We start from the raw sequence: 230,686 nt of genomic DNA, 5'->3' as shown, positions 1-230,686 counted from the left end.
CCCTAACGCGTAGGCCGCATGCTTTTGCCCACTGGCGACGCCACGGATGCCGGAGCGGATCTCTTCGGCAATAAACGCGGTGGAATAAAGCGTCAGGCCGAAGAAGCCCGCCAGGAATTCAAACGAGGGCCAGTCGAACAGGCCTAACTGATGGGGGGTATTCAGCCATTGCATGGCGAAGGAGGGCAGGATTTGCCCGGCAGCAAAATACCAGAAGAACAGTTGCACCAGCAGAGGAGTATTGCGAAATAGTGCGCTGTAGGCCACCGCCAGCCAGCTTAACGGGCGCAGGCTGCTGTCCCGCATCGCCGCCAGGCCAAAACCCAGCAGCGTTGCCGCCAGCCCGGCACAGGCCGACAGCCATAAGGTCATCAAGAAGCCATTCCATAGCCAGCTCAGATACTGCGGCGCCAACAGCCAGTCTGAGAGTTGTTGCAGATTCATGCGAGGTACTTCCCCTCACCCCAACCCTCTCCGCCACGGTACAAAATCAGGGGGAGAGGGAAAAGGGAGATTAGGCTTTAGGTTGCTGATCCAATGGGCCGATCTTGAAATCGCCACGCGGTTGGGCGGTTTTGGTTTCCGGGCCGAACCAGCGATCGTAAATCTTCACCGCATCGCCGTCTTTTTCCAGTTTGATCAAGGTATCGTTAACGGTAGCCGTGAGGCGATCTTCGCCTTTCGGGATACCAACGCCCTGATATTCTTTGGTGATGCTGAACGGAGAGATTTCAAAGTCGGCTTTTTGCGCGGCAGGCAGGTTGCCTAGCAGGCCAACCAGTTTGGCATCGTCCTGGGTGATGGCCTGCACGTTGCCGTTACGTAGGGCAACAAACGCCAGTGGGGTATCGTCGTAAGAGATCACCTTGGCCGTTGGGTAGTGCTCACGCAGGGTAATTTCCTGCACGGTGCCTTTATCCGCGCCGATGCGCAGCTTCTTGATATCTTCAGGGGTTTTCAGCACGCCCTTATGGGCAATGAATTTCTGGCCGGTAGCAAAATACGGCACGCTGAAATTCACCTCTTTGGCACGCTCGTCGGTGATAGTGAAGTTGGCCGCGATCAGATCAACCTTTTTGGACACCAGCAAAGGAATGCGGTTAGCCGGGTTGGTGGCGCGCAGTTCAACCTTGACGCCCAGCGCCTTACCGATGGCTTCGGCCACGTCCACGTCATAACCCACCAGCTTTTTGCTCTGCGGATCGACATAACCAAACGGTGGGTTGCTATCGAATACCGCAATACGCACCACGCCAGCTTTTTGAATATCATCGAGTTTATCGGCATGTGCCACACCGGTGGCAAGGCTGGTCAGGCTGGCTAACAGAGATAAGGCTAAGACGCGCTGTTTCATGAAAGGCTCCCAAGTGATTGATGTCCCGCTGGCTGATAAGCTAGCAAGCCTCACTTAGGTCAGGAAATAATATTAAACGCTATAGTTATAACCTTTTTAACTTTGCGGTTTTTAAATGGCATAAAGGCGCCGTCTTCAGCGCCTTCTGGAGTAAATCACTGGTTGAATTACGCTTTTTTCTCGTCTTTACCGTCTGACAACAGTTTGTCCAGCGCATCGCCACCGATATGGCGGAAATCCTGGCCTTTGACGAAGTAGAAGATGAATTCGCAAATATTCTGGCAGCGATCGCCGATACGCTCGATAGAGCGGGCACAGAACAGCGCCGTCAGCACGCTCGGAATGGTGCGCGTATCTTCCATCATGTAGGTCATCAGCTGACGCACGATGCCTTCATATTCCTGATCGACCTTCTTGTCTTCGCGGTAAATCCGGATCGCTTCATCCAGATCCATACGCGCAAAGGCATCCAGCACGTCGTGCAGCATTTGCACGGTATGGCGACCCAGTGACTCTAGGCTGACCAGCAATGGCTGATGCTGGTGCGAGAATTTCTCCAGGGCGGTGCGGCAGATCTTGTCCGCTACGTCGCCGATACGTTCCAGCTCGGAAATGGTCTTGATGATCGCCATCACCAGGCGCAGGTCGCTGGCGGTCGGCTGGCGTTTGGCGATGATGCGCACGCAGGCCTCATCGATCGCCACTTCCATCATATTGACCTTGGCATCGCCCTCAATCACCCGCTTGGCCAGTTCACCGTCCTGGTTATGCATCGCGGTAATGGCATCGGTCAGCTGTTGCTCCACCAGCCCACCCATGGTCAGCACCTGGGTGCGGATGTGCTCGAGTTCAGCGTTGAACTGGCCGGAAATGTGTTTGTTTAAATTCAGGTTATCCATGATGCATCCTAATCAACCATAGCGGCCAGTAATGTAGTCTTCGGTCTGCTTTTTCTGTGGCGCGGTAAACAGAGTGTCAGTATCGCTGAACTCGATCAACTCACCCAGATACATAAATGCGGTGGAGTCGGAACAACGCGCCGCCTGCTGCATATTGTGGGTCACGATCACCACGGTGTAGTCAGACTTCAGCTCGCTGATCAGCTCTTCAATCTTGCCGGTGGAAATCGGATCCAGCGCTGAGCAAGGCTCATCCAACAACAGCACTTCCGGGCGAATGGCAATGCCACGCGCAATGCACAGGCGTTGTTGCTGGCCACCGGACAGGCTGTAACCGCTTTGGTGCAGCTTGTCCTTGGTCTCGTTCCACAGTGCTGCCTTGGTCAGCGCCCATTGGACACGCTCGTCCATATCCGCACGGGACAGCTTCTCGAACAGGCGCACGCCAAACGCGATGTTGTCGTAAATCGACATCGGGAACGGCGTTGGCTTTTGGAACACCATGCCCACCTTGGCACGCAGCAGCGCGATGTCCTGGTTATCGGTCAGGATGTTTTGCCCGTCCAGCAGGATATCGCCTTCAGCACGCTGCTCGGGATAGAGCTGGTACATCTTGTTGAAAGTCCGCAGCAGCGTCGATTTGCCGCAGCCAGAAGGGCCGATAAACGCGGTCACCTTGTTCTTGGCGATATCCAGCGTGATGTTTTTCAGCGCATGGAATTTGCCGTAGTAAAAGTTCAGATCGCGTACCTGAATTTTGCTGCTGGAAGTGGAGTCAACCATACTCATCAAGACTTCTCTCTTTTCACGGTGTCGCCTGAGCGGCACCTAAATTTTTATGAATGCTTTTTCTTGGCGAAAATCACACGCGCCAGGATATTCAGTAACAGTACGCACAGGGTGATCAACAGTACCCCGGCCCAGGCCAGCTGTTGCCATTCGGCAAACGGGCTCATGGCAAACTTGAAAATGGTGACCGGCAGGTTGGCGATCGGCTGCATCAGGTCGGTGCTCCAGAACTGATTCGACAGCGAGGTAAACAGCAACGGAGCGGTTTCCCCTGCTATACGCGCAATCGCCAGCAGCACGCCGGTGATAATGCCGGAAACAGATGCCTTCAGCGTAATGGCGGAAATCATGCGCCATTTCGGTGTGCCCAACGCATAGGCCGCTTCACGCAGCGTGTCTGGTACCAGCTTGAGCATGTTCTCGGTGGTGCGGATCACGATCGGGATCTGTAACAGAGCCAGCGCAATAATCCCGGCCCAACCGGAGAAGTGTTCCATCTTCGCCACCACCACGGTGTAAACGAACAGGCCCACGACGATCGACGGTGCGGATAACAGAATATCGTTGATAAAGCGGATCACTTCCGCCAGCCAGGATTTACGGCCGTATTCCGCCAGATAGATCCCCGCCATGATGCCCAGCGGAGTACCGAAAATGGTGGCCCACAGGATCAGCAAGCCACTACCGGCGATAGCGTTAGCCAGACCACCACCCGCCGTATTCGGCGGCGGCGTCATTTCGGTAAACAGCGCCAGCGACATGCCATCGATGCCCTTGGTAATGGTCGAAAACAGGATCCACACCAGCCAGAACAGGCCAAAGGCCATAGTCGCCATCGACAGGAACAGCGCCAGACGGTTTTTCTGCCGACGCCAGGCCTGCATTTTACGGCGGCTTTCCGCCAGTGCTACCGGGTTTTGCATATCCATCGTTGCCATGTTAGCGACCCTCACGCTTGGCCAGGCGCATCACCATCAACTTCGACAGCGCCAGGACGATAAAGGTGATCACAAACAGGATCAGCCCAAGCTGCATCAATGCAGAGGTATGTAGCCCGGATTCGGCTTCGGCGAATTCGTTGGCCAACGCCGAGGTGATGCTGTTGCCCGGCATATACAGCGAGAAACTGTCGAGCTGGTAGGTGTTACCGATAATAAAGGTCACCGCCATGGTTTCCCCCAGGGCGCGCCCCAGGCCAAGCATCACGCCACCGATCACGCCGTTTTTGGTGAACGGCAGCACAATGCGCCAGATCACTTCCCAGGTGGTGCAGCCGATGCCATAGGCCGACTCTTTCATCATCACCGGCGTTTGTTCGAACACATCGCGCATTACCGCCGCAATGTAAGGAATAATCATAATGGCTAGGATCACCCCGGCAGCCAGAATACCGATACCAAATGCCGGGCCGGAGAACAGCTCGCCAACGATCGGGATACCGGACAGCACTTCCCCCACCGGGGTTTGGAAATATTTGGCGAACAGTGGAGCAAACACGAACAGGCCCCACATGCCGTAAACGATACTCGGGATCGCCGCTAACAGTTCTATCGCGATCCCCAATGGGCGCTTGAGCCAGTTAGGGGCCAACTCGGTCAGGAACAGGGCAATACCAAAACTGACCGGCACGGCGATAATCAGCGCAATCACCGAGGTGACGACCGTGCCGTAGATCGGCACCAGCGCACCAAACTGCTCGGCTGGCGCATCCCACTCTTTGGTCCACAGGAAGGCAAAACCGAACTTCTGCATGCTTGGCCAGGAGGCGATAATCAGCGAAACGATGATGCCGCCCAGCAACAATAGGGTAATCAGCGCCGCCAGTCTGACCAGCGCGCTGAAGATGATGTCACCGTTTTTGCCCGGTGCTTTAATGGTCGGCTTGTACTCAGCCATAGATTACTCTTCTGTTTAAAGCTTGGAGGGCCCGGCACGCCAGGCCCCGACAGTCAGGTTGAGGCGCGGTCTTCCGCACCCCCTGCGTTGTTAGAACAAGGCCTTACCGGAGCTGTCTTTGATGTTGGTCTTCCAGGCAGCACGGATTTGCTCGACCACTTCGGCAGGCAAGGCGGCGTAATCCAGTTCGCTAGCCTGTTTGGCACCGGTCTTGTAAGCCCAGTCAAAGAACTTCAGCACTTCAGCGCCCTGCTCAGGCTTCTTCTGCTCTTTGTGCACCAGGATGAAGGTGGTGGAGGTGATTGGCCAGACGTTGTCGCCTTTCTGGTTGGTCAGGTCCTGCGCGAAGGTTTTGCTCCAATCCGCGCCTTTGGCTGCGGCGCTGAAGCTCTCTTCGGTTGGGCTGACCGCTTTGCCATCGGCAGACACTAATTTAGTGTAGGCCAGGTTGTTCTGCTTGGCGTAAGCGTATTCAACGTAGCCGATAGAGCCAGGCAGACGCTGAACGAACGCGGCGATGCCGTCATTGCCCTTGCCACCCAGGCCGGTTGGCCAGTTTACGGTTGAGCCTGCACCAATTTTCTCTTTCCACTGCGCGTTAGCCTTGGCCAGATAGCTGGTGAAGACGAAAGAAGTCCCGGAACCATCAGCACGACGCACCACGGCGATAGCCTGATCCGGCAGCTTGACGCCCGGGTTCAGCTTAACGATCGCCGGGTCATTCCATTTTTTGATGTTGCCCAGGTAGATATCACCCAGGGTTTGACCATCCAAAGTCAGCTCACCGGATTTGATGCCCGGAATATTCACCGCCAGTACCACACCACCGATCACGGTAGGGAACTGGAACAGGCCGTCCGCAGCCAGTTTTTCATCGGACAGCGGGGCATCAGAAGCACCAAAGTCAACGGTGTTGGCGATGATTTGCTTCACACCACCAGAGGAACCGATCCCCTGATAGTTAACCTTGTTGCCGGTTTCTTTCTGATAAGAATCTGCCCACTTGGCATACACCGGAGCGGGGAATGTCGCACCTGCACCGGTCAGGCTAGCAGCAGCGAAGGCGGACACAGAGGCCAAAGAGAAAGTCGCTGCCACAATACTGGCGACGGTGGTACGCATCAGTTTCATAATCCCTCCTAATGGGATATTTCAAAAATCGACTTTGAGTCGTTTTCATCAGAGTAAGTATTGCTGCAGAAGGGAAAATAGGACAGTTTAGTGACAGTAAAATGTACGAAATATGACAGTTATATTACAGTGGAGGATGGTTGATATTTATTTTATTAAAATCAGTGAGATGACGTCGTTTTTAGGCAAAAAACAATCTGCAAAAATCTGCCTATTGCTGCACTATCTCTCTGAATATGAGCAGTTTTCGCTCTTTTTTACACGCTTGTCATATTGCCAAAAGCGGCAAAAAAACCAGCATATCATCCTTTGATGTATACCCAACTTGGGGGTAGAATATCCCCAAGTAGCAGGGAGATATCTGGTTATGGATGCTATATTTGTTGAGTTAAGTATTTTTGAAGCGAAGCGTGCTGATTATCTTTCCGATGATGAATTCAAGACATTCCAGCAGATGCTGCTGATTAATCCATTCTGCGGTGATGTTATCCAGCACACTGGCGGGTTAAGGAAGGTCAGATTTGCGGATCACCGTCGTGGAAAAGGTAAACGAGGTGGCTTGCGGGTGATCTATTATTGGTGGCTTGAAAAGTCTCACTTTTTGCTTTTTGTCATTTACGACAAAGACAAAAAAGATGACCTTAGCCGCAACGAGCGCGAGATGCTGCGTAGGATGTTGGAAATTTTAAAACAAGGGGGCACCTTATGAGCGAACTCAGCCTTTTTGAAGAACTATCCCAGGGAATGAAAGACTGGAGTGATTACAATGAGGGTAAAATCACGCTTAAAACCCACGCCGTATCACTGAAAAAAAACATATCTATGTCACCAGACGAGTTAAAAGCAATACGTGAAAAACTGCGTCTTTCACAAGCCGTTTTTGCGGATTACTTGCATACCGGTGTCACTACTTATCAAAACTGGGAACAGGGCAGAGCCAAACCCAACAAACAGGCACTTCTTTTGATCCGTATGGTTGAAAAAGACCCCATGACGCTGGATACGTTAGCTGCCTTGTAATCAACATCAAGCAGAGGTTAATCATTACTCCGGTCCAGTCATAGTAAATCCGGTGTGCTTTTTGAACGGCACCCGGATTTTCCAAGCTTCATGCCCCTCATAACTGATAATGCCTCAGCAACGGCTGATAGACCTTGCGGGAAAGCCAGGAAATCAGCGCCCAAACGCTACGTTGATAAACGTTCAGGTGCCGGACGTAAACCATGCTGTATTCAATCTCCGGTTGGCAACCGCGAACCCTTTTGAAATCTGGCGCACCAGAACTCAAATTGAGAAACAGCTTACGATCCATGGCATAGCGTAACGCAAAGGCGATCAGCCGACGATATAGCGCCAATGATGCGGGTAATTCCGTCCGATAGCCGACGATCGGCACCGTTACCGTCTGTTCCAACTGAACCATTCCCAACACCCCCACCATCTGCTGCTGGTGGAACAAACCGTACAGTTGCAACGCACCCATTTGCGAGGCCTGAGATAAATAACCAGCGGTAAACTGCACATTCTGGCGGCTGTATTTATCCAGGTAGAGCTGGTTATAAAGGCGTTCGGCACACTGCATCAGCTCGGGAGCATCAGCAGACAGCCGTTTGAACTCCCATCCCATCTGATGCAGCAGTTTGTCATCCCGGCGCGCATTGATTTTTCCCCACCAGCGTAAAGGATCGTCCAGGCAATAAACCTGACGGCTGACGATAGGCAGCCAACCTTGCCGGGAGAGCCGCGCCAACAACTCGGGAGTCTGCTGCCAATTAAGCGAACGGATCATCAACGTATGCTGGGGATAGCGCTGCAATGCCTGTTGCCGCAACGCGTCAGTATCCAGGGATTGCCAGTGGCTGCTGGTTATATTGGTCGAAAGGCACTGATTATTCAGCACCTGGAGCCGATCGACGTGTGCCAGCAATAAGGGCCACTTAAGCAGCAGCGTCAACCCGTTGCTCAGCGCCCGCAACGCGCCGTTATCGATTTTGATAATTTCATCCCGCGCGTAATCGACGATCAGCGCCAGCGGGGAAACCACATAGCAATTACCGGGTACGTAATCATTAACCGTCGCCGGTATCCAGAAACCATCCTGTTGATACTCGGTCATCGACGTCTGGAGATTGGCGATCATGCCTGGTTGTTGTAGCAGAGCCACTTGCAGGCGCTGCCAATCATTAACCTGCTCCATGCTAACCGTCCCACTCGATATCGAAAGTGCTGGCATCGGTGAGGGGCCGCCGATAGCGTAAGCTGCGGTATCCCATCTCTAACAACGCACACCACTGCGCTCCGGCACTTATCGGCCAACGGCGATCGTTGAGCAGATTAGGCGCTTGGCGAAAGTCCCGCCATAGCGTCACCAACTGCTTATCGCGCCAAGCCTGCCAGGCAAAGAATAACAGTATGATCACGCCCACATGTCCTGCCTTGGGCTGCGCTGGCTGGTATTGCAATTGCCCATCGGCGGCGATGGACATCTGAGACCCCAACAAATGCAGGCCGCTGGTGGCCCTGGGGTTACACTCAATAACAAAAATCACCCCGTCCTGTTCGATAAAATCGAACGCCACCTGGCCATGAAAACCGGTTTTTTCCCCAAACTGACAGACAAAATCGTCTAGCCGCCGATCCTGATAGGGGACAAAGTAGCTGCCTGCGGCCTGATTGAAACAATATTTGGGTTGATATGCCTGATGAGCGATCAGCCTGCCATGTTCGAACACAGCATAGTTGCACAAGGCCACGCCGTTTAATTTCTGCTGCTGCACCCAGGGGATATGCTCGTTGAGCTGCCGATCGTTCAATACACCCGGTTTTGGCGTACGGATCACTTGGCGACCAAAGCGTGAATAAACCGGTTTCAAAATGGTCTGGGGATCGTCTGCAATTTGCGAGCAAGAGGTCAGTAATCGGGTCGCGGGAGTCCGCACCTCGCCCAATGCCGTTAACAGGCTCAGGCTTTGATATTTATGATGCAGTTCAAATAGCAACTGCCGCTCTGGCATTAGCCACTCGGTAGGCCCGATATACGCAGCAAACGCCTGGGAGAGGTAGAAGATCTCCTCACAAGTAGGGATCAGCAACCCAATAGCATGTTGGTCGAGATAGCCTTGCAGATGCTGTTGATACCCGGCAAGGTCCTGGCGCGGTGAGGGAAGCCGTAGATAACCTTCAATCCCTTGTAAAAAGCGGCCCAGCGGCCATTTAAGACTGTCCGCCAACCAGACGCGGTGCCCGCTGCGCAACGCAATACGTGCCCACTCTATTGCGACCGGAGCCCGTGCTCCAGTAATCAAAATATTCATTATCTACGTATACCCTTCCCTGTAGCATCACCCGCCAATCATAGCGTTAATGGTAAAACTGAGGCGAAAAAAATACCGTGTTGAGTCACCCAACACGGTATTCATAGCAGGAAGGTTAACGATTATTCCACGGTAACCGACTTCGCCAGGTTACGTGGCTGATCCACATCGGTACCTTTGATCAGGGCGACGTAATAGGACAAAAGCTGCAACGGCACGGTGTAGAAGATCGGTGCGACGATTTCTTCCACGTGCGGCAGTGGGATGATGGTCATCCCTTCGCTGCTGACGAAGCCAGCATCCTGGTCGGCAAACACATATAGCTGGCCACCACGGGCACGCACCTCTTCGATATTGGATTTAAGCTTCTCCAACAGCTCGTTGTTAGGCGCAACCACGATCACTGGCATGTCGGCATCGATTAATGCCAGCGGGCCGTGCTTAAGCTCACCGGCGGCGTACGCCTCGGCGTGGATATAGGAGATCTCTTTAAGCTTCAGCGCCCCTTCCATCGCGATCGGGTATTGATCGCCGCGGCCAAGGAACAAGGCATGATGCTTGTCAGAGAAACCTTCCGCCAGCGCTTCGATGCTCTTGTCCAATGACAGCATCTGCTCGATACGCGCAGGCAACGCTTGCAGACCGTGCACAATGTCATGCTCTACGCTTTCCGCCATGCCTTTCAGGCGGCCCAAACGCGCCACCAGCATCAGCAATACAGCAAGCTGGGTGGTAAAGGCTTTGGTGGAAGCAACGCCGATTTCGGTACCGGCCTTGGTCATCAGCGCCAGATCGGATTCACGCACCAGCGAAGAACCCGCCACGTTGCACACCGCCAGAGAACCCAAATAGCCCAGCTCTTTGGACAGGCGCAGCGCTGCCAGCGTATCAGCCGTCTCACCGGATTGAGACAGGGTGATGATCAGGCTGCCTGGGCGTACCGCTGACTTGCGATAACGGAATTCAGAGGCGATCTCGACGTCACAAGGCACACCGGCCAGCGCCTCGAACCAGTAACGAGCCACCATCCCCGAGTGGTAAGAAGTCCCACAGGCGATGATCTGCACGTGCTGCACTTTTGACAGCAGTTCGTCAGCGTGCGAGCCAAGCTCACTCAGGTCGATCTTGCCATGGCTGAAACGCCCCTCAAGGGTGTTTTTCAGCGCCATTGGCTGCTCAAAAATCTCTTTTTGCATGTAATGACGGTACGCGCCTTTGTCACCGGCGTCGTATTGCACCTGAGATTCGATCTCCGGGCGCTCAATCGCATTACCCTGCTTGTCAAAAATGCTGACGGTGCGGCGGGTCACTTCTACCACGTCGCCTTCTTCCAGGAAGATAAAGCGGCGGGTTACCGGCAGCAGGGCCAGTTGGTCGGAGGCAATGAAGTTTTCGCCTACGCCACGGCCAATCACCAGCGGGCTACCTGAACGGGCAGCCACCAATACGCTCGGATCACGGCTATCCATCACCACGGTGCCATAAGCGCCACGCAACTGCGGGATCACACGCTGAACCACTTCCAGCAGCGTACCGCCCTGCTTCTGTTCCCAATGCACCAGGTGAGCAATCACCTCGGTATCAGTTTCAGAACTGAAGTGATAGCCACGCTCAATCAGTTGTTCGCGCAGCGGTTCGTAGTTTTCGATGATGCCGTTATGCACCACCGCGATGTAATCTGAAACATGAGGATGCGCGTTCGCTTCTGAAGGTTCACCATGCGTCGCCCAACGGGTATGGGCAATCCCGGTACCACCATGCAGATCCTGTTGCTCTGCCGCTTCAGCCAGTTTTTGTACTTTACCGACACGACGTAGACGGCTGACGTTCCCCTCGCTATCCACCACGGCCAGACCCGCTGAGTCATAGCCCCGATATTCCAGGCGGCGTAAACCTTCCAGCAGGATCTCAGCGATATCACGTTGCGCTACTGCACCTACAATTCCACACATCTGTTGTATTCCTAATTAAACGCCTTGTGGGCGCTTTCGATGTCTCGACCTGATTTTTGCCGGTTTTACCGTGCTTCCCCGAGCCTGTAGAGAATGGGGATTATTATGTTTTGCTCTGTACTCTTTAGCGAAAGTACAGAGCAAAACCCTATCACCACCCCTCTCCCAAAGGAGAGGGAGGTAAAAATATTACTTTTTCTTGGTTGGACGCTGCCAGCCTTGAATATGCACCTGCTTGACCCGGCTCAACACCAGCTCATTATCCGCAATATCACGGGTCACCGTGGTACCTGCAGCGATCGTCACCCCTTTACCTACGGTGACCGGAGCCACCAGCTGAGTGTCCGAACCGACAAACACGCCATCGCCAATAATGGTTTTGTGCTTGTTGGCACCGTCGTAGTTGCAGGTAATGGTACCGGCACCGATATTCACATCGTCGCCAATTTCGGCGTCGCCCAGATAGCTCAGGTGGCCAGCCTTGGAGCCTTTGCCCAGGCGGGCCTTCTTGATTTCCACGAAGTTGCCAACGTGGGCACCTTCTGCCAGTTCGGCACCAGGGCGCAGACGGGCAAATGGGCCAACGGTACAGGCCGCTTCCAGCTGCGCATTTTCCAGCACGCTGTAAGGGCTGATCTCGCAGTCGTCGCCAATCACGCAGTCTCTCAGTACGCAGCCAGCACCGATCTTCACGCGGTTACCCAGCTTGACCATGCCTTCGATAATCACGTTAGCATCGATGGAGATATCACGGCCATGTTCCAGTACGCCACGCAGATCGAAGCGTGCCGGATCCAACAGCATCACGCCAGCCAGCAGCAGCTTCTCCGCCTGCTCGGCCTGATACACGCGTTCAAGCTGCGACAGTTGCAGACGGTTATTCACGCCTTCAACTTCGCTCAGGCGCGCCGGGTGTACCGCCTCAATCTTGTTACCCTCGGCATGCGCCAAGGCAATGATGTCGGTAATATAGAATTCACCCTGCGCGTTATTATTATTCAACTTGCCCAGCCAGCGCTTCAGATCGCGGCCATTGGCCACCAGAATGCCGGTGTTGATCTCATTAATCTGGCGCTGCTCATCGTTGGCATCTTTATGTTCGACAATACCCACCACGGTGCCGTTTTCGCGTACGATGCGGCCATAACCGCTCGGGTCTTGCAGCTTCACTGTCAGCAGGCCGATCCCCCCCTGAGGTTTGGCTGCCAGCAGACGCGTCAGCGTTTCGACGGCGATCAGTGGCACATCGCCATACAGCATCAGCACGTCTTCATCATCGGCAAAATGCGGTGCCGCCTGCTGCATAGCATGGCCAGTTCCCAACTGCTCAGCCTGCAACACCCAGTTTAGTGCATCATTGCGCAGGGTGCTTTTCAGCAGCTCGCCGCCGTGGCCGTAAACCAGATGGACGTTTTTGGCGCCCAGCTTCATGGCGGCATCAATGACGTGCTGCACCATTGGCTTACCCGCCAGCGGATGTAACACCTTGGGAAGGTCGGAATACATGCGTGTTCCCTTGCCCGCGGCGAGGATAACCACGCTCATTGCGCTGTTAGACATAAGCAACCTGATAACTCCATTTTGATGGACGAAAGTAAAACCGTTTGATGGCGGAATTACTACATATTTCTCTACACGAATCCGGCGCAGGCCGCATGGCTCCTAGCCTGCCGCCAATGGCTGTAATCCAACCGTACGGTGAAAAAACTGTCGGCGATCGGCGACGCTTAATTCAACTGAAAGCGCTAATACAGCACAATGCCTAGCCGGATGAAACGCTTATTTTAAAACAAAAAAAAAGCGACCCACAGGGGCCGCTTTCTTATTTCCACACGCTGCAGGCAACGCGGGAATTTACATCGCTTTTCTGGTGAGCTCGATAACGCGCAGTTTCGCGATCGCTTTCGCCAGTTCAGCAGATGCCTGAGCATAGTCGACATCGCCATGAGAGCTACGGATGTGCTCTTCAGCTTTACGCTTAGCTTCCAGCGCTCTCGCTTCGTCGAGGTCCGTTCCACGGATGGCAGTGTCCGCCAGCACGGTTACCACGCTCGGTTGTACCTCAAGGATACCGCCGGACAGGTAGATGAACTCTTCTTCACCGTGCTGTTTAACAATACGCACCATGCCAGGCTTGATGGCAGTCAGCAGCGGCGCATGGCCAGGGAAGATCCCCAGTTCGCCTTCGCTGCCTGTCACCTGGATCTTCTGCACCAGGCCGGAAAACATCTGTTTTTCCGCGCTGACGACATCCAGATGGTAAGTCATAGCCATATCACCCTCCTCTCAAGGCGTTACAGTTTCTTGGCTTTTTCCACTGCTTCTTCAATGGTGCCAACCATGTAGAACGCCTGCTCCGGCAGGTGGTCATAGTCGCCGTCCATAATGCCTTTGAAACCACGGATGGTGTCTTTCAGCGATACGAACTTGCCCGGAGAACCGGTAAAGACTTCTGCCACGAAGAACGGCTGAGACAGGAAACGTTGGATTTTACGCGCACGGGATACAACCAGCTTGTCGTCTTCTGACAGCTCGTCCATACCCAGGATGGCGATGATATCTTTCAGTTCCTGGTAGCGTTGCAGAATAGACTGCACGCCACGCGCTACGTCGTAGTGCTCCTGGCCAACTACCAGCGGATCCAGCTGACGGCTGGTGGAATCCAGCGGGTCAACGGCCGGGTAGATACCCAGAGAAGCGATGTTACGGCTCAGTACCACGGTTGCATCCAAGTGAGCAAAGGTGGTGGCTGGTGATGGGTCAGTCAAGTCATCCGCAGGAACGTAAACGGCCTGCACAGAGGTGATTGAACCGGTCTTGGTAGAGGTGATACGTTCTTGCAGAACACCCATCTCTTCCGCCAGCGTTGGCTGATAACCTACCGCCGATGGCATACGGCCCAGAAGTGCGGACACTTCGGTACCGGCCAGGGTATAACGGTAGATGTTATCGACGAACAGCAGTACGTCACGACCTTCGTCACGGAACTTCTCAGCCATGGTCAAACCGGTCAGCGCAACGCGCAGACGGTTACCTGGTGGCTCGTTCATCTGGCCGTAAACCAGGGAAACTTTGTCCAGTACGTTGGAGTCGGTCATTTCGTGGTAGAAGTCGTTACCCTCACGAGTACGTTCACCCACGCCCGCAAACACAGAATAACCGGAGTGCTCGATCGCGATGTTACGGATCAGCTCCATCATGTTTACGGTTTTACCTACACCAGCACCACCGAACAGGCCGACTTTACCACCCTTGGCGAACGGGCAGATCAGGTCCATTACCTTGATACCGGTTTCCAGCAGATCCTGGGAGTTGGACAGCTCTTCGTAGCTTGGCGCCGGGCGGTGAATAGCCCAACGTTCTTCTTCGCCGATGTCGCCCTTCATGTCGATTGGTTGACCCAATACGTTCATGATACGGCCCAGGGTAGCTTTACCTACCGGTACTTCAATTGGGTGCTGCAGGTCGGTTACGGCCAGACCACGACGCAGACCGTCTGAGGTCCCCATTGCGATACAGCGAACCACGCCGCCACCCAGCTGTTGCTGAACTTCCAGCACCAATTTCTCGGAGCCGTTTGCGACCTCAAGAGCGTCGTACACTTTTGGTACGGCATCCTGAGGGAACTCGACGTCCACCACGGCGCCGATTACCTGGATAATCTTTCCAGTAGCCATCTTGAATCCTCTACGTAATTCGTAAACCTAGCTTAAACCGCGGAGGCTCCCGAAACGATCTCGGTGAGTTCCTGAGTGATGCTGGCCTGACGCGCCTTGTTGTATACCAACTGCAGCTCTTTGATCAGGCTACCGCCGTTATCGGTTGCGGCTTTCATCGCGACCATTCGTGCGGCCTGCTCGCTGGCCAGGTTTTCCACGACGCCCTGATAAACTTGCGATTCCACATAACGGCGCAGCAAGGTATCAAGCAGCACTTTTGGATCGGGTTCATACAGGTAATCCCAGGATTTTTTCTTCAGTTCACTGTCATCAGAAGGTGGCAATGGCAGAAGTTGCAGTAACTGCGGTTCCTGGGACATCGTATTAACAAATTTGTTGCTGACAACGTACAGCTTGTCTAAACGACCTTCGTCGTAGGCTTGCAGCATCACTTTCACTGGACCGATCAGATCCGACAGGGAAGGGTTATCCCCCATGCCGGTCACCTGGGCAACCACGTTGCCGCCCACGGAACCAAAGAAAGAGGCCGCTTTTGAGCCAATCAGCGCTAAATCAGCTTCAACGCCTTTTTCAGACCAGCGTTTCATCTCTGCCAACAGCTTCTTGAACAGGTTGATGTTCAAGCCGCCACAGAGACCACGGTCAGTAGACACTACCAGATACCCGACGCGCTTAACGTCACGCTCATCCAGGTACGGGTGCTTATATTCCAGATTCCCTAAAGCCAGGTGACCAATCACCTCGCGCATGGTCTCTGCATAAGGACGGCTGGCCGCCATGCGTTCCTGCGATTTACGCATTTTGGAGGCGGCGACCATTTCCATCGCTTTAGTGATCTTCTGCGTGTTTTGCACGCTGGCGATCTTACTACGTATCTCTTTTGCGCCGGCCATCTCTGCTTCTCCTCATTGCCAGCGGCCTGCCGTCTTGCAACGTCAGGCCGCTATGCGTTACCAGGACTGGGTTGCCTTGAAGGTATCGAGGATGCCTTTCAGCTTGCCTTCGATCTCATCGTTATAAGCACCAGTTTGGTTGATGTGGTTCAGCAGTTCGGCATGCTCGCGGTCCGCAAAAGCAACCAGAGCGGCTTCGAAGCTGACAACTTTCGCCACTTCTACGTCGTTCAGGTAGCCACGCTCGGCGGCAAACAACACCAGAGACTGTTGTGCGACGGACATCGGCGCATACTGTTTCTGTTTCAGCAGCTCGGTCACTTTCTGACCGTGGCTCAGCTGTTTACGCGTTGCATCGTCCAGATCGGAAGCGAACTGAGAGAACGCAGCCAGTTCACGATACTGTGCCAGAGCGGTACGAATACCACCGGACAGTTTTTTCATGATCTTGGTCTGTGCTGCACCACCCACACGGGATACGGAAATACCCGGGTTAACCGCCGGACGAATACCGGAGTTAAACAGGTTGGATTCCAGGAAGATCTGACCATCGGTAATCGAGATTACGTTGGTCGGAACGAACGCGGAAACGTCACCCGCCTGGGTTTCAATGATCGGCAGAGCGGTCAGTGAACCGGTTTGGCCTTTGACTTCACCTTTGGTGAAGGCTTCAACGTAGTCGGCGTTAACACGCGCAGCACGCTCCAGCAAACGGGAGTGGAGGTAGAATACGTCGCCTGGGTAAGCTTCACGACCTGGTGGACGGCGAAGCAGCAGGGAGATCTGACGGTAAGCAACGGCCTGTTTGGACAGGTCATCGTATACGATCAGCGCATCTTCACCACGGTCACGGAAGTATTCACCCATTGCGCAACCGGCATATGGTGCCAGGTATTGCAGTGCAGCGGATTCTGACGCGGTAGCCACAACCACGATGGTGTTGGCCAGTGCGCCGTGCTCTTCCAGCTTGCGCACCACGTTAGCGATGGTGGACGCTTTCTGGCCGATAGCCACGTAAACGCATTTGATACCGGAATCGCGCTGGTTGATGATCGCATCGATCGCCAGGGCGGTTTTACCGGTTTGACGGTCGCCGATCACCAGCTCACGCTGGCCACGACCGATTGGGATCATGGCGTCGACCGATTTGTAGCCGGTCTGTACAGGCTGATCAACAGACTGACGTTCGATAACGCCAGGTGCGATAGTTTCAACCGGAGAGAAACCGTCGTTGTCAACCGGGCCTTTACCGTCGATAGGTGCGCCCAGGGTGTTGACTACGCGGCCCAGCAGGCCGCGGCCAACCGGAACTTCCAGAATACGGCCGGTACATTTTACCTTCATGCCTTCGGCCAGATCCGAATACGGACCCATTACCACGGCACCTACAGAGTCACGCTCCAGGTTCAATGCAATTGCGTAACGGTTGCCTGGCAGTGCGATCATTTCGCCCTGCATAACCTCGGCCAAACCGTGTACGCGGATGATCCCGTCGCTGACGGAAACGATGGTACCTTCATTGTGAGCTTCGCTCACTACATTGAACTGAGCAATGCGCTGCTTGATCAGTTCGCTGATTTCGGTGGAATTCAGTTGCATGCTCCAGTCCCCTTAAGACTGCAAGACGTCTGCCAGGCGCTCGAGACGGCCACGTACGCTGCCATCGATCACCAGATCACCAGCACGGATAATGACACCGGCCAGTACAGACTTGTCAATTTTGCAATTCAGCTTAACTTTGCGTGACAGACGTTTTTCCATCGCAGCGATAATCTTGGCTTGCTGTGTGTCGTTCAGTGCGCTCGATGAGAGCACCTCGACTTCGACGGTGGATTCCAACGCGGCGCGCAGTTCGATGAACTGTTGCAGCACCGCAGGAAGGACCAGTAAACGCCCATTTTCGGCCATTACACGGATAAAGTTCTGGCCATGTTCGTCGAGCTCATCGCCACAAACCGCAATAAACGTGTTGGACAAGGTTTCTGGTGCTACCGCACCGGAAAGCAGTTCCGCCATCTGTTCATTACGCGTGACAACAGCAGTAAACGCCAGCATTTGCTGCCAGCGTTCTACGCTTTGGTTCTCAACGGCAAAGTCAAAAGCTGCTTTGGCGTAGGGGCGAGCTACGGTGATAAATTCAGACATCAGCCCCTCCCTCCTTACAGTTCAGCGACCAGTTTATCAACGATGTCGCTGTTAGCAGCTTCATCCACGGAACGTTCGATGATCTTCTCGGCACCGGCAATTGCCAGCATCGCGACTTGCTTACGCAACTCTTCACGAGCGCGCTTACGTTCGGCTTCGATCTCAGCCTGAGCCTGCGCCACGATTTTGTTACGTTCCTGCTCGGCTTCTGCTTTCGCTTCGTCCACGATCTGAGCTTTGCGTTTGTTTGCTTGCTCAATAATCGCCTGGGCTTCCGCTTTGGCAGTTTTCAGCTGGTCGGTCGCATGGGCTTGCGCTAAGTCCAAATCTTTTTTGCCACGTTCTGCGGAAGCGAGGCCATCAGCAATTTCTTTCTGACGCTTCTCGATGGCAGCCATAATTGGCGGCCATACATACTTCATGCAGAACCAGACAAACAGGATGAACGCGATAGCCTGGCCGAGGATTGTTGCGTTAAGATTCACAGCACAATGCCTCTTTAAAAGTTAATAATGTGGTTTCTTTGTAGAGTGTGAACCCTACTTACGCGACAGCAAACATCACGTACAAACCCAGACCAACAGCGATCATCGGGATGGCGTCAACCAGGCCCATAACGATAAAGAACTGTGTACGCAACAGCGGGATCAGATCAGGTTGACGTGCAGCGCCTTCCAAGAATTTACCACCCAGGATGCCGATACCGATCGCAGCACCGATTGCCGCTAACCCCATCATAATAGCGGCAGCCATGTACAGCAGATCCATATTCAGGTTTTCCATGACAGTCTCCAGTTTGTTTCAGTTTAATAGTGCAAGTGTTTTAAGAAAATCAGTGCTCTTCAGACGCCATCGACAGATAGACAATCGTCAGAACCATGAAAATAAAGGCTTGAAGCGTAATGATCAGGATGTGGAAGATTGCCCAAGGCAAACTCAGCATCCACTGTGACCACCACGGCAACAGACCAGCAATCAGGATGAAGATCAACTCACCCGCATACATGTTGCCGAACAGTCGCAGACCCAGTGAAACAGGTTTGGACAGCAGGCTGACACCTTCAAGGATCAGGTTAATGGGAATAAATACCGGGTGGTTGAACGGCTGCATGGTTAACTCTTTGACGAACCCACCAATGCCTTTCATTTTAATGCTATAGAACAGGATCAGGACAAATACGGCCAACGCCATCGACAGCGTGATGTTCACGTCGGCGGTAGGGACGACACGCAGTGCCGGCAGACCAAGCTGGGTTCCGATATAAGGCAGGAAGTCAACCGGGATGAGGTCCATCAGGTTCATCAGGAACACCCAGACGAACACCGTCAGCGCCAACGGAGCAATCACCTTGCTCTTGCCGTGATACATATCCTTGACGCTGTTATCGACAAAGCCAACGATCAGCTCAACGGCGGTTTGCAGCTTGCCGGGAACGCCACTGGTGGCGTTTTTGGCTACCTTGCGGAAAATAGCCAGAAAAACCACCCCGAGGACGACGGAGAAAAACATCGAGTCGAGGTTAATCGACCAAAAACCAGTCCCGACCTGAAGCTGCGTCAGGTGGTGACCGATATACTCCTGTGGACTGTTGAATCCCTCTGCAGACATGATGCCTCTACCCTTATTTAGTTAATTTCGGTAACTGTTAATCACGGCGGGTGCCACTATCTGCACCACTAACACCGCTAAATAGGTCAGGCCAAGCGGTACAAACGCCACTTTGAACACCCCAAGCGCCACGATCAGCAAAACGATGGTGATCACGACCTTTAGCCCTTCACCAATGGCGAACGACCAGGCAACCCGTCCGGGTGCCGGCGTCTGTGCCTGGTGACGCAAGGCAAACAGCATAAACATGGCATTGGGTAACCAGGCAGCCAGGCCACCTGCCAGTGCCGAACCGCTCCACTCCAGACTTTTCAGGCCGAAGGCAGCGCTGATCAAAACAAAAGTCATTAACTGCAGCAACAGCAACTTGCGTGCAACTTTTCCGCTGTACAGGGACACAGACATGACGTTTGTTCTCTCCGTACCCCTGAGGGGGTATGCCGACGTATAAAACTGCCTTTGCGGTTCTGAGTCAAGCAGCAAAAAACGTGCAAATTATACGGGCCACTCCAACGAATTCAATCGATAAGTAGCGAAAAGGTGAACAATTATTTAAATTTCCCCTTTTCGGGCTCTTTTCACAAGAAAATGGCCGGAATAATCGCTCGCATTTATTTGTCTGACTATTCCACGGTTGCGGTAAGAAACGTGCAACCGATCACAATACTGACTATTAATGAGTTATAGCCCAGGTTCACGACCGAGGTCTTTAGCTTTTTGGGCGATCAAAAAATATTATAAATCAAATCATTACAACGTAACCGTTCAAAAACAATCCTTATACCCCGTAAAAACCTTTTATTGACATTCACAGGAATAATAAAGCAACACTCAATTAACACTGACAGCAAATCGGAATCTTTCACACATTGTTGCTAACGTGACTATCACCCACTGGAATGATGCATTTTTGACACAACAATGTTAATCAAAGGTAAATAAGCTAAGGGGAGAATCTATATGATTAGCCTGCTTGCTATTTATCTTCTATACCCTACACCAATCGCTGATTATTTGATGCTAAACAATTCTGATTTGGCTTTAGTGAGCTTTCAGGACGATCAAATGGCGCTCGCCCTCCAGCTCCGGCACCTGCAAACGCTCCACCGACTCCAAAGCAATCCCTTCTGGCAACTGAGCCAACTCGTCTTGCGGGCAAACCCCTTTCAGCGCATAAAAACGCCCCTGCCCTTTGGCTGGCAGATGGTGACACCAGGCCAACATGTCTTGCAGTGAAGCAAAAGCACGGCTGATCACGCCATCAAACGGCGGTTCTGCCACAAACTCTTCTACACGGCTCTGTACCGGCTCGATATTGTTCAACCCCAGCTCATGCTGAACCTGCCGCAGGAAGCGTACGCGCTTGCCCAGGCTGTCTAACAGGGTGAAATGCGCATCGGGCCGCACTATTGCCAACGGAATGCCAGGCAAACCAGGGCCGGTGCCAACGTCGATAAAGCGTGAACCTGTCAGATGGGCATTCACCACGATGCTGTCCATGATATGACGCACCAGCATTTGCTGCGGATCGCGAACGGAAGTGAGGTTGTAAGCCTTGTTCCACTTGTCGAGCATAGCGACATAGCCCAACAATTGCTGTTTTTGTTGATCGGGAAGCGAAATTCCAGCCGCCGAAAGCAACGAATCCAATTTTTTTTGCACAACAGAGTCCTCTGACAGGCGTGGAACAGCAGGCCAATCTGCAACTGCTCTCTTAGGCAGTCTATGATAATTCAGGCTTGAGGTGATGTCAGCGGCCGTTTGCTCAGCAGATAGGCAAACGGCCACCCGGTGAGCGTATTTATGCGCTGCGGCGCAGTAAGCCCTGCTTTTTCAGCCAGATCAGCAAAATGGAGATCGCTGCTGGGGTGATACCGGAAATGCGCGAAGCCTGGCCGATCGAGTTAGGTTTGTGATCGTTCAATTTGGCGATCACCTCATTGGACAATCCGGAGACCTGACGATAATCGAGATCAAGCGGCAGCACGGTGTTCTCGTTGCGCTGCTGCTTGTCGATCTCATCTTGCTGGCGAGCGATGTAGCCTTCGTATTTCACCTGAATTTCCACTTGCTCAGCGGCTTCGGTGTCTGCCAGTGCAGGAGCAAAAGCAGCTACTGCGGTCAGTTGGCCATAATCCATTTCCGGGCGGCGCAGCAATTCTTCGCCGTTGGCTTCGCGTGACAGAGGCGCTTTCAGCAGGACGTTAACCTGTTCGACGTTCTCTGAATGCGGGTGCACCCAGATATCACGCAGACGCTGGCGTTCCTGTTCGATGTGCTCAAGCTTTTCGCAGTAGCGCTGCCAGCGTTCATCGTCAACCAGCCCCAGCTCTCGGCCTTTTTCCGTCAGGCGCAGATCGGCGTTGTCTTCACGCAACATCAGACGGTATTCGGCACGTGAGGTAAACATGCGGTACGGCTCTTTGGTGCCCAGAGTACTGAGATCGTCTACCAGTACCCCCAGGTAAGCCTGATCGCGGCGTGGTGACCAGCCTTCGTCTTCAACGGCATAACGCCCGGCGTTCAACCCGGCCAACAGGCCTTGTGCAGCAGCTTCTTCGTAACCGGTGGTGCCGTTGATCTGGCCTGCGAAGAACAGCCCTTGAATAAATTTGCTTTCCAACGTCGGCTTCAGATCGCGTGGATCGAAGAAATCGTACTCGATGGCATAACCAGGGCGAACGATGCGGGCATTTTGCATCCCTTCCATCGAACGTACGATTTGCATCTGAACGTCAAACGGCAAACTGGTGGAAATCCCATTCGGGTAGATCTCGTTGCTGGTTAACCCTTCAGGTTCCAGGAAGATCTGGTGCGCATTACGATCGGCAAAGCGCATCACTTTGTCTTCGATCGATGGGCAGTAGCGTGGGCCGATCCCTTCGATGATCCCGGCATACATCGGGCTACGATCGAGGTTATTGCGGATCACGTCATGCGTTTTTTCATTGGTGTGCGTGATGTAGCACGGCACCTGTTGCGGATGCTGGCTGGCGTTGCCCAGGAAAGAAAACACTGGGATTGGCGTATCGCCATGCTGCTCAGCCAGAACGCTGAAGTCTATGGTGCGTGCATCGATACGGGGAGGTGTACCCGTTTTCAGGCGATTGACACGCAGAGGCAGTTCACGCAGACGCTGTGACAAAGAGATCGACGGAGGATCCCCGGCACGGCCACCGCTGTAGTTTTCCAGGCCGATGTGGATCTTGCCATCTAGGAAGGTGCCCACGGTCAGTACTACCGCTTTGGCACGGAATTTCAGCCCCATCTGGGTCACCGCACCCACCACGCGATCGTTCTCGACGATCAGATCCTCAACCGGTTGTTGGAAGATCATCAGGTTTGGCTGGTTCTCCAATGCGGTACGAACGGCTTGGCGATACAGGACGCGATCTGCCTGAGCTCGAGTGGCTCGCACTGCCGGGCCTTTGCTGGCGTTTAGTATCCTAAACTGAATGCCTGCGTGGTCGATCGCCTTGGCCATCAGCCCGCCGAGTGCATCGATTTCCTTGACCAGATGCCCTTTCCCGATACCACCGATCGCCGGATTACAGGACATTTGTCCCAGCGTGTCGATATTGTGGGTCAGTAATAAAGTCTGACGTCCCATACGTGCCGCAGCCATGGCGGCTTCGGTTCCGGCATGGCCACCACCGATGATAATGACGTCAAATTGCTCTGGATAAAACATGGAACAGCACCTCGGAGTACTTGCGAACGATCGTTGTTTGCCCTGGGGGGAGGATTCTACTCAAGTTTAGTCGATCGACCAAGCGGTCAGGATCTTAGGTAATTAAAAGAAGATCTTTTTTATTTAAAGATCTCTTTATTAGATCTCTTATTAGGATCGCGATCCTCTGTGGATAAGTGATTATTCCAGATAAAGATCAGCCGATTAAGCAGGATCGTTTGCTGTGAATGATCGGTGATCCTGGTCAGTATAAGCTGGGATCTAAATGGCATGTTATCCACAGGGCAGAAAGCGTACGACGGTTGTTATTGGGATAACTACCGGTTATACCCTGCTTTCAAGCCTAGTTATACACAATCGTTCGCGCGATCTTTAACCGAATTAGAGTAAAATAATCCAATTCTTCAGCCATTCTTCGGCAGGATCCTCGGGAATTTCATGTTGGGTCACGTCGATCTCGAGACGATCGCCGATCCTTTTCGCTCCACGAGCCTGGAAAAGATCGTCGATCTGTTTGATCGCACCACAGAAGGTATCGTACTCAGAACTGCCCAAACCGACGGCACCAAACTGCACCTGAGATAAATCAGGCTGCTGCTCTGCCAGTTGTTCCAGCAGCGGCTGCAAGTTATCTGGTAAATCACCGGCACCGTGAGTGGAGGAAACCACCAGCCAGCGGCCTGACAGCGTCAATTCATCCAATTCAGGGCCATGCAGCATTTCTGTTGAGAAACCTGCTTCTTCGAGTTTCTCGGCCAAATGTTCAGCCACGTATTCTGCGCTGCCAAGCGTGCTGCCACTGATCAGAGTGATGTCTGCCATGAATGAATGATCCCAACCTTAAACTCAAGAGGCCGTATTGTACTCTGTGAATCAGCTGGGATCTACCTGTGGATAATATGGGTATAACGATCGAGGGAATCTGGATCCACCCACAACATCTACGGTTCATCAGACACAATTATGGTGCTATTTTTTCATAATTGATTGATTTAACTAGCTAGAAATTCTGTTGGCGGGGGCTGAAGCCATCTTGCCAACCTTGCCGTGGTGGTTGCTATGTGAGGATAAGTTTTATTTTTCAGCTGGTGGATAAGACAGAGGGGGGCGCGAAAGCCCTGTGCATGAGCGCAGAAGCAGGCTGGCAGTATGATGACATGATCAGCCGCGGCTATGGTTAACCCTGTCACCCATTCCTTCATCAAACCCTAAGGTCTTCAAATCGCAGCTTTGCTCCCCTAGCTTCTCCCGGGCTAGGGGGCAAAAGATCGGTTATAGCGTGATGCGTCCCATCATTAGCAACCAGATGACGATGGCATCAAGCAGCAACAGGATAGCCAGATAAAAAATTTCTTTATTCTGGAACAGCGGCTGATTGTCACCCTTCTCTTTACGAGACCATATGAACACCGGTAGCCCGCAGGTAAGCAGAATGGGGACCAGTGCTACATATTGGATTTGGCTGGCATAAAGGATAAACAGGCAGAATATGACGCCAAGAATGCCGCTGACAAGGGCAAATTTACGCCCCTTTTTGGCATACTGATCATACTCTCGATTGAGGCAAATTTTCGCCATATACAAGGTCGTAGTGATATATGCAGGTACCACCATCAATGCACTAATGTTGTACATCGTGTTCCAGGCGTCATTAGAAAAATAGACTAATAACATCGCGGCCTGCATCACAAAACTGCTGACCCAAAGGGAAACATTGGCGGCCTGTTTACTATTGGTGCGCGCAAAAGCCCGTGGGAAAGCGCCTTTTTGCCCGGCAACCATGGGAATTTCGGCGCAGAGCATCGTCCAGGCTAGCCAGCCTGCCAGTACGGAAATAATCAATCCTACGTTCATTAACCAACCACCCCAGTGACCGACTACTTTCGCCAGGACGCCTGCGGTTGATGGATTACTGACTTGAGAAAGTTCAGCCTGGGGCATAACGCCAAACGGCAATATTGACATCAGTATGTAGATGATAAGCGCCAATAGAAAGCCCAGTAGCGTGGCCTTACCGACATCTTTCTTGTTTTTGGCGCGTCCTGAAAGAACGACGGCGCCCTCTACGCCAATAAATGCCCATAGTGTTACCGTCATTGGGGCCAGAATTTGCGACATCAATGATACGGGCTTAGCGTGGTTGCCGACCCCTTCAACGATTTGTGGTGCCGTTCCCCAAAAGTTGCTAAACAGCTGAGAATAGTTGATTAAGAAGCCCAGTATGACAACTAACAGCACCAGTGGTACAAGTTTGGCGATAGTACCGAGAGTGTTCACAAAACCTGCAACTTTTGTCCCGGACAAGACCAGGAAGTTGTAACCCCAAATCAAAACCGAACCGCAGATAATTGAATTGAGGTTATTCCCATCGGTGAATACACCGGGGAAAAACTGGTTTAACGCATCCATCAAGATTACGGCGAAGGCGACGTTGCCAAAGGCAGTCATCAGCCAGTATCCCCAGGCGACGTTGAAAGCAATAAATGAGCCGAAGCCCTCCTGGGCGTACATATAGACACCCGCCTGTAGGTCTGGGCGCAGGTCGGACAATAGGCGAAACGAGTTAGCGATAAAGTAGATACCAATACCTGCGATAAGCCACGCGATAATGATCGGCCCTACTGCCGAGGTAGCAGCTGTGTTTTGGGGCAGGCTAAATACCCCACCGCCCAGCATAGAACCTACAACAATGGCGATTAATGCAATTAGCCCGAGCTTGTGCTCGCCGTCCGTCTTTGCTGCGTCAGTAGCACTTGTTGCTGATGTTGAAGATTGATTTGACATAAATAAAACCCTTGCATCGGAATAGACATCACCCCGGCCCTGGCGGGTCGGAGTGATGAGATAACCAGCTGATTATTGACGACCTTTTTTAATTGTTGGAGACACCCGGCGTTTGAAACGGAGCTGTTCCGGCCGCTTTACGGCTTCGCGTTCATCTTCAATGATGGCTCTTACCCAAAAATCACCATATTCATCAACGTTGATACCCTGGATCTCATGTTCAAAACCTGGGAAGTGCTTATCAAAGTCCTGTAAAGCACGCAGATAGCCCATAATGCCTTTGCCGCCCACAGGCAGACGTTCACCTGGCATTAATACTGGAATACCTGGCGGATAAGGGACCAACATGCTGGCGGCAATACGACCAGAAAAGTCATCCAGGCGGATGTGTTCCGCCTTATAGCGCAACACTTTCTGATAGGCCGCAGACGGAGTCATCACCGGTTCAGGGTCGGTATTAACCGCCTCATTAATGTGGTTCATCAGATCCAGCTCGCGCATTTTTTCATGCATCTGCTGGCAGAGTTGTTTCAGGGTCAAGTTATCGTAATGCGGTGATAGACCTTTCAAAGATGTAATAGCATCAACGGCAAGCGCATCGGAGTCATAGAGTTTTTTAAAGGTCAGCAGGCTTTCAATTAACGTGCCCCATTTTCCTTTGGTGATACCTACAGAAAACAGAATGAGGATCGTGTAATCGCCGGTGCGGGCAATTTCAATCCTTTTGTCATCGAGGAATTTGGTAATCAAATAGCCAGGTATACCCTGTTCTTGATAACTACCGTCCAGATTAATGCCTGGGCAGGTAATGGTGACTTTTACCGGATCAAGCATGCTATTGGTATCAATCAGATCTTCATCGTGAAAGCCGTGCCAGCTATCGCCCGCACACAATTCCCAACATTCAGGACCCTGGTTGAGTAGCTCAAGCGGAGCCTCTTCAAAGCTGTACTGTTTACCCGTTGCCTTATCATTAACCTCCGCCGGCTGTAGAACGTCAAAAAACCAGGCTGATTCGCCCTCTTGTTCACGAATCTGGCGTTTAACGGAAACGACGGCTTTTCGGAACGCAATCGCTTCATCGATCGACTCCTGTACCAAGGAACGACCGGAGTCTCCCTGCATCATACTTACCGCTACATCAATTGAAGCAATGATTGGGTAAAAGGGAGATGTGGTGCCGTGCATCATGAAGGAATCGTTAAAATCATCAAAATCCAGCGGCGCGCGGTGGCTTTTTTTCACATGGATCATTGAGGCCATTGATAGAGAAGGCAGCATTTTATGGGTCGACTGCACGGCAAAAATGGTCGGACGATCGGGAGTGTCTTCAACGTCCATGGCGAAACGGTTCTTATACATCGGATGGAAACGGGCATATGCATACCAGGCTTCGTCAAAATGAATACGTGGTACGCTGGCTCCCAGATATTTCACCACGTCATTAACGTTGTAACAGAAACCATCATAGGTACAGTTAGTGACAACCGCATAAGTAGGCGAGGTGTCTACCGCATCTGAAGTCAGCGGGCTTTTGGCGATCAACTCATCAATACTTTCTTTTTTCAGGCGTTGAGTCGGTATTGGGCCAATCAGCCCATAGGCATTACGCGTGGGCTTAAGATAAACTGGACGTGCCTGGGAAAGGGTAAGACCATGATTTAGCGATTTATGGCAGTTACGGTCGACAATGGCAATTTCATCCGCAGCGACCGCCCCTTGAGCCACGATACGATTGGAGCCGGATGAGCCGGAAACGCCATAGAACGTCCAATCAGCGCCAAAAAGCTCTGCGGCGATGTCTTCTGATTTTTTGGACGGCCCAGCATGAATGAGGTAATCCCCCATTTCAGCGGTAGCGACCCCGATATCGGCCCGCATCATGTTTTCGCCGAAGAAGTTGATAAATTCGGTACCGACAGGATGCTTTAAATAGGCCATGCCGCCCATATGCCCTGGGCAGTCCCAGTAATAGTCGCCGTCTTCGGTAAAGTTTTTTAGCGTTTTAAAGTAAGGCGGCAGCAGGTTTTCAGCATATCGGTGAATAAGCGTATAAATACGGTTGGCAGTGAAGGTTGGGGTTTCAGAAAATAAATAAATATACTCATTTATCTCTTTGAGTATAGCAAGGGGTACCCCGTCAGTGACATTATCTTCAGATAATAAGAAAAGAGGCGCAGTGGCATTTCGCTTACGGAAAACATCAATGAACTCCTGACATTCAATACCTGTTTCAGGATTGCTTGAGTCCCAGTAAATCGCTACTGCACTGTACTTTTGGCTTTCATTAATAACCTTCACGGCATCGCTAATCTGATCCACAATGAAGGTGGTAAATCCTCTGGCTTTAACCGCCGCGTTGAGCTCTTCGAGAGCTTGTATCGCGGGATTATTTTGTTTTAATCCTCGAGAGGATACAAACAAAATATTGTGATTAAACTTCATGATTAATTACCTTTTTTGAATGAATAAATGAGTGGCCACCGATTAATAGGCGACAAAACATGACGTCTGAACAACAAAAATTGGGTTATAGCTTTATCGTACCATTCATAAAGAGAAATCCTGTAAATGCATCAAGAGCGATTAATGATAAGAAAATTTTCATTTCATTACCCTTAAATATTTTTTTTATTCCTCCATCATGGATACGTGCCCAAAAGAATAACGGTAATCCCAGAGTTAAAAGCATTGGTACCATGGCAAGATATTTCGGCTCGCTGGCGTAAAACATAAACAAGCAAAATAATAGCCCTATGACACCACTGATTAGTGCACTGATACGGCCATTACGAACATAATTATTATATTCACCATTGATACATAACTTGCATAAGTAAGCGGTGGACAGCAGATAGACGGGTAAAACTGTCAAGGCTGAAATCGAGAGCATGGCTATCCAGGCGTTACTTGAAAAGTAAACCATCAAAACCACAAGCTGCATTAAAGCGCTGCTGACCCATAGTGAAACCGATGCCGCTCCTTGATGGTTTCGTCTGGCAAATTTTTCTGGGAAAGCTGCATTTTGGGCCGCAACCATAGGGATTTCTGCACAAATCATGGTCCAGGCTAACCAACTGGTTAACACCGAGATCAGCACACCAATATTAATCAGTCTTTCGCCCCACTCGCCGACAACAATCTTCAGGATCCCTGCCGTTGATGGCGTGGCGATCACGCTCAGTTGTTTTTGAGTCAAGACCCCGAAAGGCAGGATAGAAATCAAGATACATATGATAAGTGAAATGATAAAACCAATTAAGGTTGCCCTGCCGACATCTTTTTTGTTTTTTACTCTTCCAGACAACGCAACGGCACCTTCAACACCAATAAAACACCATAGAGCAACATCAAGTGGCGACTTTATCTGGGAGAATACCGAGCCTAGATACTCCTTAGGAAATAAAGGATTGTTTGCCCAGATGTTACTGGTGAGTTCGTTAACGTTAAGGAAATAAACCAGAACGAATACAAATATCACTAGGGGTATTAATTTTGCTAACGTCCCTATAATATTTAGCGCACCAGCAAGTCTTGTGCCAGACAACACTAAAATATTGAATCCCCAGATGAGAATTGATATGCCAATAATTGAAGGGATATTATTCCCGCCGCTAAAACCTCCCGGGATAAAATAATTCAGCGTATCCATCACCATGATACCAAAGGCGACGTTGCTGAAAATAGTCATCAGCCAATAGCCCCATACGACAATAAATGCACAGAAGGTACCAAAGCCTTCCTGAGCGTACATGTAGATGCCAGCCTGTAGGTCTGGCCGAATATCCGAAAGAATAATAAATGTACGAGAAATGAAAAACATTCCGAAACCGCAGATTAGCCAGGCTATAGTCACAGAACCTACTGCTGAACTGGCGGACATATTCTGTGGTAGCCCATCAACGCCGCTGCCAATCATCGAACTGACGACGATAGCAACTAATGCCAAAAGACCTAATTTTTGATTGCTATCTTTTCCTGCTATGCCTGTAGGCATAATTTATCTTCCTCTTATAAAAATAACGGTATAGATTGTTATTTTTTTTAGCGTAAATCCTTTTTCCTTTTAAGGTGGAATTCCCGAAATTAATGCTGAGAGTACTAACTAATTTTGAAGGGTATTAGTGTGGAGTTGATTTTCATACAGATAAAGTCAGTTATCGTAGATAGCTGACTTTATCTGATAGACATTATTTAATGTCGTTAATCCACTGCTTAAATTCTTCCAGCTTGCTTTCAGGTTTTTGCTTGCAGGCTTTGATGACCAGTGGAACGTAGGTGGTTTCTACTTCATTCCAGTCAACATAATCACCTTGCTGAAAAACATTATCTTTATTGACCACCCAGAATGCTACGGGGGTCATTGCCTTAGGATTCAGATCGATAAATTCTTTGCAAGTCATATCCTGCGGGGTTGTTTTAACCGTGGTTTCTGCGTTGGCAACATTAATGCCAGCTACAACCAAAGCGGAAGCGATAAGGATATTTTTGGTAAATTTAGTCATGATAACTATCTCCTGTTAATAATGAAAATATTGAAAAATGTGTTGAAATTATGCGCCGGAGTAACTGTCCTTATGATGGTTTAAACCATAGTTAAGCATGAAGAAAAACCATGAAGTTAACACCATTTCAAGACCGATTAACATTACGGTTAATAGATATGATGTGTTTTCACCAGCACTCAGCCAGAGGAATGCAATAGCAAAATCCAGGATCCCGATAAAAATACACCAGTAACGCCCAATCATTTCACTATTGTTAAATGCTGTGGTCAGACGACTCAATCCTCCTAACAAAAATAGAATGCAAATGAGCATTGAAAGAATATTCATTCCTATCATGGGGCTTGATAAAAAACTCACTCCCAGAAAAACATAGATAATACCGAACAGAAGCAATGAAAAAAAACTCGAAGTGTTTTTTATGAAAGCGAATGCGCTGACGAAGGAGTATACCCCTGAAATAACAAATAAGCTTCCTATAAGGTAGCTCAAAGCAATGCCAGAATAGACAGGGATCAGTAAACATAAAGTGCCGCACAGTAAAAACAATACGGCTAAAAACAAAGCTGTTTTTTTATATTTGCTCAATATCCGGAGACTGAGTTTGTTAATGGTATCACTGTCAATATAAACCATGATCTCTCCCTTGCTTGCCACGCCTGTTATCAGCGCATGATCAAAGTGTAGTTCTATAAAGTGAGAGAATAATATTTTAAACGACTCATTAGGTATATAAGAGCATATAACGACAGATGTCGTATGATTCCTACATATGTAAGACTTACATTTATAATTATTAACAGATTACTGATATTTACGTGCATAACCAAATTAATCAACAATTGATCAACATGCTTCAGAAACACCCTATTGATGCAAACGTGCCCTCCGTAAACTCGATTTTCAATCTTTTTTTGATTTTACTCAAATCATGTTTGGGCTGTTTTACACAGCACCACGGGCCTATCATAGAGGCTTGTGGGCTGTGAAAAATCGCTTATTAAGGCGTAATGGTACGCATGATAGGATTCTGCAGGGAGATCAGCGTCTCCGTTGACTGAATCTCATCGATGGTCTGGATCTTGTTGATCAGAACCTGTTGCAACGCATCGATCGAACGGCACATCACCTTGATAAACACGCTGTAGTGGCCGGTGGTGTAATAGGCTTCCACTACTTCCTCCAGGCTTTCGAGCTTTTTCAGCGCCGAAGGGTAGTCCTTGGCACTCTTCAATATGATGCCGATAAAACAGCAGACGTCGTAACCCAGCTGCTTTGGGTTCACATCAACCCGCGTTCCGGTGATGATCCCGGCCTGTTTCATCTTCTCCACGCGCACATGAATGGTGCCGGGGCTGACGGCAAAATTCTTCGCCAGTTCGGCGTAAGGCATGCGGGCATTCTCCATTAACGCGTTGAGGATGCCGCGATCGAGATTATCGATCTGATAAATTTCTGCCATTAAATGCCCCTTTAATTGCCGTTTGTTGAATTATCACCGCTTAAAAATGACTGATTAAAAGCGAAAAGGCAATATTGATTGATGGATATTGAATTTAGATGCCATTCTGTTGCTTAATCATTGGCAACTAGACAGGTTATTCAAGAGATACGGCAATGAAAAAGCAGTTTATCCAAAAACAACAACAAATCAGCTTCGTGAAATCCTTCTTCTCCCGCCAGTTGGAACAGCAGCTTGGCCTTATTGAAGTGCAGGCTCCGATCCTCAGCCGACTGGGTGACGGTACTCAAGATAACCTTTCGGGCAGCGAAAAAGCCGTTCAGGTGAAGGTCAAAAGCCTACCGGACTCGACGTTTGAAGTGGTGCACTCGCTGGCTAAATGGAAGCGTAAAACCCTGGGCGAGCACGATTTCAGCGCGGGTGAAGGTGTGTATACCCATATGAAAGCGCTGCGCCCGGATGAAGATCGCCTGACGCCGATCCACTCGGTGTATGTCGATCAGTGGGATTGGGAACGTGTAATGGGAGATGGCGAACGTAACCCGGCTTACCTGCAAGATACCGTTAAGCGTATCTATGCCTCTATAAAAGAAACGGAAGCCGCGGTGAGCCGTGAATTTGGTCTGGCACCGTTCCTGCCAGAACAGATCCACTTTGTTCACAGCGAAACGCTGCTGCAACGCTACCCTGAACTGGATGCTAAAGGTCGTGAACGTGCGATCGCCAAAGAAATGGGGGCCGTATTCCTGATTGGTATTGGTGGCAAACTCTCACATGGCAAATCCCATGACGTACGTGCACCGGATTATGATGACTGGACCACGCCAGGTATCGAAGGGCTGAAAGGGTTGAACGGTGACATCGTGGTGTGGAACCCGGTGCTGCAGGATGCGTTTGAACTCTCTTCAATGGGCATCCGCGTTGATGCGGCGGCGCTGCAACATCAGCTGACGTTAACCGACGATCTGGATCGCCTGAAGCTGGAATGGCACCAGTCCCTGCTGCGTGGTGAAATGCCTCAGACGATTGGTGGCGGTATTGGCCAATCACGCCTGGTGATGCTGCTGCTGCAACTGTCGCATATTGGGCAGGTACAGTGTGGCGTGTGGGGACCAGAAGTACGCGAGAGCGTTGCTGGGCTGCTGTAACAGCTAGCGACTCCAGCGCCGCAGTAAACGGCTTTTTAACCCGGTATCAAAGCGCCAGATATGATCGAAGATGCGCATGATGCCGGGTTTGCCATAGGCTGACATGGCCACTGCATGAAAGCGTTGTTGGTGGCTGTGCTGCTGTGACTTCACCTTCTTGATCACCTCTTCCGGCAATCGCTGGGCAATAAAATCGGAAATAATCACCGCATCGGCGTCAAACCAGTCGCTTTCCGCCATTTTGCCGACGGTGGCATTCAGGCAGGCGGCCAAATCCGTCCCGCCACGAAAATGCTGGCCCAGGAACCGCACTGCCTGTTCGATACCGCTGGCGGCCGTCAGTTCATAGTGCACGATCTGGCTGGCAAACAGCATGATGTAGCAGCGGCGGTTATCTGCCAGTGCAATGCGCAGCAGTGCCAGGCAAAAGGCCTTGGCGCATTGTTCATTAAAGCCGCCCATTGAGCCGGAAGTATCTACGCAAACAATAAATGGCCCGCGTGGCTGCCGGTCCTGCTGCTGATGAGTGACCTGACGCATCATGATCTGTTCCTGCCAGGCATCCCCTTGCAGGCGATAGGTCAGCAACCGTTTTTCCAGCAGCCGCCGGTAAAACTCAAACTCCAACTCTTCAATGCCTAACGCCGCCAGTTCGGGTGGCAGTAGCCGCAGGATGTCGTCACTTTGGTGTATACCGCTGACCTCTTCCGGCTGAATGGCGGGTACCTGCACCATCACTCTGTACGGTTCCGGCTGCGCATCTTGTTGCTGCACCGCCTTGGCTTCATAGCTGCGGCCCAGCTGTTGTGCCAGCTTTTGTAGCTCTGGCTGCTGTTGCAGGAAGTCACCGTACTCCACCAGCCGTTGGTAGTCACCGCGTTGTAACTGGCCTTTGCTCATATCCCACAATCTGCCTGCGGCCGTGTCGTTCTCTGCCAGCACAGGTTCCAGTGCGCCGCTCAGTGCCAGCCGCTCTTGCAGCTCGGCCATCAGTTGTTCACGTTCCTGCTCCAGTAACTTATGGTGCAGCATCGTGGCCTGCAGCGTCAGGCTAATGCGCCAGCGTTGCAGAAACAGGGTCTGGAAGCTGCCATCGAGCGGATGAGCGGGGAGGTCGGCGGCGTCCACCATGCTCCGTGCCTGGGCGTAAAACGGCGATGCGCATTGGCGTAGCAGATCGAGCGTGTCGTCAAGGTTTTGCGAGAACTGGCCGTGGCTTTCCAACTGGCACTGCTGATAGCGGTAAAACTCTTGCGCCAGCACCGGTGGCACCACGGCTTGCTGAATGCGATCCTTCAGTTGCAGCTTCCATTGAGGCAGATCGCGGTTGATCGCCCGACGTATCGCCGGAAATTTATTGAAAAACACTGCCAACTGCGGCGCGGCCAACATGCCAATGATCAGCTCTTCGATCAGCTCGCCTTCGGAGATCGACAACAGCATATCGAGCGTTTCGAGGCTCAGCATGGTTACTGGCCGCGCATTTGCTGGGACAGCTGTTTGATCTGCTCGGCCACCTGCAACAGGCTGGCTTCAATTTTCGCCAACCCGGCGGCAGGGGTGAACAGGCAAGGCTGATGCTGGCTGAATAACCGCCGCTGCTCTGCCTGGCGCTGGCTTAGCGTTTCTATTTCGTCCAGGAATTCTGGCGGGGTTCCCCCGGTCGGTTTACCCGGCAGGGCCAGCAGGGAGGGCTGGCGGCTGACGTCCAGCACGGTCAGATGCAGTTGCTCATCGACTTCCAGATCGATCTGCTGGGCAAAACCAATGCCGTTGAGCTTGGCGCGCACGTCACCGCCTTTTTGCAGCCAGTTTTCCAGCATGCTGCTTTCGATACTTAGATGGTTAACCTGAATGTCGTGCAGTTGTAATGGCTTTTGCAGCAGCAGCGTCAAAGTGGTGCCAGTGAGCGGATGCTCCAGCACGTATTGTGGCTTGCGGCTGAACATGCCGCCTTTTTTCACCAGTTGGATGGCCTGACGATGGCTCTGCTGCTGTTGATGCTGCATCCAGCGGGTGTGGATCTGCTGTAGCTGGATCAACAAGGTTTGCTGCTGATAGGCCTGTTCGGTCAGCAACTGATCGATTTGTTGCTGTAACAACTTTAATGATGTCCGATCGTGCCACAGGCAATCCTTCAACAGCATTAAATCCAACGGCACAATGGTGTCGCGGCCGCTGAAAAAGGCGCAGGCTTGCAGTAAGCGCAGGGATTTCTTCCAACGCCGGTCGGAAACATAAGGCGCCTGTTCCAAGGCGTCTAACCGTTGGCGCAGCAGAAAGATCAGTTCAAAGCAGTTTTCCGGCAGTTTGACCTTATCGATCAGCGGTTGCCATTGGTGGAACTCTTCATCGCTGATGCTTAGTGCCTCGGGCACCGGGTTGTCGTTTTCATTCTGCCGGGCTACCAACAGCGAGCGAAAATTCTGCTTATCCTGCACCTTATCGAGCCACAGCCGGATCAGCATACGGTCATACAACGCTTCAAGGCTGCTATCGGCCTCGGGTAATTCATTGGAGGCGGTGACCAGCAGGCGCAGGGGAATGGGCTCTTCACTATTACCGTTACGGAAGCGGCGCTCGTTGATCGCGGTCAGCAGGGTATTGAGGATAGCCGGGCCAGCCTTCCAGATTTCATCAAGAAAGACAATCTCGGCTTCGGGCAGATAACCCGCAGTCAGACGCTGATAGCGGCCTTCATCTTTCAGAGCCTGGATCGACAGCGGGCCAAACACCTCTTCCGGCGTGGAAAAGCGCGTCATCAGGTATTCAAAGGAGCGAGCGCTGCGGAAGGCAAATTTCAGCCGGCGGGCGATCAGGCTCTTGGCGATCCCCGGCGGGCCCAGCAGGAACACGCTTTCGCCGCACAAGGCTGCCAGCAAGCAAAGCCTGATAGCCTCTTGCCGTTCATAAAGGCCGCTCTCCAGCGCACTGCTGAGGCGGGCGATCCGTTCTGCCAGAAGTGTTGATGACGCCATAAAATAGCTCGCGTTGTCCGGAGGTTAGAGCCTGCCACCCAGGCCGACAGCCAATCTTGCTAGAGAATCCGATGATAAACCATCATTATTTTTAGCCCTATAGCTGGTTGATTAGTAAAATTTTTCTATGCTCAACAAGGGGGGTGATTCACATTTTGTTTATTTTTGGGGTCAGATAGTAGAGTAGGCAAGTGCTATAAATGATGCATACTGTGCGCCTTTTACCGGGTGTGACGGATCTTGGAGCCCGTATCTTTAACCTGATGCTGATGCATCGGTTGACGGATGATCTAGCAAAAGAAGCAAACTATGAGCACAGAACATAAACAGTCTTTATCGGCGGTTACCCTGGCGGCTATTGGGGTCGTTTACGGTGATATCGGCACCAGCCCGCTCTATACCTTGCGAGAATGTTTTTCCGGTCATTACGGTTTTGATGTCCGTCCCGACGTGGTGTTTGGTTTTCTTTCCTTAATCTTCTGGATGTTGATCGTCATCGTTTCCTTGAAGTATCTCACCTACGTCATGCGTGCGGATAACGCCGGTGAAGGCGGGATACTGACGTTGATGTCTTTGGCTGGGCGCCATACCTCGGCACGTACGACCTCTTTGCTGGTGATCCTGGGCCTGATTGGTGGCAGCTTCTTCTATGGCGAGGTAGTGATCACTCCGGCGATCTCGGTGATGTCGGCGATCGAAGGGTTGGAGATTGCCGCCCCGTCGCTTGATCCCTACATCGTCCCGTTGTCTATTCTGGTACTGACCTTACTGTTCGCCATCCAAAAACATGGCACCGGTAGCGTGGGCAAACTGTTTGCCCCGGTGATGCTGCTGTGGTTTATCGTATTGGCGGTCCTGGGGGCGCGCAGCATTATCGCCAACCCGGAAGTGTTGCAGGCGCTGAACCCTAAATGGGCCCTCAACTTCTTTGTTGAATATAAGAAGGTGTCCTTCTTCGCGCTCGGTGCGGTGGTACTGTCGATTACCGGTGTGGAAGCGCTGTATGCCGATATGGGCCACTTTGGCAAATTCCCGATCCGCCTGGCCTGGTTCACCGTGGTACTGCCTTCGCTGGTGCTTAACTACTTCGGCCAAGGCGCATTGCTGCTGAAAAATCCGGAAGCGATCAAGAACCCGTTCTTCCTGTTGGCCCCCGATTGGGCGCTGATCCCGCTGTTGATATTGGCTACGCTGGCCACGGTTATTGCCTCGCAGGCGGTCATTTCCGGCGTTTTCTCGTTGACCCGCCAGGCCGTTCGTCTGGGCTATCTGTCACCGATGCGCATCATTCATACCTCGGAAATGGAGTCCGGCCAGATCTATATCCCGGTGATCAACTGGACCCTGTATATCGCCGTGGTGTTGGTGATTGTGGGCTTCGAACACTCCAGTAACCTGGCCGCGGCCTATGGTATTGCGGTGACCGGCACCATGGTATTGACCAGCATCCTGATCACCTCCGTCGCCATCAAGAATTGGCATTGGAATCGCTTCCTGGTGGGAGGCATTCTGGTGATGCTGCTGATTATTGATGTACCGATGTTCTCGGCGAACGCCTTGAAACTGTTCTCTGGCGGTTGGTTGCCACTGATGTTGGCCCTGGTGATGTTCCTGATCATGATCACCTGGAAGAGTGAACGTTTCCGCCTGCTGCGCCGGATGCATGAGCACGGTAACTCCCTTGAAGCACTGATTGCCTCACTGGAAAAATCGCCACCGGTTCGCGTGCCGGGCACTGCGGTGTTTATGTCGCGGGCGATTAACGTGATCCCGTTTGCCCTGTTGCATAACCTCAAGCACAACAAAGTGCTGCATGAGCGGGTAGTGCTGCTGACCTTGCGTACCGAAGATGCTCCTTATGTGCATAACGTCCGGCGTGTAACGATTGAGCAATTGTCACCGACCTTCTGGCGAGTGGTAGCCAGCTATGGCTGGCGTGAAACGCCGAACGTTGAGGAAGTCTTCCACCGCTGTGGGTTGGAAGGGCTGCCATGCCGGATGATGGAGACGTCGTTCTTTATGTCCCATGAATCGCTGATCCTCACCAAACGGCCGTGGTATCTGTTCCTGCGCGGCAAGCTGTTTATCGCCCTGAGCCGCAACGCATTGCGGGCTGCCGACCAGTTTGAGATCCCGCCCAACCGGGTCATCGAACTGGGAACCCAGGTCGAAATCTAAAAGAGAGGGCTCAGCATTTGCTGGGCCCTTCTTTTTTAGCTACGCTTTATCAAACGTGAGCGAAACGTTTCGATGGCGATCACATTTCCGCTATGACAGGGTTGTCTTCCTCTGCTGATTTTCTACACTGACTCAATAGCGAAACGTTTCGCTGCTGGAGTTTACTCATGAAAAAAGGCGTACTACTGAATTCTGACGTTTCTGCGGTGGTCTCTCGTCTCGGCCACACCGATCAGATCGCGATTTGCGATGCAGGCTTGCCGATCCCGGCCGTGACGCCGCGTATCGATCTGGCGCTGACCCAAGGGGTGCCGACATTCTTACAGGTTGTAGGCGTGGTGACGCAGGAAATGCAGGTAGAGAGCGCCATCCTGGCGGAAGAGATCGTCAAGCATAACCCGTCGCTCCACGAGGCATTACTGGCTCAACTGACTCAGCTTGGCCAACACCAGGGCAATACCATCAGCATCAGCTATATCAGCCACAGCGCGTTTAAAGCGCAAACCGAACATAGCCGGGCCGTGATCCGCAGCGGAGAATGTTCGCCCTACGCGAACGTGATCCTGTGCTCCGGCGTAACTTTCTGAGGCGCCTATGCAACCTTTACTGCAACTGAAGGGGATCGATAAGGCCTTTCCCGGCGTGAAGGCGCTTTCTGGGGCCGCCCTGAGCGTTTATCCCGGCAGGGTGATGGCGCTGGTGGGGGAAAACGGTGCCGGCAAGTCCACCATGATGAAAGTGCTGACCGGTATCTACAACAAAGATACGGGCAGCCAATATTTCCTTGGCAAGGAAGTGGCCTTCAACGGGCCGAAGGATTCGCAGGAAGCGGGTATCGGCATCATTCATCAGGAACTGAACCTGATCCCGCAGCTGACCATTGCCGAGAACATCTTTCTTGGCCGCGAGTTCGTTAACCGCTTTGGCCGCATCGACTGGAAACGCATGTATGCCGAAGCGGACAAACTGCTGGCGCGTTTGAACCTGCGCTACAGCAGCCACCGGCTGGTGGGGGAATTGTCGATTGGCGATCAGCAAATGGTGGAAATCGCCAAGGTGCTGAGCTTTGAATCCAAAGTGATCATCATGGATGAGCCGACCGATGCCCTGACCGATACCGAAACCGCCTCGCTGTTTAAAGTGATCAACGAGCTGAAAGCCGAAGGCCGCGGTATTGTTTATATCTCCCACCGCCTGAAAGAGATCTTCGAAATCTGCGACGATGTGACCGTATTCCGTGACGGGCAATTTATTGCCGAGCGGCCGGTTGCCGAACTGAATGAAGATTCGCTGATTGAAATGATGGTGGGTCGCAAGCTGGAAGAGCAGTATCCACGTCTGAACCTGCCGCGCGGTGAAAAACGCCTGCAGGTGAGCCACGTTTCCGGCCCTGGCGTGCATGACGTCAGCTTTACTTTATACCGCGGTGAGATTTTGGGTGTGGCTGGCCTGATGGGGGCTGGGCGTACCGAACTGATGAAGATCCTGTACGGAGCGGCGCCACGTAAAAGCGGCACCGTGAATCTGGACGGCCATGAGGTGGTGACTCGTACTCCTCAGGACGGCCTGGCTAACGGCATTGTCTATATCTCCGAAGACCGTAAGCGTGATGGTCTGGTGCTGGGGATGTCGGTGAAGGAAAACATGTCGCTGACCGCGCTGCGCTACTTCAGCCGCGCCGGTGGTGGCCTGAAACATGCCGACGAGCAGATCGCCGTCAGCGATTTTATCCGCCTGTTCAATATCAAAACGCCGTCGATGGAGCAGCCGATTGGCCTGCTTTCCGGCGGCAATCAGCAAAAAGTGGCGATTGCCCGTGGCTTGATGACCCGGCCAAAGGTGCTGATCCTCGATGAACCGACACGCGGCGTCGACGTCGGGGCCAAAAAAGAGATCTACCAGTTAATCAACCAGTTCAAGCAGGAAGGGCTGAGCATCATATTGGTGTCTTCGGAAATGCCGGAGGTGCTGGGCATGAGCGACCGCATCCTGGTGATGCATGAAGGCCACCTCAGCGGCGAATTCCCGATTGAACAGGCCACCCAGGAAGTGCTGATGGCAGCAGCCGTTGGCAAGCAATACGGCGTAAAGCAGGAGTAATCAGATATGAGTTCACAAAGTGTTGCAGCTAAGCGCTGGTTCAGTAAAGAGTGGCTGTTGGAGCAGAAATCGCTGATTGCCCTGCTGGTGCTGATTGCCGTGGTGTCTTCGATGAGCCCGAATTTCTTCACCGTTAATAACCTGTTCAATATCCTGCAGCAAACCTCGGTGAACGCCATTATGGCGGTCGGCATGACGTTGGTGATCCTGACTTCCGGCATCGACCTGTCGGTCGGATCGCTGTTGGCGCTGACCGGGGCGGTAGCCGCTTCGATTGTCGGATTTGAAGTCAATGCGGTGGTGGCTGTGGCAGCTGCGCTGGCATTGGGGGCAGCGGTAGGGGCCTGTACCGGGATTATCGTGGCCAAAGGCAAGGTTCAGGCATTTATTGCCACCCTGGTGATGATGCTGTTACTGCGCGGCATGACCATGGTGTACACCAACGGTAGCCCGATCAATACCGGCTTTACCGACGTTGCCGACGCCTTCGGCTGGTTCGGGATTGGCCGCCCGTTAGGCGTTCCTACCCCGATCTGGATCATGGCCATCGTGTTTGTCGCCGCCTGGTATATGCTGCATCATACCCGTCTTGGCCGCTATATCTATGCGCTGGGCGGCAACGAAGCGGCTACCCGCCTTTCCGGTATCAGCGTTGATAGGGTTAAAATCATCGTTTACTCCCTGTGCGGCCTGCTGGCGGCACTGGCTGGGGTCATTGAAGTGGCGCGCCTGTCCTCTGCGCAACCTACTGCGGGTACCGGCTATGAGCTGGATGCCATCGCTGCGGTGGTACTGGGTGGTACCAGCCTGGCTGGGGGTAAAGGGCGCATCGTCGGTACCCTGATCGGGGCGCTGATCCTTGGCTTCCTGAACAACGGTTTGAATTTACTGGGTGTTTCTTCCTACTACCAAATGATCGTGAAAGCAGCCGTTATTCTGCTGGCGGTTCTGGTAGACAACAAAAGTAACAAGTAACCTCTCCCCTACAGGAATCACGACCATGAAAATGAAAAAACTGGCAACCTTAGTTTCGGCCATCGCGTTAACCGCCACCCTGAGTGCTAACGCCCTGGCAAAAGACACCATCGCGCTGGTGGTTTCTACGCTCAACAACCCGTTCTTTGTTTCGATGAAAGAAGGGGCGCAGTTGGAAGCCAACAAACTGGGTTACAACCTGGTGGTGCTGGATTCCCAGAACAACCCGGCGAAAGAGTTGGCCAACGTGCAGGATCTGATGGTGCAGAACCCGAAACTGCTGCTGATTAACCCAACCGATTCTGACGCGGTAGGTAACGCCATCAAGATGGCCAACCAGGCCAAGATCCCGGTCATTACGCTCGACCGTATGGCAGCGAAAGGCGAAGTAGTCAGCCATATCGCTTCCGACAACCGCGTGGGCGGTAAAATGGCCGGTGACTTTATCGCCAACAAAGTAGGGGCCGATGCCAAGGTGATCCAGCTGGAAGGCATTGCCGGGACATCTGCTGCCCGTGAACGTGGCGAAGGCTTCCAACAGTCACTGGAGCAGAACAAATTTAAACTGCTGGCCAGCCAGCCAGCAGACTTCGATCGTACCAAGGGTCTGAACGTCATGCAGAACTTGCTGACCGCGCATCCAGACGTGCAGGCGGTGTTTGCACAGAACGATGAAATGGCACTGGGCGCGCTGCGTGCGTTGCAAACCGCTGGTAAAACGGATGTCATCGTCGTTGGTTTTGACGGCACCGCAGACGGCGTGAAAGCGGTTGAAGGCGGTAAACTGGCTGCCACCGTGGCACAGCGTCCGGATCAAATCGGCGTGATTGGCGTAGAAACGGCAGATAAGATCTTGAAAGGCGAGAAAGTACCGGCGACTATCCCGGTTGATTTGAAACTGGTTACCAAGTAAGTCATCTCCAGCGCCATCGGAACGGGGCGTGACGATGGCGCGCAATTTTAGGGAACCCTGTGATGGAAACAGCAAAGCTGGTGGTTTTGGGCAGCATCAATGCCGACCATATCCTCAATATCAACCAGTTTCCCCAGCCGGGCGAAACGGTGATCGGCCAGCAGTATAAGGTTGCCTTTGGTGGCAAAGGGGCTAACCAGGCGGTGGCTGCCGGGCGCAGCGGTGCGGACATTGCTTTTATTGCCTGCGTAGGTGCAGACGATATTGGTGAACGTATTCGCCAACAGCTGGCAACCGATCGCATTGATACCCAACCGATTGAAGCTATTGCCGACAGTACTACCGGCGTAGCGCTGATTTTCGTCAATGCCGAAGGCGAAAACGTGATTGGTATCGATGCCGGTGCCAACGCGGCGGTCACTCCCGAATATCTCAACCGCTATCGGCAACGGGTTATCGATGCCGATGCGCTATTGATGCAGCTTGAGTCACCGCTGGAGACGGTGATTGCCGCCGCCAAACTGGCCAAGCAGCACCAAACCCAGGTGATCCTCAACCCGGCTCCGGCCTGTGAGCTGCCTGACGAATTGTTAGCCATGGTTGACATGATCACCCCGAACGAAACCGAAGCCCAGCGGCTGACCGGTATCGCGGTGAATAATGACGCTGACGCCGAACGTGCCGCCAGCATCCTGCATGATAAAGGTATTGGCTGCGTGATTATCACCCTCGGTAGTCGTGGCGTATGGTTGAGCGAAAACGGTAAAGGCAAACTGGTTCCGGGCTTTAAGGTCAAAGCGGTGGATACCATCGCGGCCGGTGATACGTTCAACGGTGCTCTGGTTACTGCTTTGCTCGAAGGTAAAGTGATGAGCGATGCGGTGCGTTTCGCCCATGCGGCGGCGGCCATTGCCGTTACCCGGCCGGGTGCACAGCCTTCCGTGCCATGGCGTGAAGAGATTGACGCCTTTTTGCAGCAACAGGGATAACGCTTTGGCTACCATGAAAGATGTCGCCCGCCTGGCGGGTGTTTCAACCTCGACGGTCTCGCACGTGATCAATAACAATCGCTTTGTCAGCGACAGCGTGCGTGACAAAGTCATGGTGGCCGTGGAACAGCTAAACTATGCCCCTTCCGCACTGGCGCGTAGCCTGAAACTCAATACGACGCGCACCATTGGTATGCTGGTGACCTCCAGTAATAACCCGTTTTATGCCGAAGTGGTGCGCGGCGTGGAACGCAGCTGCTACGAGCGTGGCTACAGCCTGATCCTGTGCAACACAGAGGAAGATGTGGCGCGTATGAACAGCAGCATGGAAACGCTGTTGCAAAAGCGGGTGGATGGCCTGCTGGTGATGTGTACCGAAAACCATCGCCCCTCGCAGGATGCTCTAAGCCGCTACCCCTCTTTGCCGATCGTGATGATGGACTGGTCGCCGTTCGAAGGGGCCAACGATATCATTCAGGATAACTCGTTGCTGGGGGGCGAAATGGCTACCGATCATCTGATCGCTCGCGGTTATCGCCAAATCGCCTGTATCGCCGGGCCGCTGGATAAAACGACCGCGCGCCATCGTTTGGAAGGCTATCGCCGCGCCATGAAGCGTGCCGGCCTTGAAATCCTGCCGGGCTATGAGGTGTATTGCGACTTTGAGTTTGAAGGGGGCGTGCATGCCATGAAGCAGTTGCTGGCGTTAGCCGAACCTCCTCATGCGGTGTTTGCTGGCAACGATGCCGTCGCCGTCGGCGTTTATCAGGCGCTGTATCAGGCCGGGCTGGTGGTACCACAGGATATGGCCGTGATGGGGTACGACGATATCGAACTGGCCAAATATCTGGCTCCACCGCTCAGCACCATTCATCAGCCCAAAGATTCGCTAGGGGAACTGGCGATCGATGCGCTCATCAATCGCCTGCAAAACCCTGAACGGGATGCCCAGATCCTGGTGCTGACGCCAGAGCTGGTGGAGAGAGACTCCGTCGGTTACCGTTAACTGGTAGCCTTCGCTTCTTTGCGTGATTTCTCTTTGCCGGTGATCAGGTTATTGCCGTCTTTTCTTCTTAACAGCATAAAGACGAAGGCCGAAGCAACGGTCACTATCCCCATGGTAATAAAGGTGTAGTGGAACTGATCGATCATGGTGCCAATCCCCATTGAACCATAGAAGCGCAACACGGCGGCGCTGATCGCAACGCCAAAGCTGATAGACAGCTGTTGCGTCACTGCCAATACGCTATTGCCGGAACTGGCGTTGCCATCGTTCAGGTCTGCCAGGCTGATGGTATTCATGGCGGTAAACTGCGTCGACATCGCCATCCCTAGAACAAACAGCGGCAAAATCATCAGCCACAGCGGCATACCTGGGCTTTGCAGAGAGAACTGCGCAATCAATACGCCGATAATGATAGTGATACCTACTAACGTCTTACGATAGCCGAACCAGCGCAACACCTGGGTAACGGTAGACTTGGCCATCAGAGAACCCACCGCCGTCGGGGCCATCATGCAACCGGCGACAATCGCCGAATAGCCAAAGGCCACCTGCAGCATCAACGGCATCAGGAAGGGAACGCAGCCAGTCCCTAGCCGCGAGGCCACGTTACCGGCAATGCCGACGGAAAAGGTACGGGTCTTGAACAGATCCAGCCCAATCAGTGGCTGAGCGTGGCGGCGGGCGTGAATGATATAGCCAAACAGCATCACAAAGCCGCTCAGGAACACTCCCAGAGAAATGTAATTGGCCAGTACCTGCTCGCCGAACAGCTCCAGGCCGGTGGAGATAAGTACCAGGCTAAGGCCAAACAGTATAAAACCGATGAAATCAAACGGCCGTTTTGGCGTGGTGAAGTCCGGCATGTATTTGCGGGCGTAGATGATGCCGAGTAAGCCTATCGGGATGTTAATCAGGAAGATCCAATGCCAGGTAGCGTAGGTCACCAGCCAGCCGCCAAGCAGCGGGCCCATTATTGGCCCAACCAGGCCAGGCATGGTGACAAAGTTCAGTACCGGCAACAGCTCACTACGCGGATAGGCCCGCAACAGGGCAAGGCGTGCCACCGGCATCATCATCGCGCCGCCAATCCCCTGTAAAATACGTGAGGCGACCAGGAAACTCAGCGTCGGGGACAAGGCACACAACAGCGAGCCAAAGGTAAACAGGGATACGGCGATAATAAACACCCGCCGGGTGCCGAAGCGATCGGCCAGCCAGCCGCTCACCGGGATTAGCATCGCAACCGTCAGGGTGTAACTGATCACCGCCGACTGCATTGCCAAGGGGGAACGGTCGAGGCTGTGGGCTATCGCCGGTAAGGCGGTATTGAGAATAGTGGCATCCAACGCCTGCATAAAGAACGCCATCGCGGCGATCCAAGGCAACCCTGCCATGCTGCGTGCAGATTTTGTCATCGTGATCCCATTTTCCTTCTATATATAGCTGCGGAGTTTACGCATTGCCCTGCAACAATGTTTGGCATGCAGTGAGGGCTGCGGTGCTGTCACTGGCGACTATGGCATCCACAATGGCCTGATGGTGTTGCAGTTTGATCACTTCATTACCGGTGATCGCCCGGAAATAGCTTTGATACACCGAGCTGAACAGGTTGGCGAACGAGGTGAGAAACGGATTGGCGCTGGCTTCATAGATTAGCTGGTGGTACTGGGTATCGACCTCAATCCAGCGTTCGCGGTCAAAATCCACGTGTAGCGCCTGCATTTCTGTCATCAGCGTGACCAATCGCGTTTTTTGCTCCTGGGTGGCGTTGATGGCTGCCAATGAACAGGCCTGAGGTTCCAGCGACGTGCGTAGAATAAGGAAGTGCTGCATGACCTGGTCGAAGTTCTCTCTGGTCATCCACCAGGTCAGCAGATCCTGATCGAGGAAGTTCCATTGGCTTTGCGGCATGACCCTGGTGCCGATGCGGGGGCGCGGCAACAGCATGCCTTTGGCCGCCAGCATTTTTACTGCTTCACGTACTGCAGTGCGACTGACGCCAAAGTGTTCTGCCAAATCCATCTCGCCTGGCAGGATGCTGCCGGCTTGATATTCACCGGCCAGGATCTGTTGGCCGAGCTTTTCTGCCAGCAGATAAGAAAGATTACGCTGTGCCGCCTGTTGTTGAGCATCGAATTGCATGGCTGCGGTTCCTTTTAACTGCATTGTTATCTTTCATTTTACGCCAGGGAGCGCCAGCTTTTACGGCTGTTTTCGAGGAAAAGTGTCAAAAACGACGAACAAGACAGCGTTTTGCCGAAAAAAGCCGCGCTTGAAAAGTTTTTTGCATTTAGGGGTTGCGGCGTTCTGAGAACTCCCTATAATGCGCCTCCACTGACCGGGAACAACGACTCCTCTAACGAGAACCAGTCGCCCAGCCAGGAAGTGTCAAGCCGGTGAAAACACCGAAATAAAGGTTGACTCTTCAGAGGAATCGCGTAGTATACGCCTCCTCGAGTTAGCAAGCGAAAGCGCGTAACTCACTGCTCTTTAACAATTTATCAGACAATCTGTGTGGGCACTCACAAGACGATATCCAGCTACTTCGGTAGCAAAAAAATATCAAGTCTTGAAGAGTGACCAAGCAGTCATTCATGCGAATGAATGATTACGAAAGTTAATTTTCGAGCATCGCTTCACGAGTTGAAGCAAATCAAGCTTTTAATTGAAGAGTTTGATCATGGCTCAGATTGAACGCTGGCGGCAGGCCTAACACATGCAAGTCGAGCGGTAGCACAAGGAGCTTGCTCCTGGGTGACGAGCGGCGGACGGGTGAGTAATGTCTGGGAAACTGCCCGATGGAGGGGGATAACTACTGGAAACGGTAGCTAATACCGCATAACGTCTTCGGACCAAAGTGGGGGACCTTCGGGCCTCACACCATCGGATGTGCCCAGATGGGATTAGCTAGTAGGTGAGGTAATGGCTCACCTAGGCGACGATCCCTAGCTGGTCTGAGAGGATGACCAGCCACACTGGAACTGAGACACGGTCCAGACTCCTACGGGAGGCAGCAGTGGGGAATATTGCACAATGGGCGCAAGCCTGATGCAGCCATGCCGCGTGTGTGAAGAAGGCCTTCGGGTTGTAAAGCACTTTCAGCGAGGAGGAAGGGTTCAGTGTTAATAGCACCGTTCATTGACGTTACTCGCAGAAGAAGCACCGGCTAACTCCGTGCCAGCAGCCGCGGTAATACGGAGGGTGCAAGCGTTAATCGGAATTACTGGGCGTAAAGCGCACGCAGGCGGTTTGTTAAGTCAGATGTGAAATCCCCGAGCTTAACTTGGGAACTGCATTTGAAACTGGCAAGCTAGAGTCTTGTAGAGGGGGGTAGAATTCCAGGTGTAGCGGTGAAATGCGTAGAGATCTGGAGGAATACCGGTGGCGAAGGCGGCCCCCTGGACAAAGACTGACGCTCAGGTGCGAAAGCGTGGGGAGCAAACAGGATTAGATACCCTGGTAGTCCACGCTGTAAACGATGTCGACTTGGAGGTTGTGCCCTTGAGGCGTGGCTTCCGGAGCTAACGCGTTAAGTCGACCGCCTGGGGAGTACGGCCGCAAGGTTAAAACTCAAATGAATTGACGGGGGCCCGCACAAGCGGTGGAGCATGTGGTTTAATTCGATGCAACGCGAAGAACCTTACCTACTCTTGACATCCACAGAACTTTCCAGAGATGGATTGGTGCCTTCGGGAACTGTGAGACAGGTGCTGCATGGCTGTCGTCAGCTCGTGTTGTGAAATGTTGGGTTAAGTCCCGCAACGAGCGCAACCCTTATCCTTTGTTGCCAGCGCGTCATGGCGGGAACTCAAAGGAGACTGCCGGTGATAAACCGGAGGAAGGTGGGGATGACGTCAAGTCATCATGGCCCTTACGAGTAGGGCTACACACGTGCTACAATGGCATATACAAAGAGAAGCGAACTCGCGAGAGCAAGCGGACCTCATAAAGTATGTCGTAGTCCGGATCGGAGTCTGCAACTCGACTCCGTGAAGTCGGAATCGCTAGTAATCGTAGATCAGAATGCTACGGTGAATACGTTCCCGGGCCTTGTACACACCGCCCGTCACACCATGGGAGTGGGTTGCAAAAGAAGTAGGTAGCTTAACCTTCGGGAGGGCGCTTACCACTTTGTGATTCATGACTGGGGTGAAGTCGTAACAAGGTAACCGTAGGGGAACCTGCGGTTGGATCACCTCCTTACCTAAAGATATGCAGTTGCGTGCAGTGTCCACACAGATTGTCTGATGAAAAGTAATGAGCAAAGCGCTACCTGTTGATGTAATGAGTCTTCTGGACTCATGCTGATACGAGAAACGGTTAAACCCTGGGTTTAATCGGATTTTGTGTCCCCATCGTCTAGAGGCCTAGGACACTGCCCTTTCACGGCTGTAACAGGGGTTCGAATCCCCTTGGGGACGCCATCCGATAATGAGTGAAAGACATTATCACCGGTCATTCGTGACTGATTATCTTAAAGATGACTCTTGCGAGTCGTGTTTAAGATATTGCTCTTTAACAATCTGGAACAAGCTGAAAATTGAAACATGACAGCTGAAACTTATCCCTCCGTAGAACTATTGGGGTAAGGATTAACCTGTCATAGAGTCTCTCAAATAAACAGCACGACAGTGTCTCTGTTTACAGAAACACCTTCGGGTTGTGAGGTTAAGTGACTAAGCGTACACGGTGGATGCCTAGGCAGTCAGAGGCGATGAAGGGCGTGCTAATCTGCGAAAAGTGTCGGTAAGGTGATATGAACCGTTATAACCGGCAATACCCGAATGGGGAAACCCAGTGTGTTTCGACACACTATCGTATGGTGAATACATAGCCATACGAGGCGAACCGGGGGAACTGAAACATCTAAGTACCCCGAGGAAAAGAAATCAACCGAGATTCCCCTAGTAGCGGCGAGCGAACGGGGAACAGCCCAGAACCTGAATCAGTTCTTGTGTTAGTGGAAGCGTCTGGAAAGTCGCGCAGCAAAGGGTGATAGCCCCGTACACTAAAATGCATTAACTGTGAGTTCGATGAGTAGGGCGGGACACGTGACATCCTGTCTGAATATGGGGGGACCATCCTCCAAGGCTAAATACTCCTGACTGACCGATAGTGAACCAGTACCGTGAGGGAAAGGCGAAAAGAACCCCGGCGAGGGGAGTGAAATAGAACCTGAAACCGTGTACGTACAAGCAGTGGGAGCACCTTCGTGGTGTGACTGCGTACCTTTTGTATAATGGGTCAGCGACTTATATTTTGTAGCAAGGTTAACCGTATAGGGGAGCCGTAGGGAAACCGAGTCTTAACTGGGCGAATAGTTGCAAGGTATAGACCCGAAACCCGGTGATCTAGCCATGGGCAGGTTGAAGGTTGGGTAACACTAACTGGAGGACCGAACCGACTAATGTTGAAAAATTAGCGGATGACTTGTGGCTGGGGGTGAAAGGCCAATCAAACCGGGAGATAGCTGGTTCTCCCCGAAAGCTATTTAGGTAGCGCCTCGTGAACTCATCTTCGGGGGTAGAGCACTGTTTCGGCTAGGGGGCCATCCCGGCTTACCAAACCGATGCAAACTCCGAATACCGAAGAATGTTATCACGGGAGACACACGGCGGGTGCTAACGTCCGTCGTGAAGAGGGAAACAACCCAGACCGCCAGCTAAGGTCCCAAAGTCATGGTTAAGTGGGAAACGATGTGGGAAGGCATAGACAGCCAGGATGTTGGCTTAGAAGCAGCCATCATTTAAAGAAAGCGTAATAGCTCACTGGTCGAGTCGGCCTGCGCGGAAGATGTAACGGGGCTAAACCATGCACCGAAGCTGCGGCAGCGACGCTTAGGCGTTGTTGGGTAGGGGAGCGTTCTGTAAGCCGTTGAAGGTGAACTGTGAGGTTTGCTGGAGGTATCAGAAGTGCGAATGCTGACATAAGTAACGATAAAGCGGGTGAAAAACCCGCTCGCCGGAAGACCAAGGGTTCCTGTCCAACGTTAATCGGGGCAGGGTGAGTCGACCCCTAAGGCGAGGCCGAAAGGCGTAGTCGATGGGAAACAGGTTAATATTCCTGTACTCGGTGTTACTGCGAAGGGGGGACGGAGAAGGCTAGGCTAGCCGGGCGACGGTTGTCCCGGTTTAAGCGTGTAGGGGGAGTGACCTGGTAAATCCGGTTACTTACTAACCCTGAGGCGTGATGACGATGCACTACGGTGCAGAAGTAGTTGATGCCCTGCTTCCAGGAAAAGCCTCTAAGCATCAGGTAACATCAAATCGTACCCCAAACCGACACAGGTGGTCAGGTAGAGAATACCAAGGCGCTTGAGAGAACTCGGGTGAAGGAACTAGGCAAAATGGTGCCGTAACTTCGGGAGAAGGCACGCTGGCGCGTAGGTGAAGAGACTTGCTCTCGGAGCTGAAGCCAGTCGCAGATACCAGCTGGCTGCAACTGTTTAATAAAAACACAGCACTGTGCAAACACGAAAGTGGACGTATACGGTGTGACGCCTGCCCGGTGCTGGAAGGTTAATTGATGGGGTCAGCCGCAAGGCGAAGCTCTTGATCGAAGCCCCAGTAAACGGCGGCCGTAACTATAACGGTCCTAAGGTAGCGAAATTCCTTGTCGGGTAAGTTCCGACCTGCACGAATGGCGTAATGATGGCCAGGCTGTCTCCACCCGAGACTCAGTGAAATTGAACTCGCTGTGAAGATGCAGTGTACCCGCGGCAAGACGGAAAGACCCCGTGAACCTTTACTATAGCTTGACACTGAACATTGAGCCTTGATGTGTAGGATAGGTGGGAGGCTTTGAAGTGTGGACGCCAGTCTGCATGGAGCCAACCTTGAAATACCACCCTTTAATGTTTGATGTTCTAACTCGGCCCCGTAATCCGGGGTGAGGACAGTGTCTGGTGGGTAGTTTGACTGGGGCGGTCTCCTCCCAAAGAGTAACGGAGGAGCACGAAGGTTAGCTAATCACGGTCGGACATCGTGAGGTTAGTGCAAAGGCATAAGCTAGCTTGACTGCGAGAGTGACGGCTCGAGCAGGTACGAAAGTAGGTCTTAGTGATCCGGTGGTTCTGAATGGAAGGGCCATCGCTCAACGGATAAAAGGTACTCCGGGGATAACAGGCTGATACCGCCCAAGAGTTCATATCGACGGCGGTGTTTGGCACCTCGATGTCGGCTCATCACATCCTGGGGCTGAAGTAGGTCCCAAGGGTATGGCTGTTCGCCATTTAAAGTGGTACGCGAGCTGGGTTTAGAACGTCGTGAGACAGTTCGGTCCCTATCTGCCGTGGGCGTTGGAAGATTGAGAGGGGTTGCTCCTAGTACGAGAGGACCGGAGTGAACGCACCACTGGTGTTCGGGTTGTCATGCCAATGGCACTGCCCGGTAGCTAAGTGCGGAAAAGATAAGCGCTGAAAGCATCTAAGCGCGAAACTTGCCTCGAGATGAGTCTTCCCTGGGCCTTTAAGGTCCCTGAAGGAACGTTTAAGACTAAGACGTTGATAGGCTGGGTGTGTAAGTGCAGCGATGCATTGAGCTAACCAGTACTAATGATCCGTGAGGCTTAACCTTACAACACCGAAGGTGTTTTAGAGTAGACGACAATTTTCAGCGACGTTCCGAGATTGGTTTCAATGGCGACACGAGAGTGAAGCGGTTGGAATGAAACGAATTTGCCTGGCGGCAATAGCGCGGTGGTCCCACCTGACCCCATGCCGAACTCAGAAGTGAAACGCCGTAGCGCCGATGGTAGTGTGGGGTCTCCCCATGCGAGAGTAGGACACTGCCAGGCATCAATTAAGCCAAGAGGCCATCCGCAAGGATGGCCTTTTTGCTATGGGTCGGAAACAGAAATGCCCCTCACCCCCGCCCTCTCCCAGAGTACCAGCCGAGAACAACTGAACACCCGTGCGGAGGGAGAGGGAGCCGTCCGGCGTCGTGGATGAGCCCGTACTGCTTCGGAAAGTGGGGAGAGGTTGGGTTTGCCCGTACCGCTTCAGGACGTTGGAAGTAAGTAGAAAGATGAAGTATTACACAGAGAGATCCGCGAGCTCGATCGGTTCCCTCTCCCTGTGGGAGAGGGTTAGGGTGAGGGGACTATGCCTTTGTCTGCTTCAGCCACTGAACAATAAACCCAGCGATCGTTTCAGGCTGGTTGATATCAAGTAACGGCGCAACACCTTCTATCTTCCTATCGCTGGCGACGGCAATGACGTGCTGATCCAACATATCTGCAAGCGGTTTACCGACTTCCTCGCGATAGAGAACAATTTTGCTGATCTGTTCATGCTTGAACCCTTCCACCAGGATCAAATCCACCTTGCTGCGATCGAATCTGCCAGCCAGATACTGGAGATCTAAAGGCTGTTGTTCAGGTGTTTCGGTCATTAATGCCCAGCGCCGATCGCTGGCAACCAGCGTCTGGTCTGCACCGGCCTTGCGCAGTTCATAGCTGTCCTTACCAGGCGTATCAACATCCATATCATGGTGGGTATGCTTGATCAGGCCAACGCGCACCTGTTGCTGTTTTAATAGTGGGATCAATTGCTTAAGCAGCGTGGTTTTACCTGTGCCGCTATAGGCGGCGATAGCCAGCAAGGGTGGCAATAACTCCGTCATTGATCGCCCCCCTTTTCCTGCTGCCACTGTTGGCAATCTTCCGGGGTATTCAAATTACGGAAGGCGTCTTGCTGCCCACGGAACACCACCTGTTGTGCACCGACAGCCGCCATGAACAGCATCAATTTGCGTTCCCCCCGGGCTAGATAACGGGTGAGTTCCTCTGTCAGACTGGTATGCAATAAAGCGAAGGTTGGATGCTCACGCTCGCCATCGCAAGCATAGGCGGCCAGGGCATTGCCTTTATGCAGCCAAAGCTGTTCTACCAGGTTGAGAGGGAAATCGGGGACGTCGCAGGGGGCGCAGACAATCCATGGTGTGTTGGCATAAGTGAGGCCTGCCAATATGCCGGCTAAGGGGCCAGGGTAATCTGCCGTCAGATCGCCGACGACCTCTAAGCCGCTTTGCTGATAGCATTGCTGATTGCGATTGGCACTGATGATCACCTGGCTCACTTGTGGTGTTAATCGGCCCAGGACGTGCTGGTACAGCGTTTTATCCCCCACTTGCACCAATCCTTTATCTTTCCCTCCCATGCGGGTAGAGCGCCCACCGGCCAGAATAACGCCGGTTATATTTGCATGCATAGTCATCATCCAACCCCTCTCCAATGCCCTGATTGTAGCGCTAAACCTGTTCAGACATCATGATTTACCTTTATTGACACGCTGGTTCTTTCACTACGTAGTCAAGCCTGCTACTTTGTGGGTTTATCACTTCATTGGATGATATGTTGCTATGAAAACGCATCGCGTAAACGAACTGATTGAGCTTTTGCACCCGGCCTGGCAGCAGGATCCCGATCTCAACCTGATTCAGTTTCTGCAAAAGCTGGCACAGGAAGCGGGTTTTCAGGGTGAGTTAGGCGATCTGAGCGATGATATCTTGATCTATCATCTGAAAATGCGCGGCAGTGCGGGCACAGAACAGATCCCAGGCTTGAAGAAAGACTACGAAGAAGACTTTAAAACGGCGTTGCTGCGTGCCCGTGGCGTGATAAAAGATTAGCATTCATGCGGTGCGATCATCAGTGGCGGTGATTAGTGCTACTCTTTCTTATTCTTGGCACGCTGTTGTCATCTGGCGAACTGAACGGTTGTTATGAACAACTCTGCATTTAATTTTGAAACCCTTTCTCCCGATCTGATAATGGATGCGCTGGAAGGGATAGGTTTGCGTGTTGATTCAGGGCTGACGGCGCTCAACAGCTATGAAAACCGCGTATACCAGTTTATGGACGAAGATCGTCGGCGTTACGTGGTGAAATTTTATCGCCCAGAACGCTGGAGTGCAGAGCAAATCGGTGAAGAACACCGGTTCGCGCTGGATTTGTCGCACAACGAAATTCCGGCGGTCGCGCCGCTGGTATTACAGGGAAATACGCTGCACACCCATGCAGGCTTTTTCTTTACCGTATTTCCGAGCGTCGGTGGCCGACAGTACGAGATCGATAATCTGGAACAGCTGGAGTGGGTCGGGCGTTTTCTTGGCCGCATCCACCAGGTGGGTAGCGAAAGCCTGTTTACCGAGCGGCCGACCATTGGCATTGAAGAGTATCTCACAGAGCCCCGGCAGGTTCTGGCCAGCTGTGATTTAGTTCCCAAGGCCCAGCGCGAGACTTTCCTGCGGGCTACGGATACGTTGATTGACGCTATCAAACCGCACTGGCAACTGGATTGGCAACCGCTGCGTTTGCATGGCGATTGCCACCCAGGCAATATCTTGTGGCGTGATGGTCCGCTGTTCGTCGATCTTGACGATGCACGCAACGGGCCGGCAATACAGGATTTGTGGATGTTGTTACACGGCGAACGTCGCGATCGGCTGATGCAGCTGGATATCCTGCTGGAGGCCTATGGCGAATTTGCCGAATTTGATCAGCGCGAGTTGGCGTTGATCGAACCCTTGCGGGCCATGCGCATGGTGTATTACCTGGCATGGGTAGCGCGCCGTTGGCAGGATCCCGCGTTTCCAAAAAGTTTCCCGTGGATGGCGGAGTCTGATTTCTGGTTATCTCAGACTGCGGCATTTACTGAACAGGTTAAGCTGTTGCAGGAACCCCCTCTGCAGCTCATGCCAATGTATTGAAGCATTAACATAATGGAGAGTTTAGTGTTATGAAAAAAATTTGGTTGGCACTCGTTGGTATGGTGATGGCATTCAGTGCCTCCGCTGCGCAATTCAGTGACGGTACGCAATACATCACTTTGGATAAGCCGGTAACTGGCGAACCACAGGTGCTGGAGTTCTTCTCTTTCTACTGCCCGCACTGCTACCAGTTTGAAGAGACATACCATATTTCTGATGCGGTCAAAAAAGCGCTGCCTGAAGGCACCAAGATGACCAAATACCATGTGGAATTCCTGGGTCCATTGGGTAAGCAATTAACTCAGGCCTGGGCAGTTGCCATGGCTCTGGGTGTAGAAGACAAAATTACTCAGCCAATGTTTGAAGCGATTCAGAAAACTCAAACCGTGCAAACGCCTGACGATATCCGCAAGGTATTCGTCAATGCAGGCGTAGCAGGTGAAGACTATGACGCGGCTTTAAACAGCTTCGTGGTGAAATCTCTGGTGGCTCAGCAAGAGAAAGCGGCAGAAGATTTGCAACTGCGCGGCGTGCCAGCGGTATTTGTTAATGGCAAATACATGGTGAAAAACGATGGCCTGGATACCAGCAGCATGGACGTTTACGTCAAGCAATTTGCTGATGTCGTTAAGTTCCTGACCGAACAAAAGTAACCTGCAGCAAGAAATCAACGCCGGTTAATCCGGCGTTTTTTTTAACTTATTCACGCTTGAGCCTGTCTAGCAAACCATCTTTTTCCTGCCACAACGTATTCAGCCAAATCTGGAATTTACGTTTAAACAGTTTGTCATTGAAGTAATCCCCGTGCAGCGACTCATCAATCGGCAGGCATTCAATCCTGACGACAACCCGTTGCAAACGGCCACACAACATATCCATAAAGGGATGCTCACGGTTATCCGGATAGCACAAGGTGACATTCAGGATCTTATCAAATTGCTGGCCAAGCGCACTAAGCGTAAAGGCGATCCCGGCAGCTTTCGGGGCGAGCAAATTGCGGTAGGGTGAGCGGGTTTTAATTTTCTTGGCCTCGGTGAAACGAGACCCCTCAACGAAATTGACGATGGTGGTCGGGCGCAGGCGAAACTTGTCGCAGGAACGCCGCGTGGTTTCGATATCCTGCCCGCTTTTCTCTGGATGTCTGTGCAGATAGGCCCGCGAGTAGCGCTTCATAAAGGGCATATCCAACGCCCAGCAGGCCAGGCCGACGAAGGGGATCCAGGCCAGTTGCTGCTTTAGGAAGTACTTATTCATAGGTATATGGTGACGGAATAACACACACAGCACTACAATGTCCGACCAGCTTTTATGGTTGCTGATCAGCAAATACCAATTCTTTTTCTCCAGCCCGTGCAGCCCTTGAATATCCCACTGCAAGCGGGGATTAATTCGTAACAATACCGCTAGGCATTGGCACCAGCACCACATCGTCAGGTCAGCAAAGGCTGAAATGTATCGCCAAACGGCGGGCATGGGGATCAAAAGCTTAATGATACCGGCCAAAACAATGGGGATGGAGCACAGCATCGTTACGCCAATGGCAAGCAGCGCAGAAAAGATAAAAATAACAGGGGCTAGCAATTTTGGCATGGGTTTAGTGCTGACGGTTGAAGGAAACATCGTTAGATACGTCAGTACGTACCAACAAAAAAATATTTTAACAGAATCCTGGCCAAGAATACGCGGCTATAAGTAAGCGATTTTAACCTGGTAGAAATTGCCAGTTGTTAGCCGTTGGCGTGCAGATTTTCAATCTTGTGCTATGGTCATTGAGGTGCCTAAATTGATTAAACGTGCGATTAAACTCCGGCCCCAGTTATATCCACAAATTAACTGAAACACGATAAATAGCAAAACCGCCAACCCCCTCTTTCAACAGTGTGATTTGTCTAGGAATTTTATTCTCCATTATAACGATATTACCTTCGTTATAATTCAGTTGCTAAACTATGCACAAAGTTATCCACAGGCAGGATCTTGCGGATCGCTTCACAGGATCTCATCTAATTTGGACATATTGCACGCTAAGGTTCGTCACCAGCGGCTAGCTATGGCATCCTTACCCCAGTCCTTTTCACGAAAAAGAAACGTTATGGCCCAGATTGCAGAAAACCCATTAATCCTGGTGGATGGTTCCTCTTACCTTTACCGCGCCTACCACGCCTTCCCACCGCTGACAAACTCGGTCGGTGAGCCGACGGGAGCGATGTACGGTGTGCTGAACATGCTGCGCAGCCTGCTGTTGCAGTATACCCCCAGCCATGTGGCGGTGGTGTTTGATGCCAAAGGGAAGACCTTCCGTGACGAGCTGTTTGCCGAATATAAATCACATCGGCCACCGATGCCGGACGATTTGCGAGCGCAGATCGAACCGCTGCACCAGATGGTTAAAGCCATGGGGTTACCGTTGCTGGTTACACCTGGCGTAGAGGCCGATGACGTAATCGGCACTCTGGCGCTAGAGGCTGAGAAAGCGGGTCATGCCGTGTTGATCAGCACCGGCGACAAAGATATGGCTCAGTTGGTGACGCCGAATGTTACCCTGATCAATACCATGAACAACACCATCCTCGGCCCGCAGGAGGTCTGTGATAAATACGGTATTCCTCCTGAACTGATCATCGATTTCCTGGCGCTGATGGGGGATTCGTCAGATAACATCCCTGGCGTACCTGGGGTGGGTGAGAAAACGGCCCAGGCGCTGCTGCAAGGGTTAGGGGGCCTGGATCAGCTCTATGCCAATCTGGATAGCATTGCCACGCTGAGCTTCCGCGGTGCCAAGACCATGGCGGCCAAGCTGGAGCAGAACAAAGAGGTGGCCTATCTCTCTTACAAACTGGCGACAATCAAAACCGATGTTGAACTGGATCTGAAATGCAGTGAGCTGGAAGTGAGCCCACCGGATGTCGATCAACTGCAGGCGCTGTTTAAGCGCTACGAGTTCAAACGCTGGATGGCCGATGTTGAAGCCGGGACCTGGTTAGAAAACAAAGGGTCAGGTCGTAAGGCCAGCGCGGCAGCCAAGCCAGCCTCAACGGCAGAAGCACCAAGAGCCGCCGTAGAGCCTACCCTGTCGCAGGAAGGTTACGTCACCATTCTGGATGAGGAAACCTTCGCCGATTGGATGGAGCGCCTGAAACAGGCCGAAGTTTTTGCCTTCGATACCGAAACTGACGGCCTGGATACCCTGACGGCTAACCTGATCGGTCTGTCCTTCGCCATTGAGCCTGGCGTGGCGGCGTACCTGCCGGTTGCACACGATTATCTGGATGCTCCCCCACAGCTGGATCGCAACCACGTGCTGGCCATCCTGAAGCCGCTGCTGGAAGACGAAAAGGCGTTGAAGGTGGGGCAGAACCTGAAGTTCGATAAAAGCCTGCTAGCCCGCTATGACATCGATCTACGCGGTATCGCCTACGACACCATGCTGGAGTCCTACGTACTCGACAGCGTCAGTGGCCGTCACGATATGGATAGCCTGGCCGATCGCTACCTGGGCCATAAAACCATTACCTTCGAAGAGATCGCGGGCAAAGGCAAAAAACAGTTAACCTTTAACCAGATCGCCCTTGAAGAGGCGGGCCCTTATGCGGCAGAAGATGCCGACGTTACGCTACAGCTGCATTTGGCGATGTGGCCGCAGTTGAAAGAGAGTGAAGGCCTGCTGACGGTATTCAATGAGATTGAAATGCCGCTGTTGCCGGTGCTTTCCCATATCGAACGCACCGGGGTGCTGATCGATCCTAACATTCTGGCTGCTCACTCCATTGAGTTGACCAAGCGCCTCGGCGAGCTTGAAGTGCAGGCCCATGAATTGGCAGAAGAGCCGTTCAATCTGGCCTCGACCAAGCAGTTGCAGGCCATTTTGTATGAAAAGCAAAAGCTGCCGGTGCTGAAAAAGACCCCTGGCGGTGCTCCTTCAACCAATGAGGAAGTGCTGGCCGAGTTGGCGCTGGATTATCCGCTGCCTAAAGTGATCCTGGAATACCGTGGTCTGGCGAAGCTGAAAACCACCTATACCGACAAACTGCCGTTGATGATCAACCCGGTTAGCGGGCGGGTGCATACTTCCTATCACCAAGCCGTCACCGCCACCGGTCGCCTGTCATCCAGCGATCCAAACCTGCAAAACATTCCGGTACGTAACGATGAAGGGCGCCGTATCCGTCAGGCATTTATTGCGCCTGAGGGTTACCGTATTGTCGCGGCGGACTACTCGCAGATTGAACTGCGCATCATGGCCCATTTATCGCAGGACGAAGGCTTGCTCACAGCGTTTGCTGAAGGTAAGGACATACACCGGGCAACGGCGGCAGAAGTCTTTGGTCTGGCGTTGGAGAAGGTCACCAACGAACAGCGTCGCAGTGCCAAGGCGATTAACTTTGGTCTGATTTACGGCATGAGCGCATTTGGTTTGGCTCGCCAGTTGGGGATCCCGCGCGGCGAAGCGCAGCGCTATATGGATCTGTACTTCGAGCGCTACCCTGGCGTGCTGGAGTATATGGAGCGCACCCGTCAGCAGGCCGCCGAGCAGGGCTACGTCAGCACGCTGGATGGCCGCCGGTTGTATCTGCCGGACGTTCGCTCCAGTAACGGTATGCGTCGCAAGGCGGCCGAGAGAGCGGCGATTAACGCCCCTATGCAGGGCACTGCTGCGGATATCATCAAACGTGCGATGATTGAGGTGGATGCCTGGCTGCAAGGGCCTGAGAAGCCGCTGGTGCGCATGATCATGCAGGTACACGATGAACTGGTGTTTGAAATCCACGAGTCCGCCATCGAAGAGGCCAGCCTGCGCATTCATGAGTTAATGGAAAACAGTATGCAGCTGGCTGTTCCGCTGCGGGTGGACATCGGTGTAGGTAAAAACTGGGATGAGGCTCACTGATTACCCTGGGTGATACGTTATGGCCAGTTTTCGCTAACTGGCGAAAACCTAAGCACTTTTGGTAATTGAGCAACATCCTTCGGTGATTGTTTCGACTAAATTGGCGTTGTTAGTGCCCGGATCGTGTAAGTAAACTACAAAAAATTCTTTTGCAGCGTGAAAAAATGATGTAGAGTTACAGACGTAGGGTACAGAGGTAAGATGTTCTATCTTTCAGACCTTTTACTTCACGTAATCGGATTTGGCTGAATATTTAGCCGCCCCAGTCAGTATTGACTGGGGCGTTTTTTATTGTAAAAACAAAGCAAAAGCATCGATTTTCGTTATCCCCGCCTGCTCTTCTCCTGCCGTTCCTTTGGCTGATTTATCTGCATGTATCTCCTGACAGCGCACTATCTACCATAAGTTTTTATGATGGCTTTTAGTCAAAATTGTAATTAGATAACGAAATGCGGCCTCGTGTAGGGTGATAACGGGCGTAAAAAAGCCGATGTTTTAGCATCGGCTCTGCATGCGGCCCACTACGAAATACCCGCAGCGGTTATCATTCCCCGCCGATATCGTCTTCCGGCAGCACTTCCGGTGGGATCTCGTTAAACCAGGTATTCAACTTCTGGCTCAGTTTATCGACACCGATCTTTTTCGGTGACGAGAAGGCTTCCACCTGAATATCACCCATAAATGGCAGCACGGCCTCACGCACCATATTGAGTTGTGCCTTGCGGGCACCAGAGGCCAGCTTATCGGCCTTGGTCAGCAGGACCAGCACTGGCGTGCCAACGTCGACGGCCCACTGGATCATCTGTTGGTCCAGGTCTTTGAGCGGATGACGAATATCCATCAGCACCACCAGGCCTTTCAGGCAGTTACGCATTTGCAGGTATTCACCCAGCGCCCGCTGCCATTTCTTCTTCATCTCTTCCGGCACTTCGGCATAGCCATAGCCTGGCAGGTCGACCAGGCGAATGCCTTCTTCGACCTCGAACAGGTTAATCAGCTGGGTACGCCCCGGCGTTTTACTGGTACGTGCCAGGCCTTTCTGATTGGTCAGGGTATTCAGTGCGCTGGACTTACCGGCGTTGGAACGGCCGGCGAACGCAACTTCAATACCTTCATCCCCCGGTAGGTGGCGAATATCGGGTGCACTGGTGACGAAATGGGTCACATGGTAATTGTAGTTCTTGCTGGTCAAAATTTTCGTCTCCGTGAGGATGGCTATCTGGTGGGCGATTATAACTGCATCAGCGCTAAAAGGGTGTGTTTCTCGGTTATTAAGCGTTTTAACCACTGAGCCCTTGTGGCAAAAGGTCGACCGCCGTGTGAGACATTGACCATTCGAATTGGGGGTAATGTCGCTTTATTCGAAAGCTGTAAATATTTTATTTGTTATAAAACAGGGCATTGTAATTTCGTTAAGTAAAAGATCGTCGTAAGCCACCTGTAGGTATCTTGAGCACATCCCATAAAAGCGTAAAGTAGGTTGCAAGGCAGGAGGCCAAGGAAACAGGAACATCCAGGAAGGGTGAAAAATCTCAGGGAATACACAGGCAGTGTAATGAGTACCAGGATGATGTCAGATGGAATTGAAACTATTGGTGCCGGAGCGCACGAATAGTACACGGATGATGAAGTGACTGCAATTGGGACGCCCGCGGGAAGCGCACTCAGGAAGAGTGGAAGCGAACGGATCGCAGCACGGATGATTTTTTCTTTCAGGATGAAAGACGTAGTAGCAGGGAGCGCGGTTATCGCAGATGGAAAAACCGGGATGTTGAGTGTGCGCATGGAGCGCGGAGCAGGAATATCCTTCGAGTGAAGGTGCGAAATAGGCGGCAGGTTTTAACCTGCCGCCTTTTTTCTTTGTCTGCTTTCTGCTAGATTCCGCCGCAACCGTATAGCAATTCTATACTGGATCTACATACCTAAGAGTAAAAGCCATGAACCAGCCATCAAAAGCACCTCGCGGCCCACGCAGCAGCGCGGCGACGTCAAAAAGTAAAAAGAAAAGTCGTGTGGAGCTCGATCAGGAAGCGCGCGAGCGCAAGCGCCTGAAAAAGCGCCGTGGCCTGGCTTCCGGTTCACGTACCCAGGTTGAGTCTGCCAGCCAGAAAAATAAAACTGGCGCGCAACCCAAAGATCCTCGTCTCGGCAGTAAAGTGCCGGTTGCGCTGGTGGTCGACGCTAAAGTGAAGGCGACCAAGCCACAGCCAAAACCGAAGGCAGAAAAACCGCGCCTCACGCCAGAAGAAGAACTGACCAAGCTGGAAAACGATGAACGTCTGGATGCCTTGCTGGATCGCCTGGATGAAGGCGCCACGCTGAGCGCGGAAGATCAGGCGTACGTTGATCAAACCCTGGATCGTATTGATGCGCTGATGGAACAGCTGGGCATCGAACTGGGTGATGAAGACGACGAAGAGCAGGAAGAGAAGCAGGAAGATATTCTGAAACTGCTGAAAGGCGGTAACCCGAAAGACGTATTTTAAGCGGTTATGTGGCTGATCCCGGCAATAGCCCTACTGTTGACATGTTATCTACTGTGGTTATTCGGTAAACTGTGGCGGCTGTCGAAGCGCAAAACGCGTTTTCGCAGCGCTTCCGCGGCCAGACAGCGTAGACAACTGCCCATTTCCCGGCCCGGTAGGAAAAAATATCGGAAGGAGTGAGCAAGCATGTCAGAACAGACCATTGTCTGGGATTTGGCCCTGATCCAAAAATATAACTATTCAGGCCCGCGTTATACTTCATACCCCACGGCGCTGGAGTTTAACCAGGGCTATGACGAAGCTGCGTTCCAACGCGCGGCTACGCGCTACCCTGAGCGCCCGCTGTCGCTGTATGTCCATATTCCCTTCTGTCATAAGCTCTGCTATTTCTGCGGCTGCAATAAGCTGGTCACACGCCAGACTCACAAGGCCGATGAATACCTGGCCGTGTTGGAGCGGGAAATCATCGCTCGTGCCCCTCTGTTTGCCGGCCGCAAGGTCAGCCAACTGCATTGGGGCGGCGGTACGCCAACCTATCTGGATAAGCAGCAAATCAGTCGGCTGGTCGCCATGCTACGCCAGCACTTTGATTTCCAGCCAGCAATGGAGATGTCGATCGAAGTTGACCCGCGTGAAATCGAGCTGGACGTGCTGGACCACCTGCGTGCCGAAGGCTTCAACCGCCTCAGCATGGGAGTGCAGGACTTCAATAAAGAAGTGCAGCGTCTGGTTAACCGCGAGCAGGATGAAGAGTTCATTTTTGCCCTGATCTCCCGGGCTAAAGCGCTTGGCTTCAACTCGACCAATATCGATCTGATTTACGGCCTGCCGAAGCAGACGCCAGAGAGTTTTGCCTTCACCCTGCAACGGGTGGCGGAGCTGAACCCGGATCGCCTGAGCGTATTTAACTACGCCCATATGCCGAACCTGTTTGCTGCCCAACGTAAAATCAAGGACGCCGATCTACCTAGCGCCCAGCAGAAACTCGATATTCTGCAGCAAACCATCGCTTCGCTAACGGAGTCGGGCTATCAGTTTATCGGTATGGACCATTTTGCCCGGCCGAACGATGAGCTGGCCATTGCCCAGCGCGAAGGCAAACTGCACCGCAATTTCCAGGGTTATACCACCCAAGGGGACAGCGATCTGCTGGGCCTGGGGGTTTCTGCCATCAGCATGCTGGGTGACAGCTACGCGCAGAACCAGAAAGAGCTGAAGGTGTATTACGCTAACGTGGAAGAGCAGGGGAACGCCTTGTGGCGTGGCCTGGCGATGACGGAAGATGACTGCCTGCGTCGTGATGTGATCAAGACGCTAATCTGTAATTTCCAACTGGCCTATCAACCGATTGAGCAGCAATACGGCATTGCGTTTGCGGATTACTTTGCCGCCGATCTGGAATTACTGGCGCCGTTCGAACGTGACGGGCTGGTGGAGCGCGATGAGCATGGCATTCGCGTCACGCCTCGTGGGCGCTTGCTGATCCGTAATATTTGCATGTGCTTCGATATCTACCTGCGTAAACAGGCCCGCGCCCAACAGTTTTCCCGGGTTATCTGACGCCAACACCAAGGTGGATGTGTAGGGGCGCAGCGTGCTGCGCCCTGTTAACTGAAGAAATTGATCAGTGCGGCGCACAGCACCGTGGCAACGGCCGCCTGCGGTGAATGGCTGACGGCAGAGCCGACGTCTGCGCCTTGGGTAAGAAAGACGATGAGTGTATCCAGCATCAAAAGCCTCCTGAGTTTGCGTTTCGATCATACTGCTGTCGCATATCCGGTAAAAGCCTTAAATCGCTGGTTTTTTGTGCGCTGGATTGTATTTTTAATCATCTAGCGCCCCCTCTCTTACTCCATCCCTAATTCTTTCAGCTTACGCGTTAAGGTATTCCGGCCCCATCCCAACAGGCGGGCAGCTTCCTGCTTGTGCCCCTGGGTATGCCGTAGCGCGGTGGTGAGCAAAGTGCGCTCCATTTCCGGCTGAGCTTCGGACAACAGGTTTTGATGACCGGAACGTAACGCGCGGTCGGCCCACTGTGCCAACAACGTGGCCCAACTGTCCGGTAAGCCGTGGCTACTGGCTTGCGGCGCGGCGGTTTCAAACAGCTCTGAGGGCAGATCCTGGATCAGCACTTCTTGCCCGGCGGCCATCACGGTCAGCCAGCGGCAGGTGTTTTCCAACTGGCGTACGTTGCCTGGCCACGGCAGGCGAGTGAGGGCGGTTTCGGTTTCCGGATGCAGGTTCTTCGCCTCCACACCCAACTCTTTCGCAGCCACCTGAAGGAAATAGCGCGCCAGGCGCGGAATATCCTCACGGCGTTCACGCAGCGGCGGCAGATGTACGCGGATCACGTTCAGGCGGTGGAACAGATCTTCACGGAATTTGCCCTCCTGAACGCGCAACTCCAGGTTCTGGTGCGTGGCGGCAATGATACGCACGTCTACCTTTACCGGCGCATAGCCACCCACGCGATAGAACTGACCATCCGCCAATACGCGCAGCAAGCGGGTTTGCACATCCAGCGGCATATCCCCGATTTCATCCAGGAACAGCGTACCACCGTCGGCCTGTTCAAAACGGCCCTGACGGATCTGATTGGCGCCGGTAAACGCCCCTTTCTCATGGCCGAACAGTTCAGATTCGATCAGGTCTTTGGGGATCGCGGCCATGTTCAGGGCGATAAACGGAGATTTGACGCGTGGGCTGTGGCGATGCAACGCATGGGCGACCAGCTCTTTCCCAGTTCCCGACTCCCCGTTGATCAGCACGCTGATGGAGGAACGTGACAGGCGGCCGATAATGCGGAACACATCCTGCATTGCCGGGGCCTCACCAATAATATCGGCGACAGGATCGTTGGCAGGCTGGCTGCGAGCGGGTTGCTGCTGCTCTTGATAGTGGCTGATGGCACGTTCTACCAGAGCAACGGCCTCATCAATATCAAAGGGTTTTGGCAGGTAATCGAATGCCCCTTGTTGATAGGCGCTAACCGCCGCGTCCAGATCCGAATGTGCCGTCATTATGATGACCGGGAGCATCGGGTGACGCTGTTTGATCTGCTTGAGCAGCGCCAGGCCATCCATACCCGGCATGCGGATATCTGATAGCAGCACGTCGGGAGTTTGCGTGGCCAATGCTTCCAACACGGCATTGCCGCTGTCGAAGGTGACGCTGTTCACCCCGGCTCCGGTGAGCGCACGCTCTAGCACCCAGCGGATGGAGCTATCGTCATCGACGATCCAGACTATCCCTCGTTGCATAGCACAAACCTCACTGGCGAATAGGCAGGAAAACCGAGAATTCGGTGTGACCTGGCCAACTGTTAAATTCAATTTTTCCGCAATGCTGATCGATTAGATTACGGGCGATGGATAACCCCAGGCCGGTACCGCCTTCGCGGCCGCTGACCATTGGGTAGAACAGAGTGTCTTGCAACTGGGCCGGTACGCCCGGGCCGTCATCCTCAACATCGATCCGTGCCGCCAGCCGGTAGCGGGTGCCGTGCAGGGTGATCTGAAACGCGGTACGCGTGCGCAGCGTGATGGTGCCACCGGTTTCGCTCAGCGCCTGCAGCGCGTTGCGGGTGATATTGAGCAATACTTGCTCGATTTGATCGGGATCGTGCGCCAGTTCCGGCAGGCTAGGGTCGTAATCACGCACCAGCGTGACGTTATCGGGTTTCTCCAACGACACCAGTTGGAAGACCCGTTCCGCTACCTGATGGATACTCTGGGTAATATGTTGGCCGGGGCGCTGTGGCCCTAGCAGGCGATCTACCAGATTACGCAGCCGATCGGCCTGTTCGATGATCACCTTGGTGTATTCCGTCAGCGAAGGGTCTGGCAAAGCTTTGGCCAGCAACTGCGCGGCACCCCGCAAACCGCCGAGCGGATTTTTGATTTCATGCGCCAGGCCGCGCACCAGATCGCGAGCCGCAACCTGTTGGGCGTGCTGTAACTGCTCCTGGCTGAGGCGACGCTGATTGTCCATTGGGGCCAGCTCAAGCAGAATAAAGCCATCTGGCAGCGCCTGAGCGGTCAGGGAGAGGATATGGGCGCGGCTGTCGACCACCAGGGTCACTTCGTTATCGGTAAAGCCCTGGCCGGCATGCAGGCTTTCGCGCATCAGATCGATATTCAGCGAAAAATAGCCAAGTAAATCGGGCAGCGGTGTACCGAAAAGTTTACGAGAACTCTGTGCCAGCAGCTGTTGTGCCGCCGGGTTGGCGTAGTGGATCGCCAGTGTGTCATCCAACAGCAAAATGCTGTTGATGAGAGAATTGAGGATCTGCCCAGCATCGGGCAGCTTGCCGGTTGCCATACAGCAGTCTCCTGCACCTTTTTAGTGCATCCATCCTACTCCATCCGCAACCATCACGGTATGAAATAGTTTTGCAGAATATACGGTGGAGAAAAAAGCCCATCCGAAGATGGGCTAAAAGTTTCCACGGCAACAAAAAAACGGCTACTAATACTTAGGACGCCCCATCCGTAGACAGCGCGGGTATGACTTAAACGCTGTAATACAGTTCGAACTCAACTGGGTGTGGCGTCATGCGCACGCGATCCATCTCTTCTTTACGCAGTTCGATGTAGGCATCGATCGCGTCGTCGGTGAATACGCCACCGCGGGTCAGGAATTCACGGTCTTCGTTCAGTGCGGCCATTGCTTCATCCAGTGAGCCAGCCACTTTTGGAATTTCAGCTTCTTCTTCCGGCGGCAGGTCATACAGGTTTTTATCCATGGCATCGCCAGGGTGGATCTTGTTGATCACGCCGTCCAGGCCAGCCATCAGCAGTGCAGCGAAGCACAGGTATGGGTTAGCCGCTGGGTCCGGGAAACGAGCTTCGATACGGCGCGCTTTCGGGCTGGCAACCACTGGGATACGGATAGACGCAGAGCGGTTACGGGCAGAGTAAGCCAGCATAACCGGCGCTTCGTAACCTGGGACCAGACGCTTGTAGGAGTTGGTGGTCGGGTTGGCCAGGGCGTTGATCGCTTTAGCGTGTTTGATGATGCCGCCAATGTAGAACAGCGCCATTTCAGACAGGCCGCCGTACTTGTCGCCAGCGAACAGGTTGGTACCGTTCTTGGACAGTGACATGTGGCAGTGCATACCTGAGCCGTTATCGCCGAACATCGGTTTTGGCATGAAGGTCGCGGTTTTGCCAAATGCGTGAGCCACGTTGTGAACCACGTATTTGTAGATTTGGATTTCGTCGGCTTTCTTGGTCATGGTATTGAAGCGGGTAGCCACTTCGTTCTGACCTGCGGTTGCCACTTCGTGGTGGTGAGCTTCAACCACCAGGCCCATTTCTTCCATGGTCAGACACATGGTAGAACGGATGTCCTGTGAAGAGTCGACCGGTGGCACTGGGAAGTAACCGCCTTTGACCGCTGGACGGTGGCCTTTGTTGCCGCCTTCGAGTTTGGTGCTGGAGTTCCAGGCACCTTCGATATCATCAATAGCAACCATAGAACCACGGATGCTGCTACCGAAACGAATGTCGTCAAACAGGAAGAACTCTGGTTCTGGCCCGAACAGCACGGTATCGGCGATGCCGGAAGAGCGCAGGAAGTCTTCAGCACGCTTGGAGATTGAGCGTGGGTCACGATCGTAGCCCTGCATGGTGCCTGGCTCGAGGATGTCACAACGAATGATCAGGGTAGACTCTTCGAAGAACGGATCCAGAACCGCCGTGCTGGCGTCTGGCATCAGGACCATGTCAGATTCGTTGATGCCCTTCCAACCACCGATTGAGGAGCCGTCAAACATTTTACCTTCTTCGAAGAAGTCGGCATTTACCTGATGAGCAGGGATGGTGACGTGTTGTTCTTTACCCTTGGTGTCAGTGAAACGCAGGTCTACGAATTTCACTTCATGCTCATTCAGCATCGTCAAAACGTGTTCAGCGGACATACTTAACTCTCCCGGATTTATCGTTGTCATCGTCGTGGAACGAATCTGTGTAACTGGCCTGTTTTGCCTTGTGTAGACTAAAGCGAAAACTGTGCCAACTTTTAAAAAGCGAAAAAATCGCCGGTTTGTGCGGGTTTTGCTCATTGCCAGTATGCACCATTAGCGATGCAATGCACTATGGTGGTGCAAATAACCTGGGGTAGGGCACTAGAATGGTGCAAAACATCATCGATTGCTGCTTTTTGCACCGTGAAAGGGATCACAAACTAGCCTGTACACAGTTGTTTATAAGAGAGTGTTGTGATCTTGTTTAGTACCTCGCTTAATACGTGTACAATAGCGCGCTATTTCTAATGCCTGAGGCAAAGCTGTGATCGAAAATTTGCGTAACATCGCCATTATTGCCCACGTTGACCATGGTAAGACCACCCTGGTTGACAAGTTGCTGCAACAATCCGGTACTTTCGGAGAGCGTTCAGAAGCGACAGAACGCGTAATGGACTCCAACGATTTGGAGAAAGAGCGTGGGATTACCATCCTCGCAAAAAACACCGCCATTAATTGGAAAGACTACCGCATCAACATCGTAGACACCCCAGGACACGCCGACTTCGGCGGCGAGGTAGAGCGCGTGATGTCAATGGTCGACTCGGTGCTGCTGGTTGTGGATGCAATGGATGGCCCAATGCCGCAAACCCGTTTCGTGACCAAGAAAGCGTTTGCTAATGGTCTGAAACCGATCGTGGTAATCAACAAGGTTGACCGCCCTGGCGCGCGTCCTGACTGGGTTGTGGATCAGGTCTTCGACCTGTTCGTTAACCTGGACGCTACCGACGAACAGCTCGACTTCCCAATCATCTATGCATCCGCATTGATGGGTATCGCTGGTCTTGACCATAACGATATGGCCGAAGACATGACTCCGCTGTACCAGGCGATTGTCGATCACGTCTCTGCGCCGCAGGTTGAGCTGGAAGCACCTTTCCAGATGCAGATCTCGCAGCTGGACTACAACAACTACGTGGGCGTTATCGGCATCGGCCGTATCAAGCGTGGTAAAGTGAAGCCTAACCAGCAGATCACCCTGATCGACAGCGAAGGCAAAACCCGTAACGGTAAAATCGGTAAAGTGCTGACCCATATGGGTCTGGAACGTATCGAAGCCACCGTTGCCGAAGCGGGCGACATCGTTGCCATCACCGGCCTGGGCGAGCTGAACATCTCCGACACCATTTGTGATGTGAACGCGGTTGAAGCGTTGCCAGCACTGTCGGTTGATGAACCTACCGTAAGCATGTTCTTTAACGTCAATACCTCACCGTTCTGTGGTAAAGAAGGCAAGTTCGTGACTTCACGCCAAATCCTTGAGCGTCTGAACAAGGAACTGGTACACAACGTGGCGTTGCGCGTTGAAGAAACCGAAGATGCTGACGCATTCCGTGTTTCAGGCCGTGGTGAGCTTCACCTGTCGGTTCTGATCGAAAACATGCGTCGTGAAGGTTTTGAACTGGCGGTTTCCCGTCCGAAAGTTATCTTCCGCGAAATCGATGGCCGCAAGCAAGAGCCGTTCGAGAACGTGACGCTGGATATCGAAGAACAGCACCAGGGTTCTGTGATGCAGGCGATGGGTGAGCGTAAAGCTGACCTGAAAAACATGGATCCAGATGGCAAGGGCCGTGTGCGTCTTGACTACGTGATCCCAAGCCGTGGCCTGATCGGTTTCCGTAACGAATTCATGACCATGACTTCTGGTACCGGTCTGCTGTACTCCACCTTCAGCCACTACGACGATGTGCGTCCGGGCGAAGTGGGCCAGCGTCAGAACGGCGTGCTGATCTCTAACGGCCAGGGCAAAGCGGTAGCGTTCGCTCTGTACGGTCTGCAAGATCGCGGCAAGCTGTTCCTGGGCCACGGTGCTGAAGTGTATGAAGGCCAGATCATCGGTATCCACTCACGTTCTAACGACCTGACCGTGAACTGCCTGACCGGTAAGAAACTGACCAACATGCGCGCATCGGGTACCGATGAAGCGACTACCCTGGTTCCGGCCATCAAAATGTCTCTGGAGCAAGCTCTGGAATTCATCGATGATGACGAACTGGTAGAAGTGACGCCAATCTCGATCCGTATCCGTAAGCGTCACCTGACGGAAAACGATCGTAAGCGTGCCAACCGCGGTCCTAAAGAAGCTTAATTCGCCGATTTAATCCGCAATACTTAGGGCGTGTCACAGCGCCCTGAGTTTTTTCCTCTGTCTTTCCCCCTTTCTGCGGCGCGCCATGCGCTTTTCACACTGCTCCCTGTTCAGCCTTAACTTTTCCCGTTACAGTGAAATCTCACTGGCCCATGGGAGAGGACTATGCTGTATATCTTTGATTTAGGTAATGTGATTGTCGATATCGATTTCAAACGTGTACTGGGCGTGTGGAGCAACCTGAGCGGCACACCGCTGGCGACGTTGTCCGAACGTTTTAGCATGGGTGAGGTATTCCAACAGCACGAGCGCGGCGAGATTAGCGACGAAGACTTTGCGGCCAAACTCTGTGAAGAGATGGGGATAGCGCTCAGTTTCGAGCAGTTTGCCACCGGCTGGCAGGCGGTATTTGTCGCCCTGCGCCCTGAAGTGATCGAGATTATGCACCGTCTGCGCAACGAAGGGCATCGCGTGGTGGTGTTATCGAATACCAACCGTCTGCACTGCAATTATTGGCCTCAGCATTACCCTCAGGTCGCTGAAGCGGCCGACCACATGTATCTGTCGCAGGATCTAGGCATGCGCAAACCCGATGCCAACATCTATCAGCACGTACTGAAGGCGGAAAACACTCCGGCGGATCAGGCGGTATTCTTTGACGATGTGGCGGCGAACGTAGAAGCGGCCGCAGCGCTGGGGATTAAGGCGGTACACGTCATCGATCGCCAGGTTGTGCCGGCTTATTTTGCTCAATGATCAGCGTACGTTAAGCTTAAGGCGTCCAGACTGACATTTAGGATAAAGCTATGTCGTTTTTCCGCCGCAAAAAGCTGCCATCGTCGATCAAACCCGGAATAACCTTCGGGCGGTTGCTGATTAAACGTATTGATGAGGATGGCCTGACCATGTTGGCGGGCCATCTGGCCTATGTCTCGCTACTTTCCCTGGTGCCGCTGATCACCGTGGTGTTTGCGCTGTTTGCCGTTTTCCCGATGTTTGCGGATATCAGCGTGCAGCTAAAAAGCTTTATTTTCTCCAACTTTATGCCTGCCGCCGGTAACGTGCTGCAACGATATCTGGAGCAGTTTGTTGCCAACTCCAGCAAGATGACCGCCGTGGGGATCTGCGGCCTGATTGTCACCGCGCTGCTGCTGATCTATTCGGTGGATAGCGTGTTGAACACCATCTGGCGCAGTAAGAACCAGCGGCCAATCGTGGTTTCCTTTGCCGTTTACTGGATGGTGCTAACCCTCGGCCCGCTGTTGGTGGGGGCCAGTATGGCGATCAGCTCCTATCTGTTGTCGCTAAACTGGTTAGCGCAAAGCGGCGTTAACAGCCTGGTGGATGAGGTGCTGCGCATCTTCCCGCTGCTCCTGTCCTGGGTCTCTTTCTGGTTGTTATACAGCGTGGTGCCCACGGTACGCGTGCCTGCGAAAGATGCGTTGATCGGGGCGCTGGTGGCCGGGGTGTTGTTCGAGCTGGGTAAGAAAGCTTTTGCGCTGTATGTCACCATGTTCCCTTCCTACCAGCTGATCTACGGCGTGCTGGCGGTGATCCCGATTTTATTTTTATGGGTCTACTGGAGCTGGTGTATCGTGTTATTGGGCGCCGAAATCACCGTTACGCTGGGTGAGCACCGCCTTTACCAGCAGCAGAAAGCAGAACAACAGCAAAAAGAGGAGCAGGAAGGAACGTTATGATTGCGTTAATTCAACGGGTATTAAACGCCAGCGTTACGGTAGAAGGTCAGACAGTAGGCAAGATTGGCCCCGGTTTGTTAGTGTTATTGGGCGTTGAGCAGGACGATAACGAGCAAAAAGCCCAACGCCTGTGTGAGCGGGTGCTGGGGTATCGCATCTTCGGCGACGAGGATGACAAGATGAATCTTAACGTTCAGCAGGCTGGTGGTAGCCTGTTGGTGGTGTCGCAGTTCACCCTGGTAGCCGATACCCAGAAAGGCATGCGGCCAAGTTTTTCGCGCGGTGCGGTGCCGCAGGAGGCCGATCGGCTATACCGCTATTTTGTTGGGCAGTGCCAGGAACGGGGTATTGAAACCCAGACCGGTGAGTTTGCCGCCGATATGCAGGTGGCATTGGTGAACGATGGCCCGGTGACGTTCTGGCTGCAGGTTTAAAGATCACAAGAGAAGGCGTCTATGTATCACCTACGAGTACCCGTTACAGAACAAGAACTGAAAGACTATTACCAGTTTCGCTGGGAGATGCTGCGCAAGCCATTACACCAGCCGGTGGGTTCGGAAAAGGATGCCTACGACGCCATGGCGCACCATCAGATGGTGGTGGATGAGAACGGCCGGATAGTGGCGATTGGCCGTCTGTATATCAATGCCGATAACGAAGCCGCTATCCGCTTTATGGCGGTCGATCCAGCTGTGCAGGACAAAGGCCTGGGAACTCTGGTGGCAATGACCCTTGAGTCGGTAGCGCGCCAGGAAGGAGTGAAGCGGGTGGTGTGTAGCGCCCGTGAGGACGCGGTGGACTTCTTTGCCAAGCTGGGCTTTATCAACCAGGGCGAAATCACTGCGCCGCAAACTACGCCGATCCGCCATTACCTGATGATCAAACCCGTGGCCACGCTGGACGATATTCTGCATCGCCCCGACTGGTGCGGGCAGTTGCAACAAGCCTGGTATGAACATATCCCGCTCAGTGAAAAAATGGGCGTGCGCATCAGCCAATATACCGGCCAACGCTTTGTTACCACGATGCCGGAAGTGGGTAATCAGAATCCACACCATACGCTGTTTGCCGGTAGCCTGTTCTCCCTGGCAACGCTGACCGCCTGGGGGCTGATCTGGCTGCTGCTGCGTGAGCGTCACCTGGGCGGCACGATTATTCTGGCAGACGCCCACATCCGCTACAGCAAACCGATCACCGGCAGGCCGAGAGCCGTTGCCGATCTGAGCTCATTGAGTGGCGATCTGGCCCGTTTGGCGCGTGGCCGCCGGGCGCGCGTGCAGGCAGAGGTACATTTATTCGGTGACGATGACGAAGGTGCAGTATTTGAGGGCACCTATATGGTGCTGCCAGCCGAACCGGAAGAGCCGTTGGACAAGGGCGGTTCAGAGCCGATAGCGAGCTGAGCATCAAGCTCAGAATAGATTCTGTGACCAAACCTATCCTGGTGGGCGCGCATGCTGCGCCCACTTAACGGTAGGGCTTAATCGATGACTTAATCTGTCGTATAAATTGGGCTCGGCTGCCGATTATTTTTTTAATCAGAAAATTCCGCCTTTATTTAGCATAATTGACTGTTTAATTTGCATACATCAAATAAAGTGCAGGCATTAAAACAATTTCAGAATATTTACCCCGCCTCACTCTGAGATTTATGCCAATTCAGATGCCTCGAAGTCCCGCAGAGTCACGATCTCTTGCTTGTCTGATGCCGAATTATGTCGTTAGAATGCCGCAAAATCATTAAGGCGGTTTATCTGAATGGACTCAGTAGCTCAGCGGTTGGCAGTATCCTTATTGTTTCTTTCTCTCAGTTCGGCTGTTGGCGCCAATATGCTCAGCCCTGCGGATCGAGATACTATCCAACAGCAACAACGTGAATTGTTGCAGCAAAACCAACAGCAACGTCAGGAATTGCAACGCAGCCTGACGCCGGTGCTGCCACAAACGCCAGCAGCCACAGCCCCCGGCGGGCCGTGCTTCACCATTACGACCATTCGCCTTGAAGGTGCCAGCCATCTGCCCGCCCGTGCGCGGCAAGCCTTGACGCAACCCTATCTGCAACGCTGCCTGAATCTGGCCCAGATCAACACCCTGGTGCAGCAGGTTTCCGATTGGTATATCGAACGGGGCTATATCACCAGCCGCGCTTTTCTGACCGAGCAAGACCTGTCCCATGGGGAGTTGAAGCTGCTGGTGCTGGAAGGGCAGTTGGAAAAGATCTTGCTGGACCAACGGGATGACCGAATGTTGAAGATGGCGTTCCCTGGCCTGGTGGGCAACATCCTGAACCTGCGCGATATCGAACAGGGCATGGAGCAGATCAACCGCCTGCGCCAGCAACCGGTGCAGATTGAAATCCTGCCCGGCAGCCAACCGGGCTATTCGGTGGTCAATTTGACTGCCAAGCCCGAGTTCCCGGTGATGCTGGGGCTGGGTTTTGACAACAGCGGGCAGAAAAGTACCGGCACCGGACAGATCAACGGCTCATTGACCGGCAATAACCTGCTGGGGCTGGCGGATCAGTGGTTTGTGACCGGCGCGCGCAGCAGCGATTTCGCCAACGATCACGACGCCCGCAGCGTCCAGGCTGGTGTCAGCCTGCCTTATGGCTACTGGCTGATGGATTACAACTACTCCTACAGCGACTACCTCTCGACGATCGACAATCAGGGCTTTGACTGGCGATCCACCGGCGACAGCCAGACCCATCGCTTCAACGTTTCGCGCGTATTGTTCCGTAACAGTGACATGAAAACCGGCCTGGCGCTGGGCCTGACCCACCGTATCAACCGCAACTATCTGAATGACACCCGGCTGGACAGCAGCAGCCGTAAACTGACCAGCGTATCTCTGGGCGTGAGCCATAGCCAAAAACTGTGGGGCGGTTTTGCCACGCTCAACCCCTCCTACAGCCGTGGCGTACCTTGGTTAGGCGCGGAAGATGACAGCGGTAAAGCCAGCGAGGCTCCCAAGGCGGAGTTTAATAAATACACACTCTCCGGCAGCTATTACTTGCCGTTGGCGCAGAACTGGAACTACCTCACCAGCCTGTACGGCCAGTGGACGCCCGATCGCCTTTACGGCAGCGAGCGCCTGACCCTCGGCGGCGAAAGTTCGGTGCGTGGCTTCAAGGAACAGTATCTCTCCGGCGACAAAGGTGGCTACTGGCGTAACGAGGTCAACTGGTCGCCGTTCAGCCTGCCGTATCTGGGGGATATTTCCGTATTGGCTGCCGTAGATGGCGGTTATCTGCGCCACGACTCCGTGGACGCCTACGCTTCTGGCACGTTGTGGGGCGGCGCGGTGGGGCTGGGCAGCCGTAACCGCTATTTCAGCAGCCAATTTACCGTGGGCTGGCCGCTGGCGCACCCGAGTTGGTTAGAGCCGGATCGGGTGTCGATTTACTACCGTATTAACATCGTTCTTTAATTGACAGGGAAAGGTTTCAAGGATGACGCAAAAAGACGATCGGCCCATTCATGCCAGCCAGCGTTGGTTGAGCTATACCCTGTGCAGCCTGTTAGCTTGGCAGCCGTTGCTGCCCGCCTTGGCGAACGGTGTTAACGTCGCCGAAGGGAATACCCGGCTCGATCAGGCTGGTAATGGCGTGCCGGTGGTCAATATTGCTACGCCTAATCAGGCGGGCATTTCCCATAATAAATACAATGAATTCAACGTGGGCAAAGAGGGGCTGATCCTCAACAACGCCACCGGGCAGCTCAATCAGACCCAGCTTGGCGGCCTGATCCAGAACAACCCCAACCTGAAAGCCGGGCAGGAAGCCCAAGGCATCATTAACGAGGTTGTCGCCCCGAACCGCTCCCAACTGCAAGGTTATTTGGAGGTAGCGGGCAAGCAGGCCAACGTGATGGTTGCCAACCCTTACGGTATCACCTGCGACGGCTGCGGCTTCATCAACACCCCGAATGCGACGCTGACGACCGGTAAACCGGTGTTAGGGCCAGACGGCAAACTGCAAGCGCTGGAAGTCACGCAAGGGGCCATCAGCATTCAGGGCAAAGGGCTAGATGCCAGCCAGAGCGGGAAATTTGCCCTGATTGCCCGTGCCACTGAGATCAACGCACAGCTGTATGCCCAGGATGCCACCATTACGTTGGGTGCCAACCGTGTGGATGCGCAGGGTAATGCGACCCCGATCGCGGGCCAGGGCGAAACGCCAAAAGTGGCGGTCGATACCGGTGCGCTGGGGGGCATGTATGCCAACCGTATCCATCTGGTTTCCAGCGACAAAGGCGTCGGCGTCAACCTCGGTAACCTCAATGCCCGTGCCGGGGATATCACCCTGGATGCCAACGGTAAATTGACGCTCAATAATTCGCTGGCGCAAGGCGGTGCATTAACGGCGACAGGGCAAAGTATCAGCATGTCGGGCGACCACAAGGCCAGCCAGTCCATCACGTTAAACAGCCAGGGGGACCTCACTCAACAGGGAGGAACACTGGTTAGCGACCAGAATATCGCTCTCACCAGCGGCGGTACGTTGCAGATGAGCAGCGGCAAGCTGACCGCTGGCAACGATGTCACCCTGCGGGCTCGTGACGCGCGGGTGGACAGTTCCAGCCAGATTGATGCAGCCCGCCATGTCGACATGACATTGTTCAATAGCGGCATGACGCAGGGGCAAGTGACTGCCGGGCAAAACCTGACCCTCAGCGGTGCCAGCTTGGTCAACAGCGGCACGCTGGCGGCCAATGGGGCGATACAAAGCACCCTTTCCAACTTGGCGAATAGTGGAACAGTTCAGAGCCAGGGCAACCTGTCGTTGAGCGGTCAGTCTCTCACCAACAGTGGCAAGATACTGAGTGGAGGGGCGCTGGTCCTTACCAGCCAGACGTTGGATCAAGACGGCACCTTGAGTGCCAAAGGCAAAGCCGATCTTACCGTCAGCGATACGTTGCGAAATGGCCGCTACGGCGAGTTGCTGAGTGACGACAGCCTGACGCTGTGGGCTGGAACGCTGCAGCAGAACGGCCTGCTCTCTGGCGCGACGGGGTTAACCCTCAACAGCGATACGCTGAGCACGGCGGCAGATTCCCTCACCACCAGCCAAGGCAAGATCACGGTTAACGCGGGTAACGCCACGTTAGGCGGGGAATGGAATGCGGGTGGCGATCTGGCCTGGCATGGCACGACGTTGAACACGCAGCAGGGTGCCCAGATACAAAGCGGGGGCAATCTCACCCTCCAGGCCCAACAAGCCACGCTGGCGGGAACCCAAACGGCGAAAGGGGCATTAACGGTAGAGGCTGGCTCACTGCTGCACAGTGGTAAAAGCCATGCCGCAACCCTGGCCCTGAAGGCGGACACCCTGACCAACCAGGGTACGCTGGTCGCTCCTGTCTTGAAGATCAACAGCCAGACGCTGACCAACAGCGGCTTGCTACAAGGCAGCCAGACCCTGGATCTTATCGCCCGCCTGATGGACAACCAGAAGGGCGGCACCGTGTATACGGCCAATGCCCTGTCGCTGGCCATCCCGACGCTGAAAAACGCCGGACTGATCACCACCGATCGGGATTTGGTGCTCAGTGGCGATCAACTGCTCAACAGCGGCGAAATCAATGCCGTGAACCTGACGGCCAAAACCCAGCGGATCGATAACCAGCAGAGCGGTTTACTGCTGGCGAAAGATAAGCTGTCACTGAACGGTATGGCGTTGTCCAATGCCGGGCAACTGGCTGCCGATCAACTGACCCTGAACACCAACAGCATCGCCAATAGCGGCACGTTGCAGGGTGACAGCGCCCTGGCTATCAAGGCTACGGAAGTCACCAACCGTGGGCGTGTACTCACCGGCGGTTCGCTAAACCTGATTGCAGACACCTTGACCAATGCCGGGACGATACAGGCGGTCCTGATGGTCTTGTCACTGGCCAAACAGTTCAGCAACCAGCAAAACGGCACCGTCAACGCGAGCGGCTCCCTGGGGCTGACCACCCCTCAATTCAGTAATGATGGCCTGCTGGCCGCAACGACGCTGACCTTGGATACCACGGCCCTGTTCAATACGGGGACTCTGCAAGGCAGCCGTCAGCTCAATATCGGCACTTCCACGTTAGACAACCAGCTCGATGGTGTTTTACTCAGTGGCGGAGCACTGACAATACGGGCAGATTCGCTGACCAATAGCGGATTGCTTCAGGGCCAGACACTGGATCTGTCCACCCAAGAGTGGCTTAACAACGGCAATGCGCTGAGTGAACAAACGGCGAGCCTGACAGTCGCCAATACGTTGACCAACCAAGGGAAGATCCTCGGCCAGCAAGGGATGACTGTCTCTGCGGGCTCAGTGGACAACGCGGGATGGCTGGCGGCCACCGTGCTCTCCGTCGTGGGCGACGTTATCAACAAGGGGCTGGTGCAGGGTAGCCAGTCCCTGCAACTTTCCGGCACTCATCTCAATAACGCAGCCACCGGCCAGATGTTATCTAGCGGGGCGTTACGCCTTGAAGGCCAGCAGTTGCTCAATCAGGGCGCTCTGCAGGGGCAACAACTGGCGGTGAAAGCCCAGACCTGGCAGAACAGTGGCAGTGCCCAGGCGCAAGATCGCCTGACGGCAGACCTGACCGGTGACATGCTCAACAGTGGCCTGTTACTGAGCCAGGATCGGTTTGACCTCACGGCGGCCCATATTCTGAACCAGGGTACCCTGGCGGCAGACAAGGTGGTATTGACCGCGCCACAGCTAACCAACAGTGGTTTGCTACAGGGCAACAGCCATCTGCAACTGGCTATCCCCACTATCAGTAACCTTGCCAGCGGGAAGCTGGTCAGCGGCGGTGCGCTGGAGCTGGCACTCGATCAACTGGACAACGCTGGCCTATTGCAGGTGAACGATGATTTGTCTCTCACCGGCCAGCAATTCACCAACCAGGGCAGCATCCTGGCGAACAACCTGAACCTGAATGTGCAGGGTGCCTTGGTAAACCAACAAGGCGGCCAACTGGTGGCCCGTGAAAATGCCACCTTCCGCAGCCAATCGGTGAACAATGCCGGGGTGTTGGCGGGTAATACGCTGGCGGTAGACAGTGGCACCGTGACTCACAGCGGGATCATGCAGGGCAATGCCGGGCTGACTCTGAACAGTACCGAGCTGAACGTGCTGGCCGGTGCACAACTGCTGAGCGGGGGTGAGCTGGCAGTCAACGGTGGCGCAGTCACCAACGCTGGATCCTGGCAGGGGAATAGCCTGACCTTTGGCGTCGATAGCCTGGATAACAGAGGATCGATAAACGCGGTTGCGGGCCTGACTGGCACCGTGGCTAACACGCTCCAAAACAGTGGGCAGATGGGAAGCCTGGGAACTCTGAACCTGAGCGGTGACTATCTAACCAACAGCGGCAAGCTGGTGGCCAACCGGTTGACGCTGGATGCCGCCACGCTGAATAACACGGGATTATGGCAAGGTAGCGAGTGGCTGAATGCCCACGGTGATGCTCTGACGCTGGGTGCGTCAAGTCGTACGTTGGCTGGGGGCGCGTTGTCGCTGAATGCCGGGCAACTGACCTCAGATGGGCTGGTTCAGGGTGGACAAACCCACGTCACTGCCACTAGCTGGTTGAACCGTGGCAGCCTGCTGGGGAGCGATTCTCTGGCCGTCAACGTCACCGATGAACTGGTGAATGAAGGGTCACTGCTTAGCAAAGGTAACAGCGAAATACAGGCGCAGACGCTGACCAATGACGGTGCCGTCCTGAGCGACGGAAGTCTGTCTTTGGCGGGCGCTACGTTGAACAACCAAGGTGCCGTACAGGGTAACATCCTCAACCTGACGCAGAACTTGGTGAATAACGCCGGTACGCTGATCGGCCTGCAGTCGCTGACGTTAGGCATTCAGGCATTCTCCGTCCCGTTGTTGACGCTGGTGAACCGCAGCCAGGGCTCACTTCTGACGCAGGGAACGCTTTCTGTTAATGGCAGTACGGTGACCAATGACGGCCGCTGGCAGGGACAACAGATCCTGCTGAATGCTCAGACGTTGAATAACGGTGGCGCAATCCAGAGTGCGGATGCGCTGCAAATGGCTCTGTCTGGGGCACTGAATTCGACGGCTGGCAGCAAAATTACCGCCAATGGTGCAGCTGTATTACAGGCACAGTCGTTGACCAACGCTGGGCAGTGGCTGGCAAAAAATCTCATCCTGCGCGCTGACACCCTGAATAATCAGGGCGAAATCAGCGGCGTTGACGGCCTGACGGTCGCGCTGACCGGAGATTTCACCCAGCAGCAAGATAAAACCCTGCTGACGGCGGGTGACCTGAAACTGGATGCGGCCTCGGTCACTAACCTTGGGCGTATCCAGGGGAACGGCGTGTGGGTTAACAGCGGTACGCTAACCAACAGCGGTCGTGTGCAAGGTGAAACAGGTCTAACGCTGAACCTTACCGGTGGGTTGACCAATAACGCTACGGGTACCCTTCTCAGCCAGAACGCACTCACCATTACCTCGCCGTACTGGATCATCAGCGGCCTGATGCAAAGCGGTGCTGACACCCGGTTTGAGGGGACGATATCAGGGCGTAATGACGGTAGCCTGCTTGCTGGCTCCGATCTGTCACTCTATGGCTCGCAATTTACCAACACCGGTTGGTTGCAGGCAGGCTCCCTGTTACTGAATGCGGATGCGTTGGACAACAGCGGTACCTTGCTGGCAGAACTGCAGGGAACGTTGACCGCAGGTAGCCTGAACAATCAGGGCACGATCCAGGGAAGCAACCTGGCGTTGAATACCCAGCAACTGACTAACGGTGGCACGCTGCTTGGTACCTCCGGGCTTGGCATCAATGCCAGTCAGGTGGCGCTTCAAGAGACAGGGAAAATGTTCAGCGGGGGCGATTTACTGCTGAGCAGTGGCGATTTTGACCAACGTGGCCAGGTCGTGGCGTTGGGCAACCTGACGCTGCAACTGGTGAACGCCTTTACCAACCAGAACGTGATTGCCGCAGGCCAGAGCCTGAATATTAACAGCCAGGGGGCGTTGACCAACCAGGGCACTCTGCAGGGGCAGAGCGTCAACCTCACGGCGTACGGCATCTTGACCAACAACGGGCAAATCACCGGCGGAAGTGGGGCCAGCACCCTCAATGGCAGCTCCATTGCCATGAACGCGGCCGGAACCCTGCAATCAGGGGGCGACGTGACCCTGAACAGCCAGAGCGATATCACCGTGGACGGGTTTACCGGCACGCTGGGCTCAATGACGCTGAATGCGGCTGGCAGCCTGATTAACACCGCCTTGCTGTATGCCGGTAACAACCTGTACCTGTTGGCCAATAGCATCAAAAACCTGCGCGGTGACATCCTGGCGGGCAACAGCCTGTGGATGCAGCGTGATATGGCGGGCAATGCTAACGCCGAGGTGGTGAACAGCTCTGGCACCATTGAGACACAAAATGGTGATATCACCATTAACACCGCCCATTTGCTGAATCAGCGTGATGGGCTGAGTGTGGTTAGCTCTGAAAGTAGCGCACCGCAGTATTCCTGGGTGACAGATTTTGAGGCCAAAATCCCGTTAACCTTCTTCAACAAAGGCGACTACGGCTATGTCATCAAGTCTTGGGAATCCGGCGGCGGCAGCCCTGGCCACGGAGCGTCTCCGACAAGGTATTACAGTTCAACGCCAACGCCTTATCTTAATCAACGGATTAAGGAGTTTGCCTCTGGCGTTTCGATGGTCACCGTCACGGCAAACGGTGGCGCAGCCCGTATCGCGGCCGGGCGCGATCTCAGCCTTTATGCCGGCCAACTGGACAATCAGGCCAGCAATATTTTGGCCAACAACAATGCCTATCTTTCAGGGAGTAACCTGAATAACCAATCCTGGTTCTCGGGCAGTGAAACCCGCTATCAAACGTATCAGTATGGTTATGGCCTGAGCACAGTTCCGGTACCAGAAACCAGCGTTTCTAAAGGGGAGATTACATCCAACTACATCGTCTACACGGCGACGGGCGAGGTACGCTATGAACGTGGAGAAGGTGAAATCTACCGCGCCGTTATTCAGGCTGGCGGTAACGTCTCGGCAAACTTTGCTAATGACATCAGTAATACCAACACCTTGGCTAACGCGGGTGGAGTAAGCAACACCCTTGCTACGCCTACTCTCAGTACCCTGAGCCAACAGACTATCGACGGTGCCCTAGAGAAACAGGCGTTGTCAGCCGGTGATAAGACGGCGGTCAATTCGCCTGAATGGCAAGACAGCCTGCAAAATGCCTTGCAACAGATTAACGGGGGCAGCGGCCTGGATAACGTTACGCCTGAGCTCACCGGGTTAGGAAAATACAGCGAAGGTGACCAGGGTAACGCCAATCTGGGTGATGGAGCCAAGTTACAAAACACCACCACCGATGGGAAGGACCTGATCGGCACGGATGGTAAGGCCTTAAACCAGTATCAAGGCAAAACGGTTGATACCAGTGCATATCCTCTGCCTACGGGCGAGAACGGCTATTTTGTCGCATCCACCGATCCGGACAGCCCGTATCTGATCACCACCAACCCGAAACTTAACGGGCTGGGGCAACTCGATCCGAGCCTGTTTGGCGATCTCTACGCGCTGTTGGGGATCACCCCAGGCCAGAGCCCGCGTGAAACCAACGAACAGTTCACGGTAGAAGACAAATTTATCGGCTCTTCCTATTTCCTGGACCGCCTGAACCTCCACCCGGATTACGACTACCGTTTCCTGGGGGATGCGGCCTTTGATACCCGTTACGTCAGCAATGCCATGCTGAATCAGACGGGCAGCCGTTATCTGAACGGGATAGGTTCAGACCTGGAGCAGATGCAAACCCTGATGGACAACGCCGCCAGGGCACAACAGTCTCTGGGGCTGAAGTTTGGGGTTTCGTTGACGGCGCAGCAGATCGCCTCTTTGGATCACAGCATCTTGTGGTGGGAAGCGACCAGCATCAATGGCCAGACGGTGATGGTGCCGAAGCTCTACCTGTCACCAAAAGATGTGACTATCAATAACGGCAGCGTGATTGCCGGGAAAAACGTCTCGCTCACCGCCGGTAATATCACCAACAGCGGCAGCACGCTGACCGCACAGAACGCGCTGACGCTCGATAGCCAGAACAGCATCAGCAATCTCAATGCTGGCCTGCTCAATGCGGGTGGCAACCTGCAACTGAGCGCGATTGGCGATATCAACAATATCGGCTCAATCATCAGCGGCAAAACGGTACAGTTGGAAAGCCTTGATGGCAGCATCATCAACCAGACGCTGACGAATCAGTGGAATACCCAGGGTTCTCTGGGGGGCTGGATGCCACAAAGCCTGTCGCTGTCACGCACGGAAATCGGCGATATCGGCACCATCCAGGCCTTGGACAGCTTGAGCCTGAGCGCTGGCAACAACATCGATATCCTGGGAGCCAAATTGACTTCCGGTGGTGCGATGGACTTGCTGGCGGGAGGCGATATCAACGTCCTGGCCAACACCACCTACAGCGCCGATAAATATCAGAGCTGGCGGAACGTAAGAGAGAGCGAAACTCACAGCAGCCAGGGCAGCGAAATTAGCGCTGGTGGGCCGCTGACGGTCGATGCAGGCCGTGATGTCAACGTGAAGGCCAGCCAGGTTGGCAGCCAGACTGATACCACCGTGATGGCTGGGCGCGATATCAACCTGCAAACGCAGGAAGCGAGCACCCGGCAGAAAGATAACGGCACCGAACAGCGCAGTAACGATGCCACGCGCACCACCCTCACCAGCGGCGGCGATTTAACGCTGGATGCAGGCCGGGATGTGAACTCGCAGGCCGCAGCGATGGTGGCAGACAACAACGTCAACCTGAACGCCGGGCGTGACGTGAACCTCAACACCCAGCAAACCAGCGAATACCGCGAGAGCAAGGAAGGTAAACGCCAGCAGGTGGATGAGTCCATTCGCCAGCAAGGAACGGAGATTGCCAGTGGGGGCAATACCACCATTCGCGCCGATCGAGATGCCACCTTGAATGCGGCACAGGTGCAGGCTAGTGGTGATGTGGCGGTAAGCGCCGGACGCGATCTGACGCTCAACAGCGCCACCGAAAGCGACTACTCCTTCTTCGAAGAAACCAAGACCAAGAAAGGGTTCCTGTCGAAGACCACCACCCATACGGTGCGGGAAGATTACGCCACGCAGGAAAAAGGCACGCTGCTGAGCGGCGACAACGTGTCGCTGTCTGCGGGTAACGATCTGACGGTGAAGGGGTCTTCGGTTGTGGGTGACGGTAAAGTTAACCTGCAAGCAGGTAACAACGTCGAAATCGTGGCGGCGACGGAAGAGCAGTCCAGCTACCGGTTGGATGAGAAGAAAAAGAGCGGACTGATGGGCACCGGTGGTATCGGGGTGACGATTGGTAGCTCAAGCTCTCGCCATCAGGTGAACGAAGACGGTACCACGCAGAGCCAGAGTGTGAGCACTATCGGCTCGACCGGTGGCGATGTGAATATCGTTGCGGGCGGCAAGGCACACATTGGCGGTGCGGATCTGATTGCGAACAAGAACCTGTCGGTGACGGGGGACAGTGTGCAGATCGATCCGGGGCAGGATATTTACCGCCGGGATGAAATCTTCGAGCAGAAGCAAAGTGGTCTTACTGTGGCGTTGTCCGGCCCGGTCGGCAGTGCGGTCAACACTGCCGTCACCACGGCGCAGCAGGCACAAAAAGAGACCGATGGTCGCCTGGCCGCCTTGCAGGGAACTAAAGCGGCCTTGTCGGGTGCTCAGGCTGTGCAAGCGGGGCAGTTGGTGCAGGCACAAGGGGGCGATGCGAAGAGTATGGTGGGCATCAGTGCTTCACTCGGCTCACAAAAATCATCCTCACAGCAGCATCAGGAACAGAAAACCGTCAGCGGTTCGACGCTGAATGCGGGCAACAACCTGACGGTCAGTGCGACCGGCAAGGGGCATTCCGCCGACAGCGGCGATATCCTGATCGCAGGCAGCCAGTTAAAAGCAGGTGGCGATACCACGCTGGATGCGGCCCGTGATTTACACTTGCTTGGTGCGGCCAACACGCAAAAAACCGACGGCAGCAACAGCAGCAGCGGTGGCAGTATTGGCGTCAGCCTGGGTGTGAGTGGGCCGAGCAGTGGCTTGAGCGTGTTTGCCAATGGTAACAAGAGCCAGGGCAACGAGCACGGCGACGGCACGTTCTGGAGCGAAACCACCGTCGACAGTGGCGGTACACTCTCGATGCACAGTGGCCGGGATACCACATTGGCCGGTGCGCAGGCGAGCGGCGAAACGGTAAAAGTGGATGCAGGGCGTAACCTGACGCTGCAAAGCCAACAGGACAGCGATAACTACGACGCGAAGCAGACCAGTATCAGCGGTGGCGTCAGTGTTGCAGTTATCGGCAGTGGCGGTTCTGCTAATCTGAGCATGAGCCGTGACAAACTGCACAGTAATTACGACAGCGTGCAGGAGCAGACGGGCCTGTTTGCAGGCAAGGGCGGTTTCGATGTTAAGGTGGGTGAGCATACCCAGCTTGATGGCGCGGTGATTGCCAGTACGGCAGATGCTGATAAAAATCGACTGGATACCGGCACGCTGGGCTTTAGCGATATCCACAATCAGGCAGACTTCAAGGCCGAGCATCAAGGCGGGAGCCTGAGCAGCGGTGGCCCGGTAGGTTCAGACCTGTTGACCAATTTGGGCGGTATCGCGCTGTCTGGTCTGGGTAATAAAGGGCATGCAGAAGGCACCACCCAGGCGGCGGTGTCGGGCGGTAGCGTGGTGATTCGTGACCAGGCCAACCAGCAGCTGGATATCGCCGACCTGAGCCGGGATACGGACAATGCCAACGGCAGCATCGGGCCGATCTTCGATAAGGAGAAGGAGCAGAACCGACTTAAAGAAGCGCAGCTGATTGGTGAGATTGGTGGGCAGGTAGCGGATATTGCGCGTACGCAGGGGCAGATTGCTGCGACCAAGGCGGCGAACGAGAAGATGAAGGATGTTAAGCCTGAAGAGCTCGCCGCCGCAGAAGCCCAATGGAAGAAAGCCAACCCTGGCAAGGAACCGACTTCTGAAGATATCAGCAAGCAGGTTTACCAGACTGCTTATGATAAAGCGTTCAATGAATCGGGATTTGGTACGGGCGGTCAGGTACAACGTGCGATACAGGCGGCCACGGCAGCGGTTCAAGGTTTAGCTGGCGGAGATATGGCGGCCGCACTGGCTAACGGTGCCGCACCGTATATCACTAAACTGATCGCAGATTCGTTGCCGAATGATCCAACAGCCCGCACTCTGGCTCATGCCGCAGTTAATGCGGCTCTAGCGGCAGCACAGGAGAACAACGCGTTGGTTGGCGCGGGTGGTGCTGTGACCGGGGAACTGCTCGGCATGATCGCGGTGAATGCCTATGGCAAGCCAGTTAGTGAACTGAGTGAGTCGGAAAAACAGACCGTCTCAGCGTTGGCTACGTTGGCAGCAGGGCTGGCTGGTGGTCTGATAGGTGACAGCACGGCTGATGTTGTAGCTGGGGCTCAGACCGGTAAGACAGTAGTGGAGAATAACTATCTGAGCAATCAACAGCGCTCAGATCGAGACAAAGAGTTTGATGCCTGTAAAGGTAGTTTGTCCTGTCAATTGCAAGTAGGGGCTAAATGGGATGCCATTAGTCTGGGGCAAGATACTGCCTACAGTGCAGGCATGTTGGTGGGGGTTCCTCAAGGGCTTTACGACTCAGTCGAGAGTTTATCAAAATCCATCAGTGATCCTGCTGCGACCTATGATGCAATTAAGCAACTGATAGCGAGCGATGACATTTTTAGCACGATGTCGGATGCAGTTAAGCAAAGCTACATTGATCGCATCAACCTAATGGAGTCTGAGTATCAGAAAGCTGGCGCAAGTGGTGCGTATAACTCAGGTGTTGAAGCCGGTAAACTAGTGTCTGATCTGATTGGTGCTGTTGCGGGTGGAGTCGGTGTTGCGAAAGTGGGTACTGCGCTGACTGAGAAGATAGTGGCTAAGGCTGCGAGCCAAAGCTTAAAGGATGCGGCGCTTATTAGGAATGCAGATGGAATCCATGAAGTAAAAATTAGTTCGACCCCTCTGGAAGGTCACGATCGCTTAAATACACCTGACCTTGGTGGAAATGGTAAATTAAAACCGGCCGAAGCTGCTGCGGCTGCACAACTAGAGTCAGCAATTGGCACAATGGAACGTTATGCACCACCGCCTGGAGCAAAATCGGGAACATCGCCTGACTTTGTGATTACATCAGGGCCAAATAAAGGTAAAACTGTCGATGCGATGTACACGACTGATAAATTATCGCAAAAAGAAATCGATGGGTTAAATAAGTTTTATGAGAAGAATATGAACTCTGGTAGCGGTAAGGATGTTATTCAGGATCATTTAAAAAAGGCTGACTTTGTCCCTGTTGATTTTAGGGTTTTAACCCCTGTCAACCAAAAAATATTTATGAATTACATAAAGACATTACCAAAATCACAGCAAGAAAAAATTATTATTGTGAGGCAATGATATGGGTGCAAGTTTATTTATTGGTTGGAATGATAAAGGGCAAAGAGAAGCTGATTTTCAACGGACGGGTGGATTTGTTAATGGCAGCTATTGGGATGCATTTGGTGATCTGTTGGATGCTGTCTTTTTGCCAGAACACTCTAAATTGCATAAAGTGATCAAGTCTGAAGAAGGTGAATACCTAAAGTTTTATTCATTTGTAGAGTTAGATAATGAGGATTTTAACAAAGCAGTGAAGTTAATCAGGGATTATCTTGTGAAGCAACAAAACCCAACAGAATGGCAAAAGATGGCAGAAGTGGTGTGGGAAGAAATTGCAGAACCTTATATTATCCAGGATGAACGTTATCAGCCTGATTAATGAGTTAATAAAACCCCAGCCCTCAAAATCTGGGATTCTAGCCCTGTCACTCAACCGCAAGTACGGTAGTGTGGAGAGCACGCAGCTGTCGAGTCGGGTGTTGCAGGCGGTACATGCCTCAACCCATCCGGCGGACTCGTCGGGAGCCGAGCAAGTGCGGTACTCCCGCCGCCGCAACTGGATCACAATAGATGCAGTGGTGATTACCCGTCCTTCGCTGGATTCGGGTATAAATTCTATCAGAGGTAAGTGAGGGTGGTATGTCTATAGGATTAACATGTTTTACTAAGCTTACTTTTGCTGAGTTACAGCATAAGTTGAACGAATTTGCAAAGCGATATCCGGATGTGTTTCCCGCTCACTATTATTTATCTACTGCGGCTATACCACATCCAATCCAAAAAGAGGTATCTAATGAGTTCGGATTAGATCCGGTATCTTACTGTTATATATCAGTAAATAACAAGTCCCTTGAGATATCAACAGATGAAATGGCTGATATGGTTAGGGAAGCTCTAGGGGCGGACAATGTCATCGTGCTTTTAAATGGTGAAGATCTAATCTAAATCTCGTGATAAATCCCGGGCAGTTGGCCGGGATCTTTATTGTGTACGGGACACGACCGGTAAATTGAGGGAATATGTCAATAAATATAATATGTTACACCAAATTTTTAGTTTCTGAGCTACATCTTCAGTTGGATCGCTTCCTGTGATGGATCTCTGCTAACTGATCGGGACTCTTACTACTAAGGCCTAAATAGTTGTAATTCCCACCGTTGCAACCGGAGCAGGGGCTCCCACTTCGGTCGGGGTAGTGTATTAATTATATATTATCAAGGAGTTGATATGCTTTATAAGAAAACCAGAGTAAGTGTTATATTTTTTTCATTGATGGCTACCATGTCATTAGCCAGTTGTAGTCTGTTTCCTGACCCGCCTATGTACGTTCCACCGCCAAATGATGGTTCGGTTGCAAAAGTTCGACTTCTAGGAAACCCGCTGACCTATTCGATTAGTCAGAAAAAATCAAATGGTGAGTCTAGTGGTGGATATGTACAAAAGCATAGGCGTTTCCTAAATATTATTCCTGATAGTACGAAGTCAATAGGTATGCCTAAGTTACCACAAGGTGATTACAGTGACACTTATACTGAGGTTACGGTAACTCCAGGAATCAAAACAACAATTTCTCATAGAATTAGTAATCCAGATGGAGGGGGATGTAGTGTAAGTTTGGATTTTACTCCTAATGAAAAAGGGTTGTATGAGTTTAAATATAACTACTCAGACAAATCTGGATATTGTGTTTTATATGGGAATGAAATCAAGTACGACAGCATCAATGAAACTTATATTGAAGAGAAAATAAAATGAAAATGAGTAAGTGTCCAGTTATTTTTATGTTTTTTTTATTAGTGGGTTGTGCTTCTAATGTTGATAGAACAAAGGTTACAGCGCTTGACCAATATACAGAAAAAACAATCAAAGAATCTTTGATTGTTGGCTCAACAACAAAAAAAGATGTCATTAAACTCCTTGGTAGACCAAATTCTCCAGAAGATTATAACGGGCTTAATGTATGGTTTTATAATTCTAAAAAGACTGATAGAAGAGTAATTTTTTTAATTCCTGTTATCAATGATAGAAACCAAGTTTTGGAGCTAACATTTAATGATGCAAAGATCCTCAAGGATATGAAATATCAGGAACTAAAACAGTAAATAGCGTCTCACGGCATTATTCAGAGAAGAAAACAGGGTTCGGCACTGCCGAACCCTGTTTAGGTCACGGCACCTGCTGCTCCAGAGTCTGCCCATCCTTGCTGGTAGCCTGCAACTGGCCCTTCAAAGATGCCTTAAACGGCCCATCGCTATTGAGTAATCCCTTTAGCTGCAACTGCAAATTACCATCTCCCTCCAGCGGCACATGCTGCCAACCCCATTGCTGCAAGGTATTCACAGGCACCGAACGCCCGTTAAGGGACAGGGTGAACGGTTTACCGGGCAGTTGGCTGACGTTGGCCTTGGCATCCAACAGGCCATCGGGCATAAAGGCGCTCAGCTCGGTAACGTTGATCTGCTGTGCATCTGCATCCAACGCCAGCGATGGGCGACGCACGTCGATCTTGTTAAAGGTGGCACCACCGGCGTTGAGTTTCAGCGAGCCGGACCAAATCCCCCACTGATGGTCACTGGCCAACAGCAGATTGCTGCCGTTTCCATCCAGCGAGGTGAGCTGGAAGGGGAAATCCGGGTTGATATCGATGATCAGGTTACGGTTGGTGCTCATCTTGGCGACGTACACCTCCGCCAGCCAGCTTGGCAGCGGCTGTAACCAGAGTTCACGCCAGTTGCTGGGTAAGGTGTACTCCAGCGCAGAGACGGCCACCTCGTCGAGTTGCAGGCGCTTGTTGGCGCGCAGCCAGTTGCCGGTGGTCCGCAGCAATCCACCTTCCCAGCGGGTGCTGAACTGGCCAATGGCAATACCGGCTGGTGAGAGCTGCATATCCATAATCGGATCGATGAGATGGAAGTTGCCATTGATCAGGTCGTCGGCGGTGAAGTTGATCGCGCCATCCTGACTGCTCCAATCCCCCTGCTGGAAGGTGATATTTTGCATCGACAAATCGAGGTCGTTCGCCGCCCAGGCGTTACCTTCCAGGCGGGCGTTAATCAGATCAAAGCGTTTCAACGTTATGGGTGGCAATGCCGTGAAGCGGCTCCAGAACTGTTCTAGCGTCATGGGTACTTGTAGGCGGACGTTGCTCAGCCGCAGCCGTTCAACCAACCAACTGCCATCGGCAGCTCGGCTGGCTACCCCGGTGAGATCGCCCTGTGCCAGATCGGCACCAAAGTCGCTCAATATCAGCTGGTTTTGTTTGATTTCGCCCTGGATCAACACCTGCGAGGCCGGAATACCGTTGACCACCATCGAACCGGCGCTGAACTGGAACTGATTGTTATCCCCGAGCAAATGGCCTGTCGTTGGCTGCCACGGGGTGATCCCGGCATTGACCTTCTGTGCGTTAAGCTGCCAGCTCTCATCGTTAGATTGCAGTGCCATATTGCTCAGTTGCAGCACATCGGCCTGTATTGGCAGCGGTGCGCCCTGCAAAGGCTGAACGTTTAGGGTGCCGTCGCGCAGCGTGATGCTATCGAAATAGCGTGGCTCGGTAATTTGCCGCAGGCTGAAAGCCATATCGACCTGCTTGGCCGCCAAGAGTTGCGGTTGGTTGGCACGGGCGAGGGTTACGCCCTCCAGGCTTAGCTGTCCTGGCTTGCTCCACGAATGCGTTATTTTTTCTACCGACAGCTGGTAATCACCACGATCGCTGATCCAGTGACTCAACCAGCCTGCGGCCCAGCGGGTTTGCCCCACGACGTAGAGCAGCACAATGGCCAGCACTATCAGCAGCAGCAACGTGATCAATAGTTTTCCGATAAATTTCATCGTGTGGATCCGTAGCGGACAGAAAAGATACCCTGTTTATGCCGCAATTAGCCTTCCAGCTCAAGGGCAATGGCCTGAAAGACAATAAAAAAACGGCCAGTAGCGGTTTGCCAATGGCCGTTGGTTTGCTGCGGGGAGCGCTTATTTTTCTTCTGGTGGGAACAGCAGGTTCAGCACAATGGCGGTGATCCCACCGGCAGCGATGCCGGAAGAAAGCAGGGTTTTCAGCCAGTCCGGTGCAAACTGCAAGATCAGCGGCTGTTGGGAAACCCCCATACCGACGGCCAGCGACAGCGCCATAATCATGATGGCGCGGCGGTTTAGCTTCTCTCGGGAAACGATACGCACGCCGGAGGCCGCAATGGTACCGAACATCACGATGGTCGCGCCGCCCAGCACCGGTTCAGGAATATGCTGCACAAAACCGGCAACGGCCGGGAACAGCCCCAGCAGGATCAGCATCAGTGCTACCACAAAACCGACGTAGCGGCTGGCAACGCCGGTCAGCTGGATCACCCCGTTGTTCTGGCCAAAGCAGGAGTTCGGGAAGGTGTTGAATACCGCAGACAGCATTGAGTTCAGGCCGTTGGCCAGCACCCCGCCTTTCAGGCGCTTCATATATAGCGGGCCACTGACCGGCTGTTCAGAAACGTCGGAGGTGGCGGTGATATCGCCGATGGTTTCTAGCGAAGTGACCATAAAGATCAGCATCAGCGGCAATAACAGGTTCCAGTCAAAACCCAGGCCGTAATACAGCGGGGTAGGAACGGTGATCAAGGTCGTTTGGGTAGCCGGTTCGGTTTCCGGCAGCATACCCATCGCCCAAGCCAGCAGATAACCTATGGCCATGGCGATCACCAACGAAGCGACGCGCAGGTAAGGGTTACGTTGGCGGTTAAGTAGAATAATCACCACCAGCACCGCGCCTGCCAGCAGCAGATTCTTGGGCGCGCCGAAGGTGTGATCGCCCATCGCCGCATAGCCACCACCGATAGAGGTCAGCCCGACCTGGATCAGCGACAGGCCGATAATCATCACCACAATGCCGGAGACCAGCGGGGTAATGATGCGGCGTGCCAGGTGCAGCACGCGTGACAGTAGGATTTCGGTACAAGAAGCCACCATCAATGTGCCGAACAGTGCGGCCATCATGGTGGGCACGTCTGCACCGCCGTTTTTCAGCGCCAGCCCGCCCATAATCAGCGGTGAGACAAAGTTGAAGCTGGTGCCCTGAATGGACAGCAGGCCAGACCCCACCGGGCCCCAGGTTTTGATTTGCAGTATCGAGGCCAAACCGGAAGCGAACAGCGACATGCTGATGATGTGTTGCGTATCCTGCGCTGGCAGGCCAAGCGCCTGGCAGATCAACAGGGCCGGGGTGATCACGGCAACAAACATCGCCAGCAAGTGCTGACTGGCGGCAAACAGCGTTTGCGGCAGTGGAGGGCGGTCTTCCAGGCGGTAAATCAGTTCACTATTGTGTGAAACGGGGGCTGATGCTTTTTGCGCGGCATCAAGCTCGGCGGTTTGGCTGGACATGGTGTGGCTTTCCCAAAGGCGGCAAAGAAGGCATTTTAATGATCTGTCTCACAAAAGCAAACGGTTGCGCATTAATATTTTTTACGATGCTGAACCCATTAATGTCGCATTTTCGTTCATTTTTTCTTGTGTTATTAGCCGTTTTTACTTTTAATCCCCCCTTCATCAAGTTAAAAAACTGAGTAAATTTTATAACTTATTAATTTATTGGATTTAATCACTACACGGAGTAGCTAGATGTTTCATCTCGATACTTACGGCACGTTAGTTGCCGCTACGCTGGTCCTGCTGCTTGGGGGCAAATGCGTACGCTCCATTCCTCTGCTGAGAAAATATACTATTCCTGCTCCTGTTGCCGGTGGTTTACTGGTGGCGCTCCTGCTCTTGGTTTTGAAGAAAACGGTGAACTGGGAAGTCGGCTTTGATATGTCGCTGAAAGACCCATTAATGCTGGCCTTCTTTGCCACTATCGGCCTGAATGCCAACCTGGCGCGCCTGCGGGCGGGGGGCAAGGCACTGGTCGTGTTCCTGTTCGTGGTGCTGGGTCTGCTGTTGGTACAGAATGCCATCGGTATCGGCATGGCGAAAATGCTGGGCCTGGATCCATTAATGGGGTTGATTGCGGGCTCGATTACGCTTTCTGGTGGGCATGGCACCGGGGCGGCCTGGAGCAAGGTGTTCATCGAGCGCTATGGGTTTGAGAATGCCACCGAAGTGGCCATGGCCTGCGCCACCTTTGGTCTGGTGCTGGGTGGCCTGATTGGTGGCCCGGTAGCCCGCTATCTGGTGAAACACTCCTCAACGCCGGAAGGCACACCGGATGACAGCGTGCAGCCGAGCGGCTTTGAGAAGCCGGAAAGTGGCCGCCTGATCACCTCGCTGGTGATGATCGAAACCATCGCCATGATCGCCATCTGCCTGAGCCTCGGTAACTTTATTGCCGGGTTATTGAATGGCACGGCCTTCGAACTGCCGACCTTTGTCTGCGTGCTGTTTGTTGGTGTGATCCTCAGCAACACCCTGTCGGCAACGGGCTTCTACCAGGTGTTTGAGCGTGCGGTCTCCGTACTGGGTAACGTGAGCCTGTCGCTGTTCCTGGCGATGGCGTTGATGAGCCTGCGCCTGTGGGAGTTGGCTTCACTAGCCTTGCCAATGCTGGCGATCCTGGCGGTGCAGACGCTGGTCATGGCACTGTACGCCATCTTCGTGACCTACCGCGTGATGGGTAAAAACTACGATGCTGCCGTGCTGGCTGCGGGGCACTGTGGTTTTGGCATGGGGGCGACGCCAACGGCCATTGCCAACATGCAGGCGATCACCGATCGTTTCGGCCCTTCGCATCTGGCATTTTTGGTGGTGCCGATGGTGGGCGCGTTCTTTATCGATATCGCTAATGCCATCGTGATTAAGCTGTATCTGATGCTGCCGGTGTTCCCGGCGATCGGCTGAATCATCAAGTAGTGGCAGCCCCTCTTCAGGGGCTGTCTTTTATGCGTGCCTCGAACAGCTTTAGAAATTGAGCCTGTGTTCTGCCTACGATGTATACCTTCAATAGCGTTAACCCCATTGCTTATTTAGCCATTTCTCCGTTTGAAAATCCCTTCATTATTTTTGAATGACTCAAGCAAATTTACTTGGTAATTTTTTTGTATCGTCTGCTCTACTATATAAATTCAAAAGGAAGTTATCGTATATATAGAGTTAAATAATAAGGAAGATGGAAGGTACCTTTATGAAAAATGAACGTCATGTATTAAAAGCAAGCATTGCCTCTCTGTTTATATTAAGCCTTGCCGTGAGTGCAGCAGCAAATAAACCTGATGATTTCTCTTCAATGTCCGATTCCCATGCTGAACAACGCATCAATAAGAGTTTGGAGGAGTTTAAAGCAGAAAGGAAAACTGTCGAAAAAAATCTGCAAAACTTTGATGATCTAGACTTTAATGTCTACAGCCATCAAAAGTGGGATGAAATGCACAGAAGTCATGCAGAGGATATCATTGTTCATTATCCAGATGGCTCGGTGACCCACAATCTAAAAGAACACTTAGAGAAATCCAAGAAGATTTTCGCTTTTGCCCCTGACACCGAGAACCCTATACACCATATACGTATCGGCCAGGATAAGTACACGGCGGTCACCGGCGTATGGCGAGGAACGTTCACCAAACCAATGATACTGTCAGACGGTACGGTTATCCAACCCACAGGTAAACGTTTTGAGATAGAGATGGCAACCATAGGCCGTTGGAATGACAAAGGCACCATGGATGAAGAGTGGCTGTTCTATGACGATTACACCTTTATGAAGCAATTAGGGTTGTTGAAATAATATGTCGAGTCACCTTTAATTATTAATATTACAAAAGCTGGTGCTCCTGATGGGGCACTCTTTTGTATGTTAGTTAAGATTACAAGGGGTACAATTTCTGTATTGATCCAATAATAATATTATTGTTCGTTTTTTGAATATAATGGCTAGACATAACAATAAAGACAAGTTTGGCGTAGGGTAATTCTCCATTTTTCCAAGCGGGCTCCGGTATAGGCCCCCTCTTTCATTAGGGGGAAGATGCTTAAGCGTTTGAGTAGCGAGCCGTTTCTGGTAACCAGCGCTCAATTAAGGCATGTGCATGCTGCGGATACTGCTGGTGAATATGGCGTGCTACGCGCTGGACTTCGGGGATCATGGCCTGATCGCGTAACAAATCGGCCACTTTAAACTCTGCACTGCCGGTTTGGCGCGTTCCCAATAGCTCACCCGGCCCACGGATCTCCAAATCTTGCTGGGCAATCACAAAGCCATCGTTACTGTCGCGCAGCACCTGCAGGCGTTTTTGGGCGGTTTTGCTGAGCGGGGTTTTATACAGCAGCACGCAGTGAGAGGCTACCGCACCACGGCCAACCCGGCCACGCAGCTGATGCAACTGGGCCAAGCCAAGCCGCTCCGGGTTTTCAATGATCATCAGGCTGGCGTTTGGTACATCAACGCCCACTTCAATCACCGTGGTGGCTACCAGCAATTGCAGTTCGCCCTGTTTGAAGGCCTGCATTACCGCCTGTTTCTCCGCTGACTTCATGCGGCCATGCACCAGCGCCACCTTCAGTTCCGGCAGTGCAATCTTCAATTCTTCCCAGGTTGCTTCTGCGGCTTGGGCTTCCAGTAAATCAGACTCTTCGATCAGCGTGCAGACCCAATACGCCTGACGGCCTTCTTCGATACAGGCGCTTTTCACCCGCTGGATAATATCGGCCCGGCGCGTATCGGGGATCGCCACCGTTGTCACCGGCGTACGGCCCGGCGGCAATTCATCGATCACCGAGGTGTCCAGATCGGCGTAGGCGGTCATCGCCAGCGTGCGCGGGATTGGCGTGGCGGTCATGATCAACTGATGAGCATGGAACCCTTGTTCTTCGCCTTTCTCCCACAGCGCCAGCCGCTGATGCACACCAAAGCGGTGTTGTTCATCGATAATCACCAGGGCCAGGCCATTAAACTGCACCTGCTCCTGGAAAATGGCGTGCGTCCCGACCACCATCGACACCTGGCCGCTGGCAATAGCTTCCTGCTGGGCGAGGCGTGCCTTGCCTTTTTGCTTGCCGGCCAACCAACCCACCTCAATCCCCAAGGGTTCAAACCACTGGCGGAAGTTATTGGCATGTTGTTCGGCGAGCAATTCGGTGGGAGCCATCAGCGCCACTTGTTTGCCGTGAGCAATGACGCGTAGTGCGGCCAGGGCAGCAACCAGGGTTTTACCTGAGCCGACGTCGCCCTGCACCAGGCGCATCATCGGGAAACCTTTTTGCAGATCGGCTTCAATATCTGCCACAACCCGCGTCTGAGCACCGGTAGGTGAGAAGGGGAGCTGGGCCAGGAAACTGTTTTTCAGCCGATCGTCAGGCGTTAGCGATAATGCCCGATAGCTTTGTGCTCCGGCGCGGACGGCCAACATGCTGAGGTTATGCGCCAGCAGCTCTTCAAGGATTAGGCGTTTCTGTGCTGGGTGCTTACCCTGTTCCAAATCAGCCAGTTGGATATCCGGCGGCGGACGGTGCAGCATGTGCAGCGCCTGCGGCAGGCTCATCAAGCCACCGCTTAATTCCGGCGGCAGCAGCTCGGCAATCGCACAGGTATCCAGCAACTCCAGCGCCTGATCGGTCAACTTGCGCAGCGTGGCTTGGCGGATCCCTTCGGTGGTGGGATACACCGGCGTCAGGGCTTCTTGCAGCTCGACCTCGCTGTTTTCCCCTTGGACACGGTATTCCGGGTGGATAATTTCTGCGCCGTGGGTGCCGCGTTTGACTTCGCCATAGGCCGTTACGTGGCGGCCAGTAGCCAGGCTGTTCTTCATCGCCGCGTTGAAGTTGAAGAAGCGCATAGTCAGGATGCCGGTGCCGTCGCTGATCTGGCAGGTGAGCATGCGGCGGCGGCCAAAACTGATATCGCTGCGCAGCACTTCCCCTTCCACCGTGGCAAAAATGCCCGGCAGCAGATCGTTGATTGGGTAGAGGCGGGTGCGGTCTTCGTAACGTAACGGGAGGTGCAGCAGCAGATCCTGGATGGTATTCAGGCCAATTTTGGCCAGTTTCCCCGCTTGGCTGGCTCCAACCCCGGAAAGAGTAGTGAGTGGGACGGCATCCAGCAGGCGGCCTTTCATCGGCGTACCGTCGTTGCCTGCATGGCTGCCCACCATTCGGCGTCGGCAACCACTTGGCCTTGATCGTCAATCTGCGGGCGCGGCAGCTTTTTGCGCTTGGCCACGTTGGCTAACACCGGATAGCCGCCTTCAAACAGCAGGCGTTGCTGTTCCTGCTCATCTAACGCGCTGAGATCGCGGCGATACATACCGGCGTTTTGCCGCTGGCGTTGGGCCTCATACAGGATCAGAGCCGCAGCGACAGAGACGTTCAGCGACTGCACCATACCGATCATCGGAATGATAATGTCCTGATCGGCCAGGGCTAGTGCCTCTTCGGTGATGCCGGTTTTTTCCTGCCCCAGCAGTATGCAGGTGGGGCGGGTATAGTCTATTTCGCGAAAATCGACGGCGCGGGCAGAAAGGTGAGTTGCCAGGATCTGCATCCCTTGGCCTTTCAGATGCGTGACCGCATCGGCGATGGTGGGGTGGGTTTTGACGCTCACCCAGCTATTGCTGCCCGCAGCGGAGGAGACCAGGGTACGCATCCGAGGAGTAGGCCACACGGCATGCACCTGATGTACGCCGACGGCATCGGCGGTACGGATAATCGCGGAGACGTTATGCGGTTTGTGAACCTGTTCCAGGCAGACCGTTAGATCGGGCTGCCGGGTGGCCAGCATTTCACAAATCCGCGCATAGCGTTCGGGGCTCATAGGCGCTAGTTTCGGTTACGGTTAACTTTAATCACATCCGGCATGATACGGATCTTACGCATAATATTTGCCAGGTGGATGCGATCGCGGGTGGTCAGGCGGATAAAGGCGCTGTAGACCCGGCCATCTTTCTCTTCGGTATTCAGACTCTGAATATTCGATTCGGCCGCGTTGATCGCCGCCGTGAGGTTGGCCAACGCACCCTGATGGTTGAACATGTCCACTTTGATTTCTGCAATGAACTCCTGCTCGGTTTCCATATCCCACTCGACCGCCATGAATTTCTCTGGCTCTTTCTGGTAGCCGCGGATATTACGACAGGATTCATGGTGAACCACCAGGCCCTTGCCCGGGCTGACATGGGCAATAATCGGATCGCCTGGAATTGGGCGGCAGCACTTGGCAAAGGTGATCAGGACGCCATCGGCGCCTTTGATGGCCAGGTTGCGCACGCCGTTCGAGGAGCCCAGGCTGGACTGATCGCCCTGCAGGTTCTTCGCGACTACCACGCTCATGGCATTACCGAGGCCAATTTCTGCCAGCAGATCGTCCAGCGTGGCCAGCTTCATGCGGTCCAGCTCATGCTGGATATTCTCTGGCGGCACTTCCGAAAGTTTGCGGCTGCCCCCGAGCGCATGGTTGAGCAAACGGCGGCCGAGGCTGACGGAATCATCGCGCTTGAGGTTTTTCAACATCTGGCGGATTTTGGCGCGGGCTTTGGAGCTCACCACAAAATTCAACCAGGCGGCATTTGGCCGGGCACCCGGAGCGGTGATGATCTCTACCGTCTGGCCACTGGCTAAAGCTTGTGACAACGGATGCGGCTGGCGATCGACACGTGCGCCAACGCAGGCGTGGCCGATATCGGTATGCACGGCGTAGGCAAAGTCGACCGGTGTGGCACCGGCAGGCAGCTCGACAATGCGCCCTTCCGGGGTGAAAACGTAAATCTCATCGGGGAACAGATCGGATTTTACGCTTTCAATAAATTCAAACGAGCTACCGGCGCTTTGTTGCAGCTCCAGCAGGCTCTGCATCCAGCGCTGGGCGCGGATCTGTGCGGTAGTGCCGCCGGTTTCGCCCTGTTCCTTTTCTTTATAGGCCCAGTGCGCGGCGACCCCCATTTCGGCCATCTGATCCATATCTTCGGTACGGATCTGTACCTCAACCGGCACGCCGTGCGGGCCGATCAGTGAGGTATGCAGTGATTGATAGCCGTTAGCCTTGGGAATGGCGATATAGTCTTTTACCCGGCCCGGGCGCGGCTTATACAGGCTGTGTGCCTGGCCCAGCACCCGATAGCAGGTATCCACTTCTTTGACGATCACCCGGAACGCGTAAATATCCATGATGGAATGGAAGCGCTGTTCTTTCAGATGCATCTTGCAGTAGATGGAGTAGAGGTGCTTTTCCCGCCCGCTGACGCGGCAGGGGATACCCGCTTCGGTCAAACGACCTTCGATCTCGGAGAGGATTTTCTGGATCATCTCCTTACGGTTACCGCGCGCGGCTTTCACCACTTCTTTGATGACGCGGTAGCGGTTCGGGTAAAGCGCTTCAAAACCCAGCTCTTCCAGCTCGGTTTTCAGATGATGAATACCCAGGCGGTGGGCCAATGGGCTATAGATTTCCAGGGTTTCACGGGCGATACGCCGCCGTTTGTCCGGGCGCAGCGAGCCAAGCGTTCGCATATTGTGGGTGCGGTCCGCCAGCTTGATCAGCACGACGCGGATATCCTGCACCATCGCCATGATCATCTTGCGGAAGTTCTCCGCCTGCGCTTCTTTCTTATCCTGGAATTTTAATTTGTCTAGTTTGGATACGCCCTCAACCAGTTCGGCAACGCTTTTGCCAAACAGTTGTTCCATATCCTGATAGGTGGCCGGGGTGTCTTCGATGACGTCGTGCAGCAGTGCTGCCATCAGCGTCTCATGATCGAGACGCATTTCCGCCAGAATACAGGCCACAGCAACCGGGTGAGTAATGTAGGGCTCACCACTGGAGCGTGTCTGTCCCTCGTGAGCATCACGTGCGACGAGGTATGCCTGTTTGAGGCGCTTAATCTGCTCCTCAGGCAAGTAACGTTGAATCAGCAGATTCAGGCTTTCAAACAGGTACAAGGCAGACTCACAGTCTAATTAACGACGACCTTCAGCAATCGCGGTAACCGCCTGGATCTCTGCGGCTTCCTGCTCTTGCTGCTCCTGGCGCTCACGAACATCGAGGATCTGGCTGTTGATCAGGCCTTCTTCGATTTCGCGCAGAGCGATAACGGTGTACTTGTCATTCTCTTCAGGTACCAGTGCATCCTTACCACCGGTCTGGATTTGACGTGCCCGACGAGCAGCGACCAACACCAGGTCAAAACGGTTACCAATTTTCTCTACAGCGTCTTGAACAGTTACGCGTGCCATATTTGTGCTACTCCACAGGTGACGAAAAGACTGGGCATAATACTGAAACTGTCTTCAGTCTGCCAATAGTTTGCTGATTAAAGCATCATGCCGCAGCATTTGACGGCCCAAACGCAAGCGTTCGGCGCGAATAATGGTCTTCAGATCGGACAGGGCCAGATCGAAATCGTCATTCACGATTAAATAATCATACTCCGCGAAGTGCGTCATCTCCGCGACGGCCTGCGCCATGCGCTTGGCGATCACGTCATCCGCATCTTGCCCACGGCCACGCAGGCGGCGGCCAAGCTCTTCCTTCGACGGCGGCAGAATAAAGATGCTGCGCGCCTGGGGCATTTTGGCACGGATCTGCTGTGCGCCCTGCCAGTCGATATCCAGGAAGACGTCAACGCCGGTCGACAGTACCTGCTCGATGGCCGCGCGGGACGTGCCGTAATAGTTGCCGAACACTTCTGCGTGCTCAAGAAACGCATCCTGCTCAATCATCCGGCGGAATTCGTCTTTGGAGACGAAAAAGTAGTGCTCGCCGTGATTTTCACCCGGGCGGCTATCGCGCGTGGTGTGTGAAACCGAAACCTGCGTATCGTACAGCGGTTGCGTCTTTAACAAAGCCTGAATCAGACTTGATTTCCCTGCGCCACTTGGGGCAGAGACAATATAAAGCGTGCCTTGAGCCATGATGATGTTCGTTGCTAGCGGTTGATGAGTCAGTGACAGCGGATGTGTAAATTCTCCGCACAGTATACACGGCTAACGGGCGGTATGCAGCGTTAGCTCGCATTTTGGCCGTCGCTTTCTGCTAAAAACAGCGTGAAAAAGTCAATTTGCACGGCGGATCTGGAAATTTTTGCCGTTTTCAGCAAATACGCATTCCTTTTGGGAAGCGTTTCGCACCTCCGGTTTTTGACGTTAGCCAGCAAAGGCGATTGAGTATTTACTGCCGGGAAGCAAGGAGGTACTCAATGTGGAGAGGTATTTATCGGGCGCTGGTGTTGGTTGGAATGCTGTGTAGCTCGGCATGGGCTGGAGATTGTCCAGTGTGGTCGCCAGAGCGCTTACAGGTGGAAATTTCTGCGCTGGATGATCAGCTCGGGCGCTGGGATGAGGCTTATTATCGCCTGGGTAACAGCCCGATCGACGATGAGCTCTACGACAGCCTGCTGCAGCAACTGCAAGATTGGCGGCGTTGTGTCGGTGTAGCAGAAGACTGTACGCGGCCATTGCCAGCGGGCAAAGTACCGCATCCGGTGGCGCACACCGGATTGCGTAAACTGCGCAACTCGCGTGCCATAGAACAATGGATGCAGGGCCGCCACGATCTGTGGGTGCAACCCAAGGTTGATGGTGTGGCGGTCACTTTGGTCTACCGGCAAGGCGTATTGGTGAACGCCATTAGCCGGGGAGATGGGCAGAAGGGTGAAAACTGGCTGGAAAAGGTCAAGGCGATCCCCGCTATCCCCAACGTTTTACCGGAGGTTACGGCCAATTTGGTACTGCAAGGGGAGCTGTTCCTGATGGTGAACGATCATCACCAGCAAACCCAAGGGGGCATCAACGCCCGCTCCAAGGTTGCCGGGATGCTGATGCGTAATCCGCGCACTGCGCAACTTGAGCAGCTTGGCCTGTTCGTCTGGGCGTGGCCCGATGGCCCGCCAACCATGGCCGAACGCTTGCAACAGCTTGCCGCCATGGGTTTTACGCTGCCGCAGCAATATTCACAACCGGTCACCACGTTGGCGGAGGTGGAGCAGTGGCGGGCAGCTTGGTACAGCGACCCTTTGCCGTTTGTCACCGATGGCGTGGTGATCCACCAAGGGCAAGAACCTCGGGGGCGCTACTGGCAGGCCAAACCCAATGACTGTGCGGTTGCCTGGAAATATACCCCGGTCCAGCAAGTGGCCAGAGTCACGGATGTTGAGTTTGCCATTGGCCGCACCGGAAAAATTGCCGTGATGCTACGCCTGGATCCGGTGCGTATGGACGATAAATGGATCCGGCGGGTTAACGTGGGCTCGCTGGCCCTGTGGCAAAAATGGGACATCGTGCCAGGCGATCATATTGCGATTAGCCTGATGGGGCATGGCATCCCGCATTTGAAACAGGTGGTCTGGCGTGAGGTTGCCAGGGCAACACCCATTGCGCCAAAACCGGAGAATTATCATGCGCTGAGCTGCTTTACCTTGCAGCCCGGATGCCGCCAGCAGTTTCTGGCGCGGCTGGTTTGGTTGAGCAGTGCCAATGGGCTGAACATCATCGGGTTGAATAAAGCTGGCTGGCAGGTGCTGGTCGATCAGGGATTGGTGAATAACCTGCTGGATTGGATGGAATTAACCCCGGAACAGCTCAGCGCGGTGCCCAGCTTGGGGGCAAAGCGTGCACAGGCCCTTTATCGCCAATTTCGTCTGGCGCAGCGGCAACCTTTCGAGCGTTGGCCGATCGCCCTCGGCGTGCCAATTTCGTCATCACAGCTGGCAACGCTACAAAATTGGCCGCAGGTACAACAGATGACGTTGGCACAGTGGCAGGAACTTGCTGGCTTGGGTGCGCAAAAAGCCAGAAAAGTGCAGGAATTTGTGCAACACCCTGCCTTTCTGGCACTGGTTCAAATCTTGCAGCAGCACCATATCAGCGGCTTCGATGCGGTTCCCAATCGTGCCGAACCGCTTGGCGATGCGTTAGTGAATTAATGATCGGGATGCTGATAGTTAAACACCGGCAAGCCAAGGCGAAAGCGCAGTGCGATCAGACGAGCGCTGAGGCCAGCAACCAGGGTAATAATTATCACCATGTTATGCGGCAAGTTAAGGTATTGCAGGCCGATATACAGCCAGGCAGCGGCAAAAGCGATGCCTGCATAGATTTCCTTCTGGAAAACCAGCGGGATACGGTTGCAGAACATATCGCGCAGCACCCCGCCGAAAACGCCGGTGATCACGGCGGCAATGGCTGCGATCAGTGGGGCATGGCCCATATCCAAAGCCACCTGCGCGCCGATGATCGAAAATACGATCAGCCCAATGGCGTCCAACACCAGGAACAGATGGCGCAGGTGGCGCATCAGCGGAGCCATCCAGGTGGTGATAATTGCCGCTATGGCTATGATAACAATATACTCAGGGTGTTTAACCCAGCTCAGTGGGAAGTGTCCAAGCAGCATATCTCGCACCGAGCCCCCGCCAATGGCGGTAGCGGAGGCGATAAAAATCACGCCAAACAAATCCATTTGGCGGCGGCCTGCGGCTAACGCGCCGGTCATGGCTTCTGCGGTGATGCCGATGATATAAAGAATGCTCAGTAACATAGGGAATTCACAGGGTCGGAGGGCTAGAGTGTCAACGCCGGAGGGTAACGAGCCTGATGGCAACGCACCACTGAGTTTTTTTGTTGGTGTCGCTTTCGAATTACTTTACCTAATGCTAAATAGGTGATTTTTGCTTACTACTAGTCTCTAGTGCTACTTGTGATTTTTACAGCACATTAGAAATTTATCGTTAGTATCTGTTGATGATTATTTAAGGAATATGAAAGCGAGATGAAAAACACCCCGATATTGGCAGTCGCCGTCGCCATAACCTTGCTGTTGAGCGGCTGCGTAGCGCCAGTGCAACAGGCCTCACCGTTAAAACCAGAAGCAACGTGCAGCATCGGCGAGCCGATGACCCAAACCACGCTCTATTTTGGCTTGAATCGCCCGGCAGGGCCGGTAATTACGGCGGCGGAATGGCAGACCTTTGTCGATCAACAGGTAACCCCGCGTTTTAAAGATGGGCTATCGGTCTTTGATGCCAAAGGGCAATGGCTGGGGAACGATGGCAAGCTGGCACGGGAAAACAGCAAGGCGTTGATGTTGATCCATAGCCCTGATGCGGGCAGTGAGCAAAACATTGAGGCGCTGCGCACTCACTATAAACAACAGTTTGCCCAAGACTCGGTGATGCGTGTCGATGCGCCGGTGTGCGTCGCGTTTTAATGAATACCCGGCTTGCCGCAAAAGCTTCAAGCCGGGTAGCGATTTTACAGCACCAGCCCGGCAACCGCTGCCGAAAGCAGGCTGACCAGCGTGGAGCCGTAAACCAGCTTCAGGCCGAATCGGGAAACCACGTTGCCCTGGCGTTCGTTTAACCCCTTGATGGCCCCGGCAACAATGCCGATGGAAGCAAAGTTGGCAAAGGACACCAGGAACACCGAGAGGATCCCCAAACCACGTGGGGACAGCTCTGCCGCGATTTTTTTCAGTTCAATCATCGCCACAAACTCATTGGCGACCAGCTTGGTGGCCATGATGCTGCCAGCCCGCAGCGCATCAGGTGTTGGAATGCCGATTAGCCAGGCCAGCGGGTAGAACACGTAGCCCAGGATCTGCTGGAAACTGATGCCAAAAATGGCGGCGAAAATGGCGTTCACGGCGGCGATCAGGGCGATAAAGCCGATCAGCATGGCGGCAATGATCATCGCAATTTTGAAACCCGCGAGAATATATTCCCCCAACATTTCAAAGAAGCTCTGCTCTTCATGCAGTTTATTCAGCTTGAGTTCCGGCTCGTCGTCTACCTGATAAGGATTGATGATCGAGAGAATGATAAAGGTGCTGAACATATTGAGGATTAACGCGGCCACTACGTATTGTGCGTCGATCATCGCCATATAGGCACCCACGATCGACATCGAAACCGTCGACATCGCGGTGGCGGCCATGGTGTACATCCGGCGTGGGGAGATATCCGCAATGATGCCCTTATAGGCAATAAAGTTTTCCGACTGGCCCAGCACCAACGTGCTGACGGCGTTGAAGGACTCCAGCTTGCCCATGCCGTTCACTTTTGAAAGCAAAGTGCCCACAACGCGGATCACCAACGGCAAGATGCGGAAATGCTGCAAAATACCGATCAATGCAGAGATAAAGATAATCGGGCACAACACGCCGAGGAAGATAAAGGCCAGCCCCTGGTTGCTCATGCCACCGAAAACAAAGTCAGAGCCTTGTGCTGCAAAGGCCAGCAGGATGCCAAAGAAATCGGCCACATGCTTGATAACGCCCAGTCCGCTGGCTGAATGCAGGAAGAAATAGGCCAGTGCGGCTTCAATCACCAGCAACTGAATAATATAACGTGGGCGGATTTTCCTGCGGTCATTACTGACCAATAACGCGAGAACGACAATCACCACCAAGGCTAAAATAAATTGCAAAATTTGCGACATAAACAATCCGAACGGCATACAGGCTAGGAAAGCGCTATTTAGCCACAGCCCGTGGTGCCTTTCATTACCCCGCATGACGATTAGAACAAAATACTTTGGCCGAGAGTTATGCGTTCAGATTATTGCTGGCCATCGGCGGCCAGCAGCGTTTGATCGTGAAATTATCCCTATAACAATAGTGGGTTAAGCGTTATTTCGCCTGGGCCAGCACGTTACCTTCCCAGCCCTGTTGGGCATAGTCGTTAAGATGGGCGATCTTACGCACCGGCTGCCCTTGGCTGAAGTTGATGTCATTCAGCGGAACCCAAACCTGCGAGGCCGCAAAGGCGGACTTGAAGTGATACTCCGCATGGCTTAGATCCGAAATTGCCGTCCAGTAAGTCCCGATGCCTTTGTTCTGGTCCGGGCGCTTGCTGTATTTGGCATACATGTCGGTGACCTTTTGTTCGCTTGGCTCTGCCGGTGAGCCGATCGGATAAGCCACGTTATTAAGCACCGATAAGATGAAGCCCTGTGCCTGGTTTTTATTGTCCGGCTGCGGCAGATTTTTCAAATCATAGCTGGCGCGCACCAGGCGCTCATCCGCTTCCAAGCCACCAGGGATTTCGCTGCGCTTGGCATTCTGATACTTGGCCAGGTTCTGGAGTTGTTTATCGTAAGAAGGGGGATTGGTCATCACCCGATAATTTTTGTCGTGATAGATATTCACTTTGCCGTTATCGATCTCGATGATGGCCGAATCGCCGCTAACGTCTTCGATCGCGATGTGTTTGGTGTCTGAAGCGTAATCGATAGGCATATGGGCGGCGGCCAGGCGTACGTCGCTACGGATGGCTTTAACCGCTTCCTCAACGGTGGCGTAGTTATCCAGGATATAGCTCAACCAGGCGCGGCTTTCGATCACCGGCTTGTCCTGATTGTCCTGCTGCACCTGGCTGCCATTCATATAAAACAGCGTATGGCCCGCCAGCCCCTTTTCATTCATACCGTCCATTGGGAACACGCCATCGGCGTAAACCACGACGCTGCCGTAGTGGGTTTGCCACTGGGCGGCGTTCTTCGCATCCCCGCCGTTATGCGCAATACCGCGTGGTGTGATCACCAGTGAGGGATCTACCGGCCCGAAGAAATCCAGATTGCGTGCGCTGACCATATAGCCTGGGTACATATTCATAAAGGCGCGGGTGCAGGCTTGCGCCCCGGTTGCCAGGCTGGCGCTGAGTGCAGCACCTACCAGTAGGGCTGAGACGCTGTGTGTGAACTTTTTCATGGTTTTTTCCTTACCTGAATGAGGTGAACAAAATAATGGTAAGCCCGCGAACTCATATCGTAGAGTGGATGAACGGGGGGAAATCCCCCGCAATTTTGTGGAGGAGAGATGGGGAAGATAGGTTTTTCGTTGGCGCAGATTGAAGCTTTCGCCAGCGTTTGTGAGACCGGCAATCTCACCCAGGCCGCCAAGCGGCTGGGGAAGGATCGCACCACCGTCAGTGAACTGATCGAAAATCTGGAATTGGATCTGGGCTATTCCCTGTGCGATCGCCGTACCCGCCCATTGCAATTGACCGAGGCGGGCCAGCGCCTTTACCGGCAAGCTCGGCTGTTTTTGCATGAGGCAGAGGCCCTTAGCCTACTGGCTCAGCATATTCCGCAGCAGGTGCGGCAGAAACTGACGCTGTGCTATGACCCGTTTACTCCGCGCGCTTTTTTAACGGAACTGGCGATGTTTTTGGGCCAGCGTGGCATTCAGCTTGATTTGCTGATGATGGAGCGTGGTGAGGGTGAACAGGCGTTGGCAGACGATGTGGCGGATATTGGCGTTTATCAGGCGATCAACCGTTCGATTGGCGAAAAATTTAAGTGGCGAGCCTTGGGGGCCATTGAGTTGGCCGTCTATGCTCGCGAGGGTTTTTTCCCCGTGGGTAGCCCGGTCACCTTGCTGTCGCTGGCATCCAGCACCCAACTTATTCCCTTTTATGACCTGCCCGAGCCGATGGCGAAGCGCCTGCAAATCGCCGATCGCATCCAGGTCGTCAATGAACCGGCTTTGCTGCAAACGTTGTTAACCGCCGGGCTGGGATGGGCATTCCTGCCAACGCATCTGAAAATGCAACACTTGCCGCAGGTAGAGCGGCTAGATACGGAATTGGGGAAACAGGGGTTGATGCACCCGATGGTGGCACTGTGGAAGCCTGGGGCCAATAGCGAGTTGCTGAGCCTGATCGAAAGCATGCAGCAGATCTTTGATGGTTCAGTGGTCGCTTGAGGAGAGAGTCGCCCCTTCATGCGAAGGGGCGAATTTCAACGGGTTATTGCTCGTCTTTTTGCTCTTCAGCCTCGACCTTACGGTACCAGCGCGGGTGATGCTTCTTCGCCCAGCGGCGGCTGACCTTGCCTTCAATCATGCCTTTGATCGAGCCTTTCACCCAGAATGCCATATACATATGGATCAGAATGGCGTGGATCAGCACGATCGCCGATGCAGCGTGGATCAACAGCGCATAGCGGATCACCGGGATCGGGAAGTTGTGGGCGAAATAAGGGCGCCAAATGATAATACCGGTGATCAACAGCACGAAAATCATGCTCATGATGCTCCAGAACATCATCTTCTGGCCGGCATTATATTTGCCGACGTCAGCGACCTTATGCTCATTACCCTTCAGCACTTCCACGATGCCTTTGACCCACGGCAAGTCCTCTTTCTCGGGAATGTTATGCTTCACAAAACGGAAGAACATAAACATCAGCGCGATAAAGATCAGTACACCAAAGAAAGGATGCAGGATGCGGCCCATCTGCGGCGTACCAAAGGTCTCGGTCAGCCATTGCAGCGTGGGGAAGAACAGCGCAATGCCGGACAGCGACACCAGAAAGAAGCAGATGACCACCGTCCAGTGACAGGCCCGGTCGATAAACTTGGTGCGAACGATCATTTTACTTTTGCTCATGATGGTCCTCCTCGTCTTCATCATCCACTTCCTTGTTCGGGCCAATGCCGATGTAGTGGTAAATCAAACCGGCAAAGGTGGCGATGAAACCCGCCACGGATAAGGGTTTGAGTACGCTTTTCCACAACCCGATCGACAGATCGATATGCGGGTCTTTTGGCAGATTGTGGTACAGCTCGGGGTTATCGGCATGGTGCAGTACGTACATCACGTGGGTGCCGCCAACGCCTTGCGGGTTATACACGCCCGCATGCTCAAAGCCGCGTTTCTTCAGCTTTTCGACCCTCTCCTGTGCCACGTCCAGCATTTCTGCCTTGGTGCCAAAGTGGATTGCGCCCGTTGGGCAAGTCTTCACACAGGCCGGTTCCTGGCCCACGCTGACGCGGTCAACGCACAGGGTACATTTGTACGCCCGGTTGTCTTGCGGGTTCAGCCGTGGAATGTTGAACGGGCAGCCGCTGATGCAGTAACCACAACCGATGCAGTGCTCGGACTGAAAATCCACGATGCCGTTGGCATATTGGATAATCGCCCCGGCAGACGGGCAGGCCTTCAGGCAACCCGGATCTGCGCAGTGCATGCAGCCATCCTTGCGGATCAGCCATTCCAGCTTGCCGTTCTGCTCCACTTCCGAGAAACGCATCAGCGTCCAGGATTTGGCACTCAGATCGGCGGGGTTGTCATAAACCCCAACGCAGTGTCCTACTTCATCGCGAATATCGTTCCATTCGGAACAGGCCACCTGACAGGCCTTGCAACCGATGCACGTGGAAACGTCAATCAGCTTGGCGACCTCGGCCTTGTAATCACGCGCTTGCGGAGGCGGCGTCAGGGTGTTGGTGGCCGAACGTTTGATAATGTCTTGGGATTGCATGGACATAAATTCGGCTCCTTACACCTTTTCCACGTTAACCAGAAACGCCTTGTATTCCGGCGTTTGCGAGTTGGCATCGCCAACAAACGGCGTCAGGGTGTTGGCCAGATAACCTTTGCGGGCTGCCCCTTCAAAGCCCCAATGCAGTGGAATACCGATGGTGTCGACATCCTGCCCGTTAACCTTCAGGGTTTGCAGACGGCGGGTCACCACGGCTTTCGCCTTGATAAAGCCGCGTTTGCTACTGACCTTGACGGTATCGCCTTGCTCAATCCCTTTCTCCTTCGCCAGCCGTTCACTGATTTCCACGAACTGTTCCGGCTGCATGATCGCGTTAAGGCGCGCGTGCTTGGTCCAGGTGTGGAAATGCTCGGTCAGACGATAGGTGGTACCGACGTAAGGGAACTCGGATTTATCACCCATGCGCTTGGCATCGGACGGATAGAGACGGGCCGCCGGGTTAGAGATCACGTTTGGATGCAGTGGGTTGGTGCCCAATGGCGTTTCAAACGGCTCGTAATGTTCCGGGAACGGCCCTTCGGCCATTTTGTCGAGGGCAAACAGCCTGCCAAGCCCTTCCGGTTGCATGATGAACGGCCCAACGCCGCTGCCCGGTGCGGCGGTGTTGTAGTCTGGAATATCATTCCCGACCCACTTGCTACCGTTCCATTCAATCAGCATGCGTTGCGGATCCCAAGGTTTACCCATTGGGTCGGCGGAGGCGCGGTTGTAGATAATGCGGCGGTTCAGTGGCCATGCCCAGGCCCAGCCCAGCGTGTTGCCCAACCCTGACGGATCGCTGTTATCACGGTTGGCCATCTGGTTGCCCTTGCTGGTCCAACTGCCGGTATAGATCCAACAGGCTGAAGCCGTGCTGCCGTCATCGCGCAGCATTGCGAAGGAATCCAGCAACTGGCCTTTTTTCGCCAGCAGGTTGCCGTTGGCGTCATACAGATCTTCCAGCGCGTAGCCGTTGCTGTCTTTGGCCACTTCCTCGGATTCAGGGTGATCTGGCCGTTCATAGTGCCAGCCCATTTTCAGTAACGGTTCGACACCTTTACCGCCTTCGCTGCCGTACATCTGGCGCAGGCGATGGTACAGACCGGCCAGGATCTCGCCGTCGGTAATCGCTTCACCTGGGGCATCGCCACCTTTCCAGTGCCATTGCAGCCAGCGGCCGGAGTTGGCGATCGAGCCGTCTTCTTCGGCAAAGCAGGTGGATGGTAGCCGGAACACTTCGGTTTGGATCGACGCGGTATCGACATCGTTCATCTCACCGTGGTTCTGCCAGAAATTGGAAGTTTCCGTAACCAACGGGTCGATGATCACCAGATACTTCAGCTTGGCCAGTGAGGCGACCACCTGATTCTTATCCGGGAAGGAGGCGACCGGGTTAAAGCCCTGGCAGATATAGCCGTTGACCTTATTCTGATCCATCATCTGGAAGTACTTCATGACGTCGTAGGACTGATCCCACTTCGGCAACCAATCAAAGCCCCAGTTATTCTCTTTCTGGGCAGCGTCGCCGTAGAAGCTCTTCATCAGGCTGACGAAGAATTTCGGGTAATTGCTCCAGTAGTTAACCTGGCCAGGTAAGGTAGCTTTTGGCGTATTGGCGGTCAGATAGGTGGTCAGATCGGTCTGTTTATCCGAAGGCAACGTCAGGTACCCCGGCAGGCTGGTGGACAGCAGGCCAATATCGGTCAACCCCTGAATGTTGGAGTGACCGCGCAGGGCGTTGATGCCGCCGCCCGCCATGCCCATGTTGCCGAGCAGCAGCTGGATCATCGCCATGGTACGGATGTTCTGCGCGCCGACCGTGTGCTGGGTCCAACCCAGGGCATACAGGAAGGTGGTGGTACGGTCTGCTGCGCTGGTGGAGGCCAGGACTTCACACACCTTCAGGAAATCTTCCTTCGGGGTGCCGCAGATGTTTTCCACCACTTCAGGCGTGTAGCGGCTGACGTGTACTTTCAGCAGGTTCCAGACGCAACGCGGATGCTGGAGCGTATCATCACGCAAGGCATAGCCATCTTCACCAAACTGGTAGTTCCAGGTGGTTTTGTCGTACTGACGTTTGTTGTCGTCATAACCGCTGAACAAGCCATCTTCAAACGTAAAGTCATCCCGGACCAACAGGTTGGCGTTGGTGTAATGCTTCACGTATTCAGCGTTGATCTTGTTGTTGGAAATCAGGTACAGCAACACGCCCGACAGGAAGGTAATGTCGGTACCGGAGCGGATCGGCGCGTAGATATCGGCGACCGATGCGGTACGGGTAAAGCGGGGATCGACGACGATTAACGTGGCGTCGTTGTTGTTTTTGGCTTCCATCGCCCAGCGGAATCCCACCGGATGCGCTTCAGCGGCGTTGCCGCCCATCACCATCACAACGTTGGCGTTTTTGATATCAACCCAGTGGTTGGTCATCGCACCGCGACCAAATGTTGGAGCAAGACTTGCTACCGTTGGTCCGTGTCAGACACGCGCTTGGTTATCAACTGCCAGCATGCCCAGCGATCGGACAAACTTTTGTGTCAGCATGCCGGTTTCGTTACTGGCCGCAGAGGCGCATAACATCCCGGTGGAGAGCCAACGGTTTACCGTCACACCAGCGGCGTTGGTGGCTTCGAAGTTGGCATCCCGGTCATTTTTCATCAGCCTGGCAATGCGGTCAAAGGCATCATTCCAGCTGATGCGCTGCCATTTATCTGAGCCAGGCGCGCGATACTCAGGATAACGCAGGCGGCTATCACTGTGGATATAGTCCAACAGGCCCGCACCTTTCGGGCACAGCGCCCCGCGGTTTACCGGGTGATCCGCGTCGCCTTCGATATGGAAAATCGTCGATTTGGCGTTTTTTGCCCCATCGCCCAGGCTATACATCAATAAACCGCAGCCTACGGAACAGTAGGTACAGGTGTTGCGGGTTTCTTTGGCGCGCAATAATTTGTAGTTGCGCGTTTCCGCTAACGCAGCCTTGGGCGCGAAGCCTAATGCTGCCACCGTGGTCCCAGCCATCCCGCCAGCGCAGATTTTAAAAAACTGTCTGCGATTGACGTCCATTGCTTTCCCTAATGCTTATCAGTGGTTTTTTAGTCATGGCAAACTAACAGCAATAACCCAAGCGTTATTGAGGGAAATCAACATAAGGGAGAGTTAGCGGGAAAATACTCCTTAATAAGTAGCCAGCGGTGCGGTGAGTAATCCTTAATTTATCGCGTTCGGTATAAATTGGGTAAGTGGTTAATTTACCTTATTAATTTCAAGTGAAAACTATCTGTAAATATTGAAGATAAACCTGTTTCACCGATTGCCGGGAGAATTATCGACGGCATTGAGTTTCCCATTTCCGAATGGGTATTTTTTTAAGTGGTTATTTTCTTGCAAGAAATAGAGTTAATTTGGAATTTGCTTCGCAAAGTTAATACGCATTCCGATCGAATCGTTGAATAGTTCGTTTTATGAGCAACAATAGGCAGGGAACTAGCCGCGAGAATGACGGTTAGATTTTTAAGGACGGAAACCATGATGCAGACCTACCTGACGTTGCGTGCGTTGGCGAGGGGGATTAACCCAGAAACGGGGGAGTTTTTGAATCATACCTCGCTGGTTCATTCCCCAGAGACGATCCGGATGCTGTTTGCCTTGGCGGATGAGTTTTACGCCGAGCGAGAACGGGTGAAAAAGGCAAAGTTATCACCCGAGGAGCGGCGGCAGAAAAATATTGCCGAGGGTCGGCCTGCCAACTTCAATTTCCCCTGGTCGGAAGAAGACAGGAAGCTATTGGAGGAAGGCTACAGCGCTGGTAAAACGATAGAGGCGTTAAGCGTGGAGTTTGGGCGCTCACTGCGCGGCATTGCGGTTCAGCTTGAAAAAATGGAGCTGATCACCGAAGAGCAGGCCGCCGCTTATAACTGATCGGGTTAAGCCTCCCTTCAGGAGGCCACTTGTCAGCAAGCTTCAATCCACAGGCGAGGTGGGTAGGCGAACGATGTCCTGATTGTCGTTCCCCATCCAATAAACGCCTTCTTTTGCCCAGAATGGGCCTTCGACAAAGTCGAGCAGGTCGGAATACTCTTCGTAGAGCAGCTTGCCGTTGCGGTCATAAACCCGCATGTAGCCGGAGTAATGCCCGCCATCGCCAGGCATGGTGAAACGCGGAATAAACTCGAAGGTTTTATAATTGCGCACCACATACTGCTGGTTGGGGCTCCACTCTTCGTATCGCAGTGTCCCTTGTTTCCACCACAGGAAGCTGCCAACAATGGCCGCCACCAGGATCGCTAGCGCTACCCAGCGCTTACGCTCGCGTACCAGAGTTTCTTGGCTTTTTATTTTTGGCATTTGTACGCTTTCCTTAGGATTGTTGATGTCCCAAACCGTGTTCGTCTACCTTGTCGGGGCGGCTATTGTAGTGGTAATGATGGTCCTGAGAAATAGAACTTGCGATACCGGGGGGAACGTGAATAAAGTTGCAGCAATACAAAAGGTATTTGGGGAGTCCATGGGGGCCACATTGGTTGGTTACTCTACCGCAGAGATTTTTTTGGACCAATGGGAACCATGGAATGATTTACCTATCAGACTGGTGTTTGATAACGGGCAGATAATAGCCGTGGCTTGGTCCAAGTTCGATGATCTGTGGCTTTCAAATGATCTATCGTTACCTTTCGATATCTATGATAGTCAGGTTCGCTGGGTTGAAAACGCGATTGAAGATATAAACCAGTTGCTCGGTGGCGTTATCTTATCGGTTTCTCTTGGACAGGGTTACCTAGAAGTAGAAGAGAAAAAAATTCCCTTGGATACGCATCTCATCATTGAAACCGATCGAGGTGTGGTCGATATCTTCAATGCACTTGATGAAAATGGATATGCTTATCTCTCCACTCGCCCCCAAGATCTTACACAGTGTGTACCTTGAAGGTCTTCCGGCACCGCCGCTTTTACTGACCTATGTCACATACATCGGCCGTATCAATCTCTATCATGCTGCATAACGTCCGAGGTTCGGAGTTATTTGGAGTCACATCCCTCATGCAGCATCCTACCTTCCCGACGCCATTTCCCTCTTTTCCGTATCACCAAACCCACTGGGGTAAAGGATCTTATCGTGGAGACATCAACGCCGTCTTCGGCACGGTTTTATGCCTTGCGTCTGTTACCGCAACAAGACTTGCTGGCTGCACTTCGTGATTTTATCCGGCAGCAGGATTTGCGTGCCGCCTGGATCAGTGGTTGCGTCGGCAGCTTGAGCGACGTGGCGTTGCGTTTTGCTGGTTGCGAAGGCACCACGTTGTTGAGCGGAAAATTTGAAGTGGTCTCACTGATTGGCACGTTGGAGGCCGGAGGCGAACATCTGCATCTGGCCGTGGCCGATGAGCATGGCCATATGACCGGCGGCCATGTGATGGCAGGCTGCACCGTGCGCACCACGCTCGAATTGGTGATTGGGGAATTGAACGATGTCGTATTTAACCGACAACCTTGCGCGCTTTCGGGCTATGACGAATTAAACGTCGAGCAACGCTAATTTTCCTACTAGTTGAGTGAGGTTGTTATGGCACGTAATGGGTTATCGAGTCAGACGTTGGTGTTGATGGTGATTTCAATTGCTATCAACATGATTGGCGGGCAGTTGGTATCGATGCTGAAGCTGCCTATTTTCCTCGATTCTATCGGTACCTTGCTGAGTGCAATTCTCGCCGGGCCGATTATCGGCATGTTGACCGGTTTATTGACCAACCTGATCTGGGGCCTGCTCACCGGCCCGATTGCGGCCGCATTCGCGCCGGTGGCGATGGTGATTGGTTTGGTCGCTGGCTTATTGGCTAGCATCGGTTGGTTCCGGACGTTACCGAAAGTGATCCTGAGTGGCGTAGTGATCACCTTGGCCGTGACGATAGTTGCCGTACCGATCCGAACCTATCTGTTCGCCGGGGTCACTGGCAGTGGCGCAGACTTCTTTGTCGCCTATGTGCATTCAATGGGTAGCAATCTGATCGAATCCGTCGCAATGACTGTGTTGGGGATCAACTTGATAGATAAAGTGCTGGTTGCCATCATCGTCTGGCTATTGGTGCGTAATATGTCGCAGCGCACCTTGCGTAATTTCCCCGCAATGGCTGCCGTGCGTTAATGCACCCGTTCACCTCGCTGGCTCTTTGGCTGGTACTGGGTACCAGCAGCTTGCTGATGCCGTTTGGTTATCCGTTGCTAGCCTATAGCCTGGCGAGCTTTCTATTGCTGATCCTGATGAAAAGTACCCGGCATCGCTGGCGCTATATGGCGTGGATCATGTTACCCATGGCGGGCGGCTTATGGCTGGTGCATAGCGGTTGGCTGGCATGGTGGCTACGGGGGGAGGCGCGTGATGATAGCGAAATGCTCAACGCTGCCGCGCTCTGGCTACGCTTGTTGGCGTTGCTAAGTTTTGGGCAAATCTGGCTGCAATACGTGCCGCCGCAGCATGTTATTCGCGCTCTGTTTGCCAGCCGTTTGCCGCTCGGGCTGGCCTACCTGCTGGCAGGGCCGCTGTTGGTTGCTGAACAACTGCGGGCGCAACTGGCCGCGATTTACCAGGCGCAGCTGGCGCGAGGCGTGCCGCTAGACGGCTATTGGTATCAACGATTACGCTATATTCCGGCATTGGTTATCCCGTTAACCCACAGTGCGTTGAATGATTTAACCGCGCGAAGCACGGCGCTGGATATGCGCGCTTTTCGGCTGCATCCCAGACGCACAACGCTATGGGCACCTAGCGACAGCCCGCTGCAACGTAGCGTGCGCTATGGCTTGCTGTTGATGGCGGCATTGGAAATAGGAGCCTGGCTGTGGTTGTGGCACTGAATGCGCTGAGCTTTATTCCTCAAGGTAGTCGCTGGCAGTTGGAAAGCATCGAACTACATTGCGAGGTTCCAGGTTTATATGGCATTAGCGGCGGCAATGGCAGCGGAAAAACCACGCTTGCCCAACTGTTGGCAGGCTGTTTCCCCGACTTCTTACCCGGCACAATACAGGGTTCAGGAGTGGTCCTCGGTGAGGAAATAGGTTCGCGCCCGCTGGTTGAAATGGCGCAGCAGGTGCAGCTCATTCAACAAGCACCCCAGCTGCAACTCTCCGGCTGTACCTTCACGGTCGAAGAGGAGATCGCCTTCGGGCCGGAGAATCTGTGCCTGGATGAAGCTGAGATCATGGCGCGTATCGAACAGGCGCTGACGTTTACCGATTGCCACGCCTTACGCCATCGTCATCCAGCTACGCTCTCTGGCGGTGAGGCACAACGGGTGGTGATGGCCTGTGCGCTGGCGATGCGCCCACGGCTACTATTGTTGGATGAAGCCTTTAGCCGCCTGACACTTGAAGCTACCGCCAAGCTGTTACAACAGCTGGTTACTTACGCTAATCAGCAGCAGTGCGTGGTTTTGCTCTTTGAGCGGTCACTCACCAAGGTTGCCGCTTATTGCCTGCAAACCTGGGCGCTGGAGCAAGGCAGGCTTTCATTATGCTAACGATTGAATCGCTGGAATATCAGTGGCCAGGCGTGAGCGAACCCATCATTAACGGTTTGGATTTGACCATTGAGGCGGGGGAATGGGTGGCCCTGATCGGGGATAATGGCGCCGGGAAATCCACGTTATTACGCCTGATGGCCGGGTTGCTAAAACCGACCGGCGGCAAGGTTCTCTTGCAGGGCCAAAATATTGCCACCCTTAAAGCGGCACAGCGTGCGCCGTTGCTGGGAGTATTATTTCAGGAAGCGGAACGGCAGATATTTCGTAACCGAGTACGCGATGAGATCGCTTTTGGCTTACGCCATCAGGGTGTGCGCGGCGATAGCCTGGAGCAGCGTGTTGATCAAACGCTGGCGCTTTGTGAGCTAACGGATGTAGCGGATGCTCACCCATTGGATTTACATGCCGGGCAGCGGCGTATGGTAGCCGTTGCCAGCCTCGCTGCCGTTGCGCCACCTCTGCTGCTGTTGGACGAACCTAGCCGTGACTTTGATAGCTATTGGTTGGGGGTATTTACCCGCTGGTTAGCGGTTTGCCGTTCGCAAGGCACCACCGTGCTGGCCATCAGCCATGATTATGCTTTTGTTAAAACGCACTTTCCGCGTGTGATCCGTTTGGCTGATGGGGTTATTGCGGAGGATGGCGATGCGGGTCGGATAGTGGGCTAGCCTTAAGGCGAACCATTACGAGGATATCCTCGCAATGGCTTAGGCACAGGTTACTGATGATAAGCTTTGCCCTATTCGTGTCGTAGGGGCTAAGCAAAAATGCGCCCGTTAAGTGGTCTATTTCTTATCCAGGCGTTTCGCTGCTGATTCGAGTTGCTTGATGCTTTTTTCCGGCGTAGGGAGATTTTCCGGCATGGTTCCAACTAGTTCTTCAATAGTTTGTCGTACTTTCCTACCTACATCGAAATGGGTCTGATTTGCCTGTTGTTTTGATTTTACCTGGTCGCGGCGCAGTTTTTCTTCCGCTTGGGTTGCTCGGAACAGATTGGCAGCAAGCTCAGTAGAACCCATATGGTCGAGGATTTTTTGGCTCTGTTTTTGCGTGAGGACTTGCCTGGTCGTTTTATTATGACACTGATCTCATAGTCATTTTTCAGCATGTTAACGACAGCATCAAGGAACTCCGCTTTCTGGGTGACCAGCTCAAGCTGTTCTTCAAGTTTCCTGATCCTTTGCTCAGGAGTTAAAGGGGCAGGCGGTTGGCTCATGGGCAACTCCCGGCCGGAGAGATGGGGAAGACCTAGAGCCCAGTTAAGATGGCCATGCTTGCGCGACCAGGTCAGAACGGTGGAACGTCCCTGAATACCATAGTGCAGTTGAGCCTGTTTGTAGGTCATTTCGCCTTTTTCAACCTGCTCAACAACAGCAATTTTAAAAGACAAAGGATAGTCACGTTGTGTGCGTTTAAACTCGGCCATTATCACGTTCTCCGGATTTAAGTCGAAAACGTGTCAACGCTATTCAGGACGGGTCAATCACTACAAAAAGCCCGCTAATGTGCGGGCTCTAAGGTTTTTAGCTATCCAGTGGTAGCGACTGAATTTATTCATTGAGTATTGGCGTCTAAGCCTTGTGGATACTGGATTTCTTATAATGCGTTTTTTGATCGTGTACACCCATGTGTACACGGTAAAACGGAGTGCTATACCATTCCGACTGTTTTTTAACCTCAAGCTGTCGCCGCTGCCATTAGGGGGCAACCTGCCTTGCTTTGCTCAACCGATCCCGATACTGAAAATATTACCCAAAGGACATTTTTGTCCCCTGGTACATACGGGATTATCCCGCATCATGGATCTGTTGCCTTTGTGGCTCGATTACCTCTCATGGCTCTACCGGAATCTTTTTCCGGTATCCGCTAAGATAGTACCGATTTGGTGGATACCAAAGTGGATACCCCGCGCACGGATACCAGGTGCACACTCCAAAACAGCCTTTTCGGTGCGAACCAGAGCCGCGCAGATTGCGCGCATCGAGCATGAGCCGGGTAGGTATAGTGATTTCCTCTATACCTTCAAGAGCGGCCAGCACAAAGGCCTGATGCGAATGAAACTACAATTGAAACGTTCAACTCGCTAGAAGAAGCGCAAAAACATATGAACAGATAGCCAGTTAAATAGGAATTTAATATGTATTAACTTAAAGAATATCATCATTGTAAATAGTTGTTTTCATATTTATGTTTTTGCCTGGTACCGTGATAGGATAACATTGGATTTTTCAACGCATTCATTACAAGGAGTTTACCGTGAGCTTTAATATATTTTTAAGTTTATCCGGCCAGCAGCAAGGTTTAATCTCTGCCGGTTGTAACACAATGGATTCAATCGGTAATAGATGTCAAAAAAATCATCCAGACGAAATTCAAGTGCTATCGTTAAATCATGGTGTTACACGCGAACAACATTGCAACCACTTGCCTGTTGATGTCGTAAAGCCTATAGATAAATCATCACCATTAATCGCTCTTGCAGTATCCAATAATGAAAAACTCACCGCTATTTTTCAAGTCTATTGGCTCAACCAATCAGGTGTATTGGAAGTGTTCTACGAAGTAAAATTAACTAATGCGACCATTATAAGCTTAAATTCAACTTACCCGCATGTGGTTAATAGCGCTGGGGTAATGCCATATGAATCACTTTCATTAAAATACGAGTCGATTACATGGGCGCACAAAATAGCGGGAACTTCTGGCTATAGTATCTGGGATGATCGCGTTTATTGAATTGCAAGCTAAAATTAAATTGCTTGTGTGTAGGCAAGCAATTTAAAAAGTGTACATTGGCTACCTGATTTTATTTACTAACACTATGCTAATATAGAGTGAGAACAAAATACCAACAACTGAAAGTGCATAAAAAAGCTTATCAGGAAAGACACTCGCCAACGCTATGCATAATAATGAAAGAACAAGCGCCAACACATAACTTAAGATATCCAATGTAACAGAACGGATCGCTTTAAACATATGCATTACCTCTTGTAAAACACATCAGCCAAGGCAAACATCAGCGCATCTGCGTTTGTGCTGTCATTAGAAAGAGATACTTTTATTAATGGGTCTATTTTTTTTGCAATAATAAAATACAGCATCTCAACCTCTTGAGAGTACAACATATTATAAATAACTCTATTCTCCCGCCTTAGCGCCCTTGCTGCCACGGCTGCTTTATCAAAATAACTATATATTTGGAATGCTGTTAGCATTCTTGCCACGACTTGCCTAGAAGAGATAATTACATCCGGGGAGCTTGATATTCTTAATGTGATCAACTGAACTAAAACCTCTATCAAAGCAATCTTTGCAGCTGCTTTTATAGCTTGCTTCGCAATGGTGTCAGTTACTTTGTCTTCAATCTCTGATCGCCTTTCCGTTAGGTTTTTTTTTGTTCGTTCAGGCATTGTTGCAAATACAAAATTTACAATGGTCAATGTCATCTCATAGATGACATTAGGCTTTTTAACCAGAGAAAAGATAGAGCGAAGCATACGAGAATCTTCTTCACGAATCATATTGCTATGTGCTGAGATAAGATTCATGTACTGTGGGTTGGTGTACCCAATAGAAACCTGTGGCGATATAAGTGCAAGCGATCTAATCGCGCCTGTTTCAATATCTCTCACACCATCACGTAAAGCCCCACTCGCCTTTTCTATAAATGCATCAAAATATTTAGCTAACACTTCATTGGATGATTGATTGTAGTCCATCTATTCACACTCCTTATGATTTTTTAGCATGGTACCCACATCATAGCAAAAAATAACAAATGCTGGCCTATGCCATTTAAAACTTAAGCAGTTACACGTAGCATAATGTAACTATAGCCATGATAAGTCTATCCCTGATTTTAGCATCACTGACCAAGATAAGAAGCTATCGAGGTTCGAGCGTGAGCAAATCCAACTTAGTGGCGTTCCGGGTTCCGGCTGATTTACAGGATGCCTTTAATCAGGCCGTGGCGGCCTCAGGTGGCGATAAGTCGGCTTGGCTTGTCGATGCCATCAGAAGCAAGCTCAATCGCCCTGTGGCTGATTCTGATAAGCGTATGTTGGTGCTGGTGGAATGAATGGAAACGGCTGGGCATTAACGCCAGCCTGATTACTGCCGCCCTGGCGAGATAGCTACCGCCTCGGCGCTGGTGCGGAGATCCAGCAGGTCTTTGCCGTCCAGGGTAAGACCTTGCTGGCGGACTGCGCTGATTAGCGTCTGCTCTATGGCTTTATGGTCTAACATGGCGTTACCTGCAGGTGTGGCCCGTCCTTGCGGTGAGGGGGCTTGAACGTCGCAATTTGTCGCTATGACGAAAACCCTCCGAACCTTATCAAATATTATCATCCGGTGCCGGAACTGAAAGCGCCTGAACGTTATGATTTGTTACTATCTGGCGTGTTTTGTACTCCACACAAAGAGGGGCGCAAGGTAGCGGCCTTAGTTTGAGCAAGGTGTAACTTTCTTGCCTGCTCAAGATCTGCCGGGCGTGACAGCAAAAACTCCGTCTTCAGTATCCCGTTCACCCTTTCCGCCATTATCACGTTCTCCGGATTTAAGTCGAAAACGTATCAACGCTATTCAGGACGGGTCAATAACAACAAAAAAGCCCGCTGTTATGCGAGCCTCATGGTTTTATGCGGTTTTCTTGATAGTTCCTGAATACTTACTCAATGTTCTGAATTTGCTCGCGCATCTGCTCAATCAGCACCTTCAGCTCAATGGCTGAGGTAGTCACTTCGGCATTGATCGACTTGGACGCCAGCGTATTCGATTCGCGGTTGAATTCCTGCATCATAAAGTCGAGGCGACGGCCAACGGCTTCTTTCTTCTTCAGGATGTTGTGCGTCTCTTTGACGTGCGCTTCCAGGCGGTCCAGCTCTTCGGCGACGTCGATACGCTGTGCCATCAGCACCAGTTCCTGCTCCAGACGGGTGTTTTCCAGCTGTACCTGGGCTTCTTCCAGCTTGCTGACCAAACGTTCGCGCTGCCATTGCAGGATATTAGGCATCTGGGCGCGGACTTTGATCACTTCGGCGCTCACGCCGTCGAGGCGTTGCTCGATCAGGGCTTTCAGCGCGGTGCCTTCGCTTTCGCGTGCCACGATGAAATCATCCAGTGCGCCTTCCAGCGCCTGCATCAGCTCGTTGCTGATGAGGTCCAGATCCTGTTCCTGAGCGGACATCACGCCCGGCCAGCGCAGGACGTCGATCGGATCGATTTCTCCTTCGTCGCTCTGCATTTTGACCCAGTTAGCGGCTTCAACCAGCTGCTTGGCCAGTTTTTCGTTCAGGATCATCGAGCTTTGCGCGCTTGGGTCGAGCTCAAAGCGCAGGTTGCACTCCACTTTGCCACGCGTCAGGCGGCCACGGATACGCTCGCGGATCACTGGCTCGAGGCTACGGAACTGCTCAGGCAGACGGATGTAGGTTTCTAAGTAGCGTTGGTTAACGGAACGCAGCTCCCAAGCTGCGCTGCCCCATTCACCCTTGATTTCACGCCGGGCGTAGGCGGTCATGCTGCGGATCATTGTGCGTACCCGTAAATAGGAAAAGATGGAACGATTATAGCGTCGCACCTGCGGGCAGGATAGGCATAACGTCACGAAGCCCGTATAATGCGCAGCCAAACGTTAATAAGAAGCCGGAGAGAGCCCATGCGTCCTGCAGGCAGAGCACCACAACAAGTTCGCCCCCTGACACTGACCCGTCACTACACGAAACACGCTGAAGGTTCAGTGCTGGTTGAGTTTGGCGATACCAAAGTTTTGTGCACCGCCACGGTAGAAGAGGGCGTTCCGCGCTTCTTGAAAGGCCAAGGGCAAGGGTGGATCACCGCAGAATACGGCATGTTGCCGCGTTCTACCCACAGCCGTAATGCCCGCGAAGCGGCCAAAGGCAAGCAGGGGGGCCGTACGTTGGAGATCCAGCGTCTGATCGCTCGTTCACTGCGTGCCGCAGTGGATCTGAAAAAGCTCGGTGAGTTCACCATCACTCTGGACTGCGATGTGCTGCAAGCCGATGGCGGTACCCGTACCGCTTCCATCTCCGGAGCCTGTGTGGCGCTGGCCGATGCGCTGAATGCGCTGGTTGCCGCCGGTAAACTGAAAGCCAACCCGATGAAAGGGCTGGTGGCTGCGGTTTCAGTCGGTATCGTTGGCGGCGAAGCGCTGTGCGATCTGGAGTATGTGGAAGATTCCGCCGCAGAAACCGATATGAACGTGGTGATGATGGAAGATGGCCGCATGATCGAGGTGCAAGGCACCGCCGAGGGTGAGCCGTTCAGCCACGATGAGCTATTGGCGCTACTGGCGCTGGCCCGAGGGGGCATCGAAACCATCTTCCAGGCGCAGAAAGCGGCGCTGGCAGACTGATTTTTAAAGGCGACCAAGCAGTCGCCTTTTTTATGCCCGGAAAATAGAACCAAAGTTATCGACCCAATTAGGAGAAGCAGTAATGAAAGCCTACCAGCGCCAGTTTATCGAGTTTGCGCTCCGCAAGCAGGTATTGAAATTCGGCGAGTTCACCCTGAAATCCGGCCGTACCAGCCCCTATTTCTTCAATGCCGGCCTGTTTAATACCGGGCGTGATCTGGCGCTGTTAGGGCGTTTTTATGCCGAAGCGCTGGTGGATTCCGGCATCGAGTTCGATCTGCTGTTTGGCCCAGCCTACAAAGGTATCCCGATCGCGACCACCACCGCAGTGGCATTGGCAGAACATCACAATCTCGATGTGCCTTATTGCTTCAACCGTAAGGAAGCCAAGGAACATGGTGAAGGCGGTACGCTGGTAGGCAGCCCGTTGCAGGGGCGTGTGATGCTGGTAGATGACGTGATCACCGCCGGGACGGCCATCCGCGAATCGATGGAAATTATCAGTGCCCATAACGCCAGCCTGGCAGGTGTGCTGATTTCTCTCGATCGTCAGGAACGTGGCCGTGCCGACATTTCTGCAATCCAGGAAGTGGAGCGTGATTATCACTGCAAAGTGATCTCGATTATTACGCTCAAGGAGTTGATTGCTTACCTGGAAGAGCAGCCGGAAATGGCCGAAAGCCTAGTGGCCGTGAAGGCATATCGCGAGCAGTACGGGGTTTAAAATAATAGCGCCGGGTTGAACCCGGCGATACTTGTTACTGCAGTTGCGCCGCTAACAGCGGCCAGCGTGCATCAAAATCCTGCGTTGGGCGGTAGCGGAATTCAGAGCGAATATAGCGCGACAGCATCCCTTCACAAAAAGCCAGGATCTGGCTGGCCAGCAAGGTCTCATCGACGATAAAGCCCTTTCCTTCCCGTAGCTTACGTTCCTTCAACACCTGACGCAGTTGCGCTTCAATCCGCTCGAACAGCTGGTTGATCCTGCCCTGCAGGCGATCCTGCTCAAACATCAGCGCGTGGCCGGTCATGATCCTGGTCAGGCCTGGGTTGCGTTCTGCAAACCCCAGTACCAACAATACAATCAGGCGTAGGCGGTTGAACGTCTCTTTTTCATCCTGCAAGATCAGGTTGATGCGCGTTATCAGGCTATCTTCAATAAACTCGATCAGGCTATCAAACATCCGCGTCTTGCTGGGGAAATGCCGATAAAGGGCAGCCTCAGAGACACCAACGTTTGCGGCAAGCTTGGCTGTGGTAATGCGCTGGCTGCCGTCGCTGGATTCCAGCATCTGGGCTAACGCCTGCAATATCTCCTCACGCCGATTCCTTTTGGTATTTTCTTTTTCTGCCATGTTTGATTAGACCCTTGCTAAAACGGCTTATCCCCTCAATCTCTTCGGGTATAGATTTGCGAAAACCCGCGCACCGGCCGTTGCAGAGTAAACTCTGTGCGGCTTATAAGATCGCTGTTGTACGGTGTAATGGCTAACAGGTCTTTCAGACCCTTATTCTCCGTGCGTTACTCTCAATTGCCAGACCAACCGTGCCGCATTGCAAGCGGCGCGGTTGCAGGCGCCATCCCTGTAAATCATTCGGTTACGGGCAGGTTCTATTGGCGACCGGAGTGGCCAAAACCACCGGTACCCCGTTCGCTGCTATCGAACTCTTCCACCAGATTAAACTCGGCTTGCACTACCGGCACAAATACCATCTGTGCGATGCGTTCACCCGGCTCGATAGTGAAGGATTTCTGGCCACGGTTCCATACGGATACCATCAGTTGGCCCTGATAATCGGAATCGATCAGGCCAACCAGGTTACCCAGCACGACGCCGTGCTTATGGCCCAGACCGGAGCGCGGCAGGATCACTGCAGCAAGACCGGTATCGGCGATGTGGATTGCCAGGCCGGTAGGCAGTAGAGTGGTTTCGCCCGGAGCCAGCTCAACCGCGCTGTCCAGACAAGCTCGCAGATCAAGCCCGGCAGAGCCTGGGGTGGCATAGGTCGGCAGTGGGAAATCTTGACCGATACGTGGGTCAAGGATCTTAACGTCGATTTTTTTCATCATAACGGCTGACTATCTCGTCTAGTAAACGTTGGCCAAGGAGTGCCTTGTCGCTATGCGGCAGGCGCTTGTCTCCATCCTGCCAAAAAAGATGCAGGGCATTGGTATCACTGTTAAAACCGTGCTCTGCAAGCGATACATCGTTAGCGCAGATTAAATCCAGTTTTTTACGCAGTAGTTTTTGTCGCGCATATTCTTCCACATTCTGGGTTTCAGCCGCAAACCCGACGACAAAGGGACGATTTTTGCTCATCGCGGCAACGCCCGCGACAATATCTGGATTCTTGATCATCTTGAGGATGATTTCATCACCCTGCTTTTTGATTTTCTCATCGGCAATCTGTTCTGCCCGGTAATCCGCCACGGCAGCGCAGGAGATAAAGATGTTCTGCTGCGCGGCGTGCTGTTGTACCGCTTGCTGCATTTCCAGCGCGCTGACGACATCCACACGGGTTACCCAAGGCGGCGTAGGCAGGCTGACCGGCCCGGCGACCAACGTGACTTGCGCACCGCGAGCGGCGGCGGCCTTGGCGATAGCAAAACCCATCTTGCCGGAGCTGTGGTTGCTGACGAACCGCACCGGATCCAGTGCCTCACGGGTGGGGCCTGCGGTGATCATAATCTTTAAATGTTGCAGATCCTGCGGCGCAGAGAAATGAGCGTTAGCCAGTTCCACTATCGCCAACGGATCCAGCATGCGGCCAGGCCCGATATCACCACAGGCTTGGCTACCGCTGTCAGGCCCCCACAGCAGCACACCACGCCCTTGTAGGGTCTGTAGATTGGCCTGAGTGGCGGCTGCGCGATACATCTGTTGGTTCATGGCCGGTGCTGCCGCGATCGGAGCATCGGTAGCCAGGCAGACCGTGGTCAGCAGATCGTTGGCCATGCCGGCGGCAACGCGGGCCAGCAGATCGGCGGTGGCCGGAGCCAGGATCACCAGATCGGCCCATTTGCCCAATTCAATATGGCCCATGGCAGCTTCTGCTGCGGGATCCAGCAGATCGTCGAAAACCGGATAGCCGGAAACGGCCTGAAGCGTCAGTGGGGTAATGAAGGCTTTGGCAGCGCTGGTCATCACCACTCTTACCTCGGCGCCTCTGTCGCGCAGGCGGCGCACCAGCTCAGGGCATTTGTAAGCGGCGATACCGCCACTGATGCCAAGCACAATATGTTTGCCGGAAAGTCCCGTCATCATGATTGTCCGATTGAAATCCGAAAGAGGCGGACATTTTAGCATAACCGCTGCCAGGTGGAGCGATTCTGCTGTGTATGCAGCCAGTTACATGCGGGTTTTCGTAACACTTCGCAATATTATCAATCACCTGTCGCACGATGAAATTCCCCGTGACATGCTGCTGTAGCAGGCAGGGAGGTGGCAATGAGCAATCAGGATATGTCGTTATGGCCTGGGGCTTTGGCACCCAGGGAAAAATTGATGCGTGATGGTGCTGCGGCGCTCTCCGATAGGGAGCTGTTGGCAATTTTCTTGCGAACCGGGCTACCTGGGGTTCACGTCTCACAGCGGGCCGAACAGTTGCTGGCGCACTTTGGTTCGCTGTATCACCTGGTTTCGGCGGACTACGAACAGTTTCATAGTCAGAAAGGGTTGGGGATTGCCACCTATGCGCAGCTGCAGGCAATTTCCGAATTGGCCTTCCGGCTGTTTTCCGGCCCCCATTTGCTGGAAAACGCGCTGCTGAACCCGAAAATTACCCAGCATTATCTGCACAGTTTGCTGGCTCACCACGAGCGAGAGGTGTTTTTAGTGTTGTTTTTAGACAATCAGCACCGGGTTATTCGCCATCAGGAGATGTTTGCTGGTACCATCAACAGCGTCGTTGTCCACCCAAGAGAAATTGTGCGTGCGGCGTTGAAGGCTAATGCAGCAGCCCTCATTCTGGCGCATAATCACCCTTCGGGTAAGGCTGAACCCAGTCACGCCGACCGTTTGATAACCGAGCAAGTGGTTAATGCCTGCCGGTTATTGGAGATCCGAGTGCTCGATCATTTGGTGATAGGCCGGGGTGAATGCGTCTCTTTTGCCGAGCGCGGATGGCTATAAGCAACTTTTTCGCGATCCTTGAGGGATCTTTAGCTGTTCGGGACTTGAGCACTTACGCTTCAGAGCGTATACTACGCCACCTTTGAGAATCTTGGGTTTGGCGTTAAGAGCCTATCTCAGCAGGTTTCCAACCTGATGTGAGGTTTCTGACCTGATGACGAGAGTCTCCTCAGTATGAAGTTTGCTGAGATGGGCTCTAAAAGCCTGACGAGGCGGCCATACCCTATACGAAGCTCGAGCTGATTTGATTTTTGGAGAATAAGACATGTCACGAGTCTGCCAAGTTACTGGCAAGCGCCCGGTGAGCGGTAACAACCGTTCCCACGCAATGAACGCGACCAAACGCCGTTTTCTGCCTAACCTGCACTCACACCGTTTTTGGGTTGAGGCTGAGAAGCGCTTTGTAACTCTGCGTGTATCTGCTAAAGGTATGCGTGTTATCGATAAGAAGGGTATTGAGACGGTCTTGGCCGATCTGCGTGCCCGTGGTGAGAAGTATTAAGGAACTGCATCATGGCTAAAGGTGTTCGCGAGAAGATCAAGCTGGTTTCTTCTGCTGGTACTGGTCACTTCTATACCACCACGAAGAACAAGCGTACTAAGCCGGAAAAATTGGAACTGAAGAAATTCGATCCAGTTGTCCGTCAACACGTGATCTACAAAGAAGCTAAAATTAAATAATTTTAGTGGATTAATGAAAACCCGGCCTCGGCCGGGTTTTTTCATTTTATAGGGGTAGCAAACGGAGAGGGAGCCAGTCATGCCTGAATTACCAGAAGTCGAAACCAGCCGCCGTGGTATCGAGCCTTATCTTGTTGGCCACACCATCCAGTATGCGGTGGTGCGTAACGCTCGTTTGCGTTGGCCGGTCTCCGAGCAGATCCTGGCGCTGAGCGATCGGCCGGTGCGCAGCGTACAGCGCCGTGCCAAGTACCTGCTGATCGAGTTGGACCACGGCTGGATTATCGTGCATCTGGGGATGTCTGGCAGCTTGCGTATGCTGGCAGAGGAAATCGAGCCAGGTAAGCATGACCACGTCGATCTGGTGATGAGCAACGGTTTTATCCTGCGCTACACCGACCCGCGCCGCTTTGGTGCCTGGCTATGGTGTGACGATCTGGCCGCCAGCAACGTGTTGGCTCATCTTGGCCCGGAACCGCTGGGTGAAGAGTTCAATGGCGCCTACCTGTACGAGAAGTCCCGTAATAAGCGTACGCTGATCAAGCCTTGGTTGATGGATAACAAGCTGGTGGTTGGCGTGGGGAATATCTATGCCAGCGAATCGCTGTTTACCGCCGGGATCCTGCCAGATCGTCAGGCGGGATCCTTGACCAAGGCGCAGGCGGATCTGTTGGCCGAAACCATCAAGGCGGTGTTGCTGCGGTCAATTGAACAAGGGGGAACGACGCTGCGTGACTTCCTGCAGTCGGACGGCAAGCCGGGGTATTTCGCGCAGGAACTGCAGGTCTATGGCCGGGCAGGTGAACCTTGCCGCGCCTGTGGCACACCGATCGAGAGCGCCAAACACGGGCAGCGCAGCACCTTCTTCTGCCGCCGCTGCCAGCGATGATTACTGCGCGGCCAGCTTTTCCATCAGCGCTTTGGTGACGACATCCGGCAAGAACGGTGCGATGTCGCCGCCATGGCGTGCCACTTCCTTCACCAAGGAAGAAGAGATAAATGACCACTGCTCGGAAGGCATCAGAAACACGCTTTCCAACGTTGGCATCAGATGGCGGTTCATGTTCGCCAGCTGCAATTCATATTCAAAGTCGGATACCGCACGCAGGCCGCGTATCAGAATATTGGCGTTCTGATGGGCGGCGAAGTGCGCCATCAACTCGCTGAACCCCAGCACCTCGACGTTATCCAGATGAGAGGTCACCTGCGTGGCCAGGGCAACGCGTTCTTCCAGCGAAAACAGCGGTTTTTTGCTCGAACTGGCGGCAATGGCCAGGATCACGTGATCAAACATCAGTGAGGCGCGGGTGACCAGGTCCAAATGGCCGTTGGTCATTGGATCGAAGGTACCTGGGTAGATGGCTTTGCTGCTCATGGTTTACTTCTCTGAATAGTTGCGGCCCAATGCCCACAGTGCGGCATATTTATTGAAGGTATATTGCGCGTTGACCACGGCTAACAGCAAGCCCTGTTTGCCGTCGAGGAAACCGGCCCGCAGCAGCCAGGTTTTGCAGAACGCCCCCAGCGTGTGGGTGAGGATCGACAGATAACCGCAGCGCTTACCGGCCTGGTGGCGTTGGATTGCCCACTGCTCGGCGTAATGCAGTTGTTTGCGCTGGAAAGCAAAAAAGTCACGGCAGGTCAGGTGCAGCAGATCGCCTTGCAGCGGCACGACTTTTGCGCCGCCGGTGTTGAGGGATTCATGGACCAGATCGTCGTTATAGCGATAGCGCTGATTGGCATACAGCCGGTTGACCCGATCGGGATACCAGCCGCTGTGGCGCATAAAGCGGCCAAGAAACAGGTTACGGCGGCCCAGGCTGTAGACGACGCTATCGTCGGCGTTGGCTAATACCTGCTCGATGGAGTGGCGCAATTCTGGCGTGACGCGTTCGTCGGCGTCGATCATCAGCACGTAATCCTGAGTGGCGTAGCTTTGTGCCTTCTGCCGCTGCTTGCCGAAGCCTTGCCAGTCGGTATGGGTAAACACCTTGGCCCCCAGACTTTCCGCCAAAGCGACGGAACCGTCGGTACTGCCGGAATCTAGCACGATGATTTCATCAGCCCAGGCGACCGATTGCAGGCATTCGCTCAGCAACTCGACTTCGTTTTTGGCGATCATCACTACCGACAGGCTGTTACGGTGGCTCATTCAGTGGCTCCGTGGCGGCAGGTGTGGCTCCAACAGCTGCAGCAGGCGCTGCAACGCCCCCTGGTTCTGATACAGCACTTCAACCGCGTGGCGGCCGTAATAGCGGCGATAATCTTCATCGGTCAGCAGCGTTTCTATCTCTTTCACCAAGGAATCGACATCACTGATGGTGATCATCCCGCCCGCTTCGGAGAGTTTGGCGCAGATATCTTTGAAGTTGAACGTATGTGGGCCCATCAGCACCGGAATGGCATGGGCGGCTGCTTCCAGGGGGTTATGCCCCCCACGCTCAACCAGGCTGCCACCGACGAAGGCCAGATCGGCAATGCCGTACAGCAGCATCAGTTCGCCCATGGTATCGCCAATCACCACCTGTGTGCTGCTGGAAGGGATTTCGCCGCTGCTGCGGGTGGTGTAACTGAAGCCCGCTTTTTGCGTCAGCTCTTTGGCGGTTGGGAAGCGTTCTGGGTGGCGCGGTACCAGGATAAGTAATAGGTCGGGGTGTTTTTCCAGCAACCGGCGGTGGGCTTCCAGCAGAATGGTTTCTTCACCTTCGTGAGTGCTGGTAGCGATCCACACCGGGCGGCGTGGTGCCCATTGGCGGCGTAGCGTAACGGCTCTGGCCGCCAGCTCTGGCGTTACGGAGATATCGAACTTCAGGCTGCCGGTGACGGTCAGCTGTGAACGCTTCAGGCCCAGTTCGATAAAGCGCTCGCCGTCTTCCTGATTTTGCGCAGCGATCAGGGTAATGCGGCGCAGGATATCACGGATAAAACCGCCGATTTTCTTGTAGCCAGCCGCCGAACGGGCGGAAAGGCGCGCGTTGGCAATCACCAGCGGGATTTGGCGCTGATGCAGGGCGTTAATCAGGTTGGGCCACAGCTCGGTTTCCATGATGATCACCAGCTTGGGATCCACCTGGTCGAGGAAACGGCGCATCGAACCCGGCAGATCGTAAGGCAGGTAGACATGATGCACATCTTTACCGAAAGCGGATTGCACCCGTTCGGAACCCGTTGGCGTCATTGTGGTCACAGTAATCGGCAGGTAAGGGTAACGATGGCGCAGGGCGCGAACCAGAGGGATCGCCGCCAGGGTTTCGCCAACAGAAACGGAATGCAGCATAATGCCGCCCGATACTACTTTCCCGGCGCAGAAACCATAGCGTTCCGCCCAGCGTTTACGGTAGGCTGGTGCTTTGCGGCTGCGCAGCAGTAAGCGGAGCCAGATCAGGGGTTGGATAAGGTAGAGTAGTACCTGATATAAACGGAGCAGCATTCTATCAATTTCATTTATATGGGTTATCCAGAATAGTACCATAACCGGAAGGGAAAGGCGCTAACTTGGTGGCTCGGTGTCAGGTTGGGACAACAGGCGAGAGATGTCGCCGATAGGTTTGTAATGAAGAATATTTTAATTATCCGCCGCGACAATATTGGCGATCTTGTCTGTACTACCCCGCTGATTGAAGGGGTGAAAACCGCTTACCCTGACGCCAACCTCTATCTGCTTATCAATAAAGTCAGCCAGGATGTGGTGAAAAATAACCCGCATCTCACCAAGGTGTTTGTTTATAAGAAGGCTAAACACAAAGCCAAGAATGAGACCACCCTTGGGGTCTATTTTGAACGGCTGATGATATTTTTACAGCTGAGAAAAATAAAGTTTGATGCGGCTATTCTGGCTAACCCGGTGCCGTGCAAATATAGCCTGCGCCTAGCAAAAATGGCCGGGGTTAAAAATATTATCGGCGCAGATCTTGGCACCAGTGAAATTCATCACCCTTTCCGCGCGGCGGATTTTCACGGCAAGCATCAGGTGGAACACACCTTCAGCTACCTGTCTGCCATCACCGATTGCTCCATTGCCATTCCTCCGGTGAAGGTCTTCCTCACTGCGGAAGAACAGCACCAAGCGCAGCAACGTTTACACAGTCTGCTGCCCCCGGTTGAGCGGGTATTTGCCGTGCATATCAGCAGCCGCAGTCCGAAACGGCGCTGGCCTATTGAGCGCTACGCCGAAATCATCAACCGCCTGATTGCCGATCCTACCACTGGCGTGCTGATCTTCTGGTCACCACAGGGAACGCTGACGCCTGATGATATCGGCGATCAAAAGCGGGCGGAGCAGCTGTTGGCTGGCTGCCAGAACGAAAGGGTAGCGCTCTACCCAACAGCATCGGTACGCGAACTGTTGGCCGGTTTCGAGCTATGCGACCGGGTGCTGTGCAGCGACGGTGGCCAGATGCATTTGGCCGCGGCACTGAATAAAAGCATGGTGGTCTTCTTTGGCGATACGGATAAAGAGTCTTGGCATCCGTGGAGCGGACAATATCGGATCCTGCAAACCGAGTCGGGTGATTGCGTCGATGTTACCGTCGATGAGGTGTGGCAAGAAATACAGGCCTTGAATTAATTAACAACCAGGCAGGGTAAACCTGCCTGGAGTTATTTTTTTAACGCCAGATACTGTTGGCAAATAGGCTCCAGGCCATAGCTCAGCAGCTGCTGGTGATTAATGACCGGCGGATGAGCATAAATCTCTGCCATTTTCTCCGCCAGTGAGGCTTCATTTAATTCCGCTAGCGCACGGGTTAACCCCGCTTTTTCCAGAATTTCCTCAGGCCCGCCAGGGCAACGGGTGCTGACGACCGGCGTGTCGCACAGCAAGGCTTCAACCAGCACGTTACCGAACCCTTCACTGTCTGAACTGAGCACCAGCATCGCGGCGTGTTTGATCAGGGGATAGGGATTGGCCTGAAAACCGAGGAACAGCACGCGATCGCTAATGTTTAACTCTGCGGCAAGGCGTTTGGTCTCGTTGATTTGCGCTTCATTGCCAGCGCCCACCAGCGCCAAAGGGGCCTGGATACCAGACAGTGCGTAGGCTTTCAGCAAGCGGTCGTGGCGTTTATGTGGATGAAAACGGCCCACGTGCACCAGATAGTCTTTGCCTGCCAGTTCACAAGGCTCTGCCGCCTGCTGTTCGATGGCGGCGATATCGAACGGGTTGTTGATCACCGCCAGCCGGTTAGGAGCAATCCCCAGATTTTGCTGGAGATCGTTGCCCACCGCCTGCGAGACGGCAACGATATTCTGCCGCTGGTAGACGCCCGCGACCTTGCGGCGTTTCAGCCAGCGATCGAGGCCGGTACGGTGACCGAGGTAGGAGGTGGACAGAATGCCGTGAATGCAGAACCACAGCCGGGTGCTGTCCAGCACTTTGCTATGGCTGACGATACGATCGGTCTTGTGCAGGTTGGAGAACACCAGGTCGTAACGGCCGTGCTGCTGCTCGTTGGCGGCAACCGCGCGATCCAACATCGCGGCGCGGCGTGCCAGCTCGGTCAGCTTACGCCAAGGCGATCGGCAGTTGTCGCTGAGCACCTGATAATCAATGCCGGTGGGGATCGGGTAGTTGCAGACGTCCCGCAATGAGATCAGGCTGACATCATGCCCCAACTGCTGCATGCCCTGGCACAGGGTCAGTACCACCTTTTCTGCTCCGCCGCCCGGCAGGCCGTCGATAATCATCAGAATACGCATAAGTTAGTCCAGCAGTCGGTTATACAACGATATGAGCTGTTCTGAGAGGTGTGCTGGCGTGGCCGACATGATACGCAACCGCGCCGCCTCTCCCATGCTCGATCCCAAGGCTTGCCGTGGCAGTGCAACGATAGCATCGGTGAGGGCGCTGACGTCCAATGCATCACAGACAAAGCCGTTATGCCCAGGAGTGATGAACTCAGCGCCACCGCAGGTGGTGCTGGTGATCACCGGGAGCCCGCATGACATGGCTTCCAAAATCACGTTGGGGAACGGATCGTACAACGTTGGCAGCAACAGGGCATCGGCGGCCTGATAGAACGGCAGCGTCTGTTTCTGCACGCCCATGAAGCGCACCCGGTCACCACAACCCAGCTTTTGTGCCAGTGAGCGGTAACGTTTTTCTGCTTTATCTTTACCCACCACCAATAGGTAGCTGTCGGTGGCGGCTACGGCGCGAATTGCGGCTGCCAACCCTTTACGTTCGAAGCCTGAACCGACAAAGATCAGACAGTGCGCCTGTTGCGGGATCTGATACTGCGCCCGCAACTGCTGCCGCTGTTGCTCATTCGCCGGTAAAAATTTCTGATTGTCGATGGCATTGTAGATCACCGTGATTTTATCGGCCGGCACGCCGAAATCGGCGATGATTTCCCGTTTGATCATCTCGGCGTTGCAGATCACCGCTTTCAGCTCTGGCGCGGCATACATGGCGCGTTCGGCACACATCACATAGCGGTGATAGCGGTTGGAGAACAGCCATTTGCGCCGCCACTCCGGCAGCAGGCGTGCCCGTTGCAGCAGCCAGCGGCGATGGACGCCGTCACCGGCGCGATAGATATCACAGCCGGGAATGCGTTCATGGCTTTGCACCAGATCGAAGCTCTCTTTCTGCCACAGGGCTCGAGCCGCTTCGGCAAAACCGCGTTCGCGGCTGATGCGCCCGAACTTCATCGGGTTGCACAGGTGGATGTGCCAGTTCGGGTTAACGTCCCCCTGCCATTCGCGGGTGATGACGTTCAGATCCAGGTCTTGTTGTTCCAGCGCCTCCAGGGCACGGGAAACGAATCGTTCTGCCCCGCCATCCGGGCGGTATTTTTGGCGGACAATCGCCAGGCGAAATGCTTTCATGCAAGCGTGCTCCGCGCGGCTGCAATCACCACGTCTGTAGGAATAAGGTCCAGGTAGCGCTCATCGGTGCCGGTATTGATGGCATCCGGGTCCGGCAGGCTGCCGTAGTCCCCGGCCCAAATCACCTGGCCGATAACCTGCCAGGGGCGCCAAAATACCAGCTTGGATGGCCCGAACAGCGCCACGCAGGGCGTTTGTAATGCCGCCGCCATATGCATGGGGACTGAATCTACCCCGATAAACAGTTTGGCATGGTCGATCAACGCCGCCAGCTGACGCAGGGTCAACTGCCCGGCCAGAGAAACCACCCCTTGTTGTGGGCACTGTTTCAGTATTTGCGCCACCATGTCCTGCTCTTTGGCATCCGGCCCTGAGGTGATCACCAACTGGTGCCCTTCGGCCTGCAATGCGCTGATGGTGGCCGCCATTTTTTCTTCGCTCCAGCATTTAAAGAACCAGCGCGACGTGGGTTGTACCACGATATAGCTGCCGGTGACGCCATTTTGTTGCAAAAGCTGGTGGCTGGCCTGCCAATCTTGTGGGCTGTAGCTCATGGTGACCTGCTGGTTTTGCTCAGGTAAACCCAGCGGTTGCAGCAGCGAGAGATTTTGTTCAACGGTATGCAGATGCTCGTGCCCGGCTACCGGCACCAACTGAGTGTGGCAGTAACGCCACAGGAAGCCACGGCGTTTGGGAAAATCGAATCCCAGCCGAATGCGGGCACCGGTGAGGCGAGTAATCAACGCACTGCGCCACTGGTCGGCCAGGTTGACCACCAGATCGTAGCGTTGTGCCTGCAACTGACGGATCAGATGCAGTTCGTGACCCAAGTGTGCCTTGGTGCCCTGTTTTTTCCACTGGCGATCGATGACAAAGATTTGCGACAGCGCCGGGTTGCTCGCCAACATCTCCTGCGTTTCTTTGTACAGCAGGATGTCGATTTGAGCATCGGGATAGTTCTGCCTCAGCGTATTGATGACCGGAGTGGTCAGCAGCATATCGCCATGATGGCGCAGCTTGACGATCAGAATACGCTGTATGGGCGTGGCAGAAACAGGGGCTGGCGCGTCGTTCATAGTCAGTCGCTTTCAGGGAAACCAATCTTTGATTCTAAATGACCCGATTGCATGTGGCTACTGTTGCTCGGTTTTCTTGCCTGCACAGAAAAAAATAGTGGCATAGAGTGACAATTACGGCTCAATGTTGTCCAAACGAGGCGATAAAGTCGTTTGCCCTGAGGAATGGGGCTGCGTAACATAATGTAAATCTGTGACTATCAGGTTCCCAATGTATGACTAAACCGGCGTTTCTTATCACGATTGATACCGAAGGCGATAATCTGTGGCAAAACCACGATCGCATTTCGACCGAGAACACGCGTTTTTTGCCGCGCTTTCAGGCGCTGTGTGAAAAATATGCCTGCAAGCCGGTTTATCTGACCAACTATGAAATGGCGGTCGATACCCAGTATGTTGAATTTGCCCGCGACGTGATAGCACGCGGCACCGGCGAAGTGGGCATGCATCTGCACGCCTGGAACAGCCCACCGTTGACGCCGCTCACCGATGATGACTGGCGGCATAAACCCTATCTGATCGAATACCCGGCCGATCAAATTCGTGCCAAGGTCGATCATATGACCAAGCTGCTGGAAGATACCTTCCAGACCAAGATGCTCAGCCACCGTGCCGGGCGCTGGGCGTTTAATGAGTTTTATGCCTCATTGCTGCTGGAATATGGCTATCAGGTCGATTGTTCCGTCACTCCGCGCGTTAACTGGCAGTATTCGCCCGGCAATCCGCAGGGCAACGGCGGGACCGACTATCGCCATTTCCCCTCGCAGGCCTATTTTATCGATCCGGCCAATATCGCCAAACCCGGTAATTCCACGCTGTTGGAAGTGCCAATGAGCATTCAGTATAAACATTCGGCGCTGATGAATGCGGTGAAACAGGGCTATGACCGCCTGCGGGGTAAAAAGCGTTCGCCGTCGGTGCATTGGCTGCGTCCCTCCGGTAACAATCTGGACAAGATGAAGCTGGTGGTCGAACGCTCTCTGGCACAGGGGCACGATTACGTCGAATTTATGCTGCACTCCTCCGAGTTTATGCCGGGAGGCAGCCCGACGTTCAAGACCGAGCAGGATATTGACGCGTTATATCGCGATTTGGAGCAGCTGTTTGCCTGGTTGCAACAGCGCACGGTTGGCATGACCTTGGCTGAATACTATCAACTGAAAGTGAATTAACATGTCAAAAAAATGGAAAATCAAGGCCGCTGACTGGTTCTTGCGGCGCTATACGGCAAAGCACGGCCGTTTCCAGCCGCCAGCGACTTTCGACAGCCGTCTCCAGTTCGAGAATATCGTGATTTATTCCACGACGGCACTGGGGGATTTCATGTTCAATACCCCGGTGTTAAGAGCGATGCGCGAACGCTACCCGGCAGCGCATATCACGCTGGTGGTACATGAAAAGAATAGGGAACTGGTAGAAAACGGCCGCTATTACGATCGCGTAGTCTACTGGAATAGCAAAATAAAGACCCTGGGGCCGCTGTTGAAATCGTTGCGTGAGCATCAGCCTGATTTGGCGCTGATCATGCATTCACATCTGCCTTATGACATTATCAGCGCCATTATGGCCGGGGCCAAATATGTCATCCGGGATAACTACAGCTCGGGGATCTGTGGGCTGGAGCCTTGGTTGACCAACTACGTATTTCATTATTACGGCCACTTTATCCGCCGTAAGCTGGAGCTGGTTTCTATTCTGGGTTGCCGTAGCGACGATCCGACCATGGAAATACCGGCACCTTATACGCCAGGCAGTAAAAATCCTGATTTCTGCACCATTGGTTTCCAGCTAGGCGCTTCAACAGAATCACGCTGCTGGCCGGTGGGGCACTTTGCCAAACTGGCGGATATGCTGGTTGCTCGCTATGACAACATGCGCTTCGTGCTGATTGGTGCGCCGATGGAAGAAGGAAAAGCCCAGCAGTTCCAGCGGCTGATCAATGCCAATACCCAGGCTTGCGTTGACAACCAGATCGGCAAAACCGGGCTGCAAGGAGCGCTGACGCTGATCAGTAGCCTGGATGTGCTGGTGACCGGAGATACCGGGCCGCTTCATCTGGCGGTGGCCCTGAAAACCAAGACCATCAGCCTGTTTGTCACCGCTGACCCGCGCTCAACCGGGCCGATCCAGGATCACCAACTGCACCGTATCATTCATCAGTCACGCACGGGCTACACCATGCCATTGGAAGCGGAAGGCCCGGTGGGTGTCATACAACCGCAGCGGGTTTTTGATGAGATCGTGGCTCACGTACCACTGAACCCTTGAGAAAAAAACGCATCGGTTACCCGGTGCGTTTCTTCTTCAGCCAGCGACGGATTTTAGACAGGCAGCTATCCACGCGCGCGAAGCGCATCTGGCGGACTTTCTTGTGCGGAACGTCGCTGTTGCTACACAGGGCCGCCGTTTGGCGCAGGATCGCCAGGGTTTCCGGTGGGTAGCGATAATAGCCGTAGACCGCCTTCGACATGGCCTTTAACTCCGAGAAAGCGTTGGCGAGCATCAGGGCAGCCAGCTGCCGCAGTGGCTCATCACCGCGATGAGCGTCCACGAAGCGCAGCATCTTCTGCATGGCAAACAGCATATCTTCACTATCTTTCGCCCGGATGTTGCGGGTGATCCCACGGTCATTATCCCGATATAAGTAGAGCGGGTGGTCGAGATGCGCGATGTGGCGGGTTTTGAAATATTGGAACGGCGTGAAGATAACGTCTTCATAGCGGCGGCCGTTTTCGAACGTTTCCCCAGCCAGCAGCGTACGCCGGTAAATCCGGCTCCAGACGTGCCACATTGAGTGTTCAAACAGCGGCTTCAGACTGGCCAGGCCGTGCTGTTCGAAATCGTAGCTACGGTAGCGTATCTCGCTATTGGCGGGCACTGCTGGCGGGTTTCCAGAGAATTTCTGATAGTTGAAATCAATCAGATCATCTCTGCCCGTGAGTAACAGCGGGCGCAGGATCGCCAGATAGTCGCTGCTCAGCAGGTCATCGCCGTCCAGAAATGCGACGTAGCGTCCACTGACGTGTTGCAAACCGACGTTACGGGCGTGGGCAACGCCGCCGTTTGCCTGAGTAATGAATTTGCTATGCGGGTGCTGTCTTGCCGCCAGGAATTGGCTCACCAGGGCCGCAGACGCATCGCTTGAGCCATCATCGATAATCACCACTTCAATATCATCACCGATCTGATCGTATAACGAGCTCAGGCTGGCGATGACAAAGTCTTCATTGTTGTATACCGGCACAATAAAGCTGAGCAGCAGCGGTGACGAACTCATACCGACGGTTCCTGACGCTTTTTCACCGACAGCACGCTGGCGATGATGGCCAGGCAGAAGACTGCCGTGCCTTCGGTACTGAAGAAGATAACGTCGCTAAGCCCGTAGACAAACAGGCTGAAGGTCACCCCCAGCAACAGCGCATTGCGATACGGCTTAAATGAGGAGATGAATAGGCCGATGTACAGCGCCAGTAACAACAAACTTCCCCAAAGGCCTTTGAGCGAATAGGTTTCCAGCAGTTCGTTATGCAGATGCACGTTGATGTAAGGCGTTACCCCGTACAACCGCGGCTCCTGTGCAACGATGGCGCGGATCTCCTCCCCACGCTGTTCGGCAGATTGTCCCATTGGCGCAAGCGAGCCGGTGCGTATGGCAATGACCTGCATCGTCAGGCGGGAAATAATCGAGTTATCCACTTCGGGCTGGTCGATCATCTGCAGATTGGTTTTGAAATCGGCAACACGCTGTTCTATCTGTGACTTAAAGGCGAAACCGCAGGCCAATAGCAATAAAGGCACCGAGGCGACCAGTTGGATCTTATGCTTGCGGGTCACCAGGTCTTTGGTTGCCAACAGCGACAGGCAGATGGCAACGGGGTACACCAGTATGGCCGCCCGCGTCCCTGTTAGGATGAGAGTGGAGAAGGTGAGCAGGAAGCCAACCACGTACAGCGGGATGCGATACTTGGTCCGCAGCATCAGTATCGCCTTCATCATGACCAGGCTGATGGCGGTCATCAGGTAGGCAACGACGGTAGCCCGGTCGAAGTTAAGCTCCACGCGCGAGATATCTAACTGCAGGCCCTGATAAAGCGCATAGCCATTGACGGCCAAACCGCAGGCCAACGCCACGACAATAAAGGCACGTTGCATGCAAAGACGCTCGTTCAGTGCGATCAACAAAATAAACGCTGTGGCAATCTGCAGCTTACCGGTCGACATATACGAGCGGTAAATATTGATGTATTCGCCGGGCTGCTTGAAATGGTTCATCCAGAAAATCGTCCCCATGCCTACGCAGAAAAACAGCAGCGGCAGGATCAGGTTTCTTTTGTTTTTCAGGAAGTACCTTAAGTGCAGACAAACGGCAATAAAGGAAATATAGCTGGAGACATAAAACAGGTTACGCCCCGTGTCGAAGCCAAAAGGGATGGTACAAAAGGCAATGGCGCATCCCAGATAGATCAGGTAGCTGAAAATCGGGTGCGGGGCTGTTTCTTTAAACATGGAGTAAGGTTTCCGGCTCACATTACGGTTAAGCAATAAAGGATTGCAGCGTGTCGTCGAATTCTGTTTTGAACAGAGCATAGCTGAAATGTTGAGCGGGGTAGTGCCGGGCATTCTGGCTCATCTGGTGGTAGGTTTCTGCCACCAGCAGTTTCTCTACCGCATCCGCACAATCGATATGCGACAACAGCTTCGGTGTGACCAGGCTGTCGGAGAGGGGATCGTAAACCTCGTGTGGGAAATCGACCTTGATGCCGGTTAACCGCTGGTGCTCTTCAATGGATACCGTCGGCGTCAAGCCAATGCCGCAGTAGCCGTCTTTCACCGCTTCCGGCTGGCCGTCTACCATGGGGAAAATCACCGGTACGCCAAAATAGAGCGACTCCATGCAGGATAAGCCGAAGGGTTCGGTGATCGGCGTGCTCATATAGATTTGTGTGCGGTTGAAAAAATCTGCCACGTTATCCTGAAAGCCGCTGAAAACCACCCGCTCACCGAGCTGCAGCTTGGCTGCCAGGGCTTCAAACGCTGTCCGATCCGGGCCTTTGCCCGCAATTTCCAGATAAACGTCGTGCCCACGGCGCAGTAGCTCCTGCATCATCAGCAGAGAAACGCTGATGCCTTTCAGGCTCACCAGGCGCGAGGCAGTCCCAATCCTGATCGGCTGTGCCAATGATTTTGGCGTTTCATCGATCCCGGTAGGCGTTTTGATGCGGTTGATCACCACCGGATTCGGGCAAGGCAGATTAAAGCGCAGCTCCATCACCCGTTTTGAGGCATGGGAGGCAGAAATCACGCCGTCCAGCATGGCGAAGAAGCGCAAGGTCTTGTGGTTTTTGGCGTAGCGCCATGAGCAACCATGATCATAATAGACCAGTTTGCCACGCTTGGGCTTGGCCGCCAGCCCTGGGATCAGATCCCACACGATAATGACGTCGGCGTTTGCCCGCTCGATTTTTCTTTGCAGCAGGTATTTGCGCAGGAACTGTGGGCAACGCAGAGGGAGCGAATTGAACAGCCGGTTGGCAAAGGTGACCTGCTGGTTCGGCATCTGTTGGCGGATCTCTTCGCCAACTTCGCTGCTGACGCAAATCACCTGATTACTGCCGTCGTGGGTATCATTGATATACTGCAGGAACAGGCGCTCAACCCCGCCCATCTTGCCTAAATTGATAATATGCAGCTTTTTCATGCAATAACCTTTTGCAGTTCTGTCCAAACGGCGTCGGCGGTGAGGGTGGCCATGCTTTTTTCCGGCGAAATCAGTGAGTGCTGATTCTGCCCATAACCCCCAATCAGCCCCGGATCGGTCGGGCCGAACAGGGTGATATTCGGGCGATCCAGCGCGGCGGTCAGGTGGCTTAATCCGGTATCGACCGACACCACGGCTTTTGCCCCAGCCAGCACTTCGGCAACCTGTTGCAGACTGAGCTTGGGTAACACTTCAACGTGTTCAAACCCTTCTGCCAGCCGTAAAGCGCGTTGGCGTTCGTGCTCAGCCCCCCAAGGTAGCTTGATGTTTATGCCGCTCGGAGCGATCAGCGCGATCAGTTCGCGCCAGTTTTCCTCCGGCCAGTGTTTTTCATCCCGCGTAGTGGCATGCAGGAACACCAGATATTGCCCGGCATCGGCGGGTGGTTGGCTTAGAAAACGAGCGGCAATGGCGTAATCACCCGTGCTCTGCGGCTTTGCATACCCCAGGCTCTTGGCGAACAGCTCGCGAATGCGTTCCACCGCATGCTGCTGCTTGTCGATCTCATGGCGATGATTATAGAACCAGCTGGCAAAAGGCTCGCGGACGCTTTTGCAGTCCAGGCCGTGTTTGCTGCCGTGCGCGATGCGCGTCACCAACGCCGCGCTCTTGATCAGGCCCTGTGCATCGATCACGATGTCATAGTCGCGCTCCTGCACCTGGCGCTTGAAATCGCAGCGCTGTTGGCGTGTTTCACTGCCGAACCAATTTTTACGCCAGCGGCGGATGGCCACCGGGATCACGCGATCCACTGCCGGATGCCAGGTAGGGATCTGGCTGAACCCCTCTTCCACTACCCAATCGAAGCGGATACCGGGGATGGCGCGCATCGCGTCGGTCAAGGCCGGCAGCGTATGGAGCACATCCCCCATCGAAGAGGTCTTTACGATCAGCACCTGCATGATTATTCCTCGCTGGCGGCTAATAACGGCGTCAGCGCGTCTAACACCTGCTGTGGCTGGATGTCGATCAGGCTCTGGTGATAGCCCTGGTCGGCATCGCCTTTGCGTACCTTGTGATAACCACTGATCAGGCGGATCACCTTGGCCTGATGGGACAGCGGCGGGGTGAAGTCTGGGCTGCTTGGCCCGTACAAGGCTATCAGAGGTTTATTCAACGCTGCTGCAACGTGCATCAGGCCGGAATCGTTACTGACCACGGCCCGGCAGGAGGCCAACAGGATCACTGCCTGTTCGAGCTGGGTTTCCCCGGCCAGGTTGAAGCAGAAATCGCGAGACTTTTCTGCCAATGCGTCACGGATCTGCTCACCGGCCTCGTGGTCTTTGGCTGAGCCAAACAGGGCGATTTGATAGCCTGCGTCGATCAACATCTGTGCCAGCGTGGCGTAATGGTAATGCGGCCAGCGTTTGGCTGGGCCGAATTCGGCGCCTGGGCAAAAACCGATAATGGGCCGGTGATCGGTGAGATTAAACGCTGACGTGGTTTCGGCAATCTCTTCGTCACTGACCTGCAACTGCGGCCAGAGTATCGGCTGCGGCAGATCTTCGGCGCGCTGTATCCGCTGCTTGTCATAAGCCAGTGCGACATAGCGCTGCACCATCAATGGGAATGCTGCTTTATCCAGTACGCGGAGATCGTTGAGCAGGCCATAGCGCATCTCGCCGCGCCAGCCGGTACGCTGCGGCACGTTGGCAAAGAAGGGCACCAGGGCAGACTTGAATGAGTTGGGCAGCACATAGGCACGGTCATAACCATTGGCGCGTAGCGCATGGCCAAGACGGCGGCGTTCGCCCAATGCCAGGGCACCGTGGCCCAGCGGCATTGCCAATGCCTGGTTGACTTCGGGCATCCGCGCCAGCAGGGGACGGCACCAGGCAGGTGCCATCACATCGATTTCTGCCGACGGGTGCTCGGCCTTCAGGGTGCGGTAGAGACTTTGCGACATCATCATATCGCCAACCCACGAAGGGCCAATGACCAGTATTTTCATACCGTGAGTAACTTCCTTCAGCGCTTAAGCGGGACGATTCAACCAGGCCATGTATTCTTTCACGCCTTCGGCCACGGTTTTGAACGGTGCGTCATAACCGGCAGCGCGCAGCTTGGTTTGATCGGCCTGGGTGTAAGCCTGGTAGCGGCCTTTCAGCTTTTCCGGGAATTCAATGTATTCCACGGCACCGGACTGATGGTATTCCACTACCGCATCGGCCACCGCCTGGAAGGTTTCCGCACGGCCGGTACCGCAGTTGAAGATGCCGGATACGCCGTTCTTCCAGAACCACAGGTTGACCGCCGCCACGTCGCCGACGTAGATAAAGTCACGCTTGAAGTTTTCGCTGCCGGCGAACAGTTTTGGATTTTCGCCACGGTTGATCTGGTTGTTCAGGTGGAACGCGACGCTGGCCATGCTGCCTTTATGGCCTTCACGCGGGCCGTAAACGTTGAAGTAACGGAAGCCACACACCTGCGAATCCGCTTCTGGCAGGATCTCGCGCACGTATTGGTCGAACAGGAATTTGGAGTAACCGTAAACGTTCAGCGGCTGCTCAAACTGACGCTCTTCGATAAAGTTATCGGTGCGGCCGCCGTAGGTGGCAGCGGAAGAGGCATACAGGAACGGGATCTGACGATCCAGGCAGTAGTGCAGGATGTCTTTGGAATACTGATAGTTGTTATCCATCATGTACTTGCCATCCCACTCGGTGGTAGAGGAACAGGCACCCTCATGGAAAATGGCGTCAATGTCACCCAGATCGTCACCGGCCATGATGCTGGCGATAAAGTCTTCTTTATCAACATAGTCAGCGATATCAAGGTCGACCAGGTTAACGAATTTGGTGCCATCTTTCAGGTTATCCACCACCAGGATATCGCGATATCCGTTTTCATTCAGTGCCTTGATGATGTTGCTGCCAATCATGCCAGCGCCGCCAGTGACGATAATCATTGGGTTTACCCCTGTGTTCTTCCCGGTGGTGCACAATGCCCCACCCTATATGCTGCCTATAATAGCATTTCATGCCATTGGGAACATCGGTACGGCTCTTAATATCCCGTGCCGTTACACTATGCGCCGGTTTGCCGTGATATCTGCTGCAATTTTCAGATTCTCTGCGGCGGAATGTCGTCAGTTTGCCGGCAACGCAGTAAAATATGCCGAAAATGCCCCTATCCTGGAGATGACCGAATGTCTGCGTCTTTTTACCAGCAGCTGGAACAGCAGCTTGCTACCACTCGCGCCGAAGGGCTGTTTAAACAAGAGCGCATTATCACTTCTGCCCAACAGGCCGATATCTCGGTGGCTGATGGTCGCCAGGTGATCAACTTCTGCGCCAATAACTATCTCGGGCTGGCTAACCACCCGGCGCTGATCGCGGCGGCAAAGGCCGGGATGGATAGCCATGGCTTCGGCATGGCGTCAGTGCGTTTTATCTGTGGTACACAGGATAGCCATAAGCAACTGGAACAAAAGTTGGCCGATTTCCTGGGAATGGAAGATGCGATCCTCTACTCCTCTTGTTTTGACGCCAATGGTGGCCTGTTTGAAACCCTGCTGGGCCCGGAAGACGCCATTATTTCCGACGCGCTGAACCATGCCTCGATCATCGACGGCGTGCGCCTGTGCAAGGCCAAGCGCTATCGCTATGCCAATAACGACATGAGTGAACTGGCCGAGCAACTGAAGCAGGCCAAGGCGGACGGGGCGCGCCACATCATGATCGCCACCGACGGGGTGTTCTCCATGGACGGCGTGATCGCCAACCTGAAGGGCGTGTGCGATCTGGCGGACCAATACGATGCGCTGGTGATGGTCGATGATTCCCATGCGGTGGGGTTTGTCGGCGCCAACGGGCGTGGGACGCACGAATACTGCGAAGTGATGGACCGCGTCGATATCATCACCGGCACCTTGGGTAAGGCGCTGGGCGGCGCTTCCGGCGGCTATACCGCTGGCAAGAAAGAGGTGGTGGAGTGGCTGCGCCAGCGTTCACGCCCTTATCTGTTCTCCAACTCGCTGGCGCCGGCCATTGTGGCAGCGTCGATCAAGGTGTTGGAACTGCTCGAAGACGGGGACGCCCTGCGCGATCGCCTTTGGGCCAATGCCAGCCTGTTCCGCGAAAAAATGACCGCAGCGGGCTTTACGCTTGCCGGGGCCGATCACGCCATCATCCCGGTGATGTTGGGTGAAGCAAAACTGGCGCAGGATTTCGCCAACGCACTGCTTAAGGAAGGCATCTACGTTACTGGTTTCTTCTATCCGGTGGTGCCAAAAGGTCAGGCACGTATCCGCACCCAGATGTCAGCCGATCACTCACCGGAGCAGATTGAACGTGCTGTTGAGGCGTTTATCCGCATCGGTAAGACGCTTGGCGTTATTGCATAAGGTAATTCGATGAAAGCATTAGCAAAACTGAAAGCGGAAGAAGGTATTTGGATGACCGATGTGCCTCAGCCTGAGCTGGGCCACAACGATGTCATGATTAAGATCCGCAAAACCGCTATCTGCGGTACTGATGTGCATATCTATAACTGGGACGAATGGTCGCAGAAAACCATTCCGGTACCGATGGTCGTGGGCCACGAATATGTGGGTGAAGTGGTCGCCATCGGCCAGGAAGTCAAAGGTTTCAGCATCGGCGATCGCGTTTCTGGCGAAGGGCACATCACCTGTGGCCACTGCCGTAACTGCCGCGGTGGCCGTACGCATCTGTGCCGCAACACCACCGGCGTGGGCGTAAACCGCCCAGGTTCTTTTGCCGAATATCTGGTGATCCCGGCGTTTAACGCCTTCAAAATCCCGGACAATATCTCGGACGAGCTGGCCTCGATCTTCGACCCGTTTGGCAACGCCGTGCATACCGCGCTCTCCTTCGACCTGGTTGGGGAAGACGTGCTGGTATCTGGCGCAGGCCCAATCGGCATTATGGCCGCGGCGGTATGTAAACACGTTGGCGCACGCCACGTGGTGATCACCGACGTGAACGAATATCGCCTGGAGCTGGCGCGCAAGATGGGCGTGACCCGTGCGGTAAACGTCAGCAAAGAAAACCTGACGGACGTGATGGCCGAGTTGGGCATGACCGAAGGGTTTGACGTGGGCCTGGAGATGTCCGGCGCGCCACCGGCGTTCCGTTCGTTGCTCAATGCCATGAACCACGGCGGCCGTATTGCGATGCTGGGGATCCCACCTTCAGATATGTCGATTGACTGGACTCAGGTGATCTTCAAGGGGCTGTTTATCAAAGGGATCTACGGCCGCGAAATGTTCGAAACCTGGTACAAGATGGCGGCACTGATCCAATCCGGTCTGGATCTGACGCCGATCATCACTCACCGTTTCTCGATTGATGAGTTCCAGCAGGGCTTTGACGCCATGCGTTCCGGGCAATCGGGGAAAGTGGTACTGAGCTGGGATTGATGTGATTGGCTAAGTGGGCGCTGCATACGGCGTCCTGGCTACTTGGTCATTAAATGATAGGCGGAGCGTAAGCCCCGCCTTTTATCTTATGGCTTGGTTGGCTCCGAACCTACCCAGTGCTGCCAATGGCGTTTGATTATTACCACCACTGGCGACTGCGCCACGCTTTCTGCAATGATGCCCAGCGCATGGCTGGCATTCACGCCTTCCTGCGGCAATTTAACTTTGCACTGCTTGATGCCACCGGTGAACGGATTTTTCGGCTGCGGTTTGTGTGGCTTGGATGGCGGCACATAGCCGCTTCCGCTCTGCTGAGGTTCATTGAGCAGCGAGCTGGGTTTCACCAGCACGATGTCGGAGGGCAGCGTAGCCAGCATCTGTTGCAGCACTTTTACCGTTGCCGGGCGCGGGTGGCCGATAGCGATGGCCGATCCGTTGCGGCGTGCCAGCTCGACGGCACGATTAAACTGGCGGCGGATATCGTCCGGGTTGGCCGTATCGTCAAGGAACACCTTGCGTTTGATCACCTTCACGCCGGTGCCCGCCGCCGCATGCGTGGCCTGGCTGTTGCCGATGGTCATGCTGTCGAGAAAATAGAGATGGTAGCTTTCCAGCGCCTGCATGACCTTTTGCATGCCCGGCAGGCTGGAGGTCATGGCGCTGCCCATATGGTTGTTCATGCCCACCGCAAAAGGAACGTTATTCACCGCATTACGGATGATACGCTGCACTTCTTCACTGCTCATGGAGGGTTGTAAGGTATCGCGCTCCAGCGGCTGTTTGCTGAGGGGAGCCATGGGCATGTGGATCAGCACTTCACGGCCTTGGCTATGGGCTTTGGTGGCCATCAGATGGGCGTGAGGCGCATTGGGCAGCACGGCAACGGAGATCGCCGTCGGCATTTGCAGTACGGCATTTTCTTCATGTGGGCGATAGCCCACGTCATCGATCACGATAGAGAGCTTGCCTGCCTGCGCTGCGCTAACGCACAGCAGCGCACTCAACAACAGGGCAGTACGCGTTTTGCTATAGTACAAATCTATCTTCCCAACCACGGCTGTGGGTTAACGGCCTGACCCTGGCGACGGATTTCGAAATAGAGCGATGGCGTTCCCTGACCACCGCTGGTACCGACCAGGGCGATAGGCTGACCGGCACGCACCTGCGCCCCGACGCTAACCAAAGCGCTCTGGTTATAGCCATACAGGCTCATATCGCCCTTACCGTGTTCGACCACGACCACCAGGCCATAGCCTTGCAGCCAGTCAGCCAGCAGCACGCGGCCATCGGCAATGGCTTTGACTTCGCTGCCTTCGGCTGCGGAAATCACCATGCCTTTCCAGCGTAACTCACCTTGCAGTTGCTCGCCAAAGCGATGTTCGATGCGGCCACGCACTGGCCATACGGCTTGCCCCGCAGGCTTGCCCAAACCGCCGGTTCGCGCCATCAGTGAACGCTCACCTTCGCTCGGTTTATAGCTGGTGCCGGTTTTCTTTGCCTGCTGCTCTTTGACTTTGACCTGCTCACGCACCTTGGCCGCTTCACGCGCTTCGCGTTCGGCTCGGGCGCGGGCTTCACGTTCGGCACGGGCGATCTGATCGCGCAGACGGCTTTCGTTCTGGCGCAGTTCCACCAGCCGCTGTTGATCTTTTTCCAACGAGGCTTCTAACGCGGTCAGGGTTTTTTTACGGGCGATGCGCGCCTGTTCCAGCTTTTGCTGCTGGGTTTGTTGCTCGCCAAGCAAGGATTTCTGCTGACCCTGTTTGGCCACCAGCGAGCTCTTTTGCTCTGCCAATTGCTTGCGGGTCTGCTTGAGTTGTTCAATCGACTGTTGACGTGCTTCGTTCAGATAGCCGAAATAAGCCAGCATGCGCTCACTGCGCTGGGTTTCCTCGCCGCTGAGCACCAATTGCAAGGCGCTGTGTTGCCCCTGGCGGAAGGCGGCATCGAGCTGTTTGGCGAGGATTTCCTGCTGAGTGGACTGCTGTGTTTGTAGCTTGGCGATGGAGGTGTTCAGCCCGGCAATGTCTTTGCCCAGTATGTCGAGCGTACCTTGGGTATCACGCAGCGAACGGCTGGCTTGCGCGATGGTCTTTTCCTGGAGTTTGAGCTGATTTTGCAGCGAACTGCGCTGTTGTTGCTGCTGTTTAACCGCTTTTTCTTTTTCCGCGATGCTCTGCTGAATATCTTTGAGCTGGGATTTGTTATCTTCCGCGGCGTTGCTGGTGAATGGCAACAACAATGCGCCAGCGAAAAACACGCTGGCGCAGAGTGTGGTTAACTTCCGTGGCGCGGAGCGTTCAGGCAGCGGTTGGCTGCCTGAGTTTGCGCTTCGGGTTACCCTTGATAGTGCAAAATTCGCCTTCTCCCTCATGGGGAAGGATTATTCCACGATGAACAGCGGCTTACCAGTCATCTCTTGCGGGATTTCCATTCCCATCAGTGACAGCATGGTTGGAGCGATGTCGGACAGTTTGCCACCTTCCACCGCTTTGGCGGCTTTACCGATGTAGATCAACGGCACTGGCAGGCTGGTATGGGCAGTGTGCGCCTGGCCGGTGGCCGGATCGCGCATTTGCTCGGCGTTACCGTGATCGGCGGTGACCAGCAGTTGGCCGTCAACGGCTTTCACCGCTTCAACTACCTGCGCAATGCAGTTATCCAGGGTTTCTACCGCTTTGACGGCTGCATCATAGACACCGGTGTGGCCAACCATGTCGCCGTTCGGGTAGTTACAGATGATGGCGTCATATTTACCGCTGTGGATGGCTGCCAACAGCTTTTCGGTCAGCTCGGCGGAGCTCATCTCTGGCTGTAAATCGTAGGTGGCCACTTTTGGCGAGTTGATCAGAATACGGTCTTCACCTTTGAACGGTTCTTCGACGCCGCCGTTATAGAAGAAGGTGACGTGGGCGTATTTTTCGGTTTCCGAAATGCGCAGCTGGGTTTTGTCATGCTTCATCAGCCACTCACCGAAGGTGTTGGCCAGCGAGGCAGGTGGATAGGCACAGGCGGTTTTGATGTCGGCGGCGTATTCGGTCAGCATGACAAAATCACCAAACTTGACCACTTTGCTACGTGGGAAGCCGTCGAAATCGGCATTGACGAAGGCGCGGGTGATCTGGCGAGCACGGTCGGCACGGAAGTTCATGAAGATTAACGCGTCGCCGTCGTTCATCTCGGCGCTGGCTTCGCCCGCAGCCTGGATCACGGTTGGTTTAACGAATTCGTCGTTTTCGTCACGGGCATAGGCAGCCTGCAGCGCGGCCACGGCGTTGTCGGCGGTGAATTCGCCTTTGGCCTGGGTCATCAGATCGTAGGCCAGCTGTACGCGGTCCCAACGATTATCACGATCCATCGCATAGTAACGGCCGATCACCGTGGCGATACGCCCGGCACCCAGCGTGGCAAATTCGTCACTGAAACGTTTCAGTGTATTTTCAGCACTGCGCGGCGGAGTGTCGCGGCCATCCAGGAAGGCATGCAGGTAAACCGCTTTGGCACCGCGCTGTGCGGCCAGCTTGATCATCGCCAGGATATGATCTTCATGGCTGTGGACGCCACCAGGGGACATCAGGCCCATGATGTGTACCGCTTTGCCTGCCTTCACGGCCTTGTCGACGGCGCTGGTCAGCGTTGCGTTGGTGAAGAAATCACCGTCTTTAATCTCTTTATCCAGACGGGTCAGGTCCTGATACACGATGCGGCCAGCGCCGAGGTTCACGTGACCGACTTCCGAGTTACCCATCTGGCCATCAGGCAGGCCGACATCCAGACCGGAAGCGGCAATCAGGGTATGCGGCTGTTGTTGCCACAGACGGTCCATGACCGGCGTTTTGGCGTTCAGGATCGCGTTGTCCTGTTGCTCTTCCCGGTGGCCGTAACCGTCCAGGATCACCAGTACCATGGGCTTTTTCTTGCTCGACATTGCAGTAACCTCTTTATGATCGTTTTAAGTTGTGAATAGCCATCAGCCCGTGGGCACTGGAATGATGGCTATTCACCCTCTGGAACCCGATGATACTACATTGTGACCGACTAAAAAGAGCCCAAAGAGATCAAAGATGCGGTGAACAGCCTCGACTTTCTCAACGTCATGACGGTAATTTTCCAGTGTACTCCGCAGTTTCTGCATTCCCGTTTGCTTATTGGCTGTATTTGACGCATTCGGCAGGTATACTCTGAAACCTTGACTTATTTTTCCCTTAACTGACGGGAGTTGTTACACCCCATGCTGCAAGAAATTATGCAATTTGTTAGCCGGCACCCCATACTTAGTCTGGCCTGGGTCGGTCTGCTGGCTGCCGTGATCGTCATGACCTTCAAGAGCCGTTTCTCCAAGGTTAAAGAGATCGCCCGCGGTGAAGCTACTCGCTTGATTAATAAAGAAGATGCGGTAGTGGTCGATACCCGTACCCGTGATGATTTCCGCAGAGGCCATATCGCCAACGCGATCAACCTGACGGCGAGCGAGATCAAAACCGGCAGCTTCGGCGAACTGGATAAACACAAGGCCCAGCCGGTCATCGTGGTCTGTGCCAATGGCACCACCTCACGCGAACCCGCAGAAAACCTGAGCAAAGCCGGGTTTGAACAGGTCTATACCCTGAAAGACGGCATTGCCGGCTGGAGTGGGGAAAACCTGCCGTTGGCGCGTGGCAAGTAAATTTTAGTGTGATTGAAGGGGTTTCCATGGCTAACATTGAGATCTACACCAAGGCAACCTGCCCGTTCTGTCATCGCGCCAAGGCGCTGCTGAACAGCAAGGGAGCTGCGTTTAGCGAGATTGCCATCGATGGTGATAACGTCAAGCGCGAAGCAATGATCGCGCGCAGTGGGCGAACCACCGTGCCTCAGATTTTCATCGATGGCCAACATATTGGCGGCTGTGATGATTTACATGCACTTGATGCTCGCGGTGGGCTGGATCCGCTGCTGTAAACCAGCGGCGGTCCCACTGCCAAGATGTGGGTATTGCAACCACTGAGTGTCTCTAAGGATAGTTAACCAAGGGTATTACACACATGTCAGAACAAAACAGCACAGAGATGGCTTTCCAGATCCAACGCATTTACACCAAGGATATCTCATTCGAAGCGCCAAACGCTCCGCAGGTATTCCAGCAAGAATGGCAGCCAGAAGTTAAGCTCGATCTGGATACGGCTTCCAGCCACCTGGCAGACGACGTCTACGAAGTGGTACTGCGCGTTACCGTTACCGCCTCTCTGGGTGAAGAAACTGCATTCCTGTGTGAAGTTCAGCAGGCAGGTATCTTCTCCATCTCCGGTATCGAAGGCACGCAACTGGCACATTGCCTGGGTGCATACTGCCCGAACATCCTGTTCCCGTATGCGCGTGAGTGCATCACCAGCCTGGTTTCTCGCGGTACCTTCCCGCAGTTGAATCTGGCACCGGTAAACTTTGACGCGCTGTTCATGAGCTATTTGCAGCAGCAGGCGGAAGGCGAAAGCGCTGAACCTCATCAGGATGCCTGATGAATACCGTCAATGCTTCAATGACTGTAATCGGTGCCGGCTCGTACGGCACCGCTTTAGCCATTACGCTGGCGCGTAATGGCCACCCGGTAGTGCTGTGGGGGCATAACCCCGAGCAGATCCAGATTCTGCAGCGCGATCGCTGCAATCAGGCGTTCCTTCCCGGCGTTCCTTTCCCCGATACCCTGTTGCTCGAAACCGACCTTGCTCGTGCATTAGCGGCCAGCCGTGATGTGCTGGTGGTGGTGCCTAGCCACGTGTTTGGTGACGTATTGCGTCAGTTGAAACCTCACCTGCGCCCGGATGCCCGCATCGTATGGGCGACCAAAGGTCTGGAAGCGGAAACGGGGCGGCTGTTGCAAGACGTGGCTCGTGAGGCTCTGGGGGATACCATCCCACTGGCGGTCGTTTCTGGGCCAACGTTTGCCAAAGAGCTGGCGGCCGGATTGCCAACGGCGATCGCCCTCGCCGCCACCGACGAGCAGTTTGCCGAAGATTTACAGCAGCTGTTGCACTGTGGCAAAAGCTTCCGCGTTTACAGCAACCCGGATTTCATCGGGGTACAGCTGGGCGGCGCGGTGAAAAACGTGATTGCCATCGGTGCCGGTATGTCCGACGGTATCGGTTTTGGTGCCAACGCGCGTACCGCATTGATCACCCGTGGTCTGGCAGAAATGAGCCGTCTCGGTTCGGCATTGGGTGCCGATCCTTCCACCTTTATGGGCATGGCTGGGTTGGGCGATCTGGTGTTAACCTGCACGGATAATCAATCGCGCAACCGTCGTTTCGGTATTATGCTGGGGCAAGGCAAGGGCGTGCAGGAAGCGCAGGATAGCATCGGCCAGGTGGTTGAAGGCTATCGCAATACCAAAGAGGTATTGGCACTGGCGCAGCGCTTTGGCGTGGAAATGCCGATCACCGAACAGATCTATCAGGTGTTGTACTGTAATAAAAATGCCCGCGAGGCAGCGTTGACTCTACTTGGGCGCACCAAGAAAGACGAAAAGCACAGTGCCTGACCTTGGCTGCGGTGCAGCAATGTATCGCGTCACGACAATTTGATTAGGTTACCCTGCCGGGATCAGGCGGGGCAGCCTGTTTTGGCAGAGAGGAAGCGATGTCGTCAGAAGAGTTAGAACAGGTCTGGAGCAGCATTAAATCAGAGGCGAGAGCACTGGCAGATTGTGAACCGATGCTGGCTAGCTTTTTCCACGCGACCTTGCTCAAGCATGAAAATCTGGGCAGTGCGCTCAGCTACATTCTGGCGAACAAACTGGCTAATCCGATCATGCCGGCAATCGCCGTGCGTGAGGTGGTGGAAGACGCCTATCGTTCCGACGCTCAAATGATCGTCTCAGCGGCCCGCGATATTCTGGCGGTGCGGCTGCGCGACCCCGCAGTAGATAAATATTCAACGCCGTTGCTATACCTGAAAGGTTTCCATGCCTTGCAGGCATACCGTATCGGCCATTGGTTGTGGATGCAGGGCCGTCAGGCATTGGCGATCTACCTGCAAAATCAAATCTCGGTTGCCTTTGGGGTGGATATTCATCCGGCGGCCACCATCGGCTGCGGCATCATGCTCGACCACGCCACCGGCATTGTGATCGGTGAAACCGCCGTGGTGGAGAATAACGTCTCTATCCTGCAGTCGGTAACCCTGGGCGGGACAGGCAAAACCAGCGGCGATCGCCACCCTAAAATCCGCGAAGGCGTGATGATTGGTGCGGGGGCTAAAATCCTCGGCAATATCGAAGTGGGCAAAGGGGCCAAGATCGGTGCCGGTTCCGTGGTGCTACAGCCCGTGCCACCACATACTACCGCCGCAGGCGTGCCCGCACGTATTGTTGGCCGCCCGGAGAGCGATACGCCATCGATGGATATGGACCAGTACTTCAACGGTGCCAATCACGGGTTTGAGTACGGCGACGGTATCTGAATAGCTTTTCAGTCGTTATTGCTAATTATCTCTAATACCCACTAAACCCCTTGTAAACCGGCATGTGGAAACAAAATCACATACCGGTTTATCCCTGTGTGTCCCCCTGAAGAAAGACATGAAAATTGCACTACAATGCAAGTTGCATTATAGTGCAATAGTGGCAAAGACACAGGGATGGAAAGATGTTTACAGTAATCTATCACTACGAAGCGGAAAAGGAATTGAAGGCGTTGCCCCCGACCGTTGCGGCAAAACTGTCCCGGATTATCAGCAAGCTTGAAAGTGATCCCCGACAACTGAGAGAACCAGATACAAAGCCCCTAGGTAATGGACTCTATGAGATCCGTTCCATGGGCAAAGATATCGCACGTGGCATGTGGGTTTATCAGAAGGGTGAGAGGATCTTTATGCTCAGAATTTTTATTAAAAAGACGCCAAAAACACCAAGAAATGAGATAGATCTGGCCATGCAGCGACTGGAGGAAATGATCAATGACAAAGTATAAAACACATTCGCAAGTTCAGGCCGAGATGATGGAAAACAGCGAGTTTAAGGCTGCGATTGAGGATGAAATGCGCAAAGAGCGTTTGCAGGCAACCTTGGCAGAGTGGCGAAATATCGCAGGACTTACTAGTGCACAAGTCGCAAAGGCAATGGGTGTGAATGCTTCAACAGTCAGCAGAATGGAAAACAACGTAACGAAATCGAGCGTTGAAACCATTGCTCGCTATGCAAAAGCTTGCGGTATTGATCATGTGACGATTTCCTTCTGATTAACGACAGCGTTATTTTCTCTCTCCGTGGAGCTGCGCCTTGAACCGCCTGACCGAAAAGCAGCTCCAGACTCTCTTGCTGCAAAAAAACCTCGCCAAGCAAACAGTCCCCGAAGTTTCATTAACTACGGCGCTGGCTGCTGCTTTCAAGACGATGATCCAGCAGGGTGAGTTCATCACCGGCCAACGTTTACCGGCCAGCCGTGCGTTGGCAGCCTCACTGCAGTTATCTCGAGGGACCATTGAGAACTGTTATACGGCGCTGGAAACCGAGGGATACGTCTGCAGAGAGGTGGGGCGGGGAAGCTTTGTCGCCCAAAGACAGCAACCTTTGCTGGGCCTGACTAGCGAGCACTCAGTTACATCTTTCGGCGGCCAGGTTACATTGAGCCGGAGATCGTCACAGCATACCAGGCCTGAATCAGGCAACTTGCCCCAGCAGCGGGCATTTAGCCCCGGCATGCCTGAAACCCGCAATTTTCCGATCCATACCTGGCTCAGGCTATATCAGCAAACCGTCAAAGAAGAGGGGCTGTCTATCTCGGCGGGCAGCAACTTGCAGGGCAATATTCACCTGCGGGAGGCGATTTGCGATTTCCTGCTGGCCGAGCGGGGCGTGAAGGCGCAGGCCGATCGAATTCTGATTGTGAGCAGTACGCAGCAATCGCTGTCTTTATGTGCGCAGGTCCTGGCGGATGCTGGCGATAGCGTCTTTATCGAAAATCCGGGGTATACCGGTGCGATTAAGGCCTTGCGGGCGGCCCAGCTAAAGCCTATCCCGATTACCGTGGATGAGCAGGGGATCTGTACCGATGAAATCATTCGCTCTCAGGCTAACGGCAAATTTGTCTATGTCACCCCTTCTAACCAATATCCTACCGGGCGAGCACTTTCGCTGGCCAGGCGGTTGGCATTAATTGAGGCGGCTAAAACACGGGATATGTGGATCATCGAAGATGATTATGACAGCGAGTTTCACTACCAAGGCATTGCGACGGCCTGTTTGCAGGGGTTAGACCCCCATCAGCGCACCATTTATATGGGCACCTTCAGTAAAACCCTGTTCCCGGATCTGCATGTGGCTTATATGGTACTGCCAGAAGCGCTGGTAAAACCCATGACCACCGCGCGGGCGAATACGGACAGCCAGGTTTCGGGGATCGCTCAGCGTACGCTGGCAAAATTCATTATGCAGGGACATTATCGAGAACATGTCCTGACCATGAAGAAAATATATTCATCCCGTGCGGCGCTGTTTATTAACGAGATCAACAAGCACTGCGGCTTAAAGGTGAAGGTTATAGTGCCTAACTGCGGCTTGCAAATACTCTGCCTGGTGGAAAGTAAACAGCTGGAGCAAGCTGTTGCCCATCGCGCTTCTGAGTATAATTTAACGCTTAGAAGCGTTGCCGAGTTTTGTACTGCAGATATTCCCTTATCTGGCTGGCTGCTGGGTTTCGCGGCGCTGGACCCTATTGAGATAGCCTATAACGTCGAACAGTTTTCCCAGTTGCTAACGCGCTGTTTAAACGAGATCGATAATTAGCCGCTGAAATGGTCCGGTATCTATAGTGGATTGGTCCATTAACCCCGCCCTATGGCATCGCCTATACTTGCGCCACTTTGAACATGCAGGGGTAGGACTATGTTGATGACTAAAAATGGCGTTACCATCAGGGAAATAATCGCTTCAGATAGAGCGGGTTGGGAACATCTGTGGCAGCAGTATCTGCACTTTTATCGTGCCGATGTCAGCGCCGAAATCACCAAAAAAACCTTTATCCGCCTGTGCCAAAAACAGGATTTGGTCGGCCTGGTCGCCGTTAACGATCAGGGGCAGCTCCTCGGCTTTATGCATTTGGTTTATCACGCCTCGACGTGGAGCGATAAAAACTATTGTTATATTGAAGATCTGTTCGTTGATAAAAGCGCGCGGGGAAAAAACGTGGCGGAGAGCTTATTTAATGAAGCTTATCAACAGGCGGAAGTGAGAGAGTCAAGCCGCGTTTACTGGATGACCCAGGAGTTCAATTCTTCTGCCCGTTCGCTATACGATAAAATTGGCCAAAGAACCTCATTTATTATTTATAGTAAAAAATAGTACGGCGTTAAAAATAAGGCGACGGGGTTTAACCGTCGCCTGGCTGGCAGGCGATCGCCCAATAGAGATTACTCTTTAAGCAGTGCGCCCGCATAACCCAGTTGGCGCCAGGCTTCGTAAACCACCACCGAGACTGCATTGGACAGATTCATGCTGCGGCTTTGGGCCTGCATGGGAATACGGATCTTCTGCTGTGCGGGCAAGGCATCCAGAATGCTGGCGGGCAGGCCACGGGTTTCCGGGCCAAACAGCAGAAAATCCCCAGCCTGATAGCTGACTGCGCTATGCGCTGGTGTGCCTTTGGTGGTCAGGGCAAACAGCCGCTGTGGATTTTCGCTGGCGAGGAAGGCGGCATAGTCGGCATGGCGCTTGATGCAGGCAAATTCATGATAATCCAACCCGGCACGGCGCAGGCGTTTGTCGTCCCACGGGAAGCCCATAGGTTCGATCAGATGCAGTTGGAAACCGGTGTTGGCACACAGGCGAATGATGTTGCCGGTGTTCGGCGGAATTTCAGGTTCAAATAAAACGATATTCAGCATGTAAAAAGCCCCTCATGACGAGGGGCGCAGAATAGCAAAATCTTTGGGTGCTGGCGATTAACGCTGATGCAGCGGCAACCACAACACCAGACGCAGGCCACCTAGCGGGCTGTCTTCCGCTTTCACCCAGCCGCGATGCTGATTGACGGCGGATTCAACGATGGCCAAACCCAGCCCGGTGCCGCCGGATTGGCGATCGCGTGCTTCATCGGTGCGATAGAATGGCCGGAAAATCTGTTCACGATCTTCCGGGCTGACGCCAGGGCCATCATCGTCCACCACGATGGTGATCCCCTGATTATCGGCGCTGAATGCCACCGCGATGCGCGTATTGGAATAACGCAGGGCATTACGCACGATATTCTCCAGCGCACTGTCCAGGGCACCTGCGTTGCCGTAAATCGTCCATGGGCCTGGAGGGGAGGTGACCTCCAGCTGTTTGCCCATCTGTTCGGCTTCGAAACTGGCGTTGTCCAGTACGTCGGCCCACAGTTCGTTGGCCTTCAGCAGTTCGCGCACCAGCTCGCTCTTCTGTTGGCCACGGGATAGCAACAGCAGATCGTTAATCATCGAATCCAGGCGTTGGGCTTCGGTTTCGATACGCGCCAGCTCATGGCCTTCACCGTGGCGGCGGCGCATCAGGGCGGTTGCCAGCTGTAGACGCGTTAACGGGGTGCGCAATTCGTGGGAGATATCGGAGATCAGCCGTTGCTGGGCCGTCATCATCCTTTCGAGCGCGCTGATCATCTGGTTGAAACTGGCCCCGGTGGCAAGAAACTCCTGCGGCCCGGCTTCCAGCTCAGGGTGTTGCTTAAGGTTGCCACGGGCTACATCATCGGCGGCATTTTTCAACTTACGCGCCGGTTTGGCAAGACTCCAGGCCAGCCACAGCAACAGTGGGGCACTGATCAGCATGGTGACGATCAGCAGCAGCAGCGGCCGGTCGAACATCAGGTTGATAAAATCGGACTGCGAGCTGCTGGCCGGGCGGATCAGGTACAACTGGTAGTTGTCTTCACCATCGCGCACCGAGAACGGGCCAACCAGCTCGACGCGGCCATATTTTTTCTTTTGCGGTTGGTCGGAGTTGTCCGACTGGCCGATAAAGTTGCGCACGATCTGCATTTCGTTGCGCTGCGCGCCGATCACCCGCCCTTCGCTGGTCACCAACAACAGGCGCTGGCCCGGCGGTGCCCATTTTTCGATGGCGCGGAACAGGCGGCGCCACCACATCAGATCGTTGGCCGGATCGTTTTGCAGTTCGGCTTCGACATGCTGTTCCAGCATCAACCCCTGCCGCTGTTCACTTTCCAGTAGCGTGGTCATTTGGCGGGAGTCGAGTTTGGGCACCATCAACACCAACATCAGCACCAAGGCCAATGTGAACCAGAAAATGGCGAAGATGCGTGCCGTCAAGCTGTTGATCATGCTGCAGATACCATCAAGTAGCCCCGTCCGCGCAGGGTTTTGAACCAAGGATGCCCATCTTTGCGGTCCGGCAGTTTGCGCCGCAGGTTGGAGATATGCATATCAATGGCGCGATCGAACGGCGTCAGGCGTTTGCCCAGCACTTCCTGGCTGAGGAGTTCACGGGATACTACCTGGCCGAGATGCTGTGCCAGCAGATATAACAGGGTAAATTCGGTGCCCGTCAGATCCAGCACCTGCCCGTCGAAGCTGGCTTCCTGGCGGCCGGGGTTCAGCTGCAGGCCGTCAACGTCCAGCGTAGGTGCGCTGGTATCCACATTCTGTTGCTGTTCGCTCCAGTTGGAACGGCGCAGAATGGCCCGGATGCGCGCAACCAGTTCGCGATCGTTAAAGGGTTTTGCCAGATAGTCGTCCGCACCGAGTTCCAGGCCAAGTACCCGGTCCAATTCGCTGCCGCGAGCGGTGAGCATGATCACCGGAGTCTGGTGGTGCTGACGCAATTCTTTCAGCGTATCGATACCGTTTTTCTTCGGCATCATGATATCGAGCAACAGCAGATCGATGGAGCTGTCCAGTAACGACAACGCCTGTTCACCGTCGTGAGCCACGACGATGTTAAAGCCTTCCATTTCAAGCAGTTCTTTCAGTAGCGAGGTGAGCTCGCGGTCGTCGTCAACTAACAGAATTTTGTGCATATGTGATTTACCTCCTGACGCAAAATACGTCATCAACTGTTGCTATTCCATGACTTTACGTAGTTTTACATGCCCTGACGCATGTTTGCAGGTGCAGCGATACACTGCTCCTCGTTGATTCGCAAAGTGAGAAAGCTCGAGGAGTAAAAATGGTTAAGGTGACCGCAGTAGTTATGGCATCAATTTTGGCATTTGGTTCTACCGCTGCCTTTGCTGCTGATACTACACCGGAAACTGTCCAACCTCCTGCTAATGATGCACTGTTGAGAGCGCTTGGCCAGAATCACATGTTCGACGGCGTTCGCTTGACCGAACAGCAACGCCAGCAAATGCGCGATTTAATGCGCCAGGCCCGTTACGATCTGCCTGGTGTTAATGTAGATGAAGTGGAAACCATGCATAAGCTGGTCACCGCAGATAAATTTGATGAAGCCGCCGTGCAGGCCCAGGCGGAAAAGATGGCTCAGGAACAGGTTAAGCGCCAGGTCGAAATGGCCCGGGTACGCAACCAAATGTATAACCTGCTGACGCCAGAGCAAAAAAGTGTTTTAGACCAGAAGCATCAGCAGCGTGTGCAGCTGATGAAGCAACAGATTTCTGGTTTGCAGCAAACTTCTGCCCAGAAGTTGAGTATGACCGAGTAATCCCCTGTTTTTCCTTGCCATAGACACCATCCCTGTCTTCCCCCTCATGATGAGGGGGTTTTTTTTATTCCTATTAAATAAATTTACTTAAAAAACAATTTTTTAGCTATTTTCTGGAAGGCGCGGATTTTCAAAAACCGTTGAGTGTGGACAGTATGTGGACGCGCCTTCAAACCTGGATACCTTATGAATACTTATCTAGGGAGAGCGACATTACTGCACGTTTTGCCAGATTTTTTTGCTTAGCTGACACGCATCCCGTCATGATGGCGGGACTTTTTTTACCCGGCATTCCGTTATACTGAAGCCCATAAACGTTAGTTGGGGTTTTTTATGGAACAGCAATACGCGCGGCTGGTACAGTCCGCTGCTTTAGCCGCCACCGGAATGGCTTCCATTCTACTGTTGATCAAGATTGTTGCCTGGTATCTCACCGGGTCGGTCAGCCTGTTGGCGGCTTTAGTGGATTCGTTGATGGATATTGCCGCATCGTTAACCAACCTGCTGGTGGTACGCTACTCGTTGCAGCCGGCTGATGAAGAGCACACCTTTGGCCATGGCAAGGCCGAGTCGCTGGCGGCGCTGGCGCAAAGCATGTTTATCTCCGGTTCTGCCCTGTTCCTGTTCTTGACCGGCTTCCAGCATCTGTATTCCCCGCAGCCCCTGAATTCGCCGGGCATAGGGGTAGCTGTAACTATCATTGCGTTGATTAGCACTTTCATCCTGGTGACCTATCAACGTTGGGTAGTCAGAAAAACGCGCAGCCAGGCGGTACGGGCCGATATGCTGCATTATCAGTCAGATGTGATGATGAATGGTGCTATTTTGATAGCACTTGGGCTAAGCTGGTACGGATTTCACCGTGCGGACGCGCTGTTTGCCCTGGGCATTGGGGTTTATATTCTCTATAGCGCGCTGCGTATGGGGTACGAGGCGGTGCAGTCCCTGCTGGATCGCGCCTTGCCGGATGAAGAGCGTCAGGCAATTATCGATGTGGTATCGTCTTGGCCGGGTATCAAAGGTGCCCACGATCTGCGTACGCGGCAGTCTGGGCCAACGCGGTTTATCCAGTTGCATCTGGAAATGGAAGACACCCTGCCGTTGATGCAGGCGCATATTCTGGCAGAACAGGTGGAGCAGGCATTGTTGCATCGTTTCCCCGGAGCCGACGTGATTATTCACCAAGATCCCTGTTCTGTTGTTCCTCAGGGCCGACAGGGGCATTGGGAACTATAATCAACTGACATAGGTCAATGTTGGGTGGATTGAGAAAACACGGTGTTAGCACGCCGTGCCATGTGAAGTTTTTTCCTTGATGTTGCGTGACCTGAATCAATTCAGCTGGGTGTTTTTGTTATAATATCCAGCAATAAAAGCCGTAAAGCTGGTTTTGCGCCGTTGGAGAGATACCCGGTGAGTCGGCGAATACAGAATTCTTAAGAAATTGCATCTACAGTTCAGAGGTAGTCATGATCAAGAAAATCGGTGTACTGACGAGTGGCGGTGACGCCCCAGGTATGAACGCTGCCATTCGTGGCGTTGTGCGTGCCGCGCTCACAGAAGGTCTGGAAGTATTTGGTATTTACGATGGCTACCTTGGTTTGTACGAAGATCGTATGGAGAAATTAGACCGCTATAGCGTGTCTGATATGATCAACCGCGGCGGCACCTTCCTGGGTTCTGCGCGTTTTCCAGAGTTCAGGGATGACAGCGTGCGCGCCAAGGCGATTGAAAACCTGAAAAACCGCGGCATTGATGCGCTGGTGGTCATCGGTGGTGACGGCTCCTACATGGGGGCGAAGCGCCTGACCGAAGAGGGTTTCCCTTGCATCGGTTTGCCTGGCACCATCGATAACGACGTTGCAGGCACCGACTACACCATCGGTTACTTCACCGCGTTGGAAACCGTGGTAGAAGCCATTGACCGCCTGCGCGATACCTCTTCATCACACCAACGTATCTCTATCGTGGAAGTGATGGGGCGTTACTGTGGCGACCTGACCCTGGCGGCAGCCATTGCCGGTGGTTGTGAATTTATCGTTCTGCCGGAAATCGAATTCAGCCGTGACGATCTGGTTGACGAAATCAAAGCCGGTATCGCCAAAGGTAAAAAGCATGCCATCGTGGCGATCACCGAGCATATCTGTGATATCGACGAACTGGCACGCCATATCGAGCAGGAAACCAAGCGTGAAACCCGTGCTACCGTATTGGGCCACATCCAGCGTGGTGGTTCACCGGTTGCTTACGACCGTATTCTGGCTTCCCGCATGGGCGCGTACTCCATCGACCTGCTGCTGCAAGGTTACGGTGGCCGCTGCGTAGGGATCCAGAACGAGAAGATGGTGCACCACGACATCGTTGACGCGATCGAAAACATGAAGCGTCCGTTCAAGGGTGACTGGTTGGAAACGGCGAAAAAGCTGTACTAATCCAGCTTGAACGCCGCGAAATAGCCTCCTTTGTTGGGGGCTTTTTTTTATCGGTAGCCGCTATATTCCAGAATGGTCTAGTACAACATTTTTTATTCTTTAATTGTGAGGGAAGTTTCTGGCAGGCTTTGATGCTAAATCAACCGCTTGAGGTTGCGTCATTTTCTGGGGGAACGGCAATGCAAAAATGGGGTGTGGGTCTGACTTTACTGCTGTTGGCATCGGGTGCTATGGCGAAAGATATTCAACTGCTGAACGTCTCATACGATCCTACGCGTGAGTTCTACCAGGAATATAACACGGCGTTTGGTAAGTATTGGCAGCAGCAGACCGGCGATAAGGTTACCGTGCGTCAGTCACACGGCGGTTCCGGCAAGCAGGCGACCTCGGTGATTAACGGCATCGAAGCGGATGTGGTCACGCTAGCGTTGGCATACGACGTGGACGCGATTGCCGAGCGTGGTCGTATTGATAAAGCGTGGATCAAGCGCCTGCCAGACAACTCGGCACCTTACACCTCGACCATCGTTTTCCTGGTGCGTAAGGATAATCCAAAACAGATCCATGATTGGGCTGACCTGGTGAAGCCTGGCGTGTCGGTTATTACACCGAACCCGAAAACCTCTGGCGGTGCCCGTTGGAACTATCTGGCTGCCTGGGGTTATGCTCTGCACAAGAACGGTGGCGATAAAGCCAAGGCTCAGGAGTTCGTCAAACAGCTGTACCGAAATGTGGAAGTGTTGGATTCCGGTGCACGTGGCGCAACCAATACCTTCGTTGAGCGCGGCATCGGTGATGTGCTGATCGCCTGGGAAAACGAAGCTTTGCTGGCAGAGAAAGAGCTGGGTAAAGACAAGTTTGAAATCATCACCCCGAGCGAATCCATTCTGGCTGAACCGACGGTATCGGTGGTGGATAAGGTCGTTGATAAGCGCGGCACCCGTGATGTGGCTACGGCTTACCTGAAGTATCTGTATTCACCGGAAGGCCAGACCATTGCGGCCAACAACTACTACCGTCCACGTGATGCAGCCGTTGCAGCCAAATTCGCCGAGCAGTTTCCAAAACTGAAACTGTTCACCGTGGATGATACTTTTGGCGGCTGGACTGAAGCGCAGAAGGTGCACTTTGCCACCGGCGGGATTTTTGACGAAATCAGCAAGCGCTGATCGCCAATTTTGAGCCATAAAAAACCCCGGGAAACCGGGGTTTTGTCATTTCAGGCCGGATAAAATCAGGCTTTTTTCGCCAGGGCAGCGGCTTTGACGATCACGGCGAAAGCGTCAGCTTTCAGTGATGCGCCGCCAACCAGCGCGCCGTCGATGTCTGGCTGAGCAAACAGCTCTGCAGCGTTCTTATCGTTCACGGAACCGCCGTACTGGATGATCACTTCGGCAGCGACTGCAGCGTCTTGCTTGGCAATATGGTCACGGATAAATTTGTGTACTGCCTGAGCTTGCGCTGGGGTGGCAGATTTACCGGTACCGATAGCCCACACTGGCTCATAAGCGATGACGGTGCCTTTGAACGCTTCAGCGCCCTGGGTTTTCAGCACGGCGTCGATCTGGCGCGCACAAACTTCTTCGGTTTTACCCGCTTCGTTTTCTGCTTCGGTTTCACCGATGCACAGCACTGGGATCAGGCCAGCGGCTTTCAGCACGGCAAATTTCTCGGCGATCGCTGCGTCGGTTTCTTTGTGATAGGTACGGCGCTCTGAGTGGCCGATGATGATGTATTCAGCACCGACGTCTTTGAGCATGGTGGCAGAAACTTCACCGGTGAAGGCGCCAGACAGGTTGATGTCGACGTTCTGTGCGCCCAGAGCGATGCGGCTGCCACCCAGTGCGTGCTTGGCCAGATCCAGATACATGACTGGAGGTGCGATGGCAACGCCACAACCGTCAACGCTGCTCAGTTCTTTACGCAAGGCGGCGATCAGTTCGTTAACCATGTGAACGCTGCCGTTAAGCTTCCAGTTACCCATTACTAATGGATGACGCATGTGTTTTCCTCCAAAAAGGGGACGCGAGAGTCTAAATGACAACTGCCGGACAGGCAGTTTACCTGCCCAACAGTATAGAGATGAATCAGTGCAAAGGCTTTGCTTTTTGTCATTAATTGCTGGGGTATCAGGGTTCAGATAGCGTTAGCTTAATCGGTTCAACGGCGAAGGTTACCCCCTTATCGCCGTTATCTGCTACCACATAGCGTATTGCCCCGACCTGTTGTTGGTAGAAGTAGGAGCCTTTGCCTTTTTCCAGCAGGTTGTTCACCTTGATGATGCTTTCTTCCACGGTGAGTGTCGGTTCAAACTGGCGGCTCAGGGCTGCCATGTAGTTCACTGCGATGGCTTTGGCCGCTTTTTCTTCGCCATCCTGCAACAGCAAATGGGTAATTTGCAGGGTTTTAATCTTACCGGTGCCCTTTTCCAGCGCGGTAGAGGCGTACAGGTTTTCGTTAATCTTACTGGCCGCGCGGGTCAGCAAAGGAGAGTCATCCTCTCTTGAGGGGACTACGCGGAATTCACCAATCGGCAATGTTGGGTTGTCGCGGTTGTATTTTTCGCGAAATTGCACCACCGTCAGATCGAAGGTGGGCGCGCCAGCCAGCAAGTAGGGGGCGTTCGCCGGGGCTTCGGTAGGCGTATCCGGTGGATCGGCCCAAGCACTGCCGATGGGGGAGCACAGGCAGGCTATAACGATGATTTTTTTCAGCATGGTATACGGCATCGGTAACAAAGATGACTCCGATTAAAACGATAACCTGGGCGAATTGTCAAAAATTCCGCGTGATTGTCGTTTGCTGACGCAAGGCGGTGCGATGGTCTGCGTTTTTCCGGGGCTAGCTCAACCCGGTATGGCCTATGTTACACTGCGGCGCAGAATATGGGCAGGCCAAGAGTGCATGAATCGATGAGCTTACAGCAATGGTGTTTTTCCTTTAAGGGCCGTATCGGGCGGCGCGACTTCTGGATCTGGATGGTTGTCTGGGTAGTGCTGATGGCGGTGGCTTTCACGCTGGCCAACTACGATGTGGTAGCGATCCAGACCATCGCCTTTTGCATTGTGGCGCTGCTGTGGCCAACGGCGGCGGTGCTGGTCAAGCGCCTGCACGATCGCAATAAAAAGGGCTGGTGGGCGTTGCTGTTGATCCTGGCGTGGATATTGGCAGCCGGTAACTGGCAGATGTTGGCACCGGTCTGGCAGTGGGGCGTGGGGCGTTTTATTCCGACGCTGATTGTGGTGATGATGGCGATCGATCTGGGGGCTTTTCTGGGCACCCCAGGGGATAACCGATTCGGGCCAGAGGCCGAACCGGTAAAATTCCGCTGAACTACCAGTAATGCTCGCTGGTGATATGGCCCGGCTTGCGGCGCAGATGTTTGCGCATCTGGTACTTCTCTTTCAGCGTTTGCTGGGTATCTCGCACCATCTGCGGGTTGCCGCACAGCATCACATGGCTGGTTTCGGCATCCAGGGTCAAACCAACTGCCGCTTCCAGCCGCCCATCCTCCAGCAGAGCCGGAACGCGCCCGGTCAATGAGCCAGCCACCTCTTCGCGGCTGACCACGGTTTGAATGCGCAGTTTGCCGTTAAAACGCTGTTGCAGCTGCTGCATCAGCGGCAGGTAGCTGAGATCGCGGGCAAATCGTGCGGCGTGCACCAGTACCAGGTTGTTGAAGCGATCCAGATCTTTGCCTTCTTGCAGGATCGACAGATAAGGGCCGATGGCGGTGCCGGTCGCCAGCATCCATAAGGTGTCGCAGTCTGGCACTTCTTCGAGCACAAAGAATCCGGCGGCTTCTTTGGTGACCATCACTTCCGCTCCGGGCTGCAACTGATGGAGGCTTGGGCTGAGTTTTCCTTCCGGCACTGTGACCAGATAAAACTCCAGGTTGGGATCGCTGGGGGCATTAACGTAAGAATAGGCGCGCTGAACGCGCTCGCCGCCTATTTCTAGTGACAGCTTGGCAAACTGCCCGGCGGTGAAACTGTCGATCGGGGCATTGACGGTGATGCTGAACAAGCCATCGGTCCAATGTTGTACCCCTGTCACTTTGCCATTAACCCATTCAGCCATACTTTTAACGCTCCCGTGGTCGGATCAAATAAGCACAATGTCGTGAGCCGGAGATGGCATGCGCGGTACGTTCTATCCGGTAGCCTTTACCAAACAGGCGATGGAACAGCTGCAGTTCGGAGTTGCACAGGTTGCTGCAAGTATGGGCCGCCACGCCGATCGGACAGTGGTTTTCCACCAGCAACATGCCCTGCGGGCTTTCCAACAGTTCCGCCATATAGCCGTCACGCTGGCGCAGGTTAACCAGGCGGTTGAGCTTGCTGAGATGGTCTTCTTCCTCTGCCAGCTCATCGGCGTACCGGTGATAGAGTTTATCCTCGCGCGCCCGGATCAGCTTTTCTATACCTTCGGCACCGAACAGCTCATGTGCAGACTCCAGCAGGATCGCCGAAAGCCGATCGTGTCCGTCGGCAAACTGGGCATGGCCCTGTTGGGTCAAAGACCAGTAACGCGTCGGGCGGCCTACTTTGGCGCGCGTTTCCTCGTAGCAAACCAGCTCACGTTGTTCAAGGGATTGCAGATGCTGGCGGATCCCCATCGGCGTGATTTCCAGCCGCTCTGCCAGCATTTTGGCAGAATGAGGACCCAAGGTTTTTAACTGCAATAAAATCAGCTCTGGTGTTTTCATAAAACCCAAATCCCTGTGGCGGTATCTTATTTCAAGTTGATGGAAATAATTATCGATTAAGTGTTAAAGCTAATCTGATGCAAGTTTATCATTTTTAACTCTTTCCCGTTATGACAACAGATACGTACAGTTTGATTTACGAGACTGGTAGCGATAGGTGCCAGTGTGACGGCGATCTATATTTGCCCGAAACTCGCTAAAAAAATCAGATTTGTTAGCTTATGCGTCGCTGAGAAGCTGCTCTGTGGTTCCCCCTGGGATATTAGGCGGGGTTGAGTGTCGCAAGACTGAATAAGTTAATGAAGATAATGAGAAAAGTTGAGAACTTCCACCTGCTGGTGATGCTGATCCTGCTGGTTGCCGTCGGTCAGATGGCGCAAACCATTTATGTCCCCATCATCGCCGATATTGCCCGCGATCTCTCGGTGCCTTCCGGCTCCGTGCAGCGCGTTATGGCGGCTTATCTGCTGACCTACGGCTTCTCGCAGCTGATCTACGGACCGCTTTCCGATCGCATTGGCCGCCGCCCGGTGATCCTGGCTGGCATGATGATTTTCCTACTTGGTGCCTTGGGCGCTTTGCTGGCCAACAGCCTATCGATGTTGGTAGCCGCCAGCGCGGTTCAGGGTATGGGCACCGGCGTGGCGGGCGTGATGGCCAGAACCATGCCGCGCGATCTGTATGCAGGCACTTCCCTACGTTATGCCAATAGCCTGCTGAATATGGGCATTCTGGTCAGCCCGCTGTTGGCTCCTGTGATTGGCGGGGGATTGGCGATGATGTTTGGCTGGCGGGCTTGTTATGGCTTCCTGCTGGTGTTGTGCGCCGGTGTAGCGTTTGCCATGTTCCGCTGGTTGCCGGAAACCCGGCCGCAGCAAACGGAAAAACGCCGTATGCTTTCCAGCTTCCGCCAACTGCTGGCGGACGGCACCTTCAGCTGCTATCTGGTGATGTTGATCGGTGCTCTGGCCGGTATCGCCGTCTTTGAAGCCAGCTGTGGCGTGTTGATGGGCGGAGTGTTGGGCCTGAGCGGTTTGACCGTCAGTATCCTGTTTATCTTGCCGATCCCGGCGGCGTTCTTTGGTGCCTGGTATGCCGGGCGTGACGGCAAATCCTTCCACAGTCTGATGTGGCATTCGGTGATCAGTTGCCTGTTGGCCGGGCTGATGATGTGGATCCCTGGTTGGTTCGGGGTGATGAATATCTGGACGCTGATCGTGCCTGCGGCGTTGTTCTTCTTCGGTGCCGGGATGCTATTCCCCTTGGCGACCACCGGTGCGATGGAGCCGTTCCCTTATCTGGCCGGGGCGGCGGGTGCCCTGGTGGGCGGCATGCAGAATATGGGGTCTGGACTGGCGACATGGCTGTCGGCCATGCTGCCGCAAACCGGGCAGTTCAGCCTTGGCTTGCTGATGTTTGCCATGGCGTTGTTGATTTTGCTGTGCTGGTGGCCGCTATCGAGCCGAATGCAGCATCAGGGACATACCGCCTGATAGAGACGGGGCGCGCTCTGCGCCCCTAGGCGTTAAAGCAGGAATTCGTGCAGTGCTGCGTCTTTGCGATCCAGATAGTGGGTCGAACGGATGCGGCGAATCGTGCGCGATTTGCCCCGGATTAACAGGGTTTCGGTGGTGGCCATATTGCCTTTGCGGGTGATGCCTTCCAGCAGATCGCCCTTGGTGATGCCGGTTGCGGCAAAGATCACGTTATCGTTGCGCGCCATTTCATCCAGCACCAACACCTTACCGGCTTCGATGCCCATTTCTTTACAGCGGGCCAGCTCCTGCTCGCCGATACGGCGATTATCTTCGTTATCCCCTTTGACCTGATGGCGAGCTAGCAGGCGGGCTTGCATATCGCCATCCAACGCACGGATCACCGCAGCGGAGATCACGCCTTCCGGTGCGCCACCGATGCCGTACATCACATCCACTTCGCTTTCCGGCATACAGGTCAGGATCGAGGCGGCGACATCACCGTCGGGAATAGCGAAAACCTTCACCCCGAGCTGCTGCATTTCTGCGATCACCGCATCGTGGCGCGGTTTAGCCAACGTGATCACCGTCAGCTCCGTCAGTGGTTTACCCAGGCAGGCAGCGACGTTGTTCAGGTTGGTGGCTAGCGGCAAGTTGAGATCGATCACCCCACGCGCCTGTGGGCCGACGACCAGTTTTTCCATGTACATATCAGGAGCGTGCAGGAAGGTGCCGCGATCGCCTACCGCCAGGACAGCCAGCGCATTGGATTGCCCCATTGCGGTCATGCGCGTACCTTCGATGGGATCGACGGCGATATCCACCGCATCGCCCAGCCCGGTGCCGACGTTTTCGCCGATATACAGCATCGGGGCTTCATCAATCTCACCTTCACCGATCACGATCCGGCCATCGATATCCACTCTGTTGAGCATAATGCGCATGGCATTGACGGCGGCACCGTCGGCGGCGTTTTTGTCACCACGCCCCAACCATTTATAACCCGCAAGTGCGGCGGCTTCGGTAACGCGGGAAAATTCGATGGCTAATTCACGTTTCATGGCAAACCTGTCAGTGAGAAAAGGGAAGAAAATATCGGCAAAGTTTACCACAGGGGGGAGCTGGCAGGGCGAGGCAATAAAAACGCTGCCCGAAGGCAGCGCTGTTGCAGGGTAAAACGAATCAGTCGTGATCTTCCCAGGCTTGTGCACGAGCCACGGCCTTTTTCCAGCCGCTGTAACGGAAATTACGCTCGGTAGTTTCGATACCCGGACGGAATTCACGCTCGATGTTGGCTTTGCTCTTCACCTCATCCAGATCGCTCCAGTAGCCAATCGCCAGCCCGGCCAGATAGGCCGCGCCCAACGCCGTCACTTCACGCACTTCAGGACGTTCGACACGGGTGCCGAGGATATCGGACTGGAACTGCATCAGGAAGTTGTTGGCTACCGCACCACCGTCCACACGCAGCGATTGCAGACGGGTATTGGCATCGGCCTGCATAGCATCCAGCACGTCGCGGGTCTGGTAGGCGATAGACTCCAGCGTGGCGCGGATGATGTGGTTGCTGTTGACGCCGCGGGTCAGGCCGAAGATGGCGCCACGGGCATACGGGTCCCAGTAGGGGGCACCCAGGCCGGTAAAGGCGGGTACCACGTAGACGCCATTGCTGTCTTTGACCTTGGTGGCGAAGTATTCGGAGTCTGCGGCATCGCTGATCAGTTTCAGCTCGTCGCGCAGCCACTGGATAGAGGCCCCACCAATAAACACCGCACCTTCCAGCGCATAGTTCACTTCCCCGCGTGGGCCGCAGGCGATGGTAGTCAGCAGGCCGTGGCTGGAGCGTACTGCCTCTTTGCCGGTATTCATCAACAGGAAGCAGCCGGTGCCGTAGGTGTTTTTCGCCATACCCGGCTGGACGCAGAGTTGGCCATACAGCGCCGCCTGCTGGTCACCGGCGATCCCGGCGATAGGAATACGCGTCCCGCCTTTACCCCCGATGTTGGTCTGGCCATACACTTCGGAAGAAGGGCGGACTGCTGGCAGCATGGCGCGTGGGATATCCAGCGCCTCCAGCATACGATCGTCCCAGTCCAGCTCATGGATGTTGAACATCATGGTACGTGAGGCGTTGGTGTAGTCGGTCACGTGAACCCGCCCTTGGGTCATCTTCCACACCAGCCAGGTGTCGACGGTACCAAACAGCAGTTCACCGCGCTTGGCACGTTCGCGCGCGCCTTCGACGTGGTCGAGGATCCATTTGACCTTGGTGCCGGAGAAGTAAGGGTCAACCACCAGGCCGGTATTGTGGCGGATATACTCTTCCAGGCCATCACGCTTGAGTTTTTCACAGATGTCGGCGGTGCGACGACACTGCCAGACGATCGCGTTATAAATCGGCTTCCCGGTCTCTTTTTCCCAGACGATGGTGGTTTCACGCTGGTTGGTAATGCCGATCCCGGCGATTTGGTCCGAACTGATATCGGCCTTGGCCAGCACTTCGACCAAGGTGGAACTTTGTGAGGACCAGATTTCCATCGGGTCGTGCTCTACCCAGCCGGCCTTCGGGTAGATCTGCGTAAATTCACGCTGTGAAACCGCAACAATATTGGCATCGTGATCGAGCACTACGGCACGTGAACTGGTGGTTCCCTGGTCGAGGGCGACAATGTATTTTTTTTCGGTTGTCATAATTTTGAGTCCTACTGTGGTTAACCGTTTAAAGCCGTGCCAATCACGCTTTACGTTGTTCTGGTTTAGTGGCGGGTTGCTCTTCCTCGAAGCAAACGTCACAAGGCAGATGGCGACCGATCAGCGCGCGATAACCAAAGGCACCCAAACCTGCACCGACGATAGGGCCGAAGATAGGCACCAGGAAGTAAGGGATGTCGCGAGCGCCGGTGAAGGCCACGTTGCCCCAACCCGCTAGGTAGGCGAACACTTTCGGGCCAAAGTCACGCGCCGGGTTCAGTGCAAAGCCGGTTAATGGTCCCATAGAGGCACCGATGACGGCAATCAGAATACCGATCAACAGCGGTGCCAGCGGGCCGCGTGGAATGCCGTTGCCGTCGTCTGTCAGTGCCAGGATCAGGCACATCAGGATGGCGGTGATCACGGTTTCTACCAGGAAGGCCTGGCCAACGGAGATATGTGCATTGGGATACGTCGAGAAAATGCCGGCCAATTCGAGGCTTTCGTTGCTGCCACGCACCATCTGGTGGGCGGCTTCAAAATCAAAGAACAGACTGTAATACAGCCCGTAGACCAGTGCTGCTGCGCAAAAGGCACCCGCAATCTGCGCAACGATGTAAGGGAGTACTTTGCGTCCATCAAAGCAGGCGAACAGCCACAGCGCGAGCGTGACGGCCGGGTTCAGGTGAGCACCGGAAATGGCGGCGGTCAGATAGATGGCCATCGCCACCCCCAGGCCCCAAATGATGCTGATTTCCCATTGGCCGAAGCTGGCACCTGCCAGTTTCAGCGCTGCCACACAGCCTACGCCAAAGAATATCAACAGACCGGTGCCGAGGAATTCAGCGATGCACTGGCCTTTTAAGGTCGGACTGATGGTTTGGCTCATAATATTATTGTCCTGCAGACGACGGTTATAGGTTATCTAGGCTTGGCGCGTTGGCGTTGTGGCCTTGAGCTACAGAGTTTTTCTTCACGTCCTCTTATCGGTTGAGGATGTGATGTAAATTTATCGTTAACGAGCATAAACGAGAAATAGCGAAATCAAAATGTGTGTACTTCGTCATAAAATTGAGCGAATTCGCGTTGTTCGGTGTTCTTTCTGCACCATAAAACGGTGATCTGACCAGTTATTTTGTCTCTATTTGTTAACAACCCTGCCGTTTGGCAGCGGTGACTTTCAGCTTTGACCGATAGCCAGGGTAGGAAAATTGCAACAGAGTGCGCGTTGGGTCGGTATGTTGCTAGACACTGGGGGGCTGGCTACTTACAATCGTTTTTATTGCGGGAAAGGTTTTATCGAAACAGGCGTTGGGCCTGTTGGTTACGCGAGCATATTCGCAGTCGCTGCAGCTAAGGTTGCGGCGCTACTTATGGATGTACGCCTTGCTATCATGAGGGGACTGAAGAATGTCATTTGAAGTATTTGAAAAACTGGAAGCAAAAGTTCAGCAGGCGATCGATACCATCACGCTGTTGCAGATGGAAATTGAAGAGCTGAAAGAGAAAAACAATTCCCTGTCTCAGGAAGTCCAGAGTGCTGCGGGTAACCACGAGTCACTGGTGCGTGAAAACCAGCAGCTGAAAGAAGAGCAGCACGTGTGGCAAGATCGCCTGCGCGCATTGCTGGGTAAAATGGAAGAAGTCTGATCCATTAGCTCCAACGAAAAGGGCGCCTCAGGCGCCCTTTGTCATTTTCTGCGGTTACTCGATATCGAGCGGATCTTCAGAAAGGATGATGCCGGTGTTGTCGGCATACAGATGATCGCCAGAGAAGAAGGTCACACCGCCAAAATTAACGCGGATATCACTTTCGCCTATCGCTTCGCTGGTGGCTCCTACCGGGATTGCTGCCATCGCCTGAATGCCGATGTCCAGTTCTTCCAGATCGTCCACCTGGCGCACCGCACCGTAAACCACGATGCCTTCCCATTCGTTCTGAGTCGCCAGACGGGCCAGCTCCGCGTCGATCAGGGCACGGCGTACCGAGCCGCCGCCGTCGATCACTAACACGCGGCCACGGCCGTTTTCTTCGAGCAGTTCAAACAGCAGGCCGTTATCCTCGAAGCATTTCACCGTAGTGATTTGCCCGCCAAATGAAGTACGTCCGCCAAAGTTGGAGAACAGAGGCTCAACTACGTTGACCTCTTCCTGATAGATATCGCAAAGTTCGGAAGTATCGTATTTCATAGGATTTTACGTCTGTTTGCCGCTGGAATAACCAGTATATCCCTTTATTCGCCCCGTTGGCAAAATCATCAGTGCCAGAATGCGTTCTGCTACGCAAGTCTCAACTAACTGAGCACCACGCCAATCGCAAACAGCACGTTGGCGAGCAACGCGGCCTTGACCATATGTTCCAGCATTGGACGCATGCCGACGGCCGTAGGGTCACGTAAGACACGCATTCCGTGGCGATACAGAAACGGGATGGCCAGCACAAACAGCCAGCCCCATAGGCTGTGCAGGTTAAGCAGGGTAAACAGGGCAAAGCAGACCACGGCGGCAATCAGCAGCGTTGCGTGGTAATAGCGCGCATTCTGTGGGCCAAGGCGGACGGCCAGGGTATTTTTGCCGTTAGCGCGGTCACTTTCGATATCGCGCAGATTATTGATGTTCAACACCGCCGCTGCGAGCAGACCACAGGCGGTGGCTGGCAACATTACGACGCTATCGAAAGTGTGAGTCTGTAGATAGTAAGTGCCTGCCACGCTGAGCCAGCCGAAAAACACCAATACCGAAATATCGCCCAGCCCCAGATAACCGTAAGGTTTGGTGCCCACGGTGTAGGTAATGGCTGCGATAATCGCTAGCCCGCCCAGCACCAGGAAGCCCACCACATCGCTGGGTTTTTCACAGGCGACGGCGATTAGCCAGCAACCGGAAATGGCGATCAGCACTACCGTCAGCATCAAGGCCCGTTTCATCTGGCTTTGGGTGATCATGCCCTTTTGCATGCCGCGCAACGGACCGATACGGTCTTCTTTATCGCTGCCTTTTACCGCATCACCGTAATCGTTGGCCAGGTTGGAGAGGATCTGCAGCAGACCTGCGGTCAGCAGAGCCAACAGCGCCACGCCGGGCTTCAGGCTGCCCTGCCAGGCGGCGATCGCGGAACCGACAACGATGGAGGCAAAGGCCAATGGCAGGGTTCGTGGTCGTAAACTTTCCAGCCAGGCTCTGGCCGGGGTGGTGGTGGTTGATGAGCTCATATTTCGCTTCAGTAAGTCAAAAGACGGTGTCCGTTAAAAATAAATGTGGGAGGCAATGCCTCCCACAAAGATAACTGACAGGACAGTGATAGAGCGATTATAGGATATAACGACTCAGATCTTCATCCGCTACCAGTTCATCCAGATGATTGCGCACGTATTCGGCGTCAATTGTAATGGATTGGCCGCCAATTTCACTCGCATCGTACGAAATATCTTCCATCAGACGCTCCAGCACGGTGTGCAAACGACGTGCGCCGATGTTTTCGGTGCTTTCGTTAACCTGCCAGGCGGCTTCAGCGATGCGGCGGATACCGTCAGCGGTGAAATCGATGGTGACGCCTTCGGTAGCCATCAACGCTTTGTACTGCTCGGTAAGCGACGCGCTTGGCTCGGTCAGGATACGTTCAAAATCTTCCGTGGTCAGCGCTTGTAGCTCAACGCGGATTGGCAGACGGCCTTGCAGTTCCGGGATCAGGTCGGAAGGGCTGGCAGTCTGGAATGCACCGGAGGCGATAAACAGAATGTGATCGGTTTTCACCATGCCGTGCTTGGTCGATACCGTACAGCCTTCCACCAGCGGTAGCAGGTCGCGCTGGACGCCCTCGCGGGACACGTCTGGGCCGGAGCTCTGGCCACTGCGCTTACAGATTTTGTCGATCTCATCGATAAACACGATACCGTGCTGCTCAACGGCTTCCACCGCCTGCTCTTTCAGCTCTTCCGGGTTTACCAGCTTGGCTGCTTCTTCTTCGATCAGCAGCTTGAAGGCTTCCTTGATCTTCACTTTACGCGGTTTCTGCTTCTGCCCACCGAGGTTCTGGAACATCGATTGCAGTTGATTGGTCATTTCTTCCATGCCCGGAGGAGCCATGATTTCCACGCCCATCGGGGCCGCAGCCAGATCGATTTCGATTTCTTTATCGTCTAACTGACCTTCACGCAGTTTCTTGCGGAATGCCTGGCGAGCGGCAGAGGGTTCTTGCTGCTCTTCGGCCTGGCCCCAGTTGTTTTTGGCCGGCGGGATCAGCACGTCGAGAATGCGTTCTTCTGCCATCTCTTCCGCACGGGTGCGGTTTTTCTCGATCGATTGCAGACGCACCATTTTCACGGCGGCATCGGTCAGATCGCGGATGATAGAGTCCACTTCCTTACCCACATAGCCCACTTCGGTGAACTTGGTGGCTTCTACCTTGATGAAGGGAGCGTTTGCCAGTTTGGCCAGACGGCGGGCGATCTCGGTTTTACCGACGCCAGTTGGGCCGATCATCAGAATGTTTTTTGGGGTCACTTCGTGACGCAGCATCTCGTTGAGCTGCATCCGGCGCCAGCGGTTGCGCAGGGCAATGGCGACGGCACGTTTGGCTTTGTTTTGGCCAATGATGTAGCTGTCCAGTTCGCTGACGATCTCGCGCGGGGTCATTTCAGACATGGTATTCGATCCTTACGCTTTGGAAGGCAATTCTTCAATGGTGTGGAAATGGTTGGTGTAAATACAGATGTCACCGGCGATGTTGAGGGATTTATCCACGATCTCGCGGGCGCTTAATTCGGTATTTTCCAACAGCGCACGAGCGGCAGACTGGGCATAAGGGCCACCAGAACCGATCGCAATCAAATCATTTTCAGGCTGGATCACGTCACCGTTACCGGTGATGATCAGCGAGGCATTCTCATCGGCTACCGCCAGCAGGGCTTCCAGCTTGCGCAGCATGCGGTCGGTACGCCAGTCTTTGGCCAGCTCAACGGCCGCTTTTACCAGATGGCCCTGGTGCATTTCCAGCTTACGCTCGAACAGTTCGAACAGGGTGAAAGCATCAGCGGTACCCCCGGCGAAACCGGCAATCACTTTATCGTTATACAGGCGACGGACTTTTTTGACGTTGCCCTTCATTACCGTGTTGCCCAGTGTGGCCTGGCCATCGCCACCGATCACTACCTGGCCGTTGCGGCGTACGCTTACAATTGTTGTCACGAGCAGACCCTCGTTGCGGACGGAAAGAAGTCCCCGCAGCCTCTGCGTTGGCAGAGACTACGAGGCATATTGAGACTATAGATGGGGGGAGATTGACGCTTTTCAACCCCCGACGGAGAGGGGAATGCAACTTGACATGCCAATGCCTTTCAGGCGCGACAGGGTTTTGTCTGCGGCGGCGCGGCTGCTGTATGGGCCGAGCATCACACGATTCCAGCCACCGCCTGCGGTGACCCGGCTTTCAACCCCTTCAAACGCCAGCTGTGCCCGTACCGACTCGGCCTGATCGGCTGCGCGGAACGAACCACATTGCACCATCCACTTCTGCTTCGACTCCGGTTTGGTTTCCGGCTTGGCCGCTTCCGTTTTTACTTCTTGTTTCACTTCTGGCTGACGGGTCTGCACTTGCGGAGTCACGGCCTGTGGTTTTGGTTGCTGTACCTGCGGCTTCGGCTGCTGCACTTGCTGTTGGTGCTGCTGTACCGGTTGCTGCTGCACGGGTGCTGCGCCGTTGTTGAACGGGTTGCGAGGCTGAGTGGTCTGCTGTTGCTGTACCGGTGGCGCTATTTGCTGCTGTACCGGCTGTTGCCCACCGTTACGCAGCTGTGAAGGATCGTTGTAAGGCACCTCAGACAGTTGCGTTGGGCGCTGCTGCATATCGGCCTGCATCTGCTCCAGCAATTGGCGCTGTTCGTCGGTCAACTGCGTTTTGGAGTTGACCTCTCCCCCGGCGGTTGGCTCGGTAGGTGTCTTGACGCCGATCTGGCGGTTCTCCAGCTCTTTGATGTAACGCCAACGCTCTTCCGGCTTCGGTGGCAGACCGTTGCCCGGGCGTGTGCCATGCGTAGGCAACATCGGCGTTTCATCCGGTTTGTTGTGGGTAATGAAATAAAGACCACCGATAAAGACAACCAGAATGGCGACGGCAAGCGCCACCACGGTTTTGGATACCTTTGGAGAACTGCGTTTTTTACGGCTGGGGGTCTTGCGCCGCGCTGCTCCTGAGCGCCCGCGGCCTACATAGTCTCTCTGTGCCACTATAATTCCGCTGTGTCGTGATGAGGTTAAAACCTATCCTCTAGCTATTTTATCGGCCATTTTGCATCAGCTTACTGCCCTGTAGGTGTAGGCAGGCTCCGGGGAGCGGTTCTGGCAAAATGACCACAACAATGATCATTACGCCGGTTTGGCCGGCGCTGGGTCAGCCATGTTACTTAACCCAAAAATATTTGACTAGCGTTTAGGGGCCGCGGTGCTGCCTCTGATGATCAATTCACTGTCCAGTAACCGGGAACCGCTGTTCACGGTTTGCCCATGCAACTGTTCCAGCAGCAGCAACATCGCCTGCTGACCAATCTGGAAGCGGGGCTGTGCCACGGTGGTCAGTGGCGGATCGCAATACTGCGCCAGCTTGATATCGTCAAAGCCGACAATCGACAGATCCTGCGGTACACGCAAGCCCAGCTTTTTCGCCTGGGACAATACGCCGATCGCCATGACGTCGCTGTGACAAAAGACCGCCGTTGGCGGTTTCGGCAGCGCCATCAGTGAGGCTAACGCCTGCGCACCGGCTTCGTAGGTGAAGTCACCCCGGGTAATATAGCTGCTTTCGACGGTAATGCCATTACGGCGTAGCGCCTGAATGTAGCCTTGCAACCGATAATGGCTCAGCGGCATCTGTTCTGGCCCGGCGATACAGGCGATCTGTTTATGGCCAAGCTGATGCAGATAATGTACGGCTTCAAACGCGGCGGTCAGGTTGTCGATATGCACCGTTGGCAGTTCCAGCTCCGGTGCAAACTCGTTGGCCATTACCATTGGCGGCAGGTTGCGTTGCTCTTCCTTGCTGGCGTCGAAAGGCAGGTTGGAGCCGAGCAGCAGCATGCCATCGATTTGTTTGGTGATGATCAGGTTAACGAAGGTGCGTTCCTGTTGGTTCTGCTGCGCACAATCGCCGATCAGCACCAGGTAACCCTGCTGCGCTGCCGTTTGTTCGATCCCCTGGATCACGTCGGCAAAAAACGGATCGCAGATGTCCGGGACGATCACCAGGATAGTGCGGGATTCATTGCGTTTGATATTGCGTGTCAGGGCATGAGGGGAGTAACCCACGGCCAGCACGGCCTGTTCCACTTTCTGGCGCGTTGGCGTTGACACCTTTTCCGGATTCATCAGCGCACGCGACACGGTTGCCGTGGAAACGCCGGCCATTTCGGCAACGTCTTTCATGGTCGCCATGGGTAATTCTTGCTTGTGTTCCAACGCCTTTCTCCTTGCGTCAGCACCCGGCTAACGCGGTTACTTCAGTTTGCTCAAAAAGTCTGGCATGCAGTGGTGGTGGTGTTATTTTTAGCGTCATCCACATTCAAGCATTCCATTGCCTGGCTGAAAAAATGCCTTCACCGACATTCTAAACAGATTACGGGCCGCTTTTGTTACCTAATTTGCATGAAAAGTGTGACGCAGGAAGGTTTTTTCGTGTTCGCTCGCAAATTGTGGTGTAAACGTTTGCTTTTAACCATGGAATTGAGAGTTTTCTTAATCAACTATCAATGGGATCAACGTCTAACGTCCATTTGACTTTACGTGCCTGAGGCAGGGTGCCAATCAATGGCAACGTGCTTTTTATCAGGTGCTGTAACAGTTTTCTGGACGGGTGCTGCAACAACAGTTGCCAGCGGAAGCGACCCCCGCGTTTGGGTTGCAGTGCCGGAACCGGGCCCATTACCCACAGCGAATCATCCTTCAGCGGGCTGGCTTCCAACAGATTGCGTAGCTGCTGTAAGAACAGCGGTGCCTGCTGATTATCGTGATCTTCCGAACGCACGATGATGTGGCTGGTGTAGGGCGGCAGGAAGACGCTGCTACGCTCGGCCAGGGTTTGCTTGGCAAAGGCGTCGTAACCCTGTTGCAAAAGGATTTGCAGTAATGGGTGCTCTGGGTGATGGGTTTGCAGCAGCACTTCACCCTGCTTGCCCGCCCGCCCGGCACGGCCTGAAACCTGAGTATAAAGCTGGGCAAACCGCTCGGCAGAACGGAAATCGGCGGAGAATAGCGCGCCGTCCACGTCGAGCAACGCCACCAGGGTGACATCCGGGAAGTGGTGGCCTTTGGCCAGCATTTGCGTGCCGATCAGAATACGTGGGCCGCCACGGTGAATATCGGCCAGATGCTGTTCCAGCGATCCCTTGCGGCTGGTGGTATCGCGATCGATACGGGTAATGGCGGTTTCCGGGAACAGGGGAGCCAGTTCGTTCTCCAACTGTTCAGTACCGACGCCGACGGAAACCAGGTTGGTGGTACCGCACTGCGGGCACTGATGTGGCACCGGGCGCTGGCTGTCGCAGTGGTGGCAGCGCAGCTGGCGTTGATGCTGGTGGAACGTGTAGTAATGGTCGCAGCGCTGGCATTCGGCGATCCAACCGCACTCATGGCACAGCAGCGCGGGGGCATAGCCACGGCGGTTAAGGAACAGGATCACCTGATTGCCGTTCTTCAGGTGGTGCTGCATGCTTTTCAGCAGAGGCTGAGAGAGCCCGACCTTCAGCGGCAGGCCTTTCAAATCGATCAGATGCTGATTGGCCGGTTTGGCGTTGCCCGCCCGCTGGGTCAGTTTGAGCTGGCGGTATTTGCCTAACTGCACGTTGTGCAGCGTTTCCAGCGCCGGTGTTGCAGAGCCCATCACTAGTGGGATGTTTTCGGCGTGAGCGCGGAATACCGCCAGATCGCGAGCGTGATAGCGCCAGCCTTCCTGCTGTTTATAGGAGCTGTCGTGTTCTTCGTCGATGATGATCACCCCAAGGCGTGAGAAGGGGGTGAACAACGCCGAGCGGGTGCCGATCACAATGGCGGCTTCACCGCTGCGCGCGCGTAGCCAAACGGCCAGCCGTTCGCTGTCGTTCAGGCCGGAGTGCAGGACTTCTACCGGTGCGTTGAAGCGTTCACGAAAGCGAGCGATGGTCTGCGGGGTGAGGCCGATCTCCGGCACCAACACCAGCGCCTGCTTACCTTTCGCCAGGATATTTTCCAGCACGCTGAGGTAAACCTCTGTTTTGCCGGAGCCGGTGACCCCGGCCAGCAGCCAGGCGGCAAACTGCTCGTCTTCACTGCGGATAGCGCCCACGGCGGTGGCCTGCTCGGTATTGAGCCGCAATCGTTCGCCGAGCACGGCAAAGCCTGGCCGCCAATCCTGCGTTGCCACAGTTTGCGAACGCAGGTCGATCAAGCCTTTGGCCCGCAGCGCCTGGAGCGCGCTTTCCGTCAGCTCCAATTCGCTGACCTGATGGCGATACACCGGGCGTTGCAGCAGTGCCGCCAGTGCCTGTTGCTGCTTCGGCGCACGCTTCAGGCTTTCCGGCGGGGTTGCGCGCCCCTGTTCGGTAGCAAACCATTGCCACAGCGGGGCGGCTTCTGCGGGCTTACCCTGACGCAGCAGAATGGGCAGCGCATGGAACAACACTTCACCGATCGGGTAATGGTAGTATTCGCTGGCCCACAGCAGGATGCGCCACAGGCTGGTGGTGAACAGCGAGTCGTTATCCAGCAGGCCATCGATGGGCTTGAGCTTTTCCAGCGGCAGTTCACTGCTCTCGCTGCTGCCGGTGATGATGCCTATCGCCCGTTGCTTTCCCCAAGGCACACTGACGCGCGCGCCGATGACCGGCTGCAGGCCTGCGGGCAGCAGATAATCGAAGGTGCGGGCAAGGGGAACCGGTAGAGCAACGTGTACAACAGGCATGTGGCTGTCCAGGTAGAAAAAAGTGTTGGCTAGTTTACACGGTAGGCTGGCAAATGTACGGATCCGATTGCGCGCTACATTTTATTCTGTATAATTTGCCGCCTTTGGTATAATCCCATATCAAAACCTATTATCAACCACGTGTGGTGTCTGGCGGAACAGGGCTGGATAGCGACACGGCCTTAACTGAGGTTCTCCCATGAAAAAAGGTATTCACCCTAAATACGAAGAAGTTACTGCAAACTGCTCTTGCGGTAACGTGATCAAAATCCGCTCTACCGTGGGTCACGATCTGAACCTGGACGTTTGTGGCGAATGCCACCCGTTCTACACTGGCAAGCAGCGTGATGTTGCTACCGGTGGCCGCGTTGACCGCTTCAACAAGCGTTTCAGCGTGCCAGGCGTTAAGAAATAAGTTTTCTTATCGTCAGATGAAAAAGGCGCCTTCGGGCGCCTTTTTTCGTTTTTGCCTTCGGTGCAGGCAGGATCAATATTCCCAGGTATCAGGGTCGACACCCAATTCTCGCATCAGTACTTTCGCGGCTTCCGGGATTTCATCGCTGCGTTCTTTGCGCAGGTCTTCATCGTTCGGCAGCGGCTGGCCGGTAAAGGCGTGCAGGAATGCTTCACACAGCAGTTCGCTGTTGGTGGCGTGGCGCAGGTTGTTTACCTGGCGACGAGTCCGTTCATCCGTCAGGATTTTCAGCACCTTCAGCGGAATGGATACCGTGATTTTTTTGACTTGCTCGCTCTTTTTACCGTGTTCAGCGTAAGGGCTGACATACTCGCCGTTCCACTCAGCCATGGGACACCTTAAAATTGTCTGAAAAATACAAAATTCTAAAAACCGGCCAATTATGCCCGATCTTCACTGTGCTCACTAAATAAATGTCTTCTTTACGCGATAAGGGTCACTGAATCTGATGATTTAATAGGCTATGCCTATGCATTGTTGGGCTGACATCTTATCAATATTACAAACCGCCATAATTTTAGCGGGTATTGTCCCTTTGCTCAATCTATACGCAAAGAAGTTTAGATGTCCAGATGTATTGACGTCTATATCCGCTGCGGTTAATCTTTAAGCCTCATTCCCCCACTTTCCGAGAGCCGAGCCACCCTATGACGCGTAAACCAGCCACGATTGCCGTACGTAGCGGTCTGAATGATGACGAACAGTACGGCTGCGTCGTTCCGCCGATCCATCTTTCCAGCACCTATAACTTCACCGATTTCAACCAGCCCCGAGCTCATGATTACTCACGCCGTGGTAACCCTACGCGTGATGTCGTGCAGCGTGCGCTGGCAGAATTGGAAGGAGGTGCGGGGGCGGTGATGACCGGGAGCGGGATGTCGGCAATCCATCTGGTGACCACGGTATTTCTCAAACCGGGCGATCTGCTGGTGGCCCCTCATGATTGCTACGGCGGCAGCTACCGCCTGTTCGATAGCCTGAGCAAACGCGGGGCGTATCGGGTGCTGTTTGTCGATCAAGGAAATGAAGCCGCATTGCGCGATGCGTTGGCGCAAAAACCGAAGTTGGTGCTGATCGAAAGCCCAAGCAACCCGCTATTACGCGTGGTGGATATCGCGGCCATCTGTAAAGCTGCCCACGAAGCCGGTGCGCTGACCGTGGTAGACAACACCTTCCTCAGCCCGGCGCTGCAACAGCCGATCGAACTGGGTGCCGATCTGGTCGTCCACTCTTGTACCAAATACCTCAACGGCCACTCCGACGTGGTTGCGGGCGCGGTGATTGCTAAAGATAAAGATCTGGCGGTCGAGCTGGCCTGGTGGGCCAACAATATCGGCGTCACCGGCGCGGCATTCGATAGCTATTTGTTATTGCGGGGGATGCGTACCCTGTCGCCGCGTATCAAGGCTGCACAACATAATGCCGAGGCGATTGTCGGCTATTTACAGCAGCAACCCTTGGTCAAAAAGCTGTATCATCCTTCCTTGCCAGAAAACCCTGGCCATGAGATTGCGTGCCGTCAGCAACGTGGGTTCGGTGCCATGCTCAGCTTTGAACTGGATGGGGATGAAGCGCTGCTGCGCCGTTTCCTGTCCGCTCTGGAGCTGTTTACGCTGGCGGAATCCCTGGGTGGCGTAGAAAGCCTGATCTCACATGCGGCAACCATGACTCACGCCGGTATGGCGCCAGAAGCGCGTGCCGCAGCGGGGATTTCCGAAAGCCTGCTGCGTGTTTCCGTGGGGATTGAAGACAGCGAAGATTTGATTGCCGATCTGGAACAAGCCTTCCAGGCGGCGGCTACGAGGTAAGTCATGAATGCAATTGCGGTAGCAGGGCCGGTTAGCGGGCGTCAACTGCACAAATTTGGCGGCAGCAGCCTGGCAGATGTGAAGTGTTATCTGCGGGTGGCCGGGATCATGGCCGAATACAGCCAGCCGGGTGACATGATGGTGGTGTCGGCGGCGGGGAGCACCACCAACCAACTGATCAGCTGGCTGAAGCTCAGCCAGAGCGATCGCCTTTCCGCGCATCAGGTACAGCAAACGCTGCGCCGTTATCACAGTGAGCTGATCGGCGGGTTGTTGCCAGCGGAAACGGCGGAACCGCTGATTGCCGAATTTATCCACGATCTTGAGCGCCTGGCAATCCTGTTGGACGGCAAGGTTGATGATGCGGTGTATGCCGAAGTCGTGGGGCACGGTGAAATCTGGTCAGCCCGCCTGATGGCTGCGGTGCTGAACAAGCAGGACATGCAGGCGGCATGGCTGGACGCGCGTGATTTCCTGCGTGCCGAACGTGCGGCACAGCCGCAGGTCGACGAAGGTCGTTCCTATCCGTTATTGCAGCAACTGCTGGCTCAACATCCCGGCAAACGTCTGGTAGTAACCGGCTTTATTTCGCGTAATGACAGCGGTGAAACCGTGCTGCTGGGGCGCAACGGCAGTGACTATTCTGCCACGCAGGTTGGCGCGTTGGCCGGAGTGGAGCGAGTCACCATCTGGAGCGACGTGGCCGGGGTTTACAGCGCCGATCCGCGCAAAGTGAAAGATGCCTGCCTGCTGCCGCTGTTGCGTCTGGATGAGGCCAGCGAGCTGGCCCGCCTGGCGGCTCCGGTGCTACATACCCGAACCTTGCAGCCGGTGTCTGGCAGCGATATCGATCTGCAACTGCGTTGCAGCTATCAGCCGGAGCAGGGGTCGACCCGTATTGAGCGCGTGCTGGCTTCCGGCACCGGTGCCAAAATTGTCACCAGCCACGATGATGTCTGCCTGATCGAACTCAGCGTTGCGCCGCAGCATGACTTCAAGCTGGCGCAGAAAGAGTTGGATCTGGTGCTCAAGCGCGCGCAGATCAAACCGTTGGCCGTAGGGGTTCATCCTGACCGTAACCTGATCCAGCTGTGCTACACCTCTGAAGTGGTGGGCAGCGTGCTGCGCATTTTGCAGGAGGCTGGGCTACCGGGTGAACTGCAACTGCGTGAAGGGTTGGCGCTGGTAGCATTGGTGGGCGCGGGCGTGTGCAAGAATCCGCTGCATAGCCATCGTTTCTATCAGCAGTTGAAGGACCAGCCGGTGGAGTTCATCTGGCAGGCCGAGGATGGTATCAGCCTGGTGGCCGTGCTGCGTCAGGGGCCGACTGGTCTGCTGATCCAGGGCCTGCACCAAACGCTGTTCCGCGCGGAAAAGCGTATTGGCCTGGTGCTGTTTGGCAAAGGCAATATTGGTTCGCGTTGGCTGGAGCTGTTTGCTCGTGAACAGAAGAATATCTCTGCGCGCAGCGGCTTTGAGTTTAGCCTGGCAGGGGTGGTGGATAGCCGTCGCAGCCTGCTCGATTATGACGGATTGGATGCCAGCCGCGCGCTGGCGTTCTTTGAAGATGAAGCCCAGGAACTGGACGAAGAGTCGCTGTTCCTGTGGATGCGGGCGCACCCGTTCGACGATCTGGTGGTGCTCGACGTCACCGCCAGTGGGGAGTTGGCGGAGCAATATCTGGACTTTGCCAGCTATGGTTTCCATGTGATCAGCGCCAACAAGCTGGCGGGGGCCTCATGCAGCGCCAATTACCGCCAGATCCGCGATGCGTTTGCCAAAACGGGCCGCCACTGGCTGTATAACGCCACCGTGGGAGCCGGATTACCGGTGAACCATACCGTGCGCGATCTGCGCGACAGCGGGGATAGCATCCTTGCGATCAGCGGCATCTTCTCCGGCACGCTTTCCTGGCTGTTTCTGCAGTTTGACGGCACGGTGCCGTTCACCGATCTGGTGGATCAGGCCTGGCAGCAGGGGCTGACGGAACCGGATCCGCGTGTTGACCTGTCAGGACAAGACGTGATGCGTAAGCTGGTGATCCTGGCGCGTGAAGCGGGTTATGACATTGAACCTAACCAGGTGCGTGTGGAGTCACTGGTGCCTGCAGGTGCGGAGCAAGGGTCCATCGACCAGTTCTTCGAGAACGGCGACGCGCTGAATCAGCAAATGCTACAGCGTTTCGAAGCGGCCAACGAAATGGGCCTGGTGCTGCGCCACGTGGCGCGTTTCGATGCTAATGGCAAAGCGCGCGTTGGCGTTGAGGCCGTGCGGCCAGAACACCCGCTGGCTTCGCTGCTGCCCTGTGACAACGTGTTCGCCATCGAGAGCCGCTGGTACCGCGACAACCCGCTGGTGATCCGTGGGCCAGGGGCCGGTCGCGACGTGACGGCTGGAGCCATCCAGTCCGACCTTAACCGCTTGGCACAACTGCTTTAAATCCTCACTTTAAACTCGGGGGTGGCGCCGCGCTGCCCCCGTTCAATCCTTCAACATGAAATTCTCTCATCTTGCGTGAGGATTAATCATCGTATCTCCCTCACTTTCCTGTTGACTCTTCAGGCAACATCCGGCATTTTCTATCTAGACGTCTAAACGTATAGACGCTTATTATAACGAAGCAAAACAGTGATCGATAAGAGGCGGACAGGGTATGAGTTTTTATCACGCAAACCAGCGGGAAGCGCTGAATCAGAGTCTGGCAGAGTTAAACGGCCAGATTAACGTGTCGTTCGAGTTCTTCCCGCCGCGCACCAGCGAGATGGAAGATACCTTGTGGCAGTCGATCGATCGCCTGAGCAGCCTCAAACCCAAGTTTGTTTCTGTGACCTACGGTGCCAACTCGGGTGAGCGTGACCGTACCCACAGCATCATCAAGGGGATCAAAGAGCGCACTGGTCTGGAAGCAGCGCCTCACCTGACCTGTATTGATGCCAGCCCGGCGCAGCTGCGTGAGATCGCTACTGATTACTGGAACAGCGGTATCCGCCATATCGTTGCGCTGCGTGGCGATTTACCACCAGGCGGTGGCAAGCCGGAGATGTATGCGACCGATCTGGTCACGCTGCTCAAAGACGTCGGCGACTTTGATATTTCTGTCGCGGCCTACCCGGAAGTGCATCCGGAAGCGAAAAGCGCCCAGTCAGACCTGATCAACCTGAAACGTAAAATCGATGCCGGTGCCAACCGTGCCATCACCCAGTTCTTCTTCGATGTTGAAAGTTATCTGCGTTTTCGTGACCGCTGTGTGACTGCTGGCATCGACGTAGAAATCGTGCCTGGCATTCTGCCAGTGTCCAACTTCAAGCAGCTACAGCGCTTTGCCACCATGACCAACGTGCGGGTGCCAAGCTGGATGACCAGCATGTTTGCCGGGCTGGATGACGATGCGGAAACCCGCAAGATGGTCGGCGCCAATATCGCCATGGATATGGTGAAGATCCTGAGCCGCGAAGGAGTCAAAGATTTCCACTTCTATACGCTCAACCGGGCGGAAATGAGTTACGCTATCTGCCATACCCTGGGCGTGCGCCCCGCTGCAGTGGTGGGCTGATAGATAGCGGTTGCCGTTGCGGCAACCGCGACATCATCAAGGGACGGCCGGGTGCGTGAGCATCTCCACAAACCACTGCCGGAATCCTTCGACATCGATTTCTAGACAGACTTCGGCATTGGCTGGCAGTTTCAAACGGTTGGCCAGATCGACGCAGGTCGTTCCTCTGGTCAGCTCACCTTGCGTTTCTACCGCCACATGGCAGGCCTGAGTGGTAAATAGCTCGGGTTTTGCCAGATAGGCCAGAGCGCATAAATCATGCATTTTCAGCCCACGGCTCATACTCCCACCCCGATAGTGTTGGAACAGGCTATGCAGCATGGCCCCGGTGCGGTTCAGCGTCGGTAAGCTGGCTATCATCTCGGCGGTGAGCGTAGCCCGGTTGGTGACGTCCAGACCGCACATGACAATCGGGATACCGCTGGCAAACACCATGCTGGCGGCCTCGGGATCCACGTAGATATTGAACTCCGCGTTTGGCGTATGGTTGCCACGGCTGGCGGAGCCTCCCATCATGACGATCCGCGCGATGGATGGTTTACATTCCGGGTAGAGCGTGAGCAACAGGGCAATGTTGGTTAACGGGCCAATCGGCACCAAGACTATCGGTTCCTTGCTGGCCAGTAGCAGGTCACGCATCACTTCAACGGCATGACCGTCAACGATCTGCCGTGTCGGCTTTTCAAACTCGTATCCATCCAGGCCGGAGTTGCCGTGAATATGGCTGGCATCCTCCAGTTTACGTACCAGCGGAGCCGCTGCCCCGCGAGCTACGGGCGTTGATGCGCCCAGGAAATGCAGCAGGCGCAGCGCATTGTTGGTGGTTTTATCCACGCTAACGTTGCCAGCTACCGTACTTACCAGGCGCAGGTCGATTTTGGGATGAAACAGCGCGGCAACCAGCGCGACGGCGTCATCAATACCGGGATCGGTATCCAGGATTATGGCAATAGGTGCAGAGCTAGAGGACATAATATCTCCCATACAGAGTTAGTGCTGATGGTCAAAATAGCTGATAGTGCTCATTTGCATCTCCTCAGAACGAATAGCGGATCAGCGTGAAAATCAGGGTGGCGATAAACCCGATCAGCAACGGCACCGAGGTTCTTTTGACCACCTCAATCGGGCTGACTTTGACTACTGATGCCACGATGATCACCACCGCAGAGACTGGCGACATCGCACGGATAAGGTTTGAGGTCAGCTGCATCGGCAGGGCAATCATCACCGGATCGACGTGAGCCTGAGTGGCTATCGAAGGAATGAGCTCGATAAAGGAGTAGAACACCGCATTACCGCTACCGCTGATCAGCGTGATCAGCGCGGTCAGGCCAGAGAAGATAAACATCAGGCCGATCCCGGCGTTGTTGACCTCTTTAACCAGCGAGGCCACGGTGCCGATGGCCCCGATGACGGTCAACCCAGCCACCAGGGTGCTGGCAGCCACGATCAACACCACCACCTGCGAGAAGCCTTGCCCCATGCCGGTAAAGAACAGCGACGAGTTTTTCATTTGCTCGCGCAGGTCGCCCTTGCGGATCAGTTCCACAATAAAGGCCAGGGCAAACGAGAACAGGGTAATTTCCACCAGGCCGATTTTTATCTGGCGGAAGAACAGGCCAAATACCACGATCAGGAATAACGGGATCAGCGGGAATATGGCGTAGTAAGCCGGAGGGAGCAGGCTGTTGGTGGCCAATTTACTCTCATCGACGTCGGTAAACGCGGCGGCACCCTGGCGCTTATCCATGTACTTTTGCCAGAAATAGTGCGCGATGCCGATAATGACCAGCACCGGCAGTGAGATAACGGCATGGTGCATAGTGACGTAGTCCACCACGTGTTCGAAACCCAGGATTTTGGCTGCGACCACATTATCGCCACCCAGCGGTGTGGGTACGATGGTGGCAGTGGTGGCAATGACCCCGGCGGCGCTGAGTGAGGACATGTTTGCCACGCGCAGAATGGGGTAAAGCGTAGCCATTAAAATCACGGCGAGTGAGGCGGCGCTGGGAATAATCAACGACAGCAGTGACCCTATCCAGAACACGATCGGTACCAGAATATAGGGGGAGCGGATCTTCGCGATGGGTTTTGACATGATTTTAACAGCGACATCGTTTGCGCCAATGTGCGACATATAAGCGGAAAAGCCGAACAGCACCATGATGATGATGCCTGCCCGGCTAAACTGCTTGATGAAATCCAGCTCGATTTGTTTTAACGGATCCAACCAGACGGTGCCCGTCCCCGTTCCGGCGCTCAAAATCGGCAAGCCCAAGGTGGCTGCCGCCAACATGAGTACGATCCCTGAGCTAAACAACACCAGCTTGGTGTCGTAATTCTTGGCAATGGCGTAACCGGCCACGACGAGTACTGCCAAGCTGATTATTAGTGCTACATCCATTTACTTTCCCTGTCATTATCAATCTTCATGATAAATATCTTTCTGTGAAGGTATTTTCAAGAAGGTAAGGTCTTTGGCTATTACCAGTAACGAATAGTACCGGTAATTTTGATGTTAACTGCATTATTGGACCACAAGTTCAGCATAATCAATGCAAAAGGTGTGGTCAAACTGAGCATGGATTCAGAATGAGAGTCAGCAATAACAGTCTTGATAACCCGTAGCGAGTGACCGCTGGGGCAAAATATGCAGATTAGGAACGGGGGATAATCGAGGGAGAGAATAAGCACCGACGCCGATCGCATCGGTGCTTGCTGCAAAGATGAAGCAATATTAGCCGGTGTTGCGCATCCCGGCCGCCACGCCAGCAATAGTGACCATCAGCGCCTGTTCAACGCGGGCATCCGGATGCTCCTGCTGGCGCGAACGGTGCAGCAGCTCGGCCTGCAACACGTTCAGCGGGTCGGTGTAGACGTTGCGCAACGCGATAGATTCAGCGATCCACGGCAGGTCTTCCATCAGATGGTCGTCGTTGGCAATGGTCAGCACCGTCTTGATATCGCTGGCCAATTGATCACGCAACTGTTGGCCGAGCGGCCACAGGGACTTGTCTACCAGACGCTGATCGTAGTATTCGGCCAGCCACAGGTCGGCTTTGGCGTATACCATCTCCAGCATTGCGATACGGGTAGAGAAGAACGGCCAGTTGTGGCACATGGCTTCCAACTGGTCCTGTTTGCCAGCCTTCACCGCTTCCTGCAGGCCAGCACCGGCACCCAGCCAGGCTGGCAGCATCAGGCGGTTCTGCGTCCAGGCGAAGATCCACGGAATGGCACGCAGGCTTTCAACACCGCCGTTCGGGCGGCGTTTGGCCGGGCGTGAACCCAATGGCAGTTTCCCCAGTTCCTGCTCTGGCGTAGCGGCGCGGAAGTAAGGCACAAACTCAGGGTTTTCACGCACGTAACCGCGATACATGTTGCACGAGGTTTCGGACAGTTCATCCATCAGCGTGCGCCATTCTGGCTTAGGCTCCGGCGGTGGCAACAGGTTGGCTTCCAACACCGCACCGGCGTACAGCGCCAGGCTGCTGATGGTGACTTCTGGCAGACCGAATTTAAAGCGGATCATCTCGCCCTGTTCGGTCACGCGCAGGCCACCTTTCAGGCTGCCTGGTGGTTGGGACAGCAGAGCGGCGTGCGCAGGTGCGCCACCACGGCCAATGGAACCACCACGGCCATGGAACAGCGTCAGTGCTACTCCGGCCTTCTCACAGGTTTTGATCAGTGCGTCCTGTGCACGGTATTGCGCCCAGGAGGCCGCCATCACGCCAGCATCTTTTGCCGAGTCGGAATAGCCGATCATGACCATCTGTTTGCCCTGAATAAAACCGCGATACCAGTCGATGTTCAGCAACTGGGTCATCACGTCTTCGGCGTTGTTCAGATCGTCGAGGGTTTCGAAAAGCGGGGCCACCGGTAGCGCGAATGGGCAACCAGTCTCCTTTAACAACAGGTGCACAGCCAAGACGTCGGACGGGGTACGTGCCATGGAAATGACGTAGGCGGCGATCGAACCTTGTGGCGCTTCGGCGACTACCTTGCAGGTTTCCAGCACTTCCTGAGTGTCTGCACTCGGCTCCCACTTCAGTGGCACCAGCGGACGCTTGGAGTTCAGCTCACGGATCAGGAATGCCTGTTTGTCAGCTTCTGACCAGCTCTCATAATCCCCCAGGCCCAGATAGCGGGTCAGTTCGGCAATGGCTTCGGTATGGCGGGTGCTTTCCTGGCGCACGTCGATACGCACCAGCGGCACGCCAAAGCAGCGCACGCGGCGCAGCGTGTCCAGCAGTTGGCCGTTGGCGATAATGCTCATGCCACAGGCCACCAAAGATTGGTAGCAGGCATACAGCGGTTCCCACAGCTGTTCGTTATGTTCCAGCAGATCGTGCGGACGCAGCACGCGTTCACCCTTCAGGCGGCCTTCAAGGTAGGCCTGGGAGCTCATCAGCTGGCTGCGCAGTTGCTTCATCAATTCGCGATAAGGTTCTTGAACTTCGTCACCACCGGCCAATGCCCGCAGTTCCGGGGTACATTCGGTCATCGACAGTTCGGAAACCAGCACCTGAATATCACGGGTGAACAGATCGCAGGCCTTCCAGCGGCTCAGCAACAGCACGTGACGGGTGATTTCGGCGGTCACGTTCGGGTTGCCGTCGCGGTCGCCACCCATCCAGGAGGTGAAGCGGATAGGCACGGCTTCTACCGGCAGGCGGTAATCGATGGAGTTTTCCAACTGTTCGTTGAATTCGCGTAGGAAGGCCGGTACGCCTTCCCACAGGCTGTTTTCCACCACGGCAAAGCCCCATTTGGCTTCATCAACCGGGGATGGGCGATTCTTGCGGATCTCGTCGGTATGCCAGGATTGCGCGACCAACTGGCGCAGACGGCGCATGATTTTATTACGCTCGTAGTCGGCCAGATCGTTATGGTCCAGCTGGCTCAGGCAGGTGTTCACCTCAACCAGCTTGTGGATCAGGGTGCGGCGGGTAATTTCCGTTGGGTGAGCGGTCAGGACCAGCTCGATGGAAAGATCGTCCACCGCCTTTTGCAGCTGTTTGTTATCCAGCTTGTTGTCTTTCAGCTTGGTAAACAACTGCGCCAAGGCTTCCGGGTTGCTGGCCGCTTCGCCGTGCGGCGAGATGCTGTGGTATTGCTCGGCAACGTTGGTCAGGTTTAGGAATTGACTGAAGGCGCGGGCAACGGGCAGCAGCTCATCGTTAGACAGGTTCTGCAGCGTAGAGAGCAGCTCCTGACGATGCGCCTCGTTACCGGCACGTGAGGATTTGGAAAGCTTACGGATAGTTTCAACGCGATCGAGAATATGCTCGCCCAGCGCTTCTTTAATGGTATCGCCTAGCAGTTTGCCGAGCATACTGACATTACTTCGCATTGCCGAATATTGTTCGTTCATATAATCCCTGACCCAGTTCTTTGCATACTTATCATCCTCCGATTGCAGCGTTTTTCACCACTACCTGAACACGATGAGTACGTGATTTTTCATCTTGTAAGTAAATTTCACGTGCCGTCGCAGCCTGCCGGTTTTAGCCGATCACGTGCCTGTCCAATCATCAATTGACACTATTTTTAGCAAAAAAACATCAAATTCGGCGTATTTTCTGAAATTTAATTACGCGCTGCCGGTTATCAGTCTGGCTTATCGGCGTAAATTACTACGCCTTAAGAGGTAGGGAATGGTAACCCATTCCCCTGTTGTTATTAAGGTTTATTGCCGGCAGAAATGGTCGACCAACTGACCCAGCAGCTTACGCGTTGGCTCAATAAACGCGGTATCCAGATATTCATCCGGCTGATGCGCCTGGTTGATCGAACCTGGGCCGAGCACCAGCGTTGGGCATACTTCCTGGACGAACGGTGCTTCGGTGCAGTAATTGACCACTTCGGTGCGTGAACCCAGCAGTTTTTCAATCACCGCCACCATGTGATGGTCGGTTGGGCATTCGTAGCCAGGGATCGGCGGATGCAACTCATCGATCGTCAAGCGGCCAGGCCAACGTTGGCTTACCGGCGCCAGCGCTTCGTGCAGGAGTTCGTTGATGTTATCCAACGTCATCCCCGGCAATGGGCGAATATCCATATGCAGTTCACAGCAGGCACAGATACGGTTGGCCGCATCGCCGCCGCTGATATGGCCAAAGTTCATGGTTGGGTAAGGCACAGCAAACGCCGGGTTGTTGTAGCGCTCCTGTAGCGTTTTGCGCAATGCCATCAGATGCCCAATGGACTCATGCATCAGATCGATGGCATTGACGCCGCGCGCCGGATCGCTCGAATGGCCCGACTGACCCACGATGCGGATCGCACTGGAGATATGGCCTTTATGCGCGCGCACCGGTTGCAGCGAGGTTGGCTCGCCGATGATGGCAAAGTCCGGGCGGATTTTGCTGGAGGCAGCAAAGTAACGTGCACCAGCCATGGTCGTTTCTTCATCAGCGGTGGCTAAAATGTACAGCGGCTTGGTCAGCTTGCTGGCATCGATATCGCGTACCGCATCGAGGATAAAGGCGAAAAAACCCTTCATGTCGGCGGTACCCAGCCCGTACAGCTTGTTGTCGTGCTCGGTCAGGGTAAAGGGATCTCGCGTCCAGCGCCCCTGATCGTAAGGCACCGTGTCGGTATGGCCCGCCAGCAGCAGGCCGCCGCTGCCTTCGCCGAGGCTCGCCAGCAGGTTGAATTTGTTGCGGGTGTCCGGCACGGGCTGCACGTCGACGCGGAAGCCCAAATCGTTGAACCAGCCAGCCAGCAAGTTGATTAATGCTTCATTACTCTGATCGAGGGCGCCATCGGTGGCGCTGATCGACGGAGTGGCGATCAACGCCCGGTACAGCTCAATAAATGGAGGTAATTTCATCTTCACTGTTGACAGCCTTTGGTTAGGATAGTATCAATATTCATGCATTTATTTTGAATAAAAATACAGTAAGCTAGAGCGTAAGGGAACCTGTAACCCGGATGTTGATAAAAACATCACGCTCAACCACGTGGGTGAACCGCGCAACAACGCGACCAAGCCCTGCTACCGGGGTCGCCGTGACTCTTAGATTGCTAGCCAAGAAGGTGAAAGGCCACATGTTGAATACGCTGATTGTTGGTGCCAGCGGTTATGCCGGAGCAGAGCTCACGGCTTACCTGAATCGCCACCCACACATGAACATAACCGCTTTAGCGGTTTCAGCGCAAAGTGCAGATGCAGGAAAATTGCTTTCCGAGCTGCACCCTCAATTAAAAGGCATCGTCGATCTGCCATTACAACCGCTGGTTGACGTTGCCGCAGCGGCCAAAGGCATCGACGTTGTTTTCCTCGCGACCGCCCATGAGGTGAGCCACGACATCGCGCCAGCATTCCTGGCCGCCGGTTGCGTGGTGTTCGATCTCTCCGGCGCCTTCCGCGTACAGGATGCGGATTTTTATCAGCAATATTATGGCTTTACACACCAGCATGCCGACTGGCTGGCGCAGGCGGTTTACGGCCTGGCAGAGTGGCAGAGCGAAAAACTCAAGCAGGCGCAGCTGATTGCCGTGCCGGGCTGCTACCCAACGGCAGCGCAGCTGGCACTCAAACCGCTGCTCGACAAGCAATTGCTGAACCTGGCTCAATGGCCAGTGATCAACGCCGTCAGTGGCGTGAGCGGTGCAGGGCGTAAAGCCAGCGTCACGACCAGTTTCTGTGAAGTCAGCCTGCAACCTTACGGCCTGTTCAATCACCGTCATCAGCCAGAAATCTCTGCTCATCTCGGGGTGCCTGTCATCTTTACGCCACATCTGGGTAACTTCCCACGGGGTATTCTGGAAACCATCACCTGCCGCCTGAACAAGGGCGTCACCGCGCAGGACGTGGCGGCGGCTTACCATGCGGCTTACGATGATAAACCGCTGGTACGGCTGTACGACCAAGGGGTGCCAGCACTGAAATCCGTGGTGGGCCTGCCGTTCTGTGATATCGGTTTTGCCGTTCAGGGCGAGCATCTGATCGTCGTAGCTGCAGAAGATAACCTGTTGAAAGGTGCGGCGGCCCAGGCGGTGCAGTGTCTGAATATCCGTTTCGGCTTCCCGGAAACCCAATCCTTACTTTAAATCAGCGTGAGTAAACAGCAATGAATCCATTGATTATCAAACTAGGTGGCGTGCTACTGGACAGTGAAGAAGCGCTGGAGCGTTTGTTTACCGCGCTGGATGTCTATCGCCAGGAACATCAGCGCCCGCTGGTGATCGTTCACGGCGGCGGCTGCGTGGTAGATGAGCTGATGAAACAGCTCTCCCTGCCGGTAGTGAAGAAGAACGGCCTGCGTGTCACTCCAGCCGATCAGATCGATATCATCACCGGCGCGCTGGCAGGAACGGCCAATAAAACCCTGCTGGCCTGGGCGGTGAAGCACAAAATTAATGCCGTTGGTCTGAGCCTGGCAGACGGTGGCAGCGTTGCGGTTACGCAGCTGGATCCAGCGTTGGGCCACGTAGGCCATGCAGTTCCAGGAACACCTGCGCTGCTCAATACCTTGTTAGGCGCTGGCTACCTGCCGGTGGTCAGCTCCATCGGCATCACTGCCGAGGGGCAACTGATGAACGTGAACGCCGATCAGGCAGCGACGGCCCTGGCCGCCACGCTGGGGGCGGATTTAATCCTGCTGTCGGATGTCAGCGGTATTCTCGACGGCAAAGGGCAGCGCATCGCGGAAATGACAGCACAAAAAGCCGAGCAACTGATTGCTCAAGGCATCATTACCGATGGTATGGTGGTGAAGGTCAATGCAGCGCTGGATGCTGCACGTACCCTTGGCCGCCCGGTAGATATCGCCAGCTGGCGTAATGCCGAAAAGCTCCCTGCTCTGTTTAATGGTGTGTCGATTGGCACCCGGATCCTCGCTTAAATTTAGAATTAAAAAGGAATAACACAATGCAAAACAAAGGCATCAAGAAAATCGTTCTGGCGTACTCCGGCGGTCTGGATACTTCGGCCATCATTCCATGGCTGAAAGAGAACTACGGCGGCTGTGAAGTGGTAGCCTTCGTGGCGGACATCGGCCAGGAGCGCGGCGATCTGGAAGGCGTTGAGCAGAAAGCTCTGCAATCCGGTGCCTCTGAGTGTCATGTTGTCGATCTGCGTGAAGAGTTTATCCGTGACTACGTTTATCCGGTGCTGCAGACCGGCGCACTGTACGAAGGCAGCTACCTGCTGGGGACTTCAATGGCGCGTCCGATCATTGCCAAGGCTCAGGTTGAGCTGGCACTGAAAGTGGGTGCTGATGCGCTGTGTCACGGGGCTACCGGTAAAGGCAACGATCAGGTGCGTTTCGAAACCACCTATACCGCATTGGCTCCACACCTGAAGGTCGTCGCGCCTTGGCGTGAGTGGAACCTGCGTTCCCGTGAAGCACTGCTGGATTACCTGAAAGAGCGTAATATCCCAACCACCGCTTCGCTGGAGAAGATCTACAGCCGTGACGAAAACGCCTGGCACATCTCTACCGAAGGCGGCGTGCTGGAAAGCCCGTGGAATGCGCCAAACAAAGATTGCTGGGTCTGGACTGTCGATCCGTTGGAAGCACCGGACAAGCCAGAACAAGTGACCGTGACCGTTGAGAAAGGCTGTGTAGTGGCCGTTAACGGTGAAGCCATGAGCCCGTACAAGTGTCTGGAAGCCCTGAACGTGCTGGGTGCCAAACATGGCGTGGGCCGTATCGATATCGTGGAAAACCGCCTGGTAGGCATCAAATCCCGTGGTTGCTATGAAACCCCAGGAGGCACCATTATGGTTGCCGCGCTGCGCGGGATCGAGCAGTTGGTACTGGATCGTGATAGCTTTAAATGGCGTGAGCAGTTGGGCCTGGAAATGTCCTATGTGGTCTACGATGGCCGCTGGTTTGCTCCGCTACGTCGTTCCATTCAGGCTTCAGCACAAGCGCTGGCGGAAGAAGTTAACGGCGAAGTGGTATTGCAGCTGTATAAAGGCCAGGTGACGGCGATCCAGAAGAAATCGGCCAACAGCCTGTACTCAGAAGAATTTGCGACCTTTGGCGAAGACGAAGTTTACGATCACAGCCATGCGGGTGGCTTTATCCGTCTGTTCTCGCTCTCTTCCCGTATTCGCGCGTTGAACGAGAAGAAAAAGTAACGTCGTGGGTTTAGCGTCAATTTGAGGGGCGCAGCATGCTGCGCCCTTTCGCATACTTATTCAGGAGCAAGATTATGGCACTTTGGGGCGGACGGTTTAGTCAGGCAGCGGATCAGCGGTTCAAACAGTTAAATGATTCCCTGCGCTTTGACTATCGCCTGGCGGAACAGGATATTGTGGGCTCCGTCGCCTGGTCAAAAGCGCTGGTGACCGTCAACGTACTGACGTCAGCAGAGCAACAGCAGCTTGAGCAGGCACTGAACGTGCTGCTGGAAGAAGTGCAGGCCGATCCTCTGGCGATCGTTAACAGCGACGCAGAAGATATTCACAGCTGGGTCGAGCAGAAGCTGATCGAGAAAGTCGGCGATCTGGGCAAAAAGCTGCATACCGGCCGCAGCCGTAACGATCAGGTGGCCACCGATCTGAAACTGTGGTGCAAACATCAGGTTAGTGAACTGCTTCAGGCATTGATACAGCTGCAACAGGCGCTGGTGGAAACCGCCGAAGCCAATCAGGATGCGGTGATGCCGGGTTATACCCACCTGCAGCGCGCCCAGCCGGTGACTTTTGCCCACTGGTGCCTCGCTTACGTTGAGATGCTGGCGCGTGATGAAAGCCGCCTGCAGGATACGTTGAAACGCCTGGACGTCAGCCCGCTGGGTAGCGGTGCCTTGGCCGGAACCGCTTATCCTATCGACCGTGAACAACTGGCTGGCTGGTTGGGCTTTGCCTCTGCTACGCGCAACAGTCTGGACAGCGTCTCCGATCGTGACCACGTGCTGGAACTGCTGTCCAATGCGGCCATCAGCATGGTGCACCTGTCGCGCTTTGCCGAAGACCTGATCTTCTTCAACAGCGGCGAAGCGGCGTTTGTCGAGCTTTCGGATCGCGTGACCTCTGGCTCATCCCTGATGCCGCAGAAGAAAAACCCGGATGCGCTAGAGCTGATCCGTGGCAAGTCTGGCCGCGTGCAAGGGGCTTTGACCGGCATGATGATGACGTTGAAAGGCCTGCCGTTGGCCTACAACAAAGACATGCAGGAAGACAAAGAAGGGCTGTTCGACGCGCTCGACACCTGGATGGATTGCCTGCAAATGGCGGCGTTGGTGCTGGACGGCATTCAGGTGAAGCGCCCGCGTTGCCAGGAAGCGGCACAGCAAGGTTATGCTAACGCCACTGAGCTGGCCGACTATCTGGTTGCCAAAGGCGTGCCGTTCCGCGAAGCGCACCACATTGTGGGTGAAGCGGTAGTGGAAGCGATCCGCCAGGGTAAACCGTTGGAAGACCTGGCGCTGAGCGATTTGCAGAAATTCAACAGCGTGATTGGTGACGATGTTTATCCGATCCTGTCGCTGCAATCTTGCCTGGATAAGCGCGCGGCCAAGGGCGGCGTTTCTCCACAGCAGGTTGCCTATGCGATCGCCGAGGCGAAAAAACGTCTGTTCTAAGCTACGCCGAGGGCAGCGCAATGCTGCCCTTATCCTGCCAACCGGGCGCACAAATAGCGGTTCAGGCTAACGCCTTCATCCATAGCATTAATCGCCAGGCGGCGATGCTGTTCCGGGGTCATCCGCAGCACCAGTTTCCCACTGAAATTTTTCTCTGCCAGTGCCTCTGGCGGCGTTTCACCTTGGGAAAGCATATCGGCAATCACATCGCGGACCAGCTTTTCAATGCCGTCCAGCGCTGCGGTGCGGGTAGGTGCCAGCCATGACAGAGAAGGAAACTCCGTACAGAGGCCGACATACTCGCTATCCTCCGTTGACCAGGTGATGCGGTAAGTGTAGTGCTCATGTTTTTCCATTTTCTTCCTCCAGTTTGATCAGCGCGCTGATCACCTGTTTGACCTGATATACCTTTGCCATGCCGCTATCTGCACGTTGGATATTCACGCGTGGATCCCCCGGCCAAGGCATTTTGTAAACCTTGTGACTGCCACCGTTCAAGCGGGGTGGGCCAAACCAGTAGGTGCAGATCGTTACTAATGTGTTGAATTTGATATTGGCTTGCCGCTGTTGCAGATCGTCAATGGTTTCTCTGAGTCCTTTCATTTAGCTGCCCCATACTAGTATCAATATTAGTATCATTTCAAGGTGAGGGAGCATAAAAATGACGCTAAAACCAAAACTCGGCAAGCAAGGAGATTCAAGGTTGGAATGCCATACGCAAAAAAACCGGGCGCGAAGGCCCGGTGGATGGTGACTGATAGCAGAGATAAAGGCTTATTCGCCAGGGCAACGCTGGCAGCGTTCGGCCTCAGACTCACCCAGCTTCAGCTTGGCTTGCAGATCGCGTAGCGCGGTTCGCAACCCTTCTTCGATCACCGGATGATAGAACGGCATATCCAGCATTTGGTCGATGGTCATCTGCTGCTGATGTGCCCAGGCCAGCAGATGGGCGATATGCTCCACGTCTGGCCCCATCATCTCTGCCCCCAGGAAGCGGCCAGTCCCTTGCTCGCCATAGACGTGCAAGATGCCTTTATTGCGTAGCATCACCCGGGAACGGCCCTGGTTTTCGAAGGATACGGCACCCACTTCAAAACAGCCACAGGCGCTGAATTTCTGGTTCAGTTCACGGAAGGTTGAGCCGACCATGGCAATTTGCGGGTCTGAAAACACCACGGAAATCGCACTGCGACGTAACCCTGGCGTTACTTCTGGGAAGCTGCCCGCGTTGTGCCCGGCAATACGAGCCTGATCGCTGGCTTCGTGGAGCAGTGGCAATTGGTTGCTGGCATCGCCGGCGATGAAAATATGCGGCACGCTGGTTTGCATGGTTAAGCGATCGGCCTGTGGTACGCCTTTGGCATCCAGCACCAGGGTGGTATTTTCCAACCCCAGCTTGTCGACGTTCGGACGGCGGCCGGTGGCGGCCAGCACGTAATCCACCATCATTTCCTGCGGTTGACCGTGCAGATCCTGGTAGCGGATAAACACTTTGTCGCCTTCACGCTGCATGATGTCTACTTTGACATCTGGGTCGAGATAGAACTCTTCACCCAGCGTTTTAGCGGCATATTCCCGCACTACGCTGTCGGTCAGCGGGCCAACCGCGCCGCCAACGCCGAACACTTTGGTGGCAACGCCAAGGCGATGCAGCGCCTGGCCCAGTTCCAATCCGATCACCCCTGGGCCAAATACCGCGACGGACTGCGGCAAATCATCCCAGTTAAACACATCGTCATTGACGATCAGGCGGTCGCCAAGGTCGTTCCACGGCGCAGGCCAGCTAGGGCGGGAACCGGTGGCAATCACGATACGCTGCGCGACGATGCGCGTATGCTCGTCAACCTGCAGGGTGTTGTCGTCAATGAAGCGGGCATAGCCCTGAATTTTATCTGCGGCCGGGATGCTATCGACCCCTTCCAGTACAAAACCGACGAAGCGATCGCGCTCGCGTTTGACGCGATCCATCACTTCACGGCCATTAATGGTGGTTTTTCCCGCAGGATGGATGCCAAACCCTGGAGCACGTTCGATCTGATGCACCGCTTCTGCCGCAGCAATCAGCAATTTGGAAGGCATACAGCCAACGCGGGCACAGGTAGTGCCAAAAGGTCCGCCCTCAATCATCACCACGCTCGGGGTAGAAAGTTTTGCTGCGCGGTAAGCGCCTAGTCCGGCTGTGCCGCCGCCAATAACGGCGACGTCGACATTCAACAGTTTCATATCCGCTCCTGAAGGGAATAAAAAAAGGGCGGGTTAGCACCCGCCAAAGGTCACATTACTTCTATTCCGCTAGGTTTTTCAGGCGACAGATTGTTGAACCGTGCCTGAGACCCATCGGGTTTATTTTTATCATTCAGGCTGACAGGAAGTTTTCCAGATCGTCGCTACCACCGATGTGGCGACCACCGATAAACACCTGTGGCACGGTAGCGCGGCCGCTGACAGCGCGCAGGCTGACCGTGGTCGCGTCTTGGCCCAACACGATTTCTTCATATTGGATCCCGCGCTCTTGCAGCATTTGTTTGGCTTTGGCGCAGAACGGGCAGCCCGGCTTGGTAAACAGGGAGACCGATTCCTGCACTTGGAATTCCGGTGCCAGGTACTTCAGCATGGTATCGGCGTCAGAGACTTCAAACGGGTCGCCCGGCTTGTTTGGCTCGACGAACATTTTTTCTACCACGCCGTTACGCACCAGCATGGAGTAGCGCCATGAACGTGGGCCAAAGCCCAGATCGGCTTTCTCAACCAGCATGTTCATACCCTTGGTGAACTCACCGTTGCCGTCCGGCACGAAGGTAATATTTTCGGCGTGTTGATCGGCTTTCCAGGCGTTCATCACAAAGGTGTCGTTCACCGAGACGCACAGAATGCTGTCAACGCCGTGTTGCTTGAACACGCTGGACAGTTCGTTATAGCGCGGCAAATGGCTTGATGAGCAGGTTGGGGTGAACGCGCCCGGCAAGGAGAACACGATCACGGTTTTGTCTTTGAACAGGTCATCAGTGGTCACGTCAATCCATTGGTCGCCCTGGCGAGTATGGAAGGTAACCTGAGGGACTTTTTTGCCTTCTTGACTGGTAAACATGAATTAACCCCTTAATTAGAAAAATGAATTTTTTATGTTGGCGCCGTTGCGCTTCGTTGGGGGACATTATTCACTGCGGGGCTTGATAGTTCTAATCACTCGTTGCTATCTTATCTATCGCCATGAGCTATCATGGCCAGGAGGGAAACAACAATGAATATTCGTGATTTAGAGTATCTGGTCGCCTTGGCCGAGCACCGCCACTTCCGGCGCGCTGCCGACTCATGCCATGTCAGCCAACCAACATTGAGTGGGCAGATCCGTAAGCTGGAAGACGAGTTGGGCGTGATGCTGCTTGAGCGGACCAGCCGTAAGGTGCTTTTCACACAGGCAGGCTTACTGCTGGTGGAGCAGGCGCGCACCGTGCTACGCGAAGTCAAAGTCTTGAAGGAAATGGCCAGCCAGCAGGGGGAGGCGATGTCCGGGCCGTTGCATATCGGCCTGATCCCTACCGTGGGGCCTTATCTGCTGCCGCAGATTATCCCGACGCTGCATAAATCCTTTCCCAAGTTGGAAATGTACCTGCACGAAGCACAAACCCATCAACTGCTGGCACAGCTGGACAGCGGCAAGTTGGACTGCGCTATTCTTGCCCTGGTGAAAGAGACCGAAGCCTTCATCGAAGTGCCTTTGTTCGATGAGCCGATGCAATTGGCAGTCTATTCCGACCATCCGTGGGCGCAGCGTGAACGCGTGGCGATGGCCGATTTGGCGGGTGAAAAACTGCTGATGCTGGAAGATGGCCACTGTTTACGCGATCAGGCGCTGGGCTTTTGCTTCCAGGCCGGTGCGGATGAGGATACCCACTTCCGCGCGACCAGTCTGGAAACGCTGCGTAATATGGTTGCCGCGGGCAGTGGGATAACGCTGTTACCCGCCTTGGCAGTACCGCGTGAACGCGAGCGTGACGGCGTGTGCTATCTGGAGTGCTACAAACCGGAACCGAAGCGCACCATTGCTCTGGTGTATCGCCCCGGCTCCCCGCTGCGTAGCCGCTATGAGCAGTTGGCCGAGGCTATTCGCGAACACATGCAGAACTACCTGGACGCGAACTTAAAACAGGCGGTTTAAGCCGTTTAGCGCTGCTACACGGTAGGCTTCGGCCATGGTCGGATAGTTGAAGGTGGTATTGACGAAATACTCGATGGTATTACCTTCACCTTTCTGTTCCATGATCGCCTGACCGATGTGAATGATCTCTGCCGCACGTTCACCAAAGCAGTGGATCCCCAGGATCTGCAAGGTATCGCGGTGGAACAGGATCTTCAGGCTACCCACGTTCATGCCGGCAATCTGCGCCCGGGCCAAGTGTTTGAACTGGGCGCGGCCCACTTCGTAGGGCACTTTCATCGCCGTCAGTTCCTGCTCGGTTTTACCGACGGAGCTGATTTCTGGAATGGTATAAATGCCCGTTGGAATGTCTTCGATCAGATGCCCGCTGGCTTCCCCAGAGGAGATGGCCTGAGCGGCGATGCGGCCCTGGTCATAAGCGGCAGACGCCAGACTCGGATAACCGATCACGTCACCCACGGCATAAATGTGGGATACGGCGGTCTGATACATGCTGTTGACCTTCAGCAGGCCACGGCTGTCTGATTCCAGACCCACATTTTCCAGGCCTAGCGCATCGGTATTACCGGTACGGCCATTGGCGTACAGCAGGCAATCGGCCTTCACTTTCTTGCCGGATTTCAGATGCACAATCACGCCATCGTCGGTACCCTCGATCTTCTCGAACTCTTCATTGTGGCGGATCACCACGCCGTTATTCCAGAAGTGATAAGACAGAGAATCTGACATCTCCTGATCGAGGAAGGCCAGCAGCCGATCGCGGGTGTTGATCAAATCCACCTTCACGTTCAAACCGCGGAAGATAGAAGCATATTCGCAGCCAATCACCCCAGCGCCGTAGATAATTACGTGGCGTGGCTCGTGGTTCAGCTCCAGGATGGAGTCGCTGTCATAAATGCGCGAGTGGTTAAAATCAACGCCGTTCGGATGATAAGGGCGTGAACCACAGGCGATTACAATATGGTCGGCGCGGATGGTATCCTGCGTGCCATCCATATAGCTTACGCTGACGGTGTTGGCGTCGATAAACTTGGCGTTACCGGCGAACAGCTTGCACTGGTTACGTTCGTAGAACCCTTGGCGCATGCGCGTTTGCTGGTTAATCACGCTGTCGGCGTGGCGTAAAATGTCAGGGAAGGTGGCACTAAGGGTGCGGGAGTTATTGTAAAGCGGGTTCTGGTTGAATTCGATAATGCGGCTGACGGCGTGGCGGAGGGCTTTTGAGGGGATGGTTCCCCAGTGAGTACAGCCGCCGCCCACGTTATTGTACCGTTCGATCACGGCCACGCGGGCACCTTGTTTCACCAGACCCATGGCTGCGCCTTCACCACCAGGGCCGGAGCCGATGATAATGGCATCAAATTGATAGTGTTGTTGCATGTAGGAGAGACCTGTTCTTATACAAATTTACAACGGTATCTTAACATCATAGCGCTGCGTGCCCAATTACCATTAGCCTTTTTGTGGCAAAGCACAATCGGTGTGGCCTAGAACTGTGACAAAGCGCGTTTGTATAAATGCTGTTGCAATAAATTTGCTATATTGCCAGTTCTGCGGCGTTAGACTGAAGAAGGGAAGTCATCCGGATATGCAAATGGGCGTCAGAGCACAACAAAAAGAACGCACTCGTCGTTCCCTCATTGAGGCGGCTTTCAGCCAACTGAGTGCCGAGCGCAGTTTTGCCAGCCTGAGCCTGCGTGAAGTCTCACGAGAGGCGGGCATCGCGCCCACGTCTTTCTATCGTCATTTTCGCGATGTGGATGAGCTTGGGCTCACCATGGTTGACGAAAGCGGCCTGATGCTGCGCCAATTGATGCGCCAGGCACGCCAGCGTATTGCCAAAGGCGGCAGCGTGATCCGCACGTCGGTATCGACCTTTATGGAGTTTATCGGCAATAATCCCAACGCCTTTCGGCTGTTGCTGCGTGAACGTTCCGGCACCTCGGCCGCGTTTCGTGCGGCGGTAGCACGGGAAATCCAACATTTTATCGCCGAACTGGCAGATTACCTTGAGCTGGAAAACCATATGCCGCGTAGTTTTACCGAGGCGCAGGCGGAAGCTATGGTGACGATTGTGTTCAGTGCCGGTGCGGAAGCGCTGGATATTGATATTGAACAACGGCGGCAGCTCGAAGAAAGGTTAGTGTTGCAACTGCGGATGATTTCCAAAGGAGCCTATTACTGGTATCGCCGCGAACAAGAAAAAGCATCTGTATCCCACGTATAACAAGGTGAAAGTCATGGAAAAACTAAGCCGTGAGAATGGTACTTTACTGCTGGCGTTGATTGCCGGCCTGTCCGTAAACGGTTCCTTTGCCGCGCTGTTCAGTTCGGTGGTGTCGTTTTCAGCGTTCCCGTTGATTGCTTTGGTGTTGGCGGTATATTGCCTGCATCAGCGTTACCTGAACCAGCCAATGCCGGATGGTATGCCAAAACTGGCGGCTGGCTGTTTCCTGTTGGGCGTCCTGGGATATAGCGCGATCGTGCGTGCGGAATACCCGCAGATCGGCTCGAACTTCCTGCCCTCGATTGTCTGCGTGGTGCTGGTGCTCTGGATTGGTTTTCAATTAAAGAAACGCAATACCGTCACTGTTCAGCATTAAAAATGGTTTTATCGAGAAAAGGCACTCCGCGGAGTGCCTTTTTTGGTTTTTGCGCCTGTCTAGATCAGCGGCGTTCGAGCAATACGCCACATTCCATATGATGGGTGTATGGGAACTGATCGAATAGAGCCAGGCGAGTGATTTTGTGCGTGGTCTGCAGCGTATCCAGATTGGCGCACAGGGTCTCCGGGTTGCAGGAGATGTAAAGGATGCGTGGATAGGTCTGCACCATCTTCACCGTTTCCTCATCCAGCCCGCTGCGCGGCGGATCGACGAAAATCGTCTCACAGTTATAGCTGCTCAGATCGATCCCTTTTAACCGGTTGAACTCGCGAGCGCCGTTCATTGCCTGAGTGAAGTCTTCCGCCGCCATACGGATAATCTGCACGTTGTCGATATTATTGGCCGCGATGTTGTACTGCGCCGCCGCCACCGAAGGCTTGGCAATTTCAGTGGCTAATACCCGCTCGAAGTTGCGGGCCAGGGCCAGCGAGAAGTTGCCGTTACCGCAATACAGCTCCAGCAGATCCCCTTTTGAACCTTGGGTGACATCCAGCGCCCATTCCAGCATTTGCACGTTCATGGCTGCGTTTGGCTGGGTGAAGCTGTTTTCGACCTGGCGATAAATCATTGCGCGGCCAGCGACCGGCAGCACTTCGTCGACGTAGTCCTGATCCAGCATGATTTTCATCTTCGAGGCGCGGCCAATCAGTTGCACATCGAAGCCGTCTGCGCGTAACGCATCACGCAGCGCAGTGGCATCTTGCTGCCATTGTTCGTCCAGCTTGCGGTGATACAGCAGCGAGGCAATGATCTTACCGCTCTGCGTAGAAAGATAATCGATCTGGAACAGCTTGTGGCGCAGCACTGGATTGGGCTTGAGGGCCGCCATCAGGGCGCTCATCAGGCGGTTAATCAGCTCGCTGGCCGCCGGGAAGCTATCGACGCGAATACGCTGCTTGGTCTGCTGATCGAACATGATGTGGTACATATCGTCCTCATCATGCCAGATGCGGAATTCCGCACGCATCCGGTAGTGGCTGACTGGCGAGCGAAACACTTCCGGCTCGGGCGCCGTGAACGGTGACATCATGGTCTTCAGGCGGGCTGTTTTCTCCGCCAGTTGGTCGTCATAGCGTTCAATAGGCAAATTCTCGGGCGTCATGGTTTCTCTCGTCAGGCAAATTGGATCAGCGGGGATTGTAGGGAATCAGCCCGTGAAGTCCAGTTTTGTTGTGGTGCTATTTTGCAACACTGTTGGCAATCTAGACATCCATTTTCATTGATTGTAGCATTGCCGTCCGGTCTCAAGCAGCGAGTGAAAAGGGAATCCAGTGCAAATCTGGAGCTGACGCGCAGCGGTATGGGGAAGTCACGGCGATAGCGTTAAATGACGCAGACACTGTCCACTGCAGGATGGGAAGTCATCGCCCGGTGCGGGTTGCCACAGGCAACCGGCAAATCCCAAGCCCGAAAACCTACCGGTGTACGTCGCAATATCCATAGCCGTCGCGAACTACCGGCCGTGGCCCTGCGGCATCCCCAATGAAGTTTGGATGCTTTTTATAATGACAATGATAAAAAATACACTGCTGGCGGTGGTCTCCTCCGCGACGGCATTTTCTGGATGGGCGCAAGATAACACCACGGCTAAAAGTAGCGATGATCTGGTGGTGACCGCCAATCGCTTCCCTCAACCGGTCTCTTCCGTATTGGCGCCTGCCGATGTGGTAACCCGCGAAGATATCGATCGCTGGCAGGCCAAAAGCCTCAATGATGTAATGCGCCGTTTGCCCGGTGTCGATATTTCACAGTACGGCGGTATGGGGCAGGGGTCATCCCTCTCGGTACGCGGCACTGAAGCTCGTCATGTATTGGTTCTGATTGACGGCGTGCCAATGGCCCGTCTGGGGATCAGCAACGGCGTCGATTTTAACCAGGTTCCGTTGGCGCTGGTTCAGCGTGTGGAGTTTATCCGTGGGCCGCGCTCTGCCATTTACGGTTCTGGTGCCATCGGCGGGGTCATCAACATCATTACCCAGACGGATAAAGAGGGCGGAAAAGTCCAGGCGGGGATCGGTTCTAAAGGATACCAGCAGTACGATGGTGCCTTGCGCCAGCGTTTTGATAACACTGTTGCTACCGTTGCGGGCAGCTACCAGATGACCAACGGTTTCAATGTGCAGCCAGGCTCGCCTTATTCGGTCGACAGCGATCGTGATGGTTTCCGTAATAAAAGCTTCTGGGGCGGGTTGGAACAGCAGTTCAATCAGAATTTCTCAGGCTTCGTGCGGGGTTATGGTTATACCAATAACTCGGACTACGATGTCGGCAGTGTACCTTACAGCCCGAAGTACAGTAATGATGAAGACCGCCTGTATAGCCATACCTATGATATGGGGCTGCGTTTCCTGTCTGGGGCTTTCTCTTCTCAACTGACGGGCAGCTATCAGAAACAGAAAGATTACAACTACAGCAGCCAGAATGGCCGTTATGGCATCAGCACTACGCTGGATGATATGGATCAGCGTAACCTGCAATGGGGCAATACCTATGCTTTCGAGCACGGTAGCGTTACCGCCGGTGCCGATTTCCAGCAACAGCGCCTGACCTCTTCCGACAGTTCCTTTGCCGATACCTATAAAAGAGACAACACGGGGCTGTACCTGAGCGGTCAACAGCAGTTTGGCAGCGTGACGCTGGAAGCCTCTGGGCGTGAAGACAAGGCAGGTGACTTTGGTTGGCACGGCACTTGGCAGACCGCGGCAGGTTGGGAGTTTGTTGATGGCTATCGAGCTACCTTATCTTATGGTACGGGTTTCCTGACGCCGTCATTGGGTCAGCAATATGGCTCAAAACGCTTTGGCATTGATTCCAACAGCAACCTCAAGCCGGAAGAGTCCAAACAGTGGGAAATGGGTCTGGAAGGTTTGACCGGGCCATTGGATTGGCGTCTGTCTGCTTACCATTACAAAATCCAGAACCTGATCAACTATGATTCTGACCCTGTGACCTATCAGGGGCAGTATTACAATGTGGATCGGGCAACGATTAAAGGCGTTGAATGGACCGGTAGCTTTGATACCTGGATGTTCACCCACCGTTTGACGCTGCAATATATCGATCCGCGTAATGACCAGACCGATGAGGTGCTGGCGCGCCGTTCGAAACGTCAGGCCAAATATCAGTTGGATTGGACGATGTTCAACCTGGACATGGATATCTCGTATCAGTACTACGGCAAGCGTTACGACAATATCTCTTCTACTTATAACCCTGAGCAGCGCGTATTGCCGAGTTACAGCACGGTCGACGTGAGCGCCTCATATCCAATAACCTCTCAGCTGACAGTTCGTGGTAGAATTGCCAACCTGTTTGATAAAGATTATGAGACGGCTTATGGCTACGCTACCCCAGGAAGAGAGTACTACCTCACTGGCAGCTATACCTTCTAACGCCACTGCGGCTCCTCGCCCGACGGCGCTGGTTTTTGATTCCGGCGTCGGCGGGTTGTCAGTGTTTCAGGAGGTTCGGCAACTGCTGCCGGATCTCCACTATATCTATGCCTTCGATAACGTGGCATTCCCCTACGGCGAGAAATCCGAAGAGTTCATCGTTGAGCGCGTGCTGGAAATTGTCAGTGCGGTTCAGGAACGTCATCCTTTGGCAATCGTCATCATTGCCTGCAATACCGCCAGTACCGTTTCCTTACCTGCGCTGCGTGAGCGTTTTGCTTTCCCGGTGGTGGGAGTGGTGCCAGCGATCAAGCCTGCTGCCAAACTGACCGCCAACGGTATCGTCGGTTTACTGGCCACGCGCGGTACGGTTCAGCGTACTTATACTCATGAACTGATCGAGCGTTTCGCGACAGATTGCAAAATTGAGCTGTTAGGCTCTTCTGAGCTGGTGGAGCTGGCAGAAGCCAAGCTGCATGGTGAACCTGTGCCGCTGGCAACGCTGAAGAAAATATTGCAGCCGTGGCTGAGCATGCGCGAGCCTCCGGACACGGTCGTGTTGGGCTGTACTCACTTCCCTCTATTATCTGAAGAGCTGATGCAAGTCCTGCCTGAAGGAACGCGTCTGGTGGATTCCGGTGCGGCAATTGCCCGCAGAGCTGCCTGGCTTATCTCTAATCAGGAAAATCTGGTCTCAACTCAGGAAGAGAATCTGGCGTATTGCATGGCGCTGAATGAAGACACCGATGCTTTATTGCCCGTTTTGCAGGGTTATGGCTTTAAATCGTTGAAAAAACTGCCGCTTTAATGGGGTTTTGCTTAAACATTCGACGGTCAGCAAAAAAAATGAATTTAGGGGTTGCGGCGTTCTGAGAACTCCCTATAATGCGCCTCCACTGACCGGGAACAACGACGAACAAGTCGCCCAGCCAGGAAGAAGCAACCCGGTGAAAACACCGCGTCTCGCAAGAGAAAAAGGTTGACTCTTCAGCGGGAAAGCGTAATATGCACCTCCCGCGTTACCGAGAAACTTCACGGTAACGAACGCTCTTTAACAATTTATCAGACAATCTGTGTGGGCACTCACAAGACGATATCCAGCTACTTCGGTAGCAAAAAAATATCAAGTCTTGAAGAGTGACCAAGCAGTCATTCATGCGAATGAATGATTACGAAAGTTAATTTTCGAGCATCGCTGCACGAGTTGCAGCAAATCAAGCTTTTAATTGAAGAGTTTGATCATGGCTCAGATTGAACGCTGGCGGCAGGCCTAACACATGCAAGTCGAGCGGTAGCACAAGGAGCTTGCTCCTGGGTGACGAGCGGCGGACGGGTGAGTAATGTCTGGGAAACTGCCCGATGGAGGGGGATAACTACTGGAAACGGTAGCTAATACCGCATAACGTCTTCGGACCAAAGTGGGGGACCTTCGGGCCTCACACCATCGGATGTGCCCAGATGGGATTAGCTAGTAGGTGAGGTAATGGCTCACCTAGGCGACGATCCCTAGCTGGTCTGAGAGGATGACCAGCCACACTGGAACTGAGACACGGTCCAGACTCCTACGGGAGGCAGCAGTGGGGAATATTGCACAATGGGCGCAAGCCTGATGCAGCCATGCCGCGTGTGTGAAGAAGGCCTTCGGGTTGTAAAGCACTTTCAGCGAGGAGGAAGGGTTCGGTGTTAATAGCACTGTTCATTGACGTTACTCGCAGAAGAAGCACCGGCTAACTCCGTGCCAGCAGCCGCGGTAATACGGAGGGTGCAAGCGTTAATCGGAATTACTGGGCGTAAAGCGCACGCAGGCGGTTTGTTAAGTCAGATGTGAAATCCCCGAGCTTAACTTGGGAACTGCATTTGAAACTGGCAAGCTAGAGTCTTGTAGAGGGGGGTAGAATTCCAGGTGTAGCGGTGAAATGCGTAGAGATCTGGAGGAATACCGGTGGCGAAGGCGGCCCCCTGGACAAAGACTGACGCTCAGGTGCGAAAGCGTGGGGAGCAAACAGGATTAGATACCCTGGTAGTCCACGCTGTAAACGATGTCGACTTGGAGGTTGTGCCCTTGAGGCGTGGCTTCCGGAGCTAACGCGTTAAGTCGACCGCCTGGGGAGTACGGCCGCAAGGTTAAAACTCAAATGAATTGACGGGGGCCCGCACAAGCGGTGGAGCATGTGGTTTAATTCGATGCAACGCGAAGAACCTTACCTACTCTTGACATCCACAGAACTTTCCAGAGATGGATTGGTGCCTTCGGGAACTGTGAGACAGGTGCTGCATGGCTGTCGTCAGCTCGTGTTGTGAAATGTTGGGTTAAGTCCCGCAACGAGCGCAACCCTTATCCTTTGTTGCCAGCGCGTCATGGCGGGAACTCAAAGGAGACTGCCGGTGATAAACCGGAGGAAGGTGGGGATGACGTCAAGTCATCATGGCCCTTACGAGTAGGGCTACACACGTGCTACAATGGCATATACAAAGAGAAGCGAACTCGCGAGAGCAAGCGGACCTCATAAAGTATGTCGTAGTCCGGATCGGAGTCTGCAACTCGACTCCGTGAAGTCGGAATCGCTAGTAATCGTAGATCAGAATGCTACGGTGAATACGTTCCCGGGCCTTGTACACACCGCCCGTCACACCATGGGAGTGGGTTGCAAAAGAAGTAGGTAGCTTAACCTTCGGGAGGGCGCTTACCACTTTGTGATTCATGACTGGGGTGAAGTCGTAACAAGGTAACCGTAGGGGAACCTGCGGTTGGATCACCTCCTTACCTAAAGATATGCAGTTGCGTGCAGTGTCCACACAGATTGTCTGATGAAAAAGTAACGAGCAGAAATACCTTTATAGGCTTGTAGCTCAGGTGGTTAGAGCGCACCCCTGATAAGGGTGAGGTCGGTGGTTCAAGTCCACTCAGGCCTACCAAATTCGCACTTGTGCTGCGTTGCACGCGATACGTTTACACCGTAAACGTCCAGTGAGCATGCCTTGCCTGAGCGAGTGGTAAATAAAGGTTTCTGCAAGTGACTGTATGGGGCTATAGCTCAGCTGGGAGAGCGCCTGCCTTGCACGCAGGAGGTCAGCGGTTCGATCCCGCTTAGCTCCACCATATCCATATGGTCCTTGATAATACTTCAGAGTGTACTGGCAACAGTATGCTGCGAAGTATTTTGCTCTTTAACAATCTGGAACAAGCTGAAAATTGAAACATGACAGCTGAAACTTATCCCTCCGTAGAAGTATTGGGGTAAGGATTAACCTGTCATAGAGTCTCTCAAATAAACAGCACGACAGTGTTCTCTGTTTACAGAAACACCTTCGGGTTGTGAGGTTAAGTGACTAAGCGTACACGGTGGATGCCTAGGCAGTCAGAGGCGATGAAGGGCGTGCTAATCTGCGAAAAGTGTCGGTAAGGTGATATGAACCGTTATAACCGGCAATACCCGAATGGGGAAACCCAGTGTGTTTCGACACACTATCGTATGGTGAATACATAGCCATACGAGGCGAACCGGGGGAACTGAAACATCTAAGTACCCCGAGGAAAAGAAATCAACCGAGATTCCCCTAGTAGCGGCGAGCGAACGGGGAACAGCCCAGAACCTGAATCAGTTCTTGTGTTAGTGGAAGCGTCTGGAAAGTCGCGCAGCAAAGGGTGATAGCCCCGTACACTAAAATGCATTAACTGTGAGTTCGATGAGTAGGGCGGGACACGTGACATCCTGTCTGAATATGGGGGGACCATCCTCCAAGGCTAAATACTCCTGACTGACCGATAGTGAACCAGTACCGTGAGGGAAAGGCGAAAAGAACCCCGGCGAGGGGAGTGAAATAGAACCTGAAACCGTGTACGTACAAGCAGTGGGAGCACCTTCGTGGTGTGACTGCGTACCTTTTGTATAATGGGTCAGCGACTTATATTTTGTAGCAAGGTTAACCGTATAGGGGAGCCGTAGGGAAACCGAGTCTTAACTGGGCGAATAGTTGCAAGGTATAGACCCGAAACCCGGTGATCTAGCCATGGGCAGGTTGAAGGTTGGGTAACACTAACTGGAGGACCGAACCGACTAATGTTGAAAAATTAGCGGATGACTTGTGGCTGGGGGTGAAAGGCCAATCAAACCGGGAGATAGCTGGTTCTCCCCGAAAGCTATTTAGGTAGCGCCTCGTGAACTCATCTTCGGGGGTAGAGCACTGTTTCGGCTAGGGGGCCATCCCGGCTTACCAAACCGATGCAAACTCCGAATACCGAAGAATGTTATCACGGGAGACACACGGCGGGTGCTAACGTCCGTCGTGAAGAGGGAAACAACCCAGACCGCCAGCTAAGGTCCCAAAGTCATGGTTAAGTGGGAAACGATGTGGGAAGGCATAGACAGCCAGGATGTTGGCTTAGAAGCAGCCATCATTTAAAGAAAGCGTAATAGCTCACTGGTCGAGTCGGCCTGCGCGGAAGATGTAACGGGGCTAAACCATGCACCGAAGCTGCGGCAGCGACGCTTAGGCGTTGTTGGGTAGGGGAGCGTTCTGTAAGCCGTTGAAGGTGAACTGTGAGGTTTGCTGGAGGTATCAGAAGTGCGAATGCTGACATAAGTAACGATAAAGCGGGTGAAAAACCCGCTCGCCGGAAGACCAAGGGTTCCTGTCCAACGTTAATCGGGGCAGGGTGAGTCGACCCCTAAGGCGAGGCCGAAAGGCGTAGTCGATGGGAAACAGGTTAATATTCCTGTACTCGGTGTTACTGCGAAGGGGGGACGGAGAAGGCTAGGCTAGCCGGGCGACGGTTGTCCCGGTTTAAGCGTGTAGGGGGAGTGACCTGGTAAATCCGGTTACTTACTAACCCTGAGGCGTGATGACGATGCACTACGGTGCAGAAGTAGTTGATGCCCTGCTTCCAGGAAAAGCCTCTAAGCATCAGGTAACATCAAATCGTACCCCAAACCGACACAGGTGGTCAGGTAGAGAATACCAAGGCGCTTGAGAGAACTCGGGTGAAGGAACTAGGCAAAATGGTGCCGTAACTTCGGGAGAAGGCACGCTGGCGCGTAGGTGAAGAGACTTGCTCTCGGAGCTGAAGCCAGTCGCAGATACCAGCTGGCTGCAACTGTTTAATAAAAACACAGCACTGTGCAAACACGAAAGTGGACGTATACGGTGTGACGCCTGCCCGGTGCTGGAAGGTTAATTGATGGGGTCAGCCGCAAGGCGAAGCTCTTGATCGAAGCCCCAGTAAACGGCGGCCGTAACTATAACGGTCCTAAGGTAGCGAAATTCCTTGTCGGGTAAGTTCCGACCTGCACGAATGGCGTAATGATGGCCAGGCTGTCTCCACCCGAGACTCAGTGAAATTGAACTCGCTGTGAAGATGCAGTGTACCCGCGGCAAGACGGAAAGACCCCGTGAACCTTTACTATAGCTTGACACTGAACATTGAGCCTTGATGTGTAGGATAGGTGGGAGGCTTTGAAGTGTGGACGCCAGTCTGCATGGAGCCAACCTTGAAATACCACCCTTTAATGTTTGATGTTCTAACTCGGCCCCGTAATCCGGGGTGAGGACAGTGTCTGGTGGGTAGTTTGACTGGGGCGGTCTCCTCCCAAAGAGTAACGGAGGAGCACGAAGGTTAGCTAATCACGGTCGGACATCGTGAGGTTAGTGCAAAGGCATAAGCTAGCTTGACTGCGAGAGTGACGGCTCGAGCAGGTACGAAAGTAGGTCTTAGTGATCCGGTGGTTCTGAATGGAAGGGCCATCGCTCAACGGATAAAAGGTACTCCGGGGATAACAGGCTGATACCGCCCAAGAGTTCATATCGACGGCGGTGTTTGGCACCTCGATGTCGGCTCATCACATCCTGGGGCTGAAGTAGGTCCCAAGGGTATGGCTGTTCGCCATTTAAAGTGGTACGCGAGCTGGGTTTAGAACGTCGTGAGACAGTTCGGTCCCTATCTGCCGTGGGCGTTGGAAGATTGAGAGGGGTTGCTCCTAGTACGAGAGGACCGGAGTGAACGCACCACTGGTGTTCGGGTTGTCATGCCAATGGCACTGCCCGGTAGCTAAGTGCGGAAAAGATAAGCGCTGAAAGCATCTAAGCGCGAAACTTGCCTCGAGATGAGTCTTCCCTGGGCCTTTAAGGTCCCTGAAGGAACGTTTAAGACTAAGACGTTGATAGGCTGGGTGTGTAAGTGCAGCGATGCATTGAGCTAACCAGTACTAATGATCCGTGAGGCTTAACCTTACAACACCGAAGGTGTTTTAGAGTAGACGACAATTTTCAGCGAAGTTCCGAGATTGGTTCTGGTGGTTACGTGAGTAACGGCCAAGAATGAAACAGAATTTGCCTGGCGGCAATAGCGCGGTGGTCCCACCTGACCCCATGCCGAACTCAGAAGTGAAACGCCGTAGCGCCGATGGTAGTGTGGGGTCTCCCCATGCGAGAGTAGGACACTGCCAGGCATCAAATAAACGTTATCAGTATGACACCTGGTAATGCGCGAAATCACCCAGGTGGTTTTGCCAGCATCGAAAGATGCGACGTAAAAGAATCGGTGGAGCGGTAGTTCAGTTGGTTAGAATACCTGCCTGTCACGCAGGGGGTCGCGGGTTCGAGCCCCGTCCGTTCCGCCACTTATTTAAATTATGCCTGCTAACTTTAGCAGGCATAATGTTAAGCGTAATTTAGGGGCGTAGCTCAGTTGGTAGAGCACCGGTCTCCAAAACCGGGTGTCGCGAGTTCGAGTCTCTCCGCCCCTGCCATATTAGAAACCCTTTGCGAAAGCGAAGGGTTTTTTTTGCTTTCTACTCGCCTAAAATTGCCATTCCTGCCGCTAGCGCGTACAAAATTCCCGCCGAAATCGTTCCCAATTTAGACATTTCTAGCTGTATCTATGTACAAAATGGTTGTAATCCCGCGCTGTGATATCGCTCATCATTCCTGTCTGTATTTCAACTACACCTTATAAGCCCCACGAGTTTGTTGGGCACACTCGATGAAAGCGAATATACCCACAGCCATCTCTGTCTGATCGATTCAGGCAGAGCGAGGAGAAAAACATGGTTAAGCGTTTACTGTTAGCGGCCGCCGTAAGCGGCGTGTTGATGGGAGCGGCGCAGGCTGCCCCCTTGGTTGTCGGCTTTTCTCAGATTGGTTCTGAATCAGGATGGCGTTCGGCAGAAACCAAAGTGGCGAAACAGGAGGCGGAAAAACGGGGTATTACGCTGAAAATCGCCGATGCACAGCAAAAGCAGGAAAACCAGATCAAGGCGGTGAGATCCTTTATTGCTCAGGGCGTTGACGCCATCTTCATTGCGCCGGTGGTGGCCACCGGTTGGACTCCGGTATTGCAGGAAGCGAAAGAGGCCAAAATTCCGGTCTTCCTGCTGGATCGCATGATCGAAGTGAACGATCCCTCGCTGTATACCGCAGCCGTCGCCTCTGACAGCGTCCATGAAGGGAAAGTCGCAGGCGAATGGCTAGTGAAAGCCGTTGCGGGCAAGCCCTGTAACGTGGTGGAACTGCAAGGCACCGTTGGGGCCAGCGTGGCCATTAACCGCAAGAAAGGCTTTGCGGATGGTATTGCCTCTGCCGACAACGTCAAAATCATCCGTTCGCAGTCCGGTGACTTTACTCGCAGCAAGGGTAAAGAAGTGATGGAAAGCTTTATCAAGGCTGAACAGAACGGCAAAAACATCTGCGCCGTCTATGCACATAACGACGATATGGCCATTGGTGCCATCCAGGCGATCAAAGAAGCTGGCCTCAAACCGGGCTCACAGATCAAGGTTGTTTCCATCGACGGCGTGCCGGATATCTTTAAAGCAATGATGGAAGGGGAAGCCAACGCCACGGTTGAACTGACGCCAAATATGGCAGGACCTGCGTTTGATGCCTTGATTGCATTGAAAAAAGACGGCACACAGCCACAGAAATTTATCCAGACCGAGTCGAAACTGCTGCAGCCTGAAACGGCCAGACAGGAATACGATATGAAGAAAAGCATGGGATATTGATCGTTAACAGGCGGAGCAGATAATGGCCACACCTCAGGCAGCATTATTGGCAATAAGCGGGTTATCCGTGGAGTTTCCAGGTGTAAAAGCGCTGGAGCAGGTTGATTTCACACTACAACGCGGTGAGGTGGTGGCGCTTCTTGGGGAAAACGGCGCGGGTAAGTCCACGCTGATTAAGGCATTAACCGGTGTTTACCAACGCTCCGCCGGTGAGGTCTGGCTAGAAGGCACCGCGATTGCGCCACAGAATACGGCCCAGGCGCAATCGTTGGGGATTGGCACCGTCTATCAGGAAGTTAACCTGCTGCCTAATATCTCGGTGGCCGCTAATCTGTTTATCGGACGCGAACCCACCCGCTTTGGCCTAATCGATCAAAAAACCCTGTTGCGTAATGCCCGTAAGCTGCTGGAAGGGTATGGATTACCGCTGGATGTCAGCCAGCCGCTGGGTAACTACTCTATCGCCATTCAGCAAATTGTCGCGATTGCTCGCGCCGTCGATCTCTCCGCCAAGGTGCTTATCCTAGATGAACCCACCGCCAGCCTGGATGCCAAGGAAGTCACCATGCTGCTGGATATTCTTAGCCAGCTGCGATCTCAGGGAATGGGGATGATCTTCGTCACCCATTTTCTCGAACAGGTTTACCGCATCAGCGATCGTATTACTGTGTTGCGTAACGGCAAGCTGGTCGGGACCCGTGTCACCGCCGAGTTGCCACGGCTCGAGTTGGTACAGATGATGCTTGGCCACAGTTTTGATGAGACGTTGCTCAAACGCAGCGAACATCAGGCCGTGCAGGCTCCGCCGTTAGTGGAGTTTAGCGGTTATGGCCGACGCGGCATGGTTGAGCCCTTTGATCTGGCGATCCGGCCTGGAGAAATAGTTGGTCTGGCTGGTTTATTGGGATCGGGGCGTACTGAGACGGCACAACTGATCTTCGGCATTAAGGCTCGGGATAAAGGTACAGCGAAGGTTGAGGGCAAAACGGTGGCGATCCCTACCCCCCGTAAAGCGGCCAGCCTGGGATTTGGCTATTGCCCAGAAGATCGTAAGACCGACGGTATTGTCGGCGCGGCCACGGTAAGGGAAAACATCATTCTGGCATTGCAGGCGCAGCGTGGCTGGTTACGGCCTATCCCTTTGCGTGAGCAAACCCGAATTGCGGAGGATTTCATCAAACTGCTGGGGATCCGCACACCGGGGCCGGAGCAGCAAATCCAGTACCTTTCCGGCGGTAACCAGCAGAAGGTGCTGCTTTCCCGCTGGCTGGCGACTAAACCCCGTTTCCTGATCCTGGATGAGCCAACCCGTGGCATTGACGTAGGAGCCCATGCGGAAATTATCCGCCTGATTGAACGGCTCTGTGATGAAGGGTTGGCGCTGCTGGTGATCTCCTCCGAACTGGAGGAGCTGGCAGGCTATGCCGATCGCATCGTGGTATTACGCGATAGAAAACATGTGGCGCAGCTTGAGCATGATGCCATTACGGTTCCCGCCATTATGCAGGCCATTGCCGTGCAACAGGGGGCAGCATGAACCACAGGAGTTTTCCCATGACCGGTGGACCGCGCAAAGTAAGGTGGGTAATGCCCGCCGGAGCGACGCAGCTGGGGGCGCTGGCGGTGATTTTGCTTATCGATAGCCTGGTCGCCCCCCATTTCTTTTCAATTCATATCCAGGATGGCCGCCTGTTCGGCAGCGTGATTGATATTTTTAATCGCGGTGCCCCCGTTGCGCTGCTTGCCTTGGGTATGACGCTAGTGATCGCTACCGGTGGGATCGATCTCTCCGTCGGTGCGGTGATGGCGATTGCCGGGGCGACCGCTGCCACCATGACTAGCGCTGGCTACCCATTAGCTTACATCCTGGGGGCCGCATTAGCGGTTGGGGCACTGTGTGGCCTGTGGAACGGTTTCCTGGTGGCGGTGCTGCAAATCCAGCCGATCGTCGCCACCTTGATGCTGATGGTGGCCGGGCGCGGTATCGCGCAGTTGATTACCGAAGGGCAAATCGTCACCTTTGAAAGTGAAGGATTAGCCAAGCTCGGCAGTGGTTCACTGATGTATCTGCCGATGCCGGTGATCATTGCTGCCATGATGCTGCTGCTGATTTGGTTACTGACACGCAAAACCGCTTTGGGGCTGTTTATTGAGGCGGTCGGTATCAATTTGCGCTCGGCACGTAATGCTGGCGTCAGTACTCGCTGGGTGATTATTGCGGTGTATATCATTTGCGGCCTGTGCGCGGCGGTGGCAGGGGTTATCGTCACGGCGGATATCCGTGGTGCGGATGCCAACAATGCGGGCCTGTGGCTCGAACTGGATGCGATCCTGGCCGTGGTGATTGGTGGTGGGTCACTGCTGGGCGGGCGTTTTAATCTGTTGCTCTCGGTGGTGGGGGCGCTAATCATTCAGGGCATGAATACTGGAATTCTGCTTTCGGGCTATAAACCGGAGTTTAACCTGGTGTTGAAAGCGGTGGTGGTATTAGCCGTGTTGCTGGTGCAATCCCCCAGTGTGTCATTACAGCGGCTGTGGCGGAGACGGAAATCATGATGAAACGTAACCTTCCCCTATTGATCACTATCGCGGTTTTCCTGCTGGGCTATGCCTTTTGCCTTAGCCAATTCCCCAGCTTCGCTTCCACCCGCGTCTGGTGCGATCTGCTGACCGACAACGCCTTTCTCGGCATTGTGGCCGTGGGCATGACCTTTGTGATCCTTTCAGGGGGTATCGATCTTTCGGTGGGCTCAGTGATCGCCTTTACCGGCGTACTGCTGGCCAAGCTGATTGGCACTTATGGTATTGCTCCAGGTTATGCATTTGTCATTGCCTTGCTGATGGGGGCCTCGTTTGGTGCGCTGATGGGTTGGATCATTGACGTGCTGAAATTACCTGCATTTATCATAACGCTCGCGGGGATGTTCTTCGTGCGCGGCATGAGTTTTATCGTGTCAGAAGAGTCTTTGCCGATCGATCACCCGCTGTATGCCACGCTGGCAAACTATGCCTGGAAAGTCCCCGGTGGTGGCCGATTTACCTTATTGGCGCTGGTGATGCTGCTAGTTGTGGCGATTGGCATGATCCTGGCGCATCGCACCCGTTTTGGCCATAACGTCTATGCCATTGGCGGCAATCCGGTCTCCGCTGCCTTGATGGGGGTGCCGGTAAGGCGTACCACCATCCAGATTTACATGCTTTCCAGTACGCTGGCAGCCCTCTCTGGCATAATTTTCTCGCTATACACTTCCGCCGGTTACGCTCTAGCTGCCAGCGGTGTCGAACTGGATGCCATTGCGGCGGTCGTCATTGGGGGAACGTTGCTGACCGGTGGTGTCGGCACCATCTTGGGTACCCTGTTTGGCGTGCTGATCCAGGGCCTAATCCAGAGTTACATCACTTTCGATGGCTCGCTCAGCTCCTGGTGGACCAAAATCGTCATCGGCATCCTGCTGTTCTGCTTTATCGGCCTCCAGAAGGCGATGAGCGCCTTTTGGCAGACCAGACGGGCAAAACCCCGCCATCCACGCCTGAAGCCGTCATAGCGGCTCAGGTTGCGGTATTTAAAGGTATTTTCAGCAGTTGGCGGATTAACGGCTGCTGGTCGCTGTTTTGCAGCCAGACGGCATAAAGCGGGCGGATGATCGGCTGGGCGTCAGCAACGGCGATCAACTGAGGGTACTCTTTTTCCCACTGGCTGGGGAGAAATGCACAGCCACCGGTTGTTTCCAGCAATTGACGCGTCAGATGTGCCGAAGTGGTGGTCAACACGGGCATGCTGTCGCCCTCAAGCATGCGGGCTTCCTGTTGGTGAAAATCGGCACCCCATTCCAGTTTGATGTAAGGCATGGGGGCGGATTTATCGCGTAGCGATGAGGAAAACAGGCGTAGCGAGAAGTTACCCAACAGCTGGCTGGCCAGCTCATCCATCTTTGGCGGTTCGGTGGTGATTAGCAAATCGAGCTGTCTTTCATGTAGCTGTTTCACCAAAGAATGGCGCAGAGCCACCCTGGCTTCGAGCTGCAAGGCCTCCCGCTGCTGGTAGAGAGATTGCAGCCAGGGCGTGAGGTAAGCTTCCCATAGCGACGCGGTGGCGCCGATCGAAAGTTCGCTGTGCTGTAGCGATCGCACCACCTCTTTCTTTGCTAACTGCCAAGTGTTCATCAGGCTCTCGGCATAGGGCAACAGCCGCTCTCCTGCTGGTGTCAGGCGGATGTTGTTGCGGTGGCGGGTGAATAAATTCGCCCCTAATTGAGTTTCAAGCTGACGGATACGGAAACTCACCGCAGACTGCGTTAAGTACAGGGATTCCGCTGCGCGGCCAAAGTGTCGCGTTCTACTGACCTCCAAAAAGGTTTTCAGTAATTCGGTGTCCACACCAATCTCCAAAATTTTTTATCGTTAAGATTTAAATGTTTTGTTTTACACGATGTCAAGCCTATCTAATACTCCGCGCCATAAACAGCACGGCCATGAGAGAATTAGGAGCGTGTCAGATGGCGGATAGCTTCACCACCAACAGTCGTTTTTTTGATAATAAAAACTATCCTCGCGGGTTCTCCCGTCACGGCGATTTCACCATTAAAGAAGCGCAATTGCTAGAGCGTTTCGGGTATGCGTTCAACGAGTTGGATGCCGGCAAACGCCAGCCAGCCACTGAAGAAGAACAGTTGTTCGTTGCAGTGTGTCGCGGTGAGCGTGAACCGGTAACCGAGCAAGAAAAAGTATGGTCTAAATATCTGGCGCGCACCCGCCGCCCGAAAAAATTCCATACGTTGTCAGGTGGCAAGCCGCAGGCTGATGCGGTAGAAGACTACACTGAAAGCGACGATTGATCATCATGGGGCCATTCGGCCCCAATTTTTATTCCAGGCTGCGGTGTAACTGCAGCAGCAGGCGATCCATACTGCGATAGCTGAGCGCTTCGCTGAGATGGCGTTTATCAATCTGTTGTTCCCCCGTCAAATCGGCCAGTGTGCGTGCCACTTTCAGGATGCGATGCCAGGCTCGAACCGATAATCCCAGTTGGCTCAGCGTTCTTTCTAAAAACTCCGCTTCCGCTGCAGGTAAATGGCAATCCCGATCCACCTCGCGGTTACTCAACAGCGCATTCACTTTACCTGCACGTGCCAGCTGCCGCTCGCGCGCCACCAGCACCCGTTGACGTACCTGTTGGCTGCTTTCCCCCGCATGGTGCTGCTTGGCCAGTACGCCTGGTGGCAGCAGTGGCACCTCAATCGACAAATCAAATCGATCGAGGAAGGGGCCAGAGAGCCTGCCGAGGTAGCGCAAAATCTGCTGCGGTGGCGTGCGGTTGTGTATGCCCTGATAGTGTCCGGTTGGGCTGGGGTTCATCGCTGCAATCAGCTGCACCCTGGCTGGGAAGCGTACCTTGGCACTAGCGCGTGAGATGACGATTTCACCGGATTCCAGCGGCTCACGCAGCGCATCCAATACTCGCCGTTCAAATTCCGGTAACTCATCCAGAAATAGCACGCCGTTGTGCGCCATGGAGATTTCCCCTGGCCGTGGCAAGGAACCACCTCCAACCAGTGCAGCCATCGAAGCGCTGTGATGCGGGGCACGAAACGGCCGCTGTCGCCATGGCAGGGTTTCATCAGGGTGATGCAATAAGCTGGCAACGGCCACGCTTTCCAACGCCTCCCGATCGCTTAACGGCGGCAGCAAACCGTTGAGGCGGCTGGCCAGCATGGTTTTTCCGGTGCCCGGAGGGCCAAGCAGCAATAGGTTGTGGCCCCCGGCCGCGGCAATTTCCAACGCTCGTTTTGCCTGCTCCTGGCCAATGACTTCCTGCAGGTCGGCAGTTTCCGTTGACGTGGCGGCCGGAGGGGGCGCTACGGCGATCGGCAGCTCACCCTTACCTTGCAAAAAAGCGCAAACCTCAAGCAAATGTTCCGCAACTCGGGTCGTGCTGTTGGGAAGCAACCCTGCCTCTTTGCCGTTGGCCGCTGCGAGGATCAGCTCACGCTTGGCCTCGGCTGCCGCTATTGCCGCCGGAATGGCGCCGTGCACCGCCCTCAATGCGCCAGAAAGCGCCAATTCACCCAGGAACTCATAGTGCGCCAACTTATCTGCTGGCAACTGTTCTGAGGCCGCCAGAATGGCCAGCGCAATGGGTAAATCATAGCGCCCCCCTTCCTTAGGCAAATCGGCGGGTGCCAGATTGACGGTGATGCGTTTGGCCGGAAAGGTGAAGCCGTTGTTGATCAGTGCGCTGCGCACCCGGTCACGGGCTTCTTTCACCGTGGTTTCCGGTAGACCGACCAGCGTGAGGCCGGGTAATCCGTTGCTGATATGGACTTCAACCATGACCGAAGGTGCCTGCACGCCGATCGTGGCACGGGTATAGATTACCGCCAGTGACATATTGCTCTCCTCGCTGAAGGCAACATGATGCGGGAACGGACCGATAGCTGCGCTCTATTCATCGTCAACTTGCGTAGTGCTACAAAATTAAAAGTAATTTATTTCATCAGGTTAGTGGTGTTTTTCGAGCCGGCACGCATTTCGCTGTAATACCCCTTAACAATTACCACAAGGTTGCAACAAATTAGCAAGCTAACCAAGTTGCAACAGCAGGGTTAATGGGTGTATTTAACAATTGGTTAAAATAAAAAATCACTTCATTAACAAAGCCCCGACCGCTACCGCACCCGCTGCGGCCGCCGCTAAACCTGATAACTTCATACTCTACGGTAGGGATAACACTATGTTCGGTTGGACTCCGCTGCAGCGCAATGCGGCAATTGCCAGCTTTTCAAGCTGGACGCTCGACGCTTTCGATTTCTTTGTGCTGGTCTTCCTGCTCAGCGATATAGCTCAGGCTTTTCAGGTGGGGATGGAAGAAGTCACCCTGGCGATCCTGCTGACGTTGGCGGTGCGCCCGATTGGCGCCCTGATCTTTGGCCGTGCGGCGGAAAAGTACGGCCGTAAACCAATCCTGATGTTGAATATCGTGTTTTTCTCGGTATTTGAGCTGTTGTCGGCGGCTGCTCCTTCTTTGACCGTCTTCCTGTTGCTGCGTGTGCTTTACGGCGTGGCGATGGGGGGCATCTGGGGCGTGGCCTCTTCGCTGGCGATGGAAAGCATCCCAGATCGTTCGCGCGGCTTGATGTCCGGTATCTTCCAGGCGGGGTATCCGTTTGGCTATCTGTTGGCGGCGGTGGTCTACGGCCTGCTGTTTGAAGTGGTCGGCTGGCGTGGCATGTTCGTGATCGGGGCCGCGCCAATCCTGTTGCTGCCGTTTATCTACTTCTGCGTGGAAGAGTCGCCGGTGTGGCTGGCGGCACGGGCTCGTAAAGACAGCACCGCTTTGCTGCCAGTCCTGAAGAGTCATTGGAAGCTGTGTCTCTATCTGGTGCTGCTGATGGCGGCGTTTAATTTCTTCTCTCACGGCACCCAGGATATGTATCCGGCCTTCCTGAAAATTCAGCACGGTTTCGATCCTAAAACCGTCAGTATCATCGCCATTAGCTACAATATCGCGTCCATTATCGGCGGTATTTTCTTTGGTGCCCTGTCGGAAAAAATTGGCCGTAAGAAAGCCATTATTATTGCGGCCCTGCTGGCGTTACCGGTGATCCCGCTGTGGGCCTTCGCCAGCGGTTCGTTCATGCTGGGGCTGGGGGCGTTCATGATGCAATTCATGGTGCAGGGCGCGTGGGGTGTGATCCCAACCTACCTCAACGAACTGGTGCCAGCGAATACCCGCGCGGTGTTGCCGGGGTTTGTCTATCAGCTGGGTAATCTTATTGCCTCAGTGAACGCGACCTTGCAGGCCACGATTGCGGAACATCATGGGCAAAACTACGGCCTGGCGATGGCGATGATTGCCGGGACAGTGGCGATCGTGATCGCGGTGCTGGTGTATTTCGGCAAGGATACGCGCGGCAAAGCGATTGCGGTGGAAAGTAAAGCGCCTGGTGCTGGTGTTAGCGTTTGAATTTCATGCACTTTGTTGCAGCTTTGACCCGGCAGCGCCGAATAATAACGCAAAAAAAGTGTTGTCAGGTTACCGGCTGCTATGGTAACTCTGTAGGCATTAGTTCGAAACGAGCACAGTGAACAACCCAATTATGAAAGCCCTAGCCCAAGTGATTAGCCTAGTCGTGATTAGCGTGGTGGTGATTATTATCCCACCGTGCGGGGCTGCACTTGGACGAAGAAAGGCTTAGAAAACAAGCCGGAATCGCAAGATAACCCCCGCACCCAAAAGGTCCGGGGGTTTTTTTATGCCAAGAAAATATGAACAAGGAGCAGAGAATGACCAACAGAATAAAATCCTGCACTTCCCGCAACAAGGCGGGGAAATAACCATGAATGGTGCTCAGTGGGTAGTTCAAGCGTTGCGTGCGCAGGGGGTAGACAAGGTATTCGGCTATCCCGGTGGTGCGATCATGCCGGTCTACGATGCGTTGTATGACGGCGGAGTTGAACATCTGCTGTGTCGTCATGAGCAGGGTGCGGCGATTGCGGCCATTGGCTATGCTCGTTCCAGCGGCAAAGTTGGCGTCTGTATCGCCACCTCTGGCCCCGGCGCGACCAACCTGATCACCGGGTTGGCGGATGCGCTGCTGGACTCGGTGCCAGTGGTTGCGATCACCGGTCAGGTAGGCTCTGCGCTTATCGGTACCGATGCTTTTCAGGAGATCGATGTTCTTGGCCTGTCTCTGGCCTGTACCAAACACAGTTTCCTGGTGGAGTCGCTGGAAGCGCTGCCAGGGATCATGGCAGAGGCTTTTGCCATCGCCACCAGCGGCCGCCCAGGCCCGGTACTGATCGACATCCCGAAAGACATCCAACTGGCGCAGGGCGATTTGCCTCCTCATCTGATGCCGGTAGAAGACCAGTTTGAACATCCTACGGCGGAGCTGGCTATGGCCACGCAGTTGCTGGCACAGGCGCAGAAGCCAATGCTGTACGTGGGCGGTGGCGTAGGGATGGCGCAGGCAGTCTCGGCATTACGGGAATTTGTCGAGCTGACGCAAATCCCAACCGTGGCGACCTTGAAAGGCTTGGGCGCACCGGATGCCAACCATCCGTATTATCTCGGCATGTTGGGTATGCATGGCACCAAAGCTGCCAACTTCGCCGTGCAGGAGTGTGATTTATTGATAGCCGTAGGCGCGCGTTTTGACGATCGGGTGACCGGCAAGCTGAACGCCTTTGCGCCGCAGGCCAAGGTGATCCACATGGATATCGATCCGGCAGAAATGAGCAAGCTGCGTCAGGCACATGTGGCCCTGCAAGGGGATCTGAGAACCCTGCTGCCAGCGCTGCAACAGCCGATGCAGATCGCCCCTTGGCTGCAACGGGTGGCCGAACTGAAAGAAACTCACCCTTGGCGTTACGACCACCCAGGCCAACCGATCTATGCTCCGTTGCTGCTCAAGCAACTGTCTGAACGCAAACCGGCCAATACCGTGGTGACCACCGACGTGGGCCAGCACCAGATGTGGACCGCGCAGCACATGAGCTTTGAACGCCCAGAGAACTTCATCACCTCCAGCGGGTTGGGGACGATGGGCTTCGGTATCCCCGCAGCGGTAGGTGCGCAGATGGCACGCCCGGAGGATATGGTGATCTGCGTGTCCGGAGATGGTTCCTTCATGATGAACGTGCAGGAGCTGGGTACCATCAAACGCAAACAGTTACCGCTGAAAATCGTGTTACTGGATAACCAGCGTTTAGGGATGGTTCGTCAGTGGCAGCAACTGTTCTTTGATGGCCGTTACAGCGAAACCAACCTCTCCGATAACCCCGATTTCCTGATATTGGCCAGCGCCTTCGGCATCCCCGGCCAACGTATTACCCGCAAAGACCAGGTCGCAGACGCGCTCGATACCTTGCTTAACAGCGAAGGGCCTTATCTGCTGCAGGTTTCCATTGATGAACTCGAGAACGTCTGGCCGCTGGTGCCGCCGGGCGCAGGCAACGAAACCATGTTGGAGAAAGTATCATGATGCAGCATCAACTCTCGATCCAGGCCCGCTTCCGCCCTGAAATGTTAGAGCGCGTATTGCGCGTTGTTCGTCACCGTGGCTTCCAGGTCTGTGCTATGAATATGGCTTCGGGCAGCAATAGCGACGATATAAATATTGAATTGACCGTTGCCAGCCAGCGCCCTGTGGATTTACTGTCATCTCAGTTGAGCAAACTGATGGATGTCTCCAGCGTTGAGATCCAGCAACAATCATCACAACAAATACGCGCCTGATTGCGCAAAAGGAACAGAACAATGACGAAGAAAGCCGATTATATTTGGTTCAATGGTGAGATGGTTCCTTGGGCCGATGCCAAGGTTCACGTAATGTCGCATGCGCTGCACTACGGAACGTCGGTATTTGAAGGGGTTCGCTGCTACGACTCCCATAAAGGCCCGGTGGTATTCCGCCACCGTGAACATATGCAGCGTCTGCATGACTCGGCAAAAATTTACCGCATGCCGGTAACGCAAAGCGTCGATGAGCTGATGGAAGCCTGCCGTGCTACGCTGCGTAAAAACAATCTGGTCAGCGCGTATATTCGTCCTTTGGTGTTTGTTGGTGATGTTGGCATGGGCGTTAACCCACCGGCAGGCTATAAAACCGACGTGATTATCGCGGCGTTTCCTTGGGGCGCGTATCTGGGTGAAGAAGCGCTGGATCAAGGTATCGATGCGATGGTCTCTTCCTGGCACCGTGTAGCACCAAACACCATTCCTACCGCGGCGAAAGCCGGGGGCAACTACCTTTCCTCACTGCTGGTGGGCAGCGAAGCACGCCGCCACGGCTATCAGGAAGGTATCGCGCTGGACGTTCACGGCTATATCTCTGAAGGCGCAGGCGAGAACCTGTTTGAAGTGAAAGACGGCGTACTGTTTACTCCACCGTTCACCTCCTCCGCTCTGCCGGGTATCACGCGTGACGCGATCATCAAGCTGGCAAAAGACATGGGCTTCGAAGTGCGCGAGCAAGTGCTTTCCCGTGAGTCTCTGTATCTGGCGGACGAAGTGTTTATGTCCGGCACCGCGGCGGAAATCACGCCGGTGCGCAGCGTGGATGGCATTCAGGTAGGGATCGGCAAGTGCGGCCCAATTACCAAGCAGATCCAGCAGGCGTTCTTTGGCCTGTTCAGCGGCAAAACCGAAGACAAGTACGGCTGGTTGGATCCGGTAAACCAATAACGACAGACAACACTAAACGGATGGTTCGTTCGCCGTCCGTAAAATGACTATTTTTGGAGTGAAGAGCATGCCTAAGTACCGTTCCGCCACCACCACCCACGGCCGCAACATGGCGGGTGCCCGCGCATTATGGCGCGCGACCGGGATGACCGACGACGATTTCGGCAAACCGATTATTGCGGTGGTCAACTCCTTCACCCAGTTTGTGCCGGGCCATGTGCACCTGCGCGACCTGGGCAAGCTGGTTGCAGAACAGATCGAAGCCTCCGGCGGCGTTGCCAAAGAGTTCAACACCATTGCGGTGGATGATGGGATCGCCATGGGCCACGGCGGCATGCTCTATTCTCTGCCGTCGCGCGAGCTGATCGCCGACTCGGTGGAGTATATGGTGAATGCCCACTGCGCCGATGCGATGGTATGTATCTCCAACTGCGACAAGATCACCCCAGGGATGCTGATGGCGTCACTGCGCCTGAATATTCCGGTGATCTTCGTTTCCGGCGGCCCGATGGAAGCCGGTAAAACCAAGCTTTCCGACAAAATCATCAAGCTGGACCTGATCGATGCGATGATCCAGGGTGCCAACCCGAACGTCAGCGACGCCGACAGCGCGCAGATCGAGCGTTCCGCTTGCCCAACCTGCGGCTCGTGCTCCGGGATGTTTACCGCCAACTCCATGAACTGCCTGACCGAAGCGTTGGGCCTGTCTCAGCCGGGCAACGGTTCGCTGCTGGCGACCCACGCCGATCGTAAGGATCTGTTCCTGAACGCCGGTAAGCGCATCGTCGAACTGACCAAGCGTTACTACGAGCAGGACGATGAGAGTGCACTGCCACGCAGCATCGCCAACAAGGCCGCATTCGAAAATGCGATGACTCTGGACATCGCGATGGGGGGCTCCACCAATACCGTGTTGCACCTGTTGGCGGCAGCGCAGGAAGGCGAGATAGACTTCGCCATGGCGGATATCGATCGCCTGTCCCGCAAAGTGCCACATCTGTGCAAGGTCGCGCCAAGCACTCAGAAATACCACATGGAAGACGTACACCGTGCCGGTGGCGTACTTGCCATTCTTGGCGAGCTGGATCGCGCCGGGCTGATGAACCGCGATGTGGATAACATCCTGGGGATGAAGCTGCCAGAGACCCTGGAAAAGTACGACATCATGCTGACCCAGGATGAGGCCGTGAAGAAAATGTTCCGCGCAGGTCCGGCGGGCATCCGCACCACCCAGGCATTCTCACAGGACTGCCGTTGGGACACGCTGGACAACGATCGTGCCGATGGCTGTATCCGCTCTTTGGAAAACGCCTTCAGTCTGGAAGGGGGCTTGGCGGTGCTGTATGGCA

The 230,686-nt window shown here is 54.0% G+C and carries 199 protein-coding genes, 5 tRNA genes, 6 rRNA genes, 2 pseudogenes and 1 riboswitch (2 of these 213 only partly in view); of the genes and pseudogenes, 104 read left to right on the top strand and 108 right to left on the bottom strand.

The genetic code is table 11. The annotated features are described in order from the left end of the window. The 7 genes from KGP17_RS27245 to pstS all read right to left on the bottom strand — a co-directional run. Window positions 1-444: the 5' portion of an amino acid ABC transporter permease gene (locus KGP17_RS27245; protein ID WP_024527370.1), read on the bottom strand. The gene continues 282 nt to the left of window position 1, outside the view; 444 of the gene's 726 nt are visible here — the first part of the coding sequence; the start codon lies at window positions 442-444; the stop codon falls past the left edge of the window. A gap of 70 nt (window positions 445-514) precedes the next feature. Then, complete coding sequence (locus KGP17_RS27240) at window positions 515-1,354, bottom strand: ABC transporter substrate-binding protein (protein ID WP_024484697.1); 840 nt, start codon at window positions 1,352-1,354, stop codon at window positions 515-517. A 167-nt stretch (window positions 1,355-1,521) separates the two neighbouring features. Further along, window positions 1,522-2,253 (bottom strand): phosphate signaling complex protein PhoU, encoded by a 732-nt coding sequence (gene phoU / locus KGP17_RS27235; RefSeq protein WP_024484696.1) that lies wholly within the window; start codon window positions 2,251-2,253, stop codon window positions 1,522-1,524. A gap of 12 nt (window positions 2,254-2,265) precedes the next feature. Further along, on the bottom strand, window positions 2,266-3,036 hold the full coding sequence (gene pstB, locus KGP17_RS27230) for a phosphate ABC transporter ATP-binding protein PstB (RefSeq protein WP_370454353.1): 771 nt from the start codon (window positions 3,034-3,036) through the stop codon (window positions 2,266-2,268). Between the two features lie 53 nt (window positions 3,037-3,089). Then, window positions 3,090-3,980 carry a phosphate ABC transporter permease PstA gene (pstA, locus tag KGP17_RS27225; RefSeq protein WP_059199278.1) on the bottom strand — a complete coding sequence of 297 codons (891 nt, stop codon included), beginning with the start codon at window positions 3,978-3,980 and terminating at the stop codon, window positions 3,090-3,092. A 1-nt stretch (window position 3,981) separates the two neighbouring features. Then, window positions 3,982-4,938 (bottom strand): phosphate ABC transporter permease PstC, encoded by a 957-nt coding sequence (pstC, locus tag KGP17_RS27220; RefSeq protein ID WP_024527373.1) that lies wholly within the window; start codon window positions 4,936-4,938, stop codon window positions 3,982-3,984. Window positions 4,939-5,028: 90 nt separating this feature from the next. Beyond that, window positions 5,029-6,069, bottom strand: coding sequence for a phosphate ABC transporter substrate-binding protein PstS (gene pstS, locus KGP17_RS27215; RefSeq protein WP_021181417.1), 1,041 nt, complete (start codon window positions 6,067-6,069; stop codon window positions 5,029-5,031). Window positions 6,070-6,436: 367 nt separating this feature from the next. Between pstS and KGP17_RS27210 the strand changes: the two genes are divergently transcribed. Then, window positions 6,437-6,778, top strand: a complete 342-nt coding sequence (locus KGP17_RS27210; RefSeq protein WP_021181419.1) for a hypothetical protein — start codon at window positions 6,437-6,439, stop codon at window positions 6,776-6,778. Continuing rightward, window positions 6,775-7,089, top strand: coding sequence for a DNA-binding transcriptional regulator (locus tag KGP17_RS27205; protein WP_021181420.1), 315 nt, complete (start codon window positions 6,775-6,777; stop codon window positions 7,087-7,089). Before KGP17_RS27210 ends, KGP17_RS27205 begins: the two co-directional genes overlap by 4 nt. 97 nt (window positions 7,090-7,186) lie before the next feature. Here the strand turns inward: KGP17_RS27205 and KGP17_RS27200 are convergent, their stop codons facing one another. The 22 genes from KGP17_RS27200 to asnC all read right to left on the bottom strand — a co-directional run bounded on the left by KGP17_RS27200 (window position 7,187) and on the right by asnC (window position 32,104). Continuing rightward, window positions 7,187-8,266 carry a GNAT family N-acetyltransferase gene (locus tag KGP17_RS27200; protein ID WP_223498647.1) on the bottom strand — a complete coding sequence of 360 codons (1,080 nt, stop codon included), beginning with the start codon at window positions 8,264-8,266 and terminating at the stop codon, window positions 7,187-7,189. Between the two features lies 1 nt (window position 8,267). After that, on the bottom strand, window positions 8,268-9,383 hold the full coding sequence (locus KGP17_RS27195; protein ID WP_223498646.1) for a hypothetical protein: 1,116 nt from the start codon (window positions 9,381-9,383) through the stop codon (window positions 8,268-8,270). A gap of 122 nt (window positions 9,384-9,505) precedes the next feature. After that, window positions 9,506-11,335, bottom strand: a complete 1,830-nt coding sequence (gene glmS, locus KGP17_RS27190; protein WP_115160432.1) for a glutamine--fructose-6-phosphate transaminase (isomerizing) — start codon at window positions 11,333-11,335, stop codon at window positions 9,506-9,508. A gap of 189 nt (window positions 11,336-11,524) precedes the next feature. Further along, a complete protein-coding gene (glmU, locus tag KGP17_RS27185) occupies window positions 11,525-12,895 on the bottom strand; it encodes a bifunctional UDP-N-acetylglucosamine diphosphorylase/glucosamine-1-phosphate N-acetyltransferase GlmU (RefSeq protein WP_115160431.1) in 1,371 nt (456 codons plus the stop codon). A 294-nt stretch (window positions 12,896-13,189) separates the two neighbouring features. Further along, complete coding sequence (locus KGP17_RS27180; RefSeq protein WP_004933814.1) at window positions 13,190-13,609, bottom strand: F0F1 ATP synthase subunit epsilon; 420 nt, start codon at window positions 13,607-13,609, stop codon at window positions 13,190-13,192. A gap of 20 nt (window positions 13,610-13,629) precedes the next feature. Further along, window positions 13,630-15,012 (bottom strand): F0F1 ATP synthase subunit beta, encoded by a 1,383-nt coding sequence (atpD, locus tag KGP17_RS27175; RefSeq protein ID WP_021181425.1) that lies wholly within the window; start codon window positions 15,010-15,012, stop codon window positions 13,630-13,632. A 32-nt stretch (window positions 15,013-15,044) separates the two neighbouring features. Further along, complete coding sequence (gene atpG / locus KGP17_RS27170; RefSeq protein WP_059199283.1) at window positions 15,045-15,908, bottom strand: F0F1 ATP synthase subunit gamma; 864 nt, start codon at window positions 15,906-15,908, stop codon at window positions 15,045-15,047. Between the two features lie 57 nt (window positions 15,909-15,965). Continuing rightward, the gene (atpA, locus tag KGP17_RS27165; RefSeq protein ID WP_021181427.1) at window positions 15,966-17,507 is read right to left on the bottom strand and encodes a F0F1 ATP synthase subunit alpha; all 1,542 of its coding nucleotides are present in this window, start codon (window positions 17,505-17,507) and stop codon (window positions 15,966-15,968) included. A gap of 12 nt (window positions 17,508-17,519) precedes the next feature. Beyond that, window positions 17,520-18,053: a F0F1 ATP synthase subunit delta gene (atpH, locus tag KGP17_RS27160; protein ID WP_024527380.1), complete on the bottom strand. Its 534-nt coding sequence runs from the start codon at window positions 18,051-18,053 to the stop codon at window positions 17,520-17,522. A gap of 14 nt (window positions 18,054-18,067) precedes the next feature. After that, window positions 18,068-18,538 carry a F0F1 ATP synthase subunit B gene (atpF, locus tag KGP17_RS27155; RefSeq protein WP_021181429.1) on the bottom strand — a complete coding sequence of 157 codons (471 nt, stop codon included), beginning with the start codon at window positions 18,536-18,538 and terminating at the stop codon, window positions 18,068-18,070. Window positions 18,539-18,596: 58 nt separating this feature from the next. Beyond that, window positions 18,597-18,836 (bottom strand): F0F1 ATP synthase subunit C, encoded by a 240-nt coding sequence (atpE, locus tag KGP17_RS27150; protein ID WP_004393045.1) that lies wholly within the window; start codon window positions 18,834-18,836, stop codon window positions 18,597-18,599. Between the two features lie 49 nt (window positions 18,837-18,885). Then, on the bottom strand, window positions 18,886-19,662 hold the full coding sequence (gene atpB, locus KGP17_RS27145; protein WP_021181430.1) for a F0F1 ATP synthase subunit A: 777 nt from the start codon (window positions 19,660-19,662) through the stop codon (window positions 18,886-18,888). Window positions 19,663-19,683: 21 nt separating this feature from the next. Beyond that, window positions 19,684-20,067: a F0F1 ATP synthase subunit I gene (gene atpI, locus KGP17_RS27140; protein ID WP_021181431.1), complete on the bottom strand. Its 384-nt coding sequence runs from the start codon at window positions 20,065-20,067 to the stop codon at window positions 19,684-19,686. A 636-nt stretch (window positions 20,068-20,703) separates the two neighbouring features. Further along, window positions 20,704-21,324, bottom strand: a complete 621-nt coding sequence (gene rsmG, locus KGP17_RS27135; RefSeq protein WP_223498645.1) for a 16S rRNA (guanine(527)-N(7))-methyltransferase RsmG — start codon at window positions 21,322-21,324, stop codon at window positions 20,704-20,706. A 139-nt stretch (window positions 21,325-21,463) separates the two neighbouring features. Continuing rightward, the gene (mnmG, locus tag KGP17_RS27130; RefSeq protein WP_021181433.1) at window positions 21,464-23,353 is read right to left on the bottom strand and encodes a tRNA uridine-5-carboxymethylaminomethyl(34) synthesis enzyme MnmG; all 1,890 of its coding nucleotides are present in this window, start codon (window positions 23,351-23,353) and stop codon (window positions 21,464-21,466) included. Window positions 23,354-23,734: 381 nt separating this feature from the next. Then, on the bottom strand, window positions 23,735-24,175 hold the full coding sequence (gene mioC, locus KGP17_RS27125; protein WP_024484681.1) for an FMN-binding protein MioC: 441 nt from the start codon (window positions 24,173-24,175) through the stop codon (window positions 23,735-23,737). 450 nt (window positions 24,176-24,625) lie between these two features. Then, window positions 24,626-26,137, bottom strand: coding sequence for a basic amino acid/polyamine antiporter (locus KGP17_RS27120; protein WP_223498644.1), 1,512 nt, complete (start codon window positions 26,135-26,137; stop codon window positions 24,626-24,628). Between the two features lie 72 nt (window positions 26,138-26,209). Continuing rightward, window positions 26,210-28,582 (bottom strand): Orn/Lys/Arg decarboxylase N-terminal domain-containing protein, encoded by a 2,373-nt coding sequence (locus KGP17_RS27115; RefSeq protein ID WP_223498643.1) that lies wholly within the window; start codon window positions 28,580-28,582, stop codon window positions 26,210-26,212. An 85-nt stretch (window positions 28,583-28,667) separates the two neighbouring features. Then, window positions 28,668-30,134, bottom strand: a complete 1,467-nt coding sequence (locus KGP17_RS27110; RefSeq protein ID WP_223498642.1) for a basic amino acid/polyamine antiporter — start codon at window positions 30,132-30,134, stop codon at window positions 28,668-28,670. A gap of 193 nt (window positions 30,135-30,327) precedes the next feature. After that, a complete protein-coding gene (gene hdeB, locus KGP17_RS27105) occupies window positions 30,328-30,642 on the bottom strand; it encodes an acid-activated periplasmic chaperone HdeB (RefSeq protein WP_059199288.1) in 315 nt (104 codons plus the stop codon). A 48-nt stretch (window positions 30,643-30,690) separates the two neighbouring features. Then, on the bottom strand, window positions 30,691-31,278 hold the full coding sequence (locus KGP17_RS27100) for a DUF308 domain-containing protein (protein ID WP_071925988.1): 588 nt from the start codon (window positions 31,276-31,278) through the stop codon (window positions 30,691-30,693). 364 nt (window positions 31,279-31,642) lie between these two features. Further along, entirely contained in the window at window positions 31,643-32,104 is a 462-nt protein-coding gene (gene asnC, locus KGP17_RS27095; protein WP_021181440.1) for a transcriptional regulator AsnC, read from the bottom strand. Window positions 32,105-32,259: 155 nt separating this feature from the next. Between asnC and asnA the strand changes: the two genes are divergently transcribed. Continuing rightward, a complete protein-coding gene (asnA, locus tag KGP17_RS27090) occupies window positions 32,260-33,252 on the top strand; it encodes an aspartate--ammonia ligase (RefSeq protein WP_223498641.1) in 993 nt (330 codons plus the stop codon). Window positions 33,253-33,255: 3 nt separating this feature from the next. Here the strand turns inward: asnA and viaA are convergent, their stop codons facing one another. Together viaA and ravA are read right to left on the bottom strand one after the other, a co-directional pair. After that, complete coding sequence (gene viaA / locus KGP17_RS27085; protein WP_223498640.1) at window positions 33,256-34,719, bottom strand: ATPase RavA stimulator ViaA; 1,464 nt, start codon at window positions 34,717-34,719, stop codon at window positions 33,256-33,258. Window positions 34,720-34,721: 2 nt separating this feature from the next. Beyond that, window positions 34,722-36,230, bottom strand: a complete 1,509-nt coding sequence (gene ravA, locus KGP17_RS27080) for an ATPase RavA (RefSeq protein ID WP_223498639.1) — start codon at window positions 36,228-36,230, stop codon at window positions 34,722-34,724. A 309-nt stretch (window positions 36,231-36,539) separates the two neighbouring features. Between ravA and kup the strand changes: the two genes are divergently transcribed. From kup to rbsR, 7 genes are all read left to right on the top strand, one after another. Continuing rightward, on the top strand, window positions 36,540-38,408 hold the full coding sequence (kup, locus tag KGP17_RS27075; RefSeq protein WP_059199291.1) for a low affinity potassium transporter Kup: 1,869 nt from the start codon (window positions 36,540-36,542) through the stop codon (window positions 38,406-38,408). A gap of 167 nt (window positions 38,409-38,575) precedes the next feature. Then, on the top strand, window positions 38,576-38,995 hold the full coding sequence (gene rbsD, locus KGP17_RS27070) for a D-ribose pyranase (RefSeq protein ID WP_021181445.1): 420 nt from the start codon (window positions 38,576-38,578) through the stop codon (window positions 38,993-38,995). 7 nt (window positions 38,996-39,002) lie between these two features. Then, window positions 39,003-40,508, top strand: a complete 1,506-nt coding sequence (gene rbsA / locus KGP17_RS27065) for a ribose ABC transporter ATP-binding protein RbsA (protein ID WP_223498638.1) — start codon at window positions 39,003-39,005, stop codon at window positions 40,506-40,508. Between the two features lie 6 nt (window positions 40,509-40,514). Next, entirely contained in the window at window positions 40,515-41,483 is a 969-nt protein-coding gene (gene rbsC, locus KGP17_RS27060) for a ribose ABC transporter permease (protein WP_094982447.1), read from the top strand. 25 nt (window positions 41,484-41,508) lie between these two features. Next, window positions 41,509-42,396: a ribose ABC transporter substrate-binding protein RbsB gene (rbsB, locus tag KGP17_RS27055; RefSeq protein WP_021181448.1), complete on the top strand. Its 888-nt coding sequence runs from the start codon at window positions 41,509-41,511 to the stop codon at window positions 42,394-42,396. Between the two features lie 62 nt (window positions 42,397-42,458). Further along, a complete protein-coding gene (gene rbsK, locus KGP17_RS27050; RefSeq protein WP_059199294.1) occupies window positions 42,459-43,385 on the top strand; it encodes a ribokinase in 927 nt (308 codons plus the stop codon). A 4-nt stretch (window positions 43,386-43,389) separates the two neighbouring features. Beyond that, window positions 43,390-44,391, top strand: a complete 1,002-nt coding sequence (rbsR, locus tag KGP17_RS27045) for a ribose operon transcriptional repressor RbsR (protein ID WP_021181450.1) — start codon at window positions 43,390-43,392, stop codon at window positions 44,389-44,391. On the opposite strand, the gene mdtD is transcribed toward rbsR, so the two are convergent. Together mdtD and KGP17_RS27035 are read right to left on the bottom strand one after the other, a co-directional pair. Next, entirely contained in the window at window positions 44,388-45,806 is a 1,419-nt protein-coding gene (gene mdtD / locus KGP17_RS27040) for a multidrug transporter subunit MdtD (protein WP_223498637.1), read from the bottom strand. The two genes, rbsR and mdtD, sit on opposite strands and share 4 nt — an antisense overlap. Window positions 45,807-45,843: 37 nt before the next feature. Further along, the gene (locus tag KGP17_RS27035; protein ID WP_115160461.1) at window positions 45,844-46,533 is read right to left on the bottom strand and encodes a FadR/GntR family transcriptional regulator; all 690 of its coding nucleotides are present in this window, start codon (window positions 46,531-46,533) and stop codon (window positions 45,844-45,846) included. A gap of 520 nt (window positions 46,534-47,053) precedes the next feature. Between KGP17_RS27035 and KGP17_RS27030 the strand changes: the two genes are divergently transcribed. The 4 genes from KGP17_RS27030 (at window position 47,054) to rrf (KGP17_RS27015) (ending at window position 52,185) form a co-directional block, all read left to right on the top strand. Further along, a 16S ribosomal RNA gene (locus KGP17_RS27030) occupies window positions 47,054-48,594 on the top strand. A gap of 145 nt (window positions 48,595-48,739) precedes the next feature. Next, window positions 48,740-48,815, top strand: a tRNA-Glu gene (locus tag KGP17_RS27025). A gap of 242 nt (window positions 48,816-49,057) precedes the next feature. Continuing rightward, window positions 49,058-51,965, top strand: a 23S ribosomal RNA gene (locus tag KGP17_RS27020). A 104-nt stretch (window positions 51,966-52,069) separates the two neighbouring features. Next, window positions 52,070-52,185, top strand: a 5S ribosomal RNA gene (rrf, locus tag KGP17_RS27015). The 16S, 23S and 5S rRNA genes sit together here with 1 tRNA gene alongside, the layout of an rRNA operon. A gap of 305 nt (window positions 52,186-52,490) precedes the next feature. Here the strand turns inward: rrf (KGP17_RS27015) and mobB are convergent. Further along, window positions 52,491-53,012, bottom strand: coding sequence for a molybdopterin-guanine dinucleotide biosynthesis protein MobB (gene mobB, locus KGP17_RS27010; RefSeq protein ID WP_094983259.1), 522 nt, complete (start codon window positions 53,010-53,012; stop codon window positions 52,491-52,493). Then, on the bottom strand, window positions 53,009-53,599 hold the full coding sequence (mobA, locus tag KGP17_RS27005) for a molybdenum cofactor guanylyltransferase MobA (RefSeq protein ID WP_094983260.1): 591 nt from the start codon (window positions 53,597-53,599) through the stop codon (window positions 53,009-53,011). The genes mobB and mobA overlap by 4 nt, the downstream gene beginning before the upstream one ends. Before the next feature lie 151 nt (window positions 53,600-53,750). On the opposite strand from mobA, the gene KGP17_RS27000 reads away from it, so the two are divergent. The 3 genes from KGP17_RS27000 to dsbA all read left to right on the top strand — a co-directional run bounded on the left by KGP17_RS27000 (window position 53,751) and on the right by dsbA (window position 55,753). Then, window positions 53,751-54,020 carry a YihD family protein gene (locus tag KGP17_RS27000; protein WP_059199298.1) on the top strand — a complete coding sequence of 90 codons (270 nt, stop codon included), beginning with the start codon at window positions 53,751-53,753 and terminating at the stop codon, window positions 54,018-54,020. 93 nt (window positions 54,021-54,113) lie between these two features. Beyond that, window positions 54,114-55,100 (top strand): serine/threonine protein kinase, encoded by a 987-nt coding sequence (locus KGP17_RS26995; protein ID WP_071683787.1) that lies wholly within the window; start codon window positions 54,114-54,116, stop codon window positions 55,098-55,100. A gap of 29 nt (window positions 55,101-55,129) precedes the next feature. Next, on the top strand, window positions 55,130-55,753 hold the full coding sequence (dsbA, locus tag KGP17_RS26990) for a thiol:disulfide interchange protein DsbA (protein ID WP_024482970.1): 624 nt from the start codon (window positions 55,130-55,132) through the stop codon (window positions 55,751-55,753). A gap of 46 nt (window positions 55,754-55,799) precedes the next feature. On the opposite strand, the gene KGP17_RS26985 is transcribed toward dsbA, so the two are convergent. After that, window positions 55,800-56,639, bottom strand: a complete 840-nt coding sequence (locus KGP17_RS26985) for an acyltransferase (RefSeq protein ID WP_245398330.1) — start codon at window positions 56,637-56,639, stop codon at window positions 55,800-55,802. Between KGP17_RS26985 and KGP17_RS26980 the strand changes: the two genes are divergently transcribed. Beyond that, on the top strand, window positions 56,551-56,796 hold the full coding sequence (locus KGP17_RS26980) for a hypothetical protein (protein ID WP_223499741.1): 246 nt from the start codon (window positions 56,551-56,553) through the stop codon (window positions 56,794-56,796). The genes KGP17_RS26985 and KGP17_RS26980 overlap by 89 nt on opposite strands. 396 nt (window positions 56,797-57,192) lie before the next feature. Next, on the top strand, window positions 57,193-59,988 hold the full coding sequence (gene polA, locus KGP17_RS26975) for a DNA polymerase I (RefSeq protein ID WP_209523660.1): 2,796 nt from the start codon (window positions 57,193-57,195) through the stop codon (window positions 59,986-59,988). Window positions 59,989-60,532: 544 nt separating this feature from the next. Here polA and yihA read toward each other — a convergent pair. Next, window positions 60,533-61,180 (bottom strand): ribosome biogenesis GTP-binding protein YihA/YsxC, encoded by a 648-nt coding sequence (gene yihA / locus KGP17_RS26970; RefSeq protein WP_024482967.1) that lies wholly within the window; start codon window positions 61,178-61,180, stop codon window positions 60,533-60,535. 745 nt (window positions 61,181-61,925) lie between these two features. Here yihA and yihI point away from each other — a divergent pair. Together yihI and hemN are read left to right on the top strand one after the other, a co-directional pair. After that, window positions 61,926-62,474 carry a Der GTPase-activating protein YihI gene (gene yihI, locus KGP17_RS26965; RefSeq protein ID WP_223498636.1) on the top strand — a complete coding sequence of 183 codons (549 nt, stop codon included), beginning with the start codon at window positions 61,926-61,928 and terminating at the stop codon, window positions 62,472-62,474. Window positions 62,475-62,660: 186 nt separating this feature from the next. After that, window positions 62,661-64,034, top strand: a complete 1,374-nt coding sequence (hemN, locus tag KGP17_RS26960; protein ID WP_223498635.1) for an oxygen-independent coproporphyrinogen III oxidase — start codon at window positions 62,661-62,663, stop codon at window positions 64,032-64,034. A gap of 47 nt (window positions 64,035-64,081) precedes the next feature. On the opposite strand, the gene KGP17_RS26955 is transcribed toward hemN, so the two are convergent. The 4 genes from KGP17_RS26955 to glnA form a co-directional block, all read right to left on the bottom strand. Further along, on the bottom strand, window positions 64,082-64,204 hold the full coding sequence (locus tag KGP17_RS26955; protein ID WP_137751101.1) for a YshB family small membrane protein: 123 nt from the start codon (window positions 64,202-64,204) through the stop codon (window positions 64,082-64,084). A 117-nt stretch (window positions 64,205-64,321) separates the two neighbouring features. Beyond that, entirely contained in the window at window positions 64,322-65,734 is a 1,413-nt protein-coding gene (gene glnG, locus KGP17_RS26950) for a nitrogen regulation protein NR(I) (protein ID WP_024527821.1), read from the bottom strand. Window positions 65,735-65,744: 10 nt separating this feature from the next. Further along, the gene (gene glnL, locus KGP17_RS26945) at window positions 65,745-66,794 is read right to left on the bottom strand and encodes a nitrogen regulation protein NR(II) (protein WP_065683705.1); all 1,050 of its coding nucleotides are present in this window, start codon (window positions 66,792-66,794) and stop codon (window positions 65,745-65,747) included. 190 nt (window positions 66,795-66,984) lie between these two features. Further along, on the bottom strand, window positions 66,985-68,394 hold the full coding sequence (gene glnA, locus KGP17_RS26940) for a glutamate--ammonia ligase (protein ID WP_024482962.1): 1,410 nt from the start codon (window positions 68,392-68,394) through the stop codon (window positions 66,985-66,987). Between the two features lie 370 nt (window positions 68,395-68,764). Between glnA and typA the strand changes: the two genes are divergently transcribed. From typA to bamE, 11 genes are all read left to right on the top strand, one after another. Further along, a complete protein-coding gene (typA, locus tag KGP17_RS26935; protein ID WP_059199303.1) occupies window positions 68,765-70,588 on the top strand; it encodes a ribosome-dependent GTPase TypA in 1,824 nt (607 codons plus the stop codon). A 165-nt stretch (window positions 70,589-70,753) separates the two neighbouring features. After that, window positions 70,754-71,344, top strand: coding sequence for a glucose-1-phosphatase (yihX, locus tag KGP17_RS26930; RefSeq protein WP_024482960.1), 591 nt, complete (start codon window positions 70,754-70,756; stop codon window positions 71,342-71,344). A 50-nt stretch (window positions 71,345-71,394) separates the two neighbouring features. Continuing rightward, window positions 71,395-72,288 carry a virulence factor BrkB family protein gene (locus KGP17_RS26925; protein ID WP_209555075.1) on the top strand — a complete coding sequence of 298 codons (894 nt, stop codon included), beginning with the start codon at window positions 71,395-71,397 and terminating at the stop codon, window positions 72,286-72,288. Then, window positions 72,285-72,722, top strand: coding sequence for a D-aminoacyl-tRNA deacylase (dtd, locus tag KGP17_RS26920; RefSeq protein ID WP_024527827.1), 438 nt, complete (start codon window positions 72,285-72,287; stop codon window positions 72,720-72,722). Before KGP17_RS26925 ends, dtd begins: the two co-directional genes overlap by 4 nt. 21 nt (window positions 72,723-72,743) lie before the next feature. Continuing rightward, window positions 72,744-73,691, top strand: a complete 948-nt coding sequence (gene fabY, locus KGP17_RS26915; RefSeq protein ID WP_059199305.1) for a fatty acid biosynthesis protein FabY — start codon at window positions 72,744-72,746, stop codon at window positions 73,689-73,691. Between the two features lie 355 nt (window positions 73,692-74,046). Next, window positions 74,047-75,717, top strand: coding sequence for a ShlB/FhaC/HecB family hemolysin secretion/activation protein (locus KGP17_RS26910; RefSeq protein WP_059199306.1), 1,671 nt, complete (start codon window positions 74,047-74,049; stop codon window positions 75,715-75,717). Between the two features lie 22 nt (window positions 75,718-75,739). Further along, a complete protein-coding gene (locus tag KGP17_RS26905) occupies window positions 75,740-87,808 on the top strand; it encodes a hemagglutinin repeat-containing protein (RefSeq protein ID WP_223498634.1) in 12,069 nt (4,022 codons plus the stop codon). A gap of 1 nt (window position 87,809) precedes the next feature. Then, entirely contained in the window at window positions 87,810-88,169 is a 360-nt protein-coding gene (locus KGP17_RS26900) for a hypothetical protein (RefSeq protein WP_223498633.1), read from the top strand. Between the two features lie 260 nt (window positions 88,170-88,429). Further along, complete coding sequence (locus KGP17_RS26895) at window positions 88,430-88,735, top strand: hypothetical protein (RefSeq protein WP_223498632.1); 306 nt, start codon at window positions 88,430-88,432, stop codon at window positions 88,733-88,735. 282 nt (window positions 88,736-89,017) lie between these two features. After that, window positions 89,018-89,545 carry a hypothetical protein gene (locus KGP17_RS26890; protein WP_223498631.1) on the top strand — a complete coding sequence of 176 codons (528 nt, stop codon included), beginning with the start codon at window positions 89,018-89,020 and terminating at the stop codon, window positions 89,543-89,545. Further along, window positions 89,542-89,892 (top strand): outer membrane protein assembly factor BamE, encoded by a 351-nt coding sequence (bamE, locus tag KGP17_RS26885; RefSeq protein ID WP_209523655.1) that lies wholly within the window; start codon window positions 89,542-89,544, stop codon window positions 89,890-89,892. Before KGP17_RS26890 ends, bamE begins: the two co-directional genes overlap by 4 nt. Before the next feature lie 64 nt (window positions 89,893-89,956). Here the strand turns inward: bamE and KGP17_RS26880 are convergent, their stop codons facing one another. Together KGP17_RS26880 and KGP17_RS26875 are read right to left on the bottom strand one after the other, a co-directional pair. Beyond that, complete coding sequence (locus KGP17_RS26880; RefSeq protein ID WP_223498630.1) at window positions 89,957-91,621, bottom strand: AsmA family protein; 1,665 nt, start codon at window positions 91,619-91,621, stop codon at window positions 89,957-89,959. Window positions 91,622-91,762: 141 nt separating this feature from the next. Beyond that, complete coding sequence (locus KGP17_RS26875; protein WP_024527836.1) at window positions 91,763-93,160, bottom strand: NCS2 family protein; 1,398 nt, start codon at window positions 93,158-93,160, stop codon at window positions 91,763-91,765. 237 nt (window positions 93,161-93,397) lie between these two features. Between KGP17_RS26875 and gltS the strand changes: the two genes are divergently transcribed. Both gltS and KGP17_RS26865 read left to right on the top strand, forming a co-directional pair. Next, window positions 93,398-94,609 (top strand): sodium/glutamate symporter, encoded by a 1,212-nt coding sequence (gene gltS, locus KGP17_RS26870; protein ID WP_094981549.1) that lies wholly within the window; start codon window positions 93,398-93,400, stop codon window positions 94,607-94,609. Window positions 94,610-94,892: 283 nt separating this feature from the next. Continuing rightward, window positions 94,893-95,492: an ester cyclase gene (locus KGP17_RS26865; protein WP_223498629.1), complete on the top strand. Its 600-nt coding sequence runs from the start codon at window positions 94,893-94,895 to the stop codon at window positions 95,490-95,492. A 244-nt stretch (window positions 95,493-95,736) separates the two neighbouring features. On the opposite strand, the gene recG is transcribed toward KGP17_RS26865, so the two are convergent. The 5 genes from recG to gmk are packed head-to-tail and all read right to left on the bottom strand — an operon-like array spanning window position 95,737 to window position 101,605. Continuing rightward, a complete protein-coding gene (recG, locus tag KGP17_RS26860) occupies window positions 95,737-97,818 on the bottom strand; it encodes an ATP-dependent DNA helicase RecG (protein WP_059199318.1) in 2,082 nt (693 codons plus the stop codon). Beyond that, on the bottom strand, window positions 97,815-98,513 hold the full coding sequence (trmH, locus tag KGP17_RS26855; RefSeq protein ID WP_024482947.1) for a tRNA (guanosine(18)-2'-O)-methyltransferase TrmH: 699 nt from the start codon (window positions 98,511-98,513) through the stop codon (window positions 97,815-97,817). The genes recG and trmH overlap by 4 nt, the downstream gene beginning before the upstream one ends. A 5-nt stretch (window positions 98,514-98,518) precedes the next feature. Then, window positions 98,519-100,633 (bottom strand): bifunctional GTP diphosphokinase/guanosine-3',5'-bis pyrophosphate 3'-pyrophosphohydrolase, encoded by a 2,115-nt coding sequence (spoT, locus tag KGP17_RS26850; protein ID WP_024482946.1) that lies wholly within the window; start codon window positions 100,631-100,633, stop codon window positions 98,519-98,521. A gap of 18 nt (window positions 100,634-100,651) precedes the next feature. After that, entirely contained in the window at window positions 100,652-100,927 is a 276-nt protein-coding gene (rpoZ, locus tag KGP17_RS26845) for a DNA-directed RNA polymerase subunit omega (protein ID WP_024482945.1), read from the bottom strand. Between the two features lie 54 nt (window positions 100,928-100,981). Then, window positions 100,982-101,605: a guanylate kinase gene (gene gmk, locus KGP17_RS26840; RefSeq protein ID WP_024482944.1), complete on the bottom strand. Its 624-nt coding sequence runs from the start codon at window positions 101,603-101,605 to the stop codon at window positions 100,982-100,984. A gap of 284 nt (window positions 101,606-101,889) precedes the next feature. Here gmk and ligB point away from each other — a divergent pair, with 284 nt between their 5' ends. Beyond that, complete coding sequence (gene ligB / locus KGP17_RS26835) at window positions 101,890-103,614, top strand: NAD-dependent DNA ligase LigB (RefSeq protein ID WP_223498628.1); 1,725 nt, start codon at window positions 101,890-101,892, stop codon at window positions 103,612-103,614. Here ligB and KGP17_RS26830 read toward each other — a convergent pair. Next, window positions 103,611-104,228, bottom strand: coding sequence for a trimeric intracellular cation channel family protein (locus tag KGP17_RS26830; RefSeq protein WP_024527839.1), 618 nt, complete (start codon window positions 104,226-104,228; stop codon window positions 103,611-103,613). The two genes, ligB and KGP17_RS26830, sit on opposite strands and share 4 nt — an antisense overlap. A gap of 231 nt (window positions 104,229-104,459) precedes the next feature. On the opposite strand from KGP17_RS26830, the gene KGP17_RS26825 reads away from it, so the two are divergent. Continuing rightward, window positions 104,460-104,897 carry a DUF3574 domain-containing protein gene (locus tag KGP17_RS26825; RefSeq protein ID WP_223498627.1) on the top strand — a complete coding sequence of 146 codons (438 nt, stop codon included), beginning with the start codon at window positions 104,460-104,462 and terminating at the stop codon, window positions 104,895-104,897. A gap of 44 nt (window positions 104,898-104,941) precedes the next feature. Here the strand turns inward: KGP17_RS26825 and KGP17_RS26820 are convergent, their stop codons facing one another. Next, a complete protein-coding gene (locus KGP17_RS26820) occupies window positions 104,942-106,126 on the bottom strand; it encodes a NupC/NupG family nucleoside CNT transporter (protein WP_179253138.1) in 1,185 nt (394 codons plus the stop codon). 190 nt (window positions 106,127-106,316) lie between these two features. Continuing rightward, a complete protein-coding gene (locus KGP17_RS26815) occupies window positions 106,317-107,396 on the bottom strand; it encodes a linear amide C-N hydrolase (protein ID WP_223498626.1) in 1,080 nt (359 codons plus the stop codon). 108 nt (window positions 107,397-107,504) lie between these two features. Here KGP17_RS26815 and KGP17_RS26810 point away from each other — a divergent pair, with 108 nt between their 5' ends. Next, window positions 107,505-108,392 (top strand): LysR family transcriptional regulator, encoded by an 888-nt coding sequence (locus tag KGP17_RS26810; protein ID WP_223498625.1) that lies wholly within the window; start codon window positions 107,505-107,507, stop codon window positions 108,390-108,392. Between the two features lie 43 nt (window positions 108,393-108,435). Here the strand turns inward: KGP17_RS26810 and fdnI are convergent, their stop codons facing one another. Genes fdnI through fdnG form a run of 3 tightly spaced genes read right to left on the bottom strand, consistent with a single transcriptional unit; the run spans window position 108,436 to window position 113,017 of the window. Then, a complete protein-coding gene (fdnI, locus tag KGP17_RS26805; protein WP_024482937.1) occupies window positions 108,436-109,077 on the bottom strand; it encodes a formate dehydrogenase-N subunit gamma in 642 nt (213 codons plus the stop codon). Then, on the bottom strand, window positions 109,064-109,957 hold the full coding sequence (fdxH, locus tag KGP17_RS26800; protein ID WP_115159582.1) for a formate dehydrogenase subunit beta: 894 nt from the start codon (window positions 109,955-109,957) through the stop codon (window positions 109,064-109,066). The genes fdnI and fdxH overlap by 14 nt, the downstream gene beginning before the upstream one ends. A gap of 12 nt (window positions 109,958-109,969) precedes the next feature. Continuing rightward, window positions 109,970-113,017: a formate dehydrogenase-N subunit alpha gene (fdnG, locus tag KGP17_RS26795; RefSeq protein WP_223498624.1), complete on the bottom strand. Its 3,048-nt coding sequence runs from the start codon at window positions 113,015-113,017 to the stop codon at window positions 109,970-109,972. Between the two features lie 465 nt (window positions 113,018-113,482). Between fdnG and KGP17_RS26790 the strand changes: the two genes are divergently transcribed. Next, a complete protein-coding gene (locus tag KGP17_RS26790; RefSeq protein WP_024482934.1) occupies window positions 113,483-113,872 on the top strand; it encodes a hypothetical protein in 390 nt (129 codons plus the stop codon). A 42-nt stretch (window positions 113,873-113,914) separates the two neighbouring features. Here the strand turns inward: KGP17_RS26790 and KGP17_RS26785 are convergent, their stop codons facing one another. Continuing rightward, the gene (locus tag KGP17_RS26785; RefSeq protein ID WP_059199326.1) at window positions 113,915-114,298 is read right to left on the bottom strand and encodes a hypothetical protein; all 384 of its coding nucleotides are present in this window, start codon (window positions 114,296-114,298) and stop codon (window positions 113,915-113,917) included. Window positions 114,299-114,323: 25 nt separating this feature from the next. Between KGP17_RS26785 and KGP17_RS26780 the strand changes: the two genes are divergently transcribed. The 6 genes from KGP17_RS26780 to KGP17_RS26755 all read left to right on the top strand — a co-directional run bounded on the left by KGP17_RS26780 (window position 114,324) and on the right by KGP17_RS26755 (window position 118,136). Beyond that, window positions 114,324-114,878 (top strand): hypothetical protein, encoded by a 555-nt coding sequence (locus KGP17_RS26780; protein ID WP_037376446.1) that lies wholly within the window; start codon window positions 114,324-114,326, stop codon window positions 114,876-114,878. A gap of 189 nt (window positions 114,879-115,067) precedes the next feature. Further along, window positions 115,068-115,487, top strand: coding sequence for a PPC domain-containing DNA-binding protein (locus KGP17_RS26775; RefSeq protein ID WP_223498623.1), 420 nt, complete (start codon window positions 115,068-115,070; stop codon window positions 115,485-115,487). Window positions 115,488-115,514: 27 nt separating this feature from the next. Next, window positions 115,515-116,093 (top strand): ECF transporter S component, encoded by a 579-nt coding sequence (locus KGP17_RS26770; protein WP_021807285.1) that lies wholly within the window; start codon window positions 115,515-115,517, stop codon window positions 116,091-116,093. Continuing rightward, complete coding sequence (locus tag KGP17_RS26765; RefSeq protein ID WP_223498622.1) at window positions 116,093-116,803, top strand: energy-coupling factor transporter transmembrane component T; 711 nt, start codon at window positions 116,093-116,095, stop codon at window positions 116,801-116,803. Before KGP17_RS26770 ends, KGP17_RS26765 begins: the two co-directional genes overlap by 1 nt. After that, window positions 116,788-117,465, top strand: a complete 678-nt coding sequence (locus KGP17_RS26760; RefSeq protein ID WP_371822085.1) for an energy-coupling factor ABC transporter ATP-binding protein — start codon at window positions 116,788-116,790, stop codon at window positions 117,463-117,465. Before KGP17_RS26765 ends, KGP17_RS26760 begins: the two co-directional genes overlap by 16 nt. Next, window positions 117,459-118,136, top strand: a complete 678-nt coding sequence (locus KGP17_RS26755; RefSeq protein WP_094981557.1) for an ABC transporter ATP-binding protein — start codon at window positions 117,459-117,461, stop codon at window positions 118,134-118,136. Before KGP17_RS26760 ends, KGP17_RS26755 begins: the two co-directional genes overlap by 7 nt. A 117-nt stretch (window positions 118,137-118,253) precedes the next feature. Here the strand turns inward: KGP17_RS26755 and dinD are convergent. Then, window positions 118,254-118,514: pseudogene (dinD, locus tag KGP17_RS26750) on the bottom strand (DNA damage-inducible protein D); the annotation flags it as partial. Window positions 118,515-118,722: 208 nt separating this feature from the next. After that, window positions 118,723-118,894: pseudogene (locus tag KGP17_RS28045) on the bottom strand (IS3 family transposase); the annotation flags it as partial. An 830-nt stretch (window positions 118,895-119,724) separates the two neighbouring features. Here KGP17_RS28045 and KGP17_RS26740 point away from each other — a divergent pair. Beyond that, window positions 119,725-120,204: an Hcp family type VI secretion system effector gene (locus KGP17_RS26740; protein ID WP_094981559.1), complete on the top strand. Its 480-nt coding sequence runs from the start codon at window positions 119,725-119,727 to the stop codon at window positions 120,202-120,204. A gap of 248 nt (window positions 120,205-120,452) precedes the next feature. Here KGP17_RS26740 and KGP17_RS26735 read toward each other — a convergent pair whose 3' ends face one another. Next, complete coding sequence (locus tag KGP17_RS26735; RefSeq protein ID WP_094981560.1) at window positions 120,453-121,190, bottom strand: hypothetical protein; 738 nt, start codon at window positions 121,188-121,190, stop codon at window positions 120,453-120,455. 182 nt (window positions 121,191-121,372) lie between these two features. On the opposite strand from KGP17_RS26735, the gene KGP17_RS26730 reads away from it, so the two are divergent. Beyond that, window positions 121,373-121,549 (top strand): hypothetical protein, encoded by a 177-nt coding sequence (locus KGP17_RS26730; RefSeq protein ID WP_172413921.1) that lies wholly within the window; start codon window positions 121,373-121,375, stop codon window positions 121,547-121,549. A 32-nt stretch (window positions 121,550-121,581) separates the two neighbouring features. On the opposite strand, the gene KGP17_RS27940 is transcribed toward KGP17_RS26730, so the two are convergent. After that, window positions 121,582-121,716, bottom strand: a complete 135-nt coding sequence (locus KGP17_RS27940) for a hypothetical protein (RefSeq protein WP_256444953.1) — start codon at window positions 121,714-121,716, stop codon at window positions 121,582-121,584. Window positions 121,717-122,137: 421 nt separating this feature from the next. Next, a complete protein-coding gene (locus KGP17_RS26725) occupies window positions 122,138-123,001 on the bottom strand; it encodes a YicC/YloC family endoribonuclease (RefSeq protein ID WP_021181835.1) in 864 nt (287 codons plus the stop codon). Between the two features lie 126 nt (window positions 123,002-123,127). On the opposite strand from KGP17_RS26725, the gene rph reads away from it, so the two are divergent. Together rph and pyrE are read left to right on the top strand one after the other, a co-directional pair. Further along, window positions 123,128-123,844 (top strand): ribonuclease PH, encoded by a 717-nt coding sequence (gene rph, locus KGP17_RS26720; RefSeq protein ID WP_037376445.1) that lies wholly within the window; start codon window positions 123,128-123,130, stop codon window positions 123,842-123,844. A gap of 82 nt (window positions 123,845-123,926) precedes the next feature. Beyond that, window positions 123,927-124,568: an orotate phosphoribosyltransferase gene (pyrE, locus tag KGP17_RS26715; protein WP_059199331.1), complete on the top strand. Its 642-nt coding sequence runs from the start codon at window positions 123,927-123,929 to the stop codon at window positions 124,566-124,568. A 34-nt stretch (window positions 124,569-124,602) separates the two neighbouring features. On the opposite strand, the gene slmA is transcribed toward pyrE, so the two are convergent. The 3 genes from slmA to coaBC form a co-directional block, all read right to left on the bottom strand. Continuing rightward, window positions 124,603-125,199 (bottom strand): nucleoid occlusion factor SlmA, encoded by a 597-nt coding sequence (slmA, locus tag KGP17_RS26710; protein WP_021181838.1) that lies wholly within the window; start codon window positions 125,197-125,199, stop codon window positions 124,603-124,605. A gap of 257 nt (window positions 125,200-125,456) precedes the next feature. Further along, window positions 125,457-125,915 (bottom strand): dUTP diphosphatase, encoded by a 459-nt coding sequence (gene dut, locus KGP17_RS26705; protein WP_039996197.1) that lies wholly within the window; start codon window positions 125,913-125,915, stop codon window positions 125,457-125,459. Then, entirely contained in the window at window positions 125,893-127,110 is a 1,218-nt protein-coding gene (gene coaBC / locus KGP17_RS26700; protein WP_021807279.1) for a bifunctional phosphopantothenoylcysteine decarboxylase/phosphopantothenate--cysteine ligase CoaBC, read from the bottom strand. Before coaBC ends, dut begins: the two co-directional genes overlap by 23 nt. Window positions 127,111-127,293: 183 nt before the next feature. On the opposite strand from coaBC, the gene radC reads away from it, so the two are divergent. From radC to mutM, 4 genes are all read left to right on the top strand, one after another. Then, window positions 127,294-127,977 carry a DNA repair protein RadC gene (gene radC, locus KGP17_RS26695; RefSeq protein WP_037376444.1) on the top strand — a complete coding sequence of 228 codons (684 nt, stop codon included), beginning with the start codon at window positions 127,294-127,296 and terminating at the stop codon, window positions 127,975-127,977. Window positions 127,978-128,242: 265 nt separating this feature from the next. Then, window positions 128,243-128,479, top strand: a complete 237-nt coding sequence (gene rpmB / locus KGP17_RS26690) for a 50S ribosomal protein L28 (protein ID WP_004931195.1) — start codon at window positions 128,243-128,245, stop codon at window positions 128,477-128,479. Window positions 128,480-128,490: 11 nt separating this feature from the next. Beyond that, entirely contained in the window at window positions 128,491-128,658 is a 168-nt protein-coding gene (gene rpmG / locus KGP17_RS26685; RefSeq protein ID WP_004392084.1) for a 50S ribosomal protein L33, read from the top strand. A gap of 79 nt (window positions 128,659-128,737) precedes the next feature. Then, complete coding sequence (mutM, locus tag KGP17_RS26680; protein WP_223498621.1) at window positions 128,738-129,547, top strand: bifunctional DNA-formamidopyrimidine glycosylase/DNA-(apurinic or apyrimidinic site) lyase; 810 nt, start codon at window positions 128,738-128,740, stop codon at window positions 129,545-129,547. Here mutM and coaD read toward each other — a convergent pair whose 3' ends face one another. From coaD to waaA, 3 genes are read right to left on the bottom strand one after another with little or no spacing between them, the layout of a single operon-like run. Beyond that, window positions 129,548-130,033: a pantetheine-phosphate adenylyltransferase gene (coaD, locus tag KGP17_RS26675; RefSeq protein ID WP_021807277.1), complete on the bottom strand. Its 486-nt coding sequence runs from the start codon at window positions 130,031-130,033 to the stop codon at window positions 129,548-129,550. A 3-nt stretch (window positions 130,034-130,036) separates the two neighbouring features. Beyond that, window positions 130,037-130,810 carry a glycosyltransferase family 2 protein gene (locus tag KGP17_RS26670; protein WP_115159595.1) on the bottom strand — a complete coding sequence of 258 codons (774 nt, stop codon included), beginning with the start codon at window positions 130,808-130,810 and terminating at the stop codon, window positions 130,037-130,039. Continuing rightward, the gene (gene waaA, locus KGP17_RS26665; RefSeq protein WP_024527873.1) at window positions 130,811-132,088 is read right to left on the bottom strand and encodes a lipid IV(A) 3-deoxy-D-manno-octulosonic acid transferase; all 1,278 of its coding nucleotides are present in this window, start codon (window positions 132,086-132,088) and stop codon (window positions 130,811-130,813) included. Between the two features lie 123 nt (window positions 132,089-132,211). On the opposite strand from waaA, the gene KGP17_RS26660 reads away from it, so the two are divergent. Beyond that, a complete protein-coding gene (locus KGP17_RS26660; RefSeq protein ID WP_223498620.1) occupies window positions 132,212-133,225 on the top strand; it encodes a glycosyltransferase family 9 protein in 1,014 nt (337 codons plus the stop codon). Window positions 133,226-133,257: 32 nt separating this feature from the next. On the opposite strand, the gene KGP17_RS26655 is transcribed toward KGP17_RS26660, so the two are convergent. Genes KGP17_RS26655 through rfaQ form a run of 3 tightly spaced genes read right to left on the bottom strand, consistent with a single transcriptional unit; the run spans window position 133,258 to window position 136,562 of the window. Further along, window positions 133,258-134,355, bottom strand: a complete 1,098-nt coding sequence (locus KGP17_RS26655; RefSeq protein WP_223498619.1) for a glycosyltransferase — start codon at window positions 134,353-134,355, stop codon at window positions 133,258-133,260. A 3-nt stretch (window positions 134,356-134,358) separates the two neighbouring features. Then, a complete protein-coding gene (locus KGP17_RS26650; RefSeq protein ID WP_094981578.1) occupies window positions 134,359-135,486 on the bottom strand; it encodes a glycosyltransferase family 4 protein in 1,128 nt (375 codons plus the stop codon). After that, window positions 135,483-136,562, bottom strand: coding sequence for a putative lipopolysaccharide heptosyltransferase III (gene rfaQ, locus KGP17_RS26645; protein WP_024527877.1), 1,080 nt, complete (start codon window positions 136,560-136,562; stop codon window positions 135,483-135,485). The genes KGP17_RS26650 and rfaQ overlap by 4 nt, the downstream gene beginning before the upstream one ends. A 215-nt stretch (window positions 136,563-136,777) precedes the next feature. Between rfaQ and KGP17_RS26640 the strand changes: the two genes are divergently transcribed. Both KGP17_RS26640 and KGP17_RS26635 read left to right on the top strand, forming a co-directional pair. Then, window positions 136,778-137,734, top strand: a complete 957-nt coding sequence (locus KGP17_RS26640; RefSeq protein WP_065683743.1) for a polysaccharide deacetylase family protein — start codon at window positions 136,778-136,780, stop codon at window positions 137,732-137,734. A gap of 1 nt (window position 137,735) precedes the next feature. After that, complete coding sequence (locus KGP17_RS26635; RefSeq protein ID WP_021181851.1) at window positions 137,736-138,830, top strand: glycosyltransferase family 9 protein; 1,095 nt, start codon at window positions 137,736-137,738, stop codon at window positions 138,828-138,830. Window positions 138,831-138,846: 16 nt separating this feature from the next. On the opposite strand, the gene KGP17_RS26630 is transcribed toward KGP17_RS26635, so the two are convergent. The 6 genes from KGP17_RS26630 to rfaD are packed head-to-tail and all read right to left on the bottom strand — an operon-like array spanning window position 138,847 to window position 145,228. Beyond that, entirely contained in the window at window positions 138,847-139,839 is a 993-nt protein-coding gene (locus tag KGP17_RS26630; protein WP_021807269.1) for a glycosyltransferase, read from the bottom strand. Continuing rightward, the gene (locus KGP17_RS26625; protein ID WP_209555067.1) at window positions 139,836-141,068 is read right to left on the bottom strand and encodes an O-antigen ligase; all 1,233 of its coding nucleotides are present in this window, start codon (window positions 141,066-141,068) and stop codon (window positions 139,836-139,838) included. The genes KGP17_RS26630 and KGP17_RS26625 overlap by 4 nt, the downstream gene beginning before the upstream one ends. 28 nt (window positions 141,069-141,096) lie before the next feature. Next, a complete protein-coding gene (locus KGP17_RS26620; protein ID WP_094981584.1) occupies window positions 141,097-142,260 on the bottom strand; it encodes a glycosyltransferase in 1,164 nt (387 codons plus the stop codon). Then, a complete protein-coding gene (gene rfaC / locus KGP17_RS26615) occupies window positions 142,257-143,222 on the bottom strand; it encodes a lipopolysaccharide heptosyltransferase RfaC (RefSeq protein ID WP_223498618.1) in 966 nt (321 codons plus the stop codon). The genes KGP17_RS26620 and rfaC overlap by 4 nt, the downstream gene beginning before the upstream one ends. Window positions 143,223-143,224: 2 nt before the next feature. Next, entirely contained in the window at window positions 143,225-144,271 is a 1,047-nt protein-coding gene (gene rfaF / locus KGP17_RS26610) for an ADP-heptose--LPS heptosyltransferase RfaF (RefSeq protein WP_071683750.1), read from the bottom strand. A gap of 24 nt (window positions 144,272-144,295) precedes the next feature. Continuing rightward, window positions 144,296-145,228 carry an ADP-glyceromanno-heptose 6-epimerase gene (gene rfaD / locus KGP17_RS26605; RefSeq protein ID WP_021807264.1) on the bottom strand — a complete coding sequence of 311 codons (933 nt, stop codon included), beginning with the start codon at window positions 145,226-145,228 and terminating at the stop codon, window positions 144,296-144,298. Between the two features lie 240 nt (window positions 145,229-145,468). Here rfaD and kbl point away from each other — a divergent pair, with 240 nt between their 5' ends. Both kbl and tdh read left to right on the top strand, forming a co-directional pair. Next, window positions 145,469-146,665, top strand: a complete 1,197-nt coding sequence (gene kbl / locus KGP17_RS26600; protein WP_024482907.1) for a glycine C-acetyltransferase — start codon at window positions 145,469-145,471, stop codon at window positions 146,663-146,665. 9 nt (window positions 146,666-146,674) lie between these two features. Further along, on the top strand, window positions 146,675-147,700 hold the full coding sequence (gene tdh, locus KGP17_RS26595; protein WP_021181859.1) for an L-threonine 3-dehydrogenase: 1,026 nt from the start codon (window positions 146,675-146,677) through the stop codon (window positions 147,698-147,700). Between the two features lie 86 nt (window positions 147,701-147,786). On the opposite strand, the gene KGP17_RS26590 is transcribed toward tdh, so the two are convergent. From KGP17_RS26590 to gpmM, 3 genes are read right to left on the bottom strand one after another with little or no spacing between them, the layout of a single operon-like run. Beyond that, the gene (locus KGP17_RS26590; RefSeq protein ID WP_094981587.1) at window positions 147,787-148,737 is read right to left on the bottom strand and encodes a divergent polysaccharide deacetylase family protein; all 951 of its coding nucleotides are present in this window, start codon (window positions 148,735-148,737) and stop codon (window positions 147,787-147,789) included. A gap of 2 nt (window positions 148,738-148,739) precedes the next feature. Next, window positions 148,740-150,074: a murein hydrolase activator EnvC gene (gene envC, locus KGP17_RS26585; RefSeq protein WP_039996198.1), complete on the bottom strand. Its 1,335-nt coding sequence runs from the start codon at window positions 150,072-150,074 to the stop codon at window positions 148,740-148,742. Between the two features lie 9 nt (window positions 150,075-150,083). Next, the gene (gpmM, locus tag KGP17_RS26580; protein ID WP_021807260.1) at window positions 150,084-151,628 is read right to left on the bottom strand and encodes a 2,3-bisphosphoglycerate-independent phosphoglycerate mutase; all 1,545 of its coding nucleotides are present in this window, start codon (window positions 151,626-151,628) and stop codon (window positions 150,084-150,086) included. A gap of 303 nt (window positions 151,629-151,931) precedes the next feature. On the opposite strand from gpmM, the gene KGP17_RS26575 reads away from it, so the two are divergent. From KGP17_RS26575 to KGP17_RS26535, 9 genes are all read left to right on the top strand, one after another. Next, complete coding sequence (locus KGP17_RS26575; protein WP_021807259.1) at window positions 151,932-152,366, top strand: rhodanese-like domain-containing protein; 435 nt, start codon at window positions 151,932-151,934, stop codon at window positions 152,364-152,366. 26 nt (window positions 152,367-152,392) lie between these two features. After that, window positions 152,393-152,641 carry a glutaredoxin 3 gene (gene grxC / locus KGP17_RS26570; RefSeq protein WP_024482902.1) on the top strand — a complete coding sequence of 83 codons (249 nt, stop codon included), beginning with the start codon at window positions 152,393-152,395 and terminating at the stop codon, window positions 152,639-152,641. Between the two features lie 83 nt (window positions 152,642-152,724). Next, entirely contained in the window at window positions 152,725-153,195 is a 471-nt protein-coding gene (gene secB, locus KGP17_RS26565; protein WP_021181865.1) for a protein-export chaperone SecB, read from the top strand. Next, window positions 153,195-154,214, top strand: a complete 1,020-nt coding sequence (gene gpsA / locus KGP17_RS26560) for an NAD(P)H-dependent glycerol-3-phosphate dehydrogenase (RefSeq protein WP_071683747.1) — start codon at window positions 153,195-153,197, stop codon at window positions 154,212-154,214. Before secB ends, gpsA begins: the two co-directional genes overlap by 1 nt. Before the next feature lie 98 nt (window positions 154,215-154,312). Then, on the top strand, window positions 154,313-155,134 hold the full coding sequence (cysE, locus tag KGP17_RS26555) for a serine O-acetyltransferase (protein ID WP_021181867.1): 822 nt from the start codon (window positions 154,313-154,315) through the stop codon (window positions 155,132-155,134). A 185-nt stretch (window positions 155,135-155,319) separates the two neighbouring features. Further along, window positions 155,320-155,643, top strand: a complete 324-nt coding sequence (locus KGP17_RS26550) for a type II toxin-antitoxin system RelE/ParE family toxin (protein ID WP_024482899.1) — start codon at window positions 155,320-155,322, stop codon at window positions 155,641-155,643. Beyond that, window positions 155,630-155,911 carry a helix-turn-helix transcriptional regulator gene (locus KGP17_RS26545; RefSeq protein ID WP_024482898.1) on the top strand — a complete coding sequence of 94 codons (282 nt, stop codon included), beginning with the start codon at window positions 155,630-155,632 and terminating at the stop codon, window positions 155,909-155,911. Before KGP17_RS26550 ends, KGP17_RS26545 begins: the two co-directional genes overlap by 14 nt. A gap of 40 nt (window positions 155,912-155,951) precedes the next feature. Further along, window positions 155,952-157,457 (top strand): PLP-dependent aminotransferase family protein, encoded by a 1,506-nt coding sequence (locus tag KGP17_RS26540; protein WP_223498617.1) that lies wholly within the window; start codon window positions 155,952-155,954, stop codon window positions 157,455-157,457. 99 nt (window positions 157,458-157,556) lie between these two features. Then, window positions 157,557-158,012: a GNAT family N-acetyltransferase gene (locus tag KGP17_RS26535; RefSeq protein ID WP_223498616.1), complete on the top strand. Its 456-nt coding sequence runs from the start codon at window positions 157,557-157,559 to the stop codon at window positions 158,010-158,012. 68 nt (window positions 158,013-158,080) lie between these two features. On the opposite strand, the gene trmL is transcribed toward KGP17_RS26535, so the two are convergent. Genes trmL through cpxR form a run of 3 tightly spaced genes read right to left on the bottom strand, consistent with a single transcriptional unit; the run spans window position 158,081 to window position 160,677 of the window. Next, a complete protein-coding gene (gene trmL, locus KGP17_RS26530) occupies window positions 158,081-158,554 on the bottom strand; it encodes a tRNA (uridine(34)/cytosine(34)/5-carboxymethylaminomethyluridine(34)-2'-O)-methyltransferase TrmL (RefSeq protein WP_223498615.1) in 474 nt (157 codons plus the stop codon). A 57-nt stretch (window positions 158,555-158,611) separates the two neighbouring features. Next, window positions 158,612-159,982: an envelope stress sensor histidine kinase CpxA gene (gene cpxA, locus KGP17_RS26525; protein ID WP_021181872.1), complete on the bottom strand. Its 1,371-nt coding sequence runs from the start codon at window positions 159,980-159,982 to the stop codon at window positions 158,612-158,614. Then, entirely contained in the window at window positions 159,979-160,677 is a 699-nt protein-coding gene (cpxR, locus tag KGP17_RS26520) for an envelope stress response regulator transcription factor CpxR (protein ID WP_021181873.1), read from the bottom strand. The genes cpxA and cpxR overlap by 4 nt, the downstream gene beginning before the upstream one ends. Window positions 160,678-160,826: 149 nt before the next feature. On the opposite strand from cpxR, the gene cpxP reads away from it, so the two are divergent. The 4 genes from cpxP (at window position 160,827) to KGP17_RS26500 (ending at window position 164,922) form a co-directional block, all read left to right on the top strand. Further along, entirely contained in the window at window positions 160,827-161,321 is a 495-nt protein-coding gene (gene cpxP, locus KGP17_RS26515; RefSeq protein ID WP_021181874.1) for a cell-envelope stress modulator CpxP, read from the top strand. Window positions 161,322-161,654: 333 nt separating this feature from the next. Next, window positions 161,655-162,557 (top strand): CDF family cation-efflux transporter FieF, encoded by a 903-nt coding sequence (gene fieF / locus KGP17_RS26510; protein ID WP_021807232.1) that lies wholly within the window; start codon window positions 161,655-161,657, stop codon window positions 162,555-162,557. Between the two features lie 233 nt (window positions 162,558-162,790). Further along, a complete protein-coding gene (gene pfkA / locus KGP17_RS26505) occupies window positions 162,791-163,753 on the top strand; it encodes a 6-phosphofructokinase (RefSeq protein ID WP_223498614.1) in 963 nt (320 codons plus the stop codon). A 179-nt stretch (window positions 163,754-163,932) separates the two neighbouring features. Beyond that, window positions 163,933-164,922, top strand: coding sequence for a sulfate ABC transporter substrate-binding protein (locus KGP17_RS26500; RefSeq protein ID WP_021807231.1), 990 nt, complete (start codon window positions 163,933-163,935; stop codon window positions 164,920-164,922). 65 nt (window positions 164,923-164,987) lie between these two features. On the opposite strand, the gene tpiA is transcribed toward KGP17_RS26500, so the two are convergent. Next, complete coding sequence (gene tpiA, locus KGP17_RS26495) at window positions 164,988-165,755, bottom strand: triose-phosphate isomerase (RefSeq protein WP_021181878.1); 768 nt, start codon at window positions 165,753-165,755, stop codon at window positions 164,988-164,990. A gap of 127 nt (window positions 165,756-165,882) precedes the next feature. Beyond that, window positions 165,883-166,470 (bottom strand): DUF1454 family protein, encoded by a 588-nt coding sequence (locus KGP17_RS26490; RefSeq protein ID WP_209529740.1) that lies wholly within the window; start codon window positions 166,468-166,470, stop codon window positions 165,883-165,885. Window positions 166,471-166,665: 195 nt separating this feature from the next. On the opposite strand from KGP17_RS26490, the gene KGP17_RS26485 reads away from it, so the two are divergent. Beyond that, the gene (locus KGP17_RS26485; protein ID WP_021807229.1) at window positions 166,666-167,085 is read left to right on the top strand and encodes a DUF805 domain-containing protein; all 420 of its coding nucleotides are present in this window, start codon (window positions 166,666-166,668) and stop codon (window positions 167,083-167,085) included. A gap of 1 nt (window position 167,086) precedes the next feature. On the opposite strand, the gene fpr is transcribed toward KGP17_RS26485, so the two are convergent. Beyond that, on the bottom strand, window positions 167,087-167,833 hold the full coding sequence (gene fpr / locus KGP17_RS26480; protein WP_021807228.1) for a ferredoxin--NADP(+) reductase: 747 nt from the start codon (window positions 167,831-167,833) through the stop codon (window positions 167,087-167,089). A 4-nt stretch (window positions 167,834-167,837) separates the two neighbouring features. Then, window positions 167,838-168,461, bottom strand: a complete 624-nt coding sequence (locus KGP17_RS26475; protein ID WP_021807227.1) for a metalloregulator ArsR/SmtB family transcription factor — start codon at window positions 168,459-168,461, stop codon at window positions 167,838-167,840. 308 nt (window positions 168,462-168,769) lie between these two features. On the opposite strand from KGP17_RS26475, the gene emrD reads away from it, so the two are divergent. Next, entirely contained in the window at window positions 168,770-169,954 is a 1,185-nt protein-coding gene (gene emrD / locus KGP17_RS26470; protein ID WP_021807226.1) for a multidrug efflux MFS transporter EmrD, read from the top strand. Window positions 169,955-169,986: 32 nt separating this feature from the next. Here the strand turns inward: emrD and glpX are convergent, their stop codons facing one another. The 3 genes from glpX to KGP17_RS26455 form a co-directional block, all read right to left on the bottom strand. Then, window positions 169,987-170,997 carry a class II fructose-bisphosphatase gene (glpX, locus tag KGP17_RS26465; protein ID WP_223498613.1) on the bottom strand — a complete coding sequence of 337 codons (1,011 nt, stop codon included), beginning with the start codon at window positions 170,995-170,997 and terminating at the stop codon, window positions 169,987-169,989. A 121-nt stretch (window positions 170,998-171,118) separates the two neighbouring features. Next, a complete protein-coding gene (glpK, locus tag KGP17_RS26460) occupies window positions 171,119-172,627 on the bottom strand; it encodes a glycerol kinase GlpK (protein WP_021181885.1) in 1,509 nt (502 codons plus the stop codon). Window positions 172,628-172,670: 43 nt separating this feature from the next. Further along, window positions 172,671-173,516 (bottom strand): MIP/aquaporin family protein, encoded by an 846-nt coding sequence (locus KGP17_RS26455; RefSeq protein ID WP_021807225.1) that lies wholly within the window; start codon window positions 173,514-173,516, stop codon window positions 172,671-172,673. Window positions 173,517-174,037: 521 nt separating this feature from the next. On the opposite strand from KGP17_RS26455, the gene zapB reads away from it, so the two are divergent. Continuing rightward, the gene (gene zapB / locus KGP17_RS26450) at window positions 174,038-174,277 is read left to right on the top strand and encodes a septal ring assembly protein ZapB (protein WP_021181887.1); all 240 of its coding nucleotides are present in this window, start codon (window positions 174,038-174,040) and stop codon (window positions 174,275-174,277) included. 54 nt (window positions 174,278-174,331) lie between these two features. Here the strand turns inward: zapB and rraA are convergent, their stop codons facing one another. From rraA to priA, 7 genes are all read right to left on the bottom strand, one after another. Further along, window positions 174,332-174,817: a ribonuclease E activity regulator RraA gene (rraA, locus tag KGP17_RS26445; RefSeq protein ID WP_021181888.1), complete on the bottom strand. Its 486-nt coding sequence runs from the start codon at window positions 174,815-174,817 to the stop codon at window positions 174,332-174,334. A gap of 104 nt (window positions 174,818-174,921) precedes the next feature. Continuing rightward, complete coding sequence (locus KGP17_RS26440; RefSeq protein WP_024482877.1) at window positions 174,922-175,839, bottom strand: 1,4-dihydroxy-2-naphthoate polyprenyltransferase; 918 nt, start codon at window positions 175,837-175,839, stop codon at window positions 174,922-174,924. A gap of 97 nt (window positions 175,840-175,936) precedes the next feature. Then, window positions 175,937-177,271 (bottom strand): HslU--HslV peptidase ATPase subunit, encoded by a 1,335-nt coding sequence (hslU, locus tag KGP17_RS26435; RefSeq protein ID WP_223498612.1) that lies wholly within the window; start codon window positions 177,269-177,271, stop codon window positions 175,937-175,939. A 12-nt stretch (window positions 177,272-177,283) separates the two neighbouring features. After that, complete coding sequence (gene hslV / locus KGP17_RS26430) at window positions 177,284-177,814, bottom strand: ATP-dependent protease subunit HslV (RefSeq protein ID WP_021807222.1); 531 nt, start codon at window positions 177,812-177,814, stop codon at window positions 177,284-177,286. 102 nt (window positions 177,815-177,916) lie between these two features. Beyond that, window positions 177,917-178,852, bottom strand: coding sequence for a cell division protein FtsN (ftsN, locus tag KGP17_RS26425; protein ID WP_115159611.1), 936 nt, complete (start codon window positions 178,850-178,852; stop codon window positions 177,917-177,919). 195 nt (window positions 178,853-179,047) lie between these two features. Continuing rightward, complete coding sequence (gene cytR, locus KGP17_RS26420; protein ID WP_024482873.1) at window positions 179,048-180,076, bottom strand: DNA-binding transcriptional regulator CytR; 1,029 nt, start codon at window positions 180,074-180,076, stop codon at window positions 179,048-179,050. Between the two features lie 280 nt (window positions 180,077-180,356). Next, window positions 180,357-182,552, bottom strand: a complete 2,196-nt coding sequence (priA, locus tag KGP17_RS26415; protein ID WP_021807219.1) for a primosomal protein N' — start codon at window positions 182,550-182,552, stop codon at window positions 180,357-180,359. A gap of 199 nt (window positions 182,553-182,751) precedes the next feature. Between priA and rpmE the strand changes: the two genes are divergently transcribed. Continuing rightward, the gene (gene rpmE / locus KGP17_RS26410) at window positions 182,752-182,967 is read left to right on the top strand and encodes a 50S ribosomal protein L31 (protein ID WP_021181895.1); all 216 of its coding nucleotides are present in this window, start codon (window positions 182,752-182,754) and stop codon (window positions 182,965-182,967) included. A 72-nt stretch (window positions 182,968-183,039) separates the two neighbouring features. Here the strand turns inward: rpmE and metJ are convergent, their stop codons facing one another. Further along, window positions 183,040-183,357: a met regulon transcriptional regulator MetJ gene (metJ, locus tag KGP17_RS26405; RefSeq protein ID WP_006317756.1), complete on the bottom strand. Its 318-nt coding sequence runs from the start codon at window positions 183,355-183,357 to the stop codon at window positions 183,040-183,042. A 317-nt stretch (window positions 183,358-183,674) separates the two neighbouring features. Here metJ and metB point away from each other — a divergent pair, with 317 nt between their 5' ends. The 3 genes from metB to metF all read left to right on the top strand — a co-directional run bounded on the left by metB (window position 183,675) and on the right by metF (window position 188,388). Next, window positions 183,675-184,835: a cystathionine gamma-synthase gene (metB, locus tag KGP17_RS26400; RefSeq protein WP_021181896.1), complete on the top strand. Its 1,161-nt coding sequence runs from the start codon at window positions 183,675-183,677 to the stop codon at window positions 184,833-184,835. 3 nt (window positions 184,836-184,838) lie between these two features. After that, a complete protein-coding gene (locus KGP17_RS26395; RefSeq protein WP_021807218.1) occupies window positions 184,839-187,274 on the top strand; it encodes a bifunctional aspartate kinase/homoserine dehydrogenase II in 2,436 nt (811 codons plus the stop codon). A 214-nt stretch (window positions 187,275-187,488) separates the two neighbouring features. Next, window positions 187,489-188,388 carry a methylenetetrahydrofolate reductase gene (gene metF, locus KGP17_RS26390; RefSeq protein ID WP_021807217.1) on the top strand — a complete coding sequence of 300 codons (900 nt, stop codon included), beginning with the start codon at window positions 187,489-187,491 and terminating at the stop codon, window positions 188,386-188,388. A 36-nt stretch (window positions 188,389-188,424) separates the two neighbouring features. Here metF and rihC read toward each other — a convergent pair whose 3' ends face one another. The 4 genes from rihC to argE form a co-directional block, all read right to left on the bottom strand. Beyond that, complete coding sequence (rihC, locus tag KGP17_RS26385) at window positions 188,425-189,360, bottom strand: ribonucleoside hydrolase RihC (protein WP_059199391.1); 936 nt, start codon at window positions 189,358-189,360, stop codon at window positions 188,425-188,427. Window positions 189,361-189,424: 64 nt separating this feature from the next. Beyond that, window positions 189,425-190,795, bottom strand: a complete 1,371-nt coding sequence (dcuC, locus tag KGP17_RS26380) for a C4-dicarboxylate transporter DcuC (protein ID WP_037376433.1) — start codon at window positions 190,793-190,795, stop codon at window positions 189,425-189,427. Window positions 190,796-191,128: 333 nt separating this feature from the next. Beyond that, the gene (gene ppc, locus KGP17_RS26375; RefSeq protein ID WP_021807214.1) at window positions 191,129-193,765 is read right to left on the bottom strand and encodes a phosphoenolpyruvate carboxylase; all 2,637 of its coding nucleotides are present in this window, start codon (window positions 193,763-193,765) and stop codon (window positions 191,129-191,131) included. Between the two features lie 315 nt (window positions 193,766-194,080). Further along, on the bottom strand, window positions 194,081-195,226 hold the full coding sequence (argE, locus tag KGP17_RS26370) for an acetylornithine deacetylase (protein WP_037376432.1): 1,146 nt from the start codon (window positions 195,224-195,226) through the stop codon (window positions 194,081-194,083). A gap of 218 nt (window positions 195,227-195,444) precedes the next feature. Here argE and argC point away from each other — a divergent pair, with 218 nt between their 5' ends. From argC to argH, 4 genes are all read left to right on the top strand, one after another. Beyond that, window positions 195,445-196,449, top strand: a complete 1,005-nt coding sequence (argC, locus tag KGP17_RS26365; protein ID WP_021181907.1) for an N-acetyl-gamma-glutamyl-phosphate reductase — start codon at window positions 195,445-195,447, stop codon at window positions 196,447-196,449. Window positions 196,450-196,469: 20 nt separating this feature from the next. Beyond that, complete coding sequence (gene argB / locus KGP17_RS26360; RefSeq protein WP_021181908.1) at window positions 196,470-197,243, top strand: acetylglutamate kinase; 774 nt, start codon at window positions 196,470-196,472, stop codon at window positions 197,241-197,243. A gap of 26 nt (window positions 197,244-197,269) precedes the next feature. Further along, complete coding sequence (locus tag KGP17_RS26355) at window positions 197,270-198,487, top strand: argininosuccinate synthase (protein ID WP_021181909.1); 1,218 nt, start codon at window positions 197,270-197,272, stop codon at window positions 198,485-198,487. Window positions 198,488-198,561: 74 nt separating this feature from the next. Then, entirely contained in the window at window positions 198,562-199,935 is a 1,374-nt protein-coding gene (argH, locus tag KGP17_RS26350; protein WP_223498611.1) for an argininosuccinate lyase, read from the top strand. Between the two features lie 29 nt (window positions 199,936-199,964). Here the strand turns inward: argH and KGP17_RS26345 are convergent, their stop codons facing one another. The 4 genes from KGP17_RS26345 to KGP17_RS26330 all read right to left on the bottom strand — a co-directional run bounded on the left by KGP17_RS26345 (window position 199,965) and on the right by KGP17_RS26330 (window position 203,023). Beyond that, window positions 199,965-200,291, bottom strand: coding sequence for a type II toxin-antitoxin system HicB family antitoxin (locus KGP17_RS26345; RefSeq protein WP_021807212.1), 327 nt, complete (start codon window positions 200,289-200,291; stop codon window positions 199,965-199,967). Continuing rightward, a complete protein-coding gene (locus KGP17_RS26340) occupies window positions 200,278-200,538 on the bottom strand; it encodes a hypothetical protein (protein ID WP_059199395.1) in 261 nt (86 codons plus the stop codon). Before KGP17_RS26340 ends, KGP17_RS26345 begins: the two co-directional genes overlap by 14 nt. A gap of 171 nt (window positions 200,539-200,709) precedes the next feature. Further along, the gene (locus tag KGP17_RS26335) at window positions 200,710-202,158 is read right to left on the bottom strand and encodes a dihydrolipoyl dehydrogenase (protein ID WP_021807210.1); all 1,449 of its coding nucleotides are present in this window, start codon (window positions 202,156-202,158) and stop codon (window positions 200,710-200,712) included. Window positions 202,159-202,291: 133 nt separating this feature from the next. After that, on the bottom strand, window positions 202,292-203,023 hold the full coding sequence (locus KGP17_RS26330; RefSeq protein WP_021181914.1) for a glutathione peroxidase: 732 nt from the start codon (window positions 203,021-203,023) through the stop codon (window positions 202,292-202,294). Window positions 203,024-203,176: 153 nt separating this feature from the next. On the opposite strand from KGP17_RS26330, the gene oxyR reads away from it, so the two are divergent. Then, a complete protein-coding gene (gene oxyR, locus KGP17_RS26325) occupies window positions 203,177-204,094 on the top strand; it encodes a DNA-binding transcriptional regulator OxyR (RefSeq protein ID WP_021181915.1) in 918 nt (305 codons plus the stop codon). On the opposite strand, the gene sthA is transcribed toward oxyR, so the two are convergent. Next, window positions 204,077-205,474 (bottom strand): Si-specific NAD(P)(+) transhydrogenase, encoded by a 1,398-nt coding sequence (gene sthA / locus KGP17_RS26320; RefSeq protein ID WP_021807209.1) that lies wholly within the window; start codon window positions 205,472-205,474, stop codon window positions 204,077-204,079. The genes oxyR and sthA overlap by 18 nt on opposite strands. A 214-nt stretch (window positions 205,475-205,688) precedes the next feature. Between sthA and fabR the strand changes: the two genes are divergently transcribed. Next, window positions 205,689-206,321 (top strand): HTH-type transcriptional repressor FabR, encoded by a 633-nt coding sequence (fabR, locus tag KGP17_RS26315; RefSeq protein ID WP_024482854.1) that lies wholly within the window; start codon window positions 205,689-205,691, stop codon window positions 206,319-206,321. Between the two features lie 13 nt (window positions 206,322-206,334). Next, window positions 206,335-206,697, top strand: coding sequence for a YijD family membrane protein (locus KGP17_RS26310; RefSeq protein ID WP_021807207.1), 363 nt, complete (start codon window positions 206,335-206,337; stop codon window positions 206,695-206,697). A gap of 64 nt (window positions 206,698-206,761) precedes the next feature. Here the strand turns inward: KGP17_RS26310 and trmA are convergent, their stop codons facing one another. Continuing rightward, on the bottom strand, window positions 206,762-207,862 hold the full coding sequence (trmA, locus tag KGP17_RS26305; protein WP_021807206.1) for a tRNA (uridine(54)-C5)-methyltransferase TrmA: 1,101 nt from the start codon (window positions 207,860-207,862) through the stop codon (window positions 206,762-206,764). Between the two features lie 120 nt (window positions 207,863-207,982). Beyond that, a riboswitch (cobalamin riboswitch) is annotated at window positions 207,983-208,198 on the top strand. Between the two features lie 73 nt (window positions 208,199-208,271). Between trmA and btuB the strand changes: the two genes are divergently transcribed. The 13 genes from btuB (at window position 208,272) to yjfF (ending at window position 221,697) form a co-directional block, all read left to right on the top strand. Further along, a complete protein-coding gene (btuB, locus tag KGP17_RS26300) occupies window positions 208,272-210,152 on the top strand; it encodes a TonB-dependent vitamin B12 receptor BtuB (RefSeq protein WP_037376431.1) in 1,881 nt (626 codons plus the stop codon). Continuing rightward, on the top strand, window positions 210,097-210,960 hold the full coding sequence (gene murI / locus KGP17_RS26295; RefSeq protein WP_037376430.1) for a glutamate racemase: 864 nt from the start codon (window positions 210,097-210,099) through the stop codon (window positions 210,958-210,960). The genes btuB and murI overlap by 56 nt, the downstream gene beginning before the upstream one ends. A 415-nt stretch (window positions 210,961-211,375) precedes the next feature. Next, window positions 211,376-212,916: ribosomal RNA gene (locus KGP17_RS26290) — 16S ribosomal RNA — on the top strand. A gap of 75 nt (window positions 212,917-212,991) precedes the next feature. Further along, window positions 212,992-213,068 (top strand) — tRNA-Ile (locus KGP17_RS26285). 108 nt (window positions 213,069-213,176) lie between these two features. After that, window positions 213,177-213,252 (top strand) — tRNA-Ala (locus KGP17_RS26280). 220 nt (window positions 213,253-213,472) lie between these two features. Then, a 23S ribosomal RNA gene (locus KGP17_RS26275) occupies window positions 213,473-216,380 on the top strand. Window positions 216,381-216,482: 102 nt separating this feature from the next. Then, window positions 216,483-216,598, top strand: a 5S ribosomal RNA gene (gene rrf, locus KGP17_RS26270). A gap of 94 nt (window positions 216,599-216,692) precedes the next feature. Next, window positions 216,693-216,769, top strand: a tRNA-Asp gene (locus KGP17_RS26265). Between the two features lie 53 nt (window positions 216,770-216,822). After that, window positions 216,823-216,898, top strand: a tRNA-Trp gene (locus tag KGP17_RS26260). A gap of 297 nt (window positions 216,899-217,195) precedes the next feature. Further along, window positions 217,196-218,152: a galactofuranose ABC transporter, galactofuranose-binding protein YtfQ gene (ytfQ, locus tag KGP17_RS26255; protein ID WP_021807362.1), complete on the top strand. Its 957-nt coding sequence runs from the start codon at window positions 217,196-217,198 to the stop codon at window positions 218,150-218,152. Between the two features lie 22 nt (window positions 218,153-218,174). Beyond that, entirely contained in the window at window positions 218,175-219,689 is a 1,515-nt protein-coding gene (gene ytfR, locus KGP17_RS26250; RefSeq protein WP_209555382.1) for a galactofuranose ABC transporter, ATP-binding protein YtfR, read from the top strand. Window positions 219,690-219,706: 17 nt separating this feature from the next. Continuing rightward, entirely contained in the window at window positions 219,707-220,708 is a 1,002-nt protein-coding gene (gene ytfT / locus KGP17_RS26245; RefSeq protein WP_223498610.1) for a galactofuranose ABC transporter, ATP-binding protein YtfT, read from the top strand. Then, the gene (yjfF, locus tag KGP17_RS26240) at window positions 220,705-221,697 is read left to right on the top strand and encodes a galactofuranose ABC transporter, permease protein YjfF (protein WP_037376500.1); all 993 of its coding nucleotides are present in this window, start codon (window positions 220,705-220,707) and stop codon (window positions 221,695-221,697) included. Before ytfT ends, yjfF begins: the two co-directional genes overlap by 4 nt. A gap of 4 nt (window positions 221,698-221,701) precedes the next feature. Here yjfF and hdfR read toward each other — a convergent pair whose 3' ends face one another. Then, window positions 221,702-222,529 carry an HTH-type transcriptional regulator HdfR gene (gene hdfR, locus KGP17_RS26235; protein ID WP_021807365.1) on the bottom strand — a complete coding sequence of 276 codons (828 nt, stop codon included), beginning with the start codon at window positions 222,527-222,529 and terminating at the stop codon, window positions 221,702-221,704. 119 nt (window positions 222,530-222,648) lie between these two features. On the opposite strand from hdfR, the gene KGP17_RS26230 reads away from it, so the two are divergent. Next, on the top strand, window positions 222,649-222,987 hold the full coding sequence (locus tag KGP17_RS26230) for a DUF413 domain-containing protein (protein WP_021181829.1): 339 nt from the start codon (window positions 222,649-222,651) through the stop codon (window positions 222,985-222,987). A gap of 28 nt (window positions 222,988-223,015) precedes the next feature. Here KGP17_RS26230 and KGP17_RS26225 read toward each other — a convergent pair whose 3' ends face one another. Then, window positions 223,016-224,539 carry a YifB family Mg chelatase-like AAA ATPase gene (locus KGP17_RS26225; protein ID WP_223498609.1) on the bottom strand — a complete coding sequence of 508 codons (1,524 nt, stop codon included), beginning with the start codon at window positions 224,537-224,539 and terminating at the stop codon, window positions 223,016-223,018. Between the two features lie 343 nt (window positions 224,540-224,882). Between KGP17_RS26225 and KGP17_RS26220 the strand changes: the two genes are divergently transcribed. From KGP17_RS26220 to ilvD, 6 genes are all read left to right on the top strand, one after another. Next, the gene (locus tag KGP17_RS26220; protein ID WP_223498608.1) at window positions 224,883-226,115 is read left to right on the top strand and encodes an MFS transporter; all 1,233 of its coding nucleotides are present in this window, start codon (window positions 224,883-224,885) and stop codon (window positions 226,113-226,115) included. 133 nt (window positions 226,116-226,248) lie between these two features. Next, the gene (ilvL, locus tag KGP17_RS26215; protein ID WP_071681478.1) at window positions 226,249-226,347 is read left to right on the top strand and encodes an ilv operon leader peptide; all 99 of its coding nucleotides are present in this window, start codon (window positions 226,249-226,251) and stop codon (window positions 226,345-226,347) included. A gap of 141 nt (window positions 226,348-226,488) precedes the next feature. Then, window positions 226,489-228,135 (top strand): acetolactate synthase 2 catalytic subunit, encoded by a 1,647-nt coding sequence (gene ilvG / locus KGP17_RS26210; RefSeq protein WP_037376516.1) that lies wholly within the window; start codon window positions 226,489-226,491, stop codon window positions 228,133-228,135. Beyond that, a complete protein-coding gene (gene ilvM / locus KGP17_RS26205; protein WP_021181824.1) occupies window positions 228,132-228,389 on the top strand; it encodes an acetolactate synthase 2 small subunit in 258 nt (85 codons plus the stop codon). Before ilvG ends, ilvM begins: the two co-directional genes overlap by 4 nt. Window positions 228,390-228,410: 21 nt before the next feature. Next, window positions 228,411-229,337: a branched-chain-amino-acid transaminase gene (ilvE, locus tag KGP17_RS26200; protein WP_021181823.1), complete on the top strand. Its 927-nt coding sequence runs from the start codon at window positions 228,411-228,413 to the stop codon at window positions 229,335-229,337. Between the two features lie 67 nt (window positions 229,338-229,404). Then, window positions 229,405-230,686, top strand: the 5' portion of a protein-coding gene (ilvD, locus tag KGP17_RS26195; protein WP_021181822.1) for a dihydroxy-acid dehydratase. Its footprint extends 569 nt past the window's final position; the window shows 1,282 of its 1,851 coding nt (coding positions 1-1,282); the start codon lies at window positions 229,405-229,407; the stop codon falls past the right edge of the window.

This window comes from Serratia sp. JSRIV001 (assembly GCF_019968745.1).
In the GTDB taxonomy this organism is placed as follows: Bacteria; Pseudomonadota; Gammaproteobacteria; order Enterobacterales; family Enterobacteriaceae; genus Chania; species Chania fonticola_B.
This window is presented reverse-complemented; position numbering and strand designations above follow the sequence as displayed.

Excerpts from the sequence above, each read along its gene's own strand:
- KGP17_RS27240 (WP_024484697.1), bottom strand. The coding sequence starts at position 1,354 with ATGAAACAGCGCGTCTTAGCCTTATCTCTGTTAGCCAGCCTGACCAGC.
- phoU (WP_024484696.1), bottom strand. The coding sequence starts at position 2,253 with ATGGATAACCTGAATTTAAACAAACACATTTCCGGCCAGTTCAACGCT.
- pstB (WP_370454353.1), bottom strand. The coding sequence starts at position 3,036 with ATGGTTGACTCCACTTCCAGCAGCAAAATTCAGGTACGCGATCTGAAC.
- pstA (WP_059199278.1), bottom strand. The coding sequence starts at position 3,980 with ATGGCAACGATGGATATGCAAAACCCGGTAGCACTGGCGGAAAGCCGC.
- pstC (WP_024527373.1), bottom strand. The coding sequence starts at position 4,938 with ATGGCTGAGTACAAGCCGACCATTAAAGCACCGGGCAAAAACGGTGAC.
- pstS (WP_021181417.1), bottom strand. The coding sequence starts at position 6,069 with ATGAAACTGATGCGTACCACCGTCGCCAGTATTGTGGCAGCGACTTTC.
- KGP17_RS27210 (WP_021181419.1), top strand. The coding sequence starts at position 6,437 with ATGGATGCTATATTTGTTGAGTTAAGTATTTTTGAAGCGAAGCGTGCT.
- KGP17_RS27205 (WP_021181420.1), top strand. The coding sequence starts at position 6,775 with ATGAGCGAACTCAGCCTTTTTGAAGAACTATCCCAGGGAATGAAAGAC.
- KGP17_RS27200 (WP_223498647.1), bottom strand. The coding sequence starts at position 8,266 with ATGGAGCAGGTTAATGATTGGCAGCGCCTGCAAGTGGCTCTGCTACAA.
- KGP17_RS27195 (WP_223498646.1), bottom strand. The coding sequence starts at position 9,383 with ATGAATATTTTGATTACTGGAGCACGGGCTCCGGTCGCAATAGAGTGG.
- glmS (WP_115160432.1), bottom strand. The coding sequence starts at position 11,335 with ATGTGTGGAATTGTAGGTGCAGTAGCGCAACGTGATATCGCTGAGATC.
- glmU (WP_115160431.1), bottom strand. The coding sequence starts at position 12,895 with ATGTCTAACAGCGCAATGAGCGTGGTTATCCTCGCCGCGGGCAAGGGA.
- KGP17_RS27180 (WP_004933814.1), bottom strand. The coding sequence starts at position 13,609 with ATGGCTATGACTTACCATCTGGATGTCGTCAGCGCGGAAAAACAGATG.
- atpD (WP_021181425.1), bottom strand. The coding sequence starts at position 15,012 with ATGGCTACTGGAAAGATTATCCAGGTAATCGGCGCCGTGGTGGACGTC.
- atpG (WP_059199283.1), bottom strand. The coding sequence starts at position 15,908 with ATGGCCGGCGCAAAAGAGATACGTAGTAAGATCGCCAGCGTGCAAAAC.
- atpA (WP_021181427.1), bottom strand. The coding sequence starts at position 17,507 with ATGCAACTGAATTCCACCGAAATCAGCGAACTGATCAAGCAGCGCATT.
- atpH (WP_024527380.1), bottom strand. The coding sequence starts at position 18,053 with ATGTCTGAATTTATCACCGTAGCTCGCCCCTACGCCAAAGCAGCTTTT.
- atpE (WP_004393045.1), bottom strand. The coding sequence starts at position 18,836 with ATGGAAAACCTGAATATGGATCTGCTGTACATGGCTGCCGCTATTATG.
- atpB (WP_021181430.1), bottom strand. The coding sequence starts at position 19,662 with ATGTCTGCAGAGGGATTCAACAGTCCACAGGAGTATATCGGTCACCAC.
- atpI (WP_021181431.1), bottom strand. The coding sequence starts at position 20,067 with ATGTCTGTGTCCCTGTACAGCGGAAAAGTTGCACGCAAGTTGCTGTTG.
- mnmG (WP_021181433.1), bottom strand. The coding sequence starts at position 23,353 with ATGTTTTATCCAGAGCAATTTGACGTCATTATCATCGGTGGTGGCCAT.
- mioC (WP_024484681.1), bottom strand. The coding sequence starts at position 24,175 with ATGGCAGACATCACTCTGATCAGTGGCAGCACGCTTGGCAGCGCAGAA.
- KGP17_RS27120 (WP_223498644.1), bottom strand. The coding sequence starts at position 26,137 with ATGTCAAATCAATCTTCAACATCAGCAACAAGTGCTACTGACGCAGCA.
- KGP17_RS27115 (WP_223498643.1), bottom strand. The coding sequence starts at position 28,582 with ATGAAGTTTAATCACAATATTTTGTTTGTATCCTCTCGAGGATTAAAA.
- KGP17_RS27110 (WP_223498642.1), bottom strand. The coding sequence starts at position 30,134 with ATGCCTACAGGCATAGCAGGAAAAGATAGCAATCAAAAATTAGGTCTT.
- hdeB (WP_059199288.1), bottom strand. The coding sequence starts at position 30,642 with ATGACTAAATTTACCAAAAATATCCTTATCGCTTCCGCTTTGGTTGTA.
- KGP17_RS27100 (WP_071925988.1), bottom strand. The coding sequence starts at position 31,278 with ATGGTTTATATTGACAGTGATACCATTAACAAACTCAGTCTCCGGATA.
- asnC (WP_021181440.1), bottom strand. The coding sequence starts at position 32,104 with ATGGCAGAAATTTATCAGATCGATAATCTCGATCGCGGCATCCTCAAC.
- asnA (WP_223498641.1), top strand. The coding sequence starts at position 32,260 with ATGAAAAAGCAGTTTATCCAAAAACAACAACAAATCAGCTTCGTGAAA.
- viaA (WP_223498640.1), bottom strand. The coding sequence starts at position 34,719 with ATGCTGAGCCTCGAAACGCTCGATATGCTGTTGTCGATCTCCGAAGGC.
- ravA (WP_223498639.1), bottom strand. The coding sequence starts at position 36,230 with ATGGCGTCATCAACACTTCTGGCAGAACGGATCGCCCGCCTCAGCAGT.
- kup (WP_059199291.1), top strand. The coding sequence starts at position 36,540 with ATGAGCACAGAACATAAACAGTCTTTATCGGCGGTTACCCTGGCGGCT.
- rbsD (WP_021181445.1), top strand. The coding sequence starts at position 38,576 with ATGAAAAAAGGCGTACTACTGAATTCTGACGTTTCTGCGGTGGTCTCT.
- rbsA (WP_223498638.1), top strand. The coding sequence starts at position 39,003 with ATGCAACCTTTACTGCAACTGAAGGGGATCGATAAGGCCTTTCCCGGC.
- rbsC (WP_094982447.1), top strand. The coding sequence starts at position 40,515 with ATGAGTTCACAAAGTGTTGCAGCTAAGCGCTGGTTCAGTAAAGAGTGG.
- rbsB (WP_021181448.1), top strand. The coding sequence starts at position 41,509 with ATGAAAATGAAAAAACTGGCAACCTTAGTTTCGGCCATCGCGTTAACC.
- rbsK (WP_059199294.1), top strand. The coding sequence starts at position 42,459 with ATGGAAACAGCAAAGCTGGTGGTTTTGGGCAGCATCAATGCCGACCAT.
- mdtD (WP_223498637.1), bottom strand. The coding sequence starts at position 45,806 with ATGACAAAATCTGCACGCAGCATGGCAGGGTTGCCTTGGATCGCCGCG.
- KGP17_RS27035 (WP_115160461.1), bottom strand. The coding sequence starts at position 46,533 with ATGCAATTCGATGCTCAACAACAGGCGGCACAGCGTAATCTTTCTTAT.
- mobB (WP_094983259.1), bottom strand. The coding sequence starts at position 53,012 with ATGACGGAGTTATTGCCACCCTTGCTGGCTATCGCCGCCTATAGCGGC.
- mobA (WP_094983260.1), bottom strand. The coding sequence starts at position 53,599 with ATGCATGCAAATATAACCGGCGTTATTCTGGCCGGTGGGCGCTCTACC.
- KGP17_RS27000 (WP_059199298.1), top strand. The coding sequence starts at position 53,751 with ATGAAAACGCATCGCGTAAACGAACTGATTGAGCTTTTGCACCCGGCC.
- KGP17_RS26995 (WP_071683787.1), top strand. The coding sequence starts at position 54,114 with ATGAACAACTCTGCATTTAATTTTGAAACCCTTTCTCCCGATCTGATA.
- dsbA (WP_024482970.1), top strand. The coding sequence starts at position 55,130 with ATGAAAAAAATTTGGTTGGCACTCGTTGGTATGGTGATGGCATTCAGT.
- KGP17_RS26980 (WP_223499741.1), top strand. The coding sequence starts at position 56,551 with ATGTATCGCCAAACGGCGGGCATGGGGATCAAAAGCTTAATGATACCG.
- polA (WP_209523660.1), top strand. The coding sequence starts at position 57,193 with ATGGCCCAGATTGCAGAAAACCCATTAATCCTGGTGGATGGTTCCTCT.
- yihI (WP_223498636.1), top strand. The coding sequence starts at position 61,926 with ATGAACCAGCCATCAAAAGCACCTCGCGGCCCACGCAGCAGCGCGGCG.
- hemN (WP_223498635.1), top strand. The coding sequence starts at position 62,661 with ATGTCAGAACAGACCATTGTCTGGGATTTGGCCCTGATCCAAAAATAT.
- KGP17_RS26955 (WP_137751101.1), bottom strand. The coding sequence starts at position 64,204 with ATGCTGGATACACTCATCGTCTTTCTTACCCAAGGCGCAGACGTCGGC.
- glnG (WP_024527821.1), bottom strand. The coding sequence starts at position 65,734 with ATGCAACGAGGGATAGTCTGGATCGTCGATGACGATAGCTCCATCCGC.
- glnL (WP_065683705.1), bottom strand. The coding sequence starts at position 66,794 with ATGGCAACCGGCAAGCTGCCCGATGCTGGGCAGATCCTCAATTCTCTC.
- glnA (WP_024482962.1), bottom strand. The coding sequence starts at position 68,394 with ATGTCCGCTGAACACGTTTTGACGATGCTGAATGAGCATGAAGTGAAA.
- yihX (WP_024482960.1), top strand. The coding sequence starts at position 70,754 with ATGCTGTATATCTTTGATTTAGGTAATGTGATTGTCGATATCGATTTC.
- KGP17_RS26925 (WP_209555075.1), top strand. The coding sequence starts at position 71,395 with ATGTCGTTTTTCCGCCGCAAAAAGCTGCCATCGTCGATCAAACCCGGA.
- dtd (WP_024527827.1), top strand. The coding sequence starts at position 72,285 with ATGATTGCGTTAATTCAACGGGTATTAAACGCCAGCGTTACGGTAGAA.
- fabY (WP_059199305.1), top strand. The coding sequence starts at position 72,744 with ATGTATCACCTACGAGTACCCGTTACAGAACAAGAACTGAAAGACTAT.
- KGP17_RS26910 (WP_059199306.1), top strand. The coding sequence starts at position 74,047 with ATGGACTCAGTAGCTCAGCGGTTGGCAGTATCCTTATTGTTTCTTTCT.
- KGP17_RS26905 (WP_223498634.1), top strand. The coding sequence starts at position 75,740 with ATGACGCAAAAAGACGATCGGCCCATTCATGCCAGCCAGCGTTGGTTG.
- KGP17_RS26900 (WP_223498633.1), top strand. The coding sequence starts at position 87,810 with ATGGGTGCAAGTTTATTTATTGGTTGGAATGATAAAGGGCAAAGAGAA.
- KGP17_RS26895 (WP_223498632.1), top strand. The coding sequence starts at position 88,430 with ATGTCTATAGGATTAACATGTTTTACTAAGCTTACTTTTGCTGAGTTA.
- KGP17_RS26890 (WP_223498631.1), top strand. The coding sequence starts at position 89,018 with ATGCTTTATAAGAAAACCAGAGTAAGTGTTATATTTTTTTCATTGATG.
- bamE (WP_209523655.1), top strand. The coding sequence starts at position 89,542 with ATGAAAATGAGTAAGTGTCCAGTTATTTTTATGTTTTTTTTATTAGTG.
- KGP17_RS26880 (WP_223498630.1), bottom strand. The coding sequence starts at position 91,621 with ATGAAATTTATCGGAAAACTATTGATCACGTTGCTGCTGCTGATAGTG.
- KGP17_RS26875 (WP_024527836.1), bottom strand. The coding sequence starts at position 93,160 with ATGTCCAGCCAAACCGCCGAGCTTGATGCCGCGCAAAAAGCATCAGCC.
- gltS (WP_094981549.1), top strand. The coding sequence starts at position 93,398 with ATGTTTCATCTCGATACTTACGGCACGTTAGTTGCCGCTACGCTGGTC.
- KGP17_RS26865 (WP_223498629.1), top strand. The coding sequence starts at position 94,893 with ATGAAAAATGAACGTCATGTATTAAAAGCAAGCATTGCCTCTCTGTTT.
- recG (WP_059199318.1), bottom strand. The coding sequence starts at position 97,818 with ATGAAAGGCCGCCTGCTGGATGCCGTCCCACTCACTACTCTTTCCGGG.
- trmH (WP_024482947.1), bottom strand. The coding sequence starts at position 98,513 with ATGAGCCCCGAACGCTATGCGCGGATTTGTGAAATGCTGGCCACCCGG.
- rpoZ (WP_024482945.1), bottom strand. The coding sequence starts at position 100,927 with ATGGCACGCGTAACTGTTCAAGACGCTGTAGAGAAAATTGGTAACCGT.
- gmk (WP_024482944.1), bottom strand. The coding sequence starts at position 101,605 with ATGGCTCAAGGCACGCTTTATATTGTCTCTGCCCCAAGTGGCGCAGGG.
- ligB (WP_223498628.1), top strand. The coding sequence starts at position 101,890 with ATGTGGAGAGGTATTTATCGGGCGCTGGTGTTGGTTGGAATGCTGTGT.
- KGP17_RS26830 (WP_024527839.1), bottom strand. The coding sequence starts at position 104,228 with ATGTTACTGAGCATTCTTTATATCATCGGCATCACCGCAGAAGCCATG.
- KGP17_RS26825 (WP_223498627.1), top strand. The coding sequence starts at position 104,460 with ATGAAAAACACCCCGATATTGGCAGTCGCCGTCGCCATAACCTTGCTG.
- KGP17_RS26820 (WP_179253138.1), bottom strand. The coding sequence starts at position 106,126 with ATGTCGCAAATTTTGCAATTTATTTTAGCCTTGGTGGTGATTGTCGTT.
- KGP17_RS26815 (WP_223498626.1), bottom strand. The coding sequence starts at position 107,396 with ATGAAAAAGTTCACACACAGCGTCTCAGCCCTACTGGTAGGTGCTGCA.
- KGP17_RS26810 (WP_223498625.1), top strand. The coding sequence starts at position 107,505 with ATGGGGAAGATAGGTTTTTCGTTGGCGCAGATTGAAGCTTTCGCCAGC.
- fdnI (WP_024482937.1), bottom strand. The coding sequence starts at position 109,077 with ATGAGCAAAAGTAAAATGATCGTTCGCACCAAGTTTATCGACCGGGCC.
- fdxH (WP_115159582.1), bottom strand. The coding sequence starts at position 109,957 with ATGTCCATGCAATCCCAAGACATTATCAAACGTTCGGCCACCAACACC.
- KGP17_RS26790 (WP_024482934.1), top strand. The coding sequence starts at position 113,483 with ATGCAGACCTACCTGACGTTGCGTGCGTTGGCGAGGGGGATTAACCCA.
- KGP17_RS26785 (WP_059199326.1), bottom strand. The coding sequence starts at position 114,298 with ATGCCAAAAATAAAAAGCCAAGAAACTCTGGTACGCGAGCGTAAGCGC.
- KGP17_RS26780 (WP_037376446.1), top strand. The coding sequence starts at position 114,324 with ATGTCCCAAACCGTGTTCGTCTACCTTGTCGGGGCGGCTATTGTAGTG.
- KGP17_RS26770 (WP_021807285.1), top strand. The coding sequence starts at position 115,515 with ATGGCACGTAATGGGTTATCGAGTCAGACGTTGGTGTTGATGGTGATT.
- KGP17_RS26765 (WP_223498622.1), top strand. The coding sequence starts at position 116,093 with ATGCACCCGTTCACCTCGCTGGCTCTTTGGCTGGTACTGGGTACCAGC.
- KGP17_RS26755 (WP_094981557.1), top strand. The coding sequence starts at position 117,459 with ATGCTAACGATTGAATCGCTGGAATATCAGTGGCCAGGCGTGAGCGAA.
- KGP17_RS26735 (WP_094981560.1), bottom strand. The coding sequence starts at position 121,190 with ATGGACTACAATCAATCATCCAATGAAGTGTTAGCTAAATATTTTGAT.
- KGP17_RS27940 (WP_256444953.1), bottom strand. The coding sequence starts at position 121,716 with ATGTTAGACCATAAAGCCATAGAGCAGACGCTAATCAGCGCAGTCCGC.
- KGP17_RS26725 (WP_021181835.1), bottom strand. The coding sequence starts at position 123,001 with ATGATCCGCAGCATGACCGCCTACGCCCGGCGTGAAATCAAGGGTGAA.
- rph (WP_037376445.1), top strand. The coding sequence starts at position 123,128 with ATGCGTCCTGCAGGCAGAGCACCACAACAAGTTCGCCCCCTGACACTG.
- pyrE (WP_059199331.1), top strand. The coding sequence starts at position 123,927 with ATGAAAGCCTACCAGCGCCAGTTTATCGAGTTTGCGCTCCGCAAGCAG.
- slmA (WP_021181838.1), bottom strand. The coding sequence starts at position 125,199 with ATGGCAGAAAAAGAAAATACCAAAAGGAATCGGCGTGAGGAGATATTG.
- dut (WP_039996197.1), bottom strand. The coding sequence starts at position 125,915 with ATGATGAAAAAAATCGACGTTAAGATCCTTGACCCACGTATCGGTCAA.
- coaBC (WP_021807279.1), bottom strand. The coding sequence starts at position 127,110 with ATGATGACGGGACTTTCCGGCAAACATATTGTGCTTGGCATCAGTGGC.
- radC (WP_037376444.1), top strand. The coding sequence starts at position 127,294 with ATGAGCAATCAGGATATGTCGTTATGGCCTGGGGCTTTGGCACCCAGG.
- rpmB (WP_004931195.1), top strand. The coding sequence starts at position 128,243 with ATGTCACGAGTCTGCCAAGTTACTGGCAAGCGCCCGGTGAGCGGTAAC.
- rpmG (WP_004392084.1), top strand. The coding sequence starts at position 128,491 with ATGGCTAAAGGTGTTCGCGAGAAGATCAAGCTGGTTTCTTCTGCTGGT.
- mutM (WP_223498621.1), top strand. The coding sequence starts at position 128,738 with ATGCCTGAATTACCAGAAGTCGAAACCAGCCGCCGTGGTATCGAGCCT.
- coaD (WP_021807277.1), bottom strand. The coding sequence starts at position 130,033 with ATGAGCAGCAAAGCCATCTACCCAGGTACCTTCGATCCAATGACCAAC.
- KGP17_RS26670 (WP_115159595.1), bottom strand. The coding sequence starts at position 130,810 with ATGAGCCACCGTAACAGCCTGTCGGTAGTGATGATCGCCAAAAACGAA.
- waaA (WP_024527873.1), bottom strand. The coding sequence starts at position 132,088 with ATGCTGCTCCGTTTATATCAGGTACTACTCTACCTTATCCAACCCCTG.
- KGP17_RS26660 (WP_223498620.1), top strand. The coding sequence starts at position 132,212 with ATGAAGAATATTTTAATTATCCGCCGCGACAATATTGGCGATCTTGTC.
- KGP17_RS26655 (WP_223498619.1), bottom strand. The coding sequence starts at position 134,355 with ATGCGTATTCTGATGATTATCGACGGCCTGCCGGGCGGCGGAGCAGAA.
- KGP17_RS26650 (WP_094981578.1), bottom strand. The coding sequence starts at position 135,486 with ATGAAAGCATTTCGCCTGGCGATTGTCCGCCAAAAATACCGCCCGGAT.
- rfaQ (WP_024527877.1), bottom strand. The coding sequence starts at position 136,562 with ATGAACGACGCGCCAGCCCCTGTTTCTGCCACGCCCATACAGCGTATT.
- KGP17_RS26640 (WP_065683743.1), top strand. The coding sequence starts at position 136,778 with ATGACTAAACCGGCGTTTCTTATCACGATTGATACCGAAGGCGATAAT.
- KGP17_RS26635 (WP_021181851.1), top strand. The coding sequence starts at position 137,736 with ATGTCAAAAAAATGGAAAATCAAGGCCGCTGACTGGTTCTTGCGGCGC.
- KGP17_RS26630 (WP_021807269.1), bottom strand. The coding sequence starts at position 139,839 with ATGAGTTCGTCACCGCTGCTGCTCAGCTTTATTGTGCCGGTATACAAC.
- KGP17_RS26625 (WP_209555067.1), bottom strand. The coding sequence starts at position 141,068 with ATGTTTAAAGAAACAGCCCCGCACCCGATTTTCAGCTACCTGATCTAT.
- KGP17_RS26620 (WP_094981584.1), bottom strand. The coding sequence starts at position 142,260 with ATGAAAAAGCTGCATATTATCAATTTAGGCAAGATGGGCGGGGTTGAG.
- rfaC (WP_223498618.1), bottom strand. The coding sequence starts at position 143,222 with ATGCAGGTGCTGATCGTAAAGACCTCTTCGATGGGGGATGTGCTCCAT.
- rfaF (WP_071683750.1), bottom strand. The coding sequence starts at position 144,271 with ATGAAAATACTGGTCATTGGCCCTTCGTGGGTTGGCGATATGATGATG.
- rfaD (WP_021807264.1), bottom strand. The coding sequence starts at position 145,228 with ATGATTATCGTCACTGGCGGCGCTGGCATGATTGGCAGCAACATCATC.
- kbl (WP_024482907.1), top strand. The coding sequence starts at position 145,469 with ATGTCTGCGTCTTTTTACCAGCAGCTGGAACAGCAGCTTGCTACCACT.
- tdh (WP_021181859.1), top strand. The coding sequence starts at position 146,675 with ATGAAAGCATTAGCAAAACTGAAAGCGGAAGAAGGTATTTGGATGACC.
- envC (WP_039996198.1), bottom strand. The coding sequence starts at position 150,074 with ATGAGGGAGAAGGCGAATTTTGCACTATCAAGGGTAACCCGAAGCGCA.
- gpmM (WP_021807260.1), bottom strand. The coding sequence starts at position 151,628 with ATGTCGAGCAAGAAAAAGCCCATGGTACTGGTGATCCTGGACGGTTAC.
- KGP17_RS26575 (WP_021807259.1), top strand. The coding sequence starts at position 151,932 with ATGCTGCAAGAAATTATGCAATTTGTTAGCCGGCACCCCATACTTAGT.
- grxC (WP_024482902.1), top strand. The coding sequence starts at position 152,393 with ATGGCTAACATTGAGATCTACACCAAGGCAACCTGCCCGTTCTGTCAT.
- secB (WP_021181865.1), top strand. The coding sequence starts at position 152,725 with ATGTCAGAACAAAACAGCACAGAGATGGCTTTCCAGATCCAACGCATT.
- gpsA (WP_071683747.1), top strand. The coding sequence starts at position 153,195 with ATGAATACCGTCAATGCTTCAATGACTGTAATCGGTGCCGGCTCGTAC.
- cysE (WP_021181867.1), top strand. The coding sequence starts at position 154,313 with ATGTCGTCAGAAGAGTTAGAACAGGTCTGGAGCAGCATTAAATCAGAG.
- KGP17_RS26550 (WP_024482899.1), top strand. The coding sequence starts at position 155,320 with ATGTTTACAGTAATCTATCACTACGAAGCGGAAAAGGAATTGAAGGCG.
- KGP17_RS26545 (WP_024482898.1), top strand. The coding sequence starts at position 155,630 with ATGACAAAGTATAAAACACATTCGCAAGTTCAGGCCGAGATGATGGAA.
- KGP17_RS26535 (WP_223498616.1), top strand. The coding sequence starts at position 157,557 with ATGTTGATGACTAAAAATGGCGTTACCATCAGGGAAATAATCGCTTCA.
- trmL (WP_223498615.1), bottom strand. The coding sequence starts at position 158,554 with ATGCTGAATATCGTTTTATTTGAACCTGAAATTCCGCCGAACACCGGC.
- cpxA (WP_021181872.1), bottom strand. The coding sequence starts at position 159,982 with ATGATCAACAGCTTGACGGCACGCATCTTCGCCATTTTCTGGTTCACA.
- cpxR (WP_021181873.1), bottom strand. The coding sequence starts at position 160,677 with ATGCACAAAATTCTGTTAGTTGACGACGACCGCGAGCTCACCTCGCTA.
- cpxP (WP_021181874.1), top strand. The coding sequence starts at position 160,827 with ATGGTTAAGGTGACCGCAGTAGTTATGGCATCAATTTTGGCATTTGGT.
- fieF (WP_021807232.1), top strand. The coding sequence starts at position 161,655 with ATGGAACAGCAATACGCGCGGCTGGTACAGTCCGCTGCTTTAGCCGCC.
- pfkA (WP_223498614.1), top strand. The coding sequence starts at position 162,791 with ATGATCAAGAAAATCGGTGTACTGACGAGTGGCGGTGACGCCCCAGGT.
- KGP17_RS26500 (WP_021807231.1), top strand. The coding sequence starts at position 163,933 with ATGCAAAAATGGGGTGTGGGTCTGACTTTACTGCTGTTGGCATCGGGT.
- tpiA (WP_021181878.1), bottom strand. The coding sequence starts at position 165,755 with ATGCGTCATCCATTAGTAATGGGTAACTGGAAGCTTAACGGCAGCGTT.
- KGP17_RS26490 (WP_209529740.1), bottom strand. The coding sequence starts at position 166,470 with ATGCTGAAAAAAATCATCGTTATAGCCTGCCTGTGCTCCCCCATCGGC.
- KGP17_RS26485 (WP_021807229.1), top strand. The coding sequence starts at position 166,666 with ATGAGCTTACAGCAATGGTGTTTTTCCTTTAAGGGCCGTATCGGGCGG.
- fpr (WP_021807228.1), bottom strand. The coding sequence starts at position 167,833 with ATGGCTGAATGGGTTAATGGCAAAGTGACAGGGGTACAACATTGGACC.
- KGP17_RS26475 (WP_021807227.1), bottom strand. The coding sequence starts at position 168,461 with ATGAAAACACCAGAGCTGATTTTATTGCAGTTAAAAACCTTGGGTCCT.
- emrD (WP_021807226.1), top strand. The coding sequence starts at position 168,770 with ATGAGAAAAGTTGAGAACTTCCACCTGCTGGTGATGCTGATCCTGCTG.
- glpX (WP_223498613.1), bottom strand. The coding sequence starts at position 170,997 with ATGAAACGTGAATTAGCCATCGAATTTTCCCGCGTTACCGAAGCCGCC.
- glpK (WP_021181885.1), bottom strand. The coding sequence starts at position 172,627 with ATGACAACCGAAAAAAAATACATTGTCGCCCTCGACCAGGGAACCACC.
- KGP17_RS26455 (WP_021807225.1), bottom strand. The coding sequence starts at position 173,516 with ATGAGCCAAACCATCAGTCCGACCTTAAAAGGCCAGTGCATCGCTGAA.
- zapB (WP_021181887.1), top strand. The coding sequence starts at position 174,038 with ATGTCATTTGAAGTATTTGAAAAACTGGAAGCAAAAGTTCAGCAGGCG.
- rraA (WP_021181888.1), bottom strand. The coding sequence starts at position 174,817 with ATGAAATACGATACTTCCGAACTTTGCGATATCTATCAGGAAGAGGTC.
- KGP17_RS26440 (WP_024482877.1), bottom strand. The coding sequence starts at position 175,839 with ATGAGCTCATCAACCACCACCACCCCGGCCAGAGCCTGGCTGGAAAGT.
- hslU (WP_223498612.1), bottom strand. The coding sequence starts at position 177,271 with ATGTCTGAAATGACCCCGCGCGAGATCGTCAGCGAACTGGACAGCTAC.
- priA (WP_021807219.1), bottom strand. The coding sequence starts at position 182,552 with ATGCCTGTTGTACACGTTGCTCTACCGGTTCCCCTTGCCCGCACCTTC.
- rpmE (WP_021181895.1), top strand. The coding sequence starts at position 182,752 with ATGAAAAAAGGTATTCACCCTAAATACGAAGAAGTTACTGCAAACTGC.
- metJ (WP_006317756.1), bottom strand. The coding sequence starts at position 183,357 with ATGGCTGAGTGGAACGGCGAGTATGTCAGCCCTTACGCTGAACACGGT.
- metB (WP_021181896.1), top strand. The coding sequence starts at position 183,675 with ATGACGCGTAAACCAGCCACGATTGCCGTACGTAGCGGTCTGAATGAT.
- KGP17_RS26395 (WP_021807218.1), top strand. The coding sequence starts at position 184,839 with ATGAATGCAATTGCGGTAGCAGGGCCGGTTAGCGGGCGTCAACTGCAC.
- metF (WP_021807217.1), top strand. The coding sequence starts at position 187,489 with ATGAGTTTTTATCACGCAAACCAGCGGGAAGCGCTGAATCAGAGTCTG.
- rihC (WP_059199391.1), bottom strand. The coding sequence starts at position 189,360 with ATGTCCTCTAGCTCTGCACCTATTGCCATAATCCTGGATACCGATCCC.
- dcuC (WP_037376433.1), bottom strand. The coding sequence starts at position 190,795 with ATGGATGTAGCACTAATAATCAGCTTGGCAGTACTCGTCGTGGCCGGT.
- ppc (WP_021807214.1), bottom strand. The coding sequence starts at position 193,765 with ATGAACGAACAATATTCGGCAATGCGAAGTAATGTCAGTATGCTCGGC.
- argE (WP_037376432.1), bottom strand. The coding sequence starts at position 195,226 with ATGAAATTACCTCCATTTATTGAGCTGTACCGGGCGTTGATCGCCACT.
- argC (WP_021181907.1), top strand. The coding sequence starts at position 195,445 with ATGTTGAATACGCTGATTGTTGGTGCCAGCGGTTATGCCGGAGCAGAG.
- argB (WP_021181908.1), top strand. The coding sequence starts at position 196,470 with ATGAATCCATTGATTATCAAACTAGGTGGCGTGCTACTGGACAGTGAA.
- KGP17_RS26355 (WP_021181909.1), top strand. The coding sequence starts at position 197,270 with ATGCAAAACAAAGGCATCAAGAAAATCGTTCTGGCGTACTCCGGCGGT.
- argH (WP_223498611.1), top strand. The coding sequence starts at position 198,562 with ATGGCACTTTGGGGCGGACGGTTTAGTCAGGCAGCGGATCAGCGGTTC.
- KGP17_RS26345 (WP_021807212.1), bottom strand. The coding sequence starts at position 200,291 with ATGGAAAAACATGAGCACTACACTTACCGCATCACCTGGTCAACGGAG.
- KGP17_RS26340 (WP_059199395.1), bottom strand. The coding sequence starts at position 200,538 with ATGAAAGGACTCAGAGAAACCATTGACGATCTGCAACAGCGGCAAGCC.
- KGP17_RS26335 (WP_021807210.1), bottom strand. The coding sequence starts at position 202,158 with ATGAAACTGTTGAATGTCGACGTCGCCGTTATTGGCGGCGGCACAGCC.
- KGP17_RS26330 (WP_021181914.1), bottom strand. The coding sequence starts at position 203,023 with ATGTTTACCAGTCAAGAAGGCAAAAAAGTCCCTCAGGTTACCTTCCAT.
- oxyR (WP_021181915.1), top strand. The coding sequence starts at position 203,177 with ATGAATATTCGTGATTTAGAGTATCTGGTCGCCTTGGCCGAGCACCGC.
- sthA (WP_021807209.1), bottom strand. The coding sequence starts at position 205,474 with ATGCAACAACACTATCAATTTGATGCCATTATCATCGGCTCCGGCCCT.
- fabR (WP_024482854.1), top strand. The coding sequence starts at position 205,689 with ATGGGCGTCAGAGCACAACAAAAAGAACGCACTCGTCGTTCCCTCATT.
- KGP17_RS26310 (WP_021807207.1), top strand. The coding sequence starts at position 206,335 with ATGGAAAAACTAAGCCGTGAGAATGGTACTTTACTGCTGGCGTTGATT.
- trmA (WP_021807206.1), bottom strand. The coding sequence starts at position 207,862 with ATGACGCCCGAGAATTTGCCTATTGAACGCTATGACGACCAACTGGCG.
- btuB (WP_037376431.1), top strand. The coding sequence starts at position 208,272 with ATGATAAAAAATACACTGCTGGCGGTGGTCTCCTCCGCGACGGCATTT.
- murI (WP_037376430.1), top strand. The coding sequence starts at position 210,097 with ATGGCTACGCTACCCCAGGAAGAGAGTACTACCTCACTGGCAGCTATA.
- ytfQ (WP_021807362.1), top strand. The coding sequence starts at position 217,196 with ATGGTTAAGCGTTTACTGTTAGCGGCCGCCGTAAGCGGCGTGTTGATG.
- ytfR (WP_209555382.1), top strand. The coding sequence starts at position 218,175 with ATGGCCACACCTCAGGCAGCATTATTGGCAATAAGCGGGTTATCCGTG.
- ytfT (WP_223498610.1), top strand. The coding sequence starts at position 219,707 with ATGACCGGTGGACCGCGCAAAGTAAGGTGGGTAATGCCCGCCGGAGCG.
- yjfF (WP_037376500.1), top strand. The coding sequence starts at position 220,705 with ATGATGAAACGTAACCTTCCCCTATTGATCACTATCGCGGTTTTCCTG.
- KGP17_RS26230 (WP_021181829.1), top strand. The coding sequence starts at position 222,649 with ATGGCGGATAGCTTCACCACCAACAGTCGTTTTTTTGATAATAAAAAC.
- KGP17_RS26225 (WP_223498609.1), bottom strand. The coding sequence starts at position 224,539 with ATGTCACTGGCGGTAATCTATACCCGTGCCACGATCGGCGTGCAGGCA.
- KGP17_RS26220 (WP_223498608.1), top strand. The coding sequence starts at position 224,883 with ATGTTCGGTTGGACTCCGCTGCAGCGCAATGCGGCAATTGCCAGCTTT.
- ilvL (WP_071681478.1), top strand. The coding sequence starts at position 226,249 with ATGAAAGCCCTAGCCCAAGTGATTAGCCTAGTCGTGATTAGCGTGGTG.
- ilvG (WP_037376516.1), top strand. The coding sequence starts at position 226,489 with ATGAATGGTGCTCAGTGGGTAGTTCAAGCGTTGCGTGCGCAGGGGGTA.
- ilvM (WP_021181824.1), top strand. The coding sequence starts at position 228,132 with ATGATGCAGCATCAACTCTCGATCCAGGCCCGCTTCCGCCCTGAAATG.
- ilvE (WP_021181823.1), top strand. The coding sequence starts at position 228,411 with ATGACGAAGAAAGCCGATTATATTTGGTTCAATGGTGAGATGGTTCCT.